A 228618-nucleotide genomic window follows, 5' to 3' on the forward strand; every position below is an offset into this window, starting at 1 on the left:
GATAAAGATGATGAGTGCGGTGCGGATGCGTAATCTCTATCTGCGCCCGCACGATGTCGCCGAGCTCAGCCAACATGGCGAAGTGTTCGAAGTCAGCCCGCTACTGCGGCAGTTGATCGTAGTCATGGCCGAAGAAGGCGATCAGCGCAGCGAGGCGTACTGCGAAGCCGCGTATCGGTTGATCGTGCTGGAGCTGCTCGGCGCCAAGCGCAGCGCACTACGCATTGCGCTGCCGACCGGCGCGGATCGGCGCCTTGAAACAGTGTGCCGCGCGGTGATCGGCAATCCCACGCAGGACATCAGCCTGGAACATTACGCCGAACATGCAGGCGCCAGTGTGCGTACGCTCTCGCGGTTATTTCAGCAAGAGCTGGGCATGGGCTTTGCCGAATGGCGCCGGCAAGTGCAGTTGGCCGTGGCCACTTCGCGCCTGAGTGAAGGACACGCCATCAACGCCATCGCGCGTTCGCTGGGCTATCTGCCCAGCAGTTTCAGCGACATGTTCCGCCGCGAACTGGGCGCGGCGCCCGCGGCTTATGTTCCGCCCGCGGGCGGAGCCGATTCCTAGCCTTCCCCACGCCCCAGCAGCTTGGCCGAAATTCGAATGTCTTTGACCGGCCCTCGCCGGAGCGCTCTCTTACACTTTACCCATCGGCTCAAACCTTAGCTTGAAAACTTGCCATGAAAGCCCTGCAATTCACCCGTCACGGGTCTCCCGATGTGTTGCAATACGTCGATGTGGCGACACCCGATATCGATACCCACACTGCGTTGGTAAAAATCCACGCAGCCTCCATCAACCCCAGCGACGTGAAGAATGTCGCGGGCAGTTTCTCCAGCACCACGCTGCCCCGCATTCCCGGGCGCGACTTCAGCGGCGTAGTAGAACGGGGCCCGGCAGAATGGCTGGGCGCGGAAGTATGGGGAACCGGCGGCGATATCGGCTTCACACTCGATGGTACGCATGCTGAATATATCAAGGTGCCGGTCAGCGCCCTGGTTCGCAAGCCCACCACCCTGACGCATGAAGAGGCTTCGGCCATTGGCGTCAATTTCTCGGTGGCCTGGCTGGGCACCATCGACTTCGCGCAACTACGCGAGGGCGAAACCATCGCCGTCATTGGCGCAGGCGGCGGCGTGGGCGGCGCAGTAACGCAGATCGCCAAGTCGCTGGGTTGCCGCGTTATCGGCATCGATCGCCAACCGGTCGATCCGCAGTCGCCTGCCGGCAGGCTCATCGACACGTTCGTGCCCTTCGATGAGCACACGATTGCCAACGTGCGTGACATCCAGGGGCTCACCAAGGGCGTGGATGTGGTTTACGACACCGTGGGCGGCATCGCTTTCGAAACCGCACTTGGGTTGGCGCGGTGGCGGGGACGCGTGGTGGAAATCAGCGCCATCGGGCGCCGCCGGGTCGAATTCGATCTGATCAACTTCTATCGCAACGAAACGCAGTTGTTCGGTGCCGACAGCGCGAAACTCGGCGTAGCGGAGTCCGCGCCAATGATGCAAGCCATTGCCCGACAGTTCGAGAGCGGCAAGTTCGACGCCCCGGTGATTGCACATCGCTATACGCTTGCGCAGGGTCGAGAGGCTTATGAGGCCGTTTCCGCAGGCACGTCCGGCCGGATCGTGCTGCTGCCATGATCCCCCCTCTCCCCAAGGAACAACCATGAAGGCTTATCTCGTATCGCTGATCGTCGGGACGATTGTTGGCGTGACCTACGGAGTATTACGCGTGAAATCGCCAGCCCCGCCGACCGTTGCCCTGATCGGACTGTTCGGCATGCTGGCCGGCGAGCAGTTGATTACCCTGGTTCGCCATATGCTGCGCTGACCCCGGGGGTCACTCCGCGCTGGCGGCCTTGGGTTTCCGTCCGCGGCGTGGCTTGGCTTCCGTCTGGGCAATCAGGCTCTGCAGGTAGGCAATGCCCTCCTCCTCCGGAAAGAACGACACCACGTCCGCCACGGTCAGATTGTGACGCTCACGGAGTGCCAGGAACTCTAGCTTTGCCCGTTCCATGGCTGACATGGCCGCCTGCTTGGCGGTCTGCTTCTTGGTCGAACGCTGCTCAATCTGCTTATCGAGCGCCGCGAGTTCTTCCTGGAAGCGGCGGAAGGCGTCTTTGGGGAGGGTCATGGCGACTTGGGGTGTTGCGGGAACGCCGATTATCTCACACGAAGCAAGGCCTTAGCGCGCTTTCCGGGCCCATCGAACCCGTCCCTTCGCCCCCACTCCGGCCCCCAGGCCTACACCCCGACTTTCACGTTTTAAAGCGCATTGACGCGTATCATGCACAGCAGGCAAAGGGAGCCTGTTCTTTGTTCCCCCACATCGGATCGCCGTCGAATCCCACATCCCCGGCGATGGCACAGTCTTAGCTTTACTAGCTTCAGCGGCACTACGTCTAGGCGTCACCGGAACTCACACCGCTCATGGATGGCTGGGGTGCGGTTATCTCGGGCTCTGGAGCAGCGGCGATGCTCACATCCATCAGCGAAAACAAATGGCTGCGCCAAGCTGCGGTATTTGTTCTTTATACGTTGGCTTACGAGCTGCTAAGGCCCTATTCCAATGGCATCTGGACGCTCACTTGCGGGCTCCGCTTGAGCTGCCTGCTGCTGCTTCCCTACCGCTACTGGCCTACGTTGGCCTGCGCCGAAATCGCACCGCTGGTCTACAACAACGACCCGTACCTGAGTCAGTTCGGATCCGCCTGGACGGTACTCAATTCCATTCCCGTCATTCTCTATGTGATGCCCGTTGTCTGGTGGTGCCGGGAAAAACTCCCGCTGTTTCCGAACAAACGGCTGGTCAACGTCAACATCCTGCTGTTCTGCGCCGTGCTGGCGTCAGCCATCTGGGTTGCCACCACATTCGCCATCATGGCAACCAGCAAGGAGACGGAACCGTTATCCGCCACGACTTACCGACTCGAGGCCGTGCAGATCTTCCTGGGAAGATACGCAGGTATCCTGACGATTCTGCCGCTTGCGCTCGCCTTCAAGTTGCAGCGGCCCAGCCCGCTGTCGGCTCGCCTTGTCCAGTGGGCCAGAAGCCGGCTGACGCTTGAAATGCTGGTGCTATTGCTTCCCACGCTCGCCGTGCTGGCATGGCTCAACTATCGCGCCGAGCCGGGTGCACAACTGGTGATCCGCATGGCCATGTTCCTGCCTGCCGCATGGCTCACCATGAAACACGGCTGGCGTGCGGCGGCCATTGGCATCACCGCCGTGATGGTCTGTAACTTCCTCAGCCTGGAATCTCGCCCGGGTGCCATTTACGTAGCCGGCATCCAGGCATTCATCGCCTTTTCCTCAACCTGCCTGTTTGTTCTCGGCGCGCATATCTCGGCGCAAAACGCTGCGGAAGAACAGGAACGGCTGGATGCGCAAGCGGCCGTGAAACTTGCCCAGCAAGGACTGTATCTGTGTGAAGTGCGCATGCGTCAGACCGCACAAGCGCTGGAATATCTGAGCGGAACCGTGCAATTGACGCAGACCCGGCTACTCAACCGGTTCAAGCACATGCTGCCGACGACCGAGGGCCAGAACTACTACCGGCAAGCGGCAACCGCACAAAGTCAGATGTACCGGCTGGCCGAATCCATGCATCCCACCGCGTGGCGTGAGCGTGGGCTACCGGCTGCCCTGCGGGAAACGATTGCGCGAGTGCTTGACGAAGCGGGTCTGGCTTATCGATTTGAACTGAAGGGCCGGGGGCTCAGCCAGCTCTCGCCGGGTATCCACGCGGCCATCTATCGCCTGGCATGCGAGGCCGTTGTATATGTCAGCGAACAGCAGCCCTGCTCGACCATCTTTACGTCCCTGCGCGGCGGCCTCACCCATCAGCAACGCTGGGCCGTGCTGCGCGTGGAAGGCATCGTCGCACAGCCCCCTGATGACGCCACTCACAAGAAATACGAGAGCCAGTCATTGGCGTCCAAGCTGGGCGTACTTGGGTTGGATATCCAGGCGATGAAAGATCATGTCCACCTTTACGGCGGCGAGCTTCATATACGACGGTCGGCGGGAAAGGTGCAAATTACCGCATTGCTTCACAATGCCGCTCAACAAGTACGAGGGGCGCAACACGCTCCCCCCGTACTTGAACTCTACCTAAGCTAGAGATGGGTGGTGATCGCCGATTATTGGCCGGTCTTGGAAACCACCTGGCCGGTGCAATCAAATTTCGTGCAGGTATCAGGGCCGGAAGTAACCTGGCCAGTGCAATCGAACTTCGTGCACGCATCACCGTCAATGACATTCAACACGACAGTGCCGTTGTCGGCAGCAAGCGCGGTAATTTGCGTGGCGCCGTCACGATAAACCGTCTCGCCGCTGCTGGATGATGATGTGGTGACGTAGGCTGCATCGACACCGACAGGCAACGTCAGCACGACGTGATCAGCAACAGCAACGGCACCAAGAACGGTACCGTTCAAATCATTGACCTGTATATACCGAACCCCCTCACGGACAAACAGGTAAACATGAAAATGCGGACTTACACTGACATCGGCCGCATTCGGCCAGGCCTGTCCAAGGCCGGTCGATGGTGGCTGACTTGCCAGCGCAGATATCGAAAGGGTAGCTGTCAGCAGCGCGCCGATGATCGCCTTACGCGAAACCAATGCATGCGATTTGCAGAACATAAAAACCCCCTACGCGTCGGATTGCGGCAACAATTGCCGAATGAAATGTAGCATTCGGCAATGTGTCCATAACGCAAAGGAATCTGGCCCATTGACCAATGTCGTTGGCTTAAATGGCGTCAGATTTATTCGATGGGACTGACCAGCCTCTTTCTAGCGAAGAGATGGTCCCCACGGGTTTTTGCGGCCTTTATTTATCCAACATCGCAGAGGTGCATTGTCTCTTCCACACCTGCGCTTTTCTAGAAAATCCGATACCGCAACATGCATATTTCGTACATGGCATACCGATAACTCGTCGCTTTTCCAATCAACAAAGCAAGCATATCCCTTCACCAAAGATGTACTTTGCCATGCATCACGACAAGTATTTCCAGGCAGTCACCCACACAGCACCTGACTTGGAATATCGCGAACAAATACGAACCATGCTCGAAATAAATAAACACCCCATTCATTAAATAGTGCGGTGTTTATTGCATTTGCGTGGCCAGTCTTTATAACCTACACATCCAGACACCCTGACAACAAGGACCATCCATGGCGATCGATCTCAAATCCCTTTCTCCCAAAGAACTCAAGGCACTCATTGCACATGCCGAATCACAGATGCAGGAAGCGAGGGCCAGCCAGGTACAGGAAGTCAGGAAGAAGATCGACGCACTGTTGAGCAATGCCGGCCTTACCCTGGCCGATATCTATCCGGTCCGCGGCGGCAAAGGCGGCAAACGCGGCGCTGTCGCTCCCAAGTACCGTAATCCGGAGGATCCGAGCCAGACCTGGACGGGGCGCGGCAAGCGTCCACTGTGGTTTGCGGCTGCACTGAAGCGCCGTGGCGTAACGGCAGAGAGCCTGTTGATTGCCGGCGCCAAAAAAACGGCGAAGGCTGCGCCGGCCAAGCGGGCTGCGAAGAAGGCAGTTCGCAAGAGGACGAAACGCCACTGATATTTACTTGCACGTGAAACAAAACAAAAGCCCCGCAGGAGAGATGCTGCGGGGCTTTGTTTTGCGGGTTCTGCCTAACCGATTTTTTAGTCCGACATAAAAAACGAGAGCGGCGAGTACTCGTCTTAAACTCTCTTGGCGAAATCTTCAAAGCGCTTACAACATGCAAGGCGGGATCGCCAAAACGCAGTCGTTGTTGGTGCAGTCCCTCACGCATGCAATGTGGAGCCAGGATCTGTGTTCCTGCCGTTTCGGGGAACAAATCCATCAGGCGTAAGAGCTCGGCACTTTTCCGACTATCGCTGCGTGATACGTGGGATTGTCTGGCCCATCCGTAGACCGAGTTCCTCTGCGCGTAGCGCTGCGCGGCCTGGCTTCGACTGTCCTTGCTGTTCCAGGCAAATTTGTTGAACCGGGGCTCTCATCGCAAATCACTCTCTCCGCCACCCATAAAAAAACGCCCGGCCGGGCGTTTTTTTATGGGTGGCGGAGAGAGTGGGATTCGAACCCACGGTAGGCTTACACCTACGGCAGTTTTCAAGACTGCTGCCTTAAACCACTCGGCCATCTCTCCGATTTGTTTGCCGGCCGGCTTATGAGTCTGTCCAGCCTTGCGAGGTCGATAATCCTATCAGGAACCGCGCACCCGCGGGCTATTTGAACCTTTGCGGGATAGCGCGAACAGCGCCCAGACCATGATGACGACTGGAATCAAGCCACCCAACAACGGGAACAGTGTGGCGGGATGGCGCAGCACCATCGGTATCAATTGCGTCGCCGTGGCAAAGGCGATGATCCACAAGCGCCAGCTGCGACGCCTGCGAGCGATCCAGAAGCTGGCCAAGACCAGCACCATGGCGATGATGCTTAGCACCAGGTCAAGGGTGGGGAGCTCCCACACCGTGGCGAAGCTCAGGCGCGTGCCGATCACGGAGGCGAGCACGAACATCAGGAAATAACTGGTGTAGAACTCCACTTTGTCCCATGACGTGCGCGCCGGCGTGTTCATGCAATTTTCTCCGTGCCTCCCATATAGGGGCGAAGGATTTCAGGGATGCTGATCGAGCCATCGGCATTCTGGTAGTTTTCCATCACCGCGATCAACGTGCGGCCAACGGCGAGACCGGAGCCGTTGAGGGTGTGTACCAGTTCGGGCTTGTTGGTATCGGGGTTGCGTACGCGGGCCTGCAGGCGACGTGCCTGGAAGTCTTCGCAGTTGGAGCAACTGGAAATTTCGCGATAGGTGTTCTGGCTGGGCAGCCAGACTTCCAGGTCGTAGGTTTTGGCGGACTGGAAGCCCATGTCACCGGTGCATAGCAGCAGCTTGCGGTATGGCAGGCCGAGCTTCTGCAACACCTTCTCGGCGTGGCCGACCATTTCCTCAAGCTGTGCGTAGGAATTGCTGGCGCGCGCCACCTGCACCATTTCCACTTTTTCGAATTGGTGCTGGCGTATCATGCCGCGCACATCACGGCCGTAGCTGCCTGCTTCGGCACGGAAGCACAGCGAGTGCGCGGTGAGGCGCAGCGGCAGCGCATCCGTATCCTGGATGGTGTCCCGCACGAGGTTGGTCAGCGACACTTCGGCGGTCGGAATCAGGTAACGACGGGAATCGCCAACCTGGGTCGCAAACAAGTCTTCTTCGAACTTCGGCAACTGAGTGGTGCCGAACATCGAATCGCTATTGACCAGCACCGGCACGTTGCATTCGAGATAACCATGCTCGCGCGTGTGCAAGTCGATCATGAACTGCCCCAGCGCACGATGCAGCTGAGCCAGTTGACCGCGCATCACGGTAAAGCGCGCACCCGAGAGCTTGGCCCCGGCTTCGCCATCCAGCCAGCCATGCCGTTCGCCAAGATCGACGTGATCCTTCACTTCGAAATCGAAACTACGCGGCGTGCCCCAGCGGCTGACTTCATGATTGTCGGTTTCGTCCGTGCCGACCGGCACGGACTCGTGCGGGACGTTGGGGATCAGCAGTGCGATGTCGGACAACTTGGCCTGCACGTCCGCCAGCGCCTGCTCATTGGCCTTGAGCTTGTCGCCGATGCCGGCGACTTCCGCCATCAGCGGCGCGACATCCTCACCTTTGGCCTTGGCCTGGCCGATGGCCTTGGAACGGGTGTTGCGCAGGTTCTGCAGTTCCTGGGTCTCGGTGGACAGCTGCTTGCGTTGGCCTTCCAGCGCCTCCACGGCGGCCACGTCGAGCGTGAAGCCTCGGGTTTCCTTGAGACGCGCGGCGGTTTCGGCGAGGCGCGAACGCAGCAATGCGGGGTCCAGCATGTTCGGATCCGATATCAGGGCAAGAACGGGGGATTATCGCTGCCGCGCCTCCGCCGTCGCAACGCGGCATGCTCCCGGACGCGGAAGGCTTCCAGCCTCCGCGCCCGGATTCACTCAGGCCGATTTCCGCTGCCCCCGCCCCCGCCCCAGCCACCACGCCATCACGGCGCCGGCCAGCAGCCAGCCGATGACTTGCTCGATCAGGGCGGCCCAGGTGAAGTCGGCAGGAAAACGATACCAATTCCAATAGGGCACCAGGACGCTAAGCCAGGCAAAGACTGGCGCAGCGACCGCGATAGCCATGCGCTTGGCGAACCCAAAGGTGGACAACCCCATCAGGAAGGCCAAGGCCAACGACGCCAGGGTGTCCGACGCCCACTGGCGCGGCAACTGGCGGCCCATCTTGGTCATATCCTCGCCTTGCGGCAGGTAGACCACCAGCGCGTAGGGCAATGCGACCGCCTTTTGCTGGTAGGCCGCCTTGGCAGCCGGGTCGTTCCATTGGTGAGGATCAAGGGAAGGCAGCAGATAGACGCCTGCCTGCTCACCCAGCCCCTCGTGCAGGCTACCGAGCACGGCGTCCTCATGCGCCGGCTGATGGATGCCCTGATTGCCCAGCCCCAGCGCCATATGCGCTACGGCGCCCCAGCAGAACATCACGATGCCACCGAATATCGCTGCAACCAGTATGCGCATGGGTAGCCCTCCCCGGCTGGATGTTAGCCTCCACTCTAGGTGCGGGGCTGGTGAAGCGCAATTTATTGGCAAACGGCGCGACCGCAATGAATCCGCCCCTCGCCCGGAGGGGAGAGAGTCAGTTCACACAAGGGTTAAGCGCTCTTCCCTTTTTTCTCGCTACGCGCCTTCGCGCGCGCTTCGCGCAACGCCAGCAACTTCTCGCGCAGCTTCAGTTCGAGTCCGCGTTCGACCGGCTGGTAGAACTCAGTACCAGCCAGCGCATCCGGCAGACATTGCTGATCCAGCGCGATGCCACCTTCGGCGTCGTGGTCGTATTGATAGCCCTTGCCGTACCCCAGCCCTTTCATCAGCCTGGTCGGCGCATTGCGCAAATGCATCGGCACGTCCAGCGTGCCGGTTTCGCCGACCACGGCACGTGCCTGGTTGTAGGCCATGTAGGCGGCATTGCTCTTGGGTGCGATCGCCAACCAGATCGCCAGTTGCGCCAAGCCCAGTTCACCCTCCGGGCTGCCAAGACGTTCGTAGGTATCCCACGCATCCAGGGCCATGCGCCAGGCGCGCGGTTCAGCGAGGCCCACATCTTCCACCGCCATGCGTGTCAGGCGGCGTGCGAGGTAGAGCGGATCGCAGCCGCCGTCCAGCATGCGCACGAGCCAGTACACCGCGGCGTCCGGATCGGAAGAGCGCACGGATTTATGCAACGCCGAAATCTGGTCGTAGAACTGCTCGCCGCCTTTGTCGAAGCGGCGTGTGCGGTCGGCCAGTACCTGCTCCAGCGTGCCGTGGTCGATCACACCGCCATCGGCCAGCTCGGCGGCGATTTCCAGCAGGGTCAGGGCACGGCGCACATCGCCATCAGCTGCCTGGGCAATGAGTTGCAAGGCGGAATCGGCGACATCGAGCTTCAGCGCGCCAAGACCACGCTCGTCGTCAGCCAATGCACGACGCAGGGCGCCGGTGATGTCGTCGGACGAGACCGCATCCAGCACATGCACGCGGCAGCGCGAGAGCAAGGCCGAATTCAGTTCAAAGGATGGGTTTTCGGTGGTTGCGCCGATGAAGATGATGACGCCGCGCTCGATATGCGGCAGAAAGGCGTCCTGCTGCGCCTTGTTGAAGCGATGCACCTCGTCGACGAACAACACGGTGCGCCGCCCCTGCGCAAAATTGGCTTCGGCTTCGGCCAGCGCCTTGCGCACTTCGGGCAAGCCGGAAAGCACGGCTGAAATGGCGCGGAAATCCGCATCGGCATAGCGCGCCACCAGCAGCGCGAGGGTGGTCTTGCCACAACCTGGAGGCCCCCATAGCACCATCGAATGCACACGCCCGCTTTCCAGCGCGCGCCGCAGCGCCTTGCCCGGTGCGAGCAGGCGCTGCTGGCCTACGATCTCTTCAAGGCTGCGCGGGCGCATGCGCTCGGCCAGCGGCTTGAGTTCTTCCGAGTCGGTCGCGAACAGTTCGGAGGTGTGATGCGGTCGATCCATCACCGGATAATAGGGCATCTGGCCGAGCCTCGTTTTGGCCCACTACTCCGGGCCTTTAAGGCGGGCCACAGGAGCGCCTCAGGCTCTCCTTGCCGATCTGCGCCGGAGGAGGTTCAGAACATTGCGTTCCGACTGCACATCCCATCTTGCAGTCAACGATTATTCACGATTATTATTTCTTAAAATCGTCATTACGCTGATGCTTCATTTCTTAGAGCAAGCTTAAATTGCTCAATAAATAATCACAAAATCGTCACTTCATTACAGCGATTATTCAAACCTTAGAGCAGGCTTAGCGTATTATCTTTCGCATTAAATAAAATAACGATTTAATGCATTTGTTATGTAATTGTCATATCGCGTCTCTACGGTGTCGGCCTTTCACCACCCCGCCAACACCGGAAAAAAACAATGACGCGATCGACACATGCGCTGCTCCGCTGCCCCCCTGCCTATCTTGCATTGTGCCTTGCCATGGCTATTGCCACATCGGTTTCTGCGCAGGATGCGACCAATAACGGCAATGCCCCGGTAAATGGCCCAAGCACCACCAGCAACTCGAATAACGGCACCTCATCAAATAATGCAAAAACCCTGGCAAGCATGCAGGTGACGGCTAATTCAGCCGTTAGCGCCATTGCCCCCACCCAGGGCTCGACCATTGCCGCGGAGCCGCAGTCGATCATCGGCAGCAAGTACATTGAGGAAAACATTCCGCCCACCGGCGACTACACCGACGCCATCGCCATTTCACCGAGCGTGTACACCATCGCGCCGAATGGCTCGGGCCTGATGGAAACACAGATCGCTTCCATCCGCGGCTTCCAGGACGGCCAATACAACGTGACGTTCGACGGCATTCCGTGGGGCGACTCCAACGACTTCACCCACCACTCCACCTCATACTTCACCAATGAAGACACCAGCAGCGTGACAGTCGATCGCGGCCCGGGCACGGCCAGCACGATCGGCGACGCCACCTTCGGCGGCACCGTCTCGGTGGAATCGATCAATCCGCAGGATCAATTCAACATCCGGCCGTACATCAGCTTCGGCAGCTGGGAAACCGCCGTGGAAGGCGCGCGTATCGATACCGGCAAGCTCGACAGCAGCGGTACCAGTGCCGTCATCAATGTGCAGAACGGAGAGTCGGACGGCGCCCTTACCTACGCCGGCCAGCGCCGCCAGAATGTGTTCGCCAAGGTCGTGCAGCCGTTGGGCGAGAACACCACGCTGACCTTCGGCGGCATGTGGAACAAGATCAACCAGTACGTGCCCCTCGGCGCCACCAAGGCACAGATTGCCGAATACGGCTCGAACTATGCCTTGAACAACAATCCGGACAGCCAGTCTTATTACCGCTATAACCAGGACCAGATCAGCACCTACATGGGCTATATCGGCCTGCATTCGGAATTCGACGGCTGGACGATCGACAACAAGGCCTACACCTACGCCTATAATCACTTCGGCTACAACGGCGAAGACGTCAATGGCAACACGCCCAACGGCACCGACTACAGTCCCGACGATGTGCCGGGCCAGCACATGCGCAACTGGTATCGCTCCTGGGGCGACACGTTCCGCATGAGCAAGGAAATCGGCCCGGGCGAAGCTCGCGCGGGTGTCTGGTACGACGATCAGGACAATCTGCGCTGGCAGTACGAGTTCGACGATACGCTCGACCTGCCCAATTCCCCCGACGGTTCGTTGCTCGGCGCCGCTGACCGCATCATGACGGATTCGCTGCGCACCCTGCAGCCCTACCTGGAATACCAGTGGAACATCACCGACTCCGCATGGTTCATCGCCGGCGTGAAGTACGACGATTTCAAGCGCGACATCGATGCCGAAGTGAACCAGAAGACCGGCTTGCCGCTGGATTACTCGAAGGAGTGGAATGCTACGTTGCCGTCGGCCTCGTTCCACTATGCCTTCACCTCCAACTGGACCGCGTACGCCCAATGGGCCGAAGGTTTCCTGGCGCCGAACCTCAATCTGTTCTACGTACCCAATCCGGAATTTACCGACTCCGCGCTTCAGCCGGAAAAAACCACCAACAGCCAGCTTGGTACCACCTGGAGCAGCGACCGCCTGACGCTGTCGGGTGACGTCTACAAGATCGACTTCAACAATTTCATCCAGAGTCACAAGGTCGGTGCGGACACGCAGTTCTACAACGGTGGCGGCGTGCATTACACCGGCGTCGAACTCGAGGGCACCTACATGCTGGGTGGCGGCTTCAGCGTTTACGCCAACGGATCGCTCAACCGCGCGATCCAGACTGACGACAATACGTGGAACCCCAACACCCCGCACAAGACTGCCACGCTGGGCTTTATTTACAGCAATGGCCCGATCTACGCGTCGCTGGTTGACAAGTTCGTCGGCAAGACCTACTACACAGCGAACAACAACGATGACACGGTGATCGGCGGCTATGCGATCACCAACTTCGCCGCCAGCTATACGTTCGATCCGCATATCAGCGATGTAAAGGACTTCAAGATCGGCGTGCAGCTCAACAACCTGTTCAACAACACGACCATCAACGCGTTGGCCGGCACCACCGCGGATGGCACGCCGCTGTATTGGACCATTCCAGGCCGCAACTTCAACTTCACCGTTTCGGCGGATCTGTTCTGATGAAACGCTGCGTGCTGTTGTTATCGATGCTTGTCATTGGCCAGACCGCCCTGGCTGACGGCGATGGCGCGAAACCCGCCATCGTCGAACTGTCGAACTTGCTGCCGCCTCCGCCGGCAGCAGGTTCGATGGCGGCTCAACACGATTTGCAGGCCGTATTGATGGCGCAGCAAACGCGTACGCCCCCGGAGATCGCTGCCGCCAAGGCGGATAGCAAACGCTCTGTGTTTCGCTTCTTCGACGTACTGGGACCTGAATTGCAACCGAAAGCGCTGCCGAACACGGCAGCGTTTTTCGAACGCATCGCCGACTTTGACAAGGACGAGGTCAAGGAAGCCAAGAATTATTGGCGACATCCTCGGCCTGGCGCGGTATCCAGCGAAGTGCATCCGTTGGGGATAGAGATGCCCCACGACTGGAGTTATCCCAGCGGTCACGCCACCTTCGGCTACACCACCGCCGTATTGCTGGCGAACATGCTGCCGGAAAAACGGGCGGCGATTTTTGCCCGCGCCGATGTCTATGCCGAGCATCGCATCGTGATGGGCGTGCATTTTCCCAGCGATATCGAAGCCGGGCATATCGCCGGTACGGTGATCGCGGCGGAGATCTTGCAGGACCCGAACTGGCGGCAAGGTTATGAAGCGGCGCGGCTGGAATTGCGGCATGCACTGGGCCTGCCGGCCAATCCGCCGCCCGATGGTCAGAGTCACTGAAAAACGCCCAGCTCCCTGGGTGGGGTTACCCCCGGATCAAGTCCGGGGTAACCAAGCTGCAAAAGATCAGTTCTTGAGCGGCTGCGTGGTGAGTTCCGGCAAATCGCCGATCACATCCGCACCCTTGGGCGGCGTGAAGTTGAAATCCTGCGGCGGGATCTGCGGATTGCGTTGCCAGTTGGAGAAATGGATGTCGGTGACAGCACCCAGCTGATCCTTGAACTGCATGCGCACCAGCCCACTCGCATCGAAGCCCAGATCGGCGTAGCTGAATTGCGGATCCTGGCCGGCCGAGGTCAGGCGCAGCCACACCAGACCGTCATGCTCGCCCTGCTCGGTGACGGTGAATTCCTTGTCCAACTGTTTCAGGTCGGTCAGCACCGTCAGCGGGCTGTGCGCTTCTTCCGTGTCTTGCCTGCGTACCGTCACCTGCTCCAGATCCGGATCGTAAAGCCATACGCGGCTGCCATCGGCAACGATGGTCTGCTTGTAAGGCGTCAGCGTATCCCAGCGAAACTGGCGCGGCGCTTCCAGCACCAGGGTGCCGTTGCTGGTTTGGACCTTGCCGCCGGGATCGGTCATGGTTTGCGTGAAGTTGCCGGAAATGGCATGCAGTCCCTGAGCGAAGGCGTCGAGCCGCGCACGCGCCGGGCCGGCAGCCTGGACCAGACTGCTGAGGGACAACGCAAACAAGCCGACGAGTGCGACGAAGCGAAGGCGTTTCATGGGACCTGTTCCTGATGAACCAAATAAGCCAAGTGTGCGGCGGAAAAGCTTAACGGCAGGAGAGAGTGGAGAGGAGTGAGGAGTAAGAGAGAGCCGAGATTCTCCATGCTTTCTCTCACTTCTCACTCCTCTTCCCTCACTCCTAGCTTCTCGGTGGGGGCGGCGCCAGCACCTCGCGGTTGCCGTTGTGCTGGGGTGCGCTGACGACGCCGTCCTGCTCCATCTGCTCGATCAGGCGGGCGGCGCGGTTGTAGCCGATGCGCAGATGGCGCTGTACACCGGAGATCGAGGCACGGCGGGTTTCGGTGACGATGCGTACAGCCTTGTCGTAGAGCTGTGCGTCGGCGTCGCCGCCCTCCTCGCCTTCTTGCGGCAGGCCGGCGTCGTTGATGAACTTGCCGTCGCTGGTGGCCTGCACTTCTTCCAGCACACCTTCAATGTATTGCGGCGCGCCCTGTGCCTTGAGCCAGGCCACTACGTTGTGCACTTCGTGATCGTCGACAAAAGCGCCGTGCACGCGCTCGGGCGTCGCAGTGCCGGGAGGCAGGTGAAGCATGTCGCCGTGACCCAACAGCGTTTCCGCACCGGACTGGTCAAGGATCGTGCGTGAGTCGATCTTGCTGGATACCTGGAAGGCGATACGGGTGGGGATATTCGCCTTGATCAGACCGGTAATCACATCGACCGACGGACGCTGGGTGGCGAGCACCAGATGCACGCCCGCCGCACGCGCCTTCTGGGCAAGACGCGCGATCAGCTCTTCCACCTTCTTGCCGACGATCATCATCATGTCGGCAAACTCGTCGATGATCACGACGATATAAGGCAGCGTCTCCAGCGGTTCGGCGGTGAGGCTGGGCATTTCCGGATTGGGACGGAACAGCGGATCCAGCATCGGCTGGCCGGCGTTCTCGGCGTCCTTCACCTTCTTGTTGAAGCCGGCCAGGTTGCGCACGCCCACCGCGGCCATCAGCTTGTAGCGGCGCTCCATCTCGGCCACGCACCAGCGCAATGCGTTGGCCGCTTCCTTCATGTCGGTGACGACCGGCGCCAGCAGATGCGGGATGCCTTCGTAGACCGAAAGCTCCAGCATCTTCGGGTCGATCATGATCATGCGCACGTCTTTGGCGCTGGCCTTGTACAACAGGCTCAGCACCATCGCGTTCACCGCCACCGACTTGCCCGAACCGGTGGTACCGGCCACCAACAGATGCGGCATCTTGGCCAGGTCAGCCACCACCGGGCGGCCGGCAATATCCTTGCCCAGCGCCAGCGCCAGCGGCGATTTCTGCTGGTCGTAGCGGTCGGAGCGCAGGATTTCCGACAGGTAGACGATCTGCTTCTTGGCGTTGGGGATTTCCAGGCCGATCACGTTCTTGCCCGGAATCACGTCGACCACGCGCACGCTGACCACCGAAAGGCCGCGCGCGATGTCCTTGTCCAGGCTCGACACCTGGCTGCCGCGCACACCGGCGGCGGGCTCCAGCTCAAAGCGGGTGATCACCGGACCGGGATAAACGCCGACGACCTTGGCCTCGATCTTGAAGTCCTTGAGCTTCAGCTCGACCTGGCGCGACAGCACTTCCAGGGTTTCTTCCGAATAACCCGGCCCCTGTTCCGGCGCTTCATCCAGCAGCGACAGCGGCGGGAGCTCACCCGGCTGCGCAGCGCCGACGAACAGAGGAATCTGTGTTTCCACGCGCGCACGCTCGCTCTTCACCACCGGTGCAGCGGGCGCTTCGATGCGTACAGGTTCGCGCTTGGCCTGTTTGACCGCCTCGACTTTCTTGACCACTTCGCGCTCGGCGCGCGCCTGATGCGCGGCGATCATCTCGGGCGCCTCGCGCAACTTGCCGCCGAACCAGGAGAACAGCCTCAACACGCCCTGCCCGGTCAGGTCCATCACCTTGAACCAGGACAGCCCGGTCGCCAGCGTCACCGCGATCAGGAACAGGGCCAGCAACAGCAGTGGCGCACCTTTATCGCCAAACGCGCGCAGCAGACCGTGGCCGACGGCATGGCCGATCACGCCACCGGCGCCCTCCGGTCCCATGGTGCTGTCCGGAAAGTTGATCCAGAACAGGCCGGGCAAGGTGATGAAGAAAAACACCGAGCCGATCAGGCGCAGCGATGGCTCCCACGGCTGCACATTGCGCACGCCGTGATTGCGCAGCACCTGCACGCCCAGGAACAGCAGCAGCAAGGGGAAGAAATACGCCACTCCGCCAAACAGATAGCGCAACAAGTCTGCGATATAGGCGCCCACCGTGCCGCCGAGGTTGTGCACGTGGTCGGTGGTATCGGCGTGCGACCAGCTCGGATCCGCGCCGTCGTAGCTCAGCAGGCAGACCAACAGGTACAAGGCCAATGGCAGCAGCAGCAGCGCGCCGGCCTCGCGCAGGCGGCGCTTGAGCTCTTCGCTCATGCCCTCCTTTTCCTTGGTTTTTCGGACGTTCGCGCTACGCGCCACCGGGGTCTTTTTCCTTGCAGTTTCGGGATTTGGCATACGTTTGCGCGAAGCAGTGTAACAAGGGGTGTGAGCTGAGGGACGAACGGTAGTGCGCAGGCCATCGCGGCCGCACCATCCCCCGGTCGGACGCGAGTTGCAGACAGTCTGGCTTGCCAAAGGGCGTAACCAAGTGACCTCGCTGCCCGTCCCCCGCCCCCTCAGGACGCTAGCGGCCGGCAGATGAACGGAAACACAAAACTGCCGATGCCTTGAATAGCCCTCGCGAGTTCCCCATCCTTGCGGTCTTCCGGGAAGCGGATAACCCGCCTCGCCGTTCCAGCGAATCCCCTTACAAGCAGCCAGCGAATTCTTAAGGAATTATAGCAATGAGCACCCCTAAACATAGCCGCCTGTTGATCCTCGGCTCGGGCCCCGCCGGATACACCGCAGCCGTGTACGCCGCGCGCGCCAATCTCAAGCCGACCATGATCACCGGCTTGCAGCAGGGTGGCCAATTGATGACCACCACCGATGTGGACAACTGGCCGGGCGACGTAAAGGGCGTGCAGGGACCGGAACTGATGCAGCGCATGGCCGAACACGCCGAGCGCTTCGAAACCGAGATGGTCTTCGACCATATCCACTCGGTGGACTTGAAACAGCGCCCGTTTCGCCTGAAGGGCGATTCTGGCGAATACACCTGCGATGCACTGATCATCGCCACCGGCGCTACCGCCAAGTACCTGGGTATCCCCAGCGAAGAACACTACAAGGGCAAGGGCGTCTCGGCCTGCGCTACCTGCGACGGCTTCTTCTTCCGCGATCAGGACGTAGTGGTGGTCGGCGGCGGCAACACGGCGGTGGAAGAAGCACTGTACCTGGCCAATATCGGCCGCAAGGTGTACCTGGTGCATCGCCGCGACAAGCTGCGCGCCGAGAAGATCATGCAGGACAAGCTGTTCGAGAAAGCCGCCGCCGGCAAGATCGAGCTGGTGTGGAACCACGCCATTGACGAAGTGCTGGGCGATGCTTCCGGCGTCACCGGCGTGCGCGTGAAGGACGTCAACAGCGGCGTCACCCGCGACATCGAAGCCACCGGCTTCTTCGTCGCCATCGGCCACACACCGAACACCGGCATCTTCGAAGACCAGCTTGAAATGCACGACGGCTACATCAAGATCCGCACCGGACTGGACGGCATGGCGACGATGAGCTCAGTGCCCGGCGTGTTTGCCGCCGGCGACGTGGCCGATCATGTGTATCGTCAGGCCGTGACGTCGGCCGGTTTTGGTTGCATGGCGGCGCTGGATGCCGAGCGCTGGCTGGATCAGGGCAAGCCGGCTGGCTGAGTGGCCATTGCCCAGGCTGGCTAGCGCCGCACTTGATCCGCGGCGTAAGCCAACTAGCCTGGCATTCGACAACTAGCCTGGCATTCGATGGAGATAAGCTGGGTTACGCTGCTAGCCCAGCCTACGTAACTTAAGTAACCCTGCCGCGCGTGATCGAAGCACGTTTCCACGAAAGCATCGACGACATCCCTGCCGCGAAGTGGGATGCGTTGCGTCCGGATGACAATCCGTTTCTCTCGCACGCATTCCTCGCCGGCCTCGAGCGTACGGGTTGCATTCGTCCCGACTGGGGTTGGCAGGCCCATCATCTGGGTCTGTATCGCAACAGCGAACTGATCGCCGCGGCGCCGCTGTACCTGAAAGGCAACTCGCACGGCGAGTTTGTGTTCGACTGGAGCTGGGCCAGCGCCTGGGAGCGTGCGGGCGGCGATTACTATCCCAAGCTGCTCAATGCCGTGCCCTATTCACCCGTTACCGGCCCGCGCCTGCTGGTGGGCCGCGATCCTGCGCAGGCGCCTGCTTTGCGCGAGTCTCTGGTTCAGGCAATGCAGCAGCAAACCGAGCGCCTGCAACTGTCGTCGATCCACGCCAATTTCCTGAGTGACGCGGATCTTGCCGCTTTCAAGGGCGACTGGATGGCACGCAGCGACGTGCAATTTCATTGGCACAATCGCGACTATGCAGACTTCGAGGCCTTCCTCGCCGCACTGAATCACAAGAAGCGAAAGAACATACGGCACGAGCGCCAACGAGTCGCCCGTCATGGCCTGCACATCGGGATGTACGGCGGCGCGGATCTGGATGCGCGCAGTTGGCTGCGCGTGCATGCGCTTTATGCCTCCACGTTTGACGCCAAGGGCAACCACGCCGCGCTAACTGAGGCTTTCTTCCAGTACTTGCGCAAGGAACTCGGCAACACCGTACAACTGGCGCTCGCCAAGCAAGGCGAGGACATTGTCGCCATGGCCCTGCTGTTGCGCAGCGCCACGACCTTGTATGGCCGTTACTGGGGCGCCAGCGTCGACTTGCCTGACCTGCATTTCGAGCTGTGCTACTACCAGGGTATCGAATACGCCATTGCACACGGGCTGCAACATTTCGAACCCGGCGCGCAGGGCGAACACAAACTGGCGCGCGGATTCCTCCCTGTCCGCACATATTCGCGCCATTACCTGCTGCATGAAGGCTTCCGCAGCGCCGTGGGCCGGGCGCTTGCACAGGAGCGCGAAGGCGTGGACGCTTATGCCGAAGAGTTGCTCGATCACAGCCCCTACGCCAAACCATGATTCGCCTGCCCTTACTCGACGAGCACGCACTGGATCGTTTCCCTGATCCACACACCGCGCTCGCCGAACCGAATGGGCTGCTCGCTTTCGGGGGTGATCTTTCACCCGAGCGGCTGAAGATAGCGTACGCACACGGCATATTCCCCTGGTTCAACGAAGGTGAGCCGATCCTGTGGTGGTCGCCTGATCCACGCTGCGTCTTTCATACCGAAACGCTGCGGCCCAATCGCAGCCTGCGCCGCGCCGTGGCCGGCAAGGGATGGCAGGTGACCGTCGATCGCGCTTTTCGCCGGGTCATGGAAGCCTGCGCGGCGCCGCGCCCCAGCCAATCCGGCACCTGGATCGGCCCGGCCATGATCGATGCGTACGATGAACTGCATGTGCAGGGCTACGCGCACAGTGTGGAAGTGTGGGAGGGAGACCAGCTGATCGGTGGTGTTTACGGCGTATCCATCGGCAAGCTGTTTTGTGGCGAGTCGATGTTCAGCGCACAGAGTGGCGGATCGAAGCTCGCGCTATGCGCGCTGGCCGCCTTGCTGCGTCAATGGGGGTTTCCACTGATCGATGCACAGGTCAGCAATCCTCACCTGCTGGGCCTTGGCGCCGTTGAAATGCCACGCAGCGCTTTTCTACGCAGCATCACGACGCTGGCAACGGCACCGTTCGACCCAAAACATTGGAACGACCTGCCCATCCTTACGGCAACGCGGATTTTGGAAGACGATCATTTGATGGGTTCGGCGTAAGCGCCAGCGTTTTCAGTGCCGCGTAATTGTTGAGGAAGAGCTGTACCAGCCTGGGATCCAGCTGACCACCGGCGGCGTCCTTCAAGTAGTTCAAGACATCTGTCTCCGGCCACGCCGGTTTGTAGACACGTGGAAAACTAAGCGCGTCCCATACATCCACAACGCTGAAAATGCGCGCCGCCAGCGGAATGGTTTCGCCAGCCAGACCTTGCGGATAACCGGTGCCGTCCCAGCGCTCGTGATGACTGTATGGAATGGCGCTGGCTCCGCGCAAAAATTCGATCCGTTGCAACATGTCGTAACCCATGCGCGGATGCGTGCGCATCAGGCGTGTTTCGTCTTCGTCCAGTTTGCCCGGCTTGATGAGGATGCTATCCGGCAAGGCAAGTTTGCCGATGTCATGCAGCAGCGCGCCGAACTTGATATCACGCAGGGCGTCGCTATCCAGGCCCGCCAAGCGGGCCAAACCGGTCGCCATGCGTACGACGCGCTCGGAATGATCGCTGGTTTCCTTGTGCCGGATATCCATCGCCTCGACCAGCACATGCAGGGTCTCCTCATGGCTCTTGAGCAGACGCCGGTTTGCCTCGGCCATCCGGCGCACCGTGCGGCCGATCATCCAGTACAGCAACAGGCCGGTTCCCAGCACAAACAGCCAGCCTTTGATGATCTGGTAGAAAACCAGCCGGTGCGGGTCATGCACCAAACTTCCCAGCAATTGCCCGGAGAGCCAGATATAGATGGCCGAAACCAGCACATAGGTGCCGGCGGTACGGAACTGCGGGCTTAGGACCACGAAACTGCCCTCCCCCGGGGGCGCCTGACGAACGCGCATTGTGTCATCCGCCATCATGCCCCCAGTGTGTTGCGATGCGCAAATCATCTACCGGGCGACGCGAAAATCTCGAGCAATCCAGCACGGACCCAACCAACCACCTCGAACTCAAGCTTGACGCCGCAATGCCACCTGCAAGATGCGACGTTGCAAACGATCACGCAAACTCACTGCGTCCACCAGCCCCATGCGCTCCAGTGCCGCCGCTTCCTCGACACGCGGCTCCCCCGGACGCAACAGCGCTTCAAGCAACTGCCACCTGCCCTTCCAGTTCGCGCTGGATGACTTGAGCCATTCCAGTGCCGGTAGCAGGCGTTGCTCCACGTCAGTGAAGTCGCTGCCAAACGGGAATGTCGGCATCAATCCCTTGCGCATCGGCTTGGCCAGCGCCTGCTGCAGAAGCTCGGGGCGATGTTGGCGCCAGCCGTCGGGAATCTTGAAATCCGCGGCCAGCTTGCCGTGCGACTTCGCTTCGGCCGCCAAGGCATCGATAAAACGCGCATCGCTGATCCCCAGCATCGCTTCGATACATTCGCTGTCGCTTTTGCCGCGCAGGTCGGCCACGCCATATTCGGTAATCACGATGTCACGCAGATGACGCGGGATCGTAGTGTGGCCGTAATTCCAGCGGATGTTGGTTTCGACCCCATTCTGGCCTTTGCGGGTGGCGCGCAGCATCAAGGCCGAACGGCCGTCCGGCAGTTCGTGCGCCATCGCGACGAAGTTGTATTGGCCGCCCACCCCGCTCACCACATGACCGTCGTCCAGGCCATCGGATACCGCCGAGCCGAGCAAGGTCGCCATCATGCAACTGTTGAAGAAACGCGCGCCGCGCCGCTGCAACACGGCCAGTTGCTGATGGTCGCCGTAAAGCTGGTTGACGTTGGAGATGCGGCACATATCGATCGCATCCGGATCGCTGCCGGCAGTGACATCCAGCCATTCATAAAGATCGCGCGATCCAAGAAAGAAACCGCCACGCAAATAATGGCCGCCCGGCACATCCTCCGGCAGACGGCCAGCTATCGCAGCGCGTTCCAACGCCAGGTTGTCCCAGCTCCGCCGCTTGAGAATGCCCGCCTTGGCCAGATGCATGAAGCCATCCAGCACCATTTCGCTGGCGCCGTACAGACCGGTCTTGAAGCTGGTCAGCCCACCCAGGCGCCCTGCCAGCGCGTGCGTCGAGCCACCTGCATCCAGCGCCAGCAGCGCCTGCCGCCACGCGACGTTGTCCTGATGCCGCAGCAACAAGCCTTTGACGAGCGCATCGGATAAGGCGCCGATGCCGATTTGCAGACAACCGCCATCCTTCACCAACGCACTGGCATGCAGACCCAACGCGTATTCGTTGATGTCCACCGGCGAACGCGGCAGTGCAAACAGTGGCGGGGAGGACGACGGCGACAGTTCGAGATCGAAGAAGTCATGCGGCACCTCGGCATTCCCACCGATATACGGCAAGGCCGGATGCACGACGGCCACGCACAGCGGCCGCGCTTTGCCCGCCGCCTTGACGCGATCCAGGAAATCCAGGGTCAGATCCGGATTGCAGGAAAGGCTGTAGCGCACACCACCCGGCGTGTCGTGCCGCGCCACCAGTTGCACCAGCAGATTGATGTCCTGCACCACCAGGTCGCGCGCCACATGGGAGTAGTTCTGGCTGATGTAGTTGCGCTGGGCGCTGGCCGAGTGCAGCAGCGTGCCGGATTGCATGTAGAACTCATGCACCGCCACATTCGGCGGCAATTTGCCCAGCTGTTGATCAAGGGCATACTGCGGATCGAGGTAATCCGCGCCGAAATGCCGCTCCAGGAAGGGGCCAAGAAAACGCGCTTCCAGTCCGGGCTTGGGCAAGGGCCGAGTGAGTGACAAGGCCGTGTACAAGGTCATCGAGCGCCAGGTATCTGCCTGCATCAAGGCGTACAAGGCATTGAGCAAACCGTGCGGCTTGCCGAGCCCCAAGGGGGCGGCAACACGTAGATCGGCACCCAGCCGCTCGACGATCAGCTGCGCACAGGCGTCGGTGTCCGTAAAACGCTGCTCCGGCAACATGCGTTGATCATGCCAGAAGCATGCGATGTTGCGCACAGCTCCCTGCAATACGACGTTGTAGGCAAGTGACGCGCAGAAGGCGGTCGATATACTCACAGCATGGTCACCACCTCGACACCCACGCCAAGTCGACTGCTAGCCGAGCAGGCATTGAGCCGCACCGCTGGTGCTCCATTGCTTGGCGGCAACAAGGTCGAATTGCTGATCGATGCAGAGGCCCACTTCGCTGCCTGGCTTGCAGCCATCCGCAGCGCCCGGCAACGAGTGCTGCTGGAGAACTACATCATCCGCGACGATGAGGTCGGCCACGCCTTTCTTGATGCTTTGACCGAGCGTGCACGCGAGGGCGTATTCGTGGCGGTGGTGGTGGACTGGATGGGCTGCCTTGGGCAGTCCGGCTCGTCGTTCTGGAAACCCTTGCGCGCGGCCGGCGGTCAGGTACGGGTCTTCAATTCGCCGCAGTTTGGGCATTCGTTGGGCTGGATGAGCCGCGATCACCGTAAGCAACTGGTGATCGACGGTCGACAGGGTTTTCTTTCCGGCGTATGCATCAGCGCGAAATGGCTTGGCCACGCCGCGCGACATATTCCGCCATGGCGCGATACGGGTGTAGCGCTGCACGGCCCGGCCGTCGCCGAGCTGGAAGCAGGGTTTGCCGATAGCTGGAATGCGTCGGGCGGGTCACCGCTTGCCTTCGCGTCACCACCCAGCGAAGAGCCGGCGGGTGACGTGGCCATGCGGGTGATCGCCACGCAGCCGGCCACCACCGGCATGTACCGGCTCGATCAGTTGATCGCGGCCATGGCTCGCCGCAGCCTGTGGCTGACCGATGCCTACTTCGTCGGTGTGCCTCCCTACGTACAGGCCTTGTCGGCAGCCGCGCGTGATGGCGTGGATGTGCGCTTGCTGGTGCCGGGGACCAGCGATATTTCCGTCGTCGCCAGCCTGTCCCGTTCCGGTTACCGGCCGCTGCTCAGGGCAGGCGTTCGCGTGTTCGAATGGAACGGCTCCATGCTGCATGCCAAGACCGCAGTGGCCGATGGGCAATGGGCGCGCGTCGGCTCATCGAATCTCAACCTCGCCAGCTGGCTGAGCAATCGCGAGATCGATGTCGCCATCGAAGACGGCGGTTTCGCCGCACAACTTGCCGCGCAATACGAACGAGATCTGCAGAACGCAACCGAGATCGTGCTGGCGCCACGCCGCTATCGACGTGGCGAACGCATCCGCAGCAGCGAGGTGCGGCGAGCGCAACCAAGGCACATCGGCGGCAGCTCCGGCCGTGCGGCGGCGGGCGCGCTGCGCATCGCCAACAGCGTGGGTGCAGCACTGACCGAGCGGCGCGTCTTGGGCGATACCGAATCCGGCGCACTGGTCAGCACCTCGATGGCGCTGGCCGCGCTCACGATAGTCGCCGTGCTATGGCCGGCGGTGGTGGGCTGGCCGATTGCTGCGATCGCCGCATGGTTTGCCATCAATACAGGTATCCGCGCATGGCAGCTGCGCAGGCAGCACTTGCGCCGGATCCGCGGTATCGATGAACCCGACTAGGGCAATAAAACAAGTAAAATCATCAATTTATATGAATTGAATGAGAAAAAGCCTGCGCATCGCACGCCAATCGAATGTTCTCCAAGCCGTTCGTGCTAGTCTCCCGCCTCCATGCACGCGCCCGACGACTTCAGCGACAGTGCGGGCGGTCAGCCGCCTCGGCACATCCTCACGCCCAGCACACTCAATCGGCTGGTGCGCGGGTTGCTGGAAGACGCGCTGCCGCTGGTCTGGGTCGAGGGTGAGCTGTCCAATGTCGCACGCCCGGCTTCGGGCCATCTTTATTTCACCCTGAAAGACAGTGCGGCGCAGGTGCGCTGCGCGATGTTCAAACCCAAGACCAGCTGGCTGCGCTTCAAGCCTGCCGATGGCATGCAGGTGCTGATCCGTGCACGCGTGGGCCTGTATGAGCCGCGCGGTGAATTCCAGCTGGTTGCCGAGCACATGGAACCGGCCGGCGAAGGCGCCCTGCAACGCGAGTTCGAACGGCTGAAGGCGCAACTGGACGCCGAAGGCCTGTTCGCCCAGGAACGGAAACGCCCCCTGCCCCGGTTTGCACGCCGTATTGGCGTAATCACATCCGCTACCGGCGCCGCCATCCGCGACGTATTGAGCGTACTCAGTCGCCGCTGGCCCCTGGTGGCGGTGGAAGTGCTGCCCGTACCGGTGCAAGGCCGCGAAGCGCCGCCAGCCATCGTATCGATGCTGCGCAGGGCCTCGGCCAGTGGCCGTTACGACGTATTGCTGCTGACCCGAGGCGGTGGCTCGCTGGAAGACCTGTGGGCCTTCAACGACGAACAGGTGGCTCGCGCCATCCACGCCAGCAAGGTGCCGGTGGTCAGCGCCGTCGGGCACGAGATCGACTTCAGCATTGCCGATTTCGTCGCCGACCTGCGTGCGCCGACCCCATCCGCTGCCGCGGAATTGCTGGTACCGGATGCACGTGCGCAGCAGCGGCAACTGGATCAACTGCGTCAGCGCATCGTTGCGATCCAGGAACGCCGCCTGCAAGCCCACATCCAGCGCATCGATCATTTGCTGGCGCGTTTGCAGGCACAACGCCCGCAAGCGAGGCTGGCACGTGATCGCGAACGCTTGCTGCAACTGCACCGTCGCCTGCTCGCCGCACGTCGAGCGCAACTGACCCAGCTGAAAGCCCGGCTCGATCGCACCCATGCACACCTGCTCGCCCAGCACCCGCGCCAACAGCTCGCCCTGCTGCGGCAACGGCTTGAGCAACATGCCGTGCATTTGCGCCGGCTGGTCGAGCACAAGCTGGAACGCGAGCGGCTGACCTTGCAACAAACGGCCCGCGCGCTGCACGCAGTCAGCCCGCTCGCCACGCTGGAGCGCGGTTACGCGATCCTGTTCGATACCGAAGGCAAGGTGCTGCGTTCGGCCCAAAACATCGCGGCCGATACACGGCTGCGTGCGCGTCTTGCCGATGGCGAATTGCCGTTGCGGGTGAGCGACGAATAACGCTCGTTTTAGCAAAGCCGAGTTTCAGCAAAAGATGTATTTTGCGGTAGCGGATATCCCCAAAAACGTCATTCTTGCCTTGTCATTACTTTGCATGATCATTTGAGCACTTAAAGTCGTCGGATTCCGGCTTTTGCCGGGATGACGGTATTTATGCAGTAGCTCCAGTAAGCACGTGCTTTTCGGCTCAATCTGTTTAATTTCTTACACGAATTAAACATTTCTCCGAACGAATCGAATATTCCTGTACAAATAGCAGCTGCTTTTCTCCACTAAGGAGGCGATGCATGAAGGCCGCCACTCTATTTGTGAAAGCGCTGGAAGCCGAAGGCGTACGCAGTATCTTCGGTGTCCCTGGCGAAGAGAACCTGGATATGGTCGAGGCCCTGCGCGAGTCCTCGATCCAGTTGATCGTCACCCGCCACGAACAAGCCGCCGGCTTCATGGCGGCCACCTGGGGGCGGCTCACCGGTGAGGCAGGTGTGGCGCTTTCCACGCTTGGCCCCGGCGCGACCAATCTGGTCACCGCCGCGGCCTATGCCCAGCTCGGTGCGATGCCGATGTTGATGATCACCGGCCAGAAACCGATCCGCCTGCACAAGCAGGGCCTGTTCCAGCTGGTCGACGTGGTCGACATGATGCAGCCGCTGACCAAGTACACGCGGCAGATCGTTTCGGCAGCAACTATTCCCGCGCGCATTCGCGAAGCATTCCGCCGTGCGGAAGAGGAACGTCCCGGCGCCGTGCATCTGGAACTGCCCGAAGACATTGCCCGTGATGAGGTCACGGATTTCGTGTTGCTTCCCACTGAGTACGCGCGGCGGCCCTCCCCCGACGATGCTGCGCTGGTGCAGGCCGCCGAAGCCATCAGCAACGCCAAGCACCCCATCCTGATGATCGGCGCCGCGGCCAATCGCCAACGCACGGCGCTGGCCTTGCGCGCCTTTATCGACAAGCTGGGCATTCCCTTCTTCACCACACAGATGGGCAAGGGCGTGGTGGACGAAGATCATCCCCTGTGGCTGGGCAACGCCGCGCTTTCCGATGGCGATTTTGTCCATCGCGCCATCGATGCCGCCGATGTGATCATCAACGCCGGCCATGACGTGGTGGAAAAGCCTCCATTCTTCATGCAACGCGGACGGCGCACAGTCATCCACATCAACTTCTCATCGGCGGAAGTGGATAGCGTTTACTTCCCGCAGATCGAAGTCGTCGGCGATATCGCGCATACCATCGAACGCCTGACCGATGCGCTCGCCGAGCAGCCAAACTGGGATTTCAGTTACTTCAACAAAGTACGGCACGCCTTCCACGAGCAGCTCCGCGATTATGCGGAAGAGCCGCGGTTCCCCATGCACCCGGTGCGGGTGGTCAGCGATACCCGCAAGTACATGCCGGATGACGGCATCCTGTGCCTGGACAATGGCATGTACAAACTCTGGTACGCGCGTTACTACAAGGCGCGCCAGCCCAATACAGTGCTGCTCGACAACGCGCTGGCGACGATGGGTGCCGGGTTGCCCTCGGCGATGGCGGCGAAGATGGTGTATCCCGAACGCAAAGTACTGGCCATCTGCGGCGACGGCGGCTTCATGATGAATGCGCAGGAGCTGGAAACGGCCGTGCGCCTGAAGCTCGATCTGGTGATCCTGCTGCTGCGCGATGACGCCTTCGGCATGATCCGCTGGAAACAGGCCGATATGGGTTTTGCCGATTACGGCATGGAGTTCAGCAATCCCGATTTCGTGCGCTTTGCCGAAGCGCATGGTGCACACGGGCATCGTCCTGAGCAGGCCGACGAGTTTCTGCCGACCCTGCAACGCGCTTTCGACCAGGGCGGCGTCCACCTGATCGATCTGGCTATCGATTATTCCGACAACCACCGCGTGCTTAACGAAGAAATCCGTAGCCTGAGCGCTGCTGTCTGACCTCCACGGAAACGACCATGCTCGAGAAAACCTACCCCTACTACCTCGCCAACCAGCCGCAGACCTCCAAGACCATGATGGAGGTCTACGACAAATACAGCGGCAAGGTCGCCACGCGCGTGGCGGTACCGGATGACAGCGCTACCGAGAAAGCCATCAAGGCCGCGGTCAAGGGGGCCGGACCGATGAAGGACTTCCGTCCCTGGGCACGGCAGGCGGTATTGCAGCATTGCGCCCGCCGCTTTGAAGAGCGCCGCGATGAGCTGGCGATGGCGCTGTGCATCGAGGCCGGCAAGCCGATCAAGGATTCGGCCGGCGAAGTCACGCGGCTGATCGAAACCTTTCGCATTGCCGCAGAAGAAGCGGTACGCATCAACGGTGAAACACTGAACCTGGAATTGGCATCGCGGCTGGATGGTTATCACGGTTACACCAAACGCGTACCGCTGGGGCCCGTATCGTTCATCACGCCGTTCAATTTTCCATTGAATCTGGTTGCACACAAAGTGGCACCGGCGCTAGCGGCAGGCTGCCCGTTTGTGTTGAAGCCGTCGGAAAAAACACCGATCGGCGCATTGATCATCGGTGAGATCCTGGCGGAAACCGATCTGCCCAAAGGCGCATTCTCGGTACTTACACTGGATGGCAAGCACGCTACGCCACTGGTGGAAGATCCGCGCCTGAAGCTGCTCTCCTTCACCGGAGGACAGATCGGCTGGGACCTGAAAGCCAAGGCAGGCCACAAGAAAGTGACGCTGGAACTGGGCGGCAATGCGGCCTGCATTATCGACGCCGACCAGGAACCGCATCTGGACAAGGTCATCGAACGGCTGGTCTTCGGCGCTTTCTATCAATCCGGGCAAAGTTGCATCAGCGTGCAGCGCATCTACGCGCATGCTTCGATTTACGACGCGTTGAAAAAGCGCCTGGTCGAAGCCGTGAAAGCGCTCAAGGCCGGCGATCCGAAAAAGAAAGATGTCTTCCTGGGACCGATGATCGACGAAGCCGCCGCCGAACGCCTCGAAGGCTGGATCAACGAAGCGCACAAAGCCGGCGGCAAGATCCTGTGCGGCGGCAAGCGCAAGGGCAACATGCTCGACGCCACGCTGATGGAAAACGTGCCCAGTGATGCCAAGGCCAACCGCATGGAAGCCTTCGGGCCATTCGCCTTGCTCGCCCCATTCAAAAAGATCGACGATGCCATCGCGATGGTCAACGACTCCGACTTTGGCCTGCAGGCCGGCATCTTTACCGACAGCCTCGCCAATGCGATGCGTGCGTGGAACGAACTGGAGCAAGGCGGCGTGGTGGTCAACGATGTACCGAGCTTCCGCGTGGACAACATGCCTTACGGGGGCCTTAAGCTCTCGGGCATCGGCCGTGAAGGCGTGCGTTACGCGATTGAGGATATGACCGAGATTCGGTTGATGGTGATGCGCGAGCTTTGATACCGCACATGACTCCCTCTCCCTTCCAGGGAGAGGGAGCCGCCGATGCAAAGTGGGGCGGCTGCTGAGCTAACAGCGCTGTTTGCTCGGACGAAAACGGTCGCTCAACAACGGATGGACCGCAACCGATTCACATCGCGCAGCGGCGGTGCGCCATGATGACGGCTGTATTCGCGGCTGAATTGCGACGGGCTCTCATAACCGACTCGATGGGCCGCGGTGGCCACGTCGCAGCCCTCGGCGAGCAGAAGGCGGCGCGCTTCATGCAGACGCAGCACCTTCTGGTATTGCAACGGACTCATCGCGGTGATTTCACGGAAATGGTGATGCAGCGATGAAGCGCTCATATTGACCATGTTGGCGAGATCGCCGATGCGCAATGGCTTGTTGTAGTGCTGCTGTAACCACTGAATCGCGCGCGCAATCTGCTGACCCTGGCCTCCCGCGACGGCAATCTGCGCCAGTCGCGCACCCTGCTCGCCCGTCAGCAGGCGATAAATCAATTCGCGCTCGATCAGCGGCGCCAGCAGCGACAGATCACGCGGCGAATCGAGCAGGCGTACCAGACGTAGTAAGGGATCCAGAATCTCGGCACTGACCGGGCTCAAGGCGATGCCGCGAGCGGTGGCCGTCGCCAGCTTGGGCAACTTCACCTCCGACAGCCATTCGCCAATACGCGGCGGATCCAGGCGCAAGGTCAGGCACAGGCAGGGCTGTTGGCGCGACGCCCGCATCACCTGCGCCGACACCGGGACCTCGATGGAACTGATCAGGTAGTGGCCGTTCTCCTGCTCGAAGCGCTCCTCGCCCATCAGGATGTGCTTGTTGCCCTGGAGCAGCAGACCCAGGCACGGCTCGTACATGGCGCAGGTGCGGTCACTGGGCGAGTCGGCGCGGAAGAACGACAAGGCGGGCCAGTGGGTCATGGTGACGCCTTCGATCTGAGCGTATTGTTCAACGAGGGCTGTCAATTCCTCGCGATCCTGCTCCAGGCGCGAAAACGAGTCCATCGGCTTCAACTGGCTGCTCATGGGGACAAACCGGACCTTCACCAAAGTCGACAGATTGCCTGTTCCTACAGACGATGGCGAGTGCCCGGGGCAGAGTTTGCAGAATCAGGCAAGCTTTTCGCAGTTTTCAGCTACCCGCAAGGGTTCCTCGCTGCGCATACTTCTCGCTTGTTCGATGTTCTCGTTCCCCAGGAGAAAAACATGGCTCTGAGCATCCGTGGCTATGCCGCGCAATCCGCCACCACCCCGCTGGCCCCGCACCGCTTCGAGCGCCGCGATCCACGTCCGGACGACGTAGTCGTCGACATTCTGTATTGCGGCGTCTGCCACTCCGACATCCACCAGGCTCGTAATGAATGGGGCGGCAGCAAGTACCCGCTGGTGCCCGGCCACGAAATCATTGGCCGGGTGGCCTCGGTCGGTGACAAGGTCACCGCCTTCAAGCCCGGTGACATGGTTGGGGTCGGCTGCATGGTCGACTCCTGCCAGCACTGCGATGCCTGCGCGCAGGGCCTGGAGCAATACTGCAAGGAAGTCCCCACCTTCACCTACAACAGCACGGACCGCCACGATGGCTTGCCGACCTACGGCGGCTACTCTGAGCGCATCGTGGTGTCGGACAAGTTTGTACTGCGCATTCCCGATGGTGTCGATCCCAAGGCCGCCGCGCCGCTGCTGTGCGCGGGCATTACCACGTGGTCGCCGCTGCGCCACTGGAAGATCGGCAAGGGCCAGAAAGTGGCAGTGATCGGTCTGGGCGGCCTGGGCCACATGGGCCTGAAGTTCGCCAAGGCGATGGGCGCAGAGGTCACCCTGTTCACCCGCTCCCCCGGCAAGGAACAGGAGGCACGTCGCCTCGGCGCCGATCACGTGGTGCTGTCCACCGATCCGAAGCAGATGGAGGCAGTGGCCGGACAGTTCGATTTCATTCTCGACACCGTGCCGCATCAGCATGATCTCAACCCCTATCTGGCTACGCTGAAGCTGGATGGCGTGCACGTGCTGGTCGGGCTGGTCGAGCCGATCGAACCGCCGACGCATGCCGGCACTTTGATCTTTGGCCGCCGTTCCGTTGCCGGCTCGCTGATCGGCGGCATTCCGGAAACGCAGGAGATGCTGGATTTCTGCGCGCAGCACAACATCAATGCCGATGTGGAAATGATCGACATGCAGGACATCAATGCCGCGTATGCGCGCATGTTGAAGAGCGATGTGCGCTATCGCTTTGTGATCGATCTGGCATCGCTGAAAAACGAAGGCTGATGCTGCCTTGATGGAGGGGGCTCACCCGGCCCTTTTGCATCATCTCAAACGCACCGTCATTCCGGCTTTCACAGGAATGACGGTGCGTATATCGGCTATAGCCCATTCACGGGGCGCCATAACGGCTAGGCGGCGCATTCCAACCCATCATGTTGTAGAAGTGATAGGCCAACACGCCGATGTACTCGTGCACGGCAAAATCGGTCAGCGTCATATTCCAGCCATTCGGCCAATAGGTCATGCGCACGTCGGCGTAATCGCCACGCACCGGTATCACATCCATGCCGAAGCGCGCAAAGAACAGGCTTGCGCGGTTCAAATGGGGCGCGGAAGACACCAGCAGCGTTTGTTCCGGCGCATACTCCTTGAGTATCGGCTGCACGAATTGGGCGTTCTGCCAGGTATTCATGCTGCGCGATTCCAGCAGCAGATCGGAACCGGCCACACCCATCGTCTTCAACACCTCACCATAAGCCACCGCCTCCGCGACGCCATTGCGAAACGCATCGCCGCCACTGATGACCAGCTTGCAGTCGTTACCGCCCTGCCGGCAGGACCGGTAGAGTGCATACGCCTCGATAATGCGGCCGTTGGCAAAGATGTTCGGTTCCACCTGATGGGTGCCGACCACACGGGTAGTACCCGATCCCAGCAAGACGATCGCATTACGCTGCGCCCAGGTAATGGTCGGCCGCGTGGCGTAGGGCGCCTGTAACCATTTCAGCAACAAGGCAGGCAGCGGTCCGCAACCTGCAGCAAAAAAAAGCACCAGGGCAAGGCCGTAGAACGTCCAGGTGCAACGCCGCCAGCGAAGGCGGCCAAAGATAAAACCCAGCAAGCAAAGCACCACCAGCAAGATCAACATGCTTGTTCTTTCCTGTGAAATGTTCTCGGCCCGGCGCAGACGATGCGATATCGCGCTACGCTCTGCAAACCCTGCACCGCATGATTCCGATGTTACATACCCTGGTCGCCATGGCATGTCATGGCGAGGACATCCGCAAAAGCCGTTTTCTCGCCCAGGCTGCCCCGGTCGAAACGCCACAACAGGCCCTGGCTTTTGTGCAGGCCGTCAGTGACGCAAGCGCCACCCATAATTGCTGGGCCTACCGGATCGGCCAGGATTATCGCTTCAACGATGACGGCGAACCCGGCGGCACCGCTGGCCGCCCTATCCTGCAGGCCATCGAGGGGCAAGGCATGGATCGCGTGGCGGTGGTGGTGACGCGTTGGTACGGCGGCATCAAGCTCGGTGCGGGTGGACTGGCCCGTGCTTATGGCGGTACGGCAGCCGAATGTCTTCGGCTTGCCGAGCGTGTACCCATCATCGCCATGGCGCGACTGGGCGTGCATTGCGATTTTGCCGACCTTGCGCGCATGAAGGCACGCCTGAAAGAACTGGGCGCCGACATCGAACAGGAAAGCTTCGATGCCAACGGCGTGACCTTGCACCTGCGTCTGCCGCAAGTCCAACTGGCCAAAGCCCGCCTGCGCATTGTGGATATCAGCCGCGGACGTAGCGAAGCCTATTCGCTGGAATAGCGCGAACCATTTGGCCGCCATAAAAAAGCCCGCATTCGGGCTTATGGACGTCGACTGCCCTGTCTATGCTTGCAACTTCGACAGGCGATGGACCTGAGCGGGGGCTCGCGCTCGCCTGACTGGGGGATGGATCCTTGAACCGCATGCCTGGCCTCGACCTGCTACGCGCCATCGCCATCGTCTGGGTGATGCTGTTCCATTCCTGGATGGTGGGTGGATTGGGTGGACCGCTTCAGCCCATCGCAGACTATGGATGGATGGGCGTGGATCTGTTCTTCGTTCTGAGCGGCTACCTGATCGGCTATCAGCTGCTGAAACCGCTCAGCCTTGGCCAGCCATTTTCTTTGGGCGAGTTCTATCGGCGCCGCGCGTATCGCATCCTGCCTGCGTTTCTAGCAGTGCTGTTGGTGTACGAGTGGTTTCCCGCGTGGCGGGAGGCGCCAGGCATGCAGCCCGCCTGGCAGTTCTTGAGCTTCACGTTGAACCTGCTGATCGACTACCAGCGCAATCAGGCCTTTTCTCACGCCTGGTCCTTGTGCGTGGAAGAGCAGTTCTACCTGCTGTTCCCGCTGCTGGCATGGTGGCTGACACGCCGGCCTTCGCTGCGGGTAACGGCCGCTGTGTGTGTGGCCATTGTCGTGGGCGGCATGCTGATACGCGCTTACGCATCACTCCATCAATGGGATTATCTGGAAAGCATCTACTACCCGACCTATACCCGGCTCGATGGCTTGCTCGCCGGCGTTGTCCTCGCAGCCATCCAGACCTATCGCCCGAAGGCCTGGCACCTGCTGCAATCACACGCACGCCTTGTGACGGTAGCGGGCCTGGTCATCGCGGGCTTCGCCATCTGGCTATTCCGTGATCGCATGGCTTTTATCGCCAACGTCTACGGGTTTCCGCTGCTGTCCCTAGGCATCGCCTTGCTGGTCGCCGCAGGGGCCGGCCGGCAGAGCTTCGGGCGCTGGCCGGTGCCTGGAGCGGCTTGGGTGGCAGCGATGTCATACAGCCTGTATCTGAGCCACAAGCTTGCGCTGCGTGGGGTGACCGTCTGGCTGGCCTCGCGGCCGGCGATCCATGGCTGGCCGGCCTTTGCACTCTACGCTGCGGCGATTCTCGCTGTCGGTATGGTGCTTCACTACGGCATTGAACGGCCGTTTCTACGCCTGCGGGCTCGGCGCACGAGCGTCGGCGTGCGGGAGGACGACAGGCCTTGTGCCTCGACCGGGTAATCTTGGCCGTCCCACCGTAATTGAATCGCCGGGTGGGGGCCCCATGTGAATTTGGTCCTGTTTGCGACGAGGCCTCATGAGCACACCCCCAGCGAACGATCCAAAACCCCGCCGTCGCATCGGCTCCCTGAACCTGTTGTGGCCCTTCATCAAGCCGCATTGGCGACTGGCGCTGGGCTGGCTCGTATTCCTGGGGATGTCTTCAGGCGCCACGCTGATCCTGCCGACAGCCGTGCGGCACATGATCGACCACGGCTTCCGCAATTCCAACGCCGCCGCGATCAATAGCAGCTTCCTGCAACTGTTTATCGTGGCCCTGGTGATGGCTTTCGCTACGGCCCTGCGCTTTTACTGCATCTCTCTGCTGGGCGAACGCACCCTGGCGGCGCTGCGTGCAAAGCTTTATGCCCATGTCATCCGGCTGGACGTCAGCTTTTTCGAACGCAATCGCGTCGGCGAACTGATTTCCCGTCTCGGCACCGATACCGAAGTGGTACAGGCGCTGGTCGGCTCAGGCATTTCGGTGGCACTGCGCAGCGCAGTGATGTTGATTGGCGCCACCGCTGCGATGATCTGGACCAGCCCGCGTCTGGCCGGACTGACCACGCTGGTGATTCCGGCCGTGGTGCTGCCGATCCTGATTTTCGGACGACGCGTACAGAAGCTTTCGCGCGCCAGCCAGGATCGCCTGGCCGATACCGCGGCGATTGCCAATGAGACTTTGAATGCCGCGCCCGCGGTGAAGGCCTATGCACGCGAAGGGATCGAAAGCCATCGCTATGGCGATGCGATTGCGCGCGCGCTGGCGACGGCGCGCCAACGTATCGGCATGCGTACCTTCCTTACGGCGGTGGTCATCGTGCTGTTTTTTGGCGCCATCACGCTGGTGCTGTGGATCGGTGCGCGCGATGTGCTGGCCGGTACGCTTGATAACGGTGTGCTGGCGCAGTTCGTGTTGTACGCGATGCTTTCCGGCGGCTCGATGATGGGGCTCTCCGACGTATGGGGTGACGTGTTGCGGGCGGCCGGCGCCATGGAACGTATCGGCGAACTGTTTGGCGAGCAGGCAACGATTACCGATCCGCCGCACTCACAGTCCCTGCCATTACCCGTGCGCGGTGGGCTGCGTTTCGAGGATGTCGAGTTCCACTATCCGTCGCGCCCGGATGCCCCTGCCCTGCATCAGTTCAATCTGGACATCCGTCCGGGTGAAACGGTCGCGCTGGTTGGACCATCCGGCGCCGGCAAGAGCACGGTGTTTGCGCTGCTGCTGCGCTTCTACGATCCGCAACGTGGCCGGATCAGTTTCGACGGCATCGACCTGCGCGCCATGACCGTGTCGGAGCTGCGCGGGGCGATCGCCCTGGTCCCTCAGGAAACGGTGATCTTTGGCGGCACGGCGGCTGACAACATCCGTTTCGGCAGGCAGGACGCCAGCGACGAGGAAGTACACGCCGCCGCACGTGCCGCCGAGGCGCATGACTTTATCCAACTGCTGCAGAATGGCTACGACGCGGAACTGGGCGAGCGCGGGGTGCGCCTTTCCGGCGGCCAGCGTCAGCGCATCGCTATTGCCCGTGCGATCCTGCGCAACGCACCGCTACTGCTGCTGGACGAAGCCACCTCCGCCCTGGATGCGCAATCGGAAGCAGCGGTCCAGCAGGCGCTGGAGCGATTGGAAAAAGGTCGTACCACACTGGTCATTGCACACCGGCTGGCCACCGTGCAGCGGGCGGACCGCATCGTGGTGATGGATGGCGGGCGCATCGTGGCGCAGGGCACGCATGAAAGCCTGCTGGCTGAAGACGGCTTGTATGCGGAATTGGCGCGGCTGCAGTTTGTGGCTTGAGGCTGTCGGGGGCCCAACTCCTGCCAATGCTGATTTGCAGCCGCGTTGCTGTAACTCATCGCGAGGTTGGCCCCTCACTCAATCCCCGGATCAAGTCCGGGGGCAGGCTCTCTCCTCGCTCCTCAGAGCCGAGCACATCCATGTGCTCTCCCCGCGTACCCCGAAGGGCAGAGGAGGCAAATGCGAAAAGCGCGTCATCAATAAGAAAAAGCCCTGCATGAGCAGGGCTTTTTCAGAACTGCATACGACGGGTGTTGATCAGACCGCGAGTTCGACCCCGGAAGCCTGGGCGCCCTTCGGGCCCTGGGTAACTTCGAACTTCACGCGCTGGCCTTCCTGCAGACTGCGGAAGCCCTTGGCATTGATAGCCGAGAAGTGGACAAACACGTCCTCCCCACCGTCCTCGGGTGCGATAAAGCCGAAACCCTTGGCGTCGTTGAACCACTTGACCGTACCGAAACGCATTGCGTGAACCTCTGAATCTAAGGACTGGATGCACCAAGTCTTTGCGAGAACCACCTCTACCCCTAGGTCCGCCGCCCCTGGCACAGGGAAAGTATCTGCATGTTTTCAGGTAAAGCGCAATATGTGCCTGCGTTTGGTATGACCAATACCCCGAAGATTGCTTAGCTTTTAAGCAGTTCGGCGAGGATCGGCGGCACCGCAGCAGTGGCGGCCGCCAGGTGGGCAAAGATTTCCTCGATGCTGATTTCAGCCTCGTCGCCGCAGCCGGCAGCAAAATTGGCGACCAGCGCCAGACAGGCGTATTCCAGTTCCAGCTCGCGTGCCAGGGCGGCTTCGGGCATGCCGGTCATACCCACCAGATCGCAGCCATCGCGTTTCATACGGGCAATCTCGGCGCGGGTTTCCAGACGCGGCCCCTGGGTGGCGCCATAGCAACCGCCATCGATGACGGCAATACCGGCCTTGTGCGCTGCAGCCAGCAAGGCCGCACGCAACGCGGCGGTGTAGGGTTCGCTGAAGTCGATGTGCCTGACCTCCGCACCTTCCACGTCGCAAAAGCTGGTGTAGCGGCCATGGGTGTAGTCGATAACCTGATCCGGCACCACGATCACGCGCGGCCCCATGTCATCGCGAATGCCGCCCACTGCATTCACACCGATCACCCGGCGCGCGCCGAGGTGGTGCAAGGCCCACAGGTTGGCGCGGTAGTTCACGCGATGCGGCGGCAGCGTATGGCTTTCACCATGCCGCGCCAGGAAGGCGATGCGGCGACCGGCGAAATCGCCGATCACCACATCACCGGAAGCCGGGCCATATGGAGTGTCCACGCTTTGCCGCGAGGTGTTTTCCAGGCCCGGAAAGTTGTAGAGGCCGCTGCCGCCGATGACGGCCAGATCGATGGAGTGAGTCATAAAGAACTATTCCGGTGTATGGATTTAGCGAAGCGCGTAAATGGCCGGCAGATTACGGCCCTGCTCGTAGTAGTCCATGCCGTAGCCGAAGACATAGCGGTCGGGAACCTCCACGCCGTTGAAATCGCTGCGTATGCCCTCCGCACAACGGTCGTGCCGCTTGCAGCAGAGTGTCGCCACCAGCACACGCTTTGCACCGCGGCGCAGGCAATCATTACGCACTGCCTTCAGCGTGTGGCCTTCGTCGAGAATGTCGTCGACCAGCAGCACTGTGCGGTCTTGCAGCGATACCGCCGGTTCGCGCAGCCAATGCAGATCGCTACCTGAAGTGGCACCGCGGTAACGGGTGGCGTGCACGTAATCGAATTCCAGGTCAGTGCGGATCGATAAGGCAAGCTGGCCGCCAAACATCAGCGCGCCGTTCATGACGGTGAGAAACACGGCGCGTTCGCCGTCGAGCGCGGTATCGATGGCGCGCCCCATATCGGCAATGACGGTATCCAGTTCTTCCCGCTCGAACAGTACGTCGGCCTGCAGCAGCGCATCGGCCAGAACGGGAGCAGCCTGGTTGGAGAGAGATGGACTCATGGCAGATCCAATGCAGTAACACGGGCGACGAAACGGTCGCGTTGCGGGTTGTCGAGCAGACCAGCCCAGGTCGCGCCAATGGCGCCGCGCAGGCTGGCAATGCGTTGCAGGCTGGCTGACGATGGCGACGAGGGTATGGCGGCAATCGCCTCCTCCACCACCTCCGGGAAGCAGGCCAGTACCAGATCGCAGCCGGCCGCCAGATGCGCCTGGACACGCGCCCTGACCCCACCGGCCACACCAGCCGCGGCCATGCTGATGTCATCACTGATGACCGCGCCCTGGAAACCCAGCTCTTCGCGCAGGATGCCGTGGATCCAGCGATGCGAGAAGCCCGCCGGCTGCTCGTCGACCGCGGGATAGACCACGTGAGCCATCATCACTGCTTCGGCATGCGCGGAGAATGCCTCGGCGAAGGGGCGTAGGTCGTTCTGGCGGATGTCATCCAGCGAACGCGGATCGATCGCCTGGGCCTTGTGCGTATCCACAGCCACCGAGCCATGTCCCGGGAAATGCTTGAGCACGGCCGCCATGCCGCCCAGGTGCATGCCGCGCACATAGGCGTGGATCAGCTCGGCCGTCACGCCCGGATCGGCGTGGAAGGCACGCGCACCGATAGCGGCGTTTCCGCGTGCCAGATCGGCCACCGGCGCAAAGCTGAAATCGATACCACTGGCGCGTAGCTCGCTGGCCATTACCCAGGCGTGTTCTTCGGCCAGGCGCGCCGCTTCGCCGGGATCACGGTCGTACATCTCGCCGATCCTGGCCAAGGCAGGCAGCCGCGTAAAGCCGTCGCGGAACCGCTGTACAGGCCCCCCTTCCTGGTCGACCGCCAACAGAAAATCTTCCCCGGCGACGGCGCGAATCGATTCAACCAGCGCGAGCAACTGATCGCGGCTGGCAAAATTGCGCGAGAAGAAAATGACACCCGCAACACCTGGCGCGGTCAGCCAGGCGCGTTCGTGCGGCTGCAGCTCGGTGCCGGCGATACCAATCAACAGCATCAGGCATGATCTCCCTGGGCGAGCTGCGCATCAGTCGCATCGCGCTCGGCATCCGTCCATTTGGCGAACGGATGCTCGATCAGATTGACGTTGTAATAGCGCGCCAGATCGCTGACTTCGCGCCCCAACCAGGCTGGACGCGGAAAATCTGCATCGGTGGCGGGCAGTTCGATTTCCGCGACGATCAGGCCCCGGTTATCGCCGAGAAACTCATCGATCTCGAACAGCCAGCCGTCAATGTCAACGTGATGGCGCGTTTTCTCCAGCGTGCCATCGCACAAGGTTTCCAGCATGGATTGCGCATCGGCCAACGGCAAAGGGAGTTCGTATTCGCTGCGGGCAATGCCGAGCTCTACCGACTTGATGTTGAGCCAAGCCTGCTCGCCACTGATACGCACCCGCACCGATGCGCGGGCCGCGCCATCGCGCAGTGCGCGCACGTTGACCAGATAACCCTGCGCAATGTGCTTGCTGTGCGTGACAGCTGCGCGCCAGGCGTCACTGGCGAGCAGGAATTTGCGTTCGATTTCAATACCCATAGGGATGCTCTTATCCATTATTCGTAGGCGTCACCAGCCCTACGCTTCAATTTCAAATGACCAGGCGATGTCCAGAAGGCTCGCAGGACGTGCCGCGCGGATTGAACAGACGGCCAGTCTGCCCTGCGCCACCCAACATACCCTGAGAGCTTTCTGGACATCATGCCGCCTACGAATAATGGATAAGAGCATCCCTGGATTTTACCTGCGCTCGAACAGTGCAATGGATTCGACATGCGCGGTGTGCGGGAACATGTCCATCACACCTGCCGAAACCAGCCGGAAACCATGCTGATTGACCAGGATGCCGGCGTCGCGCGCCAGCGAGGCTGGATGGCACGACACATAGACGATGCGCCCGGTCTCTTTGTGCGGCAGATATTCCAGCACCTTGTCGGCGCCCGCGCGCGGCGGATCGAGCAGTAGCTTATCCCAGGGTTTGCGCGCCCAATCGGTACCGCGCTGATCTTCGAACAGGTTGGCTACGTTGAAGCTCGCGTTGGCAATGCCATTGCGAGTGGCATTATCGGCTGCGCGCGCGACCAGGCCATGTTCACCTTCAACGCCGGTGACTTCGGCGACACGCCGCGCCAACGGCAAGGTGAAGTTGCCCAGGCCGCAGAATAGATCGAGTACGCGATCTTGCGGTTGCGGGTCCAGCAACTCCAGCGTGCGCGCCAGCATGCGCCGGTTCATGCCGGCATTGACCTGCACGAAATCAAGCGGCTGGAACTCCAGCTCGACGTCCTCAACCCCTTCGCCGCCCGGAATGCGGAACGCAAGCCGCGGGTTTTCCGGCCACAGCGCATGCACGCTGCTAATGCCACCGGGCTGCAGATAGATGGCAAAACCATGCGCTTGCGCGAACGCCACCAGCTTGGCGCGATCGCTGTCACTCAAAGGTTTGAGGTGGCGAAACACCAGCGCAACCGTGTCGTCACCCGCGGCGAATTCGATCTGCGCGATATCGGCCGCGGAATCCATGCTGCCGACCAGCTCGCCCAGCAGGCCGATCTTCGGGCCGATGGCGGGATGCACGACATCGCAATGCGTAATATCCGCCACGAAGCGCGGATTGCTTTCTTCGCGAAAACCCACCAGCACACGCCCTTTTTTTGCGACGGCGCGTACCGACAGGCGCCCCTTGCGCCGATAGCCCCAGGGCTCATCGGTAAGCGGCGGCAGCCAGTTTTCCGGTTCGACCTTGCCGATGCGTGTGAAATTGTCGACCAGTACGCGCTGCTTGGCTTCAATCTGCGCGAAAGCATCCAGATGCTGCAATGAGCATCCGCCGCACTGGCCGAAGTGACGACAACGCGGCTCCACGCGATGAGGCGACCGGGTAAGCACCTCGATCGTTTCGGCCTCGTCGAAATTGCGGTGGCGCTTGCGGATCTTCAAGCGCACCTGCTCGCCAAGCAATGCGCCACTGACAAAAACGGTCTTGCCGTCGATCCGGGCCACACCCCGGCCGTCGTGACTCAAATCGGTGATGGGAGCTTCTAACTCGCTCATTGGCACTCTTTGTAAAGCGTAGCGCCCAGATCCGCCGACCCGGGCAAGATGAAAGAAAGTATCAGGCTAAAGAAGCCTCGCTAGCTGTCCATGATACCAGCCAGGGCCGGCTGCCTCCGGACCTGCTTTCCTGACAGCACTTAGCGCTCGGCCACCGCCCCCTGGGACGCCGCCTTCAGACGGCGCAGGAATACCGGCCATTCGATCCGGTTTTGTTCCCCCACCACGTGAAGATAGGGCAAGCCCGAGCCTTCCACGATGGTGTAGCCGTTATTGCCGCCATCCAGACCGCTGAAGGTACAAATGCCATTTTGCAGGCTGCTGTTGATGCCCATGCGCTTGTAGCTAAGCGTTTTGAACAACTTCATCACCGCGCCCTGCAGCCCGCTTGCGGGGGTGCCGCCGGTAACGACCGACAGATTGTTGGCAGCGCGCAAACTGATGCGTCCACCGTTCTGAGCCAATAGCGCAGCCGTAAATGCAACCGGGCTGCCACCGGCCAGCTGCAAGCCATCGATCGAGCCATCCAGCCTTCCGGTCATGCTGCCGAAATTGAAGGCATCGGCCAGCGGAGCCAGGTCCAATTGATGCAGGCTGACGTCGCCAGCCACCATTGGACTGTTACTGAAAGGCTGCTGCATAGACAAATGCCGGATGACGGCCGTGCCGTCGAAGGCCTTGATGGTCAGTTGACCTTGCAAGGCGTAGCGCCCGTCGACCCACTGCATGGAAGCAATGTTGCCGCCAAGCGTGCCAGCAAACGGCATCCAGCCCACGCTCTGGTTGAGCGTAGCCATGTCTAGGCCAGACAGGTCAGCGGCAAGATTGAAGCGCTCGGCTTTCGGTGCGGCAGGGCGCCATTCCAATGCAGTGAAATGAACCTGCCCTTTCAAAATGGAAATATCGAGCGGCGATTGCAGGTTCAAGCTGCCGCCACGACTACGCCAACGCGACTGCGCCGCACCGATCGCGAACTGGCGCATGACCAGCTGATTCCAGGCCAAGGTCGTCGTGGACTTGTCGCCCTGCGCCGCCCAATCGAGATCGCCGCGCACACCGTTGGCCTGCAACTGCCCGTTGCCGTCAGCAAGATCGAGCCCATCGCTATGGAAGGCGAAGCTGCGCCAGGTATCGGCTGCGTAATCGACATGCCCGTTAACTTGCCCGGCGATGTGCAGGTTGGGAGCCGCTGCGCTGTCAAGCCAAGGCTGGCCGTAACGATCATAAGCGGCCGGAAAACGCGCCTGGAAATGATCCAGTTTGAGCTTCTGCACATTGCCTTTGGCATCGATGGCGATTGAGCCATCCAGTAGCAAGGCATCTTCATCGTCCAGGTGCAGATGGCTGATGGCTACCCCACCTTTTTCCATATTCGCACCAAGATCAAACACCACGTCATGTTCGGGCAAACGCGCCAGCACGGGACCGAACTGCAATTGGCCGCCGTGCACTCCACCGTTGAGTATCAGCTGCGCTGGGTGAGTGGTGGCATCGACTGCGAATCGCGCATGACCCGTAAGGCCGTCACCTGACGGATTACCGGTGGGCGTGACGTACTTGAGATCCGTGATATTGAGATCACCCGACGATTGATAACCTTGATCACGCACATCCAGCGCAAGATCCGCATCCAGCTTGCCCCCCGTGATGTGGCCCGGCCACACCGTCGCCAGCAAGCCTTGCAGCCAGCTGGCTGGAAGGTTCCGCAGGTTGATCTGCGCGTGGCTGGGTTGATCCAGGGGAAATGCCGTACCGATATGAGTCGCGCCCTGATCGGCGTTGATCGCCAAGGTATTGGCCGAGGCATCGATCACCAAATTGATCTTGGCATTAGCCAATGCCCCACCTGGCGCACCAGTGAGCTGCGCCGCACCATCGAACATCCAGCGCATCTGGACATCACGCTGCAGGTTGCCGGTCAGCGTGAGCGCAACATGTCGCCAACCAACCGCAGGGATGTCGGCTTTGCCGGCACGCAGAACAACTTGCATCGTATTCGGGATGGCACCGGGGGTGAGCTGCGTCTGTACATCCTGGAGGCTTACGCCGGGTAGATCGATCCGTTTGGCCGCGAGCACGGTATCCGCCCACGCCGGCGCGGACCCAAGGAGGCCGCAACAGATGAACAGGCATAGCAGGAGGCGGTGTGATGGACACATCATGTCAGCGCATTCTGCCAAACTAAGCTGAACGATACGGACACAAAGCCATGGTGGGCCCGACAGAGGCGCACTTGCCCCCTACTCATCCGCCCCATGTGCTGGTAGCCGACGACGATGCCACCAGCCTTTGCTTTCTGGGCGACGCCCTGCATCAGCTGGGGGCCAGTGTCGCCTTGGCGGCGGATGGCGGGTCCGCGCTGGAGCAAGCCCGTGCCGAGGCGTTCGACCTGCTGATATTCGATTGCCGCATGCCCGATACCGATGCCGTGGGCCTGTTGACCCGCCTGCGCCATGAGCCGGATGCGCGTTCAGCTTGCAGCCCTGCCGTGGCGAGCAGCGCGGAACTTGATGCCCAGGCGCAACGCAGCCTGCTTGCCGCCGGCTTCCATGGAGTATTGGTGAAGCCGTGCACGTTGAAAGATCTGAGGGAGATCCTGACGCTGGCCGTGGCCGATCGGCATCGTCTGCCGCTGCTGGATGATGGGGTGGCACTGAGCACCAGCGGTACGCCCGCTGTCGTACAGGCGCTGCGTGGCCTGTTCTACCAGGAGCTGGTGACGATCGATCAGGAACTGGACGCGTTGAGCCAGGACGCCACCGTGCTGGAGGCCCGCCTGCACAAGCTGCGCTCATCCTGCGGTTTTTGCGGTGCGTCTTCGCTGAGCGGACACATCGCCTGTTTGCAGACGCATCTGAAACTCTGCCATCAAGGAGTCATGCTGCCTTTGGAGGAGTTTCGTCAGTCGCTGCGGCAAACAATGGCCGCCTTGGCAAAGGCGTAAGCGCCGGCCGGCGGTCAGCGGTGGGAAAGCGCACCACGCAACACACGCCATGCGCGTAACTCGACTCCGCCAAGATGAAAACGGATCAGTTCACGCATCATGCCGCGCAAGGCATGCAAACCTTGAGGGTCGGGCATGCGGTCTTCCAGCAACAAGCGAAGATCGCTGCCGCGTATCGCGTGCGGCTCGGTTGCACGGCAACGCACCGGGCCGTGTTCGGGGCGGTAGATATACAGAGCATCGCCCTGCAGCGGCTCGCCACTGTCGGCATCGTCTTCGAGCTGCAGGGCGTAGCCGAGCGCAGACAGCAAATCACGTTCGAAACGACGCAGTTGCCATGCCAGCGATGGCTCCTGCGTCATTCGGACCAGGGTCTGCGCATAGGCGGTATAGAGCGTTGGATGGGGGTCCTGCCGCTCAGTGAGGCGTACCACCAATTCGTTGATATACAGACCGGCCAGGCCTGCATCGCCCTGCAAGCGCGGGGGCGGCCCGGCCGGCTCCGCCGTACGCAGTGTCGCCAGCTCGCCGCGCAGATGAAGATCCAGCAACAGGGGCTGAAACGGTTCGAGCTGCGATCGCTGCACGCGCCCACGCTGACTGCGTACGCCGCGCGCAACGACGCCGATGCGACCGTGATCGCGGCTCAGGCATTCGAGCAGCAGCGAGGTTTCCCGGTACGGACGGGTATGCAGTACAAAGGCGGGTTGTTGCTCGATGAGCATCAAGCGTTTCTCTCCGCCTCGCCTAACGATCAGTCGGTATAACCGAACTGCTTGAGCATCGCCTCGTCGTCCACCCAGCCTTCACGCACCTTGACCCACAGCCGCAGGAACACCTTGCGATCGAACATGCGCTCCATGTGACGGCGCGCTGCGGTGCCAATCGCTTTGAGCTGCGCGCCGCCCTGGCCGATCACGATGGCTTTCTGACCCTCGCGTTCGACCCAGATCACGGCATGGATCTCTGCCAAGCCATCCGGACGGTCCTTGAATTGCTCGATCTCGACCGTGGTGGCGTAAGGCAATTCCTCATCGAGGCGCAGCATCAACTGTTCGCGCACCATTTCGGCGGCGAGGAAGCGCTCGCTGCGATCGGTGATTTCGTCTTCGCCGAAGACCGGCGCGCGCACCGGCAAGCGTGTCAGGATGTCCCGCGTCAGCGCATCCAGGCCCTTGCGCTTGAGCGCGCTGACGTAATGCACGGCTTCAAAGCTGTGCTTCTCGGACAACTCGGCGACGAACGGTAGCAAGGCGGCCTTGTCCTTGCTGAGGTCGACCTTGTTGATCACCAGCAGGCGCGGAATCTTCTGTTCGTCCAGGGCTTCATAGAGCGCCTGGTCCTCATCGGTCCAGCGGCCCGCCTCGATCACTTGCGCGGCCAACTCGACTTCGCTGATGGCCGAGCGCACGGCGCGGTTGAGACTGCGGTTCATGGCGCGCTTGGCGCCGCGATGCAGGCCGGGGGTATCGACATAGAGAATCTGTCCGGCCTCGCTGGTGGCGATGCCGAGTATCCGATGCCGCGTGGTCTGCGGCCGGGGGCTGACAATCGACAGCCGGAAGCCGATCAACGCATTGAGCAAGGTCGACTTGCCGACGTTCGGACGGCCGGCCAGTGCTACGAAGCCGCACCGGAAATCCGGGTGGGGCAGCTCGTTCTCGGCGATGTCGTCATCGCGTTCATCGTTCATGGCACGCAGTACTCTTTGTAGACGGGTATAAGCATGGCGCCACGCATCGGCGAACGCCACTGACAAGAAAACACTTACCCGCGGGGAAACGGGTTCAAGGCCGCCCTGGGCAGCCAGCACCGACGGGGCACTACCCGTCCAGGGGCTCCAGCAAGCGATTCAGTACCAGCTCGGCAGCATCCTGCTCGGCAAGGCGGCGGCTGCTGCCGCGGCCTGCCGCGGTAATCACCATGGGTTCGTTCACCACACAGTTCACATCAAAGATGCGCGCGTGATCCTCGCCTTCGGTTCCTACCAGCTCGTACTGCGGCAAAGGCCATCCATGCGCCTGCAACCATTCCTGCAGCCGGGTTTTGGCATCCTTGGACGAACGCGGCAAGGCGGCCACGCGATCGGCGAACAGGGTTCTCACCGTGTCACGACAAGCATCGAAGCCGCCATCAAGGTACACCGCGGCGACCAGAGCTTCAAAAGCATCGGCGAGAATCGAATCGCGCCGGAAACCGCCGCTTTTCAGCTCACCGGAACCCAGCTTGAGTCGGTCGCCGAGCTCCAGCTCACGCGCCAACCCCGCCAGCGCCTGGCCATTCACCAGCTGCGACCGCAAGCGCGACATCTCGCCCTCGGTCGCCTTGGGGTGGGTCTCGTAGAGCATCTCGGCGACGATCGCCCCGAGCAGGGCGTCGCCGAGAAATTCCATGCGCTCGTTATTGGGCTTGCCTGCGCTACGGTGAGTTAAGGCGAGCGCAGCAAGCGAGGCATCGCGAAAGTGATAAGCCAGTTCCACTGTGTTCTTAGTTGGGCGCCACGATCGTGCCCTGCACAGGCACGCTCTTGTCGAAATGAATCAGAAAGTCGATGTTGTACATGAAGGGAACGTCCTTGTCGTAGCTGACATGCAGCTCGTTGCCGCTAGCCCCCGGACCGATCGTGATATCGCTGGGATGAATGGTTGCGTCGTCCACGTACTGGAAGCCCAGCTTGAACATCAGTTCACGACGGATTTGGTCGAGGGATTTGCCGTCGACGCCCTCGCTGGAAACCTGTTCCATCGCCTTTACGACGCCCGCGTATTCGGTATAAGCCGGCACCAGCTTCATCGCCATGTAAGCGAAAAAAACAACTACCGCCAAAACCACCAGGAATCCAATCAGCGTGATGCCTGTCTGCTTCGATTTCATAGTCCCCCCGCTGTGCCGCCAATATGGTGAGCCTTGCCCGAGCCTCAGGGACATACTTTGCCCGGTCGGCACGCGCACCGCCAGCGACATGATCACGATTCCCTATTGAACCGTCACCTGGCGCCTTAGTGAATGATCGTACCAATGCGGTGGAAATCGACCGCCCCCGTATGCAGCCCCTTCCAGCTGAACCAGATCATGAAGGCCTTGCCGACCAGGTTTTGCTCCGGCATACAGCCCCACCAGCGGCTGTCTTCGCTGTTTTCGCGGTCGTCGCCCATCACAATGTAGCAATTGGGCGGCACCAGGGACGGCACGCGTGCATTCGGGATCGGCGGCGTCTGCAGCGAAGGCATGCGGGCGATCACGTGCTTGACCGTGCCCAGCTGCTCGCTCCACACGCTGGCATTGTTATAGAGCAGGTAGTTGTCTTCGGCACGGTTGGGGTTGCCCTGGAACGGGCCAATCTGCGTATCGATCACCGGCTTGCCATTGATGACAACCTGGCTGTCGTGGATTTCGATCGTGTCGCCCGGCAGCCCCACCACGCGCTTGATCCAGTTCTGGCTGGCCACCGGCGCATGCGGGTCGGCGCAAGTCATGTCGCCGCTGCGGACAGTTTTGCCATTTTCGTCCTGGCAGAGATAGCCCGGAAACCGGAACACCACCACATCGCCACGCTTGGGTTCGCCCAGGCTCAGGATCTTGTTGTTGAACGCCGGCAGGCGCAGGCCATAGGCAAACTTGTTGACCAGGATGAAGTCACCGACATCCAGGGTGGGCATCATCGAGCCCGACGGGATGCGGAACGGCTCGGCCACGAAGGAGCGCAGCAGCAGCACGACAAAGATCACCGGGAACAGCGAACGCGCCCAGTCTACCGTTACCGGATCCTGGTATTCCTCGCCCGCTGCGTCGAAACGCGCCTTGCGCTGCTTGTAGAAAAACAAGCGATCAAGCCCCCACACCACGCCGAAGACGACGGTAAGGGCAAGCAAAATGGCCGAAAAATCAAAATCCATGCAATGACTCCATAGCTCGTTGCTATTTGTCCACTTTGAGCACGGCGAGGAAGGCTTCCTGCGGAATCTCGACCCGACCGACCTGCTTCATGCGCTTCTTGCCTTCTTTTTGCTTTTCAAGAAGCTTCTTCTTACGGCTGACGTCGCCGCCATAGCATTTGGCAAGGACGTTCTTGCGCAGAGCTTTCACGGTTGAGCGCGCAATGACCTGGGCGCCGATGGCGGCCTGGATCGCCACGTCGAACTGCTGGCGCGGGATCAGGTCCTTCATGCGTTCGACCAGGTCGCGTCCGCGGCGATCCGCGTGGCTGCGGTGCACGATCAGGCTGAGCGCGTCGACGCGATCGCCATTGATCAGTACATCCACACGCACGAACGGACCGGCATCGAACCGCTCCAGGTGATAGTCCATCGACGCATAGCCACGTGACACCGACTTGAGCTTGTCGAAGAAATCCAGCACCACTTCGGCCAGCGGCAACTCGTAGCTGATCTGCACCTGGGTGGCCAGATACTGGATCGAACGCTGGATGCCGCGCTTCTCTTCGCACAGGGTGATGATGTTGCCGATGTAGTCCGGTGGCGTGAGGATGTTCGCCACGATCACCGGCTCACGGATTTCCTCGATCTGCGGCGTCGGTGGCAGGCGTGCCGGGTTATCCAGCTCCATCACCGTGCCATCGGTCTTCAGGATCTCGTAGACCACGGTTGGCGCGGTGGTAATCAAGTTCAGGTCGTATTCGCGCTCCAGACGCTCCTGCACGATTTCCATATGCAGCATGCCGAGGAAGCCGCAACGGAAACCGAACCCCATCGCTTCGGAGCTTTCAGGCTCGAAGAACAAGGCAGCATCGTTGAGACGCAGCTTGTCCAGCGCTTCGCGCAGCGCAGGATAGTCATCGGCGGAAACAGGGAACAGGCCGGCGAACACGCGCGGCTGCATGGTCTGGAAACCAGGCAGCGGGTGCGGCGCAGGTTTGCCTGCCTGGGTCAGCGTGTCACCCACCGGTGCGCCGTGCACGTCCTTGATCGCGGCGGTAATCCAGCCCACTTCGCCAGCGGACAGCTTCTCGAGCTTCTTGCGCTTGGGCGTGAACACGCCGACTTCGCTGACCTCGTGAGCACGCCCGGTCGACATCACCAGCAGCTTGTCGCCCGGCTTGATTTCACCTTGCATGATGCGCACCAGCGACACCACGCCAAGGTAATTGTCGAACCAGGAATCGATGATCAATGCCTGCAGGCGGTCGGTGTCGCGCGGCTTCGGCGGCGGAATCCGTGCGACGATCGCTTCGAGCACTTCGATCACGTTCTGCCCGGTCTTGGCGCTGACCGCTACGGCGTCGGTAGCGTCGATACCGATCACCGCCTCGATTTCGCCCTTCACCTTTTCCGGATCGGCCGTAGGCAGGTCGATCTTGTTGAGTACCGGCACCACTTCCAGCCCCTGCTCCACCGCCGTGTAGCAGTTGGCCACCGACTGCGCTTCCACGCCCTGGGCGGCGTCAACCACCAGCAGCGCGCCTTCGCACGCAGCGAGCGAGCGGCTTACTTCATACGAAAAGTCGACGTGGCCGGGAGTGTCGATGAAGTTGAGCTGATAGGTCTTGCCGTTCCGCGCCTTGTACGGCAACGACACGGACTGCGCCTTGATGGTGATCCCACGTTCACGCTCGATCGGGTTGCTGTCCAGCACCTGGGCTTCCATCTCGCGCTCGGCCAATCCGCCGCAAATCTGGATGATGCGATCGGCAAGCGTGGATTTGCCGTGATCGATATGCGCGATGATGGAGAAATTGCGGATCAGTTCCATGGAATACGCTGTCAGCTGCACCGCCTTGCGCGATGCGCAGGCAGCCTATCACCGGGATGGCGATATTAGCCGCTCATTATCGCATGGATTGAGAAACCGGATTGAACTCAACCGTTCGCAAATTCAGGGACCTGCCTCAAGGCAGGCCCCTGGGTGATGACGGGGTCAGCCGTCCTTGTTGCTCTCGGGAACCGTAAGCGCAATGAAATTGCTGTCGTCGCCACGGCGAACCAGCAGGAGCACGGTATCTCCGGGCTTAACGCCGGCAGTGGCGGCGCGGAACGCGTCCACGCTGCCCACCTTCTTCTGGTTGACCATCAGGATCACGTCGCCGGACTGCAAGCCGGCCTGGGCGGCCACAGACCCGTTAACGTTCGCGACAGCCACCCCCTCGCCCGCCTGCAGACCGAGCTGGCTGCGGGTGGCGGCGTCCAGGCCCTGCACCGTCAAGCCCAATGCATCCGCGCCCTTGCTCGACGCAGTTGCGCCCACCCCGGCCACGGAATTCTGGTCCCGCGGCATGGTGCCGATGGTGACGCTGATCGTCTTGTCCTTGCCATCCCGCAGGATCTGCACCGGCACCGTCGTGCCAGGCTTGGTCATCGATACCAGCGGCGGCAGGTCCGCGCCCTGATCGATGGTGCGGCCGTTGTAGGCAAGAATGATGTCACCGGACTGCAAACCGGCCTTTTGGGCCGCACTGTTCGGGGACACGTTGACAATGATCGCACCCTGCGCCCGATCCAGCTTGAGCGCCCTGACCACGTCGTCATCGACCGGCTTGATCAGCACGCCCAACTCGCCGCGCGTGACATAGCCCTTGGTCTTGAGCTGTTCGACGACATTCATCGCCAGATCGATCGGAATCGAGAAGGCTACGCCCTGGTAGCCCCCGGTGCTCGAATAAATCTGCGAGTTCACGCCAACCACCTGCCCTTGCAGGTTGAACAGCGGACCGCCGGAGTTGCCTCGGTTGATCGGCACATCGGTCTGGATAAAGGAAGTCGCCGGCTGATCGCGGTTACCGAGATTACGTCCGACCGCGCTGACAATACCCTGGGTTACGGTGTAATCGAAGCCGAACGGCGAACCAATCGCCAGCACCCACTGCCCCGGCTTGAGCAGCTGCGAATCACCAACGCTCACTGCCGGAAGGGGAGTTCCAGCATTGACCTTCAGCAGGGCAATGTCATAAGTGGAGTCGGTACCCACCACCTTGGCAGTCAGCGTACGGCGATCCTGCAGGCGCACAGTGACGCTATCGGCCCCATCGACCACGTGGTTGTTGGTAATGATGTAACCGTCACTGGAGATGATGAAACCCGACCCCAGTGAGGTACGGGCCTGGTCTTCGGGCGACGGCATCATGGGCATGCCGAAGAAGCGGCGGAAGAGTTCCGCCTGCCCAGGATCCATGCCCTGGATCTGCATGCCGTTGGGGCCGCTGGGACGACGAGCAGAATATTTCGCTTCCACATGCACCACGGCCGGTGCGTTTTTCTGCACGATGCCCGTGAAATCAGGCAGGCCAGCAACAACCGGAGCGGTTTGCGCCCACGCCATACCCGGACCAGCAAGACCCATGGCGATGGCGCAGCACATCAAGCTGCTGAAAAGACGGTTGCTGACGAGACGCGGATGACTCATGGTTCCTCCTCGGTTCGGGCACCCCACTCCCGCTCCATGGCCTGTGGGCGGAGCGAGAAGGGGTGCAGTCTTGGAAAGGGGAATAGAACAGCCCTGGCCGATAGCCAGGAGATGCGGGGGAATTAACGCCCCGCACTCACCTGATAGGCCGAATTCTGTGCAGCGGCCTTGGCCTGCGGGGTATCGATCAGCAGCAGATAGCTACCATCGTGATTGTTCAAGGTCCGATAGCCATTGTTCGAAAAACTCTGGCTGGACGGGTACTGCTGGAACAGCGGATTGTCTGACGGATCGCCCAAGGTCACCGATGCGCGCTGGCTAAGACCGGAAGCCGAGTAAGCGCTGAGGGAGGGCGGCACGGCTGTCAGCACATCATTGTTGGCGCGGTTCGTATTGGCGGAGGCCAGGGCCGCACCGGCCGATGCGCCTTGCGGCGTCACGCTGGCGGTCGAAGGGGTGTGCTCGGAATCGAGTGCCGTCGGCTGGGAGATCATCAAAGCAGCAACGGCCACGCTGGCGGCAATGGCGCCGCCGACGGATAGACGCAACCAATCCCGGCGCTTGGGCGCGACCTGGATGCTTGTCGCCTGCTCGCCTTCGATCACTTCCATGACCCGGGCGGCAAAGCCCGCGCTGGCCATGGGCGGCAGTTGACGGCGCAGACCGTCACCAGCCACGTGATAGCGGGCCCAGGCGTCCAGCAGCGAAGCATCGCGATCGAGCCGGCGCAGCAAAAAGCGCAACTCATCTTTGGACAGTTGCCCGTCCATCGCAGCAGAAAGGGTTTCCATGTTCGCTTCACTCATGACATCCGATCCTCGCGGTCTGAAAGTAACGGCCGCAACTTTTCGTCGATCGCCTCGCGTGCCCGGAAGATGCGCGAACGCACCGTACCGATCGGGCAGCCCATGGCCTCGGCAATCTCTTCATAGCTGAGGCCTTCCACTTCACGCAGGGTGATGGCCGTCCGCAGCTCCTCGGGTAAAGCTTGGACAGTGGCAAACACCGTTTGTTCAATTTCTTGGCGCATTAATTCGCGTTCGGGGGTGGCCCCCTCCTGCATGCGGTCGGCGCCGGGCACGAAAACCGCGTCCTCGACCGCAATATCGTCCATGGGGGGGCGCCGGCCCATCGCCACCAGGTGGTTCTTGGCGGTGTTGACGGCAATCTTGTACATCCAGGTGTAGAAAGCACTCTCGCCCCGGAACGAGCCGATCGCACGCCAAGCCCTGACGAAGGCCTCCTGGGCTACGTCTTCACATTCGGCATGGTTGTGCACGTAGCGGGAAATAAGCCCCAGGACCTTGTGCTGGTACTTGCGCACCAGCAGATCGAAAGCACGCCTGTCCCCATTTTGAACACGCTCAACCAGCGCACTATCGAGTTCGTTTTCGCCCATCCGGGCCGTCTCCTTCGTGTCTGCACCATGCCGGGATGCCGTCCATCGGATGGGTAGGCTGCTCTGACCCGTTCCGTGGCCGCAAGTTCAGCCCGGATGTCACGGACTATCGAGATTCTAAGATAAGGACGCCCCCGCAGGGCTCAAGCCGGCAGCTTTTCCAACGCGTCAGACAGCAGGCGTTCGCGTTCGGTCAGCAGGCGTTCGAAGCTGCTTTGCGGCAGCGGCCGGCAGAACAGGTACCCCTGCAGCTCATCGCAATGATTGGTGCGCAGGAACTGCAGGTGCTGCTCAATCTCCACGCCCTCGGCCACCACCCCGCGCTTGAGGCGATGCGCCATCTCGATAGTGGCGCGCACGATGGCTTCGTCGTCCGGGTCGACGCCGATATTGCGCACGAAGCTCTGGTCGATCTTGATGCGGTCGGCGGGCAGTTTGCGCAGATAGTCCAGTGACGCGGCGCCGGTACCGAAGTCGTCGATGGCGATATGGCAACCGAGCCGATGCAGCTTCTGCATATTCTCCATCAGATTGGGAGCCGCCTTGATGCTGATGCTCTCGGTGACTTCCAATTCGAGCAGTCCGGGATCCAGCCCCGTCTCCTCCAGCACCGTCGCCACGACTTCGGAAAGGTCGGGCTGCATGAGCTGCACGGCCGACAGATTGACCCCGAGCCGCAAACCCAGACCGAAACGGTCTTCCCATGCCTTTGCCTGTTTACAGGCGGTACGCAGCACCCATTCGCCGATCGACACGATCAGCCCGGTTTCTTCCGCCAGCGGGATGAAGAATCCGGGGCCGATGTTGCCGAGCTCCGGATGCTCCCAGCGCAACAATGCCTCCATGCCGACAATGTCTTCCGTTCCCGCGTTAATCTGCGGCTGATAGAACACACGCAACTCGCCATTGCCTTCGGCGTGACGAAGGCGTGCTTTCAATGCCGCGTTCTGCTGTTCCTGCGCAGGGCTGACGTCGTACACGCGATAGTTGTTGCGCCCCATGCTCTTGGCCGCGTACATCGCCTCGTCGGCGTGCTTGAGCAAGGTCTCGGCATCTGGCGCATCTTCCGGGAAGAAGCTGATACCGATGGACGCCGTCACCTGCAATTCCGGACCATCGTCCAGATGCAACGGCACATCCATCAACTGCACGATTTTTTCGGCGACACGCAGCACATCGTCGGTCTTGACGATATGCCGCAGCACAATAGTGAACTCGTCACCGGCATAACGCGCCACGGTATCGGAAGCGCGCACGCTACTGCGCAGCCGTTGCGTGACGGCAACCAATACCTGATCGCCTACGGCGTGGCCCAGCGTATCGTTGATGAACTTGAAGCGATCCAGGTCAACAAACAGCACGGCGAAAGTTTCGCCGGTGCGATTCGCTTCCCGGATGATAGTGTCGAGACGGTCATTGAACAGCAGGCGATTAGGCAAGCCGGTCAGCGCGTCCAGCAAGCCTTCCGCACGTCCCTGCTCGCGAGTGCGGCGCAGTTCAAGCATGTGCGCAAAGTGCGCCGCCGCGCAGTGCAGCACCGGCTCCACGATCTCTGGCTCGCCGAACGGATTGCGGCTGCCTGCCATCAACGCCCCAAGCACACTGTGGCGCTCATCCAGCAGGGGTAAGCCGACGAATCCACGCAAACCCAGTTGACCAATCAGCGGATCGACATCGGCCAGCCGTCGCGCATCATGTGGATGCATCAGCGTCCGGCCACCCAGCACCAGCCGCAACGAACTCTGCAGCTGCGGTCCGGGCAGGGCCTTATCGTCACCGCGCAAGCGCTGCACGACTTGCACCGGAACGCTGTTGTCCTCCGGACGTGCGGACCAGACGGCGAGGTAATCCATCCCCATCTCGTCCAGCAGCAACTGCGCAGCATCGGAGACATCCGCATCATCATGCCCACCACTGAACAGGCGGGCCAGCAAGGTCAAGGCGACGACTGGACGTACGCCCGCACGATTGCTGCGAAATTGCAGGGCGACCAGCTCGCGACCACCGTGACGCACGCGGCGCACGCTTGCCTCGCCCGTGTCATGCCCGCGAATCGATTTGCGCTGGCAAGCCAGCCAGCGCCGATCCGCGTCGATGAACGCTTTTTCCATGCTGACCTGTTCATAGGACAGCACTTCGCGCAGTGGCAAACCGGTCAGCACACTATTGGCTAAACCACTATGCCGCATGTATGCCGGACTGGCTTCCACGACGCGCTCGGCGAGCGGATCGACGATCAGCCAATCACCATCGCCATCCTCGAAGACAAAACGGTAATCGCCACTGGGCTGCGGTACAGCCGGTGCAACAGGTGCAACCGGTGTACTCACCGGCTTTTCGACAACCGCCACCACCGGTTCGCCGCTATGCAATTGCTGCCAGCGTGGAATCAACTCGGTACCCACCTGGGATGCGTAGAGCCAACCGGCCACCATGGTGGGCAACTGCGTCGGCTTGATCGTTGCGTCATCCACCAGCACGGCAATGATCGGAGCCTCGGTGCACGGCGGCAGCAATCGCAACTGTTCGCACAAGGTCAGGCTGGAACGGCCGTCGCCATCGAAGGCAACGACAATCAACGCCAGCGGCTCACGACCCTCCAGCAGGATCGCGGCATGGGTCGTATCGCGCGCGGAATGAATGGTCGGATGGCCTTCACCATCGAGTGCATCGAACAACTCACGCCGCAATTCACGTTGCGACGCCACCAGCAGGATGCCGGTTGTGGACGTTGTGCCGGTCACAGCAGCCAGCGCCCATCGCGCAGACGTGGACGCAGCGTCACCGGCGCTGTCGTGCTCAGGCGCACGGCCACATCATCGACACTGGCGACCAACGCCGGCGCCGCATCCAGCAATACCACCCGGCGAACATGACCTGCCGGCGCGCGTGCTAGCTGCCGCAGCAAGGCGCTATCCGTCGCCGACAGCGGCAATGGAAACCGCGAAAGCAGGTACACGCCGAAGTGAATGCTCTGCTGGATGTAGCGCAGCGCGATGCTCAGCCGTTGCGAACCCGGAACCCGCGCATGCGCTTCGCGCAAATTCTCCATGCCGTTTTCCGGGTGCCAGAGATAGACGGTCTGGCCGTTGTGTCTTGCGAGGACGCGAAATTGCTCGATCAGGGCCGCACTGTCGTCTTGCTCAAGCACGACCAACCCGCCGGGCGCAGTCAGGATGCGCTCGTAGATGTCGCTGCCGGCAAGCGGCGCTGGAGCCATCAGAGGAGTCATAGCGCCCACAAAAAAGAGAAGTCGTCTCGCCTCGTAAGGTACGCACTCACGCGCCAAGCGCAATAGCCGAATTGCCGTGGCGTGACGCACACGGCATCCAGAAAGGTCCTGTCTTGCGGCAATGCGGCATAACCGCCTTTTCTGGACTGAGGCGTCTCGCAATCCACGCTGCGGGACGGTATGGTGAGAGTTTCCCGACCATATCCCTAGGCCTATGTTCGAAGGACTGCGTTTCAATCATTGGAAAACGAGCCTGGATGACAGTGGCATCGTCACCCTCACCCTGGATCGCGCCAATAGCAGCGTCAACGCGATTTCACGGGAAGTGCTTGATGAGCTTGGGCAAATCGTCGAACGCCTGGCGATCGAAAAGCCGGCCGGGGTGATCATCCATTCGGCCAAGTCGAATGGATTTGCGGTGGGTGCGGATATCAAGGAGTTCGTCGAATACGCCAAGCACGGCACCGTGCAGGAAAACATCGAGAACGGCCAGCGGGTATTCGAAGCCTTGGCACGCCTGCCCTGTCCGACCGTAGCAGCCGTACATGGTGCTTGCATGGGTGGCGGCACCGAGCTAATCCTGGCCTGCAGTCAACGTATCGCAGCCGACGATGACAAAACCCGCATTGGCCTGCCCGAGGTCATGCTGGGCATCCACCCCGGCTGGGGTGGGTCGGCACGTCTGCCGCGCCTGATCGGCGCGCCCGAAGCACTACCCATCATGTTGACGGGCAAGGCCCTGTCGGCGCGCCGCGCCAAGTCCCTTGGCGTCGTAGACCGCCTCGCCCGCCCCGAAGAGCTGCTGCCCGAAGCACGCGCATTACTGCGCCACCCGCACGCGCGCCCCTTTGCGCAGCGTGCCGCTGCATGGGCAACCAATACCTGGGTCGCGCGGCAAATCCTTGCGCCGATGGTCATCAAACAAACCGCGGCGAAGGTGCGCAAGGAACATTACCCTGCACCCTTCGCGCTCATCGATGTCTGGAAGCGCGGCGGCAGCCAAATACAGCAGCGCCTGAAACTGGAAGCACGCTCGGTATCCAAGCTTGCCGATACACCTACGGCGCACAACCTGATCCGCATCTTCTTCCTGCAGGAACGCCTGAAAAGCCAAGGCAGCGGCATCGACGCCGAGATTCGTCATGTGCACGTGGTAGGTGCTGGCGTGATGGGAGGAGATATTGCGGCATGGGCCGCCTTCAAAGGTTTCGACGTCACGCTGCAAGACCGCGAGATGAAGTACATCCAGCCCGCGCTGGATCGTGCGCGTGCGCTGTATGAGAAAAAACTCAAGACGCCGGAAAAGGTCGAGGCAACCAGCCGCCGCCTGCGTCCGGACGTGGAAGGCGCCGGTGTTGCCAAAGCTGATCTGGCGATCGAAGCCATCTTCGAAAACGTCCAAGCCAAGGAAGCGTTGTACGCCACGATCGAACCGCAATTCCAGAACCAGGAAATCCTGGCGAGCAATACCTCGTCCATTCCGCTGGATGAACTGCGCAAAGGCCTGAAGGCACCGCAACGTTTCCTCGGCCTGCACTTTTTCAATCCGGTCGCGCAGATGCCGCTGGTCGAAGTGGTTCGTCACGATCAACTGGATCCCGCGATCGAGAAACGCGCACTGGCGTTCTGCAAAGCCATCGGCAAATTACCGGTTGCAGTCAAGGGCACGCCCGGTTTCCTGGTCAATCGCATCCTGATGCCTTACCTGCTTGAGGCGCTACGTCTTTATAACGAAGGCGTCCCCGGTCCCGTGCTGGATAAACAAGCCAAACGTTTCGGCATGCCGATGGGACCGATCGAACTCGCCGACACCGTTGGCCTGGACGTGTGCGCATCGGTAGGCAAGGAACTGGCCCCCTTCCTCGGTCTTGAGCTTCCGCCTGGTCTGGAAGACAAACTCGAAGCCGGCAAGCGCGGCAAGAAGGACGGCCAGGGCTTGTACACCTGGCAGGATGGCAAGCCGCAAAAGCCGCAGGTAGACCCTGACTACACGCCGCCGCCGGATCTGCAGGAGCGCATGATTCTGTCGATGGTCAACGAAGCGGTCGCCTGCCTGGGTGACGGTGTCGTCGATGACGCAGACCTGCTGGACGCCGGCGTGATTTTCGGCACCGGCTTTGCGCCGTTCCGTGGCGGCCCCATTCAATACGTTCGCAGTGAAGGCGCAGAAGCGATCCGCCAGAAGCTCGAATCGCTGGCGAAGCGTTACGGCGAACGTTTCACACCCAAGAACGGGTGGGATCATCCTGCACTCAAGCAGAGCGGCTTCGAGTTTCCGTCCGGCAGTTAAGTAATACCGATCTTGTCGTCCCGGCCGCGGCCGGGACGACCGCTAGTCAAAGCGGAAATGCGGCGTTATGTCCTTGCGACTTACCACATCAAATCATCTGGCACGCCATCTTCACCGACACCGCCAGTAGCAGGATCCACCAGCAAGGCCAGCAAGTGCGGATCGATATCGCGAACCTGCTCGGCAATCGACTGCGTTACCAACACATAATGCCCGCCATGCTGCACGATGCCCAGCTTGCCGGCGTTGAGTTCAGCCAATTGCGGCGCGTCCACGTATACACGACGAATCTTGCCGCCATATTCAAAATGGCGCACCTGATCCGCATCCGCTTTGTTGAGCGCCTTCCCTTCCAGTAACTGCTGCAGCTTGGCCTTGCGTTCGCGCTTCAGGCGCGCCTGCTCGGCAGCCGCCTGTTCTAAGCGCTTGCGCTCGGCGGCTTCCGTTTGCGCACGCATGGCGTAAGCCTTGGCAAGGTCCATTTCTTCCTGACTGCGCGCAGGCTTGTTGGGCCTGTGCGGCGGCTTGCCTTTGCCATGTGGACTGCCTTGCCTGGCCGGAGGTTGCTGCTGACGCTTCTCATCCTTGAGCTGTTTGACGATGCCGCTCTTGAGCAGCTGATCTCGCAGTGAGTCGACCATGATCGAAAACCCGAATATCGCGTGTTGCGTTTCAATAATGTGGCGGTGGTGGTTCGGAATGTGGGTCGTGTCCATGCCCCGTGCGCACCGAAGCCAGCTCGCTGCGCAGCTCGCGCACCAGGCGCTCCAGCTCGGCAATGCGCAAGGATTGGTCGGCGTCAGCCACGGTCAACGCCTGCACGGCATCATCAATGAAGGTGAGCCGCACTTCCAGTTCCGCAAGTCGTTGTTCGAGGTCGCTCATCATGACTCAGGACGCGAGATGCTACGCCCCCGGCCGATCCCGTAATACGCCAGCCCTGCCTCTTCGACAGCTTCCGGCTCATACAGGTTACGCCCGTCGAAAATGGCCGGCTCCTTCAACATCGCGCGAATGCGCGCAAAGTCAGGACTGCGGAAGGCTTTCCACTCCGTGACAATGGCCAGCACATCCGCGCCGTCCAGCGCCTGATACGCGCTATCGCACAGCACAAGATCGTTGCGCTCACCGTACACGCGACGTGTTTCGTCGCGCGCTTCGGGATCGAAGGCACGCACCGTGGCACCGGCATCCCACAAAGCTTCCATCAGGCGGCGGCTGGAAGCCTCGCGCATGTCGTCGGTATTGGGCTTGAACGCGAGTCCCCACAAAGCAATGGTTCGACCGCGCACGTCACCATTGAAATAACGCTGGATGAAGCCGAACAGCTTGGTCTTCTGGCCATGATTGACCGCTTCCACTGCGCCTAGCAAACGCGCGTCATAACCGACCGAGCGAGCGGTGCGCTCCAGTGCTTGTACATCCTTGGGAAAACACGAACCGCCATACCCGGCGCCTGGGTAGATGAAATGGTAGCCAATGCGCGGATCCGAGCCGATGCCCTGGCGCACCAGTTCCACGTCCGCGCCTACCCGCTCGGCGATATTGGCAATCTCATTCATGAAGCTGATCTTGGTCGCCAGCATCGCATTGGCCGCGTACTTGGTCAGTTCGGCCGATCGCACATCCATCACCACGGTGCGGTCGTGATTGCGATTGAATGGCGCGTACAGCTTACGCAGCAGATCAATCGCACGCTCGCTGGAACTGCCGATGACGATGCGATCGGGGCGCAGGCAATCCTCGACGGCATCGCCTTCTTTCAGGAACTCAGGGTTGGAAACCACATCGAATTCGATGCTCGCGCCACGCGTGGCCAGCTCGGCTGCCACGGCTTTATGTACGCGATCCGCAGTGCCCACCGGCACGGTGGATTTGTTGACGATTACCGCATAGCGATCCAGATGGCGGCCGATCGACTTGGCCACACCCAGCACATACTGCAGATCGGCGCTGCCATCCTCGTCCGGCGGCGTGCCTACGGCAATGAAGATGATCTGCGCATGCGCAATGGCCGAGGCCGCTTCGGTCGTGAAATCGAGCTGCCCATTGGCGTGATTGCGCCGCACGATGGGTTCCAGCCCTGGTTCGAAAATGGGTACCTCGCCACGCTCCAGACGAGCCACCTTGGCCTGATCAATATCCACGCAGACAACATGGTTACCCATTTCGGCCAAACAGGCCCCAGTGACCAAGCCCACATAACCGGTGCCGAAAATGGTGACTTTCATCGTATGGATCACAACCTTGCTCAGAAGGCGCCGATTCTAGCAGGGCATATAAGAAACCCCAGTGTCACCCATGAAGGTCATTAAGCGCATAAACACAAAGAAACAGGGCGCGAATTGCTTCGCGCCCTGCTCTTAGTCTCCCTGGTATGCCAGCAACGATTACTGCTCGCCGCCGCCACCATTGCCGCCACCGGCATCACCACCAGCGTCGCCGCCGGGACCGCCAGCAGCGCCGGCCGCGGTCGGACCGGTGCTGACCAGGGTCACGTCGAAGATCAGCGTGGAATTCGGCGGGAACGGACGCTGCGGCTCAGCACCGTAGGCGAGGTTCGCCGGGATGAAGAGCTTGTAGTGACCGCCAACCTGCATCAGCTGCAAGCCTTCGCGGAAGCCCGGAATCACGCGAGCCAACGGGATCGAAGTCGGTCCCGGCGGGTTGTTCTTCGACGAGCTGTCGAAAACTTCGCCATTCACGAACGTACCGGTGTAGTTCACCTTCACGGTGTCATTCGGGCCCGGGCGAGCGCCGGTACCCTGGGTGAGCACCTGATACTGCAGACCCGAGGCGGTGGTCTTCACGCCAGCAGCAGTCTTGTTCTTGGCAAGGAAAGCGTCGCCTTCAGCCTTGTTCTTGACCGAAGCAGCATCGAACTCAGCCTTGGCCTTGGCACGCAGCTGGGCTTCGAAAGCCTGAGCGGTGGCGTTGAACTCCGCTTCGCTCATCGGCGGCTTCTTGCCGGAAAGCGCGTCCTGGACGGCCTTGGCAACGGTCGCCGGATCAACGGCGTCACGCATGATCGGCGGTACGGAACCGGCCAATTCATAGCCGACCACGGTGCTGGCCTTGATCTTGTCTACGGTGCCCGTCGCAGTGCTGGCGCTGCTGGACGTCTGTGCCTGCGCGCCAGCGGTCATGCCCAGCGCAACGGCTAGCGCGGCCGCCGTCAGCGTGGGTCGCAGAAATTGCTTCATTTGGTATTCCCTCGTTATGGATATGCCGGCGTGCCGGTCGGACCTCCCCCGTGTGGAGGCTGGCCCCGCATTGTGCGGTGTCCAGTCTGGTCTTGGCAACGACGTTCAGGGTCTGACAGCCGTTCCGATCAAAGGTTCATCGGCGTGAGTGTGCCAAACGTCTCATTCAGCTCTGTTTGTGATCGGCGGGTGAAGGCTTGTCCAGCGTCTCGCGCAGGGCCGCCTGCAAGCGCGCATGCACTTTCACGAACCCGCGCCAAAGCACAATGGCGAGCAAGACACACGCGCCAACAAGGGATAAAGCCACGCCGCGCGGCGGCAAAATCGCCGAACCCAGCGCACTGACAAGGAACGCCAGGACAATCAGCGTGGTCAGCGGAATCAACTTCGCAAGAATCTGCCGGATGGCCTGGGTATACGCCCCGGCAAAACGCTCCCGTATGCCCAGTTCCGCCAGCAGCATGCCCAGCGCCTCCGCCTTGCGATACACCGCGATCAGCAACGGCAGCGACAAGAACAAGGCACACGCCCAGATCAGGGAATGACGCATATCACGGCTGAGCCCCCAATGCTCGAACCAGGCGGCGTTATGCGCATTGATGTAGGCACCGATGACGAACAGCGTCACGACCAACGCAATATTTATCGCGATATGCCAGAGCAAACGGCGAAACATCGCTGCGAGTACGGCGTTTTCGTCGACGGGACGCAGGTTCTCCACCCACCCGCTATAACTGGTCAACAGCAACCGCAAAGGACGCGGTACGACACGTGCCGCCACATGCGCAAGCAGATCAGCTGAGCGAAGCAGATAAGGCGACGCAAGCATGCAGATCAACGCCACGGCCACCGCAATCGGGTAGATGAAATCGCTGACCGCACCCAACGTAAGACCCAGCGTGGCAATCACAAACGAAAACTCACCGATCTGTGCCATGCACAATCCGGTGCGCAGGGATGTCCGCACATCGTGGCCGATGAAAAACATGCCGGCGCTGCATACTACGCTTTTGCCGATCATCACCGCGAGAGCGATCAACACCGCCGGCCAGACATGATGCGCCAGTTGTGCGGGATCGATTTTCAAACCGATGGCGACAAAGAAAAGCGCAGCGAACATATCCCGCAGCGGTTCGACCAGATGCACCACGCGCGGCGCGCTGCGCGCCTCCGCCACCACGGCACCGGCAAGAAAAGCGCCCAGCGCCACGCTGAAACCCAGCCATGCTGCAAGCAGGCTTGCACCAAAACAGATACCGAGCGTGCTGACCAACAAGGTCTCATCACGCTCCAGGCGGGCGACGTAATCCACCAGGCGCGGCAACAGCAGCAAGCCCACGATCATGCCAGCCACCACAAACAGACCCAGATGCCCCACCAGGCTGAAGGCCGCAATCGTCTGCACGGTTCCGCTGATCGCGATCGCAGTAAGCAAGGTGAGCAGCACGATGGTCAGCATGTCCTCGGCCACCAGCATGCCCACCACCAGACGCGCGAACGGCCATTGGCGCAAGCCGTTCTCCGTCAAAGTGCGCGTGGCCACCATGGTCGAAGACAGCGCCATGATCGCGCCAAGAAACAAGGCGTTGCGGCCACCCCAGCCGAACAGCAGCCCGAGCTGGTAGCCCACCCACAACATGAAGCCCACTTCGAACACGGTAACCAGCAGCAAGCTCCCGCCAACCTGCCGCAGCTTGCGCACGCTGAATTCGAGCCCGAGCGTGAACATCAGCAGCACCACACCGAGATTGGAGATATCGGCGATGGTGCGCGGATCCGCCACCAGTACACCCGGCGTATGCGGGCCAATCACCACGCCGGCAAGGATGTAACCCGGCAGCACCGGCAAGCGCAGGCGCTGGAACAGCACCGTGGTGGCGCCTGCCACCAGCATCACCAATGCAAGGTCACGAATGAAGCCGATGTCGTGCATGCCTTCCTCTTGGCGTGGTCTCGCTGTCAGCTTAAACCGTAGCAAGATTCACGCTGCAGACGAGATGGAACATCGGCTCATCGAATCATGAAATTTTTCTAAAAAATTGCTTGACTGAATTGAAAACCCAGCCTATTCTTTCGGGCTTCCAGCGGCGGGGCCATAGCTCAGCTGGGAGAGCGCCTGCATGGCATGCAGGAGGTCGGCGGTTCGATCCCGCCTGGCTCCACCAACATACACGTCCCCATCGTCTAGAGGCCTAGGACATCACCCTTTCACGGTGGCGACCGGGGTTCGAATCCCCGTGGGGACGCCAATTCAAGCGATAGCCTGACCGGCCATCATCTGGAATTGGAAATGGACTTAGTGTGTAGGTCGCTGGAAGGTAGTAACAAGCAAGCTGGTTAGAACGCGGAGCGGTAGTTCAGTCGGTTAGAATGCTGGCCTGTCACGCCGGAGGTCGCGGGTTCGAGTCCCGTCCGCTCCGCCATTAACCAGAAAGCGTTACCCAAGAAGCTCGCCATCGTGCGGGCTTTTTTGTTGCCTGAAAACAGGCCACCTATGCGCGTTTCGCCACCTGCTCCAGCGTACCGGCCGAATGCCCCTGCTCCGCCAGATACTCCAGCCAGCGCGCGAGAAAACTGTTCATCTGCAAGCGATGCTGAAACACGGTATGAGCAGGCGTGAAAGGTCCCAACACCTGCCACAGATGCCGGCCCGGATGGCAATGCAAGGCTTCCGCCACATGCGCGTCGTTGTACACGCGCAACTGGGCCGAAGGCGCACGGCGCCCCGTTTGAGCGTCGACAAAACCGTAGGTGAGTTCCAGCTCCAGCGTGTACGGATGGCACTCCTGCACGACCAGATGCACCGGCAAGCCGTCGTCGACATCGGACACGTAATCGCCCACCGCCAGCTTCTGCGGCGCAAACAGACGCGTCAGCCGATGGTAGTTTTCGGCATACAGTCCCATCAGGAACTCAAAGCGTCCTGGCAGCAAGGCGGTGCGGCGGTCGAGTACGGCACTCATAAGGGGCGGTAAATCTCCACTCAGAACATGGTTCTTTCTATACCGAATTGATCGAAGATTTTGCTGGCAATCTCTTCGATCGATACGTGGGTTGTATTGAGACAAGGAATGCCGGCCTGCCGCAATAGGCGGTCGGCCTGTTCCAGCTCCCACTGGCATTGCTTCAGTGTGGCGTAACGGCTGCCCGGGCGTCGCTGTTCGCGGATCTGGGCCAGGCGAGCGGGCTCGATGGTCAGGCCGAACAGGCGATTCTTGTAAGGCCGCAAACGCGCGGGAAGTTCGAGTTTTTCCAGATCCTCGTCAGTGAGTGGGTAATTGGCGGCGCTCACCCCGTAATGCAAGGCCATGTACAGACAGGTTGGCGTCTTGCCCGAGCGCGACACCCCCACCAGGATCAGATCGGCCTTGGCGTAGTCCACGTCGATACCGTCGTCGTGGCTCAGCGCGTAGTTGGTGGCATTGATGCGGGCCTCGTATTTCTCGAAATCCACCAAGCCATGGGAGCGGTTCACCGCACCGGAATGACGGGTGGCCAACTCATCCTCCAGCGGCCCGATAAACGGGGCAAACACGTCCAGCATCAGCGCGCCACTGGTGGCGACGATGTCGCACAGCGTGCGGTCGGCCATGGTATTGACCACGATCGGCCGCTCCCCGCTCTGCGCATAGCGGGTCTTGATGCGCGTCGCCGCCGCCTCGGCTTTTTGCGGGTCATCGATAAACGGCAGGCGGTGTTTTTCGAACTGCACCCCCTCGAATTGGGCAAGGATGCTGTTTCCGATGGTCTCGGCCGTAATACCAGTGGAATCGGAAATGAAAAAAACCGAACGTTGCATGCGTGTTCCGTGGGCTGAGGAGGTTCCTGCCCTGCACCATATCGCAAGCAGGAATCCCTGTCTTTGCTTGACCAACACCTGACTGGTATGCAGTTGGCGCGGCTTCCGAGCGCAATGGTCTTCTTGTGCCACGCACCATCGACAGGGACAATACCAGTCTTTCGCGGTTCGGATTTCTCTGACACCGCTCCCAGCTTATTAATGACGAGCTCTTGAGGAGACTTCCCTTGAACGACCTGGTGCTTTGGCTCGACCAACTGCGCATGACCGACCTTGGCAAGGTTGGCGGCAAAAATGCGTCACTCGGCGAGATGATCGGTAACCTGGCCCAGCTCGGAGTATCCGTGCCGGGCGGCTTTGCCACCACGGCCGACGCCTTCCAGCAATATCTGGAAAAGAGTGGTCTGTCCAAGCGCATCGCCGAACGGCTGGCCACGCTGGACGTCGATGACGTGGACGCCCTGGTTGCCGGCGGCAAGGAAATCCGCGGCTGGATCGTCGACACCGCCCTGCCCGCCGACCTGGAAAACGCCATCCGCGCGGCCTACACCAAGCTCTGCAAAGACGCCGGCAGCGACAACATCGCCGTCGCCGTGCGCTCCTCCGCCACCGCCGAAGACCTGCCGGATGCCTCGTTCGCCGGCCAGCAGGAAACCTTCCTCAATGTGGTCGGCATCGACGACGTGCTGCACAAGGTGAAGGAAGTCTTCGCTTCGCTTTACAACGATCGCGCCATTGCCTATCGCGTGCACCAGGGCTTCAAGCACGAAGACGTGTTCCTCTCCGCCGGCGTGCAGTTGATGGTGCGCTCGGATGTCGGCGCCTCCGGCGTGCTGTTCACGCTCGACACCGAATCGGGTTTCCGCGACGTGGTGTTCGTCACCGGCAGCTACGGCCTGGGCGAAATGGTCGTGCAAGGCGCGGTGAACCCCGACGAGTTCTACGTGTTCAAGCCCACGCTGAAGGAAGGCAAGCCCGCCGTGCTGCGCCGCAGCCTCGGCGCCAAGCAGCAGCGTATGGTGTATTCCAACCAGCCGGGCGAGCGCGTGCGCATTGAAGAAACACCCGCCACCGACCGCAACCGCTTCTGCATCAGCGACGCCGACGTGCAGGAACTGGCCAAGCAGGCACTGGTGATCGAAAAGCACTACGGCCGCCCGATGGATATCGAATGGGCGAAGGACGGCAACACCGGCAAGCTGTACATCGTGCAGGCGCGCCCGGAAACCGTGAAGTCGCGCGCGCATGCCACCCAGATGGAGCGCTTCCACCTCAGCGAGAAAGGCAAAGTGCTGGCCGAAGGCCGCGCCATCGGCCAGAAGATCGGCGCCGGCAAAGCGCGCGTGATCCGCTCGCTCGCCGACATGAACAAGGTGCAGCCGGGCGACGTACTGATCGCCGACATGACCGACCCCGATTGGGAGCCGGTGATGAAGCGTGCCTCGGCCATCGTCACCAACCGCGGCGGCCGCACCTGCCATGCCGCGATCATCGCGCGCGAGCTGGGCGTACCCGCCGTGGTCGGCACCGGCAATGCGCTGGATGCCATTCCGGACGGCCATGAGGTCACCGTGTCCTGCGCCGAAGGCGACACCGGCACGATCTACGAAGGCCAGCTCAAGTTCGAACGCGTCACCGCGGATCTCGGCGCCATGCCCGAAGCGCCGCTGAAAATCATGATGAACGTGGCCAACCCCGAACGCGCCTTCGACTTCGGCATGCTGCCGAACGCCGGCATCGGCCTGGCCCGCCTGGAAATGATCATCGCCAGCCACATCGGCGTGCATCCCAAGGCCCTGCTCGAATACAGCAAGCAGGACGCCGACACCAAGGCCAAGATCGACGCGCGCATCGCCGGCTATGCCGATCCGGTGAGCTTCTATATCGATCGCCTGGCCGAAGGCATCGCCACCATCGCCGCGTCGGTGTATCCGAAGCCGGTGATCGTGCGCCTGTCCGACTTCAAGTCCAACGAATACGCCAACCTGCTCGGCGGTTCGCGCTACGAGCCGCATGAAGAAAACCCGATGATCGGCTACCGCGGCGCCAGCCGTTACGTCGATGCCGGTTTCGCCGAGTCGTTCGGCCTGGAGTGCAAGGCCGTCAAGCACGTACGCGAAGTGATGGGCCTGACCAACGTATGGGTGATGATCCCGTTCGTTCGCACGCTGGAAGAAGGCCGCAAGGTCGTCGGCGTGCTCGGCAAGAACGGCCTCAAGCAAGGCGAGCATGACCTGAAGGTCATCATGATGTGCGAGCTGCCGTCCAACGCGCTGTTGGCCGACGAATTCCTCGACATCTTCGATGGCTTCTCGATCGGATCCAACGACCTCACCCAGCTCACCCTGGGTCTGGACCGCGACTCCGGTGTGGTCGCCCACCTGTTCGACGAACGCGATCCCGCCGTGAAAAAGCTCTTGTCGCTGGCGATCCAGACGGCACGCAAGCGCGGCAAGTACGTCGGCATCTGCGGCCAGGGACCGTCCGATCACCCGGATCTGGCCGAATGGCTGATGGACCAGGGCATCGAATCGGTATCGCTCAACCCCGATACCGTGGTCGACACCTGGCTGCGCCTGGCCAAGAAAAAAGCCGGTTGATGCTTGAGCAATAAAGCAACGGGGCGGTGGCAACACCGCCCCGTTTGCATGGGCGAGGCTGAAACTCCCAAACGCCCGCGCTGTCAGTATTCCCATCCATCGCCAACTGACCAGGGAATGCCATGCGCCGCTTGCTGCAATGCCTTGCCAGGAACAAAGGGTTCATCACCTTCATGCTCTGCCTGATCATGTTCCGCAGCGCATGCGCTGACTGGAGCGTGGTCCCCACCGGCTCCATGCAACCCACCATCCAGATCGGCGACCGCATTTTCATTGACAAGGCCGCCTACGACATTCGCCTCCCGCTCACCCATATCTCGCTGATCCACCTCGCCGATCCGCAACGCGGCGACATCGTGGTGCTCGACTCCCACGCCGCGAAGGAGCGCCTGGTGAAGCGCGTCATCGGTATTCCCGGCGACCAGGTGGCGCTGCGCGACAACGTGCTCTACATCAACGGCGTGGCCGCCACCTACTCCCCGGTGAGCGTCAACGGCATCCACGACGACCGGCGCGATCCCGCCCACTATGACGTGGAGCAGCTGGGCAGCCTCCAGCACCTGGTCCGGCTCTCGCGCTACTACCCCAGCGAGATGCGCAATTTCGGGCCGGTCACCGTCCCCGCCGGCCACTACCTGCTGATGGGTGACAACCGCGACAACAGCGAAGATTCGCGCTACCTGGGCTTCTTCCCGCGCAACGAAATCGTGGGGCGCTCGCGCTACGTCGCCCTCTCACTGGACCCGAATAACGATTACCTGCCCCGCCGCCAGCGCTTTGCCGCCCCGCTCGACGGCCCGCTCACCGCCTCCAGGCATGCCACCGAATAAATCGGCCGCCGACCAGTTGTCACAAGCAGGGTCACCCCTTATCATGTTCGGCTCGCGCGGACCACGCGCACCTTTTCGGAGAGGTGGCAGAGTGGTCGAATGTACCTGACTCGAAATCAGGCGTACGTGTAAGCGTACCGTGGGTTCGAATCCCACCCTCTCCGCCAGAAGACCCAAAAAGCCCCTGAGAAATCGGGGGCTTTTTGTTTTCTCGAACGTGCCTTCACCATCCCAACTATGGTCAGGTAACGGCCGTTGTCTCGTGCGGGGAATCATCGGGAGTCACTGCCTCTAGCGGGGCTTCTGTAATAACTACCGCCCTCACTTCGTTAAAGCGGCAAAAGGTTTTAAGGTGGCCATGGACCTGAGGAGAAAAAGCCTTAATCAACGTCATCAGGCTACGGTACCGATCTGGTAGATCGGAAATGTGCGCTATAGGCTCGTGATGAAAAACGCGGTTCCTCAGCTTGCGTGCCTTCTCCATGAGGTCAGCTATATCCCTGCGATTCCTCAGCGGCTTGGGTGCTCGCGGCACCAACTTGGGAATAAGGGCAGGCCAAAACTGACCGCCGTGCTCATATCGAGCATTCAAGATTGCGCACCAAAAACCGAATGAGAGCGCTGCAACAAGGTTATCTGGCGTTTGTGGCTTGGAATGTTGAACAAGTTTATCTTCAGCCTCCTTGACAAGTTTCAAGTCCGCGCTGGTGAGCCCGACTTTGTAGAACCACTCGGGAGTACCTGCATGCACGCTCAGAACCTCGTGAACGCGATTTCGAACCACGATCTCGAGCATGTGGAGTGCCGGATACAGAGCTTCGCTTATGAGCAAATTCTGCGCATGCAGGACCACTCCTAGCTCGTGGTCATGCCCGGAAGGATCGAACCGAGCCATCCTTGGGACCGACAAGCATCCGGAGATGTCGAGAGCATCAGCAGGGGAAATATGAACAGCCCATGCCGGGGAGTTGAATCGTGGCATCCCTTCCTCTACGCTTTTCCATGAAGTCCCCGGATGTCCCCCTCCCCGCACTGCTTAAAGCGGGTGATGGCGCCGGGGTTTTTTTTGCCCTTCGGATCGCAGCAGAGAGCCATAGGCTACTTGCCGCGATCCGAAAGCAATTCAGCCCAAAGCTTACCTTCAATCGAACGTGACTGCGCTCAGGTTTTCGGTGAATTCAAATACGGGCGCGCACTTTTAAAAGATCGTTCGGAACCATCGCGTTCAAAGTCGGCACACGTTTCAGCCCCGCTTCGATTAGAGACCGGACCAAAACCGCGAGCTTGATAGTTAAACCGCGATTAGCTATCTCCGATCTTTTCTGACCCTGGCACTTAGAGACCGCAGATGCGTCAGAGAAATCCGCGAACTTATCTACTCCATCGCCGCTAACACGTCATCAAGTTGCAGGCCCAAATTCTCAAAACACTGCCCCAGCATGGATCGTTGGATTTCCAGCGGTTCGTTCTCTTCGGCCTGCGTAGCTGCAAAGGTCATGCGGGCCATCAGAAGGAGCTGATCACGGATCTGCTCCAGCTTTTCGAAGTTTTCTTCGCGCAGCAGATAACCGTGCGGTGCTTTAGCCACGTCGCGTGGTTTGCTCATGGGTCACTCCAGGCTGTGGATGGCGCGGCGGACCTGCGCTTGATCAATGCGACGTGCGGTCTAGATGCTCGATCTGGTTGATCTCTTCCAATCGCTCCAGCGGTTCACCAATCAGTCGGCTGATCAGCTCAAGGGTGCGCTTCATTTCCGAGCGGGGAATCAGGTTGGCGTCGCCTTCGTACAAGTCATCCTTGCAGGCGACCTTCGCCATGATCAGCAGCATGCGCTGCAGGTTTTTCAGTTCGATGTAGTCGTCTTCTGACAATAGGTAGTGCTTCAATCCGAAGGGATCGATGTAGGTGCTATCCATGGGTGTTCTCCGCACGTGTTTAGGTCGCCCGTGCATTGCGCACGGGCGAAGGGTCTGCAAGAAAAACCTGCTCGTTTAGTTGGAATCAGCGGATTCCGGCTGAACGATTACCCACTTAGGGCTCGACGTTGCGCCATCGGCGCAGCGGTGAGGTAAGGGGAATGCACCAGGGCGGGGTCACGCAAGCGTGTGGGTGCCTTAAGATCGAGCGTAGCCATCATTGACTCCTGTATCGAGTTGATTGTGGTTAGCGGATCGTTTGGGCTCCTAACCCCAGACGGTCCGCGCTTACCTCACTAGTGTCGGGCGTGTCGTTTTCATCTCCGGGATGGGCACGTCCGACACGCATATGATCTTGGAAGTGCAAGGCCTGCGGTATCAGAAGATGCTGACGCGCGTTGACAGGGGAAGTCGCTGTGTTTGCGCTTCCTTTTCTCGCCTTCGTGCCGTGAAGCGCCAGTGGGCCTCGATGGCTCTCTCCCATTCTTGCCGTAATAGCTCCCTCTCCCCTCCGGGGAGAGAGCCTGCCCCGGACTTGATCCGGGGGTTGGGGTGAGGGGCTGCGCTTGCGGGGAAATTCAGAGCTTGCTCGATGTTTCTTTGCAGGCTCATCGCGAGGTTGGCCCCTCACCTCAGTCCTCTCCCCGGAGGGGAGAGGAAGAAAAGCGTATTGCGTTTCTTTGGTGGCTCATCGCGAGACTGGCCCCTCACCTCGGTCCTCTCCTCGCTCCTCAAAGCCGAGCACATCCATGTGCTCTCCCCGCGTGCCCCGGAGGGGAGAGGAAGAGAGCGTGCGGCGCATTTGTTTTGCGCCACGCATGCATATCCGGCATGCTGCGCCCATTCACGCAGTAGACGCTCATGATCGAATTCGGACACGGAACCCATGTCGGATTGCGCCGTACGCGCAATGAAGACACTTATTACGCTGATGGAGCACTCGGCCTGTTTCTGGTGGCCGATGGCATGGGTGGGCATCAGCATGGGGAGGTGGCGTCTGCGCTGGCACGGGATGTGGTGGTGAATGGGGTGCGCCGTGGGCAATCCCTGGCCGAGGCCGTGCATGGCGCTGCCGCGCAGGTGCTGGAGCGGGCCCAGCGCTATAACGATGCCCTGCCGATGGGCAGCACGGTCGCGGCGATCCGGTGCACTGAGCAGACCTATGAAGTGGCATGGGTGGGCGATAGCCGCATCTATCAATGGAAGAACGGGTTACGTCAGCTGAGCCACGATCATTCGCTGGTGCAAGGGCTGGTCGAGGCCGGCTTGATCGATGAAGCGCAGGCGCGGCGGCATCCGCAGCGCAATGTGCTCACCCAGGCGTTGGGCATTACGACGCTCGGCCAATTGCATATCAGCATGGCTAAGGGACAACTGACGACGGACATGAGCTTTCTGGTTTGCAGCGATGGCCTGACCGAGGAAGTGAACGACAACGCTATTGCGGGCATCGTGGGCCGGCAGGATCTCGCGGCGCAGGAATGCGTGGATCATTTGCTGCTCGCCGCGCTGGACAACGGCGGCAGCGACAACATCACGGCGATTCTGGCGCGCATCCGCTGATGCACGCCTGGTAGCTCAAATCTCGGCTTCCTGCTTGCGCCAGACCGATTGCCCACCGGCACTTTTGTCGAGGGCATCCAGCCGCTTGGCGTGCTCGCCGAGTTCTTCTTCGGTGGCGCGCAGCACGCGCGGACGCCGCGCCAGCACCACGGGTGTGACGGCCTTGCGTGCACCGCCTTCGCCCTTGCCTTCAAAACCCAAATCGAGCACGACCTGCCCGGATGTCATCGCCAGATAGACATCGGCCAGCAGTTGGGCGTCGATCAGGCCGCCGTGCAGATCACGCGCGGAGTTGTCCACGCCCAGGCGCTTACACAAGGCATCCAGGCTGTTGCGCTGGCCGGGATAGCGTTCGCGCGCCATGGCCAGGGTGTCCAGCACCGGACAGTGATCGCTGATGCGGCCGTATTGCGCGCCGGCCAGCGCCAACTCGGCATCGAGGAAGCCGACGTCGAAGGTGGCGTTGTGGATGATCAGTTCCGCGCCATCGATAAAGGCCAGGAACTCTTGCACGATGTCGGGGAAACGCGGCTTGTCGAGCAGGAATTCATCCGCAATACCCGTGACTTCACGCGCGCCTTCATCAATCGCGCGGTCCGGGTTGAGGTAGGTTTGATAGTGGCGACCGGTGGGCCTGCGTTCGATCATTTCGACGCAGGCGATTTCGATCAGGCGATGGCCCTGGCGTACTTCGAGGCCAGTGGTTTCGGTATCGAGAACGATCTGCCTCATGCGCTGCCCTTGTCTTTGAATTGCTCTGCCTGCTCACGCGCGGCCTGATCCACACGCTCATTTTCCACATGCCCGGTATGCCCGCGCACCCACTTCCAACGTACCTGATGGGATGCGGTGGCGGCAGAAAGCCGTTGCCAGAGATCCTGGTTTTTCACCGGCTTCTTGTCGGCGGTGCGCCAGCCATTGCTGATCCAGCGCGGTACCCATTCTTCGATGCCTTGCATGACATAACGCGAATCGGTGGTCACCGTCACCTTGCACGGGCGCTTGAGTGCTTCGAGGGCACTGATGGCGGCAAGCAGTTCCATCCGGTTGTTGGTGGTTTGGGCTTCTCCGCCGCTCAGTAACTTCTCTGTCCCCTTGGACCTCAACAGCGCCGCCCATCCACCCGGGCCAGGATTGCCGAGGCACGCGCCATCGGTAAACGCTTCCACATCCGCCACTCGTTCTGCTCCGCCTTCTTGTTCGTATGTTTTTGCAAGGTTGTTAACTGACTGAGCTGCGCCGCGCACCGGGTGCGAGGCCAGCCTGAACCGGTGCGGTGACCGGCTTGGGGCGCAAGCGGGTCGGTATGCTCATCGGCCCCTTCTTGCGCGCCACCAGCACATAACCGCCACCGATCAACCCCGAGGCCTCGCCGCCCCCATTGGACGGCAACGGCAACGCCCGCCCTACCCGCTGGACCCGTTCGATCTGCAGATCCGCGCGGCGCAGGCGTGCTGCGAGCTGAATGGGGGACGTGGCGTGGGCCGCGCTGCCCCGTGTCTGCCACAGCCACCAGGGGGTCCAGCCGCTCAGCGGATTGACCCCGGTGAGCACCAGCATGCCGCCGGGGGCGAGTACCCGGATGATCTCGTCCAGGGAAAGCTGGGCGGGCTCCAGGGCGTGCCGCAGCAAGACCAGGTCGAAGGCCCGGTCCACAAACGGCAGTGGCTCGGTGGCACTGGCGCGAAGGTCGCCCTCAATGCGCCCCTGGGACAACCGCAGCGTGACCCACTGGCCCAGATAGGGCGGGTTCGGGGGCTCGTCCTGGGCGGCGGCTGACAGCAGCAGCGCCCGCGTGCCGGTACAACGGCGTAAATCCGGGAGGTAGGCCACCGTTTCATCGGCCAGCAAACCACGCATAGGCGCACTTGCGTAAATGTCGTGGGCGCGCTGTGGCATGTGCCGTTGGCCTGTCGCAGGGGCGGATTGAGCAGAGAGTTTACCGGTTGGCTTCACAAATGGTTGGCTTCACAAAGACGAACGGCTGCTCAACAGTATTCGAAAGATATATCGAATAACGCATATCTAACGAATGCTCGTCCATCGGCCCGTATAGTCCAGGGTCGCGCGCATGCCGGGAAGCCTGCGTCAGTCGATACGAAAACAGAGCGGAGAACGCCTTGCACGTCGTACCGTTACCGGCGCTTGCCGACAACTACATCTGGCTGCTGCATGACGACAGCAACCAAGCCATCGTGGTCGATCCGGGTGAAGCAGCTCCGGTCGAAGCTGCGCTCGCCTCGCGTGGACTCAACCTGCGTGCCGTTCTGCTGACGCATCATCACGCCGATCACATCGGCGGCGCTGATCGTCTGCGCCAGCGCTATGGTGTTCCCGTCTATGCGCCTGATGATGATCGCATCGGTGTGGCTACGCATCGCATGAAAGATGGTGAAACGCTGCATCTGCAACAGCCGTCTGCGCGCTTCGAGATCATCGCGGTACCGGGACATACGCTGAGCCATATCGTCTACGTGGGCGAAGGTGTGCTGTTGTGCGGCGATACGTTATTCAGTCTCGGCTGCGGACGTCTATTCGAAGGCACGCCGGCGCAGATGCTTTCGTCGTTGCAACGCCTCGCTGCGCTGCCCGGCGAAACACTGGTGTGTTGTGGCCATGAGTACACGGCTGCCAACGGTCGCTTTGCGCAGACGATCGAACCTGAGAATGCGGCACTCAAGCAACGGCTGGATGATGTGGCCAAGCTTCGCGCCGATCATCGCCCGAGTGTGCCGGCGACATTGTCCAGCGAGTTGGCTTGCAATCCTTTCCTACGCGTAAACAGTGAGAGTGTGATGGATTGGTGCCGCCAGCACGGTGCGGCGAACGATCCTGTTGCACGCTTCGCTGCGTTGCGTTCTGCCAAGGATGTATTCCGCGCATGAGACCGACGCAGCGACTTCTTCCCGTTGTGCTCGGCTCGCTGCTTGCGGCCTGCGCCACGCCACCGACCACCAACACCTCGCATACACCCATTACCGTCACTCCGACGCCGGCACCCGCACCGGCGCCTGCCGCCGCGCCGGCACCTGCACCTGCGCCAGCAGCGCAGGACGATTCATCGGCTTCACAAACCGATACGACAGCCGTGTGGGACAAACTGCGCAATAGCTTTGCCATGTCCGACTGCGATGCGGATCCGCAGATCATGGTGTGGGCGCATCGCTACACGCAGAACCCGCAGCGTTTTGAAGCACAGATGAGCAGCGCGTTGCCGCAATTGATCTACGTGCAGCAGATTGCGCAGAAATACGACGTCGCTGGCGAATTCGCCTTGCTACCGTGGGTGGAAAGTCAGTATCGGCCCGTTCCGGCACACCGTAATCTGCCGGCAGGCATATGGCAGATCGTTTCGAGTACGGCGCACGTGATTGGCCTGCACTCCGATCACAGCTATGACGGACGCCTGGATACCGCCGCATCGACCGACAGCGTGATGCGCATGCTGCACGATTACTACGGCAATCTGCATGACTGGCGTTTGGTGGACTATGCCTTCAATCGCGGCGAATTCGGCATGCAGAAACTGGTGCAGCAGCATGGGTTGCCGCCGGATGAGCCGGCGATTCCGAAGCTGCCGGTGCCGCGCGTGACGCGCGAACACCTGACCAAGCTGCTGGCCATCTCCTGCGTGGTGCGCGAGCCTGAGCGGTTCAACGTCGAACTGCCGACGCTTGCCGCCGATCAACATCTGGAAACGGTGGAAGTCCATCACGGCATGACGCTGTCCAAGGCGGCCACCAACGCCGGCATGGATGCTGACGCGCTCAAGCAGCTGAATCCGGCCCTGCTGACCGACACGGTGAATGCTGACGCCCCAGGACACCTGCTATTGATGCCGCATCGCAACGCCGAGCAATTGCGCACGGCCATGCAGTTGGCCAACGACCAGGACATGACGGCCAGCCTGAGCAATACCGGCAACCATTCGCCCGACCTCGGTGTTTTTGCCGACAACGCGGCGCCGTCCGCGGACGATGCGACACCGTCCACCCCATCGGCCCACCATGTCCGCACGCATACCGTGCGCTCTGGCGAAAGCCTGTGGCAGATCGCCAAGAATTATTCCACCAGCGTCAGCAAGATTGAGCGCTTGAATAATCTGCGTGGCAAACCGCTCAAGCCCGGACAGGTGCTGAAGCTCGACGCGCCGTAAATCCGGACTGAGCAGTGCCTGCCAGGGCCTGTTGGCACTATTGGCGTGACCCGCGCCGGAAGCTGCTTGCGCGCGAGGGAATGTACGTCGGTACACGACTGAGCGATGACGCCGGATGGTAGGCATACAGACCCGGCCCTTCGGGTTGCCGTAGACTGGCGCCTTGGCGCAGACCATCTTGCGGAGGTCGTATGGGTTTCCTGCACGGCAAGCGCGCCCTGATCACCGGCATTGCCAGCCAGCGTTCCATCGCCTGGGGTATTGCCAACGCCATGCATCGCGAAGGCGCGCAACTTGCCTTTACCTATCCGAACGATCGCATGAAAGATCGTGTCGATGAGGCGGCCAATACCTTCGGCTCCAACATCACCCTGCCTTGCGATGTCGCCGACGACGCGCAGATCGAAAACCTGTTCGTAGCGCTGGCTAAACATTGGGATGGCTTCGATGTCCTGGTGCATTCGATCGGCTTTGCGCCGCGCGAAGCGTTGCAGGGCGAATTCCTGGACAACCTGACCCGCGAAAACTTCACCGTCGCCCACGATATTTCCAGCTACAGCCTGGCCGCGCTGGCCAAGGCGGCGCGGCCGATGATGGCGAACCGCAATGGCGCGATCCTCACCCTCACCTATCTGGGCGCCGAGCGGGCGCTGAGCGGTTACAACGTGATGGGGCTGGCCAAGGCGAGCCTGGAAGCGAATGTGCGCTATCTCGCTTTCAATCTTGGTCCGGAGACAACGCGCGTGAATGCGATTTCCGCCGGGCCGATCAAGACCCTGGCCGCGGCGGGCATTGCAAATTTCCGCAAGATGCTGGAACACGTGGAAGAGCATGCACCGCTGCGTCGCAGTGTGACGATCGAAGAAGTCGGCAACGTCGGCGCGTTCCTTTGTTCGGACCTGTCCTCGGGCATCACCGGCGAAGTGATTTACGTCGATGCCGGTTACAGCATGCTTGGCATGACGGGCGTCTGACGCACGGCGTTCAGCGCGTACAAAAAAGGCGGCTCGGGAGAGCCGCCTTTTTCGCCAGCATGGCTGTGCCGATTACATACGATCCTTGGCAATCTGGATCTTGGCTTTGGCCTTCAGCGCATCGATGTAGCTCTGCGTTTCCACGCCGCCGTAGGCTTGCACCATCTGGCGATAGAGCTGACGGCGATCGTCATCGGTGAACTTGGACAGGTCGGCGTCTTCAACCTTGTCGACGGCGAGTACGGCGTAGGTGCCCTGATCCAGCGAAACATCCGCGTACTGCGACTTGCCATCCGCCGGGTGCGGCGTGACGAACGCCTGATCCAGAATCGGCGGCGGCACACCCTGCTGTACGCGCTGAGCCTGGTTCACCGTCTGCAAATCGGCATGTTCGGCCTGCGCAATGGTCGCCATGTCCTCGCCCTTGTTGAGGCGCTGCACCAGCACATCGGCCTTCTGATGGGCGGCGTCGGCAATGCGTTCGTCCAGAATCTTCTGCACGATCGCGTCATGCACTTCGGCAATCGGCTTCGCCGATGCCGGTACGTGCTTGTCGAGACGCACCACCACTGAATCGGTCTTGCTCAGATCGACCAGGCTGGAGTTGTTGCCGGAGTTGAGTACGTCGTTGGAGAACGCCGCCGCAATCACCTTCGGATTGGCAGCAATGCCTTCCCCGCCATTACGGCCGAACAGCGGTGTTTCCTGGACCTTCAACTGCAGCGCCTGCGCGGCCGGCTCCAGCGAACCAGGATTCTGCGAGGTGAGATCGGTCATCTTGCCGGCAGCGTCGTTGTAGGCGCGATCGTGATCGGCCGCGGTCGCTTCCTTGAGCAACTGATCGCGAACGTCGGCAAAGGACTTGGTCTGACCCGTGCGAACGTCACGCAGGTAGATGATGTGGTAGCCCTCGTCGGACAGCACCGGCTTGGAAATCTGCCCTTTCTGCAGGGCGAACATGGCCGACTCGAATGCGGCGTTGGTCATGCCCTTCTGCAGCCAGCCAAGGTCGCCGCCGGTCAGCTTCGAACCAAGGTCGTCCGAATCCTGCTGCGCCAGCTTGGCGAAGTTTGCCGGCGTAGCCTGGGCGGCAATCTTTTCGGCCTTCGCCAGCGCCGCCTTCTGCTGCTCCGGCGTGGCGTTCTTCGGCACGTTGATCAGGATGTGCGACACCTCGCGCTGTTCCGGCAAACCGAAACGGGAGATTTCATCCTGGTAGCGCTTCTTCAATTCTTCATCGGTGGGCGGCGGCGCCTCCGACTTCAGAGTGTCCGCACTCACTTCGATGTACTTCAGCGACACCTGTTCCGGATTCATGAAATCCGCCTGGTGCGCCTTGTAATAATCCTGCACCTGCGCGTCGGTGACCTGGCTATCCGCAGGAGCCTGGCGCGGCAGTACGAAATAGCGGATGGTCCGGCGCTGCAGCTTGATGTTCAGGTAGCGGTTGATATCCGCATCGGTAACGATGGTGCTGCCGCTGATGGCATCGGGAAGCAGGCTGGTTTCCAGCGACGTACGGATGTTGTTCTGGAACATGTCGGGCGTCATGCCCGCAGCGGCAAGCTGCGCGCGGTACATGTCCGCGTTGAATTGGCCGTCGACCTGGAACGCCGGGTTGGAGGCAATGGCCTCGCGCAGCGCCTGATCGGATACGCGCATGCCAAGGTCTTCATTGGCTTGCAGCAGCAATTGCTGGCCGATCAGCTCGTCCACGATCTGCTGCTTGAATTCTGGCTTGTCGAACACGTTGGGGTCGAACTGATCACCCATCTGCTCACGTTGCTGCTGACGGATGCGGTTTACCGTGTCCTGATACTGCTGCTGGCTGATCTCGCGCTTGCCGACTTTAGCGACGAAGTTTTCAGCTTGTGAACTGAAATAGCCCTCGATGCCGAAGAATGACATCGCAAATACGGCGACCCCCAGTACAACGATGGCTGGCCATCCCTGCATTTTGTCGCGCAATGATTGCAGCATAGATCTTCCCGCGATTGTGTTGGCGCGTTTCCGCGCATCTTTTAAACAACAAGGGCGCCACGGGGGCGCCCTTGCAGACCGTGGCGGAGCGGACGGGACTCGAACCCGCGACCTCCGGCGTGACAGGCCAGCATTCTAACCGACTGAACTACCGCTCCACATACTGGTGGGTGCTGTAGGGATCGAACCTACGACCCTCGCCTTGTAAGGGCGACGCTCTACCGCTGAGCTAAGCACCCGCAACCAAGCGGGCCGCTTAGTTTACGGCGTCCTTGAGGCCCTTGCCAGCCTTGAACGCCGGAATCTTCGAAGCGGCAATCTTGATCTCTTCGTTGGTGCGGGGATTGCGTCCGGTACGGGCAGCGCGCTCACGCACGGTGAAGGTACCGAAGCCGACGACCGACACGTCGTCGCCATTCTTCAGAGCCTTCTGCACGGTCTCGAAGAAAGCTTCGAGAGCGCGGCCTGCGTCGGCCTTGGTCAGTTCGGCATGTTCGGCGACGGCATTGATCAGATCGGTTTTATTCATTGAGTTACTCCCTTAAACAGGTATTCGGCCCGCGGATAGGTTTGGGACGGGACAACGGCAGGAAAGGATCGGACAGATTCTATGGAAGGCGTTGCCACGCGATCCCGCATCTCTGTGCATGCTGGCGCATACCCCAGGATGGCGGTGAGCCTTTATACCAGCGCCCCCCGGGGTCCGCAATACGAGTAATACCAACGTTTTGCAGGGGATTCAGCAGCATGCTCCCAGATACGAGAGCAACCCATGCAACCATTGCTTGACAACAGTGTGGCAAGAAACGAAGCAGGCGGCACGAAAAACGTGCCGCCTGTCGCACTGCATAAAATGTAAGCGCGATTAGTGCGTGCGTGTAGGCGCTTCGGCCGTTTCTTCGTGAGAAGCGGCCTCGCTCGACGCTGCGCCTGCTTCAGCCTCTGCCTTCGCAGGCAGGGGTTGCAGCGGACGCTCAAGTGCAATGTCCAGCACTTCATCAATCCAGCGCACCGGATGGATATCCAGCGAACTGGTGATGTTTTCCGGAATATCAGCCAGGTCCTTGCGATTCTCGTCCGGAATGATCACGGTGGTGATGCCGCCACGATGCGCGGCCAGCAATTTTTCCTTCAGACCACCGATCGGTAGCACGCGGCCACGCAGGGTAATCTCACCGGTCATTGCCACTTCGGAGCGAACCGGCACCTTGGTCAGGGCCGATACCAAGGCCGTGCACATGGCGATACCGGCACTGGGACCATCTTTCGGCGTGGCGCCTTCCGGTACATGGATGTGCAGGTCGAGTTTCTCGTGGAAGTCCGGGTCGATACCGAAGCGGCTGGCGCGCGCCCGCACCACGGACAGTGCCGCCTGAATCGATTCCTTCATCACGTCGCCAAGCTGGCCGGTATGCACCTGACGCCCCTTGCCGGGCACGATCGATGCCTCGATGCTGAGCAGATCACCACCGACCTGGGTCCAGGCCAGACCCGTCACCAGACCCACTTCGTTCTGCTGCTCCTTGCGACCGAAGTCGAAGCGACGCACGCCGAGGTAATGATCCAGATTGTCCGAGGTGACCTGCACCTTGCCCGGTGCTGCCTTGGCTTTTTTCTTGGTTTCCGCAGCCTTCGCTTTCTCGGCGGCCTTCTTGTGCTCGCCCAGTGTCAGCTGCTTCACCACCTTGCGGCAGATCTTGGAAACCTCACGCTCAAGATTGCGCACGCCCGATTCGCGCGTGTAGTAACGCACGATGTCGCGCACCGCTTCTTCATCAACGCTGAGTTCTTCCGGTTTCAGGCCGTTGGCCTTGATCTGCTTCGGCAACAGGTATTTCTGCGCGATGGCAAGCTTTTCGTCCTCGGTATAACCCGGGATACGAATGACTTCCATACGATCCAGCAGCGGCCCCGGAATGTTGAGCGAGTTGGCCGTGGCAATCCACATCACTTCGGAAAGATCGAGATCGACTTCCAGATAGTGATCGTTGAATGTGTGGTTTTGCTCGGGATCGAGCACTTCCAGCAACGCCGACGACGGGTCGCCGCGGAAGTCCATCGACATCTTGTCGATCTCGTCGAGCACGAACAGCGGATTCTTGGTGCCAACCTTGTTCATGTTCTGCACGATGCGGCCCGGCATCGAGCCGATATAGGTACGACGATGGCCGCGGATTTCCGCTTCATCGCGTACGCCCCCCAGGCTCATGCGGACGAACTTGCGATTGGTCGCCTTGGCAATCGACTGGCCAAGCGAGGTCTTGCCCACGCCGGGCGGACCGACCAGGCACAGAATGGGGCCCTTCATGGTGCTGACGCGCTGCTGCACGGCCAGGTACTCAAGGATGCGCTCCTTGACCTTCTCCAGGCCAAAGTGATCGGCATCGAGCACCTCCTGCGCCAGTGCGAGATCCTTGCGCACCTTGCTGCGTTTCTTCCACGGCACGCCGATCAGCCAATCCAGGTAGTTGCGCACCACCGTGGCTTCGGCCGACATCGGGGACATCTGCTTGAGCTTGCCGAATTCCTGGCGCGCCTTGGCCAACACCGGCTTGGGCATGCCAGCGTCGTCGATCTTCTTTTGCAGCTCTTCGATTTCGTTCGGGCCATCCTCGCCCTCACCCAGCTCCTTCTGGATGGCCTTCATCTGCTCGTTGAGGTAGTACTCGCGCTGGCTCTTTTCCATCTGCGATTTCACGCGGCCGCGGATGCGCTTCTCCACCTGCTGCAGATCAATCTCGCCATCGACCAGGCCGATCAGCAATTCCAGACGCTGGCCGACGTCGGCCGTCTCCAGCACTTTCTGCTTTTCGGACATGCGCACTGTGAGATGCGCGGCAATCGAGTCGGCAAGACGCGAAGGGTCATCGATGCCGGACAATGTCGCCAGCACCTCCGGCGGCAACTTGCGGCTCTGCTTGACCAACTGTTCGAACAGCGACACCAGCGTGCGCGATACCACATCCAGCTCGCGCTCTTTGACGCTGTAAACCGGCTCGACGATGCGCGAACGCGCGGTGAGCATGCCGCTGTCATCGTGGTATTCCTCAATCGCCACGCGCGACTGCCCTTCGACCAGCACCTTCACGGTACCGTCAGGCAATTTCAACAATTGCAACACGCCAGCAAGCGTGCCCACTTCGTGAAGATCCTTCACCGCAGGATCGTCGATATCAGGGCTCTTCTGCGCGACCAGGAGGATCTGACGCTCGCCTTCCATCGCACGCTCAAGCGCGCGCATGGATTTGTCACGGCCAACGAACAGCGGAATGACCATGTGTGGATAGACCACGACATCGCGCAGGGGCAGTACCGGCAGCGCGTCCACAAGGACGCCGGTGGCGGCAAGATTGGCAGCACTTTTTGCCATCGCAGGAATTCTCTCGCGAAAAATGAGGCTTACGGCCCCGACACTGCGCCGAGGTCACTGTCTCGTCAAGTGGAGGCTGCGCGGCCCGCCCACAAGTGCAGGCCGCACAACGAAAAACATACGGCCCCGACAGTCGCCTGTCGGGGCCGCAGTGTATCGCTGTTGTAACGCTCAGGCTGCCGCGTCGCCGCTCTCACTGCTGATGCGCGGCTGCTGCTGCAAGTTTCCACGGTAGATCAGGTAGGGCTCGGCCTGCCCTTCGATCACCGCGTCGTCCACCACAACCTTGCTGACGTGCTCCAGCGAGGGCAGCTCGTACATGGTGTCCAGCAGCACCTGCTCGAGGATGGTGCGCAGGCCACGGGCACCCGTCTTGCGCTTGAGCGCCTTGCGTGCAACGGCTTGCAGCGCTTCCGGACGGAATTCGAGCTCTACGCCTTCCATCTCGAACAGCTTGCGGAACTGTTTGGTGACGGCATTGCGCGGCTCGGTGAGGATCTTCACCAGCGCAGGCTCATCGAGTTCATCCAGCGTGGCCACTACGGGCAGACGACCGACGAATTCCGGAATCAGACCGAAACGCACCAAGTCAGCCGGTTCGACTTCGGCCAGCACCTTGCCAAGATTTTCCGTGCGCTCTTTCGAACGCACTTCGGCGGAGAAGCCGATGCCCGTGGTTTCGGAACGCTGCTGGATGACTTTTTCCAAACCAGCGAACGCGCCACCACAGATGAAAAGGATGTTCTTGGTGTCGACCTGCAGGAATTCCTGCTGCGGATGCTTGCGGCCACCCTGCGGCGGCACCGATGCGAGCGTGCCTTCGATCAACTTCAACAGCGCCTGCTGCACACCTTCGCCGGACACGTCGCGGGTGATCGACGGGTTTTCGCTCTTGCGCGAGATCTTGTCGATTTCGTCGATGTAGACGATGCCCGACTGCGCCTTCTCAACGTCGTAGTCGCACTTCTGCAACAGCTTTTGAATAATATTTTCGACGTCCTCGCCCACGTAGCCGGCTTCGGTCAACGTGGTGGCGTCGGCGATCGTGAACGGCACATTGAGCAGGCGTGCCAGCGTTTCGGCCAGCAGTGTCTTGCCCGAGCCGGTCGGACCGATAAGCAGAATGTTGGACTTGCCCAGCTCGATATCGTCGCTGCGCTGGCGAGACTCCATCCGCTTGTAGTGGTTGTAGACCGCAACAGCGAGCGCCTTCTTGGCACGCGTCTGCCCGACCACGTACTGGTCGAGGGTCTCCATGATTTCCTTGGGCTTGGGCAGCTGGCTGCGCCCGGAGGCAGCCTTCTCTTCCAGCTCCTCACGGATGATGTCGTTGCACAGCTCCACGCACTCGTCGCAGATGAACACGGACGGACCCGCGATCAGCTTGCGTACCTCGTGCTGGCTTTTGCCGCAGAAGGAACAGTAGAGAATCTTGCCGCTGTCGTTGGAACGGCCCTGCCGCTCGTCGCTCATTCGATTGATCCTGCTGATAAATCCCAGTTACGGGTCGAGAATAGCACAGGGTCCCGAATCCGCACCCGGACGCGGGACCCATATGTGCCTAAAGCTTAAATCGGCGGAGATCAGGCCGACTTGACCGTTTCGACCGAACGGCGGTCCAGAACGGCGTCGATCAGGCCATATTCCTTGGCGGCCTCGGCGCTCATGAAGCGGTCGCGCTCCATGTCCCGCTCGATCTTCTCCAGGGGCTGGCCGGTATGCTGAACGTAAATGTCGTTCAGGCGGCGGCGCAGGTACAGGATTTCCTGGGCCTGGATCTCGATATCGGTGGCCTGGCCGCGGGCGCCGCCCGACGGCTGGTGGATCATCACCCGCGAGTTGGGCAGGGAGTAGCGCTTGCCCTTGGCGCCCGCCATCAGCAGCAGCGAGGCGGCGCTGCAGGCCTGGCCGATGCACATGGTGCTGACGTCAGGCTTGATGAACTGCATGGTGTCGTAGATCGCCAGGCCGGCGGTCACCACGCCGCCCGGACTGTTGATGTACAGATGGATGTCCTTGTCGGGATTTTCCGACTCCAGGAACAGCATCTGGGCCACCAGCAAATTGGCGACCTGATCGTTTACTTCACCGACCAGGAAGATCACGCGCTCCTTCAGCAGGCGCGAGTAGATGTCATACGAACGTTCGCCGCGAGCCGTCTGCTCGACAACGATCGGCACCAGATTGAGGTTATGGATCGGATCCATGGCCATGCGAGTGACTCTCCGCGTGTGGGGACTGAATAGCGATTCGTACAATCAGGTCAGACTATAGCCGGACCTGATCGAATCGTCTCAGGCACCGACCGGGCGCATCACTTCGTCGAAGCTCAGGTTCTGGGTCGTGGTCTGGGCGTGTTCAGCCACCCACTCTGCCACCTGATCTTCCATCACGCGGTTCTGCAGTCCCGACATGAGTTGGGGATCGCCGTTGTACAGTTCAATGACCTTTTCCGGCTCTTCGTAGGTCGAGGCAATCGCGGCTAGCTGCTCGGCCAGGCGGGAGCGGTCCAGCTTAAGTTCGTTCTTGCGGGCGATTTCGCCCATCAGCAGGCCGGCGATCACGCGCATGCGTGCGGCAGGCATGGCGGCGTCAATGAGCTGGGGCGGCGGCTGCTGGCCACGCGGCACACTGCCGGCGGCAAGATTGCGCGCCTCGGACTGCACCATGAGGTTCGGCACCTCAAGCTCTTTGTTCGCCTCGGCGAGCTTTTCGGCAACCTGAGACTTCAGGCGACCCATCAGCGCAGCCTTCAGCTCACGCTCGAGATTGGCGCGGACCTCCTTGCGGAAGTTCTCCTCATTGCCATCTGCGATGCCGAACAGCTTGATGAATTCCGCATCGATTTCCGGCAGCTTCTGTTCCTGCACCTTCACGATCTTGAAGTTGACCTTGGCGGTCTTGCCAGCCAGCTGGTCGTTGCGGAAATCAGCCGGGAATTCGATATCGGTTTCGAATTCGTCGCCAGCCTTGTGGCCCGTCAGCGCGGCGTCCAGGGCCTTGAACAAGGTGCCCGAGCCGATGATGCTGCCGGCACGCTCCAGGCCTTCCGCCGGGAAGCGGTAGTCGCCCGCAACGGCGGTGTATTCGAACATCACGAAATCGCCCTCGGCCGAGGCACGTTCGACTTCGTCAAAGCTGCGGCGCTGCTGGCGCAGGGTCTCGATCATCTTCCCGATGTCGGCATCGGAAACTTCAGCCACCGGGCGGCTGATTTCGAGCGCAGCAACGTCGATTTCCGGGAATTCCGGCATGACTTCAAAGGTCGCGGTGTAGGCGATTTCGCCGTTTTCCGGCTGGCCGGTGGTATCGATGGCCGGATTGGCCACCGGGCGCAGATTTTCCTTCTCGAAGGCTTCGCGCAGCGTGCTGCCGATCAAATCCGAAAGCACCTCGCCACGTACCTGCGCGCCAAAGCGCTGCTGGATCACGTTGGCCGGCACTTTGCCGGGACGGAAGCCCTTCAGGCGTACCGTACGGCTCATCTCGGCGATGCGAGCGCTTACCTGCGTCTCGAACCGCTCCGCGGGAAATTTGACCGTGAGCTTGCGCTCAAGCTTGCCGACGTTTTCAACGGAAAACTGCATGACGTCTCCTGGAATTACCTGTAATGGCCCGTGACGGCGCCGCGGCGGCCCCGGCCGCCCGCAAAATCAAGCTCAAGGTCGGTGGTGCGAAAGAAGGGACTCGAACCCTTACGGGGGTTACCCGCTGGAACCTAAATCCAGTGCGTCTACCAATTCCGCCACTTTCGCATCGGCTGCCAGATTGCAAGCCACGGATTTTCAACGATTTTCGGCCTCTTGCACAAAAATTGTCGAAAAACAGTCAGGCCGCGACCCTAAGTCGATGATTACCTTATGCCAAGCCAGCCATTTTACGGTTGTGCAAGCAGCCAGCACAAGCGCTCGTCTTCTTCATTTTCTGTAGGCCGGAACAAACAAAAAGGACCCGCATCGCTGCGGGTCCTTCAGTAGTTGGTGGGCCGTCAAGGATTCGAACCTTGGACCAATTGATTAAGAGTCAACTGCTCTACCAGCTGAGCTAACGGCCCGGAAAAACTCATTTTTAGACTTGCAAATTGGGGTGGACGATGGGACTCGAACCCACGACAACTGGAATCACAATCCAGTACTCTAACCAACTGAGCTACGCCCACCGTAACCACGAATCTGGCGCGCCCGACAGGAATCGAACCTGCAACCGTCGGCTTAGAAGGCCGATGCTCTATCCGGTTGAGCTACAGGCGCTTGACTGAAGCAGAACACCTGCTGGTCGGGGCAGAGGGATTCGAACCCACGACATCCAGCTCCCAAAGCTGGCGCTCTACCAGGCTGAGCTATACCCCGTTTTCGAAACCCGGTCAGCTTAACGCGAACCTGAGCCTTGAAATGCTACGGGTGACTCTCTGGCCCGTCAATCCGTATCGAACACGCCGGACTTCAATTCTTCTCGTCCGGTTTGCAAGCGATGTTCTGCTTGCAATGCAGTACACGACTTAAACCAACATCGTGCCCTGCGTATATGGCGCGCCCGGAGAGATTCGAACTCCCGACCACCAAGTTCGTAGCCTGGTACTCTATCCAACTGAGCTACGGGCGCATGGGTAAAACCTTTTGCTGACAACCCTTTCCAAGATTTGGAAAGCGCCGAAGCAAGAAGCGGAATTATTCAGGTACTGGCCGCAGCCGTCAATACTCTTTGTGAATTTTTTTGAAATATTCTGTTCACGTACCAGCCTGCTTAGCCCCGCCTGGAACAAGCCTTCGGTTCACTCGATGCTGAGCGTGAAATCGTCTGCATCCATCCACGCCGGAAAGCGCTCGCGATGCGCGCGCAAAGGTGCGGGATCCAGTGACACCGTCACGACCTGCTCCTGCACGCCCAATTCCACCAGCGGCTCGCCGAGCGGATCGATGACTGCACTGTCCCCGGCATAAGGCAAATCGTTGCCGTCGGTGCCGACCCGATTCACGCCAATGACGTAGCCGAGGTTTTCAATCGCACGAGCACGCAGCAAGGTGCGCCAGTGCTGGCGGCGCGGAGCTGGCCAGTTGGCGACAAACAAAGCGAGGTCGTAATCCATGCCGCCGGCCGACAATTCCAGACGACGATTGCGCAGCCACACGGGGAAGCGCAGGTCGTAACAAACCTGCGGCAGGATGCGCCAACCTTTCAGTTCGACGATCAGACGCTCCGAGCCACCGCCATAGCGTGTGTGCTCGCCCGCCATGCGGAACAGATGGCGCTTGTCGTATTGCGCAAAGCTGCCGTCGGGACGCGCCCAGATCAGACGGTTGTAAACCTTGTCGCCTTCACGGATGGCCAGGCTGCCGGTAATCACCGCGTTGACCTCGCCAGCCAAGGCGCACATCCAGGCAACGCCTTCGCCATCCATGCCTTCAGCTGCACTTTGTGTGTCATTGCTGAAGCCAGACAAAAACGTTTCGGGCAATACGACCAGGTCGCTCTGCCCTGCTACGCGCCGCACCAGCGCGCCGTAGTACTCGCGATTGCCTGGAGCGTCGTGCCAACGCGTGGCGCCCTGTACGAGCGAAACATTCAGAGTTTGCATAGACGTTCCGCCGCTGCCTCCATGGTGGCATCGCTCTTGGCGAAGCACAGCCGCACCAAGTGCGTACCCGGCGCCTTGTCGTAGAACGGTGTCAACGGAATGGCCGCCACCCCGCCCTCTTTCACCAGCCACTCGCAGAAAGCGAGATCGTCTTCGTTGCGAATGGCCGAGTAATCCACCAACTGGAAGTAGCCACCCGGCACGTCCAGCAACTTCAAGCGCGACGGCGCCAGCAAACTGCGGAAGCGATCGCGCTTGGCCTGATAGAACGCAGGAAGCTCCATGTAGTGTTCCGGCGTGCTCGCCAGGAATTCCGCAAAGGCCGCTTGCGCTGGATGGAAGGTGCAGAACGTCAGGTATTGATGAACCTTGCGGAATTCGGCCGACAGCTTCGCCGGCGCAACGGCATAGCCCACCTTCCAGCCAGTGCAGTGATAGGTTTTACCGAAGCTGGACACCACGATGCTGCGCGCAGCAAGTTCTGCATGACGCAATACGCTCTGATGCACAGCCCCGTCGTAGACGATGTGCTCGTACACCTCGTCAGACAGCACCACGATCGGTGTATCGCGCACGATGGCCGCCAACTCATCCAGATCCGCTGCCGACAACACGGCACCGGAAGGATTATGCGGACTGTTGATCAGGATCATGCGCGTCTTTGGCGTGATCGCGTCGCGCACGCGCTGCCAGTCGATCGAGAAACTCGGCACCGTCAGCGGAATATGCACGGCGCGCGCACCCTGCAGATCAATCGCCGGCTCGTAGGAGTCGTAAGCCGGATCGAACACTATGACTTCGTCACCGGCACGCACCACCGCGGCAATTGCCGCAAACAGTGCTTCGGTCGCACCCGAGGTGATGGTGACATCACTATCGGGACTAACCTTATGCCCATAAAGCCGCTCGGTCTTCAGCGCGACCTGCTCACGCAATGCCGCCGTACCGATGCCTGGAGCGTATTGATTCAGCCCGTTCGACATGGCGCGATTCAGCGCATCGCGCAATGCCTGTGGCGGTTCGAAATCAGGAAAACCCTGACCCAGATTGACTGCTTTGTGTTGCACGGCCAAGTGGCTCATCACGCTGAAAATGGTCGTGCCTACTTTCGGAAGCTTGGTTTCAATGCTCATGAGCGGCGGTATGGATGTCCAAACGTCAAGACTAACATGGCTCCAGCACGCCGTTACGGTGCCGGCTGACCGGGGAGCGGGAGCGATTCCAGCGGACGCTTCATGCACTCCTCATGCATCTGGCGGGTCGCCTCCGGCAAACGCTCGGCAAGAAAATCCACCAGCGCACGCACACCGGGCAGCATGCCGCGACGGCTAGGGTAGACAAAGTGCATGAGACCTTCTGGCGCACTCCATTCCGGCAGCACCATCTCAAGGTCTCCGGCCCTGACCGCCGGAGCGCAGACAGATTCCGGCAACAGCGCGACACCCAGCCCGGCGCGTGCCGCTTGCAGCAACACCTGGAAGTCGCCGGTAATCAAACGTGCATGCACTTCCACACTGACCCGCTCGCCGCGCGCATCGATAAGTTCCCAGATTTGCGCACCTTCGTGCTCCTGCATCGACAAGGCCGGCAAGCGCGCGAGATCGTCCGGATGTTTAGGATAGCCGTAGGTACTGAGCAAGGAAGGGCTGGCCACCGGCAGCACACGCGCCTGACTGAAACTGCGCACGATCATGTTGGCATCGGTATCGAGCTTGTTGCGCACGCGAATGGCCAGGTCGAAACCTTCGCTGATCAGATCCACGCGGCGATTGCTCGACAGCACCCTTACCTGCACCTTTGGATACTGCGCCATGAATTCGGGCAGGATATGCGCCAGTACCGTCTGGGTAACGGATACCGGGCAGCTCAACCGAACTACCCCGCGCGGTTCGGCCCGCAGCTCCTCGACCGCATCCTGGGCCGCCTGGGCCTCCTCCAGCACGGCCCGGCAATGTCCGTAGAAGCGCTCCCCGACCTCAGTGACGACAAAGCGCCGGGTGGTCCGCTGCAACAGGCGGACTCCCAGCCGGTCTTCCAGTTGGGCAATCCGCTTGCTGAGCCGGGACTTGGGCACGCCCAAGGCGCGTCCGGCTGAGGAAAAGCCCCCGTGCTCGACCACCGCCGCAAAGAAGTACAGGTCGTTCAGGTCCTGCATGGCACCCGGTAAGGCCGTCATCTTCGTTTCCTATTGGGAACGATAAGTTCAGGAACTCCTATCTTATCGTTCGTTTGTTCCAAATCTATCTTACTTCCAACGTCGGACTGCCCGACACGAATCGAGATATGACCATGAAACTGCTGCATCTTGACGCAAGCTCGCTGGGCCAGCATTCCGTGTCGCGCGCACTGACCGCCGCGGTAGTAGCCCAAATCACCCGCGAAAACACCAACGCCACCGTGACCTACCGCGACCTCACCGCCCAGCCGCTGCCGCACTGGACGCCGGTTGTCGACGCCGCGAGCGAGGCTGCCAAGCTTGGTGACGCCGTGATGGAGGAATTCCTGGCTGCTGACGTGGTGGTCATCGGTGCCCCGATGTACAACTTCTCGGTCCCCAGCCAGCTGAAAGCCTGGATCGACCGCATCATGGTCGCAGGCAAGACCTTCAGCTACAGCGAAAAGGGCCCGCAGGGCCTGGTGACCGGCAAGAAGGTGATCGTGGTGTCGTCGCGCGGTGGCGTCTACAGCACCGGCCCGGCTGCCGCGATGGATTTCCAGGAATCCTACCTGCGTACCGTGTTCGGCTTCATCGGTGCAACGGACGTGGAATTCATCCGCGCCGAAGGCGTGAACCTGAGCGCCGAGCACAAGACCAATGCAGTGGCTGCAGCTCACGTCACCATCGGCGCCGTGGCCAGCAAAGTCGCCTGATCAAGCCAAAAGAAACATGTGATGTTTTTAGAGCGCCCTTCACGGGCGCTCTTCTTTTTGGAGTACGCGCGATCAGCGGCCGAAGCGGATCTCACCGCCATCGTGGTCGCGATCCCAGCCGCGCAGCTCATCACGGATATGCGCAATGCGCTGGCGACCGAGCGCGTTGCGCTCCTCGTCCAGCACCTGGCCATCCAGCAGCTCAGCCAGCCGTTGCGCCGTCGGCAACATCGCATCCCACGCATCCAGCGCCGTCACCGGCCCCGGCAGCGCCATGAAGAAACTCAGACCCGGCGTGCGCAGCGCGTCGACACGGGTCAGATCGAAGCTCCCCGGCTTGAGCATGTTGGCAACGCTGAAAATCGGCCCCACTTCGCGCTTGCCGTCAACCAGGCGGTGATAAATGCCCATGTCGCCGTACTCCAGTCCGGCCTTCTCGGCGGCGACAATGAGATCGGCGCCATTGAAGGACTGACCTTCGCGGGCCACCACGAACAAGCTGACGATGCGTTCGACCGGCACTTGCGTCGGGCGCTTGCCCAGATCAGAACGAGGCGGAACCCGTGGTGCCGGTGCAGGCACCGGAGCCGGAGCGGGCACCGGGGCAGCAACCGGTGTTTCATCAAGGTCGATCCGCGCGGATGGGCCAACCGCGGCCGATCTCGGCGGTGATTCCGGCTGCGACACCGGCATGGAGGGCGAGCGCAGCGCCTCGACGATGGATGCAGCATGTCCCGTCGGCTTGGGCATCTGCACCGCGCCGTGACCATGCCGCTCATCGGCCAACGCGGCGCCGAGCTTCTCCAGCTCCTCGCGCAAACCAACATCCAGCTCGCCCTGCTGCGGCGACGGTTCGGAAAACAGCGGATCGCGCCGGTCGTCGCTGATATCCCTGAAAGCGTCGTCTTCGTCCGCCGACCCACCCAGCGTCGGCTCGCGACGCTCCGCGCCCGGCTCGGGCATGGAGCGGCGCTTGCCCTGCTCTTTCTTCGGCTCGCCGAACAGCCACACCAGCACCAGTACGATGATGCCGATGATCATCAACGGAACGCCGACCCACGGATTCCATGCAAAAGCCAACTCGGTTCCAAGCATGATCTGACTCCTCAGGCGGCGCCGGCCAGCTTGGCCGCTTCGGCAAGGTCAACCTGCACGAGACGCGAAACACCCGGCTCGCGCATGGTAACGCCGCAAAGCTGGCTGGCCGCTTCCATGGTGGCCTTGTTGTGGCTGACAAAGATGAACTGCACCTTTTCGCTCATCTCGCGCACCATATTCGAGAAACGCCCCACGTTCGCCTCGTCCAACGGCGCATCCACTTCGTCCAGCAAACAGAACGGCGCCGGATTCAGGGCGAAGATGGCAAATACCAGCGAGACCGCGGTAAGCGCCTTTTCGCCACCCGACAGCAGCGTGATGTTGGAGACGCGCTTGCCCGGCGGACGCGCCATGATCGACACGCCCGTGCTGAGCAGGTCGTCGCCGGTAAGCTCCAGATAAGCGTGGCCGCCACCGAACAGGCGCGGGAACAATTCCTGCACACCGGCGTTGACGCGATCAAAGGTTTCCTTGAAACGCTGGCGCGTTTCGCGATCGATCTTCTTGATCGCGTTCTCCAGGGTCTCCATCGCGCTGGTCAGATCGGCGAGCTGATTGTCGAGGTAGGTCTTGCGCTCGCTCTGTTCGGCGTGCTCCTGGATCGCCGCCAGGTTGACCGGCTCCAGGCGTGCGATCTTCTGCGCCAGGTCGGCCAGTTGCTGACGCCACTGCGTGGCATCCACATTTTCTGCCAACTCGGCCAGCAAGGTTTCCAGATCCAGGCCGGAAGCGGCAATCGCCTCAGCCAGCTGATCGGCGCGCATCTGCAGCGCCTGCGCGGCGAGCTTCTGCTCGGAGACCTTTTCGCGCAGACCGGAGAGTTCCTGCTCCAGATTGTGGCGCTGCTGTTCCAGCTTGCGGAATTCGATATCGCAGTCTTCCAGCGTGCGGCGGGCATCGACCAGCTGACGATCGACCAGCAGGCGCTGGTCCAGATAGGTCTGACGTTCGGCTTCCAGCTCGGCAATCGGATCAGAGCCGGCTTCAAGCTGTTCGGCGATTTCGGTACGGCGTGCCTCAATCACCCGGATCTGGCTGTCCATGCGCGCCAGCGCCTGCTCCAGCGAGCTCAATGACGAACGCTTGGACTCCAGGCTCAAGGCCAGCGCGTGCGCCTGATCAGCCGCCTCGCGGGCATTCATGCGCGCTTCTTCGCGTGCTTCCAGCAAGGCGCGGCGTTCGTTCTCAAGCTCGCGACGCTGGTCTTCCAGATCGCCCATGTTGTTGACCGATTCGTCCAGGCGTGCGCGCGCATCGCGCGTCTGCACCTGTAACTCGTCCATCTGCTCGAGCAGGACCGAAATTTCACCAGCCACCTTCTCGGCGCGGGCACGCGCGGTTTCCACTTTGCCGCGATGGCTTTGCAACTGGCCGGCCAGTTCGGACTGACGGCGGTGCGCGTTGTACAGCTCGCGCTGCGCATCGTCGCGGGCGCGCTCGGCCTCAAACTTGCTGGTGCGCAAGGTATCGAGCCGCGCGGTAGCTTCTTCGATCTGTGCTTCCAGCGATTCGGTCTGCTCGGTCAGCACGCGAATCTCGCGCTCACGCGCCAGCACGCCGACCTGATTACCCTGGGCACGACGCACACGCGCCCAACCCGGCCCAAGCCACTCGCCAGTGCGGGTAATCACCGACTGATACGGCGCCAGAGCGGAAAGCTCAGCTACGCGGCGATGTGCTTCGTCAATCGTTTCCGCGATCAGGACATGACCAAGAATCGTGATCGCCCCGGCCGGCCCGCGCACATGCGCGGCCAAGGTGCCAGCCGTCGCGGCGCCACCTTCGGTCGCATCCAGCAAGGCAACGTCGGCATCTTTCAGGCCGGGGAACTCGCGGGCCAGATCGTGGGCGCCGTCAACCAGCACGCTGTCGATAAAACCCGAGAGCACGGTTTCGACCGCGGTTTCCCAACCGGCTTCGACCTGCAGCACCTCACCAAGCCGGCGCTTCTTATCCAGGCCAAACTGCGACAACCACGTGCTGGCTGCGCTTTCTTCCTGGCCCAGCGCAGCATTCTGCAAGGCTTCCAGCGAGGCGAGACGGCCGCGAGCCGTCTGCAACTGCTGGCGCGCTTCGTTCAGCACGCTCTGCACCTGCCGCTCGTCGTCCAGCACTTTTTCATGGTTGAGCTTGTACTGATCGAGCAAGCCGCCCAGTGACTCAAGACGCTCGCGCTGGGTGTCATGCTCGTTGTGCAACTGCTCGGCAGCAGCATCGAGGGCCGCGACGTCGGTGGCCTTTTGCTCGTTTTCCAGGGCTTCCTTGCGTTTGCCCAGATCCATCGACTGGCGATCGAGATAGGCCAGCTTGGTGCGCTCGACTTCGGCCGCGCGGCTCGCTTCGCCCGCCGTGCGGGTATAGGTATCCCAACGCTGCTGCCAATCGGCCAGCTTGGTTTCGGTTTCGCGCTGCGCGTCGGCGGTTTCGTCCTGCATCAGCTGCAGGGCTTCCAGCCTTGGCTCGCCTTCGGACAAGGCCAGGCGCAAGGTCTCGACTTGCTCGCGATCGGTCGCGATGTGCGTGGCAAGTTCGCCATGCTCACGCTCGGTGTCCGCCTGCGCGCGCTGCAGACGATCCGCGGTTTCGCGGTTATAGCGAACCTGCTGTTCGACGCGGGCGATCTCCGCCCCAACCTTGTACACCTCGGCCTGCACGGTGTTCAGATGCTCGCTGGCTTCGGCATGACGTTCGCGCGCGCTTTCGATCTGCGACTCGATCTGACGCTGCGTAGCCAGGCGTTTTTCGATCTCGATTTCCGCGGCGGAAAGTCCCTGCCCCTGCCCTTCGTGCTGGCTCTTGAGCCCACGATATTCCAGGGCGCGCAGTTCAGCTTCCTTGCGCGTCTGCTCTTCTTTGTAGGCTTTCCAGCGCTCGGCGGCGCGTGCCTGGCGGTTGAGGTGTTCAAGCTGCTTGTCCACCTCGTCGCGCACGTCACGCACGCGATCAAGGTTTTCGCGCGTGGCCTTGATGCGGCTCTCGGTTTCCTTGCGGCGCTCCTTGTACTTGGAGATGCCGGCCGCTTCTTCCAGATGCGTGCGCAGCTCTTCCGGATGCGCTTCGATGATCTGGCTGATCATGCCCTGCTCGATGATCGAGTAGCTGCGCGGGCCCAGACCGGTCCCCAGGAACAGATCAGTGATATCGCGACGGCGGCAGCGCGCACCGTTGAGAAAATACGATGACTGCCCGTCACGCGTCACCTGGCGCTTCACCGAGATTTCGGCGTACTGCGCGTATTCGCCCTGAATGGTGCCGTCCGCGTTATCGAAAATCAGCTCGACCGTCGCCTGCCCCACCGGCTTGCGCGCATTGGAGCCGGAGAAGATCACGTCGGTGATCGAATCGCCGCGCAAGCGGCTGGCTGCGCTCTCGCCCATCACCCAGCGAATGGCGTCGATGATGTTGGACTTGCCGCAACCGTTGGGCCCCACCACACCAGTCATGTTGGTGGGCAGGTGCAAGGTGGTCGGATCGACGAAGGATTTGAATCCCGCGAGTTTGATCGTGGTTAGGCGCATGCAGAGTCAGCAGCTCGGAAAGTGGTGGTCCGCCCCGGCGGACGACGGGTCACTGTGCCAAACACGTGACAGCATCGCAATGCGTTCGAAGCGTTGAGCGACCTGAAGAGGGTGATCCAACCGATTGATTCGGCTCAATCTGGCGCTTTGGCGTCGATAGAAAGGGCATGAATGCCGCTATCCATCAGCTCGCCTAGTGCAGCATAGATCATCCGATGCCGCTTGATCGGCAAGGCGCCGGCGAATTCGGGGCTGACGATGCGCACGTGGAAATGCCCTTTCCCTTCATTGGCATGACCGGCGTGTTTGTAGCCCTCGTCGAGAACGTCGAGCTCGGAGGGATGAAGCGCCGCATCAAGGCGGCGACGAATCTCTTCCACCATCGCGGCGGTCATGCCGGCAACGCCTTGAGGAAAGGCTTTACGTTGACGCTGGCATAGACGTTTGCGTCGACATAGGGGTCGACCCTCGCCCATTGCTCGGCCTCAGCCAGCGAGGTGAACTCGGCGATGATCAGGCTGCCCGTGAAACCAGCCGGCCCCGGCTGTTGCGCGTCGATGGCCGGAAACGGGCCTGCCAACAGAAGGCGGCCTTCCTGCTGCAGCTTTTCCAGTCGCGCCAGATGTGCGCCGCGCGCGGCCAACCGGCGCTCCAGTGAATCAGGATGGTCCGTGCCGGTAATGGCATACCACATGTGTCGTACTCCCTCGATTGATCGGCGATTTTATCCGACCGCGTCATGGAACACCCGATACTTCTTGAAGTCAGGTCGCGAGAGCCCCATCGGCAGTTCACCAATCTGACCGGGGAGTGCCGGCCACGTGGTCGACGTTTGTGGATGGACTAAGCATGCTGTTGGCTCAACTGGCCCATTGGCTTGATGGCAGTTACGGTGCCGCCGTGATCGTCATGGCCATCGTTGTTCGCCTGACCCTGCTGCCGGTAACACTGCACGCGGCCGAACTGGCCTGGCATCGACAGCGCACCTTGGCGCGCTTGAAGCCGGGCTGCAACGGCTGCGCGATCGTCATGCCAAGGATCCGACTGCCTACGCAACGCCATTGCAGGCGCTCTATCGCAAGCACCAGATAACCAATGGATGGGGAAGCGGCATGCTTACCGCCATCGTGCAGGCACCCCTGGGCACCGGCATCTACGCAGCCATTCGCCAGAGCGTGGCCGGAGCCGGCAGCGTCGGGGTGCTGCAGGCCGCCCTGCCGCGCCATCGGCTAACCCGGAGCGGCCACCCGCATACCCGCCCAGGCGATGAGCCTGGGCCCCATGTGATACCTGTCAGTAGCGATCCCTGACAACGTCCGCTGCCTCGCCGGGCACGTTCCGCGCACGCTTCCCCTACCCCGGACCCGCGCTCATCTGCTCATTCCAGATGCGCCCGAGCGCCACCGGAACGCCACTTCGGCACATCGCAACCACCTAGGCCATCAGTCATGGCGCACGGTCGTTGACAGGTTCGAAGATAGTGTTATAGTTCACTACAACACCGGTCCACGAGATCACCAAGGAGAGCCGTCATGAAAGCACCGAACCCGATCGCCATCACCGCCGCGGTTCTGTTTACCACGGTCAGCCTGGTTGCCTTGAGCCCGAGCACCCCGAAAATCCCGGCCACCGAAATCAATGGCCTGAAGGTCATCAACCTGGCCCCGGTCGAAGTGCGCCCCACCGCCGATGACCAGCGCGCAGCCGCCCTACTGGCTGCCGCCAGCCTGAGCATCGCCAACTCGCCCATCGCGCGTCAGACCGAAAGCAGCGCAAGCCTGCTCGGTGCGCAACTGGCCATGCCCTACTATTCGTTTGGCTCCACCAAGTTCGCCGGCATCAGCAAGGAATAAATCCATGTCCATCACCTGGAACGACAGCGTCCCGATCTATCGCCAACTACGCGAACGCGTCGTGGCGATGATCCTGGACGGCGCCTTGAACGAGGGCGACCCGCTGCCGTCAGTGCGCCAGGTAGCCGCGGATTTCCAGATCAATCCGCTCACCGTGTCCAAGGCGTACCAGGAACTGGTCGATGACCAACTTGTGGAAAAAAGGAGGGGATTGGGCATGTTCGTTACCGATGGAGCCCGTGAGGCACTGCTCAAATCCGAGCGTGAGCGCTTTCTGCGTGAAGAATGGCCGGCGCTGTATGCACGTTTGCAACGCCTGGGCCTGGATCTGAAAACCCTGATGCGCGAAGCGCAGCAGGATACGGAGAGCCAGTCATGAATGCTGTCGTCACTGCCAGCGGTCTGAGCAAGCGCTACAAAAACGCCATTGCGCTGGATAGCGTGAGTTTCGATATCCAGCCCGGCCGCATCGTCGGCCTGATCGGCCCGAACGGCGCCGGCAAGACCACGGCATTGAAAGCGATGCTTGGCCTGACCGATTTCCAGGGTCATCTGAGTGTATTGGGGCTGGATCCGCGCACCCAGCGCGACAAGTTGATGGAACAGGTGTGCTTTATCGCCGACGTCGCCGTGCTGCCACGCTGGATTCGGGTACGCGAGGCCGTGGACTTCGTGGCCAACGTGCATCCGCGCTTCAACCGCGCCAAATGCGAGGCATTCCTGGCCCGGACCAAGCTGACGCCCGACCAGCGCGTGCGCCAGATGTCCAAGGGTATGATCGTGCAGTTGCACCTGGCACTGGTGATGGCGATCGATGCCAAGATCCTGGTGCTCGACGAGCCCACGCTCGGCCTGGATATCCTCTATCGCAAGCAGTTCTATCAAAGTCTGCTGGAAGAATATTTCGACGATAACAAGACGATTATCGTCACCACGCACCAGGTTGAAGAGATCGAGCACATCCTCACCGACCTGATGTTCATCCGCGACGGCAAGATCGTGCTGGACACCGACATGGACGCCGTCGGCCAGCGTTTTGCTGAAGTGATGGTCAACGCCGAGATGGCCGCGACCGCACGTCAGATGCATCCACTGGACGAACGCCAGGTGTTCGGCAAGAGCATCTTCCTGTTCGACGGCGTCGATCACGCACGACTGCGGGCGCTCGGCGAAATCCGCCGTCCCTCGGTCAGCGATCTGTTCGTCGCCACCATGAAGGGGACCTACGCATGAAAACCCTGTACTGGTTGATCAAGCGCGAATTCTGGGAGCACCGCGGTGGCTTTTTCTGGGCACCGGCCATCACGGTTGCGGCCTTCCTTTTGATCGCGATCATGTCGCTCACCGTCGGCGAGGTCATGGGACATCACGCGGGCATGTTCCCGTGGGACGGTCACATCAAAGGCTTCCAGCCAGGCGATATGAGCCTCGAACAGCTTCAGCAAGCTGGAACGGTGCTCGACGCATCCATCTGCTTCAGCGCAATCGTGGTGCTGGCCGTCATGGCGATCGTGGTGTTCTTTTATTGCCTGGGATCGCTCTACGATGACCGCAGGGACCGCAGCATCCTGTTCTGGGAGTCGCTGCCGATCTCGAATTGGAAAACGATCCTTTCGAAGGTGCTCAGCGCCACCGTCGTGGCCCCGGTCATCGCCACTGTCATCGGCGTCCTGTTCGGGCTATTACTGCTCGTGCTGGGGCTGTTTACTGCGATGTTCCATGGATTCAATGCCTGGCACTTTCTGATCGCCGCACATCCGATCCAGGTCACCGTCGAGATCATCGCGCTGATCCCGCTCTACGCACTATGCGCACTTCCTACCATCGGCTGGCTGATGCTCTGCTCTGCTTGGTCGCGCAGCATGCCCTTCCTGTGGGCGCTGGTCATCCCGCTGGCCAGTAACTTGATAGTGTGGTGGCTGGACCTGATCGGGCTTCTGAACCTCAACGCGCGCTGGTATCTGCAACACGTCACAGCACGCCTGCTGTTCGCCCTTCGTCCAGCCAACTGGCTCCAGTTTTCGTCCCAAGTACAGTTCGACCACGTCACGACATTGGACCTGTTGAACCTGATGGGTAACTACTCCGCACTGGCATCACCCGAATTGTGGGCCGGCGTGGCCGCCGGAATCGTCATGCTCGCCGGCGCCATCTGGCTACGCCGCTGGCGCACCGAGACCTGACACGACATCCTTGCCGCCTCGTCAACCATGATCAAAGGGGAATGCATCATGAAGTACCAAGGGATGATTCTGCTGGTTGCGCTATGCGCGGTAGGAAGCGCCTGCGACATGTCTGATACCTCCATGGCCAATGGCGCAATCACATTGAAGAACGACATCGTGACCCTGCATGTCAGCGGCGCGCCGGATGCCGCCATCAATGCCGCCGGCGACCTGCAAGTTGGAGACAAGGTCGTGACGGTCAACGCCGCAGAACGCGGCCTGCTGATGATGTATTACCAAAGCGTCCACGACGTGAATCACACCGGCAGGGAGATGGGCAAGATCGGCACCAAAGTGGGCGCCAAGGCGCTCAAGGACAAAGTGGAAGGCAAGTCGAAAACCGACCAGGATCAGGATGCCGAAGCTGGTGGCCAGCAGTTGCATCAGCTCAGCCGCCAGATCTGCCAGGATCAAGCCAACATCAAGACCGTGCAGGACCAGCTCACCGCGCAGCTGGCGGACTTCAAACCCTACGCAAACATCATCACGCAGGACAGTGTTACGAGCTGCCAGAAAGACGACGACGATGACAAGGATTGAGCCTTCGTCCCCTCGTGCACCCATTCACGCCAGCTAGCAACGGGTCTTCCCATGAAGTACGCAACCGCACTCGGAATGTTGACACTATGCAGTGTGCTGGCCGCATGCGGTAATGATTCGGATCGCCATTCGATCACGCGTGGTACCGACATTCATTTGTCCAGCGGCAGCATCCGCTCCGAGAACGGACAAATCAGCTTGAGCATATCGGAAGCGCCGGATGCGACGATCAGCGCGCAGGGCGAGCTGACAATCAATCAGCAAGCGGTCGCGGTTGATCCGGCCTCACGCGATTTGCTGAAGTCGTATTACCAGAACGCGATAGCAGTGCACGCCGATGGAATGGCCACCGCCAAAGCCGGTGAGGACGTGGGCGAACAAGCCCTGGAAAGCGTGAAGCAAGCCATCAACAGTGGCCATTCCGATCAGATCCAGCAGCAGATCGAAGCCAAGGCCCAGGTATTGAAAGAAACTGCACTGAAGGTGTGCCAGGATCTTGGCAACATCCAGTCTGCTCAGGATCAGTTGGCAACGCAGCTTCCGGCCTTCAAGCCCTACGGTCACATGGTGACCGCTGACGACGTCAGCGACTGCAGGAACGACATCCACGTTCGATGATGCCGCCCGGCACGGACGGCATCACGCGGCTAGATAGCATTAACCGCCACCACCGCCGCCGCCATGGATACCACCCTTGGTCAGCGCACGAGGGTCGAGCAGTTTCTTCAATTCTTCCTTGGACAGGCCCGACTTCTCGATCGCCACATCCATCACCGGCCGTTTTTCCTTGTAGGCCTGTTTGGCAATCGCAGCGCCTTTCTCGTAACCGATCACCGGATTCAATGCCGTCACAAGAATCGGGTTCATCGCCAAGGCCTGATCCACACGCTCGCTGTTGACGCGGAAACCGGCAATGGCTTTATCCGCCAGCAGGCGTGACACATTGGCCAGGATATGGATCGACTGGAGCAAGTTGTAGGCAATCAAAGGCAGCATCACATTGAGCTGGAAGTTGCCCGATTGTCCCGCCACGGTAATCGCCGCATCGTTGCCGATCACCTGCGCCGCCACCATCGCGGTCGCTTCCGGAATGACCGGATTCACCTTGCCCGGCATGATCGACGAACCCGGCTGCAAGGCTGGCAATTCGATTTCGCCCAAGCCGGCAAGCGGACCGGAATTCATCCAGCGCAGATCATTCGCGATCTTCATCAGACCCACGGCCAGTGCCTTGAGCTGACCGGACAGTTCAACCGCGGCATCTTGCGCGGCCATACCCTCGAAGTAATTGGCGGCGGAATCGAAACGCACATCGGTCAGCTTTTTCAGCTCCCGCGCCACCGCGCTACCGAATTTCGGATCGGCGTTGATGCCGGTTCCTACCGCCGTGCCGCCCAGCGGCAATTGCCGCATGCGCTTGAGACTGTCCTGGATGCGCTCGATTGCCGATTCGATCTGTGCCGACCAACCGGACAGCTCCTGCCCGAACGTGACCGGCATGGCGTCCATCAGATGCGTCCGGCCCGTCTTGGGCACATTGCGTAACTGTTGTGCGCGGCGGTCGATCGCCCGCTTGAGGTGCTTCAAGGCGGGTAGCAGTTCCTCGTTTGCCGTCAGCGTCGCGCTGACATGAATCGTCGTCGGAATCACGTCGTTGGAGCTCTGCCCGTAATTCACATGATCGTTCGGGTGAACCTTGGCGCCTGCCTTGGCGGCGAGATGAGCAATCACCTCGTTGGCGTTCATATTGGTGCTGGTGCCCGAGCCGGTCTGGAAGATATCAATCGGAAACTGGGCGTCGAACTGCCCTTCGGCGACCGCCAGGGCCGCCTTGCGGATGGCCGTGGCCTGCCCTTTTTTCAAATACCCCAGTGCAAAGTTGGCTTCCGCCGCGGCAGCCTTGATCAGCCCCAAGGCCCGGATAAAGGGTCGCGGCAAGTGCAGGCCGGAGATGGGAAAATTATCGATGGCGCGCTGGGTCTGCGCGCCATAGAGGGCGTCGGCGGGTACCTTCAACTCGCCCATGCTGTCGTGCTCGATACGAAAACCGCTCATGGCTATGCCTCGTACTGGGGGAACTGATTTGGAAACGTGAGCTGAAATGAGGAGCCCGCGGCGACATAACAAGGCCATCGGCGCATTCTCCGGCCGCCCGACTATAGGCCCGCCGACGTAAACCTTGCGGCAATGTAAAATGGCGGATTCTGATCCCCCGGAACCTGCCCGATGTCCACCCACGCCCTCACCGCCCTGTCCCCGCTGGACGGCCGCTATGCCAGCAAGACCGAAGCGCTGCGCCCCATCTTCAGCGAGTTCGGCCTGATGCATCGGCGCGTACATGTGGAAATCGAATGGCTGCTGGCGCTGGCTGCCGAGGGCGGCGTCGCCGAACTGCCGGCCTTCACGCCCGCGCAGATCGCCAAGCTCAAGGCCATCGCCGCGGACTTCAGCGTCGAAGACGGTGCCCGTATCAAGGCGATCGAAGCCACCACCAATCACGACGTGAAGGCGGTGGAATATTTCATCAAGGAACGCATCGGCAATGATGAAACCCTGGCCCAGGCGAAGGAATTCGTACACTTCGCCTGCACCAGCGAAGACATCAACAATCTTTCCTATGCGTTGATGCTGCGCGACGCGCGCGCCAACGTGCTGCTGCCCTGGCTGGACAAAATCATCGCCAGGCTCCGCGAGCTCGCGCACGCCAACGCCGATCTGCCGATGTTGTCGCGCACGCACGGCCAGACCGCCTCGCCCAGCACCCTGGGCAAGGAGCTGGCCAATGTAGTCGCTCGCCTGGAGCGCCAGCGCAAACAACTGGCCGCGGTGGAAGTCCCCGGCAAGATCAACGGTGCGGTGGGCAACTACAACGCGCATGCCATTGCCTATCCCGAAGTCGACTGGCGCGCGTTCTCACAGCGCTTCGTCACCGGCCTCGGCCTTGATTACAACCCGTACACCACGCAGATCGAACCGCATGACGGCGTTGCCGAATACTGCGATGTCGTGCGTCGCGCCAATACGATCATGATTGACCTGGCCCGCGACGTGTGGGGCTACATCTCGCTGGGCTACTTCAAGCAGGCGCTGAAGGCTGGCGAAGTCGGTTCGTCGACCATGCCGCACAAGGTCAATCCGATCGACTTTGAAAATGCCGAAGGCAACTTTGGTCTCGCCAATGCCCTGCTCGGTCACTTCGCCGAGAAGCTGCCGATCAGCCGCTGGCAGCGCGACCTGACCGACTCCACCGTGCTGCGTGCGCTCGGCACTGCCTTCGGCCATACACTGGTCGCGCTGGAATCGCTGCAAAAGGGTCTGGGCAAGCTCAACGTCAACGCAGACCGTCTTGCTGCCGATCTCGATGCGAGCTGGGAGGTGCTGGCGGAAGCCGTGCAGACGGTGATGCGCCGTTATGGCCTGCCCGAGCCCTATGAGCAGCTCAAGGCACTGACCCGCGGCCAAGGCATCACCCGCGAGTCGATGCGTCAGTTCATCAGCGGACTCGCCCTGCCCGAAGATGCCAAGCAGCGCCTGCTCGCGTTGACGCCAGGAACCTACACCGGTCTCGCCGCCGATCTTTCAAAGACGATCTGATCTGCAAGGCCCGGCAAGACAGGGCAGCATGGCTCGTACTGCATGGGATGCTCTGATTGATTCCACCTACGGCATGGTCCGGAAAGCTCGCAAAGTCTGTTGCGCGGCGCAGATAAGACTGGCCGTCTTATCGCGACGCGTGGCACAGTGAGGCCTTCTGGACATCGCTCTTCGATCAGACAGGAACAGTGCCACGTGGAATCCTTCAGAGCATCCCTAGCCCGGTTCGATCGAGCGCCATGTCGCCTCTTTCCGAATTTTTGATCTTCACCGGCGTCGGTGCGCTCGCCCAACTGGTGGATGGCGCGCTCGGCATGGCGTACGGCGTTACATCGGCGGGCATGCTGCTGGGGATGGGCATGCCGCCTGCGCTGGCCAGCGCCAGCGTGCACTACGCGGAAACCTTCACCTGCGGCGCATCCGGACTCAGTCACTGGTGGGCCGGCAATGTGCAGAAGCGCCTGTTCTGGATGCTGGCGATTCCCGGCGTGGTCGGCGCGGTTATCGGCGCCACCTTGCTGGCTCATCTGCCATCGGCATGGATTCGCTATTTTCTTACGCCCTACCTGCTGCTCATGGGCTTGTTCCTGCTGTTTCGCACTTCGCGACGCAAGCAACACCGGGATGACGTGCCACGCGGCACCGGTCTGCTGGGTTTCGTTGCCGGCGTGCTCGATGCAGCAGGTGGCGGTGGCTGGAGCGCATTGACCGTTACCACCATGGTTGCGCGCGGCCAGGAGCCCCGCATGGTCATCGGCAGCGTGCACCTGGCCAAATGCGTGGTGAGTCTCGCCGCCAGCATCACCTTTCTGCTCAGCATCGGTGAAAGCAAGCTGCACGTCGTGCTGGGCCTGATTCTCGGCGGCGTGATTGCCGCTCCCTTCGGCGCCTGGCTGGTGCGCCGCTTACCGCCGCGCATCACCACGCTGCTGGCTGGCCTTACGGTGCTGACACTGGGCCTGTACAACTTCTATCGCTTGCTGCGCTGAGCATCCCGCACACGGCCTGGCATCGTGCGCAAGGCCGGACACACTGCAGTCGATTGCAGCGAATCATCGAACTACCGCGACAGTTCGCAAATCCAGTTCACTTCCCAGTTCCGACCGCCGTCGGGTGAAAACGACTGCTCCATGCGCGCCGCATGCGGGGAAATGTTGAGCCACATCCAGCGCACCAGAACCACCCGGTCCTTCCAGGTTATGCGGTTATAAAACTCGCCCCGATTGCCATGAAATTCGCCGACGACGGGCGCCGCAGGATCGAGCTCGGCGTTGTCCAGATCCAGGCCATAGATGACCCACTGGTGCGTCTGCGGGTTGTACATGCGCAAGGTCTGCGCCTTGATGTGCTGCTTCCCGTCAGTGCTGGTGACATAGAACTGCTCGAAGTTGGCGTTGGTGTCGAGCAATTTGTGATGGTTGGAAATGCCGTCGTATTCCACCCAGGCATGAGAGCCGTCCAGGCGATCCGGCAGGCGGCGGACATGGGCTTTCCAGTCACCGATCAGAAAGTCGAAATCATGCGAACCATCGTGTTGCGGCACGGCGAATACCGCAGTGGGGTCCTGGGTAGCATCGCTCGCCATGGCCGGCAAGGCAGCGCCCAGCGACCCTGCCACGCCTGGCATCAGCAACATGAGGAACGTCGGTACAGCCCATTTCATCGCAGTCATGCACTTCTCCTGTTCTTGCGCGGTGACAGAAAAGGGGGTGCCGCAAGCTAACCATCTGCAGCGTGGCTCAGATAGGCTGTTCTCATCGAGCCTACGCTCATCGGTAGGTGGATTCCATACAATGCCCTCCCATGACTCCCATACACCCCTCCCGCAAGCCGTTACCGATTGAAGTACGCGGCACCTCGAAGCAGCCGCTCGGCATGACCGCGGCGCAATTCCTGCGCGACTACTGGCAAAAGCGCCCCCTGCTGATTCGCCATGCCTTTGCTGATTTTCAATCGCCTATTGCACCGGAAGACCTCGCCGGCCTGGCTTGCGAAGAAAGCGCACTGTCGCGGCTGATCCAGCATGACGAAGACCGCGAGCGCTGGTGTGTAAAAACCGGGCCCTTGAGCGAAAGCGATTTCGCCAAGACCGGTGACGCGAACTGGACCTTGTTGGTGCAGGACGTCGACAAGTGGGACATGGATGTGGCCGCGCTGCTCGAGCACTTCCACTTCCTGCCCAGCTGGCGGGTGGACGATGTGATGATTTCCTACGCGGAACCGGGCGGTGGCGTGGGTCCGCATGTGGATCAATACGACGTGTTTCTACTGCAAGTCCTGGGGCAACGGCATTGGGCGATCAGCACCGATCCAAATGCGCCGAAAGATTTTCGCAGCGATGTAGAGCTCAAGCAGTTGCAGCACTTCGTGCCCACCCATGAGTGGCTGCTGGATCCGGGTGACATGCTCTATCTGCCGCCCGGCGTGCCGCACGACGGCGTAGGCTTTGGCGGTCCGTGCATGACGTTCTCGATCGGCATGCGTGCACCGTCGCAAGCTGAGCTGGTCGGTGACCTGGCCGATTACCTGGCCGAACACCTGTCCGAAGATCAGCGTTATGCCGATCCGGATCTGGCGCCGGCCAAGCGCCCTGGAGAAATCGACAAGGCCGCGCTGCAGCGGGTACGCGAAGCTGTGCCGTTCACCGCTGGATTGGATGACACAACCCTGATCGACTGGTTCGGCCGCTTTATCACTCGCTACCGCAGTGCGCAGACCCCGCTTCCCCCCAGCAAGGCGCTGAGCGATGCGGCGCTGATAAAGCAACTCGACAGCGGGGCCTCGCTGCTGCGTCATCCATGGTCGCGCATGGCCTGGGCTCAGCAGCGCTCACGTTGCACCGTGTTTGCCAATGGACATGCCTACCCGGCCTCCGTCCCGATGGCAACGCTGCTTTGCGGACAACGTGTGTTGCCGCCTCCTCACACACTGACGGACGAAGAGCGCCAGCTCATACTGGCCCTGGTCAATGACGGTCATGTGATTCCCCGCAAGCTGCGCGGACGCAAAGCATGAGCACGACACCCACGATCGATGATGAAAGCCCCCGCGCTGTCGACGGTCGCGAGGACATGGCCGCGGTCCGGCTGCAATTGCTGGTGGCCACTCGCTACAAGTTGGCGATTTACTTGCCGGCGTTGTCGCCTGACATCCTCAGCAGCCCGACCGAACTGGCCGAACTACGCCGCATCGCCACGTCCGGACGCGGCGCCGAGATCCGCATCATCCTTGGCGATCCCGCCACCGCGTTGCGTGCCGGCCATCGCCTGATCGACCTAGCGCAGCGCTTGCCGACTGCCCTGCAGATCCGTACGCCGGCCGATGAAGATATCGGCGAAACCAGGAACAGCAGCGCCTGGATACTCAATGACGGGTACGGCTACCTCTTTCTGCCCAACGCCGATCGGCCGGAAGGCCGGGCCGCCTTGCGTGACGGGCCGGGCCAGGCGCCATTGCTGCTGGAATTCGAACGGCTCTGGGAGCGTGCCCTCCCCGCCACCCAGCTTCAGCCCCTGGGTTTGTAAACTGCCGGCTGAACCATCGGCCCCGGCAGCCTCTTCCCGTAATGGGGTACATGCTGACGGCAAAGCCTTGCCGCTACGGCGATTTTGATCATGGGCAGCAAGTAAGCTTGTCGTCAAAACCACCAACCAACTTGCCGCGTCGCAGCAGCCACAGGCTATAATTGACGGGATTTTTCGCCAGCGAAACCACCGCCCACAGGTGGGTCGCTGAAGGCCTCCCTTCCCTGCCGGTGGTGACGTGAGCACAAACCTAATCCGCGAGTTTTCTGAATCCTCGCAACTCGCAGGCGGCAACGCCGATTACGTTGAATCCTTGTATGAAACCTGGCTGGCCGACCCCGAGTCGGTACCCGCCGAGTGGAATACCTACTTCAAGACTTTCAAAGGCCGCGAGTCTGGGGACGTTCCTCATTCCGCGGCCATTGCGCGTATAGAGGCCGCACAAAAGCAGCGCCCCAACGGTGCTGCCGTCGCGGCCCCGGTCAGCGATGAGCACGCGCGCAAGCAGGCCGGCGTGCTGCGCCTGCTGACGGCCTACCGTTCGCGCGGCCACCTCGCCGCCGACCTCGATCCGCTGGGCCTGGCCCACAAGACGCATGCCCCGGATCTGGACCTGCCGTTCCACGGTCTGTCCGACGCCGACCTCGATACCGAGTTCGACTGCGGCAACTTCGCCGGCGGCGGCCAGCGCATGAAACTGCGCGAGCTGTTCGCCCGCCTCAAGCGCGTCTACACCCATACGGTCGGCTCGGAGTTCATGCACATCTCCGACCACGCGCAGCGCAACTGGATCTACTCGCGCTTGGAACAGGCCAATGGCCAGGCCGGTCTGGACAAGTCCGGCAAGCAGCGCATCCTGGATGGTCTGACCGCCGCTGACGGCCTTGAGCGCTACCTGCATACCAAGTATGTCGGCCAGAAGCGCTTCTCGCTGGAAGGTGGCGACAGCCTGATCCCGATGATGGACGACATCGTCCGCGCCGCGGGCGACAACGGCATCAAGGACCTGGTCATCGGCATGGCCCACCGCGGCCGCTTGAACATGCTGGTGAACATCCTCGGCAAGCCGCCGAAGACCCTCTTCAACGAGTTCGAAGGCAAGTTTGAGCACACCGAGGATGACCCGGGCCACTCCGGCGACGTGAAGTACCATATGGGTTTCTCCGCCGACGTCCGCACACCCAAGGGTGGCGTGCATGTAGCGCTCGCCTTCAACCCCTCGCACCTGGAAATCGTCAATCCGGTAGTGGCCGGTTCGGTCCACGCGCGCCAGGTTCGCCGCAAGGACCACGACCGCACCCAGTCGCTGGCTGTGCTGATCCACGGCGACGCCGCATTGGCCGGTCAGGGCGTGAACATGGAACTGTTCAACATGTCGCAGGCCCGCGGCTTCAAGATCGGCGGCACCCTGCACATCGTGGTCAACAACCAGGTGGGCTTTACCACCTCCAACCCGCAGGACGCGCGTTCGACCCTGTACTGCACCGACCTCGCCAAGATGGTCAACGCGCCGGTGTTCCATGTGAATGGCGATGATCCGGAAGCAGTAATCCAGGTTACCCGCCTCGCCTACGAATTCCGCAAGCAGTTCCTCAAGGACGTGGTCATCGACCTGGTTTGCTACCGCCGCCACGGCCATAACGAAGCCGATGAACCGGCCGCCACCCAACCGGTGATGTACCAGATCATCCGCAAGCGTCCGCCCACGCGCGAACTCTATGCGCAGCAACTGGTGAAAGAAGGCCTGCTTGCCGACGGCGATGCGCAGAAGCAATTCGATGCCTACCGCGACCGCCTCGAGGCCGGCGCGGCCATGACCGATCTGCACCCGTCGCTGACCAAGGACGTGGAAGTGGACTGGGGCCAGTTCATTGGCAAGAAGCTTTCCACCCCGGCCAACACCAGTGTGGCGAAAACCAAGCTGGTCGAGCTGGCCAATCGCATCCTCGACATGCCAAAAGACCTGACGCTGCAATCACGCGTCGCCAAGATCTACGACGACCGTCGCAAGATGGCCAGCGGCGAACTGCCGGGCGATTGGGGCTTTGCCGAAAACCTCGCCTACGCCACGCTGATCGACGAAGGCCACAACCTGCGCATCGTGGGTCAGGATTCCGGTCGCGGCACGTTCTTCCATCGTCACGCCGTGTTGCACGATCAGAAGGATGGCCACACCTACATGCCGCTGGCCACGCTGCGCGCCGATGCCAACGTGGAAGTGATCGATTCGCTGCTCAGCGAAGAAGCGGTGATGGCGTTCGAATACGGCCACGCGACCACCGATCCGTACACGCTCAACATCTGGGAAGGACAGTTTGGTGACTTCGCCAACGGTGCGCAGGTGGTGATCGACCAGTTCATCAGCTCCGGCGAAGCCAAGTGGGATCGCCTGTGCGGTCTGGCGCTGTACCTGCCGCACGGCTACGAAGGTCAAGGTCCGGAGCACTCCTCCGCTCGCCTGGAACGCTTCCTGCAACTTTGCGCATTGGAGAACATGCAGGTCTGCGTGCCGACTACGCCGGCGCAGGACTTCCACATGATTCGCCGCCAGATGCTGCGCCCGGTGCGCAAGCCGCTGATCGTGATGACGCCGAAGTCGCTGCTGCGTCACAAGCTGGCGGTATCCACGCTCGACGAGCTGGCCAACGGCAGCTTCCAGTTGGTCATCGGCGAACATCGCGACCTGCCGGCGAAGAAAGTCAAACGCGTGGTGCTGTGCGCAGGCAAGGTCTATTACGACTTGCTGGAAGAGGCAGAAAAGCGCGGCATCAACGATGTCGCCGTGGTGCGCATCGAGCAGTTGTATCCGTTCCCGCGCCCGGAAGTGACCGCCGAACTGGAAAAGTATCCTTCCGCCAAGGAAGTGATCTGGTGTCAGGAAGAGCCGATGAACCAGGGCGCCTGGTTCCAGATCCGTCACCACCTGCAGGCCTGCGTGGGCAGCAAGCAAAGTCTTTCCTACGCTGGCCGTGCCCGCTCGCCGGCGCCGGCTGCCGGTCACCTCAACGATCACATCGCCGAACAGGCTGCGCTGGTCGAACAGGCGCTCGTCGCGCCGGTCGGCCCTGATCACTCAGCAGAATAAAAACCCAAGGATTATTTATGTCCACCGAAGTCAAAGTCCCCGTTCTGCCCGAGTCCGTCTCCGACGCCACCATCGCCACCTGGCACAAGAAAGCCGGTGATGCGATCAAGCGTGACGAGAACCTGGTCGACCTGGAAACCGACAAGGTCGTGCTGGAAGTGCCGGCACCCGTCGATGGGGTGATCAAGGAACTCAAGTTCCAGACCGGCGACACTGTCAACAGCCAGCAGGTGATCGCGATCATCGAAGAAGGCGCCGTGGCTGCCGCGCCGGCTCCTGCCGCTGCGGCACCGGCCCCCGCTCCTGCCCCGGCCGCCGCCGCGCCGAAGGCTGCCGCTGCGGGTACCGCCGATCTTTCTCCGGCCGGTCTGCGCGTCGCCACCGAACAGAACATCGATCCGTCCAAGGTGACGGGCACCGGCCGCGACGGCCGCGTGACCAAGGAAGACCTGGTCAACTACGGCAAGGGCGGAGCTCCCGCCGCGGCGGCTCCGGCCGTGGCCCCGACACCCGGCTCACGTCCGGAAGAGCGCGTGCCGATGACGCGCATCCGCGCCCGCATCGCCGAGCGCCTGATGCAGTCGAAGAATTCGATCGCGATGCTCACCTCGTTCAACGAAGTGAACCTCGCCGAAGTCAGCAAGATGCGCAAGACGCTGGGCGAGCAGTTCGAAAAGTCCAACGGTGTGAAGCTCGGCTTCATGAGCTTCTTCGTGAAGGCCGCGACCGAAGCGCTGAAGCGTCATCCGGTCGTCAACGCCTCGGTCGATGGCAACGACATCATCTATCACGGCTATCAGGACATTTCGATCGCCGTGGCCACCGACAAGGGCCTGGTGACGCCGGTGCTGCGCGATGCGCAGTCGATGAGCTTCGCCGATATCGAAAAGGGCATTGCCAACTACGCCAAGAAGGCGCGTGACGGCAAGCTCGGCCTCGACGACCTGCAGGGCGGCACCTTCACCATCACCAACGGCGGCACCTTCGGTTCACTGCTGTCGACCCCGATCGTGAACCCGCCGCAGAGTGCGATTCTCGGCATGCACACCATCAAGGAGCGCGCCATTGTCGAGAACGGCCAGGTGATCGCCGCCCCGATGATGTACCTGGCGCTGAGCTACGACCACCGCATCATCGACGGCAAGGACGCGGTGTTGTTCCTGGTCGATATCAAGAACCAGCTGGAAAACCCGCAGCGCATGCTGTTGGGCATGTAACAGCTTGAGCCTTACGGAGGAAAGCGCATCACCGCGCTTTACCTCCGGCAAGGCAAGCTCCTTTCGAAATCCCTTACGCGCCGCCATATACGGCACGATCCGCTCCCCAGGAACCTCGAACCATGAGCGACAAATTCGACGTCATCGTCATCGGTGCCGGCCCTGCCGGATATGTGGCTGCCATTCGCGCCGCCCAGCTCGGCCTGAAGACCGCTTGCGTGGATGCCTTCGTCGGCAAGGACGGCAAGCAGGCACTCGGCGGCACCTGCCTCAACGTGGGCTGCATCCCGTCCAAGGCACTGCTGGACTCGTCCAAGCAGTACTTCAACCTTGCACACAATCTGCCGGCGCACGGCATCAGTGTCGAGAACGCCAAGGTCGACATGGCCACCTTCATCGGCCGCAAGGACAAGATCGTCAAGCAGTTCACCGGCGGTATTGGCCAGTTGTTCAAAGCCAACAAGGTCACCCCGTTCTTCGGCAAGGGCAAGTTGCTGAAAGGCAACAACGTCGAAATCACCGGTAATGACGGCAGCAAGCAGACCATCAGCGCCACCAACGTGATCCTCGCTTCCGGCTCGGTGCCGATCGAGCTGCCGTTCGCCAAGTTCGACGGCAAGCACATCATCGACAACGCCGGCGCGCTGGACATCAACGAAGTGCCGAAGCGCCTTGGCGTGATCGGCGCCGGCGTGATCGGCCTGGAACTGGGCAGCGTGTGGAACCGCCTGGGTTCGCAGGTGACGATCCTCGAAGCGCTACCGGACTTCCTCTCCGTCGCCGATGCCGATGTGGCCAAGATCGCTGCCAAGGAATTCGCCAAGCAGGGGCTGACCATCAAGCTCGGTGCCAAGCTGACCAAGGCCGAGGTCAAGAACAATGAAGTCGCGCTGACCTATGAAGACAAGGATGGTGCGCACGAACTCACCGTCGACAAGCTGCTCGTCGCCGTAGGCCGCCGTGCCTACACCGATGGCCTGCTGGCTGGCGACACCGGCGTGAAGCTGGATGAGCGCGGCCGCATCGTGGTCGACGAACACAACCACACCGGTGTCGACGGCGTGTGGGCGATCGGTGATGCCGTGCGTGGCCCGATGCTGGCGCACAAGGGCTCCGAGGAAGGTGTTGCCGTGGCTGAGTGGATCGCCGGCAAGGCGGGTCACATCAACCTGGATACCGTGCCGTGGGTGATCTACACCGAACCGGAAATCGCCTGGGCCGGCAAGACCGAGAAGGAACTGAAGGATGCCGGCATTGCGTACAAGGTTGGCACCTTCCCGTTCGCGGCCATCGGCCGCGCAGTAGCCATGAACGAAGCCATCGGTCAGGTGAAAGTGATCGCGCATGCGGAAACCGATCGCGTGCTTGGCGTGCACATGGTTGGCCCGGGTGTGTCCGAGCTGATCGCCGAAGCGGTGGTCACGATGGAGTTCAAGGGCTCCGCCGAAGACCTGGCACGCATCGTCCATGCTCACCCGACGTTGTCCGAAGCCGTGCACGAAGCGGCGCTGTCGGTCGACAAGCGCGCGATTCACAAAGGCAACTGAGGTCAGCATGGCTTCGTCCCGGACAGCGCGTGAAGGCGCGACGATCCGGGCTCCAGCATCGACGGCCCGCTCGTGGCGACATGAGCGGGCCGTTCTATTTGCGAAATCCGTAGCGAGCCGTCAATCGTTCTTGTGCCAAGCTATTGGACTTGCCGCCCGTCATCCGTCGCCAGCTATTTGAGACAACCATGGCCCAGCCTTCTTCTCTTTGCGTCTATTGCGGTTCCAGTTCCGGCAAATACCCCGAATACGTGGAGAGTGCGCGCGCATTTGGTACCGAGATGGCGCGCCGGGGCATCGCACTGGTTTACGGTGGTGGCAAAGTGGGTTTGATGGGCACTGTCGCTGACGCGGTGCTCGCCGCAGGCGGCAAGGCCATCGGCGTCATTCCGCGCCAGCTGGTCGAACGCGAAGTGGCGCATCCTGGCCTGACCGACATGCATGTGGTGGAAACCATGCATCAGCGCAAGACACGCATGTACGAGCTATCGGATGCTTTCGTCGCCCTGCCCGGCGGCTTTGGCACCATGGACGAAATGTTCGAAATGCTCACCTGGGCGCAGTTGGGACTGCACACCTATCCGTGCGCATTTTTCGATGTGCGCGGTTACTACACGCAATTGCGCCGCATGATGAATCACATGGTCAGCGAAAACTTTGTGCGTCCGGAACAGCGTGAAAGCATCTGGTTCGGCGACGACATGCAGCAACTGTTCGACTGGATGTCGAGTTATCAAGGCAACAGTACTCCAAAGTGGATCGACAGCCGCAGCGTCGAAGCCTGATCGAGAACCTCATCATGACCACCGTTACCGATTTTCGCGCCTTCCGCATCCATAACGACGCAGCCGGTTATCGCGGCGGCCTGGAAACCATGCAGGCCGATGCGCTAAGCGCAGGCGAAGTACTGGTGAAAGTTGCCTACTCGTCGGTGAACTACAAGGACGCATTGGCCGGCACCGGCAAAGGCAAGATTCTTCGACAGTATCCGCTCAACGGCGGTATTGATGCGGCAGGTGTGGTGGTCGCCTCCACTGATCCACGGATCAAGGAAGGTGACGAAGTGCTGTGCACTGGCAGCGGCCTGTCCGAAACCCGTGACGGCGGCTATGGCGAATACATCCGCCTGGCCCCGGCGTGGACCATTCCCCTGCCCAAGGGGCTGAGCCTGCGCGAAAGCATGATCATCGGTACAGCCGGCTTTACGGCTGCACTGGCTTTGCTGCGCATGCAGGACAATCACCAGTCCCCCGCACTAGGTCCCATCGCGGTGACGGGCGCCAGCGGTGGCGTCGGCATGCTGGCGATCGATATCTTCAGCCGCGCCGGCTACGACGTGCATGCCATCAGCGGCAAGAGCGATCAGTTCGATATCCTGCGTAGCCTCGGCGCCGCCGAATGCATCGACCGTCACCAGCTCAGCTTCAGTGGCAAGCCGATGGACTCGGCCCGTTTCGGCTGCGCGCTGGACAACGTCGGCGGTGCCATGCTTGCCGGACTGCTGCCGCTGATCGTCCCCTACGGGAATGTCGCCATCTGTGGCAATGCCGGCGGCGTCGCCTTCGACAGCACGGTCATGCCGTTCATCATTCGTGGCGCCAGCCTGCTCGGCATCGCCTCCGCCGGTACAGCCCGCGACCAGCGCGACCAGGTATGGCAACATCTGGGCAGCGACTGGAAGCCTCGCCACCTCGATCGGATCGCCACCCGGGAAGTGACACTTGACCAGCTTCCGGAAGTATTCGAGCGTATGCTGGCGGGCGATTCGTTCGGCCGCACACTTGTACGTGTAGGTAACGTTTGACGTGGTTTAACGCGTTTAAACCCGGAAGCCCGGCCACCGCGACCAGGTCAGACTGTTAAAACAGCTTAATGAGGTAGACCATGGATGGCCTGCCACGAATCCGGCATCTCAAGTGCCTGATTCGTCAGAGCCGGGTTCGGACATGTGCCGAAAGCGGCGAGTCGAGAAAGTGCAGGAGCACTTCCTCAACATCCTGATAGAATTTGACGAAACAGCAGGGGATCCCCACCTTATGGCACGCATCCTAATTGTCGACGATTCGCCGTCACAGCTTCTTGGTATCAAGCGCATCGTCGAGAAGCTCGGCCACGAGGCGCTGACTGCGGAAGATGGCGCGGCCGGTGTCGTAGCAGCCAAACAGGAAAAGCCTTCCCTCATCCTGATGGACGTGGTGATGCCCAACCTCAATGGTTTCCAGGCCACGCGCACCATCAGCAAGGACCCGGAAACCGCACATATTCCAATCGTGCTGGTCACCACCAAAGACCAGGAAACCGACAAGGTGTGGGGTATGCGCCAAGGCGCGAAAGCTTATGTGACCAAGCCGATCAAGGAAGAAGAATTGGTTGCCGTGCTCAAGGAATTGCTGCCCGCCTGACGCCCTGCTCGATTGCCAAACAAAAACGGCGCCGCATGGCGCCGTTTTGTGTTTTGGACATCTCCCTCCAGGTGTCCGAAGGGAGTTTATGCAAATGCAAACAGCCGAGCCTCAATGGCGCGGATCGTAATGCGCAAACTGCGCTCGCAAGGCCTCGTATGCTTCACGCTGCGCTTCGTTATCGACCGGCGGCACCCTGATCGATATCTCCACCAGCTGATCGCCCGGCGTGGAACCGGGCATGCCGCGCCCCTTCAGACGCAGCTTGCGGCCGGATTGCGAACCGGCCGGAATACGCAGGTCGACCTTACCGGCCAGCGTCGGCACCGGCACGGTCGCGCCCAGGGCCGCTTCCCACGGACTGACCGGCAGCACATGCAGCACATTCAGGCCATCCAGCTTGAAGCGCGCGTCGTCGCGAATGCCTACTTCGAGCAGCAAGTCGCCGTTCGGGCCACCTGCCACCCCCGGCTGCCCCTGACCGCTCAGTCGGATCACCTTGCCCGGCTGGATGCCCGCCGGAATCTTGACCTCCAGCACACGCTCCTTGCCGCTACCGTCGTCCAGGCTCAGGCGTGTGCGCCCGCCATCGAACGCCGTCTGCAGGTCAATCTGCACGTGGGCCTGGACGTCGCGACCACGACGGGCACGCGGCGGCCCTTGGCGAGCACCGCCTGCCGCACGGCCGAACAGGCTCTCGAAAAAGTCGCTGAAGTCGCCCTCGCCCGCTTCGCCGAAATCGAAGCCCTGGCCCTGCCCCCAGTTCGGCGGTGGCCGGAACTGCTCGCCCTGGCGGTAGCCGCCTGCGCGCAGCTGATCGTAGGCACGACGCTTCTCGGCATCACGCAGCACTTCATTGGCCTCGTTGATCGCCTTGAATTTTTCTTCGGCGCCGGCGTCCTTGTTTTTGTCCGGATGATATTTGCGTGCCAGCTTGCGATAGGCAGCCTTGATGTCGGCCTCGCTGGCGTCGGGCTTCACACCCAGGATGTCGTAATAATCTTTGAATTCCACACTGCCACTCCCCGGCTGATTCCAATACAGGCAGCCCACCACGGATCATCGTCCGTGGCGGGCTGCTTCCGCAACATCAAGCGATGTGCAGTTACTGCGCAGTGTTGATGGTGATGCGCCGTGGTGCGGTTTCCGCCTTCTTCGGAATCACGATTTCCAGCACCCCATGCTTGCCGGTGGCACTGACGCTGTCGGCGTCGGCGCTGTCGGGCAAGCTAAAACGACGATGGAAGCTGCCGTGGGCGCGTTCAACACGGGTGAAGCGACCGCTCTGATCGCTCTTCTCGACCGAACGCTCGCCTTTGATGGAAAGAATGCCCTTTTCCATGCTCACTTCAATGGATGCCGGATCGACGCCGGGCACATCCACGAAGATCACGAAGCGCTGCTCTTCTTCCTTGATGTCCACGCGTGGCGCCCATTGGCTGGTCACGACGTTAGAGGCATCGCTGTCATCCTGCACGAAAAAGCGGTCAAAAACGTGGCGGATGTCCGACGGAAAGGCACTGGTAGTACCCCACAATGTATTGCGGCTGAGACTCATGGCTATTTACCTCAAAATGGTTGCGGTGCGCTCACCGCCTGACAGCTAGATAGTTCCAAAGCTGATGCTTTCAAGGCGACAACCCACCCTGCCAGGCAGTAGCATCCCGCCGTTGCCATGCCTACAGCGAGCCTCCATGACCATCCAGATCGGCCAGACCTTGCCGGATATCGACATCGCCGTTATCGACGACGGTGCCGATGTTCAGCGCAGCTCCACCGCACCGCTTTTTACCGGACGCAATGTCGTGCTGCTCGCCGTGCCGGGGGCGTTCACGCCAACCTGCTCGGAGCGTCATTTGCCGGGCTACGTAAAGCACTATGACGCATTCAAGGCGCGCGGCCTTGAGGTGTACTGCATGGCCGTCAACGACGCCTATGTGATGAAAGCCTGGGCGATATCGCAGCGTGTGCCAGCCGGATTCAAGCTGCTGGCCGATGGCAATGGCTCTTTTACCAAGTCATTGGGACTGGAAATGGACGGCAGTGCATACGGCATGGGCATGCGTTCACGCCGTTTCGCGTTGTACGCCGAAGACGGCGTGGTGAAGCTGCTCCATATCGAAAGCCCTGGCGAACTGCGAGTGACGACGGCCGAAGCGATGCTTGACGCCACACCGCATTAAGGCCTACATGAGATCGCGACTTGCATCACACAGCAACATGAGAAATACCCTACAAGATCGTGGCCGGGTGTAACCAGGTGATCCAGCTTGCCACGTGCCGGAAAGCACACCGGTGAGGCCCCACCGGCGTCATCAATAAGGAATGCACAGCGTGTCGTGCTGGATCGTTGCGGAGGTCTATCATGAAACGCCATGGCTTGTTGCTGTCATTGCTCTTGATGCCGCTGTTAGCAACTGGCGCTCACGCGGCAAACACCATCAGCGGCGGCACCATCACCTTTCGTGGGCTCATCACACAGCCCACCACTGCGTCCTCGCCGACGGGAACCTATGGCAAGTCCAGATCTTCTGTAGTCACGACGACTTTGCCACTAGGCCAGGCACGCCTATTGCTGTCCAGCGATGTACTGAATTTTTTCAGCACATACGCGCACGCTGACGCCAAATTCGTAAGCACGACTTATCCACCCCCGTAAACGTTACCCGTGATGTCCTGGCATAGGCCGGCGGACTTCTCCTGGCGAACGCAATTGGGTAGCCGACTTCATGCAGCACATGCACACGTGCCTTCGCATCGTTGCAACCTGGCCTGGATGAGTCGCTAGGACAGGCAGCGCATCCACAAAAACAAAGCCCCGGCATGACCGGGGCTTTGCATCGACACGACGTAAAAAACTTACTCGACGCCGGGCTGCGTGTCAGCGGGCTCACCCTGCTCGGGTGGCATGCCCTCAACGGCTTCAGCCTCATCGCCATTGCTTTCATCGGCATCCAGACGCACTACGCTGACCAGCGCCTCTTCAGTAGGCAGGCGAATCAGCGTCACGCCTTGTGTATTGCGGCCAAGCTGTGAAATCTCTGTCACGCGAGTGCGCACCAGGGTGCCCTGGTTGGAAATAAGCATCAGCTCATGTGCTTCGGTAACTTGCACCGCGGAGACCAGGGCGCCATTGCGCTCGGAGCACTGAATACCGATCACGCCTTGTGTGCCACGGCCCTTCTTGGGGAACTCGTCGAGCTGGGTACGCTTGCCATAGCCACGTTCGGTCGCGGTAAGGACATCGCCTTCCGATGCAACAATCAGCGAAACCACCTTGGCGCTGTCAGTTAGCTTCATGCCGCGGACGCCGGTGGCGGTACGGCCCATCGAACGCACTTCACCTTCGTCGAAGCGTACGGCCTTGCCATTCGACGCAAACAGCAACACATCACTGTTGCCGTCGGTCAGCTCAACACCCACGAGCGCATCGCCTTCGTCCAGATTGATGGCGATCTTGCCTTTCTGTAGCTGATAGGCGAATTCGGTCAGCGGCGTCTTCTTCACCGTGCCTTGCGCAGTGGCAAAGAACACAAAGCGGTCTTCGCTGTATTCATGTACCGGCAGCACGGCCTGCACCTTCTCGCCTTCTGCCAGCGGCAGCAGGTTTACCATCGGCTTGCCGCGCGCGTTAGGACCGGCTTCTGGCATCTGGTACACCTTGAGCCAGTAAACGCGTCCGGTGCTGGTGAACGTGAGCAGCGTGTCGTGAGTGTTCACCACCCACAGCTGTTCGACGAAATCTTCTTCCTTCAAGGCCGATGCCGAACGGCCCTTGCCGCCGCGACGCTGCGCACGATAAATGTTGGCGGGCTGACGCTTCACATAGCCGGCGTGCGAGAGCGTGACTACCACATCTTCCGGTGCGATCAGGTCCAGTACGTTGAGATCTTCCTGGGAATGCTGGATCTCGGTACGGCGAGCATCGCCGAATTCGGTCTTGACCGCTTCGAGCTCTTCGCGGATCACGGCCAACAGGCGCGCGGGATCTTCCAGGATCTGAATCAAGCCGCGAATGGCTTCCAGGATTTCGCGGTATTCGTCGGAAAGCTTTTCCTGCTCCAGGCCGGTCAGGCGGTGCAGGCGCATGGCGAGAATTTCCTGCGCCTGCGTGTCGGAAAGCTGATAGCCATCGGCCTTGAGGCCGTCACGCGGATCCATGTCTTCCGGACGGGACGCCTCTGCGCCAGCGGCAGCCAGCAACGCGTTGACCATCCCGGGCTGCCATTTGCGCGCCACCATGCGCTCGCGTGCTTCCTGCGGCGAGGCCGAGGTCTTGATCAACTCGATCATCTCGTCGATGTTGGCGAGCGCAACCGTAAGGCCTTCCAAAATATGGGCGCGCGCGCGCGCCTTGCGCAGTTCGAAAATCGTGCGGCGCGTAACGACTTCGCGACGGTGGCGAATAAAAGCCTCAAGGATCTCCTTGAGGTTGAGCGTGCGCGGCTGACCATCGACCAGCGCCACCATGTTGATGCCGAAGGTGACCTGCAACTGGGTCTGCTGGAACAGGTTGTTCAGCACGACATCGGCCATCGAATCGCGACGGATTTCGATGACGATGCGCATACCATCCTTGTCGGATTCGTCGCGCAGTTCGGAAATGCCCTCGACGCGCTTTTCCTTCACCAGCTCGGCGATCTTCTCGATCAGGCGGGCCTTGTTAACCTGGTATGGCAGCTCATGGACCAGGATTGTCTCCCGGCCATTGGATTCGGTTTCGATCTCGGTGCGCGCACGCACCAGGATTCGGCCGCGACCGGTGCGATAGGCTTCAACGATACCGGCAGCACCGTTGATGATGCCGGCGGTCGGAAAATCCGGACCGGGCACGTGCTGCATCAACTCGTCGACGCCGAGCGAGGGTTCATCAATCAATGCGATGGTCGCAGAGATCACTTCGCTGAGGTTGTGCGGAGGCACGTTGGTCGCCATGCCTACCGCGATACCCGCCGAGCCGTTCACCAGCAGGTTTGGCACGCGGGTGGGCAACACCAGCGGCTCGTGTTCGCTTTCGTCGTAGTTGGGACCGAAGTCGACGGTTTCCTTGTCGATATCGGCCAACAGCTCATGCGTGAGCTTGGCCATGCGCACTTCGGTGTAACGCATGGCTGCTGCGTTATCGCCGTCAACGGAACCGAAGTTACCCTGGCCATCGACCAGCATGTAGCGCAGCGAGAACGGCTGCGCCATGCGCACGATGGCGTCGTAAACGGAAGCATCACCGTGCGGGTGATATTTACCGATCACGTCACCGACGACGCGGGCAGATTTCTTGTACGGCTTGTTCCAGGCATTGCCCAGCTCGTTCATCGCAAACAACACACGGCGATGCACTGGCTTCAGACCGTCCCGGACATCCGGGAGGGCGCGTCCCACGATCACGCTCATGGCGTAATCGAGGTAGCTCTGGCGCATTTCGTCTTCGATATTGACGCGGATGACTTCTTTGGCGAGCTCTGCCATCAATCAGCTTCCCTGGTAACAAATAAGAGCCCCGGAACAGGCGTCCGAACGCTTGTCTGCGGGGGTCAGGCGGTAGCGTTAAAGTGTAACACAAAAGGGCTTGAAAAGCGCCTAAAAAAGCATTTTCAATCAATAAGTTACCAGTGAGTTCTGGCGCGCTTGAAAAGAAGTGTTCGAGCGCTCACGAAATTGACGAAAGCGGCGAAAAGCGACCCCACCCCAACGGCCAGCACAGGCCATTTGTGCCAGCTCGGAAACTCGATCAGGCACGCCACATAGACGGCGTAATTGATCGCCGCGCCACCACTCATCAAGGCCATCCAGTGCAACCATTCGGTCATCAGCGACCGGCCACTTTGACGAGCGGAAAAGGTCTGGCTGCGGTTCCACCACCACGTGGCCGTCGCTGCGGCCAGGAAGGAAATCACCCGGCCGATGTACGGATTGAAGTGCGCAAAGCTCACCAGCATCTGCACGATGCCGCCATCGACGACTAAACCAATCCCGCCGCCGATGGCAAACAACATCACTTCGTGACGTAGTCTCATGCCGTGAATACAGCCCGCATGCGTTCCGTAGTGGGATGCTCGATCACGCCGCGTTCGGTGACGATGGCATCGATCAACGAAGCCGGCGTGACATCAAAAACCGGGTTCCAGGCCTGCGCGCCCTCCACCACCGTGCGGCGCCCGGCCACGCTTAGCAATTCGGCCGCATCGCGCAATTCAATCTCGATGTCGTCGCCGGAAGCGGTGGCCATATCGACCGTTGAAGACGGCGCGACCACCATGAACTTCACACCATGGTGGCGAGCAGCGATGGCGAGCTGGTAAGTGCCGATCTTGTTGGCAGTATCGCCATTGGCAGCGATACGGTCGGCGCCAACGATCACCCACTTCACCTCGCCCGCCTTCATCAGATGCGAGGCCGCGGAGTCGGCGATGAGCTTGGCCGGAATGCCATCACGCACCAGTTCCCACATGGTGAGACGCGCACCCTGCTGCCATGGCCGGGTTTCGCCGGCGTAGACATGGTTGATGCGTCCCGCTGCGACACCCGCACGAATCACACCCAACGCCGTGCCGTAGCCGGAGGTTGCCAGCGAGCCGGTATTGCAATGGGTCATGACGCTGGAGCCCGGAGCAATTAAAGCCGCGCCGAGTTCACCCATATGGCGATTCGCAGCCAGGTCTTCGTCTTGAATCGCTTGCGCTTCACGTTCCAGCGCGCTGGCATCTGCGCCCGCGGCGATACGCGCCTTCATGCGGTCCAACGCCCACATCAGGTTCACTGCCGTGGGGCGCGCCGCGCGCAATTGAGCAAGCGCCTGATCGAGCGGCTCACCTTGCTGCGCGGCAAGGACAACGCCCCAGGCTGCAGCAATACCGATGGCAGGTGCGCCGCGAACGGCCAGATCCTTGATCGCATGAGTGACGGCCGTCGAATCGCGGCAATCGAGCCATTGCTCCACCGCAGGCAGCAGACGCTGGTCCAGCAGACGCAGATGGTCGCCATGCCACTGAACGGCGCGAATGGTGTCGTGGATTTGCTTGGAAGAGGCGTTTGTCATTTCGCCATTCTATCAGGCCGCCGAGACCGATAACTTGGCCCAACAGACCATGCGCGGAGTTACCTCGGACTCGATCCAGGGCTAACTCAAGAGTCCCAAACTTTCGGTCAAGGCTGCCGGGTGCCCCGGATCAAATCCGGGGGCACCCAACGCTGTTCCAGGCCAAGTGATCAGCTGCGATCGCGCAGCCACTGGTGAATCGCCGGAGCGACTTCGCGCTGCGCGCGCCCTGACACGTAGATACCGATATGGCCGCCTTTGAAGGCGAGCTCGGTGTAATCGGTGGTGCTGACATGGCGTCCCAACGGCCTGGAAGCATCCGGCGGCACCAGGTGGTCCTGCGTGGCGTAAATGTTCAGAATGGGCTGCGAAATCATGCCCAGGTCAACCGGCTGCTTGCCAATCTGCAAATCGCCCTTGATCAGCTTGTTCTGCTGGAAGAATTCCTTGATGAACTGACGGAATGCTTCGCCGGCCTGATCGGGCGAATCGAAAATCCAGCGCTCCATGCGCAGGAAGTTTTTCAGCTCGTTGGGATTGTCGAGAATATCGACCATGCCCACGTACTTTTGCTGATTCAAGCGCAAGGGCTTGAGCATCAGGTACACCCAATTCATCAGCTCGGCGGGAATGTTGCCCATCGTGTTGACGAACAGATCCACATCCATGCTTTGCACCCATTGCGACAGCATGTTGTCGGGGGTGCGGAAATCCACCGGCGTCACCATGGTGATCAGGTTCTTCACCTTCTCCGGATGCATCGCGGTGTAGCACAACGAGAACGTGCCGCCCTGACAAATACCAAGCAGGTTGATCGCATCCAGACCATGACGCTTGCGAACCACATCGACGCAGCGGTCGAGATAGCCGTTGAGGTAGTCATCCAGGGTCAGCCAGCGATCGGCGCCGTCCGGATAACCCCAATCGATCAGATAAACATCTTCGCCCTGCGCCAGCAGATTACGCACCAGCGAACGATCTTCCTGCAGGTCGGTCATCCACACGGTGTTCACCAGTGCGTAAACGATCAGCGTCGGCACCTTGGCAGTGGGGTTGCTGCTGCCCTTCATGTGCCATAGCGTGAGCTTGTCTTCGCTATAGATCGCTTCGCGCGGCGTATTGGCGTATTCCTGTTCGGTCAGGCCACGCAGGTTTTGCACGCCGGCAGCCAGCTTGCGCTGGAATCCGGCCATTTCGTTGAAAGCCTGCTGCGGGTCGATGTGCAACGGAGTATGCATGGACGATCCTTACTTGCGCTTGCCCGAGGCGGAACGTGCGGTTTTGGCACGCGATGCGGCGGCCGTCTTGTTGTCGTTATCGTCGGATTTGCGGGCGATCGGCCGAATCTTCGACGCTTTGCTGGCCGCCAGTTCGCGCTTGAGCTCGGCAATTTCGGCTTGCAGCGCATCTACTTCTGAGTTGTCCGGCACTGACTGGATCTCGCGTTGCCTGCTCGCCTGTAGTTCGCGGCGCAACTGCTGTACACGCTGGCCAAGGCTATCCACTTCACTGCGCGTGGGAATGCCCAGTTCGCGGCACATCTGTTCGGTTTGTTGCTGCTGGAGTTTACGCACCTGCATCTGCGCATTGACCAGGGCGCCGAAGACATCGCGGTATTCATCGCTCAGCGCCATGTTCGCGTAGGCTTCTTCCATGGCGTCCACCCACAGGTCGTACAGGGCTTTCATGGAGTCGACCTGCTTGCCAGGCTCTGTCCGCTGGCCAAGCATTTCCTGCAGTCGCGCGATGCCCTGCGTATTCACCTGCTGCAGCAAAGCCTGATAGCGGGCGCTGATCTGCATGTATTCATGGATGGCGGCGGTAAGCGCCTGCTGGTCCTTCTGCGCTTCCCGCGTGAGGCCGAAGTTCGGCATCTGGCTGGGCATGGCGCCCGGCATGGCACCCATGGCACCCATAGCACCCATGCCGCCCATCCCGCCAACGCCGGCCATGCCACTCATGCCCGAACGCTGCATGGCCTGTAGCCAGGACTGCCATTGGTGCTCGAGGCCAAAAGCGGAGGGCGTGTCGATGCCCGCGATCGTCTGCGCAAAGGGTTGGCTGAAAGCCGCGAGAAACGGCTGCATGGCCGCTGGTTGCTGCCAGTTGCCCAGCGGCCCCATTCCTCCGGCGCCGCCAGCGGCCTGTTGGAGCCAGCTCCCATAGGCCTTGAGGCTGGAAAGGCTGCGCGTCAGCAAGTCTTCGCTGGGTGCCATCGCAGCGGGACCCGCACCAAAAGGAGCAGGAGCCCCCGATTGCTGCAAATACCGCATCCAGGCATCCCAGGATTGCTGTGCGAAAGCCTGGTAGTCCTTCAGAAAATCATTGACCTGGTCCGGCATGACTGCACCCTCAAACGGAAGCGTCATCGTATCAAATAGAACCTTGCAGAAATGAAAACGCCCGGCTACAAAAGCCGGGCGTTTTCGCTGATCAAGCTGTCAGAAAACTCAGGCGCTGGCGCCTTCGTCCTCGGTGACCGCCTTCATGGACAGGCGAATGCGACCCTGCTTGTCCACTTCAAGCACCTTGACCTTGACGATGTCGCCTTCCTTGAGCTTGTCGGAAACCTTCTCGACGCGCTCGTTGGAGATCTGCGACACGTGCACCAGACCGTCCTTGCCCGGCAGGATCGTCACGAACGCGCCAAAGTCCATCAGCTTGGCAACCTTGCCTTCGTAGATGCGGCCCGGCTCGACGTCGGAGACGATCTGGTCGATGCGCTTCTTCGCCTCTTCGGCCGCCAAGCGGTTGACCGAGGCGATGATCACCGTGCCATCGTCGCTGATGTCGATGGTGGTACCGGTTTCTTCGGTGATGGAGCGGATGGTGGCGCCACCCTTGCCGATGACTTCGCGGATCTTGTCCGGATGGATCTTGATGGTGAGCAGACGCGGGGCGTACTCGCTCATTTCCGAACGCGGAGTGCTGATCACCTTGGCCATTTCGCCCAGGATGTGCAGACGGCCACGCTTGGCCTGTTCCAGCGCCAGCTTCATGATCTCTTCGGTGATGCCCTCGATCTTGATGTCCATCTGCAGCGCGGACACGCCATCGGCGCTACCGGCCACCTTGAAGTCCATGTCGCCGAGGTGATCTTCATCACCCAGGATGTCGGACAGCACGACGAAGTCGCCGCCTTCCTTCACCAGGCCCATGGCGATACCGGCCACTGGCGCCTTGAGCGGCACGCCGGCGTCCATCATGGCCAGCGAGGAGCCGCAGACCGAAGCCATCGAGGAGGAACCGTTCGACTCGGTGATTTCGGAAACCACGCGCAGCACGTACGGGAATTCTTCGATGCTCGGCTTGACGGCCTGCACGCCACGCTTGGCCAGACGGCCGTGGCCGATTTCGCGGCGCTTCGGCGCGCCGAAGCGCCCGGTTTCACCCACCGAGAAAGGCGGGAAGTTGTAGTGGAACAGGAAGGTGTCCTTGGACTCGCCTTCCGGCGCATCGATGATCTGCGCATCGCGCGTGGTGCCGAGGGTGGCCACCACCAGCGCCTGGGTTTCGCCGCGAGTAAACAGCGCCGAGCCGTGGGTACGCGGCAGCACGCCGACGCGCACACTGATCGGGCGAATATCGTCAAGCTTGCGGCCGTCGATGCGGATCTTGGTCTTGAGCACGCCGTCGCGCATGGTGCGGTATTCGATCTCGGCAAACGCGTTGCTGATATCGAGATCGCTCCAGCCGTGCGAAGCGGCGGTTTCGGCGATACCGGTCTTGATGTCGGCCTTCAGCGCGGCGATGGCGTCGCGACGTTCCAGCTTGTCGCGGATCACAAAAGCCTTCTCCAGGCGATCACCGAGGATGCTCTGGATATCGTTGAACAGGGCGTCATTGCGAGCCGGGGCAGCCCATGCGAACGACTTGCGGCCAGCCTCGGCCACGAACTCGTTGATGGCCTTGATCACCGCCTGCATCTGCTGGTGGCCGAACACCACCGCGCCCAGCATCACTTCTTCGCTGAGCAGCTTGGCTTCGGATTCCACCATCAGCACCGCATTGGCGGTACCGGCGACAACCAGGTCCAGGTCGGAGGTCTTCAGCTCGCTGGCGGTCGGGTTCAACAGGTACTGGCCGTTGGCGTAGCCAACACGGGCCGCACCGATCGGGCCCTTGAACGGGATACCGGCCAGGGTCAGCGCTGCGGAAGCGCCGATCATCGAGGCGATGTCACCGTCGATTTCCGGATTCAGCGAGATCACCTGCGCGATGACCTGCACTTCGTTCTTGAACTCTTCCGGGAACAGCGGGCGCACCGGGCGATCGATCAGGCGCGAGGTGAGCGTTTCCTTCTCGGTCGGACGGCCTTCGCGCTTGAAGAAACCACCCGGAATGCGACCGGCGGAGTAGAACTTCTCGACGTAATCAACGGTGAGCGGGAAGAAATCCTGCCCATCCTTCGCTTTGGCGGCAGCCACCACGGAAACGAGCACTACCGTGCCGCCCATGCTGACCATGACTGCGCCCGAAGCCTGGCGGGCGATTTCGCCCGTCTCCAGTGTGACTTCGTGATTACCGTACTGGAATGACTTGGTTACTTTCGCCACTTGGAATGTCCTCAGTCTGATCAGCGACGCAAGCCAAGGCGCTCGATCAGGCTCTGATAGCGACTCAGGTCGCTGCCTTTCAGATAGCCGAGCAAACGCTTGCGCTGGTTGACCAGCTTGAGCAGACCACGACGCGAGTGGTGATCCTGCTTATGGGTCTTGAAGTGATCGGTGAGATGGTCGATACGGGCGGAAAGCAGGGCAACCTGCACTTCCGGCGAACCGGTGTCGTTCGGCTTGCGGCCGAAGTCAGCAATGATCTTGCCGGACTGTTCTGCGGTCAGGGACATGAGTATTTCTTCCTATAAAAACGGGTGCGGAACTTGCGCAACGTCACCTCCCGATGACGTTGCGCAAGCTCCGACAGGTTGAACAAACGTACTGAGTCAAGAGGGTTATTGTAGCGAGCCGGAGCGTATTGCAACAAGACCATGTTAAAGATGGCTTTTTACGTTCACTTCCCGTGGGTCCCATGGGGCGGCGCCGGAAGGTTGAAGCCGCGCAGGATGCGCACCCTGCCCTGTCCGTCACAATCAACCAGCGCCAGCAGGCGCCCGTCGCTGGCAAAAGCCGCAGAGCGTTCCCGAGGCGCATCACCCGGCCACTCAATCTGACGCCCTTGTGAGACGGCGTGGCTGGCCTCCGGGTCGAAATGCAGCGCCGGAAGATCGGAGACCCCGGCTGCCAGCGGCAATACGAGGCCATCCATCACGTCCTCACCCAGCTCGGCAGCCTCGCGAAGCTGGTCTAGGCTGATCATGACCGGCGCGCGGAAGGGGTCCACCCAAAGCCGGCGCAATGCTGTCAAATGGGCACCACAGCCCAGGCTTTCCCCCAAGTCGACGGCCAAACTGCGGATATAGGTGCCCGAGCCGCATTCCACATGCAAAGTCAGTGTGTCCGCGGTTCGGGAAACCAGCTCAAGCCGGTCGACCTCGACTTCGCGCGGCGGCGCCTGGACGGACTCCCCGCGTCGGGCCTTGAGATAGAGCGGCTCGCCATCCTGCTTGAGTGCCGAATACACGGGTGGCACCTGAACGATTCGGCCACGCAAAGGCGCCAGCGCGGCTTCGATGGTGGCTTCGTCCAGCACCGGAACGGGACGTTGCTCGACGATCCCGCCCTCGCGATCCGCCGTCGTCGTGGTGACCCCAAGCCGGCATTCGGCGACGTAGGCCTTGCGCGAACCCAGCAAGCTGCCGGCGATCTTGGTGGCCTCCCCGAAGCACAGCGGCAGCAGGCCGGTGGCAAGCGGGTCCAGGGCGCCGGTATGCCCACCCTTGGCGGCACGCAGGATCGCCAAAGCCATTTGCAGCGCCTTGTTGGAACTCAGTCCCAGGGGCTTATCGAGCAGCAGGATGCCGTGCAGGTCCCGCGCGCCCGGCCGTTGTCGACGACGACTCATGATCAGTACGGAGACGCGCGCAAAACTCAGTCGCCCTTGTCGTCCGACCCGGCGGATCGGGACGAATCCTGGCGCAGCAGATGCTCGATGCGCTCGCCCTTGTCGACTGAATCATCATATTTGAAGCGCAGTTCCGGCACCCTGCGCAGGCGCATCTGACGCGACAAGGTGCGGCGGAATTCACCGGCCAGTTCATTAAGCGCCTTCACGGTCTCCTTCGACTGCGCCGGCAGTAGCGCCGTCACCCAGACCGTGGCCCAGTCCAGGTCACGCGTCACCTCCACGTCCGACACACTGCACGATGGTAAACCGTGGTCACGCACGGCGGCATGCACCAAGGTACCGAGCTCACGACGCAGTTCGGCGCCGACACGGTCCGTGCGTTTGAAGTCGCGAGATGGCATGGGAGGCTCCTACCCCTGAGCACAGGGAGCTGGCAGCGAATGGCAAGGGCGCTAATCCGCTAGGTTACGACAAGAGAAAAAGCCCGGGCAAAACATGCCCGGGCTTCGGATCGATGGAACGGGAAGTTTTCGCGCCCTCGCTACTCGCCTCTCGCCCCTTTTATTACAGCGTGCGGGCAACCTCGATACGCTCGAAGCATTCGATCTGGTCACCGACCTTCACGTCGTTGTACTGCTTCACGGCGATACCGCATTCCATGCCGTTGCGCACTTCGTCGACCAGGTCCTTGAAGCGGCGCAGCGATTCCAGTTCGCCCTGGAAGATCACCGTGTTGTCGCGCAGCACGCGGATCGGCTTGCTGCGCTTGACGACACCTTCCACCACCATGCAGCCGGCCACGGCACCGAACTTGGAGCTGCGGAAGACATCGCGCACCTGGGCGACACCGATGATTTCTTCGCGCACTTCCATGCCCAGCAAACCGGACGCGGCCTGCTTCACCTGATCGATCACGTCATAGATGATCGAGAAGTAACGGACATCCAGACCGGAGGTGTCGATCACCTTGCGCGCCGAAGCGTCGGCGCGCACGTTGAAGCCAATCACCAGCGCCTTGGAAGCTGCCGCCAGCGTGGCATCCGATTCAGTGATGCCGCCGACGCCGGCCGCAATCACGTTCACCTTCACGTTGTCATTGCCGATCTGGCTCAGCGATTCGCGCAAGGCCTGTACCGAACCCTGCACGTCAGCCTTCACCAGGATGTTGAGCGTCTGCTGCTCCGAACCTTGGCCCATCTGCGCCATGATGTCTTCGAGGCGGTTGGCCTTGCTGACCATGCGCGTCTCGCGGCGCTTGAGCTGACGCTCTGCCGCCACTTCACGCGCCAGACGCTCATCCGCCACCACGACAAAGTCATCGCCGGATTCCGGCACGCCGGACAAGCCGAGCACCTGCACCGGGATAGACGGGCCGGCTTCCTGGACGGTCTTGCCGGTTTCATCGACCAGGGCGCGCATGCGGCCATATTCGATACCGCAGACGACGAAGTCGCCACGCTTCAACGTGCCCTGCTGCACCAGCACGGTAGCCACCGGTCCACGACCGCGGTCGAGACTGGATTCGATGACCACGCCCGAAGCCGGGCCATCGTGCACCGCTGTCAGCTCCATCACCTCGGCCTGCACCGAGATGGCGTCGAGCAGATCGTCGATACCCATACCCGTCTTGGCCGACACCGGCACGAACGGCGTGTCGCCACCCCACTCTTCCGGAATCACTTCGAGATTGCCGAGTCCCTGCTTGACGTTGTCCGGATTGGCGTCGGACTTGTCCATTTTGTTGACCGCGACGATCAGCGGCACCTTGGCGGCACGTGCGTGCTGCACGGCTTCCTTGGTCTGCGGCATGACGCCATCGTCGGCCGCCACCACCAGCACCACGATGTCGGTGGACTGCGCACCACGTGCACGCATGGAGGTGAATGCCGCGTGGCCAGGCGTATCAAGGAAGGTGATTACGCCCTTTGGCGTTTCCACGTGATACGCACCGATATGCTGGGTAATGCCGCCCGCCTCGCCCGCCGCCACCTTGGTACGACGGATGTAGTCGAGCAACGAGGTTTTGCCGTGGTCGACGTGGCCCATGATGGTGACCACGGGCGGGCGCGCTGTGCGCTCGCCTTCGAGCTCGGCATTCTGCGTGTGCGCGGCCAGTGCGGCTTCTGCACCCTGATCGCTGGCTTCCACCGGCTTATGGCCGAGTTCTTCCACCACCAGCACGGCGGTATCGTGATCGATGGTCTGGTTGATGGTGGCCATGACGCCCATCTTGAACAGCGCCTTGACCACTTCAGAGCCTTTCACGGCCATCTTTTGCGCGAGTTCGGCGACGACGTTTGCATCGCCCACGACCACTTCGCGCACAACCGGCGCAGTCGGACGGGAGAAGCCATGCGTACCGGCAGCGGCCGGCGCAGCGCCGGCGCGCGGCACATCACGCGACGCACCCTTGCCGGGCTTGCCGCGCTTGCTGGAACGACGCGCACGATCAGCCTCGGACAGATGCAACTCACCCGCAGCAAAACGCTTGCCGCCCGGCACATCATCACGTTCACGGACGCTGTGGCGAGCTTTGCCGCGATCAGCGCCCGCGCCGCTTGCCGCAGCTGTCGGCGCAGGCGCCGGTGCAGGAGCCGGCGCAGGTGCTGCAACAGGCTTTTTCTCACGCTTGCGCGGTTCGTGAATGCGCGGAAGGATCATGCCCAGCGAATGCTGGTCGATACGCTGCACGGGTTGCGCCGCGGGTTCCGCGGCCGCCTTCGGCTCCGGCTCGGAGGGTACCGCAAGGGGCTCCGCCACCACTTCGATTTCGTCAGCGCGAGGCTCTTCGTCCATGCTCTCCTCTTCCTCAGCAGCCGCGGCAGCGGCTGCCGCGGCTTCGGCGGCAGCCTGCGCTTCCTGACGCGCACGTTCCGCCTCCGCTTCGCGGTGCGCATCTTCTTCGGCGCGCAGGCGCGCTTCTTCCTGGCGGCGGCGCTCGACATCGGCGCGCTCGGTTTCTTCATGCTCGCGCTGCTGCTGCGATTCGTGCAGCTTGCGCAGCGCGTCTTCGCGCTCTGAATCGGTGCTTGCTTCCTCGGCGATCACACTGCGCTTGACGTAGGTGCGCTTGGCGCGCACTTCCACGTTCACCGTCTTGGCGCTGTTCTGCGTACCGCGGCCGCCCGGCGTAGCGACCTTCAGCTCGCTGATCTTGCGACGCTTCAGGGTGATCTGCCGCGGCGAGGAATCCTCCGCTTCGGCGGCAACGTCGGCCTTGCCATGCGTGCGACGCAGGAAGCCCAGCAGCTTCACCTTTTCGGTGCTGCTGATGACTTGCTCCGGATCGGAGAATTTCATGCCCGCTTCGCCAAGCTGGGTAAGCAGCCTGTCCACCGGCATACCCAGGACCTGGGCTAGTTGTTTGATCGTGACATCCGACATCGTGTTCTTTCTCCGCCGTTCCCGCGCTTATCGTCCGTACAAAGTGCTTTGCACGGTCACCGCCGTCCCTGGTGGAAACCCCAAAGGGTTCCTCGGCACGCCCATCCGGGGCGTGGCGCCCGCGGTTAGCCGCCCTTCTCCAGCTTCGCAATCATCGGCGCGCGTGCGGCCATGATGAGTGCTGCAGCACGATCTTCATCCATGCCTTCGATATCGATCAGGTCATCGACGGCCAGGTCGGCCAGATCGTCCACCGTGACCACCCCACGCTCGGCGAGCGTATAGGCGGTCGGCTCGTCCATGCCATTGAGTTCGAGCAGTTCCTGCGAGGGCTGGTGGTCATCGAGGTTTTCCTCGACCGCCAGTGCTTCGGTCAGCAGTGAATCGCGGGCGCGGGCACGAAGTTCTTCGACGATGTCCTCGTCGAAACCTTCGATCGCCAGCAGCTCGGCACTCGGCACGTAGGCGATTTCCTCGACGCTGGAGAAACCCTCCTGCACCAGGATGTTGGCGATTTCCTGGTCCACTTCCAGCTTGTCCATGAAGAGCTGGCGGGCAGATTCCTGCTCGGCTTCGCTCTTGGCAGCCACCTGGTCCTGCGTCATCACATTGAGCTGCCAGCCGGTGAGCTTGCTGGCCAGGCGCACGTTCTGGCCACCGCGGCCGATGGCCTGCGAAAGCTTGTCTTCGGCCACCGCGATATCCATCGAGTGCTTGTCTTCGTCCATGATGATGGACTGCACTTCCGCCGGAGCCATGGCGTTGATCACGTACTGGGCCTGGTTCTCATGCCACAGGATGATGTCCACGCGCTCGCCGTTGAGCTCGTTCGACACGGCCTGCACGCGTGACCCGCGCATGCCGATGCAGGCGCCGATGGGATCGGTGCGGTTGTCGTGAGCCACCACGGCGATCTTGGCGCGGTCACCCGGATCGCGGGCGCAGCCCTTGATCTCGACCAGGCCCTGGCCGACTTCCGGCACCTCGAGCTTGAACAACTCGATCATGAATTCCGGTGCGGCGCGCGATACGAACAGCTGCGGACCGCGTACTTCTGAACGCACTTCCTGCAGATAGCCGCGCACGCGATCGCCGACACGATGCGATTCGCGCGGAATGGTCTTGTCACGCGGAATGAACGCTTCGGCATTGCCGCCCAGGTCGAGGTAGACATTGCCGCGCTCGACACGCTTGACGATACCGGTGACCAGCTCGCCCACGCGGTCCTTGAACGCATCCACCACCTGCTGGCGCTCGGCTTCGCGCACGCGCTGCACGATCACCTGCTTGGCGGCCTGCGCGGCGATACGCCCGAATTCGGCATTCTCGATCTGCTGTTCGATGTACTCGCCGATCGCGGCGTCCGCGCGTTCGTCGACGGCGTCCATCAGGCGCAGCTGGCGGAACGGCGATTCCATCTCGCCATCGTCCGCAATGACTTCCCAGCGACGGAAGGTTTCGTAGTCGCCCGAGGCGCGATCGATGGTGACGCGGATATCCGGATCTTCGTCCGGGTAGCGCTTTTTGGCAGCGGACGCCAAGGCAGCTTCCATGGCCAGGAAAATCACGTCACGCGGCACGCCCTTTTCATTGGCGACCGCATCAACTACCAGCAAAAGTTCTTTGCTCATTGCAACCACTCCGTGAACGCCGCCTGGCGCTCCATCGACAGATTGATCAATTCAACACTCATTTCTTCTTGGCCGGCTTGCGACCGCCGGGTTTGGGCTGCGGCACGTAACCGAGCGCTGCCCAGTCCGGCACGATACGGGCGCTTTCCACCGCGTCGTGCCCGAGCTGAAACACTTTGCCTTCGGCTTCCAGCACGATCGTGCTGCCTTCCACCGACGCCACTTTGCCGCGCAACCGGCGGCGACCTTCGAGCGGCGCCTTCAGCAGCACCTTCACCTCCTGCCCGACCACCTTTTCAAACTGGGCGGCGGTAAACAGTGGCCGGTCGATCCCCGGCGAAGACACTTCCAGTACGTAGTGACCGGGAATCGGGTCTTCAACATCGAGCATCGCCGACAATTCGCGGCTGGCGGCTTCGCAGTCGTCGAGGGTAACTTCGCGGCCTTCGATGTCGAGATAGACGCGCAGCGTACTCTGTCCCTGCGAAGGGCTAAATTCCACGCCAAGGCACTCGAGCTGAAGATCAGCCAGAACCTCGGTAAATCGTTGTGCAAGAGCTTGCGTATCCATGTCGTCCAATGAGCCGATCAAGGCTCACTCCGTCGCCAGAAACAAAAAATGGGCTCAAGCGGCCCATTCCCTTATCTCGCCGATGTCCCGACTCTTCCAGGCTCTTTCCCCGCGTTTATCGTGGCTATTATGACCCGATAAATCGCATCCGCATCCTTGCGCCCAACAAAAAAGCCTCACGAGGAGGCTTTCTTGTCCAAGAAAGATCTGGTAGCGGGGGCAGGATTCGAACCTGCGACCTTCGGGTTATGAGCCCGACGAGCTGCCAGACTGCTCCACCCCGCATCAGAGTCCGAGAATTCTAGCGATATGGCCGAATTCTTGCAAGCCTTAAAACTCGCTATCTCTCACTCCGCGGATACGGAGCACACCCCTCAACCCACAAATGCCTGCTTGCACCAGCCCAGCAACGGCCCCCAGTACACGCCAAGCACCAGCAATACCAATGCATTCACCGACAAGGCCAGACGCAGCGTGAAATCCGGCTGCAAGCGCACCACCGTGCCTTCAACCGGCTTGTCGAAGTACATCACCTTCACGACGTGCAAGTAGTAGTACAGACCGATGATGGCAAAAACGGCGCCGACGATAGCCAGCCACATCATGCCGGCATGAATCGCAGCCTGCAGCACCAGCAGCTTGGCGAAGAAGCCGAACATCGGCGGCACACCAGCAAGCGAGAACATGCACAGCAACATCAGGAAGGCCATCCACGGCGAACGCTGATTCAAGCCCTTGAAGTCTTCGATTTCTTCGCATTCGAAACCGGCGCGGCTCAACGCTAGGATCACACCGAATGCGGCAGTCGACATCAGCGCGTAGCTGATCGCATAGAACATCGCCGACGAATAGCCTTCCGGTCCCGCATTGACCAGGCCCAGCAAGAGGTAACCCATGTGGGAAATGGTCGAATAAGCAAGCAGACGCTTGAGGTTGGTCTGCACGATGGCAACCAGGTTCCCCACCGCCAGCGACAACACCGCGAGCACCGCCAGCATCAACTGCCACTGGTGCGCCATGTCGCCCATGCCGGTCGCCAGCAGACGGAACGCCATACCAAAAGCAGCCAATTTAGGTGCCGAACCCACGAACACCGTCACGGCGGTCGGCGCACCCTGATAAACGTCCGGAATCCACATGTGGAATGGTGCGGCGCCCAGCTTGAAGGCCACGCCGATGATCATGAAGATCAGACCGAACACCAGCAAATGCGGCATCGTGCTGTGCGGGATGGCATCACGCAGCTGTACCAGATCCAATGTGTTGGTGGCACCGTAAACCATCGACATTCCGTACAGCAGCATGCCCGAAGCCAGCGCACCGAGCACGAAATACTTGATGGCCGCTTCCGACGAAAGCTCCGAATCACGATTCAATGCGACCAGTGCATACGACGAGAGCGTAAGCAATTCCAGCCCCAGGTAGATCATGATCAGGTTACCGGCCGAAACCAGCAGCATCACGCCGATCAGGGCAAAGAGCATCAGCGTGTAGAACTCGCCAATGAACAGCTTGCGATCGCTCAGATATGGTTTGGCATAGATAAAGACCAAAATGGTGCACAGCAAGGCGAAGACCTTGAGGATCTCGGCCACGCCGTCACGAATGAACATGCCATTGAAGGCCGTGACCGCTCCATCCGGCTGGTGTGCAACCACCAGGTAGATACCGGCGACCAGCACGAAGATGGATGCCCAGTGCAGGGTCGGTCCACGTTGATGCGCCGGCAGGAAGGCATCCGCAAGAAGAAGCACACACGCCGCGGCAACCAGATAGAACTCCGGCACCATGATCAGAATGTCGTTAAAAGTCGGCATGGTCGCTCTCGATCAGACCTTGTGGATGGCCAGCAACTGGACCAGCTGCGATACCGAGCTGTCCATCAAGTGGGTCAACGGTTCGGGCCAGATGCCGATGAGCAGGGTCATGGCAGCGAACGCGCCCAGCACGATGACTTCGCGTCCGTTGAGGTCCTGCATTTCAGCAACGTGGGAATTGGTGACATCGCCCCACAACACCCGCTTGACCAGCCACAGCGTGTAAGCCGCGCCGATGATCAGGGTGAAGGCCGCAAACAACGCAATCCACGGATTGGCACTGAAGCTGGCAAGAATCACCATGAATTCGCCCACGAAACCGCTGGTGCCGGGCAGACCGCAGTTGGCCATGGCAAACAGTACGTAGAAGAAGCCGAACCACGGCATCACATTGATCACGCCGCCGTAATCCTTGATCAGGCGCGTGTGCATGCGGTCGTACAGTACGCCGATGCACGAGAACATTGCGCCGGAGATGAAGCCGTGCGAGATCATCTGCACCATCGCACCCTGCATGCCCAGGCGTGCAGTGTCGGTATTGCCCTGTTCACGCACCAGCATGAAGCCGATGAAGATACCCAGGGTGACGAAGCCCATGTGCGCCACGGATGAATACGCCACCAGCTTCTTCATGTCCTCCTGCACCAGCGCGACGTAGCCGATGTAGACCACGGCGATCAGGCTCAACAGAATCACCAGCCAGGCGAACTGTGCGGATGCATCGGGCACGATCGGCAGGCTGAAACGCAGGAAGCCGTATCCACCGATCTTCAGCATCACCGCCGCCAGCACCACCGAACCGCCGGTCGGCGCTTCCACGTGGGCATCCGGCAACCATGTATGCACCGGCACCATCGGCACCTTGACTGCGAACGCGATCAGGAAGGCGAAGAACAACCAGCTTTGTTCGGTCAGCGTCAGCGGCAGGGTCGCCAGCGTATGCAGATCGAACGTACCCGCCTTCAGATACAGGTAGATCAGGCCGATCAGCATGAAGATCGAGCCGAGGAAGGTGTAGATGAAGAACTTCAGCGTGGCGTAGACGCGGCGCGGACCACCCCAGATACCGATGAGGATGAACATCGGGATCAGCATCGCCTCGAAGAACACGTAGAACAGCAAGGCGTCGGTAGCGCAGAACACACCGATCATCAGGCCTTCGAGTACCAGCATGGCAGCCATGTACTGATGCGGCTTGTCCTGGATCACTTCCCAGGCGCCGATGATGACCAGGATGCCCACAAAGGTGGTCAGCAGGATCAGCGCGACCGAGATGCCGTCCACCGCCAGGGCGTAGTGGACATTGAGCGAAGCAATCCACAGGTGGCTTTCGGCCAGCTGCATGCCGCCGGCATCCGCGTTGTATTGCGGAATGAGGAACAAGCTCACCACAAAAGTGAGGACGGCCATCAGCAAGGACAGCCAACGGGCCGTATTAGGACGACCGGAGCCGGCCAGCAGGACAGGCACTGCGCCTGCGATGGGCAGCCAGATCAGCAGGCTGAGCAGATGATTGAACATGGAGCTCGCTTCCCTTATTGCCCGACCAGCCAGTACCCACCCAGAAGCAGGATGAGGCCGAGGATCATCGCAAACGCGTAGTGGTACAGATAACCGGATTGGACACGACGCACGGCCGATGCAATGCGCTGGATCGTGCTGGCCGAGCCATCGATCAGCACGCCGTCGATCACCGCAGCATCGCCACCCTTCCAGAACATGCGACCCAGCTTGACGCCGCCGCGCGCGAAAATCGCGAAGTAGATGTCATCGACCCAGTACTTGCGGTCGAGGATCACCCAGATCGGCTTCAGCGCGCTCTTGATCTTGTCGGCCACCGATGGATTGAACAGGTAGATGTAGGTGGTGATGATGAACGCCGCCAACACCAGCAGGAACGGCAGCTGGGTGAAACCATGCAACGCCATCGCCAGCGACCCGTCGAATTCCTTGCCCATTTCGCCGAGTACGTTGTTGGCCTCGTTCACATGGACCGCGCCGCCGAACCAGTTACCGAACAACACTGGCTGCACGGTAAAGAAGCCCACGAACAGCGACGGAATGGCCAGCAGGATCAGCGGCACCGTCACCACCCACGGCGACTCCTTGGGAGGATGGCTCAACACGCCCGGCTCATGGTGGCCGTGATCATCATGATGATCATCGTGACCATGCGCGTCGTGGTGGCCATGATGCTCGACCACCTTGAAGCGCTCCTTGCCGTGGAAGGTCATGTACATCTGGCGGAACGTATAGGTCGCCGTCACGAAGGCACCGACCACCACGCAGAAATAGGCGTAGCCGGAACCCCAGCGATGGGACTCGTGCACCGCATCGATGATCGAGTCCTTGGAATAAAAACCTGAGAAGAACGGCACGCCACACAGCGCCAGGGCACCGATCCACATCGTGATCCAGGTGATCGGCATGTACTTGCGCAGACCGCCCATGTAGCGCATGTCCTGCTCATGGTGCATGGCGATGATCACCGAGCCGGCACCGAGGAACAGCAGCGCCTTGAAGAAGGCATGCGTCATCAGGTGGAACACGGCACCGGCGTAAGCCGAAACGCCCAGCGCCACGGTCATGTAGCCCAGCTGCGACAGCGTCGAATACGCCACCACGCGCTTGATGTCGTTCTGCACGATGCCGATCAGACCGGTGAACAATGCACCCGTCGCGCCGATGACCAGCACAAAACTTAGCGCTGTTTCCGACAACTCGTACAGCGGCGACATTCGCGCCACCATGAAGATACCGGCGGTCACCATCGTCGCGGCGTGGATCAGCGCGGAAATCGGGGTCGGGCCTTCCATCGAGTCGGGCAGCCACACGTGCAGCGGCACCTGGGCCGACTTACCCATCGCACCGATGAACAGCAGGATGCAGATCACCGTGGCCGCATCCCAGTGGGTGTTCTGGGTGAGGGTGAGCGTCTTGCCGACCAGGGTCGGGGCGGACGAGAACGCCGTGGCGTAGTCCAGCGTACCCAGGAAATACAGGATCGCGGCAATACCCAGCAGGAAGCCGAAGTCACCCACGCGGTTGACAATGAAGGCCTTGAGGTTGGCGAAGATTGCCGTCGGGCGCTTGTACCAGAAGCCGATCAGCAGATACGACACCAGGCCCACCGCTTCCCAGCCGAAGAACAGCTGCAGGAAGTTGTTGCTCATGACGAGCATCAGCATCGAGAAGGTGAACAGCGAGATGTAGCTGAAGAAGCGCTGGTAACCATCGTCATCTGCCATGTAGCCGATGGTGTACACATGCACCAGCAGCGACACGAAGGTGACGACCACCATCATCATGGCAGTGAGGCGGTCGATCAGGAAACCCACGGTGGCCGTGTACTTGCCGATCTCGAACCACGTGTAGATGTTGTGGTTATAAACCGGCGCACCGCCCGCGGTGATCTGGTAGAGCACATAGAACGACAGGCCGCAGGAAATCAGCAGACCGAGAATGGTGACGCTGTGCGCACCGACGCGGCCGATTTGCTTGCCGAGGAAGCCCGCCAGCAGGCAACCGACCAGCGGGGCCAGTGCGATAGTCAACAGAATGGAGGTGGAAAGTTCCATGGTGCTTAGCCCTTCATGCTGTCGATTTCGGTGACGTTGACCGTGCTGCGATTACGGAACAGCAAGACCAGGATCGCCAGGCCGATCGCGGATTCCGCAGCAGCCACAGTAAGAATGAAGAAAACGAAGACCTGCCCTGCCACATCGTGATTGAAGCGCGAGAAGGCCACGAAATTGATGTTGACAGCGAGCAGCATCAGCTCGATCGCCATCAGCAGCACGATGACGTTCTTGCGATTGATGAACAGACCCGCCACCGAGATACAGAACAGGATCGCGCCAAGCACGATGAAGTGTGAGAGCGTAATCATGGCTTGGACTCCTGAACGGGCGCGGGCTGACTCTCGACAGGACGCTCCGCCGCCATCTTGATGACGCGCACGCGGTCGCTGGCCCTGACCGACACCTGTTCGCTGGCCTGCTGCTTGCGCGTACCGGCGCGGTGGCGCAGGGTCAGTGCGACGGCGGCGATCACGCCTACGGTAAGGATCAGCGCGGCCACTTCGAAGGGCAGCAAGTACTGGGTGTAGAGCGCCTGACCCAGCCACGCCGTGTTCGACATGCCGGCAGCGGTAGCCGGGTTTTCGCCCATGGTCTGCGCATGCATCGCGCGTACGCCGATCAGGCCCAGCATTTCCACCAGCATCGCGATGGCCACGAACAGGCCGACCGGCAGGTATTTCATGAAGCCCTCGCGCAGCTTTTCCTGGTCGATGTCGAGCATCATCACCACGAACAGGAACAGCACCATCACCGCACCGACATACACCACGATCAGCGCGATAGCGAGAAATTCAGCCTCGGCCAGCATCCAGATGCAGGCGGTGCTGAAGAAGGTGAGCACCAGCGCGAGCACGGCCTGCACCGAGTTGCGCAGCGTAACCACCGACAGCGCCGCAATCACCGTAATGGCAGCGAAAGCGTAGAAACAAACGAGTTGGAACACAGACGGATCGATCATCGGTGGTGTCCTTAGCGATAGGCCGCGTCTTGCGCGCGCGCTGCGGCGATATCGGCTTCGAAGCGATCACCGATGGCCAGCAACTGCGGCTTGGTCACCACGTTCTCGCCGCGATGCTCGAAGTGATATTCGTGCACGTGCGTTTCCACGATCGAGTCCACCGGACAGCTTTCTTCGCAGAAGCCGCAGTAGATGCACTTGAACAGGTCAATGTCGTAACGCGTCGTGCGGCGCTGGCCGTCGCTGGCGCGCGGCGCCGAGTCGATCGTGATGGCGAGCGCGGGGCATACAGCTTCGCAAAGCTTGCACGCGATGCAACGTTCCTCGCCGTTGGCGTAGCGACGCAGTGCGTGCAGGCCACGGAAACGGTTGGATTTGGGAATGTGCTCCATCGGATAGCGCATCGTGTACTTGGGGCTGAACAGGTACTTCCAGGTCAGCACCATGCCCTTCAGCAGCTCGATGAGGAGCAGGCTCTTGAAATAGTTAGTAATGCGAGACATGGCTTTCTTTAGCCCCCCGTGCCGATGTGAACCCAGCCGTAGTACTTCATGCAGCCGGCGACAAACACCCACACGATGGCGATGGGAATGAATACCTTCCAACCCAGGCGCATGATCTGGTCATAGCGATAGCGCGGGAAGGTGGCGCGGAACCACAGGAACAGGAACGCGAAGAAGAAAGCCTTCGCCAATAGCCAGATGAAACTGGCGTGACCAAGTACCGGCACGCTCTCCGGGAACGGGCTCAACCAGCCGCCCATGAACAGGATCGCAGCCAGGAAGCTGACCAGGATCATGTTGGCGTATTCGGCCAGGAAGAACAGCGCGAACGCAGAGCCCGAATATTCGACGTGGAAGCCGGCGACGATTTCCGACTCGCCTTCGGCCACGTCGAAAGGCGCGCGGTTGGTTTCGGCCACGCCCGAGACGAAATAGACCACGAACACCGGCAGCAGCGGCCACATGAACCAGTCCAGGATGCCCTTGTGACCGGCCTGCGCCATGACGATGTCAGTGAGATTGAGGCTGCCCGCCAGCACCAGCACACAGACCAGGCACAGGCCCATCGCCAGTTCGTAGGAGATCACCTGCGCGGCCGAACGCATGGCACCCAGCAACGCATAGCGCGAGTTGGAAGCCCAGCCTGCGAGGATGATGCCGTACACACCCAGCGAGGTCATTGCGAGCAGATAGAGCAGACCCGCGTTAGCGTTGGACAGGGCGAAGCGCGCACCGAAAGGCACCACCGCCCACGCCGCCAGCGCGGGAATCAATGCCAGCAAGGGCGCCGTGTAATACAGGGCCTTGTTGGCGTTGGTCGGCAGGATCACTTCCTTGCAGATCAGCTTCACCACGTCGGCGAAGGCTTGCAGCAAGCCCATCGGACCGACCTGGTTGGGCCCCATGCGCACGTGCATCCAACCCAGCACCTTGCGTTCCCAGTACACGTACAGCGCCACCGTGAGGGTGAGCGGAATGACGACCGCCAGGATCAGCAATACGGGGATGATTAGCTGATGAATAATCTGATCGCCCATGATTTACGCCTTGCTCAAGGTGATGGCCGCGCCGTAAGGCGGCAGCGTCGCGGTCTGCTCGTGTGCGGCTTCGATCCACACGGCACCATCGGGCACCGTCGCATCGATCACCAGCGGAAGGACCACATTCGCAACCTTGACCTGACCACCAGCTGCCAGGCCCTGACGCTGCGCTTCTTCCGCATTGACGCGTACGGCCGGTGCGCGATTGAGCGGGTGCGCCTGTAGCGCGGTCGCACGACGAAGCACTGCGTCGCTACGATAGATCGGCCACGTTGCAAGACGGCTCAAGCCCTGTGCGGACTTGCGTACGGAAAGCCCCTGCTTCGTCGCCGCCGCCTGCTCGGTCATGCCATCGCGCAAACCGGCGAGGTCATCGAACTCGAAGCCCGGCAACTTCATCTGGCCGCCGAGGGCACGCAGCACCTTCCAGCCCGCGCGCACATCGGAACCCGGTGCCTTGGCACCCGCTTCAACGCGTTGGGCGCGTCCGTCGACGTTGACGAGCGTGCCGTCGATTTCCGGCAGCAGGCCGATCGGCAGGATCACGTCGGCGACATCGCGCAGTTCCGGCGTGGCGAACGACGCGAAGGCAATGATGTGCTGCGTACCATGCAGCGCATTGATCACCGCAGATCCATCGGCGAAGTCGTGCGGCAATTCCAAGCCGTAAAGCACATAGGCCTTGCGCGGCTGGGCCAGCATGGCTTGCGCATCCAGGCCACCATTGCCCGGCACCACACCGACCTTGGCCAGGCCGATCGCGTTGGCGCCTGCCGGCAGCTCGTTATAGGCGGCGCCCGTCGCTTCGGCGACGAAGCGAGCGACCGCACGCAGCCACGAAGCCTGCGGATGTGTCACTGCGGCTTCGCCAAGAATCACCACCGCCTGCCCCGACTTCAGCGCAGCGATCGCATCGCTGTCACCCTGGTCGTTGGCCGCACCGTTGATGGCTTCAGCCAAATGCGCCGGCGCCGTTGCCCCGGCTGCAACGGCAGCCTTGGCCAGCGACAGCAACGCATCGACCAGCGCATGCGGCGCGACGATGGCTTCGCCGGCCAGCTTGTAGTTGAAATGGAACTCTGCCGGATTGACGGCGTAGACCTTCGCACCCTTCTTCACCGCCTGGTGAACGCGGTGGTTGAGAAGCGGCATTTCGTGACGCAGATCCGAACCGACCAGCAAGGCTGCCTTGACCTTGTCGATATCGGCGACCGGCATGCCAAACGGCTGCGCTACCGCGTTGTCGGCAAAGTCGAGCTGACGCAGACGATGATCGATATGTGCACTGCCGAGCCCGCGAGCGAGGCGAACCAGCAGATCACCTTCTTCGTTCGTGGTGGACGGATGCACCAGCACGCCGAGATCGCTGCCGGATACGCCCTTCAACGCCTCGCCGGCGACGGCGAGCGCATCTTCCCAGGTCGTACTCTGCCAGCGGCCGTTGCGCTTCACTTCCGGCGCGTGCACGCGATCGGCGGCATAGAGCCCCTGGTGGCTATAGCGATCGCGATCCGAGAGCCAGCACTCGTTGATGGCTTCGTTATCGCGCGGCACCATGCGCAGCACTTCACCGCGACGGATATGCAACCAGAGGTTGGAACCGAGCGCATCGTGATAGGCGATCGACGGCTTGGCGATCAGTTCCCAGGCGCGTGCCTTGAACTGGAACGGCTTGTTGGTCAACGCACCGACCGGACACACATCGATGATGTTCCCCGACAGCTCGGTTTCCAGCGTCTTGCCGATGTACGTGCCGATCTGCAGGTTTTCACCGCGACTCATGCCGCCCAGCTCATAGGTGCCGGCGATCTCGCTGGTGAAGCGCACGCAGCGCGTGCACTGGATGCAGCGGGTCATTTCGGTGGCAACCAGCGAGCCGAGGTTTTCATCGGCGATGGTGCGCTTGCGTTCGGTGAAGCGCGATACGCTGCGGCCATAACCAAGCGCCACGTCCTGCAGTTCGCACTCGCCGCCCTGATCGCAGATCGGGCAGTCGAGCGGATGGTTGATCAGCAGGAATTCCATCACGTCGCGCTGGAATTTCAGCGCCTTTTCCGTGCGGGTGGTGACCTTCATGCCCTCGGCCACCGGGGTGGCGCAGGCTGGCTGCGGCTTGGGCATCGGACGACCGCCCATTTCCACGTCCACCAGGCACATGCGGCAGTTGGCGGCGATCGGCAGCTTGCGGTGGTAGCAGAAGCGCGGAATCGCGATGCCGATGGCGTCGGCCGCCTCGATGATCATCGCGCCCTTGCGGATCTGCGTAGGCTTGCCATCGATCTCGATATTCAGAAGATCGGGTGCGGTATTGGCTGGCTGCGCACTCATGCAGCAACTCCACGGCGGGTTTCGGCGAGCCGGTCTTCGGTCATCGAGCGACCATGCTGCACGTAGTATTCGAATTCATCCCAGAACTTGGCGAGGAAGCCCTGCACCGGCCATGCGGCAGCTTCGCCGAACGCGCAGATGGTGTGGCCCTCGATCTGGCCGGCGATGGCCTTCAGGCGATGCAGGTCGTCCTGCGTGCCCTTGCCTTCCACGATGCGTTCCAGCACACGATGCATCCAGCCGGTACCTTCGCGGCACGGGGTGCACTGGCCGCAGGATTCGGCATGATAGAACTGCGCGATGCGACAGCAGGCCTTGACCATGCAGGTGGTCTCGTCCATCACGATGACGGCGCCGGAGCCCAGGCCCGAACCCGCCTTCTGCAGGCAGTCGTAGTCCATGGTGGCCGCCATCATTTCCTCGGCATTGAGCACCTTCATCGAGGAGCCGCCGGGAATCACCGCTTTGAGCTTGTTGCCGTTGCGTACGCCACCCGCCATCTCCAGCAGATCCCTGAAGGACGTGCCAAGACGGATCTCGAAGTTGCCCGGATTGTTGACGTGGCCGGACACCGAGAAAATCTTCGGGCCACCATTATTGGGCTTGCCGAGATTGAGGAACCACTCCGCGCCGTTACGCAGGATGGCCGGCACCGATGCATAGGTTTCGGTGTTGTTGATGGTGGTCGGCTTGCCGTACAGGCCGAAGTTGGCCGGAAACGGTGGCTTGAAGCGCGGCTGGCCCTTCTTGCCTTCCAGCGATTCCATCAACGCGGTTTCTTCGCCGCAGATGTAGGCGCCCGCACCGAGCGCGCCATAGATGTCCACGTCGATGCCGGTGCCCTGGATGTTCTTGCCGAGCAGGCCTGCAGCGTAGGCTTCCTTCAGCGCTTCTTCGAAATGCTCGAAGGGCTCATGATGGAATTCACCACGCAGGTAGTTGTAGGCCACCGTCGAGCCGGTCGCGTAGCACGCGATCGCCAGGCCTTCGACCACCGCATGCGGGTTGTAGCGCAGGATGTCGCGGTCTTTCGCGGTGCCGGGTTCCGACTCGTCGGAATTGCAGAGGATGTACTTCTGCATGGTGCCCTTGGGCATGAAGGACCACTTCAGGCCGGTGGGGAAGCCCGCGCCGCCACGGCCGCGCAGGTTGCTGTTCTTGACGATCTCGACGATCGAGGCGGGATCGGGTTTCTCGGCGAGAATCTTCTTCCACGCCTTGTAGCCGTCCATTTGCAGGTAGCTGTCCATCGCCCACGGCTTGTCGAAATGCAGTGTGGTGTAGACGACCTGGTGTTCCTGGGGTGCGGGTCCGACTGCCATTGCCCTGCCCTTATTTCAGACCGTCGAGAATCTCGTCGACCTTTTCGGTCGTGAGACGCTCGTGGTAATGACCATTGACCGTCATCGCCGGCGCATAGACGCAGGCAGCGATGCACTCTTCTTCTTTCTTCAGATACACACGGCCGTCCGGCGTGCTTTCGCCCGCCTTGATGCCAAGCTTCTTCTCGCAGTGCCGCAGCAGATCTTCGCCGCCGTTGAGCCAGCACGAGATGTTGGTGCACACGGCAACGTTGTTGCGTCCGACCGGGCTGGTCTCCAGCATCGAGTAGAAGCTGGAGACCTCGTAGGCCCATACAGCCGGCACGTCGATGTACTTGGCGACGGCCGTGATCAGCTCATCGGTGAGGAAACCGTTGTTCTGCTCCTGCGCAGCGAACAGCGACTGGATCAGCGCCGAACGCTTGCGATCCGGCGGGAACTTGCCCAGCCAGTGATCGATGTGATGACGGGTGTGCTCGTTAAGCACGACGAGCGGATCGACGTGCTTGACCTGCTCGTAATTTCCGGTGGCTTTCATGTATTCGTTCCTCCGGGCTCAGCGGTCGACTTCGCCGAACACGAGGTCATAGGTGCCGATCACCGCCACGGCGTCGGCCAGCATGTGGCCGCGCACGACGGTATCCATCGACGACAAATGGGCAAAGCCCGGTGCGCGCAGATGTACGCGGAAAGGCTTGTTGGCGCCGTCTGAAACCAGATAGCAACCGAACTCGCCCTTGGGCGCCTCGACCGCTGCGTAGGTTTCGCCTGCCGGCACGCCATAGCCTTCAGTGAAGAGTTTGAAGTGGTGGATCAGCGCTTCCATGTCCTCCTTCATGGCTTCGCGCTTGGGCGGCGCGACCTTGAAGTTTTCCACCATCACCGGACCGGGATTGGCACGCAGCCAATCCGCGCACTGCTTGATGATGCGGTTGGACTGGCGCATTTCCTCGACGCGCACCAGGTAGCGGTCGTAGCAATCGCCGTTGACGCCTACCGGAATGTCGAAATCCACCTCGGCGTACTTGGCGTAGGGCTGCTTCTTGCGCAGATCCCAGGCGATACCGGAGCCGCGCAGCATCGCACCGGTCATGCCCCACTGCTGGGCAAGTTCGGGCGACACGACGCCGATGCCGACGGTGCGCTGTTTCCAGATACGGTTGTTGGTGAGCAGTTCCTCGTACTCGTCGACCTTCTTCGGAAAGTCGGCGGTGAACGCGTCGAGGTAATCGAGCATGGAACCTTCGCGCCAGCTGTTGAGGCGCTTGAGGTCGCTGCCCTTGTGCCACGGCGACTCGCGATACTGCGGCATCTTGCCGGGCAGGTCGCGATACACGCCGCCCGGACGATAGTACGTCGCGTGCATGCGCGCGCCGGACACGGCTTCGTAGCAATCCATCAGCTCTTCGCGTTCACGGAAGGCGTAGAGGAACACCGCCATGGCGCCAAGGTCGAGCGCATTCGAACCCACCCACATCAGGTGATTCAGGATGCGGGTGATCTCATCGAACATCGTGCGGATGTACTGCGCACGCTCCGGCGCCTGGATCCCCATCAGGGTTTCGATGGCACGCACATAGGCGTGCTCATTGCACATCATCGACACGTAGTCGAGACGATCCATATAACCGATCGATTGGTTGAACGGCTTGGACTCGGCCAACTTTTCGGTACCACGATGCAGCAGGCCGATGTGTGGATCGGCGCGAACGACAGTTTCGCCGTCCATCTCCAGCACCAGGCGCAGCACGCCGTGCGCAGCAGGGTGCTGCGGGCCGAAGTTCATCGTGTAATTGCGGATTTCTTGGACGCTCATGCTCAGTTCTCCCGCCAGTGGTCGGCGGCTTCCGCCTTGGCCTGGATCAGGTCGGCGTCGTCGCGGATCACGCGCGGGACCAGCACGCGCGGCTCGATGGAAACCGGTTCGTAGATCACACGCTTCTGCTCGGTGTCGTAACGCACTTCGACGTTACCGATCAGCGGGAAGTCCTTGCGGAACGGATGACCGACAAAGCCGTAATCGGTGAGGATGCGGCGCAGATCCGGATGACCGTCGTAGATGATGCCGAACAGGTCGAACGACTCGCGCTCGAACCAGTTCAAACCCGGCCAGATATGCACGAGCGAAGGTACGACCGGGAGCGTGTCGTCTTCGCAGAATACCCGCACGCGCAGCCGCTGGTTGAGCTCGATCGACAGCAGATGGAAGACCGATGCGAAGCGACGCGGAATCGACACCTCACGCGGCCGTTCCGCCCAGTTGAAGCGGCCAACGGCTTCGCCTTCGACACCACGTGAAAACCCGTTGCCGGACACATCGACGGTGTCCCATTCGGTCTGGCCATAGCTCAGATAGTCGACGCCACAAAGGTCGACGGCTTCGCTGAAACGAAAGCCAGGTTCATCACGCAACGCCGTCGCAACGGAAAGCAGACTCGCAGCGGGGAGTTCCGCCGTGGTCTGCCCGTGCGAGACAGTAATTTTCAGCAAATCGCCAAATCGCGCAGAGAGGCGCTCGGCCAGCGAGTTCGTTTGTGTATCACTCATGACGACGCCTTTCAGGAACGCGCGATGGTGCTGGTACGACGGATCTTCTTTTGCAGCTGCAAAATGCCGTGAATCAACGCCTCGGCCGTGGGCGGGCAGCCTGGCACATAGATGTCCACCGGGACGATTCGATCGCAACCGCGCACCACGGAGTAGGAATAGTGGTAGTAACCACCACCGTTAGCGCAGCTGCCCATCGAGATCACCCACTTCGGGTCAGGCATCTGGTCGTAAACCTTGCGCAGCGCCGGGGCCATCTTGTTGACCAGCGTGCCGGCCACGATCATCACGTCGGACTGACGCGGACTGGGGCGAAACACCACGCCGTAACGATCCAGGTCCAGGCGCGCAGCACCGGCGTGCATCATTTCCACCGCGCAGCAGGCCAGACCAAAGGTCATCGGCCACATGGAACCGGTACGTGCCCAGTTCATCAGCGCATCCACGGTAGTGGTGACTGCACCGCGTTGAATGACAGGGTTGTCGCCGGCCGGACGCAGAATGTCGTCTACCAGGTTCAACGGCGGCGGGTTATGCATCACCCGATCAATGGCGGAGATCACTCCCATTCCAGTGCTCCCTTCTTCCACACGTAGGCAAAACCGATCACCAGCAACAGCAGGAAGAGCCCCATTTCAATGAGCGCAACAATGCCGATGTGCTGGAACACCACCGCCCACGGGAAGAGAAAGGCGATTTCCAGATCGAAAATGATGAAGAGAATGGCGAGGAGGTAGTAGCGCACGTCAAATTGCATGCGCGCATCCTCGAAAGCTTCGAAGCCGCATTCGTAGGGGGAGAGTTTCTCTGACTCGGGTCGACGCGGACCGACCAGCAGGCCGAGCGTGACGAGGACGATGCCCATTCCAGCGGCTACCGCGATGAACAGGAGTACGGGCCAATATTCGGCAAGCACGGTTTTACTTACCTCCGCACCTCAAGGGCGCATCAGTGACCGTCGGGGCAAACGGTCCGGAGTTCGATTCAGCGGGCTGTCCAGCCCTGTACGCTGACGTGCAGAATGCAGGTGCTCGACGATCCACGGGGCGAGCCCGAGGATCGGGATATTGTATCAGCGCGTATGGGTACGCCGACAAGCCTTACGTGGCGTGGCGCGGAATATTTCTTGCAATAAGACCGTCTCGAAGAGTCTGCCTGATGCTTCAATGCAGACACATGCCCCTGTCCTGCGCGAACAAATTCGTTCCATTTCAACGCCGGGCATCCATGAAACGTCAATTACATGGTCTGCGTGGCCCGCTCCGAACCCAGGGTACCTGCCAGCAAGGCTTCAATCCGACTGCGTGCCGCTTCACCATCGGTCGACTCGTTGAACTGCACGCCGATACCGGCAGTGCGGTTGCCCTGTGCGCCGATGGGTGTGATCCACACCACCTTGCCAGCCACGGACAAACGTTCGCTCTCATCGATGAGGCTGATCAGCAAGACAACTTCATCGCCTAATGAATAGCGTTGCGCGGTAGGCGCAAACAGGCCGCCATGCTTCAGGAACGGCATGTACGCGTTGTAGAGCGAAGCCGTGTCCTTGAACTTCAGGGAGATGATGCCCTGGCGGGCGGCGACCGGGTTCATGCCTGCTCCTGTCGGTGACGCTATGGGCAAATGGTGGAAACACATCGTAACCAGCCCACCGGTTATGCGCAAAGGCGTTTTGATCAAAGCCGGAACGCTGGCTCACAAAGCGTGCCAACCCCAGTGATCGAAGATCCAGGGCGAGGGCCAATCCAGGTGGAGTTTCACAAAGGCAGGGCCCGTGACGGACAGACCAGCCTGCGCTTGCAGCCGGTAGCCTCCATCAGGATCGAGAACAAGCGGGGCCTCCGGCCAGCGCCAGTCGCGGGCACCGTCCAGGGTCACCATCAGCAAACGCAACGATGGCTTCAACACAGCTGGCGGCCGCCACGGCAGACGGGCATCGCCCGCTGAGAGCTCGACCCGCATATAACGCTCCGGACTAAGCGCCAGGCGGCGCATGCGCGCCCCGCTCAACACCATCTGGGTCTGATGCTTGGCCAGCGCCTGCAACTTGCGCTGCTGCTGTTCCGCCGTGGCATCGATCCAGATCGGATACGCACTGTCGTCGTCGTCGCCGTGAACGGGATAGCCCAGCAGCTCCGGTGGACGATCCACGCCGGCCAACGCCATCCGGCACAACACGTGTGCTGCACCATGATCCGGATGACTGTCGCCAAGCGCCGGACAACAGATCACATTGGGTTGAAACACCTGCAACACGGCCCGCAGGGCGGCGATCGCGCCAGGCGCGTCATCGCGCAGGTGCGCGGTCAGCCCCATATCCAGCCAGCCGAACGACTGCAGAGCCGATTCCGGCACGCCGAGCTGATCGATGGCTCGCATCACTTCCTCCCGGCGCCGCAGACCCCAGCGCCGCCGGGCCGTCGGGCCGATACGCAAGCGGCGCTCGATATAGCGCTGCGGCCACGGATTGTTGTCGCCATCGGTCAACAGCGCCACATGAACCGCCCCACCCGCCGCCAGCACTTGCTGGATCAGCAGGCCACCCCCGAGGGTCTCGTCGTCCGGATGCGGCGCTATGACCAGCAGTCGGGTCTGCGCGGAAACGGACATTGATGGCATCAGCGCCAGCGCCCCAGCAGCTCCAGCAGCAACAAATCACCACGCAAGGGGCCGCGGAGGGCTTCACGCGTACGATTGGCCGCGTCATACCAGGCGCCCAGGCCCTCGATATCCAGCGCGCTGGAAAGCGGACCGGCCTCAGTGGCCGCCCGCGCGCGCATTTCGTCGGCCACTGCCTGGGCGGCAAACCAGAGCCGTTGTTCGGGCGCGTTGTCGAGCCAACGCTTTCCCATCGCCAGGGCATCGCCGCGCCCCGCGGCTAACGCAGCCAGATCCTTGCGGACCTCCTGCCGTTGCGCCAAGGCACCCTCTTCCGCCCAGATCCGCGCCAGCCCTGGATTGCCGGCCGCCGCGGTCAAAGCAGCCTGCGCATCACGCACGCCCACATCCTGCAGCCACGCCAATGACTCGTCCGGTGCCGGCAGCTGAAATTCGATGCGCTGGCAGCGGCTGCGGATGGTAGCCGGCATGCGCCACGGCTGATCGGCCAGCAGGATCAGCATGGTTTGCGAAGCCGGTTCTTCCAGGGTCTTGAGCAAGGCATTTGCGGCGGCGGTGTTCATCGCATCAGCCGGATCGATGCTGGCTACCTGCCAGCCACCAAACTGACTGGCCGTGGCAAGGCGCGCGGACAGCTCGCGAATCTGATCGACCACGATCTCCGAACGCTGCACACCATCCTTGCGCAGTCCATAGCTCAGCGACACATAGTCCGGATGCGTACCGGCATCAAACAACCGGCAACTGCGGCAGGTACCGCAAGCATCACCACCGTCCGGATGCTGGCACAGCAGGCCACGCACAAAGCGGCGCAGGAAATCACGCTTGCCGAGTCCCCGCGGACCACACAACAACAGGGCATGCGGCAAGGCATCGCGCTGGCGGCGCGCCTGCAAGCGATGCCAATGTTCGGCGTGCCAGGACGGAATGCTCATGCTGCCGTCTCGAACAGATCCGCGGTCGCCGCGATCGCAGCCTGCAGCACGTTATCGGCGGATTGGCTCGCGTCGATCACGCGAAAGCGCCGCGGCTCGGCCTCGGCGCGCGAGCGATAGGCTTCGCGTACGCGCTCGAAGAATGCATCCGCCTCTGCCTCAATGCGATCGGCCTCACCCCGGCCTGCCGCACGCGCACGGCCAGTCGCAACAGGTAGATCGAGCAGCAAAGTCAGATCGGCCTTCAGCCCCGCGCATGCCCAACGTTCCAACTCGGCAATACGCTCTGCAGGCTGCCCACGGCCAGCACCTTGATAGGCATAGCTGGCGTCGACATAGCGATCACACAACACCCATTGCCCGGCATCCAGCGCGGGCAGGATGCGTTCACGCACCAGCTGCGCGCGCGCCGCAAACATCAACAGCAACTCACTTTCTGGGCTGATGTGGGGATGTGCCGGATCGAGCACGATCGAACGGATCGCTTCGCCCAATCCCGTGCCACCAGGCTCACGTACTTGCAGCAGGTTCACTCCCCGCTGCAACAAATGGTCGCGCAGACCAGCCAGCAAGGTGCTCTTGCCCGCACCCTCGCCCCCTTCCAGCGTGATGAAGCGTCCGCGTTGATTCATTGGCAATGCTTCAGTTGGTAACAGGCCACGTTCTTGTTCTGTTCTTCCAGAGTCGCGGCAAAAATGTGGGTGCCGTCGCCGCGAGCCACGAAATAGAGTGCATCACCCGGCGCCGGATGCAAGGCCGCCTCGATCGCCGGCTTGCCAGGCATGGCGATCGGCGTCGGTGGCAGACCCAGCCGTGTATACGTGTTGTAAGGCGTGTCGGTGGTCAGATCACTTTTGTGGATCGTGCCCGCATAACTGGAACCCATGCCATAGATCACGGTGGGATCGGTCTGCAGCAACATGTTCTTTTGCAAGCGCCGGGTAAACACACCTGCCACGCGCGCGCGCTCATCAGCGCGACCGGTTTCCTTCTCGATGATGGACGCCAGGATCAGCGCATCGTAAGGCTTGCCAAGCGGCAGATCGGGATCACGCTGCGCCCAGAGTGCGGTCAGTGTCTTGCTCATGGCGTCGTGGGCGCGACGCAGCACATCCAGATCACTGTCGCCCTTCACGTAGGCATAGGTCTCCGGCAGGAATTGCCCTTCGGGCTTTTCATCAGGCGCCCCAATCTTCTTCATGATGGTGGCGTCATCGAGACCCACTGTGTCGTGCGTCAACTTGTCGGCCTTGGCCAGGGCTTGCAGCACATCGCGGAAAGTCCAGCCGTCGACGATGGTGACGTCACGCTGCAGCACTTTGCCCTGCGCCATGTTGGTTAGCAGTTGCTCCGGCGTGATACCGGGAACAATGGCGTATTCGCCGGCATGCAGCCGGCCGGCCACACGCATCCGCTCGGCAAGCATGCGCCAGTAAAGCGGCGAGGAAGTACTCAAACCCTGCGCGCGCAGCTGATGCACGATGTCCTTGAAGCTGGTGCCACGCCCGATATCAATGCTTTCGCCATTGGCACTGACATGCAGGGGCGTGGTGCCGAAATGATTGAAATCACGCCACAACCACACCGCCGTTGCGGCTACCGCCAGCATCAGGACCAGCAACAGAGGGCGCCATGACACCCGCCCGAGGTTTGCACCGCTTCGATTCATGCCTGCTCCATCGGAAATCCGAGACCGCGCCAATACCGTTGCATGGAGCGGGTCACCGGGCCGGGAGCGTACACGTTATCGCCCACCGCCTGAACTGGCAGAATGCCGCGAACGCTGGAGCTGAGGAAGAGCTCGGACGCCCGCAGGCACTCGGCCAGCGGCAAATCACCGATCTGGCAGTCGCCAAGCGCGTCGAGCACCGCGGCACGGGCCACGCCAGCGACGCCACAGCGATCGACCGCTGGCGTGATGGTCACACCGTCAACCACCGCAAACAGATTGGCGGCAGTCGCGGAAATGGCGTGACCATGCTGATCGCATACCAGCCCTTCAGCGATCAACGGATCGTTCCACTCAGCGCGCGCCAGCACCTGTTCCAGCCGGTTCAAATGCTTGATGCCAGCCAGCAAGGGTTGCTCAGCAAGCGTGGTCGCACACCGGTGCATGCGAATGCCATCGCGGTAGATCGCCGCAGACAAGGCCGGCATGGGAAACGCCGCGACAATGCGCGTGGTGTCGCTGACCGCAGGCAAGGCATAACCACGCTCGCCAATCCCGCGCGTCAGCGTGATGCGCAACACTGCGTCCGACAGCCCTTCGCTGACTTGCAGCGCTTCTTGCCAAAGTTGCTGTGGATCCGGTGCGGGCATTTGCAGACGCTCGCAACCAAGCAGCAGGCGTTGCATATGCCTGTTCCAGAGCGGCGCATGCATACCGATCAGGCGGATGGTTTCAAACAGGCCGTCACCGTAGCTCAGCCCCCGATCCAGGGCCGACACGCTATCTCGCGGCTGGCCGTTGACCAGCATCATCAGCCGGCCACACCCAGCGCGCGCAACATGCCGCGCGCCTTGGCACGCGTTTCATCCAGCTCCCTGGAGGCAATGGAGTCGGCCACGATACCCGCGCCGGCGCGCAGGCTTACGTCACGCCCATGCAAGGTCAGCGTGCGGATCAGGATGTTCAAGTCCAGATCGCCATTGCGGTCGAGATAACCCAGCGCGCCCGTGTACGCACCGCGCGGCGCGTCTTCCAGCGCTGCAATGATTTCCATGCAGCGTACTTTGGGGCAACCGGTGATGGTGCCGCCCGGAAACGTCGCGGCGATCACCTGTCCCGGCGTCACGCCATCGCGCAAACGGCCACGCACATTCGAAACGATGTGATGCACGTGGGCGTAACTCTCCACCACCATCAGCTCATTCACTTCGACCGTACCGGGCCGGCAAACGCGACCTAGATCGTTACGCTCCAGATCAATCAGCATGACATGCTCGGCGCGTTCTTTCGGGTGCGCCGTCAGCTCACGAATGCGGGCTAGATCATCATCCCCTGCAACACGCGGCCGCGTACCGGCAATCGGCCGGGTTTGCGCGATACCACGACGCACTTCAACCAGGCGCTCGGGCGAGGAACTGACGACAGCCCAGTCCTTTTGCTGCAACAAACCGGCAAACGGTGCAGGATTGGCGCGCCGCAGGGCGGCGTAAAGACTTACTGCATGAGGGGCTTCGGCGAAGCGTGCATGCCATGCACGCGACAAGTTTGCCTGGAACAGATCGCCTGCATGCAGGTGTTCATGGATCCGCTCAACACCATCCAGGAACAGCAACGGCGGGTCTTCTTCAATGGCATCGGGCGTCGCAAGCGGCGGAATGACCGGGGCGACATCGAGATCTGCCGTCATCGCATCCAGCAGTGCCTCCTGCCCCGCCTCAGCAACGAGGATGGTGCGCTCACGCAAGTGATCCACAATGATGGCCGCCGGGCAACGTATCGCCTGAGCTACCGGAAGATAGTCCGAGTAGCGCAAGCGCAGCGTCGGCTCGATCTGCGCAGCCAGCTCGTAAGCAAGCAGCAGCACCCAACCGCCGTGGAACGGCAATCCATCATCGATGCCGTACGGCAAGCGCTCGGCGCGCCAGGCCGCATCAAGCGCATCAAGAAAGCGTCCGGGATGCACCTGACCTTCGGCATCACGTACATGACCATCCGCAGCCAGCGTCAGCGTGGCCTGCGGAAAGGCAAACAGGATGTCGTAGCGTGCATGTGCGCTGCCCCGTGTCACGCTTTCCAGCAAAGCAGGATAGCGTTCCGGAAATGCAGCGGCCGGCGCGAGCAGATCGCGCCGGCCGGCAAAGGTACGATGGATCGCGGCCACTTAGATGCGACGGAAAACAAGCGTACCGTTGGTGCCACCGAAGCCGAACGAGTTGGAAATGGCGATGTCGACCTTCGCCTCGCGCGCTGTGTGCGGCACGAAGTCGAGATCGCAGCCTTCGCCCGGCTCATCCAGGTTGACCGTAGGCGGCAGCACCTGATCACGCAGCGCAAGGATGCTGAAGATCGCTTCCACACCGCCGGCGGCGCCAAGCAGGTGGCCGGTGACAGACTTGGTCGAACTCATCGCCAGTTTGTAGGCGTGATCGCCAAACACACGCTTGGCAGCCATCACTTCGCCGAGGTCACCCAGCGGCGTGGAGGTGCCGTGCGCATTGATGTACTGCACCTGCGACGGATCGATGCCGCCATCCTTCAACGCACTTTCCATGCAGCGCGCCGCACCTTCGCCACCCTCGCTGGGTGCGGTGATGTGGTACGCATCGCCGCTCATGCCAAAACCCACCAGCTCAGCATAGATCTTCGCGCCACGCGCCTTGGCGTGCTCGTATTCCTCCAGCACCACGACACCGGCACCGTCGGACAACACGAAGCCATCGCGATCCTTGTCCCACGGACGGCTGGCCTTGGCCGGTTCATCGTTGCGGGTGGACATGGCCTTGGCCGAGCAGAAACCCGCCATCGCGGTACCGGTGGTGGCGAACTCGGCGCCACCGGCCACCATCACGTCGGCATCGCCGTACTGGATCATGCGCGCAGCCAGGCCGATGTTGTGCGCGCCCGTGGTGCAGGCGGTGACGCAGGCAATGTTCGGACCTTTCAGGCCGTACATGATCGACAGGTGGCCCGAGACCATGTTGATGATCGAACTGGGCACGAAGAACGGCGATACGCGGCGCGGTCCCTTGTCGTGCAGCTCGATCGAGGTGTGCTCGATGGTGTGCAGGCCACCGATGCCGGCGGCCACGGCCACGCCGATGCGCGGGGCGTTCTGTTCGGTCACTTCCAGGCCGGAATCGCGCAAGGCCTGAGTGCCGGCGGCAACACCGTAGTGGATGAACGGATCCATCTTCTTGATTTCTTTCGGGGCAATCCATTGCGCCGGATCAAAGTCACGGACCTGACCGGCGATGCGCGTGGCATACGCGGTGGCGTCGAAATGCGTCACGGGACCGATGCCACTGACGCCCTTGAGGATGTTGTCCCAGGCGGTGGCGACGTCGTTGCCAACCGGCGAGATGATTCCCATGCCGGTCACTACCACTCGTCTCTTGCTCATGGATCAAAATTCCTTACTGGTTCGGAGGATCGGCCTGCCAGGCGTCACCTGCCGCAAATTGCGATGCGCGCCGATCCCGTACACCATACGTGGTCGGACGTTACACCTTGCAGAAACGAAAACTGCGCCTAGATGGCGCAGCTTCCGGTGTCGCTAAGCAGTGCATGGGACGCTGGAGGCGCCGCCGCGGCACCACGGATCATTGCTTGGTGTGGGCCTTGATGTAGTCCACGGCCTGCTGCACGGTAGTGATCTTTTCGGCTTCTTCATCCGGAATTTCGGTTTCGAATTCCTCTTCGAGAGCCATCACCAGCTCGACCGTGTCCAGCGAATCCGCGCCCAGATCGTCCACGAACGAAGCGTTCGCCGTAACTTCATCTTCCTTCACGCCCAGCTGCTCGACGACGATTTTCTTGACGCGTTCTTCGATGGTGCTCATGTTGCCTATACCTCCCAAGGGGTGTGTCTGTGTTGCCGAGATTTTCACCGGCAAATTCTGCGGCATTGTAGTGGCTAAGCCGCGAGGCCGCCACCTGCCAGGAATTAACAGTCGAAACGGTACCCGCACCGACGCGAAAGCGCGGATTGTCGCCTAAAACGGGCGCCGTGACGACTCCTTGTCTCAAACAGCCCGTGATGGCGCCGGTGAGTTCAAACGATGCGGGTGGTTATATCCCGCCTCCCGCCCCAGCTTGCGCCGGTCAGGGCCTTTTCAAGTCCGCCCCGCTCAGGGCATGTACATGCCGCCATTCACATGCAGGGTCTCACCCGTGATGTAAGCGGCCGCCGGTGATGCAAGGAAGCCCACGGCCTTGGCAATGTCAGCGGCCTCACCCAGGCGGCCCAGTGCGATCTGGCCCAGCAGGGCCTGCTTGGACTCCTCAGGCAGGCCACGCGTCATATCGGTATCGATAAAGCCCGGGGCAACCACGTTGACCGTGATGCCGCGTGAACCGATCTCGCGCGCCAGCGATTTGGAAAACGCGATGATGCCGGCCTTGGCTGCCGCATAGTTGGCCTGGCCCGGATTGCCGGTCAGCCCGATCACCGAGGCAATGGAGATGATGCGCCCCTTGCGCGCTTTCATCATGCCGCGCATCACCGCCTTGGAGGTGCGATAAACCGAGGTGAGATTGGTATCCAGGATCACCTGCCAATCTTCATCGCGCATGCGCATCAGCAACTGGTCGCGGGTGATGCCGGCGTTGTTGACCAGGATCGACACCGGACCGAATTGCTTGGCGATGTCATCGATCAGTGCCTCCACCGCCCCGGCGTCGGTCACATTGAGTACACGCCCATGACCGCCGCGCGCGGCGAGGCGCTCGCCAATCGCGGCGGCACCCGCTTCACTGGTGGCCGTGCCGATGACCGTGGCGCCCATGGCGGCCAGTTCATCGGCAATGGCTGCGCCAATACCACGACTGGCACCGGTAACCAGCGCAATTTCGCCTTGCAATGTGCTCATCCTTCGATGTCCTTGATCAGTGATCGAACTGACTTCATGAAGCCCATTCACTATGCGCGGCATCCAGATCAGCCGGCGTACCGATGGCACGCGCCTCGACGCTCTTGTCGATACGCTTGATCAAACCCGCCAGCACCTTGCCCGGGCCGCATTCGGCCATGCGCGTCGCGCCGCCGGCAACCAACGCCTGTACGCACTCGGTCCAGCGCACCGGCAGATACAGCTGACGTTGCAGTGCTCCGCGAATGTCGTCCAGCGACGCATAGATGCGTGCCTCGGCGTTCTGCACCACAGGAATAACCGGCAACTGCCAGTTGATCGATGCCATGCGTTCGCCCAGTTTGTCGGCCGCGTCGCGCATCAACGCGCTGTGCGAGGGCACTGACACCGCCAGCTTCACGGCCTTCTTTACGCCCAGCTCGGCAAGACGGGCCAGTGCGCGATCCACCGCTTCGGCGTGACCGGCAATCACCAGTTGCCCCTGGGAATTGAAGTTGGCGGGCGCAACCACCTGCCCTTGCGCAACTTCCGCGCAGACGTCGGCGATCTGCTGATCGTCACCACCGAGAATCGCCGCCATCGCACCGACGCCGGCCGGTACCGCAGCCTGCATCAGACGGCCGCGCTCGGCCACCAGGGCCGCCGCGTCATGCAGCGACAAAGCACCCGCGCAAACCAGCGCACTGTATTCACCCAGGCTATGCCCTGACAGTTGCGCAGGTTGCGCACCGCCGAGCTTCTGCCAGACGCGCCACACCGCCACACTCGCTGCCAGCAAGGCAGGCTGCGTGTTTTCGGTGCGATTGAGCTGGTCCTCCGGGCCCTGCTGGCTCAATGTCCACAGGTCGATACCCGCCCCTTGCGAGGCTTCGTCAAAGGTAGCTTTCACGTCGCCATGGGCAGCGGCCAAATCGGCAAGCATGCCGACCGATTGCGAACCCTGGCCGGGAAAAACAAAAGCAAGCGAAGCGGAACGCATAGGGAATGGCTGTCCCTCAAAATGAAAAGCGTAATGGTGCCAGCATCGGCGCGCATACGCAGCCGTATTCGTGGCTTGCACATGAAAACGCCCTGCCCGAAGCGGACAGGGCGCACTCTTTCAGGCTGCGGAAATGGTCACGGCACCAGGCACAAACGAAGCCGTAACCATCTATTCATGCGCCGTGATCAACGGATCAATAGCGCAGCAATGCCGAAGCCCAGGTGAAACCGCCGCCGAAAGCTTCCAGCAGCAGATTCTGGCCACGCTTCACCTTGCCGGAGCGCACGGCATAGTCGAGCGCCAGCGGTACGGAACCGGCCGAGGTGTTGGCGTGCTTGTCGACGGTCACGATCACCTGGTCCATCGACATGTTCAGGCGTTTTGCAGTGGCCTCGATGATGCGCAGATTGGCCTGATGCGGGATCAGCCAGTCGAGCTGCGACGCCTGCATGCCGGCTGCGGCGAGCGTTTCCTCGACCAGCGAATCCAGCGTCTTCACCGCTACCTTGAATACCTCACGGCCAGACATGCGAATCCGCACACCGTGGTTGGGTTCGTCCTTGAAGCCGACAGAAACACCAACCGGGTTGTACAGCAGTTCCTTATGACCGCCATCGGCATGCAGGCAAGTAGCGTAAATGCCCGGCTCCCTGGATGCCTCCAATACCACGGCGCCAGCACCGTCACCGAACAGCACGGCGGTCTCGCGCTCTTCCCAGTTGATCATGCGGGTCAAGGTTTCAGCGCCCATCACCAACACTTTCTTCGACTGGCCGCTGCGAATGAACTTGTCGGCCACGCCCAGCGCATACACGAAGCCCGAGCAGGCGGCGTTGACATCGAACGCAGCGCAACCGTTCGCACCAAGACGATGCTGCACAAGGCAGGCGGTCGACGGAAAAATGATATCGGGCGTGGTGGTGCCCAGGATGATCAGGTCCAGCTCCGACGCCTTGACCCCGGCTGCATCGAGCGCGCGCTGCGCGGCCAGCGTGGACAGGTCGCCCGTGGTCTCGCCTTCGGCCGCGACATGGCGTTGACGAATGCCGGTACGTTCGCGTATCCACTCGTCGCTGGTATCGACGAACTTTTCAAGATCGGCATTGGTCAGGACGCGCTCTGGCAGTGCGCTGCCAGTGGCGAGGATGCGGGAGTAGATCTGAGCCATTGAATATCCATCAGCAAGCGGAAGGTGCCCTGCCCCCATCCGCCGCGCGGGTGACATCGACACCAAGACCGCAACGTTACGTTGCCAGACACCGGAACGCAAAGCGGCGCGTCACCGCGCCGCCTGCCGAACCGGGCTCGGAAGCCTGTAAAGGCTCCAGGACTAGCTCAGTCTTCCTCGACCACTGAAACGTTGGTGTCGATCACCTTCTTGCCGCGATAGTAGCCATCGGCCGTCACGTGGTGACGACGATGCACTTCGCCGCTGGTCGGATCGGTGGCCAGCTGCACGGTGCTCAGCTTGTCATGCGAGCGACGCATGCCGCGGGTGGACGGGGTCTTGCGGCTCTTTTGAACGGCCATGGTGGTTCTCCAGCTTAATCAGTTCTTCTTGAGTTCGCGCAGTACCGCGAACGGGTTCTGGGGACGCTCTTCGGTGGATATGGCTTCCACCGGCGGGCGTGTGACTTCTTCGGGCAACACGCTGTCCGGATTGACCGGCACCAGCGGCAGCGCCAACAACAATTCGTCCTCGATCACATCGACCGGACTCAGCTTATCGTCCTCGGCCACCAGCAGCGGCTCGACTCCCGCCGGCAACGCGGATTCATCGCGCTCGGAGCGGATCAAACCCAACCGGCTGTCAACCGTGACAGGCATGACGAACGGCTCAAGTGTGCGCTGGCAAACCAGCCACAGAGGCGCCTGGACACGAACGTCGACATAGGCCGTACCGTACTCATCCCGACCGAAATCGAGCGCATATGTCGCTGAACCAGCATCATCCGCCAGCGCTTCGCAAAGACGAGGCATTGCAGCGATGGGTAGGGACCCCTGGAACGAACGCCGCGCCGAAACCATGCGCCAAGCGTCCACGGACTCTGGCAGTGTCACGGACATAACCGGGAAATAGTAAGTATTTAAGTATACCCAAGTCAACCGCGCGAGGCTAATCCCACCGGCCCGCTAACCCCGTCACGGCGCCAATCATCCGCCTTTGCCTGAACCCGGCACATACGGCAGACTGCGCCTACCCCCGCCTGAGCCGACACTTGTTAAGTGGACACCTACCTCACGTTCGGCCTGGTCATCCTGTTCATTTTACTGGCCATTGCCCTGAGCGGTACCTATCTTTTGCGTCGGATGACCCGGCGCACCAGCAGCCTGCGGAGCCTGCTGGAACTGGCCGACCGACTGGAAGCTGACCTGAAGTCCTGCCGGACCCGGCTGCAGCAGGCCCATGCGGTGATGTCGCTCAACCCGGACCTGCCGGCAGCCAGCGAGCAGGAGGCTGCCCACGCCGTGGATGCCGGGTTGCGCGCCCTGTTGCAGCAACGCATCTGGATCCGCGATCGCGCACCCACGGCCACCCAGGCCGAGCTGGATCACGCCACCCAGGCCATGGAACAGACCCGCCAGCGGCTTCTCCCCCTGCTCCAGGCGCTGGGTCAGGCCCAGAGCGAACTGGACAGCGCCATGCGAGAACACATCCGGCAGGATTCCTCATCGTGACGGCAAGACGATTGGTGCTCGGCTCCACTTCACGCTACCGGGCCGAGTTGCTGCGCCGCCTTGGCCTGGACTTCGAGCCCCGGGCGCCCGGGACCGAAGAAGTCGAGCTGGCGGGCGAAGTCCCCGCCATACGCGCGATGCGGCTGGCAATCGCCAAAGCCACCGATGCGGGTGCCGGCCTGCCCGATGCCCTGGTGATCGGTTCGGACCAGGTTGCCGAACTCGACGGTGTGCTGCTCGAAAAACCCGGTTCGATTGAACGCGCGCATAAGCAGCTTACGGCTTGCTCCGGCCGCACCGTGCATTTTCATACCGCACTGTGTGTACTCGATACACGCGATGGCCGGCCGCGCACGCATCTCGATCTCACCCGGGTCCATTTTCGTGTGCTCGATGCAGCAGAAATCACTCGCTATATCGAACGCGAACAGCCACTCGACTGCGCCGGCAGTTTCAAATGCGAGGGACTGGGCATCAGTCTGTTCGAGCGGATCGAAAACAGCGATCCAACCGCCCTGATCGGCCTGCCATTGATCGCGCTGGCGCAACTGCTGCGCGACGCGGGCGTCAACGTCCCCTGATCATTCTTCCCCTGCGGCCGCATCACGCCACGCGATGCACTCGCCAGGATGAGTCACGCTCACGGGCCATGCGTTGCCAATATGGCCGTGATAGAACGCCACGCTCTTGCGACGATCAAACAGGCTAAGCCGTTGCGCGGGCTGCAGGCCCTCGATTCGCGCGCATAAAGATCCCAACCACGACGCACGTTCGCGCTCACGCAAAGCATGCTCGTCAACCACCAGCAACACAGACTCTCCCGCGTGTTGGCGGTGCAGCGCGCTTTCATCCAGCCCCCACAGTGCCACTTGCGGAGCGCGCCCGTATTTGACGTTCAATGGACTATCCAGCGTATAGACCGGGCGCTGCCCGTCGAACTGGAAATCGAGTTCCGCCGCCATCATGAAATTGTCGGCAACCAGCACGGCCGGCGCCGATGCAAGTTGTGCCTTGGCAATATCCGCACTCTCTTTCCAGCCGATAAAGGCGGTCGGGAAAGCACGTGCCGCGCCCAGCCATGCAGCCGTGCCCGGATAGGCGGCCAAACCGAGATAAAACAGACCCGCCAATTGCGCACACAAGGCGAGAGCGGCGCCTGCAACCGCAACAACGCGCCAGACGCGTGGCGCATGGACCTCGCGCAGCAACACCGGAAGCGCGGCCAGCAAGGGCAAATAGCCGGGTAATGGCCAATGCACGCGAAAGCGTTGATCGTCCGCGAACAGCCCTGCCACGAAATAGACCACGATGAAGGTCATCGACAGCGCGGCAATGACATCCCACGGACCACCCTCACGTCGCCGGCACCAACAACGCCAGGCGGCCCAGAGCAGACAGGCATACAGCAGCGGCGTGCAGATCACCGCCTGTTCCAGGGGCTGAACCAATGTGTCTGCATGAAAACGCCACGAATTGCGCTCGACCAATTGGAAAGCCAAACCCGCGCCATGCTGTTGCCAGTTGGAAATCACCAACGGCAGCAAACCGAGTGCCGCGATACCCATGGCCAGCCAGAAACCGCCGCGCGTCCATTGCGAGCGGCCACGCGGCGTCAGCAGCAACAGCGACAAGCCAGCGAGCATGAACATGGCGGCGCGGTAATGACTCATCCAGCAAACCGCCAGCGACACACCCAGCAGCAGCCAGTCGCGCCAGCAGTTGTCGTCCATGGCGCGCAACAGCGCCAACATGGCCGCGGCGCCGGCCACAGTCAGCGGCACATCGGGCATCGCCATCACACCCAGGCTACCCGCCAACGGCAAACACAGGCACAGCAAGCCCGCCTGCCAGCCGATACGCGCACCGAAGGCGCGGCGGCCAAAAGCCACCAGCAACCACGGCAGGCAGCTACCCAGCAGCAGGAACACCCAGCGCATGCCCAGCACGCCATGCCCTGCCAAGCCCTCACCCAGCCGAATCAGCCATGCGGTCAGCGGCGGCAGATCGCTATAGCCCCAGGCGGGATGCCGGCTTTCCTGCCAATAAAACGCTTCATCGCCGAAGGGCTGAAGCGTCGCGGCCAACACCAGCTTCACGCCGAACAGGCACAGGAAGATCGTGACGAATGCCGCTCGCCAGCCTGCAAGGCCGGCGACTACACTGGCGCCATTCCCCGAATCTGTCCGCGCCCCCCATAAACTCATGTCAGCCATCACTCCGCTTCGTGATGAAAACCTGCAGCAGCAGCTCCACGCTGCGATCACCCAGGTCAATAAGGTGCTGCTTGGCAAGGCACGTCAGGTCAAACTGGCGTTCACCTGCCTTATCGCAGGTGGACACTTGTTGCTGGAAGACGTACCCGGCGTCGGCAAGACCACGCTCGCACATGCGCTGGCGGCAAGCTTCGCGCTCGACTTTCAGCGCGTGCAGTTCACCAGCGATCTGCTGCCTTCCGACATTATCGGGGTCAGCATGTACGAGCGCGAGACGGGGCAATTCCGTTTCCATCCCGGGCCGGTGTTTGCCGGCCTGCTGCTGGCCGATGAAATCAACCGCGCCACCCCGAAAACACAGAGCGCCCTGCTGGAAGCGATGGCCGAGCGACAGGTCACGGTAGATGGCCAGACGCACGCCTTGCCCGAACCGTTCTTTGTGGTGGCGACCCAGAATCCGCTGGATCTGGCCGGCACCTTTCCGCTGCCCGACTCACAGCTGGACCGCTTCATGCTGCGTGTCTCGCTCGACTACCCTGACGCCAGCGCCGAACGCGAACTGCTGACCGGCATCGATCGCCGCGATCTGCTGACGCGCCTGACACCCCAGCTGGATGCCGCCGGCCTTGGCGCGCTGTATCGGCAGGTGCAAACCATCACCGCCAGCCCGGCCTTGATCGATTACCTGCAGGCCTTGCTCACCGCCAGTCGCCGCCATCCCGATATCCGGGTAGGGCTGTCGCCGCGTGCCGGCCTTTCCTTGCTGGCTGCCGCACGCGCATGGGCCATGCTTAGCGATCGCGGCCACGTGTTGCCGGAAGATATCCAGGCGCTGTTCGTCCCTCTGGCCGCTCATCGGCTCGTCGCCGCACGCGGCGCGAGCGGCGAGGCACTGGCACGCACGTTATTGAGCGAAGTCGCCGTCGATTGATGCGCGATCAGCTCCAGCGCATACAGCAATGGGCGGAGCGGCGGCTGCCGGCGCTGACGCGGCACCGCCGACTGGAAGAACTGCCGATCGAATTGCACCGGCGGCGCGTCTATATCCTGCCTACCGGCTTTGGCGTGGCGTTTACCCTGCTCTTGCTGGTGATGCTGATCGGCAGTCTCAATTATTCGAATAACGCCGCCCTGTTGCTGACGTGCATGCTCGGCTCGGCGACGGCCATCAGCATGCTGGTCGCCTTTCGCACCCTCAATGGCTTGCGCGTACGCGGCCTGCGTGCCGGACATGCCACCGCCGGGCAGCCGATCGATGTGACTTTTGATTTCGAGGCGACACGCCTGCGACAGGCGGTGCGCCTGGATATCGCGGATGGCACGCGTGCTTTCGACGTGCAGGGGCGCACGGATGTCACCGTCAGCATTCCCACCGAGCGTCGCGGCTGGCTCAGCATGCCGCGCTTTTGCATCTGGACCACCTGGCCGCTGGGACTCTTCCGTGCATGGAGCTGGATGCATCCCCACTACGCCGTACTGGTATGGCCCCGCCCAGAACTATCCGGCCCCGCTCCGACGCTACCGGTTGAAGATCATCGCCGCCAGCGTCTGCATCGTGGCGAAGATCTGGCCGCCCTGCGCGATTACCGCAGCGGCGACTCGATGCGCCATGTGGCATGGAAAGCCAGCGCACGCCACGAAAGCCTGCTGGTGAAAGACTACGAGCAACCGGAAGCCCGCCAGGAGTGGCGGCTGGACTGGCGGCAGCTGCGCGGCATGGATAACGAAGCGCGCATTGCCCGCCTCGCCCGCTGGCTGGGCGAAGCGCAGTCACAAGGACGGCAATGGAGCCTGTGGCTGCCCAACGAAGTGATTGAACTGGGCGACGGTCCTGCTCATTACGCGCGCTGCATGAGTGCCCTGGCGCTGCTGCCATGATCGGGTTTCGCAGACACCGGCGTGCACCGGTGCGGCTGAGTGACCGCAGTTTTGGCCTGTTATGCCTGACGACCGCGTTCGTCCTGGCCGTCCACGCCGCGCATCTACCGTTATGGCTGACTGCAGCGCTCACCGCCGCATTGGCCCTGCGCTGGTGGCAACGCCAGCATCGGCCCGGCCGCATCCCTGGGTGGCTGAAAGTACCGGCGCTGCTTCTGCTGGTCGCGGCGATCATCCTCGATTACGGCAATGTGTTCGGTCGTGATCCGGGATCGGCACTGGCCTGTGGCCTGCTGGTACTGAAACTGACCGAAAGCGAGGGGCCGCGCGACGCACGTGTCGCAGCGGCCTTTGCCTGCTTTCTATTGATGGCCGCCTTGCTGTTTGGGCAGGGACTGATCGCGACCCTGGTCGTCGCACTTGGTCTGCTGCCGGCGCTGACCACCTGGCGATCGCTCGAACCCACCCAGATACCCGTGAACCTGCCACGCCAGTTGCTACCGGCGCTGGTATTGCTAGTGACATCGTTGCCGCTGACGCTTACCGCTTTTGTACTGGTACCCCGGCTCAACTCCCCGCTGTGGGGCACTTCGACCCAACAGGCGGCCAAGACCGGGCTCAGCGACCAGATGTCGCCCAGCGACTTCACCGAGTTGCTGACCGATGACAGTGCGGCCATGCGGGTGAGCTTCGATGGCACACCGCCACCGAAGAACCAGCGCTACTTTCGTGCCTACTTGATGTGGGATTACAACGGCAAGGACTGGACAAGGCGCAATGACTCCCCCAGTGTGCCCGCCGCCATCGAAGCCGGCAGCACCATCGACTATCACATCAGCCTCGAGCCTACCCACCAGCATGTGCTGCCGACCCTGGACATGCCGCTGCACGCCCCGGCGCAATCGCAAATGCATGCGGATGGTGAAGTCTTTGCCGACAAATCCGTCGACGAGGTACTGGACTACACGCTTCGCTCGGCCCTGCGCTATCGGTACCAAGCCACGCTCGAACCTGCCACGCGCATGCTTGCATTACAGCTTCCAAGCGACTTCGATCCGCGCACCCATGCGTTGGCGGCACAGCTTCGCCAACGCTATGGCAGCGACAATGGCGCGATCATACGGGCCGTGCTGCAGATGTTTCATGACGGCGGCTTCAGTTACACCTTGCTTCCCGCGCCGCTCGGCCACGACGCGGTGGACGACTTCCTGTTCAACACCCGCGAAGGTTTTTGCGAACACTACGCATCATCTTTCACCGTATTGATGCGCGCAGCCGGGATACCGGCACGTGTCGTGACCGGATATCAAGGCGGGTTCTGGAACAACGTCGGCCAATATCTGCTGGTGCGCAATTCCGATGCGCATGCCTGGAGCGAAGTGTGGCTGGATGGGCGAGGCTGGGTGCGGGTCGACCCCACGGCGGAGGTACGCCCGCAACGTATCAACCTGGGCGCAGACGCAGCAGGAAGTAACCCGTTGCTGCCCTGGTACGAATCTGGTTTATGGGAATCGATGCGCAACCATTGGGACATCGTCAACCGATGGTGGAATGAAGGCGTTATCGGTTTCGACGCATTGCGCCAACGCGGACTGTTGACCCCATTCGGCATCCGCGAGCTTGATACCGGCACGCTGGAAAAACTGCTGGCTATCAGCATGGCAGTGTTTGGCGTAGCCGGGTTGTCGTGGGCGTTGTGGCGCCGACCGGAGGGTGATCCTGCCCTTGCGGCCATGCGTGCGCTGGAGCGCAAGCTGGCCCATGCAGGGATCGCCCGCGGGCGCAGCGAGGGGCCGCAAAATTACCTTCGCCGCGCCATCCGTGCGTTACCTGCACAACGTGCCGAACTGGACCAATTGATGAGGTGCTATATCGATTTGCGCTATGCCACTGTCGTACCTTCCCCTGAATCCTTGCGCACGTTCCGACGGGCTGTACGGAATTTCCAGCCGCGCCGAGTGGTCTAACGTCAGCGCAACGATGTAGCATGCAACCGCCCATGATGGAGAAAAACACCATGTCTCCCCTCTTACGAATTCTCAGCCTCGCAGCAGTCGGCGCCCTGCTGTCCGCCTGCGCCACGATACCGCAGCCGCTGCAAGGCAACTACGCCAACGTCACTTCGTTGAATGCCCAGCAAAGCGCTGCCAATGGCACGCAGGTACGCTGGGGCGGCAACATCATCAGCACCGAGCCCGGTCAGCAGTCGACCTGCTTCTATGTGCTGGGCCGTCCGCTTGATAACCAGGCCCGCCCGGTCAACGACAACAACAACAGCCAGGGCCGCTTCGTCGCCTGCCGTGCCGGTTTCTACGATCCGGAAGTGTTCAAGCCGGGTCGCGAGATCACCGTTACCGGTACGATCCAGGGCACGATGACCCGCAAGGTCGGCGATTACGACTACAGCTATCCACGCGTCGAAGCCAATGTGGTTTATCTGTGGCCGAAGCAACCCGTCTTGGTAGGTTATCCGTACTACCCGGGCTGGTATGACCCATATTGGGGTCCGTGGGGCCCGTGGGGTCCGTATTGGGGCGGCTGGGGTGGTTGGTACGGTGGGTTTGGCGGGTTTTATTATGGCGGGCGTCGCCGCTGATCACCGATCGATCGCTCAACAAAAAACGCCGGCATCCGCCGGCGTTTTTTTATGCTGGGTTCGGTTTGCTCATCAACCTGGCGGCCACGTCATCCGACGACCAGCAAGCAAGTGCACATGCAGGTGAAACACGGTCTGGCCACCTTGCTCGTTGCAGTTGACGACCGTGCGATAACCCTCTTTTTCGAACCCTTGGCTCTTGGCATAGCTGGCCGCAGCCAACAGCAATTTGCCGAGCAGCTCGGCATCGGCGGCCGTGGCATCGTTCAACGTGGCAATGGCCCGTTTGGGCACGAACAGCACGTGCACCGGCGCCTGCGGATTGAGGTCACGGAACGCCAGCACATCATCGTTCTCATAGACGATATCGGCCGGAATTTCGCGGCGTACGATCTTGCCGAAGATGGTGTCACTCATAAGCGTTTCCTCTGTTATAGGCCGTTTATTCCACGGATTGCCGACTGCCAAATGCGTGCGCCAGCGTGCCGCGATCGACATATTCCAGTTCGCCACCCAGCGGCACACCATGCGCCAACCGCGTCGGCCGGATACCCGCGGCACGCGCCAGTTGCGCCAGATAATGCGCTGTCGCCTCGCCCTCCACGGTGGGATTGGTGGCCAGGATCAGCTCTTCCACTTCACCTTCGGCCAGGCGCTCGCTCAATAGTCCAAGGCCAAGCTCTTCCGGCCCCAGGCCATCCAGCGGCGACAGGCGCCCCATCAACACGAAGTACTGGCCGCGGTAACCCGTGGCCTGCTCGATGGCGGCCAGATCGGTAGGCGACTCCACCACACAGAGCACGTGACGATCACGACTGCTGCTGGCACAGATCGCGCACACCTCGGTCTCGCTGAAATTGCGGCAGCGCGTGCAATGACCAATGTTCTGCATCGCCTGCTGCAGCACGGAGGCCAGCTTCATACCGCGCTCGCGTTCGCGCTCAAGCAGATGGAAGGCCATGCGTTGCGCACTCTTGCCGCCCACGCCAGGCAGGCAGCGCAGGGCTTCGATGAGTTCACTGAGGAGGGGAGATGCACTCATTCAACACGCTCTTGCTTTGGCGTCCGCTCCTCAAACGGGAGCGGGTTTATCTGGAGGTGATCAAAACGGCATCTTGAAACCAGGCGGCAGGTTCATGCCGGCGGTAACGCCACCCAGCTTGTTCTTGCTCGCTTCGGCTACCTTGTTCACGGCATCGTTGATCGCCGCGGCCACCAGGTCTTCGGCCATTTCCGGATCGTCGGCAAACAGCTTGCGGTCAATCTGCACGCGGCGCACTTCATGCGCACCGCTCATCACGATACTGACCAGTCCGCCACCGGACGTACCGGTAACCTCAAGCTTGGCGATCTCTTCTTGCGCGCGCTTCATGTCTTCCTGCATGCGCTGCGCCTGCTGCATCAGCTGGCCAAGTTGTCCTCTCATAGCGTGTACTCCGGGATTAAGGATGCTCTGATCCATTTTGCGTAGGTGTCACCAACTCTGTCCGCTCGCAGGCCACAGGACCATCGGTGAAAGCAGACTGGCTGTCTGTTGGACCGATGGGCCGAAAGGGATACGGACGGACAGAGCCGGCCCCAGCGAGTGGATTGGATTTGATGGGGTGATGTCCAGAAGACTCTCAGGCCGTGCCGCGCAGCTTGCAAAGGCACCCAGCCTTCCCTGTGCCGCGCAACACACCCTGAGAGCCTTCTGGACATCATGCCACCTACGCAAAATGGGTCAGAGCATCCTTAGGATTCAAAAGGTTTGATGGATTGCGGCACTACTCGCGCACCGAATTCACGCTTCAGTGCCTGCACCATCGGATCGGCCTCGATCGAAGCTTCGGCCGCCGACTGCGCCTCACTGCGCGCCACGGCCGCACGTGCTGCCGGCGTATGCGCAGCGCCCTGGCTGTCACCGACAAAGCGCAACTTGATCGGCTGGCCCATCACTTCGCTCAAGCGCTCTGCCATCTGGCCTACCATCGGTTCGACGGCCAGGTGCATGTACATAGGTTGCAGGGCAAGCACCAGGGTGTTGCCTTCCCGTCCATGCAATGCCGAATTCTGCGCCAGCTGACCGAGCGGCCCGCGCAGATCCGCGCGCTGAATCAGCGCTTCCCAATCGGGAAGGCCACCTGCATCGGCAACTCGTTGCACGGGAGCCGCGGGTTCACGCGATGCCCCCGGATTAGGAGCAGGCGCTGCGGCAGGACGTACGCTTTGCGATGCCTGAGCCGGTGCTGGCGCAGATGACGCCATGGGCGCGCGCTGCGGCGGCGCGGACGTGCTGCGCTGGCCGCCCGAAGCCACCGCCGGCGTCGCATCATCCGACGGGCGGAACGCCAGCATGCGCAGCATGGCCATCTCGAAGCCGGTGCGCGCATCGGGCGCCAAGGCAAGGTCGCGGCGGCCGGTAGTGGCAATCTGGTAGTAAAGCTGCACGTCCTCGGCGGTCATTCGCTCGGCCAGCCCGATCAAGGCGCTGTCGTCGCCATCGCCGGCATCCGGCCGATAACCGGGCACCAGTTGGATGAGCTGGATGCGATGCAGGGCAGCGGCGAGATCATCCAGCACGCTGCCGAAATCCGGGGAGAACGACGCGATGCGTGTGCACTCCGCCATCAAGGCCTGACCATCGCCGGCAGCCAGCGCCCCGAGCAGGCCAAGCACCTGCCCACGCTCGACACTGCCAAGCATGGCCCGCACCTCATCGGCCTTCAGCGAACCACCGCCATAGGCAATTGCCTGATCCAGCAAAGACAGGCCGTCGCGCAAGGAACCGTCAGCCGCCCGCGCCAGTTCGGCGATGGCGGGATCTTCGTACTCGATATGTTCCGCGCCCAGGATGTGGCGCATCTGCCCGGCGATCTGATCGGGCAACAAGCGTTTCAGATTGAAACGCAGGCAACGCGACAACACCGTCACCGGCAGCTTCTGCGGATCGGTGGTGGCCAGCAGAAATTTCACATGCGGTGGTGGCTCTTCCAGCGTCTTCAGCAAGGCATTGAAGGCCGGCTTGGAGAGCATGTGCACCTCGTCCACCAGGTACACCTTGAAGCGGCCACGCGCCGGGGCGTATTGCGCGTTCTCGATCACTTCGCGCACATCATCCACGCCTGTATTGCTGGCCGCGTCGATTTCGAGCAGGTCAACAAAACGACCGGCATCGACCGCCGTGCACACCGAACACTCGCCGCAGGGATCGGCCGATTCGCCGCGCTCGCAATTGAGCGATTTGGCGAAGATGCGTGCAATCGTCGTCTTGCCGACGCCGCGCGTGCCGGTGAACAGATAGGCATGATGCATGCGCCCGCTGTCCAGGGCGTTCGTCAAGGCTCGTACGACGTGTTCCTGACCGACGAGTTCGGCGAACTTGCGGGGACGCCACTTACGTGCGAGTACCTGATAGGACATGCGATGAGGGTGCTCAAAGGCAGTAGGGCCAGAAGCCGATTGTGCCAAGTCGTTCAAGGCAAGTCATGCGCACATGTAGCGACCGGAAAAGGCGGCGGCCCCGCCAGCCACACCCCGGCACCCGAATCATCCACTACCGTTGCTTCCTTCCGGACCTGGCGGGATTTGCGGACTATCGTCGCGGGGGGACCGACGGGGCCACCATAGGGGTGGGCATCGAGGCCCGGGATGGACACCGGCTCAATAACCGCCGTCACCCATCTCGTTGTATTTGGCGGAGAGAAAGGGATTGTTCGGCCCTTCCCGGGGCCTCATTCCTCGCTAACGCGAGGGTTCTCACCCACTCTCTTTCCTTGAACTCCTTACTCCTGCGCCAGCGTCCACGCCGTCGCACCTTTCAATAACTGGCGGAGAGAGAGGGATTGTTCGGCCCCTCCCTGGGCCTCATCCCTCGCTAGCGCGAGGGACCAGCCTTCGGCTGTCCAAATTCGTTCCAGACGAATTTGTCGAACCACGAGGGTTCTCACCCTCTCTCTCTTTCCTTGAACTCCTTACTCCTGCGCCAGCGTCCACGCCGTCGCACCTTTCAATAACTGGCGGAGAGAGAGGGATTCGAACCCTCGATACGGGGATAAGCCGTATACACACTTTCCAGGCGTGCTCCTTCAACCACTCGGACATCTCTCCGCACGCATTGACCACATTGCCGTCAGAGCCCGGCAAAGAAGCGGAAGCATAACGTCTGGGTTCGTCTCAGACAAGAGAGCGATTCAGCCTGCGTCCGGTCTGGGCGGTGGCGGCACGGCCAAGGCGATGCGCTCGCCGGCAGCGGCAACTTTGTATCCGCGCGCCGCCAAGGCCGCTCCGTCAGCGACGCTGCCATAGTGATAAAGCAGCAAACGCGCGCGCAGCGACGCATCGTATTCGCGCTCGATATCATCGATGCCGGTATGCGAAGGATTGCCCACCAGCCCGCAATCGTGCGCGATCAGCTCCTGCCTCTCCGCGTAATGCGCCAATACTTCCGGAATCGGACGCGTGTCGCCGGTAAAGGCGAAGCATCCACTCAATGCCAGACCGAACGACGTGCCCGGGCGGTGATGGCGGGTAGCGAACACATCAAACCACAGTCCATCCAGCCAAAAGCCGCGCGAGCACGGGACAAGCCGAAAGGCTTCCCAATAATTCACGCCGCCCTCGGCCAGGACGCCGGGGTAATCCGCCACGCGCGCCTGTAGCCAGGGAATCAGCGCGGCATGCGCAAACACGCGGGTCTTTCCGCGCAGCGCCTCGTTGAACCACAAGCGCGTGAACAGCCGTTCCAGGCCGCCCACATGGTCCATATGCGTATGCGTGATGTAGAGGTTCTGCGGCGGCTCGCCGTAGGCAGCCAGGTAGCGGTCGAGCGTGTCGGGGCCGCAATCGATCAGCAACAGCGGCTTGCCATCGCGCTCAAGTACCGCCGATGACGAACCCAGTTCGACCGCGTGCGCGGCGCCGGTGCCCAGAAAGTGCAGATGCCAGTTCATGCGCTCAGCGTACGCTCGTAGCCGTACATAAGAGGTGCCCAGATAGTCTGATCAAACGCCGCCTCACCCTCCGCGGCCGCCCCAAGCTTGAACAATGAGCGACGCAGCCGCTGCAGGTTGGCCATGCGCCAACCCTGCCCCGGCGAACGTATGCGGCCACGGTCGAAATCGATCAGATACAACGCGGAAGATGCCACCAGTATGTTGTGCGCATTGAGGTCGGCATGCCAGACACCCACGCGATGGAAGCGCGCCACCAAGGCGCCGACCTCTTGCGCCAGCTCCGCATCCAGACGGCCACCGGCCAGGGATTCGGCCAGCGTCTGCGTTTCCGGAATACGCCGCGTAATCAGATCGGCGCGATAGTGCAAACCAGCCCGCTGATAGCGGGCCGCCACAACCTGCGGCGCCGGCAGTTCCAACTTCGCCAAGGCCTGCAGCAGGCGGAACTCGGCGAAGCTGCGCGTGCGATCCGCTCCCGTCCACAGATAGCGGTCCCCCATCAGCGCCGCCACCATCCCGCCGCGGTGGTAGTGGCGCAGCACGCACTCACCGGCTGGCGTATCGATCACGGCGACCCCACCGCGCCCGCCCGCCTGGGTACGCAAGGCAGCGCGGCCCCGCCAATACTCGGGATCAAACCAGTAACCGTCGACTTGTGGCGACAGGCTGGCGTCGAACAGAATCGCACCTTCGGTGTCTTGGCGCAGTTGTTCGTGCATCGGTGCTGCTGCGGCTCCGCCCTGGTTCATTGTCTGGCGATTCTACATGTCCGCTCCTCAATCCATCTGCCTGCTCCGCACCTCCGCCATCGGCGATGTGACCCATGTGGTGCCGCTGGTCCGCACGTTGCAGCAGGCATGGCCGCAGACATCGCTGACCTGGATCGTGGGCAAGCTGGAACGCAAGCTGGTGGGTGATCTGCCGGGCGTGGAATTCGTCACCTTCGACAAAGGTGCCGGCTGGGCCGGCATGCGCGCGGTGAAAGAAGCCTTGCGCGGCCAGCAATTCGATGCCCTGCTGCAGATGCAGGTGGCCTTGCGCTCGAACCTTTTGAGCCTGGGTATCCACGCAAAGCGCAGGGTTGGCTACGACCATGCACGCGCTAAGGACCTGCACGGGCTGGTCATAAACGAACGCATTCCCGCCCGCACCGGCGAACACGTGCTGGAAGCCATCGGCAGTTTCTGTGAGCCGCTGGGCCTGAAGCAGACTGACGTGCGTTGGGATATTCCGATTGCCGATGAGGATCACGCCTGGGCCGCAGAACAGTTGCCCGGCGATCAACCCACCTTGCTGGTCAGCCCTACATCCAGCCATGCCTTGCGCAATTGGCAGCCGCAGCGCTATGCCGCCGTAATGGACCATGCCGCCACCCACGACTGGCGCGTCGTGCTGATTGGAGGCCCTTCGCCCGGCGAGCGCGGCATGGCCGACGCCGTGCTGGCCGCTTGTCATCACCAGCCAATCGACCTTACCGGCAAGGACACACTCAAGAAATTGATGGCGATGTTCTGCCGTGCGCAATTGCTGCTTACACCGGATTCCGGCCCCATGCATATGGCCAACACGGTCGGCATGAAGGTGCTGGGCCTGCATGCGGCGAGCAATCCGGCACGCTCGGGCCCTTACTCAGATCGTCGCTGGTGCGTCGACAAGTACGACGCCGCCTCACGCAAATACTTCGGCAAACCGGCCAGTGAGATTCTCTGGGGCAGCAAGATCGAACGCCCCGGCGTGATGGATCTGATCGAAATTGGCGAAGTGATCGAACGCTTCGAAGCCGCCGCCGAGGCAATGGGCTACCGCACCGGTTCGCGCTGACCCAACCCCCAGGAATGCAGAATTCTTTTTATCTGCGCCGCATACACCGCACCCGCTTGCGGTGTTTCCGAATGATAGGCGCCCACCGCCCGCCAGGTGTTGCCGTACTTGTCCATCTTCTGGCGCAAATACCACGCGGCCACATAGGCACTCACACACGGGTCGAATAACTGGTGTGGTTTCACGCCATAGCGATCCAGCTCGGACAGATGGACGGAATTGATGCCCATCATGCCAAAATCCGTGCTGCCATCGTTATTGTGGTTAACCGCCCACGGCCTCATGCGCGACTCCTGAAACGCTATGGCGCGCAATACATAGGAATGTACTTGATGGTATTTCGACGCCTCGTCAATGCAATCCGCGTGACAAACGGCTGAGGCAAACAGAAAAACCATCAGTAAAGCACCGCGCATTCGATCAGTCAGCGCCCACGCCATTGCATCAAGGTTCGTCCGCTTGGGTCAAAATGCGTACCATAACGCACCAGGCCGGCCTTTTTCAGATGACAGGTAAGATCGTAGCTGACCAACATGCCGGGGTCGGTATCGTGCAGCAACTCCAGATCAATGGAGCGAATGCGCGGCTCATAAGCAAGCAGCGTTTTCTCCATCTGTGTTTTCAGCAAATGAGCCGAAGCGGGTAACGCACGATAGATCTGGCTTAGATCCGGCAGCCCATAATCGGGAAGATGCTTAAGCGCGCCCGCTCGCGTGTTGAGAATCTGCTTGAGATTTTCCATTACGCTAAGAATTTCTTGCGTAGCTTCGTCACGCTCGTCCAGCGGAACCCCGCCAACGTGGCCGGCAAGCAACTCGTACAAAGATGGCCCGATCGACCTATCGCTTGCCATTTTATGCGTCCATTACCACCGCGGCTGTGTCAGGCACACCCACGTGATTCACAAAATCGATGACAAGGCCACCAGACTCAGAAAGGCTCAACCGCGCTTCGTCCGGCATCTCGCCGCTTTGCATGCGAAGCAGGATTTCGCCCGCCAATGCCGGCAAGACTTGCACATTCAGCAGGCTATCCACATTGCGCGCGCCGGACTCCCTGACCAAGCAGGCTTCCGCCAGAGCGACCAGCAACGCATCGTCGCAGTAGAGCGCCATGCCGTGCTGGCGCTGCAGTCGCTCACTGGTGCGCGCCAACTTCATGCGCACAATGGCCGCCAGCGCGTCCACATCCAGTGGCCGATAAACAATAGGCTGGAAACGCGCGAGCAAGGCGGCTTGAAAGTGATCCGTGAGAACGGGGCGAATATCGGCAAGCAAGGTTTCGCTGCTGATCGTCGGATCCGCATCAACCCGATCCATGATCCGCTCGGCGCCGAGATTGGAAGTCATAATGATGACGCAGTTGCGAAAATCCACCTCGCGCCCTTCTCCGTCTCGCATACTGCCGCGGTCAAAGATTTGATAGAAAATTTCCCGCACGTCGCGATGGGATTTTTCGACTTCGTCGAGCAGGATCACGCCATAGGGACGCTGTCGAACCGCCTCGGTGAGCACACCACCCCGCCCGTAACCGACATAGCCTGGCGGAGACCCCTTAAGCTGGGACACCGTGTGCGCCTCCTGATATTCAGACATATTGATGGTTGTCAGAGAAGCTTCGCCCCCAAACAACAGATCCGCCAAGGCCAGCGCGGTTTCCGTTTTGCCGACACCCGAAGGTCCAACCAGCAAAAATACACCGAGCGGCGAATGCTCGTTTTTCACACCGGCACGGGCCGTACGCAAGCTTTGCGCCAACGCGGCGAGCGCATCGCGCTGCCCAATAACACGATCGGCCATCCGACCTTCCAGCGCAAGAAGACCGACAACTTCATCCTCGACCAAATCCCCGACCGGAACGCCCGTCCACTCGGCCACTACGCGCGCGATCGCGGCGGCATCGACATCCGGGGATACCATGGGCGTCTTACCTTGCGTCCGCGTGATCATCTGGCGCGCGGCGGTTAACGCAGCAGGCGTGGTACCTGCCTCACTGTCACGCCGACCATGGAAAGCGGTCACCTGGCTCAGCGCCTGCTCGTAGCATTCCCGCAAGACATTCATGGAAGCATGCGCTTCGGTGAGTTGCGCTCGAATCAGGTGCAGACGCGCATCCGGCACCCCAGCCCCTGCCTGTCGATCACATTCGGCAACCTGAAGCTCTCGCTCCAGCGCAGCCACCTCGGCGCGAGCGCAAAGCAGCTCCACCGGCGGTGACTCCAGGCCCTTGCGCACACGCGCCGCGGCGGTATCGATCAGGTCTACCGCTTTGTCGGGCAATTGACGATCAGGAATATAACGACGCGACAGCTTCACCGCCGCGACCAGCGCCTCATCCAGAATATGCACCCCGTGGTAAGTGGCATAACGATCCATCAGGCCACGCATCATCAGACACGCTGCGGCGTCGTCCGGCTCATGCACCTTGATGAGTTGAAAACGACGCTCCAATGCCGCGTCGCGTTCAAAATATTCCCTGTATTCAGACCAGGTTGTGGCCGCAATGGTACGTAGCTCGCCGCGCGCCAGCGCCGGCTTGAGCAGATTTGCCGCATCGGCGCCTCCCACGCTATTACCGGCGCCAATAAGGGTATGCGCCTCATCGATAAACAGAAGAACCGGTGTGGCGCAGCGCTGAACTTCGTCGATGACGTTTTTGAGGCGCTGCTCAAATTCGCCCTTCACGCCCGCGCCGGCCTGCAACAATCCAAGATCCAGCGTCAAAATACGCACGTCGCGCAGCAAGGCCGGGACACTCCCCTCAACCACGCGCAAAGCAAGCCCTTCCACCAGGGCCGTTTTGCCGACGCCCGGCTCACCCACCAGGATGGGATTGTTTTTACGACGACGGCCCAACACGTCAATCATCTGCGCGATCTCGCGATCCCGCCCGAAGACCGGATCGATCAGGCCATCGCGGGCCCGGGCGGTCAGGTCGATGGCAAACCGTGCCAGTGCATCCTCATTAGCGGTACGGCTCGCCATGCTTGAAACAGATTTACCGGACACGGATGCATCATCGTATGTCGCGCTTTTATGGCTTTCGAGGCTATCAGCAACGTCGCCGGCCAATGCTTCCACAGACTCCCGATCCAACACCGGTATCAGCCGCTGGATTTGTGCCGCGCTTATCGAGAGCAAGGGCCACGCATCCGCAGCACGCAGCCCATGCGGCGACTCGACCAAGGCCGACAGCAGATGCGCAGAGCGGATCGGCTGTAGCTCATCGCCGGACGACGCGAGCGACCAGGCATCCTGCAGCACATCGGCCAATGCACGCGACAATGCCGGTTTGCCACGCAAATCGTGGGAAAAACGGTCGATCGCCGCCAGCAGGGCTCTCCAAACGGCGTCGAGATCGATGCGGTAATGACGGAGAATGGCTGGAACATCACCGCCACCACACTCAATCAGTTTGAGCAGCAGGTGCTCGAGCGTGATCTCGCCGTGCATACGAGCCTGGCAAAGATTTGCCGCCGCTTCTAGGGCACCGGCAGCATGCGGATGCAGCTCACGTAAAAGATTCGTGGGGTCACGAAGTGTCATGAGGAGGGCCTGTTAAAGCCCGGCCGTGGCAGGGCATGGACGAAAGATCAGGGATACACGCCGAAAACAACGATTTTTTCCGACATGTACGAAGAGTTAGCACTGCCATGGGGTGACGCCAAACAGTGGATTTGTGGACGGATCACAAGCCGTTCGACATCGCCTACCAATGGACAATCAGGAGCAAGCATGCATCCGCAACCCCCTGGCTACGGCGAATCGCCGATTTTCCGCGCGACGACATAGACATCAACGCCGCTCATCGAGCACTCGCTAGAGGACGCTTCGCTGTTCGTGATGACTTGAACCGTGGCGCCCGATTTCTCGTAAAAGGTAATCTCATAGATCTGGCGGTACAGGTCTCTACCCATCTTCTCCGAGGCGAGCGGCACCGCCTTTGTTTTCGATTCGTCCAGTTCCGTCGGATCGGTAATGCCTGCATTTTTCAAGCTCACGATTGCCATGTTGGTCGGCCAGCTTGAACACGCGGGAGCTCTGGCAAAGCAGAGCAGCGGAGTCACGAGAAGCAGCGCGGGGAGCAGTCGTTTCATGGCACCACCTGAAGCCGATGATCGCCACTTTTCCAGACTCGCTCACGCGCCGGGAGAGGCATGATGATGCAACCGTCGGACGCACGGCCTGGATGCGCAGCGCTATCACCGTTCATCATGAATCCGGTACGGCCGTAGGTGTCCGTCATCGGAGACGGATGGAGCCGCATTGTGTAGTTGCCTGCGTGAGGATGGTGGAAGGGCGCCTCAATCGACCAGTAGCCAACAGGAATTGGCGCGACGTTCCTCGCGTCCTGCATATGCGGATCGTTCTTCCCGATGCCGTTGCCTGAGTAACCTTGCCCGACAAGCTCCCCTCCGTCGCGCGTCAAGCGACCCGTACTCTGACTGTATTTCCAAGTCATTTGTTGACTCCATTTTGTAATTGAGGATAAAAAAGGGATGTATGACAGGGGCGGCCTCAAATTCCGCCAAGAAACACTGTTGATGAGGTTTCCAATTTTTCTGCAATCCGGCAGTGTTTTCTGTAGAGGTCTTGCCCTTCCCCGAAGCCTGCTCCGGCTAATACGCCACGTCGGAATACAACTGTTTGGCATCAACCTGCATCAGTGCCAACTCTTCACGCGTCGCGGGAAAATCCGCGTTTCCGGCGCCCGTCCGACCACCGCGACGAAAGCCACGTGGCAAAATCGGAAGGTGGCCAGCGCAGATAACCTGCCTGCGCCGGCCTTGGGAACGATGCGCGCTCAGCGATCGTTCCAACTATCGGCGTGGATGATGTTGCCGTCCTTATACGCCCAGGTGATCTTCTCGTAGCGTAGTTCCACCTCTTCCATGTGGTTGTGCTTGTCGTAGGCAGGGTTCTTGATATCGAGCATCTGCGGGCGAACGGCCACCACCTTCACGTTGTCGATCTTGGTGTTGAAGTACTCCACTTCCTTGCCGGCGTCATCGATCTTGTACCACTTGATCTCCACTGACTTCAGCGTCTGACCACTGGTCACCGCCTTGTACAAGTATGGCGTGGAGGCATCGGTTTCCTTGGTAAAAGCGATCGCCTTGTGCACGCGCGTACCGGTCAGCTTGCCGGTGTTTGAATCCGTCGGAATGCTCACACCGTGATCCAGCGCCACGACCTCGACGCTTCCTTCGCGGCCTTGCACGGTCACCGACCCCTTGATGTCCGCGCCGCCGTCGTCCTTGATCCACATATAGGCAGGAATTGCCATGCTCGATTCTCCTTCAGGTTGGTATTTCAAAAATCCCGGGCAAGATATTTCCGGGGGCGCCCCGAACTCATTGAAGTCGGGTTCAAATTTGCACTGCTCTCAACCGCTGGGCATATCGGGTATCAGCGTGATCTCCACGCGCCGATTACGCGCGCGACCATCGGCGGAATCGTTGTCCGCAATGGGCCGCGTATCACCGTAACCTTGGATGGCAAAGCGCGACGCCGGCACGTCTGAAACGTCCATCAGCCAATTGCGTACCGCCATAGCCCGCGCCACGGACAACTGCAGATTTGTTGCCGCGCCACCCACGTTATCGGTATAGCCCGCCACCAAAATACGTTCTTTCGGATGCGCCTTGATCGCCTCCAGCGCGTTGACGAGCATTCGCGTTGAACCCGGTTTCAGGGTGGCCTGCCCGGTGTCGAACAACGACATGCTGTCCAGCGTGAATATCGTGGGCAGCGGAGGCGGCGACTGATAGGAGGCAATAGCGTCGTTGAGCGCAGGAATGACCGCGGCGCCGTGATACAACCCAAGATCCAGCCTCATCGGCACACCCTGACGCTGGTATCGATCAAGCCGATCGCGCTCGCTCACCAATAGGCTTAGCGCATCGCGGCGTGCCTCGTCATGCACCGCCGGAATCGAGGCAAAGTGACTCAGGTGATCAGTTGTTTGCACGAGCAAGGTTTTGTTGTTGTAAGCAGCGCACCAAAACGCGATAGCGATCGCATATGCCAGTAGGCACAGCGCGTGTGCCAAGGCGCGCAGGCGTGGCGATATCCAAGCCTGCTGCGGCATCGCTTCAATCAAAGGCTGCGGAAGAGGCCATGGAGCTGCTGTCGCGTCGCAACGTGGCGCTCCAACACGAGTGCGCACCTGCAAGAACGACCTCCACACAGAGGAGGTGTCGCCGTGTACCGTCGCCCCAGCATCGATCCATGCGACGCCGTACAACGGCCAAGGCGCTGCAGGCTGTCTGCGCTCCTGCAGCAACGGCAGCGCGACCTCGCGCGTCCAGTCGATCACACCCGACAACGCCGCGGCGCGCCACGCTTTCAGGCGATCTCCATTGGAGCGCCCCATGTCTGCATCGAAGAACTGCGACACCACATCGAAGCGACTCGCATCACGCATCGGCCATGCCGAGGAAATGCCAAACCATGATGGCGAATGCATTTTCTCGTCGGTGACGCGCTGATAGACGGAAAGATAGCCCGGTAAGCGTCTACCCAGCAGGCGTGACGTATCGCTCGCAGCCTGCCTTGCCAGCCGTAATGCCTGAGCCAGGACCTCGACGTCTGCGTGGGCAGATGGTGACAGCATCAATACGATACCGTCCGGTGCACGGCCGTCGCGCCACTGATGCACTGCCACGGCGAGATGCGGCAGGTCACTCAACCGATCGACACGTAACCAGATCGCACCATCACCCACATGAATAAGCGCACCCTCCGAGCCGCTGCGATCAAAAATCCGGTCGAGATGATCACCGATCACCAGAACCAATGGCATACGGGTACGCAGCCGCAGAGGAAGGTAGGATGTCGCCTCGGCCAGCGCAGACAATATCGCGGCATGCTGGATACTCGCGCGACGCAAGCGGAGACTTCGCCAAACCATCAATAACAGGCCAACCGAGGCTGCCAGACCCGCGATGATCCACGCCATCGTCTTATCAACTGGCAATACGCACAACGCAAGACCCATCACCAGCAGCGTGCAAAACGCAACCTGCGCACGGTACGGATAGCCCAATACGCGATAAGGACTCATGGTGACTGGTTCAGCAGATGTGCCAGCTGAGCATCAAGAGCCCGATCGCAAACGACGTACACAAACGCCGCCATGATGGATGCCATGACGGCAGCCGCCCACGACGAAAACCTGGGCAAAGTTCGCCCGCGCGTCTTCTCGATGATGAATGACTGATCACTCGCGGGCTGCAATTTGGCCAGCAACGCCTGCAAAGTCATAATCAACGCATTGCGCTCTGCCTCGCCTTCGCGTGCGTAGCGCCCCTTAAAGCCCAATCCAAGGATGGCGGCATAGCATTGCAGCAACTCGACGTCCGGAGGCGTCTGCCGCATACGCGCATTCAGTTGTTCGAACACACGCTCACCGGCGTCATAATTGCCGAAGCGCTCTACCTGCAGTGGATGTGCCTCCCATTTGCCGCGACCTTCTATCGAAAGGTTCGAGAGAGCTACCTCATCCAGCAAAGCGCACTGCGCATACACCACTTCATCCCGCGCCTCGACCGAAACCTGTAGTGCGTCCAGCGCCCGCTCGAACTCCGTGACCAAACCCACGCAGCGGTCACGCAGCTCTTCTACCGGAGCGACATTGCCACCCTGCGCCAGGAGCGACACTTGCAGCGCCGTCTCACGCAGGCACTCACGCATACCGAAAGCGGCCACGCGCTTTCTCTTGTGGGGAATCGAGCCGATCATGAGGAAAGCACCGCAAATAATTCAAGGGAGGCCTCCGGCACCGAGGCCGGGAGATAAATCTGGCAAGCGCGTGCGGCCAGCATTCGGGCGTGAGCAGGATCTGCCGTATCCAGCGCGAAATACTGGTTTTCCAAACGCACCGGAATAGCCGCCGGTACGCGTTGAACAGCCTTCAACGGAACGCCCGTCAATGCGGAGTTAACAATATGCTCGACATCGTCGGGCGCGCCGATCTTGCACAGACGTGGGATCAACTCCAGCAACTGGAGCGCGGGTAATGAAGCATTGACCGACAGGTAGTAATCAACATCCTTCAGCAAGCGCTCATCGTTGAACTGACCCATCCACGAGGTCGCGCTCCGCTTGGCCAGGCCGATGGGAATGACGCGTGAAGGAATAACCGTATCCAGAAGATCGCGAATGAGCGAATCAAGCCGATTAAAAATTTCATCCTGCCTGGTGTGCTCGTAGAGCGGAATCGCCGACAACGCCGTACCGGTCGAGAACGTCATCAACGCGCCGGCCAATTCAGATAGCACCGCGTACAAGCGTTCCGGCGACTGCTGCGGGTGTGATGCCAGAAACGCCAGCCTTGGCCAATGCGTATGTACGCAGTGCAATAGCCAGAACAAGGACACATCGGCCACGCCAAACTCGGCAACCTGCTCGATGCGCTGACCTCGTCGCGCCGCCAGCGAGGTCGCCTTGGCCAATAGAATGTCCGCGAGTCGCTGCACGCGATCCAAGTGCTTTGCATGAGCCGACAAGAACAGGCAAGGCGGCACATACGTGTCGTCCAGTTGGAACCGACCATGCACGCCACGCTTCAGGCGTGCAACAGGACAAACCACACTGTCATTCATCGATTCGAATTCAAACGCCAGGCGCAGGGCGTGTCGCTCCACCGATAGCTCTTCGACACCACGGCCGTTCTGATCGATGATTTCCGCAAATTCCCGGACATAACGGCGCGGACGAGGCAACGGTGCATCGTCGAACCGGCAATTGTCTCCCTCGGCCAGCAACAGCGGAAGTGCGACAAATACCAGCACAATGTGCACATCCGGTCGAATATCGCGCGAAAGATCGCGAGCAGGCGGCAGGGCATCCACCACGGACGTATCGATGGGGGTGCCGTCCGGTAATCGCAGGACGAGGCGATTCAGCTTGAAGCGGTTTGCGTGCAAAGCCTCTTCGTCCACATCGACGCCCAGCAAGCCCCACGGCTCGGCCAGAGCCAACTCGGCCAACTGCCGATGCGTAAATCGCAGCCACTGTTCCTGCTGTTGAAAATGCTGCGGCGTGAGGATCAACCCCTCGTGCCACAACGGCTTCTGTGCCCGCATGGAAAGAACTCCGTCTGATTCGTAACGAAGCGAATGAGGCCGTAGTCAACAAGACAGTGCAAGCGCGACTTTGCAAAGCGTATGGTGAAACAAAACCTCGAAATTTACCGGGAATGGATGATGCATTTCCGTCCCCCCTATAGCCGACTACGGAAAAGTCCTACACCACAAATCAAACTATTCCTGCCCAACAAGTCGGCATACGTGTAGCTGTTTCCGTCCTGCGTACGCTGCATCCTTGTGCACTGGCGATGGCACCCACCTCCACCTCGTCCAGACAGGGCGTGGTGTTCATGGAACCAAGGCGATCACCGAAGCGGATAGCAGCTTGAATTCCGTCGTTCGGGATCGCGTGCCACACCATCCACCGTGTCCGCCGTGACACAGCGTTATCACTTCCGGGAAAAAAAATGACCGAGAGCTATCAGCACGAGATTCCTAAGGCCCGCGTCAACATCAGCCTTGATCTGCACACAGGCGGCGCCAAGAAAAGAGTCGAGTTACCGCTCAAGTTACTGGCCATGGGCGATTACAGCGCCGGTAAAGAGCAGGCTGCCCTGGCAGAACGAAAAAAGATCGACATCAACAAGGCCAATTTCGACGCCGTACTGACCGAGCTCAATCCCGAAGCAACCATCGCGGTACCCAACGCACTGGTCGATGACGGGAGCGATCTCGTGGTAAGGCTCAACTTCAAAACCATGAAGGACTTCGAGCCTGACGCCGTTGCGCGCCAGATTCCCGAGCTGAAGGCGCTTCTCGCCATGCGCAATTTGCTGCGCGACCTCAAATCCAACCTGCTCGACAACACCACCTTCCGCCGCGAACTGGAGCGAATCCTCAAGGACAAGTCGCTATCCAAGAGCCTGCGCGACGACCTTGAAAAAATTGGCACCGCGCAGCCATCCGGAAACGCCTGACCCTTTCACCCCAGCCAAAAGAAGGCGCGAAGCATCGGATGAGGATGTACCAGAGGGCGACTGTTCGAGTTACCGGAAAACCGCTGCACGCCAGTCAACTTCGCGTGAAACCTCATTCCCCCCGTTTGCAACTCACAAGGACTCATCATGGCAAGCAAGGAAACCCAAGCGAACACCACCAGCGTGGTCATCGATGGCCGCAGCGTTTACGAGTCGCTCTGCGACAAGATCAACCTGAGCCCGGTGCAGGAAGCACGCCCGCTCGAAGCATTTCAAGACAACGACCTGCTCTCCGAATCGCCCGCCGATGAACGCATGGCCCTCGCGGTCAGCGTATTCCTCAAAATGGTCGGTGATGCCAGCCGCCAGATCGATCGCCTGGACAAATCCCTGCTCGACTTCCACATCGGGCGCATCGACGCACAAATCAGCGCACAGCTCGATGCCGTCATGCACTCCCGTGAGTTCCAGCAGATCGAAGCCGCGTGGCGCGGCTTGAAGTTCCTGGTCGACCGCACCGATTTCCGCAAGAATGTGAAAATCGAAGTGCTCGACGTCTCCAAGGAAGCCCTGCAACAGGATTTCGAGGACACACCGGAAGTGATCCAGAGCGGCCTCTATCGCCACGCCTACATCCAGGAGTACGACACCCCCGGTGGCGAACCCATTGGCTCGATCATCTCCAACTACGAATTCGACAACTCGCCGCAGGACGTCGCCCTGCTGCGCAACATCTCCAAGGTCGCCGCTTCCGCCCACGTGCCGTTCATCGGCGCCGTCGGCCCGCACTTTTTCGGCAAGGAGACCATGGAAGAAGTCGCCGCCATCCAGGACATTGGCAACTACTTCGATCGCGCCGAATACATCAAGTGGAAGACTTTCCGCGACACCGACGACGCGCGCTACGTCGGCCTGACCATGCCGCGTGTACTGGGCCGCCTGCCCTATGGTCCTGACACCCGGCCCGTGCGCGGCTTCAACTATCAAGAAGCGGTCAAGGGTCCGGATCACAACCGCTATCTGTGGGTGAACGCCGCTTTCGCCTTCGCCGCCAACATGGTGCAGAGCTTTATCAAGAACGGCTGGTGCGTGCAGATCCGCGGCCCGCAGGCGGGTGGCAAGGTGGAAGATCTCCCCGTGCACCTCTACGACCTCGGCACCGGCTACCAGCCGAAGATCCCCACCGAAGTACTAATCCCCGAAACGCGCGAATTCGAATTCGCCAACCTGGGCTTCATCCCGCTGTCGTTCTACAAGAATCACGACTTCGCCTGTTTCTTCTCTGCCAACTCCACGCAGAAACCGGCGCTGTACGACACCCAGGAAGCCACCGCCAATAGCCGCATCAACGCGCGCCTGCCGTACATCTTCCTGCTCTCGCGCATCGCACATTACCTCAAGCTGATCCAGCGCGAAAACATCGGCACCACCAAGGACCGCCGACTGCTCGAGCTGGAACTCAACAACTGGATCAAGAATCTTGTCACCGAGATGACCGATCCGGGTGACGACCTGCAGGCATCTCACCCGCTGCGCGAAGCCAAGGTCACCGTGGAAGACATCGAGGACAACCCCGGTTTCTTCCGCATCAAGCTCTTCATCGTGCCGCACTTCCAGGTGGAAGGCATGGATATCGGCCTTTCGCTGGTGTCGCAGATGCCCAAGGCCAAGAGCTGAACTACCTGGCAAGCCACAAGAGCAACGATCGTCTCTGTCGCACCATCATGGCTTGGGTGCGGCAGAGGCGTCACATGGTCAAGCACGCTTAACAAACGAATCCGTACCCATGCGAAAACAACCGGATAACCAGACGAGAATAGATAAATCACTTGTCTTTCTCTTCACCTTCCTCTGCCTAACAGCGTGTTACGCACAGGTGTCGATACCGCAAGGATTTTCCTCCTATGCGTCCGAGCCTATCGGCAATGGAGCAACCTGCCATGCAGGAGCTGTACTTGACGAAGACGGAATGAACCAAAAGCCATTCGCCTATGTGGAGGACCTCGATCATCGGGTCCGCTGGACAGCGCCGATCGCCTTGCCGAACGATGCTTATCAAGCACGTTTGACGCACTGTGAACGGCTCAACGATGCATTGTACGTGCTGATGCAAGCCGACACGCAACAGCAACAGACGCTCTCTCAGACACTACTTCAAATAGTCAAACTAAATGCCGCGAATGGCGCAGTCATCGGATCGACTTACGTCGATGTGCCTGGCGTCAAAGATGCGTATTCGTCATGGGTAGATAAGGGCAATGTAAACTTTCAAGCCGAGAAAGAGAAATTGATCATCTCCGGACACTACTTTCGTCTGGCCGACCCGAACGACCGCAAGACATTTGAGATAGATATAGACACGAAGGTTGCTCAAGCTGATCAAGGGAAGAACTGATGAGCAGCAATGATCAATTTATCACCGATCTCTATCCATCCGCGCAAATAGTCTCCCAGGAATTTGGCATGTCTTGGGAGCTGATTCTTGCTCAAGCCGCTCAGGAGACGGGTTGGGGCCAAAAAGTACTTCCCGGCACGAACAACATTTTCAACATAAAAGCCAACAGCAGCTGGCAAGGCGCAACCAAGACTTTCAATGTCTGGGAAATCGAAAATGGCAAGAAAGTTTGGAAGGACGAACCCTTTCGTTCTTATGAATCGATAGAAGACGCCTTGCGGGATCGAGTGAAGTTTTTACAAGAAAACCCACGCTACGCCAATGCAGGCTTATTCGATCAAGGAACTCTTGGATTTTTCGAAAAGGAAGCAGATGCGTTGCAAAAAGGTGGCTATGCCACCGATCCAAATTATGCACAAAACCTAAAAACCGTATTCAACGGACCAACCATGCAACGAGGCATCGCCTCGGCAAAACGCAACCAAATACCAACCACTTCGAATGTATCCACCCCCACGAAGACTGATCTAAGTACGAGCGCACTGCATCGTCTCGACGATAAATCGACGGACCAAACCGGTGGCGCATTTGCCAAAAATTACGCCAAGAAGCTTTCGATGACATCGACACATCAGCTCAGCCAAGCCTACCATTTGCACATCGCAGGCAGCTCCGCTCCGTTTTCCGTGCTCAGCTTCAAGGGCAAGGAAGCTTTCAGCAAGCCCTATCGCTTCAAGATCAAAGTCACCAGTCCTATCGCGGACCTGACGATCACTTCCGTGCTGGGCAAAATGGCGAGCCTCACCATTCAGCCCATCGATACCACCGCCGCGTCCCTGCGTGTGCTGGTCGGCAATCTGGCCGATACACTCGCCACCCCGCCCCCCGCGCGTGTCTTCCGCGGCTTGATCACCCAGTTCGATCAGCTGTCCACATCGCCTGATCAAACGCACTACCGCCTGGTGCTCGAGCCACGCGTGGCCGATCTGTCGCGTGAAGTCACCAGCCGACTGTTTCAGCAACAAACCGCGCCGGAGATCCTGGAAGCCGTGCTGCGCCATGCCGGTCTCACCGCCAATGACTTCCAGTTCAAGCTGCGTGCCAGTTATCCGACGCGGGAATACACCACCCAGTACGAAGAAACCACACTCGCGTTTCTCCAACGCATCGCCGCGGATGAAGGGATCTGGTTTCGCTTTACCCAGACCGATGACCGCGAAGTCATCGTCTTCGGTGACGATATTGACGCTTACGACCGCAGTGGCCTCACCGTGCCCCTCCGTGCCGATGCTGGCCTGGAAAGCGTGGGCGCCGAGGCGGTTAAATCGCTCGCACAACGCCGCCGCCGAGTCACCCAATCGGTGCGTCTGCATGACAACAACCACCGCACCGCAGGCGTCTCGCTACTCACCGACGCTAACCTCGCCCGCGACGACAGCACTACCGCCGGCACCGACTACCGCTGGGGCGAGCATCAAAAAGACCCCAGCGATGCCCAACGCCTCGCCCAACTACGCCACCAGGCCCACCTCACCCAGCAGGTCCTCTACGACGGCACGGCCAATGCGCTCGCTCTCGCGCCGGGAAGCGTGTTGCAACTGCGCGACAAGACCCTGCCCGATGCGCCACACGGCTTGGTGATCACCGCCGTCACCCACATCGCCGCGCGCGACCAGCCTTATAGCAATACCTTTGAAGCCATCCCCGCTGATCGTCCCTATCGCAGCCAACCACTGCCCTGGCCCAGCATCAGCGGCCTGCTGCCCGCCCGCATCATGTCGCCCGGTGACTACAAGTACGCCTACCTCACCCCGGCAGGCGAATACCGCGTTCAGCTGCCTTTCGATCTGGACAACTGGAGCCCCGGCGGCACCAGCCGCCCGGTGCGCCTGGCCAAGCCCTACAGCGGCCGCGACTACGGCCATCACTTTCCGCTGATCGATGGTGCGGAAGTCATCCTCGGCTTTACCCAAGGCGATCCGGATCGCCCCACCATCGTTGGTGCCGTCCACAACAGCCAACGCACGGACCTGGTCACCAACCAGAACAACACGCGCAACCTGATTCGCACCGCCGCCCAGAACGAGCTGCGCATGGAGGATCGCGAGGGTATCGAACACATCCACCTGACGACGCCCACCCAGACTAGCGAGCTCAATCTGGGCCACATGGTGGATGGGCAGAACAAGGAGCGCGGTAGCGGGGCCGAATTGCGTACCGACGGGCACGCCAGTGTGCGTGCGGCCAAAGGCTTGTTCATGAGCGCCGATGCGCAGCCGAGGGCAAATGGCCAGCAATTGGATATGCAGGCGGCGATGGCGCCACTGCAACAGGCGCAGATGCATTTGCAGTCCTTGTCGGAGGCCGCACAGACAGCCCACGCCCTCGCCGCCGACACCGCCGCACAAAAAGCATTGATCGAGAACCGGCTCAAGGATTTGCAGGCGCGCGTCGCCCTGCTGAGCGCGCCCGATGGCATTGGCATCACCACCGGCGACTCGCTGCACCTCAACGCCGCGCAGAACCTCATCGCCACCGCCGGTGGTCACCTCGATGTCGGCGTCATGAAGCGCCTCACCGTCGCCGCGGGCGAGCTAGTTTCCGTGTTCGCGCAAAAGCTTGGTATCAAGCTTTTCGCCGCCAAGGGCAAAGTTGAAATCCAAGCGCAAAGCGATGCGCTGGATCTTCTCGCCGATCAGCAGTTGCGCGTGGCAAGTGCGAAGCAAGACGTGCAAGTCACCGGAAAAACCAAGGCGGTGATGGCCTGCGGTGGTGCGTCGTTCACGATCGAGAACGGCGGTTTTGTTTTCACCTGCCCGGGGGAATTCCGGATCAAGGCGAACTCTTTCGTCTTCGAGGGGCCATCGAACGTCAGCACGCCGTCGCCCATCTTCCCCAACAGCGAACTCGTCGCTGCCCGCAGCTATCCCTGGACACGCTAACCATGATCATCAGCCCCCCTTTCCTGCCGCAACCGGACCCTACCTTCCGCAACGCGGATGCCATCGACCCCGTGATGGATGCGGTGGAGGGCTTCGAGCTCGCGCACGGCATCTACCCGATCGCCTTCGATCGCCGCTGGCACGGCGGTGTGCATCTTGCGCCGAACATGGACATGGAGGTTCGCGCCATTGCCGATGGCGAAGTCGTTGCCTACCGCGTGTGCCAGCACGTATACGATCGGGGCGAAGGCACGCCCGACAGTAACGCCGGCTTTGTCCTGCTCAAGCACACCACCGAAACCGGCGACGGCCGTACTCTCACTTTCTACTCGCTCTACATGCATTTGCTGGAACTGGCCGGCTACCAGTCCATTGGCGCCGACGCGCAACTAATCCCGGCATTCCTGCGTAGGCCGGTGGGTCACCCCTATCGCAAGGTGATTCCCGCCGCCCAGCCCGGCGGGGGGCAGAAGGTTTACCGCAAGGACATCCTCGGCTGGATCGGGCAGTGCCATGGCCAGAAACATCTGCATTTCGAAATCTTCATGACACAGGAGGATTTCAACGCGTACTTTGGTACCACCCAGCTTGGCAATACGCATCCACGCACCCCATCCAGCACCGACTATTGGGGGCACAGCTACTACGTGATACCGGGCGGACAAACGCTCCGCAGTACGGCTCCAAGCCAATTTGACTCGCACTACTTTCCCACCCTGCAGCAGGGGCAGCTCGACGACGACCACACGCTATACGTGGAAGCGTATTTCGACAAGGGCCATCGCTACACGCAATCGTGGATCGACAAGGGGGACGGACACCGGATGCCGCTCACCGACAAGCCGGTGAAGGAGGAGGACTACGAATACCAACTCTACGAGCGTGCCACCAAGCTGTATCCGGGCTGCCCCAGTGACGGTTACGAACTGCTGCGCTTCGGCCGCATTCTGTCCAGTCCCGCGACGCTGACCGACGGCCAGGTCACTACGGGACTGGGTTTTGCATCCGGCATGGCGGGCGATTCCCGTCCCATGCACATCGAAAGCCCCTGTGCCACCTGGGTTTCGGTCATGTTCGATCAAGGGAAAAGAGGCTACATCGACATCCATCACCCCAGCATCCAGAAGCTTTCCGACGCGGATTTCCCGTGCTTCAAAGGCTGGCAAAAACTCAGCGAAGGAAACGGCCCCTTCAACGGCGACGGCCTGTGCGACATCGACTCGCTGAAAAAGCTCGTCAAAGATGTCGCCGATCATCAGACCGCGCAAGAAATCGCCCAGAAACAGGAATACAAGAAAGAAGACATCCTTGCCCGCTATATCAAGTTCAACGACAAGGTCCGCCAACAACTACACGGATTCGTATGCCAAGCGCCCAGCGAATGGGACAGCTCCAGCAACCACGCGCGATATCAAAAGCTCATGGCCGAAGGGGAGTTCTACCACGGCGACGAGCCGGGCTACGACGCATTCATCAAGCTGCTGTCGTCGTTTCAGTTTTGGGATAAGACGGGCTTCAAACCGGGGGAGAAGTTTTGGTTCTTTCATCCGCTCGCGTTCATTCGACACTTCAGGAAGTGTGGGTGGTTGAGTACTGACGAAATAGCGTCAACGTTCCCCAAATACGCATATTACAAGTTAGCGCAAAACACCTATAGCGCCATAACAAACAGCGTGAACGCAACAATAACAAAGCAGATCGCAACAGAACGAGTCGGCAAGTACAAAACCGCTCTAAATATAGCTATGCGCAAATACGGGATAGCAAACAACCGCAACCGCCAAGTCCAATTCTTAGGGCAGGTTTTTCTTGAAACTGATCGATGGAATACCATTAAGGAATATGGCGAGGGTAGATATAACCCAACGCAACCTGCGACGGAATATTACGCGGCATTCTATGGCAGAGGAGTCCTACAGTTAACGTGGGCAGATTTATACGATGCCTATGGTGCGTTTATGCATTTGGCCAATAACGCTTCTGAAATCTACGCCGACCCAAGGATCTCAAAGACATCAGCTCATTGGTTTGGCGATCCCAGGCAGAAAGATGCACAAGGAAAAGTAGTTATTGCCGGGCGTAAGCAAACCTGGTGTCCACGCTACGATCCACAGACAATCTGCGAATCCCTCGACTTGACTTGTGATAGCGGAGGGTTCTTTTGGATTTACAAGCATCATGATGGGGTTAGAAACATTAATCGTGTAGCAGACTTACCTGTAAACCAGGCTTCCATTGCCCGTGTTTCTATATTGGTAAATGGTGGCGGCAATGGCTTCTATGAAAGACAAGCATTTAGCTTGTTTGTCGCGAAGCGCCTAACAGATATGACCAATGTAGATCAAATGTGCACATTTACGCCACCCAAGTGCAGCAAAAGCATCACGATTAATTATTCAAACATTGAGGAATAACAGGCCATGAAAAAATCAGCAATATTCATTCTATTTATATCAATGACCTACAGCATAACTTCATACTCTCAGGCAGTTACCCTTAAACCACCACTCTCCGCCCCGGAAACAATTCCCAATAACATCCGCTCTTTACTTGTGGAATTTGGAACTATCAAGTCAGACGCAAATAAATCGCTTACTTGGAATCAAAATGGAGAGCACCACTACTTCCTTCAGATTCAGGATGAAGGTGGAGGGTGTGCGATCGTGGACGTCAATAGCAAAACATCGACTTACCGTACGTTAGATTCTTACGGACAATGCCAAGTCATCCTTGCCCCAAAAGTCGTGGATCTGACTGGCAATGGGTCAGCTGGCATCGTAATCACTTTGCGCCTTCAATCAAATGGCACGGAGGATACCTACACCGAACAAACCAATGCCTATATATACGTCCGAGAAAAGTCAGAATTCTGTAAGAACGACGATGCTGGAAGTTTTGCCAATGGGACGCGGGTCGCGAATTCAGTACTTAAATTCGGCCCCTCCGACTGTAGGTAACTGAAGCGAACGTATTTGCCACGCGCAGCGAATCGCAGAGATTGCAATGGATTCGACATGAAACATATGAATGAAATCACGGCACTTACCTTCACTCCGGGAGCTTTCCTGCGCCTGATGCAATTAAGTAGTCCCAATAATCAACAACGCGCAATCCGCTTCCGACATGCACCGCCGAAATATGCCGCCATTTTTTAACTGACGAATGACGATAAGCCCTTCATAGAATGCACGGAAACCGACAATGAAATCCCCCATTCGCAAAGGCGATCCACTGGAACACGGCGGTGAAGTCACCATCGCCTCGCCATACACCATCTTTATGGGCAAGGCATTGGCCCGTCAGGGCGACGAGGCCGTGTGCGCCCTGCATGGAAAAACGATGATTGACGAAGGCAATCCGTCCTTTCGTGACCGGGATGGCAAGCCATTCGCGATACATCAGCATCGTTGCGCCTGCGGCTGCCGTGTGATGTCGTCGCTCCCCAACGTGCATATCGCCTCCTGACGATGCCGGTTGATCTGTCCGCCGCGGGTCGGCCGAGTGCCTACCCCACTCATAAGCCACGCTTCATGCCGTGGTTGGTGGGGTGGCTACTGTGTTGTGCCACAGGTGTCGTTCTCACGTTGCTGCTGTGGCCTGCCCATACGCCAACGCAAACCCCGCTGTTCTGGTTCTGCCTTGTTGGCGTGCCGAATGTGGTGTTTTGTTTTGCGCTGGGTGTTACCCGCTCGGTGTATGAGGCCGCCTATAGGCAAGCGTGGTACCGCCATCAGCATCGGAAAACCTGGCTTGATGACCGCGTACGTTATGCGCAGCGACCGCTACGAGTGCTAGGCGTGGGGTACTGTTTGCCGGTTAAGCAGCCCAGCCTCGCCACCGTCGTGGCAGGAGCCACACCCTTGATCACGTCGCAGCCGCCACGCAGCGGCTCAGGCCTTTTAACGCATAGTCGTTTCGCCGACGACGATCCACGCATCGATGCGTCTGTGGACGCATGGCGAGAGTCCGCGTCCGATTCTGCCCTGGATGACGTCACGCATCCGCCAACTCCCGCGCACGCACCGCCGGGTGATCAGGTGCCTCCAGTTGTGCGAATCATAGAGCACGCGCTCGCCCCACTCGCGTCAGTCTTGCACGCGTTGTCGCAACAAGATTCGGCACGTGCGCCAGCCGTGCGGGTGCTGCCTTCACTCGATAAGGCAGACGAACGCGTGCAGCAAGTACGTCAGGCCCTGCAACGCGCTAGCTTGCCTGAGTGGGAATGTCACGCCGTTCCCGCCGATGATGGCCTGATGCTCGCCGATACGTGGCTCGATCTTGATGAGAATCGTCCGCTTTTGATGATCGCTGCCGAGTGGTACGACACACCACTTCCTGACAGCACAGAAGGGGCCGTGGCAGTGCTGCTGGCTCCTGAGGCGTTGCCACTACCTGAGTCGGTGGTTGCTTGCGGAACGTTGCATCGCCCGGTCAACGGCGCCCTTGATGTATTAAGCGATGTCCTTGCAAACGCCGCACTCTGGGGCCATGCCGATGCGACATCCGTTTCCCATACATGGATCAGCGGACTGGATGCCTCGCATGATTCGGCGTTTCTTGCGGCGCTCGAAGCGGCTTCATTCACCGCAGTCAAAACATCCGACGCGCAACAGCGCCTCGATCCCGTGGTGGGTCGCTCCGGCGCGATGGGCGGCTGGCTGTCCATCGCCGCGGCGGTCGAATCCGGCGCGACCGCACCACAGCTGATCTTTCATATTGCGCAGGCCGCACAGGCCGCCATCCTTTACGTGAATCCGCCTGCTTCCCATGACAACTCCCACGAATAACCTCAAGGCCCTCGCTGCAAGCGAATCGACACCACCGGTGACCAACGCCCCTGGCATGCTGGGGTCGGCGCTGATCGCCGTGGCGCTTGCCACGGCAGCTCTCGCGTTAGTTTGGCTGGGGGGCGATGTTGTTCACACGCCCACGACGCATGCGAAACAAACGGCCTCGATAGGGATATTGAGTACGCTCGCCGCAGTGTTGATGATCCACTTACTCGCCTTTGGCAGCGTCGCTTATCATTTGGCTGGGCGGCTGTTTCGATGGGAAACCCGCCACGCTGATGCCGCTACTCCTAACAGCGCCAAACACGACACCCCGTTCGCGCTGTTGTGCGACGCCCTTCGTGACCGCTACGGCTGGCGCTGGCGTTATCGTGATCGCTGGTTGCTGGTGTGCGGCGATGACGCGGTGGTCGATGCGGTGGCACCTGCACTGCGTAAGGAAGGTTATGCCGTTCACCCCGGCATGGTATTGCTGCACGCTGGCTCCGGCGACAAGTTAGACGCGGCGCGACTGCGCGCCATCGCCAGCCTGCGCCGCCTTCGTCCGGTCGATGCGATGGTTCTGGTGTTGGCCAACCAAGACGAGAAGGCCGCTTCATGCAAGGCGGATGCGCTTTCCAAGCCATGGTTGGCACAAACCACCGCCTTGCACTGGGCCGCTCCGACCTATGTGTTGAATGTCGTGAACGTGGATGGCGCCATGCCCGAGCATGGCGAAGCGATCGCGTGTACGTGGCAAGGCCGTGTCGATGCGGAGCGGGAAACCACGGCGCTGGCCGAGCTTTCCCGCCTGCTGGCGGATACCGCCGTACAACGCATGAGCGAACAGCGCCAGGTACGTTACCTCGCGCAACTGTCGAGCTACATCGCCCTGCAGGGTGCCGCGTGGGTGGAGTGTCTCGCACAAATCGGCCGCGGTTATCGCCGGCAGGCGTTCATCGCGGGCGTGTTTTTTTCGCCGGCCTTCAAACCGAAGCCGGATCACGTGGCGGGTTTCGACAACGCCGCCCCATCCCATCAAGCCACCTGGGAAGCCATCGCCGCCCACAGCCGCCGTGTGCACGAACATCGCGTGGGTTTCTCGTGGTCGAGCCTATTGGCCTGGGCCGTTACTGCCGGTGTGATGGCGTGCATGCTCGGCACACTGACCTCATTCACGCTCAATCGCAACGCCATCGTGCGCGCACAAACCGCCTTGCAGACGGTTCAGGCCGCCAAGACGCGTACACAGTCGCTGCAGGCGCTGGATGGGGTGCAAAAGGAGCTGAATACGCTGGAGTCGTATCAGCAGCACGGCGCGCCGTGGCGCATGCGCTTTGGCTTGAATCGGGACAAAGCGCTACAGGAGGCGTTGTGGCCACCGTATGCCGCGGCAAGCCATCGCGTTTTGGTGCAGCCGTTGCGCGCAGGGCTGGAGCAGCAGTTGCAACAGCTTGGCACCCTGTCCGACCAAGTGCTGGCGAGCCGCGGCGATGACACCGTGAAAGGGGCTTATGCGGATCTGAAGGCGTATTTGATGCTGGCCGAACCCAGCCATGTGGAGGTGCCCTTCCTCACGCAGCAGTGGCTGGCCACGTCGGCCGCACAACGTCCGCCGGATGCGTCGCTGAGCGTGGGGGCGTGGAACGACCTGATGCAGCACCTGGTGACCTTCCAGGTGAATCACCTGGCCCAAGCACATCTGCCCACCGGTGTATCGCTGGCCGTGCCGGTCGATCCGGCTCTGGTGAACGCGGCGCGTCAGACGCTGGTCGGCGTGATCGGCCTGCAAAACTCGACCGATACGGTGTATCAGCAGATCCTGGCGGAGAACCGCGACAAGTATCCTCCGCTGTCCCTGCAGACCCTGCTGGGGGACAGCAGCAGCCGCGGCGTGTTCGCCACCTCCGAAACCGTAGCCGGTGTGTTTACCCGCAGTGCCTGGGACGAACGCATCGGCAAGGCGATTGACGAGGCCGGCACTACCCGCACGGTGGCGGGCGATTGGGTGCTGAGTGATACCAAGGCCTCTTCCACGGCGCCGTCAGCTGATGCCTTGCGCACGGCGCTGCGCGCACGTTATTTCAACGATTACGCACGCGCCTGGCAGCAGTTTCTCAACAGCGTGCGCTGGCAGCCGGAGGAGTCGCTCTCTGGTACCGTCGATCAGATGAACCTGCTGGCCGATCCGCAACGCTCGCCGTTGTTGGCGCTGTTCAAGGTAATCGTGTATCAGGCTGGCGCGGGTACGGAGGCGGCGTCGCTGTCCGATGCGCTGGTGAACAAGGCGAAACAGCTGGTGCACCGCGACGAAGCCGATCCCTCCAAGCACGCCGCGCCAACCAGTGCTTCGCCGCTGGCCAACGCGTTCGGGCCGCTACTGCAACTGGCGGGTGGCGACAATGCGGACGCATCGCAGAGGGGGGCGCTCGGCACTACCGGGACCGACATCAGCCTGTCGCGTTATCTGGAGCGTGTGACGGCGGTGCGGCTGAAGCTGCAGCAGATCATGATGAGCCCCGATCCGGATGCGATGTCGCGCGTGACCGCGCAAGCCATCCTGCAAGGCAGGACGTCCGAGTTGGCCGAGAGCCGCGACTACGCCAGCCGGGTGGCAGCCAGCCTAGGCCAAGCCTGGGGTGGCTTGGGTGATGCGCTGCTCCAGCGTCCGCTGGACCAGGCCTGGGATGCGGTGCTGAAACCCGCAGCGACCAGCCTCAATGAGACGTGGCGCAGCACCCTGGTGTCGGACTGGCACGCCAGCTTTGATGGACGTTACCCCTTTGCCGATAGCGACAACGATGCGTCGCTGCCGGAACTCGCGCGTTTCCTGGCGGCGAACAACGGCCTCCTGGTCCAGTTTGTGCAAACCCAACTGGGCGGGATCCTCGAACGCCAGGGTGATCATTGGGTGGAAGTGCAAGGCACAGGGCGCCAGACCCTGCATGTCGACCCCGCTTTTCTGGAAGCGCTCAATCGCCTGCAACACATCGCCCATGTGCTGTTTCCCTCGGGCGACTCACGCTTGCGCTATGAACTGCGCGCCGTGCCCACGCCTGACGTGACTGATCTGTCCATCGTGCTGTCCGGCCGCGAATTGCATTACTTCAACCAGCGCGAAGCCTGGATGCCGTTCGAATGGCCGGGCGATGCCTTGGACAACACCACCCGCATCGATTGGCAGACCCAGCAAGGGGGCTTGCGCTCGTCGCTGGAATTCGAAGGCCGCTTCGGCCTGATCCGTTTGCTGGAACGCGCCACGGTCACGCCACAGGACAGCGCGCGTTATCTGCTGACCTGGAAACCCTCGCCGAGCGCCATGCCGGATCTGCGCGTGCAGTTGCGCAGCGAAACCGGCAAAGGGCCGTTGGAGGTGTTGGCGCTGCGGCATTTTGTGTTGCCGACGCGCATTTTTGTGGGTCATGGCAATAGCACACCGCGACGCGTCGCAGGCGGCCCCTTCCCACCCGACGGCGTCGCCGCATCGGGCGACGCGCCCTCCTCCCTGTTGCCGCGCATTGCGCTGCCGGAAAGAGACTGAGCATGTTCACTAATCTGCTGAAAAAAATGCTTGGCGCACGCAGTCCGGAAGCACTGCTACAAGAACGGTTGGCGGTATGGGCCGACTGGGTGTCGCCATTGCCAGGCACGGATGGAGTGGGCCGCGATGTCGCCTACGAAGATGCCTTCCTGGCCATTCGCGATGAAGTTGCCAAGCTTTCGGATATCGACGACGCGCTGATCGCACGCTCCTGCGAACAACTGCTGAAGGAAGTCGGAAAGGATCTTCGTCTGGCCGGCTACTACGCTTTCGCACGCTTGCGTCAACACGGCACAGCGGGTTTTGCCGATGGCCTGGAACTGACGACTGCCCTGGTGGAGCGTTACGACACCACCATGCAACCCTCCCGCCAGGAGCCCAAGAAAGGAGCATTGGAATGGCTGGCCGCCACGCGCATGATGGATCTGCTCGCTACGCGCGGCGCGTTCGAACCTACCGACCTGGAGCGTGCCATCGCGGCGCTGGATCTGTTGGTCAGGCGCACCCAGACCTGGCCCGAAGGCATGCGTCCCAACCTACAGCCATTGGTGTCGCGCTTCGAGGCCGATGATACGCCCGCGCCTGCCTGCGCATCCTCCGTCGCGCAAGTGCACCCCGCCGCCAAAGCGCATCCTGCACCAAGTGAAGTTTCCTCCACACGCGATTTGATCGAGCGCGCACGTGTTATGGCCACCTATCTGCGCAATCAGGACAATGGTTATTTGCCTTCGGCACGCTTGGTGCGCTGCGTGCGTTGGGATACGGTGCATGAAGTGCCACCCGCAGACAATAAGTCGCGCACGCGCCTGATGGCGCCGCGCAGCGAGCTTCGCCAGCAGCTGAAGCGGCTGGTTCTGCAAAAGCAGTGGCACGAACTGCTGGAACGGGTGGAAGGCGCCTTTATGGAAGGCGCGAATCATCTGTGGCTGGATCTGCAGTATTTCCAGCACGTGGCGCTGGACCATGCCGGCTCGCCCTATCGCGAATGGCGCGACCTGCTGCATACGGATTTCTCATTGCTGCTGTCGCGGCTGCCGGGCGTGGAACGGCTGGCCTTCAGCGACGGCACGCCGTTCGCCGACGATGCCACGCTGGAATGGATCGCACGCAACACCGTGGTACACGAACTCGATCCCGTTCATGGCCGGCCCGCTGCCATGCCGACCGGCGAAACGGAGGAAGGGGGCATTGACTGGCCGGAAATCGAGGCGCAATCACGTAGTCTGCTCGATAGCGAAGGACTCGATGCCACGCTGGCATGGCTGACCCAACTGCCCGGCCCCATGTCAGCGCGCCAACGCTTTCTGCAACGTTGGCTGATGGCTCGCCTAACCGATCAAGCTGGCCGCGCCGATCTGGCGCAACACCTGCTGCATGAGTTGGATGCATCGGTATGCGAGTTGAACGTGCTCGATTGGGAGCCTTCGCTCGCATTCGAGGTAAAACAGCATTTATTGCATGTGCTGCGGCAGGGCCTGAACCGTAAGCACGCGGACAAGACTGTGCTGGCCGAGCGCATGGAACAACTGCTTGGCGACCTGACCCGGCTTGACCCCGCACGCGCCGTCACGCTGAGCTGACACTCTTTACTCACGGATATCCTCCATGGACGACCCCATTCTGCGTTACTACGAAGCCGAGATGCGCTACCTGCGTGAAGCAGGCAAGGAATTTGCACAACGGTACCCGGACCGTGCGCGCATGCTTAACATCGATCGGGTTGGCGATCGTGACCCTTATGTGGAACGGCTGCACGAAGGCTTTGCGTTCCTTACCGCGCGTCTGCGCCAGAAGCTCGATGATGAATTGCCGGAATTGACCGAAGGCTTGGTGAGCCTTTTGTGGCCACACTACTTGCGCATGATTCCGTCCCTGTCGATTCTGGAGCTCCTGCCTTCGCGCGAAACCCTGCAGCGGACGGAAGTGTTGGATGCTGGTGTGGCCGTGCGTTCAGACGTGATCGGCACCACCGGGGTGTGCTGTCTGTATCGCACCACACAGCCTGTAACCCTGCAGCCCATCAGCCTGACCGAGGCAATGCCCGCGGTGCGACACGATGGCCGCTCGGTGATTCGACTGCGCTTTGAGCTGGATCATTCCGCCCGGCGCGAATCGGTGGACCTTTCCACCATTCGCCTGTACTTGAATGCGGATCTGCCCGTAGCAGCCGCGATGCATCTCGCGCTGACGCGTCACGTCAACGCGGTGGCCTGGCGTATTCCGCAAGTGCGCGATGGCGAGGCAGTACCGTTGCGCGACGTGCGCTTTCTGCCTGGCGGCTTTGCAGCGCAAGACCGCCTGTGGCCCAAGGCAGAAACCGCTTTCTCCGGCTATCAGCTGTTGCTGGAGTATTTCACCTTTCGCGAGAAATTCCTGTTCGTGGACCTGTGCGGCCTGGACATCTCGCAGTTGCCCGAGCAGGCCAGCAGCTTCGAGGTGGAAGCGTTGCTGGACCACGACTATCCACTCGATAGGCGCTTCAGTGCGGAGAACGTAAGGCTATTCTGCACGCCCATAATAAATCTGTTTGAACTGGACGCCGAACCGATCCATGTCAACCATCACGATACGGAATATCGCGTGGTGCCCGCTCACCATCATGGCGAATACGTGGAAACTTATTCGGTGGAAGCGGTGGAAGCGTTCGATCACGCCACCGCCGAACGCCACGCCTACGTGCCATTTTCAAGTTTTCGTCACCGTGGCGGCATGCTTCGGCATGAAGCACCGGAGCGCTACTTCCATACGCGGGTGAGGCAAGGCGTGAATGGTTTGTACGTCACCTCGCTCATCCTTGGCGGCCATGCGTGGTCGTCGATGCAGAATCTTCCGGAAGAAACGCTTTCACTGCGCGTGACGGGAACCAACGGCATGCTGCCGCGCAAAAGTCTGCGCGAAGCCGGTATCGACCAAATGGTTGGCGACGCGCCGAATGTCGCACGCGTACGCCACCTGTGCACGCCTACGTTACCGGTCTACCCCCCGATGAATGATCGTTTCCAGTGGCGGGTGCTGTCGCATCTGGCGCCAAACTTTCTTTCACTGATGGATGCGGAGGTCTTGCGCGGCGCACTGGCCTTGTATGACTGGACGGATGACGAACTCAACCGACGCCGCCTCGCCGGCATCCACCAGGTGACGCAGACCCTGCAAGAGCACGTTTCCGGCGGAAGCATCGTGCGTGGTGTGTTGATCCAGATAACGCTGGACAGCCATGCTTTCGCAGGCGAGGGTGACATGCATCTGTTCGGCGAACTGCTGCACCGCTTCTTTACGCAGTACGCCGAAATGAATCTGTACACCCAGCTAAGGATCGTAAGCCTGCCCGACGGGCAACGCATCACCTGGCCGCGCAGCTTTGCAGAGCGGTCTCCGCTGTGAGCGCAGATACCGTGACCACCATGACACCCTTGCTACCGGCGTTGATGGACCGTGCGCCGCACATGCAATTTTTTCAGCTTTGCCGGTTGCTGGAATTGCAAGCACCGGAACGCCCCGGCCTGGGCACACAGGATCATGCTGACCACGAGCCCGTCCGCTTCCGCCCTTGGCCACGCATGGGCTTTCCGGCATCGGAAGTCTGCGCCGTCGAGCAGGACGACGAGCACCCGCACCGTCCTCCCGATGTACGCACCACCTTCATGGGGCTGTACGGCGTGGATGCGGCCATGCCTTCGCATCTGATCAACAATATTGCGCTACGACGCGAAGGCCACGAAGCGGTGATGGCCTTTCTGGATACCTATCACCATCGGCTTGTAACGCTGCTGCATCGCGCTTGGTCCAAGTACCGCTACCCGGTGGGCTTTGCGCCGGGTGGCAGCGATGAACGCTCGCGCGATCTGCTGGCCTTGGTCGGTTTCGGCCTGGGCAACAAACCGGCACAGGCCGGTTTGCCCGAAGCACGCGTACTTGCCTTGCTTGGCCTGCTCAATCAGCGCACGCGCACCGCGGGAGGATTGGCTGGCGTGGTGGCGTTGGCGGTGCCTGGCATTGACGTGGATGTGGAGGAATTCCATCCGGTGTGGATCAAGGTGGATGCACCTGCATGCCTCGGTAGGCCAACTCGCGGAGAAGATCCATTCGTCACACGCGGCCTGGGCCAGGGCGATGTGATCGGTCGCCGCATTCGCTGCCGCACCAAGACGGTTCGCATCACCTTGCGTCCCCGCTCGGCGGAGCAGGTCGAGGCCCTGTTGCCGGGTTCCATCCCGTATCGCGATCTGATGGGTTTTTTGCGCGCCTACATCGGAGTGAAAGCCGACGCGGTGCTGCGTATGCGGGTGGACTCCACGCTGCTACCCGCTCCCCGCCTGGGTGAACCACGCTCGCGCCTGGCCTGGACGACTCTGCTGAGGCCGAGGACACCGCAAACGCTCGATATATCGCTGGGACGCTATGAGGCGTTTCCCTCGCCTGCCATGACTGACGCACAGACCTATGCGGCCGGCGCCGCCGCATAAAAACGGGAGCTTCCTATGCGCACCACCACCCCACCCCTGATGCTTGCCGTTATGTCCCTGCTGCTGTCCGCATGCGGCGCATGGCAGACCGTGTCTACCAGTACCAGCAACGTGTATCACGCTACTTTTTACAAAAAATTAACAACCTTGGACGTGGATATGAAGGCACGCGCCATGCTCAACCCTGACGAACTTGGCCGCGCATATTCCGTGACAGTGCGTATATACCAGCTGAAGGATCCGAAGCGCTTTCAGAACGCGACGTACGATGAGCTGCTGACCAACGACAGGACCATTCTGGCGCAGGATCTACAAGATAACCGTGCCGTCGTGATCTATCCAGGCGCTAGTGCAAGCCTGTCGCAGGCGCTGAAGGCTGAGACCCAGTACATCGGTATCGTTGCCTTCTACCGTGAGGCCAATCCCGGCGGCGGCTGGCGACTGGTCGTGCCGAAGAAAGAACTGTCGGCGGATACCCCGCTCATGCTGGAGCTTGTAGGTGATGCCATCATGCCGTCGAAAGATACGCCGCCCGACCTGCCGGCAGCGTCGGGCTGAGATTCTGCTCAGCCCGGTTGCCGTCAAAGCATCCGGGCTTCTTTCGGATTAGGCTCGGTAGTCCTGATAGGACTTCTCTTCCACCAGTTGCGAACCCAGTTTCAGGTTGATTTCGCGCTTCACTGCCGCACGCTCGTCATTCTGGAAATACACCGAACGGGCCAGTTCGATAAATTCGGAATCAAACGCCTGCGCCTTTTCCTTCAGGCGGATGCGGTCCTCGATATCCCACAGTGCTTCGTTGACAGCAAGCAGACGTGCACGCTCCTTGTCGATATCTGTCTGCGAGGCGTGATGATTGGCCCAGGTGGCGTTGAGCAGGTTGAGCTCGTTATGCACATTGGCCAGCTTGGACGGATCAGACATGTGGCGCGACTTGATCTCAAGGATCGTGATCTTGTCGATCAGCTCGCCAAAAGATACCGGTACCTGGATCAGGCTCATGAAAACCTCATACGGAAAAAGGCCGGCACCCGCCGGAAACGGCGCCCATGATACCGCCGGTTATGCCTTCGAGCCCAAACGCGCGCAAAGCGCATCGTAAAAGGCCGTTGGCAGCTCCGCTTTCACGGGCACGCTCCACCAATCCGGCTGGGCAAAGGCACGGCATTTCACGGCGTCTTTCTCGGTCATCAGCACCGGCAAACCGTCGGCAAAAGCAAGATCCGACGGTGCAAAGGCATGGTGATCGGGGAATGGGTGGGGGATGACTTCGATGCCTTGCGCGACCAGGCTAGCGAAAAAACGCTGTGGATGGCCAATCGCGGCGACCGCATGCACGCGAGCGCCGGAAAAGCGGCTCACCGGCTGCTCATGCCCATCGAGCAGGGCACGCGCCATGCCTCCGTGCAAATGCATCGGTATTTCACCGTTTTTGGCGTCGCCACCGTTGCAGACGCGGAAATCGACGTTATTCAACCGACGCAGCGGTTCACGCAATGGCCCTGCCGGCAACAACTTCGCGTTGCCAAAACGGCGTTCGCCGTCGATCACACAGATCTCGACATCACGCGCCAGACGGTAGTGCTGCAAACCATCGTCTGCGATCAGTACGTCGCAACCGGCATCCAATAACAATTGCGCGGCAGCGGGCCGGTCGCGACCAATCGCCACGGGAACACCGGTCGCGCGGATCAAGGCGGGTTCGTCACCGACCTCAACGGGATTCGGTGCATCGCCGAGCAGCATGGGCTCACGCTGTGTACCGCCATAGCCGCGACTGACAACGCCAGGTCGATAACCGCGTTGACGCAGCACTCCGATCAAAGCCAGCGTAAGCGGCGTCTTGCCGGTACCACCCGTGGTGAGGTTGCCAACCACGATCACCGGACAAGGCAGCCGCACCGACCGCAACCAGCCGCGCTGATACCCGCCTCGGCGCACTGCCACCACCAAACCGTAAAGCGCAGCCAACGGATAACTCCACCAGGGCAAACGCCCCCCGCCGTACCAGCCGCGCTGAAGCGTCTCGGCCAGGCTCATCGTGTCAATTGGCCGCTACGGCAACGGACGGCTCGTTGAACTGCATGCGATGCAACGCCGCGTAATGACCGCTCATGGCAATCAATTCCGCGTGCGTACCACGCTCGATGACATGCCCGTGATCCATCACCGCAATCTGGTCGGCATGCTCGATGGTGGACAGGCGATGCGCGATCACCAGCGTGGTTCGATCACGCATCAGCCGCTGCAAGGCCTGCTGGATCAAGCGTTCCGACTCGGTATCAAGTGCGCTGGTTGCTTCATCGAGCACCAGGATCGGTGCGTTCTTGAGGATGGCGCGCGCGATCGCGATGCGCTGACGCTGTCCGCCCGACAGCATGTTGCCGCCCTCGCCGATCTGGTTGTGGATGCCATTCGGCAGTTTGGCGATGAATTCCATCGCGTTGGCGGCCTCGGCCGCGGCAATGATTTCCTGTTCGGTAGCGCCGGCCAGTTCGCCGTAGGCGATGTTCTCGGCCACGGTGCCGTCGAACAACACCACCTGCTGCCCCACCCAGGCGATCTGCTTGCGCAGCGAAGCCAGCGTATAGCTTTCGTAATCGGCCCCGTCGAGCAGGATTCGGCCGTTTGTCGGCTCGTTGAAGCGTGGCAGCAGGCTTACCAGACTGCTCTTGCCGCTGCCCGATCGCCCCACCAACGCAGTGACCGTACCGGGCGCGCAATGCAGGTCCACGCCCGACAGCGCTTCAAACTCGCCGCGTGGATAGATAAGACGCACGTTCTCGAAACGCAGGTCACCGCGAGTGCGTTGCAACACCGCGGTCCCGTTATCCACTTCTGATGGTGTATCGATCAGCGCGAACAGGTTCTCCGCCGCCGAGATCCCGGTCTGAATGGTCGATTGCACATTGGACAGCCGCTTCAGCGAGGACAGCATGCCACCCATCGCGCCGATCACCGCGATGAATACGCCTGGCGAAATGCTGTCGATCACCGACGGCCGTGAAGCCAGGAACACCATCCCGGCCAGCGAGAACGAAGCCACCGATTGCACGGTCGAGCCGGAGAGTGCGCTGGTCGCCACGATCTTGAGGTTCAGATAGCGTGCGCGCCCCGATACTTGCTTGAAGCGTTCAGCCGCCTGCTCCTGGCCGGCATAAATGCGCACCTCACGATGCGCCTGCAACATTTCTTCCACCGTGCCGGTAACCGAGCCCATCATGCCCTGGATGCGGCGACTGATGACGCGGTAGCGGCGACTGACCGCGGTCGTGATCAACACGATCGCCGGCACCAGCACCAGCAACGCCGTGGAGAGGTAGACACTCTCCTGCAGCATCACGATGAACATGCCGATGACGGTGACGCCTTCAGTAATGGCAATCTTCAACGCATCGGTCGAGGCACCGGCAATCTGTTCGCTGGTAAAGGTAATGCGCGAAACCTGATGACCGGAATGCTCGTTGCCAAAATACGTTACCGGCAGACGCAGATAGGCCCCGAACACGTCGCGCTGCATGGTCTGCACCACATTGCGCCCGACGTAGCCCATGCCGTAGTTGCTGATGTAGATCGCAACGCCGCGCACCAGGAAAATGCAGATAATCCAGATCGGCATCCAGTGGATGAGATAAGGATCCTTCTTGGTCAGAAGGTTATCCATGATCGGCTGCAACTTCTTGGTGAACAGCGCAATGGCGCCGCCATCCACCACGAAGCCGATGATCGAGATAAGGAGTATCGGCCAATAGCGGGCCGAATAGCCGAGCAATCGCTTGTAGACCTGCCGGCTTTCGGCGTCCCAGAGCGCGACTTTCTTTTTACCTTCGCTCATTGACCTGCTTCCGACTGCGTCGGCGTGGTAGCGATGGAAAGATGGGTAAAACCAAGCTGACCGAGCGCATCCATCGCCGTCACGACATTCTGATGCGCCGTCATGCCATCCGCACGGATGGTGACGGTCTGGTTGCGGTCATCGCCGGCCACGCCTGCGATGGCTGCCTTCAGCGGATCCACGCCCTGCCCCACCACTTCGTCACTGCCTACGTAGAAATGCCCGTCACGATCGATCATCACGGTAATTGCGGGCGGCTGCATGTCGCGATCTTCCGCACTGGCCTGCGGCAGGTTCACTTTCAGGCGCGAGTGCTGTACGAACGTGGTCGTGAGCACGAAGAACATCAACAAGGTCAGCAGCACGTCGATCAACGAAACAACATTGATCTCGAAATCGTCGCTGCGGCGGTCGTTACCAATACGCATGGATCAAACTGAGGCCTTGTCGCTGGAGGTCACCGCAGTGCGGCGCGGACGCGGTGTGACAGCCAGTGCGGAAAGTGTCAGATCGTCCAGCAGCAAGGTCGCCTGCTTTTCCATCTCCACGCAGTAACCGGCAACTTTCGAACGGAAGTAGCGATGCAGCACATAGGCCGGGATTGCCACGGTAAGGCCCGCCGCCGTGCAGATCAGCGCTTCGCCAATACCGCCGGCCATCTTGGTCGGATCGGCCATGCCACCGACCATCACTTCCATGAACATGCGAATCAAGCCGACCACGGTACCAAACAGGCCGAGCAGCGGACCGATCAGGGCGATCGTGCCCAGCGTATTCAGATAGCGCTCCATCCGGTGCACCACATGACGGCCGGTATCTTCGATGCGCTCCTTGATCAGCTCGCGCGGGCGATTGCGCACGGCCAGCGCGGCAGCCAGCAGCTCACCCAGCGGCGAGCCGGTGGAAAGCTTTTCCAGATGCGCCGGATCGAGCTGATCGGAGCGCGCCCATTCGCGAACTTCCTGAGCGAGTCCGGGTGGGAGTACCGAGCCGCGGCGCAAGGTCCAGCACCGCTCCAGCACGATCGCCAGTGCTACCGCCGAGCAGATCAGGATGGGCGCCATCGCCCAGCCGCCAGCCATCAGAATCTGACCCAAATCACCCACAACAAACTCCCGGCCCTGCCGTCTGCTTGAAGCGGGCATCATAGCAGCGTCAACAAGGCATACCGTGCAGCGGTTCACTCCCGCCAGTAACGCCGCTCCCGCAAACGCCAGCGCGCGGCGACAAAGGCTGGCCCGGCCGCCGGAAAATCAATCTGAACCGCCCCCTCGATGGCGGTATTGAAGACGGGCACGCCAGCCTGCGCATAACGCTGCAGCACCTCCGGCCTGGGGTGGCCAAAACGGTTCAACCAGCCGGCCGAAACAACCGTCAGCCCAGGTTTGACCGCGGTAATGAATGCCGGGCTGGACGATGTCTTGCTGCCATGGTGCGGCATCTGAAGTACTGGCGGCGGTCCAGGCCCCAAGCCTGCCGCAACGCGCGGCTCGACATTGGAGGCGATGTCACCGGTCAATACCAGACGGCCACCGCGCCCCTCCACCAGTAAGACGCAGGATCGATCGTTATCGGATGCGGTCGCCCCCGCTCCGGCCGGGCTCAGCACGCGGAATCGCACCTGATCCCATTCCCACTGCTGGCCCGCGACGCACTGTTCCACCGGGATAGGCATACGATCAGGCTCACCGCCATAAAGGCGCGCTGCCGGAAAAGCCGCAGCCACGGCTGGTGAGCCGCCAGCATGATCATTGTCGGCGTGGCTCACCATCAGCACATCCAGCACGTCGATGCCGAGCGCATGCAAGGAAGGGATGACTACGGCCTCGCCCAGATCAAATTCAGACGGATAGCGCGCTCCGGCGTCATAAACCAAGGCGTGATGACCCGTTCGCACGATCACCGACAAGCCCTGTCCCACATCCAGCACCCATGCCTGAAATGCTCCGTCTTCCGGCGTATGGCGCATCGGCCACAGCAAGGGCAGAAACAGCAACAAACCAAAAACCCTCAGCGGCACGCCACGCGGCATGAATAGCCAGGCTGCGCCTAGCATGGCCAACACCAGTGCCCAAGGTTGCACGGCAGGCAAAAATCCATGCGCTCCCGGCCAGGTTGCCGTTTGCTCCAGCAGCCACCATTGCGCATGCGTGAGCCACGCTGCCAGCCAAAGTGGCGGTGTCGCCAGCGGTGGGCACACCAGCAGCAACAGCAAACCGATCAGGGCACACGGCACGATCACAAAGCTCACAAAAGGCACCGCAACCAGATTGGACAAAGCACCCACCAAGGAAGCTTCGCCGAAGAACCATAAGCCGAGTGGTAGCAAGGCTACGGCCATCACGATCTGGCCCAGCGTGAGCTCGTGCAGAAAAGCACGAATGCCGCGCCCTTGCGTCTGCAGGCACAGGATCAGAAAGCCGACGCCGACGAACGACAACCAAAATCCCGCTTCGAGCACAGCCAAAGGATCGGCCAGCAAAATGGCCATCAGCGCGAGCGCCAAGGCCTGTGCCGCGCCAGTAGCGCGACGAACGCATCGCGCCAGCGCAACCGCCGCGATCATCAACACCGTGCGCACAGTTGGCATGCCGAAGCCCGCCAAACCCGCGTAAGCGAACGCAACAGCCAGTGCAGCCACGGCCTGCGCTTGCGCGCGCGGCCAGCGCAAGGCAATCGATGGCCAGAGCCAATAGCTGAACCCGCACAGCCATACGCCGAAGACGGCCGCAACGCCGACATGGAAGCCGGAAATGGCGATCAAATGCGAAATGCCGTTTGCACGCGCAACGTCCCAGTCATGGGCACTGAGGCCGCTGGTATCACCCACGGTAAAGGCGCGCAGAAGCGCGGCATCGTGCGCGTCTTTAACTCGCGCCTGGATGTCGCCGGCCAACGAAGCCCGCAATCGATCCAGGCACACGAGTGCCGCAGCTTGCAGCTGGTTGGATGAATCATCACGCACATAGCCGACCGCAGCGATGCCACGCGCCAGTGCACTCCGCTCTCCATCGGCGCCACCGGGATTGAGCATGCCGCGCGGACGACGCAGGCGAAGAAGTAGTTGCCAGCGCGAACAAGATTCCAGTTTCGGTGGCGGATGGCCATACCAACTCAGGCGCGCAAGACCTTGCCAGGGTAAAAGCTGGTCACCACGCTTTGCCTGTTCGATGCGGAAGAGAAAACTGGTGGCGCCGGCACGAGTCTGGGGCAAACCTTCGACGCGGCCTGTCGCGCTGAAGTCCTGCCCTTCCCAGGCAACAGGCAAACGTGTCTCCATGGCGAGACTGCCCTGCCAGGATGCCCATACAAAACCAAGCAACACGACCGTTAACCAACGCCAGCGCGGAGCACGCCACGCAATGATCCATGCGAAGACAGACAGCGCGATCATCGGCACGCGCGATGGCAATACCGGCAACCACTGCACCGAAAGCACGCCCGCCAGCAGCGCCAACGCCGCAACGGCCGCACCCGGCCATGTTCCTGTCTGCTGCATATCCCTGCCGTTTCGCCTCTCGACAAGGCAAAACTAGCGCAGGTTGGAACGTTCTTCTGTAGGACTTAGCCTTCCTTCTTGCCGGAATGCTTCGCTTCGCGAATCAGTTGCCGGGTTTCTCGCGCAACTCGCCGTTATGCAGCTCCAGCGTGCGGTCCATGCGCGCGGCAAGGCGACTGTCATGCGTCACCAGGATAAAGCTGGTGCCAATCTCGCGATTCAACTCCAGCATCAACGCATAGACCTGCGCGGCATTGTCTTCATCCAGATTGCCGGTGGGCTCATCGCCCAGCACGCAGGACGGACGCGTCACCAGCGCACGCGCGACCGCGCAACGCTGACGTTCGCCACCCGAGAGTTCCGACGGCTTGTGCTCCAGACGCTGGCCCAGCCCCACCCGTTCAAGCAACACCCTGGCCTGCTTTTGCGCCTCGGCGACACGGGTGCCGCGAATCAGCAACGGCATGCATACGTTTTCCAGCGCGGTGAATTCCGGCAACAGGTGATGGAACTGGTAGATGAAGCCCATCGAGCGGTTGCGTACCCGGCCGCGTTCGGCGTCGGAAAGCTTGGAAAGCATGCGGCCCTCCACTTCCACCTCACCGCCGGTGAGCGTATCCAGGCCACCGATGATATGCAGCAGTGTGCTTTTGCCGGAGCCGGAGGCACCCACGATCGACAGCGTTTCGCCACGCTTGAGGGTAAAGCTCACATCGGTGAGCACCTTGGTGCGCAGATCGCCCTCTTCATAGGTTTTGGCGATATGGCTGGCACGCAGCACGATGTCTGAAGATCCGTTGGTCATGGCTTTATTCATAGCGCAGCGCCTGCGCCGGCTGGGTACGCGATGCACGCCATGCGGGATACAGCGTGGCAAGCAGGGAGAAGGCGAAGGTGACCAGCGCCACCCACGTGACATCGTGCCAGTCAAGTTTGCTGGGCACTTCGCTGATGTAATAAACGTCGGGCGAAAGGAAGGTTACGCCAGTGACGTGTTCGATCCACTTCGCAATGACCGGCAAGCGCCAGGACAGCAGCGAACCGAAGGCCACGCCGAATCCGATCCCGAAAATACCGACCAGCACACCCTGCACCATGAACATGCCCATGATGCTGGCCGGCGTGGAACCCAGCGTGCGAAGGATGGCGATATCGGCCTGCTTGTCGGTGACCAGCATCATCAGCATGGAGATCAAATTGATGACGGCCACCAGAATGATCAGCGAGAGGATGATGAACATCACCTTCTTCTCCATCGAGATGGCGGAGAAGAAGTTGGAATGACTATCCATCCAGGTAGTCACCTGATAGATCTGACCCAGGTTGTCGGCCAGTTCACGCGCTACGGGAGCGGCGTTGTAGATATCGTCGAGTTTCAGGCGAATGCCGGTGGGGCCATCGATGCTTTTCAGCTTCTCCGCATCCTGCATGTCGACCAGGCCAAGCCCGGAATCGAATTCCTCCATGCCCATTTCGAAGATGCCGCTGACCCGGAAGCCGCGCAGGCGAGGTACCGCACCCAACGGAGTGGCGCGCAGCTCCGGCACGATCATCGTGACGCGATCGCCGACGTTTACGCCCAGCTGAATGGCGAGATCCTTGCCGAGAATGATGTTCCAGCTACCCGGTGTCAGCGAATCGAACGAGCCCTCGATCATGTGCTTGTTGATGTCTGAGACATCCGGCTCCTGCGCGGTATCAATGCCACGCACGATGGCGCCGCTGGATCGCTGCGCCTGCAGGAACGACTGAATCTCCACATAAGGGGCCGCCCCCTTCACATGCGGATTGTCCCGCACCACTTTCATCGCGTACTGCCAGTTCTGCACGCTCTCGCCCGGCAATCCGGACACCGTAGCGTCGGAGATCGCACCGAGGATGCGCGAACGCAACTGGTCGTCGAACCCGTTCATCACCGACATCACCGTGATCAGCGCCATCACGCTGACCGTGATGCAGACGATGGAAACGGTTGAGATGAAGGAGATGAACTGGTTGCGCCGTTTGGCGCGGGTGTAGCGCAGGCCGATGAAAAGCTCGAGCGGTCGGAACATGTAGGGGTCACTTGTGGGGTCGGGTGACAGGCCTTCCGATTGCCTGATGATCAAAGATCATCCTGGAAATCCTTGGACCATGCCGCGCGCGCAGAGTGCCCGAAGCCGAGGGAAGCAGCAACCGCTCAGGCGGTATCTCCCGCGATGCCTCTTCCACGAGGAACCATCTTCGGGCCCCGGGGAGGCCGGCAAGGGCGTGCAGGGCAAATGCCTCACCGTCGTCGGCGAGGGCAGATCGGTCCCCGAGCAGGGGGCCTCGTAACGCTCACTCCTCCCTGGCCATCTGCCGTATGGCCAAACGCATGCGCAAACGCCGGCGGATATCGGCATCGCTGTTATCAGGCATCAGCCAGAGGGTGAGCTTGCCGTAGCGCTGGCTGGCCAGGCGGAGCAGGACCAGATGCCCCATGACGCGGGATGAAAGCAGTAGCGCCGAGTCGTCCGCACCATCCAGACCGTGCAGCGTCCAGCCACCCTTGGCCCAGCCCACGGCGCAGATCGGCAACCGCAAGCGGCGAATGGCATATCGGCCGGCGAGGATGACTGCGATCGCCCCGATCACTTGCAGCATCCACGGCATGCCCGATAGCGCCATGGCCAGCAGGGCAGACAGCGTAACGAGCGCAAAGAGACGAGATACCCGGCGCGAGGGCCGGTATTCAAAGCCGATGGCGGGCGCGGATGTCATCGATGATCGCCTGCCAGTCCGCCCGCGGCGGACGGGCATGGCCCATGACCCAGTCCCAGAGGTCCGGGTCTTGCACGTCGAGCAATTCATCGAATGCTTGGCGCTGGGCTTCAGCCGCTGTCGGGAACGAGGTTTCCAGCCAACCACCGAACAACGCATCGAGCTCGCGGGTGCCGCGGCGGGTGCGCCATTGCAATCGTTTGATGCGGGCTTCGTCCATAAAAATCAAAACGCGCGTAACGCCTCGTTGGGTTCCTCTCCTTTATGGACTACGTGAAGGTAGTTCTCAGGAAAAGAGGATCTGTGGCTTGCCCCGAACATCAATTGAAGCACGTTCCAATTCGACAACGACGCAAGGTTGCCCCCTCACCCTACCCTCTCCCCGAGGGGAGAGGGAAAAGCGAGGGATCAGGCCGAACGGCGCGCAACGATCAGTTTCTTGATCTCCGCAATCGCCTTGGCCGGATTCAGGCCTTTCGGGCAGGTGCGGGCGCAGTTCATGATGGTGTGGCAGCGATACAGCTTGAACGGATCTTCCAGATCGTCCAGACGCGCACCTGTGTCTTCATCGCGCGAATCCACAATCCAGCGATAGGCCTGCAGCAGAATCGCCGGACCGAGGTAACGATCGCCGTTCCACCAGTAGCTCGGACAGCTGGTGGAGCAGCAGGCGCACAGGATGCACTCGTAAAGCCCATCGAGCTTCTTGCGGTCTTCCGGCGACTGCAGGCGCTCGCGATCCGGCGCCGCGCTCTGCGTACGCAGCCACGGCTTGATCGAGGCGAACTGAGCGTAGAAATGCGTGAGATCGGGCACCAGATCCTTCACCACCGGCATGTGCGGCAGCGGGTAGATCTTCACATCACCCGACGGGCACTCATCAATGGCCTTGGTGCAAGCCAAGGTATTGGTGCCGTCGATGTTCATCGCACACGAACCGCAAATACCTTCACGGCAGGAGCGGCGCAGGGTGAGGGTGGGATCGATCTCGTTCTTGATCTTCAGCAGTGCGTCCAGAACCATCGGGCCGCACGCGGCCAGATCGACTTCGTAAGTGTCGATACGCGGGTTCTGGCCATCATCCGGCGACCAGCGGTAGATGCGGAACGTACGCGGTTTCTTTGCGCCTTTCGCCGGATAGTGCTTGCCCGGCTGGATCTTGGAATTCTTGGGTAGCGAGAACTCGGCCACGATTGCCTCTCCAGTCGGTACTTAGTAAACGCGCTTCTTCGGCGGCACAACCTCGACCTCATTGGTCAAGGTGTACATGTGCACCGGACGGAAGTCGAAGCTGGTCTTGCCGCTTTCGTCGACCTTAACCAGTGTGTGCTTCATCCAGTTGTGGTCGTCGCGATCGGGGAAATCCTCGCGGGCATGCGCACCGCGGCTTTCCTGGCGCTGCTCGGCCGAATGCATGGTGGCCACGGCCTGCCCCAGCAGGTTGGACAGCTCCAGCGTTTCGATCAGGTCGGAGTTCCACACCATCGAACGGTCGCTCACGCGCACGTCCTTGAAGGAGTCGAAGACGTCGGAGATCTTCTTGGAGCCGGCCTTGAGCGTCTCGCCGGTACGGAACACCGCAGCATCGTCCTGCATGGTGCGCTGCATGTTCTGGCGAATCTTCGCGGTGGGCGTGCCGCCGTTGGCATTGCGCAACCCGTCGAAGCGGGACAGCGCCTTGTCCAGCGCACTCGCCGGAAGATCCTTGTGCGCAGTACCGGGTTTGACGATTTCGGCGCAGCGATGCGACACCGCGCGCCCAAATACCACCAGGTCAAGCAACGAGTTGGAGCCCAGCCGGTTGGCGCCATGCACGGACACGCAAGCCGCTTCGCCGATAGCGAACAGGCCAGGCACCACCGAATCCACGTCCTCGCCCCGCTTCTGCACGACTTCGCCGTGGTAATTGGTGGGGATGCCGCCCATGTTGTAGTGCACGGTCGGCAGCACCGGGATCGGTTCCTTGGTGACGTCCACGCCCGCGAAAATGCGCGCGGATTCGGCGATACCCGGCAGGCGCTCGTGAATCACTTCCGGGCCGAGATGCATCAGGTTCAGATGCACATGGTCCTTGTGTTCGCCAACGCCGCGACCTTCGCGAATCTCGACAGTCATCGCGCGACTGACCACGTCGCGCGAAGCAAGGTCCTTCGCGCTCGGCGCATAGCGCTCCATGAAGCGCTCGCCCTTGGAATTGGTGAGATAGCCACCCTCGCCGCGCACGCCTTCGGTAATCAGGCAGCCGGCGCCGTAAATGCCGGTGGGATGGAACTGCACGAACTCCATATCCTGCAAGGCAAGACCGGCACGCAGCACCATGCCGCCACCATCACCGGTGCAGGTATGCGCAGACGTGGCGCTGAAGTACGCGCGGCCGTAACCACCCGTAGCCAGCACCACGGACTGGCCGCGGAACAGGTGCAAGGTGCCCTCATTCATGTCGAGCGCCAGCACGCCGCGGCACACGCCTTCGTCGTCGAAGATCAGGTCGATCGCAAAGTATTCAACAAAGAAGGTGGCGTCATGCGCCAGCGCCTGCTGGTACAGCGTATGCAGAATCGCATGGCCGGTACGGTCGGCGGCGGCGCACGTACGCTGCGCGGTGCCTTTGCCGTAATGCGTGGTCATGCCACCGAACGGACGCTGGTAAATGCGGCCGTCATCGGTACGGGAGAACGGAACGCCATAGTGTTCCAGTTCGAGGATCGAAGGAATGGCCTCGCGGCACATATATTCGATCGAGTCCTGGTCGCCCAGCCAGTCCGAACCCTTGATGGTGTCGTAGAAGTGGAAGCGCCAGTCGTCTTCGCCCATGTTGCCGAGCGCGGCGGCGATACCACCCTGCGCCGCCACGGTATGCGAACGGGTCGGAAATACCTTGGTAATGCACGCGGCCTTGAGGCCCTTTTCGGCCAGACCGAAGGTGGCGCGCAGGCCCGCGCCACCGGCGCCGACCACGACTACGTCGTATTTGTGCTGCTGAATCTTATAGGCTTCCATCGGCCTCAGGCTCCCAATGCGATGCGCAGCACAGCCAGCGTGCCGGCGAGCACGCTCAGCACCGCGAGGAACTTAATCGCCACCAGAAGGACGATCTCCTTCCAGCGGGTGTGCACGTAATCTTCAATCACCACTTGCAGGCCGAGCACGGCATGCCAGAACGCAGTGATCAGAAAGGCGACCAGTAGCACCGCATTCCACGGCTTCGCCACCGCCGCGCGGGCCGTCGCGTAATCGGAATGCACCAGGCCGAGCACCAGCAGCACCAGCCACAGCCCCAGGATGACCAGGCCAACGGCGGTCACGCGCTGGGTCCACCAGTGGCTCACACCGGACTGGGCGGAACCAAGTCCACGTGCGCGCTTGAGCGGATTGCGCAAATCTTTTGCATTCGTGCTCATGCGGCACCTCCAGCGGTCAGCACATAGGCCCAGACCAGCAGGGTCAGTACGACACTGCCGATCACCGACATCCAGCTGGAGCGCACGAATTGCGGAATGGCATAACCGGCGCCGGTGTCCTGGATCAGGTGACGGATGCCGTTGCACAGGTGATAGAACAGCGACCAGCTCCAACCGATCAGGAGGATGATGCCCAGCGGGCTGCCCATGCAGATCTTGAACTGGTTGAACGCGTCTTCGCCGGCGGCCAGCGAGAGAATGCCCCACACGATCATCAGTATGCCCACGGCGAGGGCGATGCCGGTGGCACGATGCAGGATGGAGGTCATCATCTGCACTTGCCACTTATATATCTGTAAGTGGGGTGAAACCGGTCGTTGTGTATCTGCCATGGCGGCTATCCTGGGGTGGAATCGCTGTAAACAGCCAATGCCCGCACCGCCACCTGTTCCCCTGTCCATCGCCGCGTCCACAACGCAGCCAATGCCCGGTGGATCAGAAGTCGATGCAGCGCCCGTTCTTTTCCCAATCGCCGTAGCGTGTGGGATCCGGCGCCGGTCGCCCGGCCTGTTCCTGTTCCTGCGCGGGCGAAGCAGGCGTGACAGCGCGCTCCGTCTGTGCGGGTTCGGGACTGGGTGCGGGTTTGGAGGATGTGTGGGACATGGTTCGTATCGCTAAAAGCGTAATACTTGCGGCATAGCGGCACAACCAGTTGACGTATAGCCCCTACCGTGCAGACACCCGCCTGCGGCCTTGCACCATACGCTCATTGCCCCCATCACACCGCGCATGCCGACATCCAACCTCGCTCAAGCCGTCTTCCTCGAAGGTCCGGACGCCACCGCCTTCGCGCACACTCAATTTACCAGCCAGGTCACGGCCCTGCCCCAAGGCCAGTGGCAATTCAGCAGTTGGCTCGATGCACAAGGTCGCGTACGCAACCTGTTCCATCTTGCACGACTGAGCGATGAGCAACTACTGGTGATTTTGCGTGGCGGCAATGCAGCAGATTTTGTTGAAGCATTGCGTCGTTTCGTATTCCGTTCGCGCGTCAAGCTGCGCGTGGTGGAAGAAAAAAAGCTGGGCGTAAGCACTGCCCTTCCCGTGCACCTTGTCGACGTAACAGGCGATGTCATTCGATTAGGCTGCGGCTCGCATTCATTGCAACTCGGCGGCGATGTTGTGGATGACGATACATCGCAACTTGCACAACTACGCGCAGGCTGGCCGTGGCTGCCAGACACCGCATTGAACGAACTGCTTCCGCCTTCTTTGTCATTGCATCGACTCGGCGCTGTTGCTTTGGACAAAGGCTGCTACCCGGGCCAGGAGCTTGTTGCACGTTTGCATTATCGCGGCGGCAACAAGCGTCATCTGCATCGCATTCAACTTTCGAAAGCCGTTGCAGAGGGAATCGAGTTGCGTCGTGATGATCGCGAGTTCGTACGATTGCTTACTGTAATTTCACACAATGACATCATCGAAGCACTTGCAGTGATGACCGATGAGACAGCGAACAACATCACGCAAGGTACGGAAAACATTAGTGATGATGGTGTCGCGATTCAGCTGTTGCAGCGCTGGTCAGATTGATTTCGGCAACATGGAACCCATGTTTGCAATGTGAGCAATTTGTGAATTGAACTCGCCAGGCACTTGCAAAGACGGAAAAGGACCACTAGATTCCGCCAACACTTTTTTAGGCACCCACCAGCCCGCAGGGTGCCCACATACGCGACGAACCGGAGGGGTCCGGATCGGCGCGACCCGGCAGAAGCCTTGCCGGTGGACAACTCGCCGTATGCGCGAACGCGCTGCATGTATGGCTTCAAGCCCGCAGCGTAATTGCCAACTAGATGGCGGTCGACATCGGACATGTCGATCGATTTCGCCACGTGATCGTGGCTAACCGTTAGCGCCACAAGTTTCGGTGCTGGCGATATATCCAGGTGGAACGGTCTGCCCGCCCGTCCACCGCAATCGCGTCAAGGCATGCATGTGCTGCCTTTACGTGCTGCAAACTGGAGGCAGGTATGAAACTTTCCATGTTGTTGTGGCTGATGTCCGTACTGCCCCAACCGCTCGCGGACCAGACTTGTCTGGCGACCACCGTCTATCTGGAAGCACGTAGCCAGTCGACGGTCGGTCAGATGGCTGTGGCAGAAGTTGCCATGCGTCGACGCGAACGCGGTCAATGGGGCGGCACCGTATGTGATGTGGTGAAGTCACCGCATCAGTTTGCGCTCACCACAACCCCTCTCACCCAAGAGATCGATAATCTCGCTGCTTTCCAGAAAGCGTGGGATATTGCAGGCAAATCGATCACCAACTGGGATCTTCCCGCCGACGAGCGTCGCTTTTTCGTGCCGCATGCAGATCACTTCGCTACCGTGTCGGTCGCGCCCGCGTGGTCGCGCAACCACAGCGCCGTCACCATCGGCGACCACAAGTTCTACTCGATCAATTGACGCATAAATTTTCGACAAAAAAAGGCCCTCGATCGAGGGCCTTTTTATTTCCAACGCATTCTCTAAATAGACGTCTAAACATCTATTCAATAGAACCGAAAATCAACGCGGATACACCAGATTGTTGCTGATCACGACATAGTCGCCGGGACGCACGCCAGGATTGGGTACTTGCGTAACCGTCGCGTACTGACCATTGTCGAGACGAATCACGATCTGCCACGCCGGCACCGTGCCGCCCGGCTGGCTGTTCTGCGAGCCGATCGCATTACCGACTGCGCCACCCGCCACTACACCAACCACGGTGGTCGCCGTATTGCCACGACCATGGCCCATGGTGCTGCCGAGCAGACCACCCGCCACCGCGCCGATCACCGTACCGAGCGCAGCGTTATTGGTGCCCTGCTGCTGGATATAAATCTGCTGCACCTGCTGCACCACGCCGCAACTCTGGCAGCCCTGGTAACCGTAGGTCGTCTGACCCCGATAAACCGGCTGAGTCTGGCAACCGGTGAGGGCCGCGATACCCACCAGCAATGCCGCCATCACACCGAACTTGCCTGATTTCATTTTCACGACGATCTCCTTGGGCAGTGGATCATTGGGCATCGGAGACAACACTCACACTTTGTTCCACCTTCACGCGATTACCGGGATCGTGATCCATGCGGGTGGTACGCGTCACTCCGTTGTAGACGTAGGTCACGTCATACCCGACGATGTTACTGCTGGTATTCGCAACGGTACTGCAACGGTGAACTACCTCGGATCGAACGTTTGACTGCTGGTGGCTTTCCTCGATTTTCTTGCCGGCATAGCCGCCGCCGACCGCACCGGCCGCCGTCGCCAGGGCATTGCCCTTGCCGCCGCCGATCAAGTGGCCGAGCAGGCCACCCGTCACGGCGCCGATCACCGTACCGGCAATCTGGTGCTGATCCTTGGGCGGCACGGTGTGATTGACCACCACGTCATGACAAACCTGCTGCGGCGTACTCACGTCCTGGGTGACCGGCACCACGCTGACCACCTGGGCATAATCACCGTCGTCACCGCCCTGTGGTGGCGCCTGAACCGGCTGGCCGACCGAGGTGGCCTGGGCAGTCCCGGCAGCGCTGGCTGAGGCGGCCACGCCGGCGACACTGTTCGCATCGGCGCTCGCCTGCCGATTGCAGGCGGCCAAGCCCAACGCAAACGACGCCGTCAGCCCCATGCACAATGCATTGACTACCAACTTACTCATTGCTGAATCTCCTGTACCTAAAAACAGCTGCAGTACGCGCTGCACCCCCGCCATATCTTGCATTGAGCATTGAAACGCCGGGATGCTGAATAGGTCTGGACCGAAATGCCAAACTGTCGACTTATTCGCAAGACGATCGAACGCAGCGGTTCAAACACCGGAATTCGGAATAAATAGCGGCCAAGAACCATGCCAAAACTCGCCGATAGCCATGTTCATCTGGACGACGCACGTTTTGACGGCGAGCGTGACGCCGTGCTCGAACGCGCACGCGCGGTGGGCGTAAGCATGCAGGTCATTCCCGGCACTCATGCCGCAAGCTGGCCCCGCATCCACGCGCTATGTGGGCCGGGCAGCGGGCTGTTCCCGGCGTATGGCATGCACCCCATGTTCATGCACCAGCACCAGGCCGGAGACATCAAAGTCCTGCCCCATTGGCTGGAAACGGGCCATCCCGTCGCCGTTGGCGAAATCGGCCTCGACTTTTATCAGGAAGGCCACGATGCCGAAGGACAACGCGATATTTTTCGGCAGCAACTTGCCCTGGCCCGCGAATTCGATCTGCCGGTGATCCTGCACGCCCGCGCCGCCCTTGACGAAGTCACCAGCGCCTTGCGACGGACAAGTGGATTGCGCGGCGTCGTGCACAGCTTCTCCGGTAGTCAGGAACAAGCCGAGCAACTGTGGAAGATCGGCTTTCATCTCGGTATCGGCGGCCCGGTCACTTACGAACGCGCACAGCGTTTGCGCCGGATCGTCAGCAGCATGCCGGTCGAGTACCTACTGCTCGAAAGCGATGCGCCGGATCAGCCCGGCGCCGCGCATCGTGGCGAACGCAATGAACCGTCCTACCTGCCCGACGTTCTGCACTGCATCGCTGAACTGCGCAGCATGGACCCCCAGGACCTTGCCGCAGCCACTACCGCCAACGTAACCCGCCTGTTCGGCCTTCCCTCCAGGTAAGCGCCTGTTTTGACAAGTCCGCGGCGGCGGCACTTGCGCGTACTGGAGTCACTCTGCATATTTATTCCACCAGTGAAATATGCATCAGTGAAATGTCTCTAATCGATCACTTAAAACGGCTGGACGAAGGCATTGCCGGCATCCGGAAAGTCATCCCGGACATGCCCGAAGACGCCGCGCTATGCCGCACCCTGTTGTTGCTGGCCGAGTACATGCAGGCGGAGTTCGAGCAACAGCTCAGGCCTTATAAGCTCAACGACAGTGAATTTCGCACACTGGCCATCCTGCTTTCCCGGCCGGATGGCACGTCCACGCCCGGCGAGTTGTGCGTGTACACCTCGCAAGGCGCCACCAACATGACGCGCATCGCCAACGCGCTGGTCAAACGCGGGCTGATCACGCGCGGCCCCAGCGCCGAGGATCGGCGACAAGTGGTCATGCAAATCACCGCCACTGGCCGGCGCTTCGTGCAAAAGATGCTGCCCGGCATGTTTCCGAGTCTGCAAAGCATCTTCTCGGGCTTCACTCCGACAGACCGTCGTCACCTAAAGCGCCTGCTGCGCAAGCTCGCCCAAAACCTCACTCAACTCGAACACGAAGCGGGTGATCCGCCATGAACGTCGTTCCCTGCCTTGCCGCTGTGCGTCTTCGTCCACTTGCCTTGGTCACACTGCTGGCAATGGCACTGCCCGGCTGCATGATTCCGGCGAAATTGCCGCACCCTGCGCTGCGCGACGATGTGCCGCTGGCCGGATTGCAAGCGCCGACACGCGCCGGCTGGCCCGCCGCCGATTGGTGGAGGGTGTACAACGATCCACAACTGGATGCGCTGATTGCGCTCGCCATGAAGCAATCACCGGATCTTGCGCAAGCGCATGCACGCGTACAGACCGCCGAACAATCGGTGCGCGTTGCCGCCGCGCAAGCTGGCCTGAATATCAACGGCAATGCCCAGTTCACGCGCCAGCGCATGAGCGACCATGGCCTGTTTCCACCCGCGCTGCTCGGCTTCGACTGGTACGACCAGGCCGATCTTGGCGTGCAGCTCGAATACGATTTCGATTGGTGGGGCAAGAAACGCAAGTCGATCGAGGCGGCGCTGGATCAGGCGCATGCCGCCGAAGCTCAACACAGCGCTGCCGCGCTGACGCTGCAGAACGCGGTCGCGGATACCTATTTCGGCTGGCTGGCGGATGAAAGCCGGCTCACGCTCGCCAAGCAATCGGTCGCCGTACAACAACGCCTGCTGCAAATCGCCCAGCTACGCGTGCGGCAAGGTGTGGATCTGCCCGATACCGCACAGCAGGAACGCGCACAGCTGGCCGCCGCGCAGCAGGCGCAAGTCACGCTGGAAGGGTCGATCGAGCTGCGCAAAGTCGTGCTGGCGGCGCTGGCCAATGTCTCGCCCTCGGAACTGCCTCCACTCAAGCCGCATACGCTGCCGCAAGTGCAAGGCGCCCTGCCCGACGATGTTCGGCTGGATCTGATCGCGCGCCGTCCCGACATTGCCGCCAGCCGCTGGCAGGTCGAGGCCGCATTGAAACAAATCGACGTGGCACGCGCCGACTACTTCCCGGATATCAGCATCAATGCGATGGCCGGCCTGTCCAGCACCAATCAGGGCTCCCCGAGTTTTTCTGGCCTGATTGCCGGCAGCAAAGGTGATCTCGGCAATCTGTTCACGGCCGGCAGTCGCGTGTTCGGCATCACGCCTGCGGTGCATCTGCCCATCTTCGAAGGCGGACGTCTAAAAGCGAATTACGGCGCCAGTCGTGCGCAGCTCGATGCAGCCGTCGCGCAATACAACGTGACCGTGACGGATGCAGCACGCGATGTCGCCACCCAGGCCGTAACGGCGCAACAGATCGACGCACGCCGTGTGAAGCAGGACATAGAGGTGAAGGCCAACCAGGCGTTGCTGGCCTCGGCGGAAGCACGCCAGGCCCATGGCACCAAGGATGCCCGCGAAAGCCTCACCGCCGAAGCACAGTTGCTGCAACAACGCGATGCGGCCGTGAGCCTGCATGCGCAGGCGCTCAGTACCGATCTGGCGCTAATCAAGGCACTGGGTGGCGGCTACCGCTCGGATCTCGACAACACCACCGCCACTCCCGCTGCCACCTCTTCCACCGCATCCACTTCGAATCTCGCCGGAGCCCCCGAACATGAGCGCCTCTGACATCTCCAAGGACGCCAACGATAGCGGTCTTGCCGCGAAGGATCCCGCCAAGCGCAGTCGTGCCCTGTTGATCGTGGCCGCCGTGTTCCTGCTTGCTGCGTTGACCTGGGCCCTGTTGTGGTTCTTCGTTTTTTCCCGCCGTGAGAGCACCGACAACGCCTATGTAGGCGGCAATCAGGTCGCCCTGTCTTCGCAAGTGGCCGGAATCGTCGTCGGCATCTTCACCGATGACACGCAACACGTAACGGCCGGACAAGTACTGGTGAAGCTGGACGATACCGATGCTGATGTACGTCTGCGCCAAACCAGCAGCGCACTGGCTGAGGCGGTACGCCAGGTGCGCCAGCAAACGGACACTGTCAGCAGCGCCGATGCCACCGTTGCTGCGCGCGAAGTGGATTTGCGCAAAGCGCAGGCCGACCTCAAGCGCCACCTGCCGCTGATTGCAGCGCAAGCCGAATCGCCGGAGACCGTGCAGCACATGCGCGATGCGGTGGCGCAGGCACAGGCCGCCCTGGATACCGCCAAGGCGCAGGCCAATGCCTCGCGCGCTTCGGTGGAAGGCGTCGATATCCCCGACAACCCGACGGTGCGGCAGGCACGCGCCAATTTCCGCGCCGCCTGGATCGCCGCCCAGCGCAACACCATCCTTGCACCGGTCAGCGGCTATGTCGCGCAGCGCAGCGTGCAGCTCGGCGACAGCATCACGCCAGGTCAGCAGTTGATGACCATCGTGCCGCTGCACGATCTATGGATCGACGCCAACTTCAAGGAAAACCAGCTGCGCCATATCCGCATCGGCCAGCCGGTGAAGATCACCACCGATATCTACGGCGGCGGCGTGGTGTACCACGGCAAGGTCATCGGCCTCGGCGCCGGTACCGGCAGCGTGTTCTCGTTGCTCCCGGCGCAAAACGCCACCGGCAACTGGATCAAGGTGGTGCAGCGCGTGCCGGTGCGCATTGCGCTCAATAACGATGAACTCGACCAGCATCCGCTGCGCGTGGGCCTTTCGACCGACGTGACCGTGGATATCACCAACGACCAGGGGCCGGTGCTTGCCGCCACCCCGCAACAGCCGCCGTTAAAGACTTCCGTCTACGACCAGGTTGCCGCACAGGCTGATGCAGAAGCCGAGAAGATCATCCGCGCCAATCTCGGTGCCTCCCACTGATATCTGCCCAGCGAGTCCGTCATGGCTGCCACACCCGACAACGCAGCGCCGCCCAAGCCGTTACACGGTGCGCCGCTGGTACTGTTGACCATCGCCGTTGCGTTCAGCACCTTCATGGAGGTGCTGGACATGACCATCGTCAACGTTGCCGTGCCGCACATCTCAGGCAGCCTTGGGGTCAGCGCCAGCGAAGGTACCTGGACTATCAGTTCCTATTCACTGGCCAGCGCCATCATGCAGCCGCTTACCGGCTTTGTGGCGCGGCGTTTTGGTGAAGTACGCACCTTCGTTACGTCGGTGATGCTGTTCGTGGTGTTCTCCATGCTGTGCGGCCTGGCAACCAGCATGCCGATGCTGGTGTTCGCCCGCCTGATGCAGGGTGCGGGCTCGGGTCCGATGGTGGCGCTGTCGCTGACCTTGCTGCTTTCCAGTTATCCCAAGGAACGGCAAGGCATCGCCTTGGCGCTATGGGCCATGACCGTGGTGGTAGCGCCGATTTTCGGCCCGATTCTCGGCGGCTGGATCACCGACAACCTGTCCTGGCCGTGGATCTTCTACATCAACCTGCCGATCGGCATTCTCGCCGCGATCATCACCTGGATCTTGCTGCACAAGCGCGAAACCAGGACCTTCAAGACACCCATCGACGTGGTCGGCCTGGTGCTGCTGGTGGCGGGTGTCGGCTGCCTGCAATTCATGCTGGACAACGGCAATGACCACGACTGGTTCAATTCAACGCTGATCCTCGTGCTGGGCATCATCGCGCTGGTCTGCCTCACCTTCCTCGTGGTGTGGGAGATCCATGCCAAGCATCCGGTCATCGACCTGACGCTGTTCAAGAAACGCAATTTCACCGTCGGCGTGATCAGCCTGTCGCTGGGCATGTTCGCCTTCTTCGGCATCAACGTGGTATTTCCGCTGTGGCTACAGACCACGCTGGGCTATACCGCCACCTGGGCCGGCATGGCCAGCGCACCGGTCGGCGTGCTGGCGTTCCTGCTATCACCCCTCATTGGGCGCAACCTGCAGAAATTTGACCTGCGCATGCTGGTGAGCTTTGCGTTCATCGTGTTCGCCATCACGTCGTATTGGTTCTCGACCTTCGACAGCGGCGCCTCGTTTGCCACGCTGGTGGTACCACGCTTCGTGATGGGCCTGGCCATCCCCTGCTTCTTTATTCCGCTCAACCAGATCTACCTGTCGGGATTGCCTGCATCGGAAATCGCCAGCGCGTCCGGTCTTTCCAACTTCTTCCGTACGCTGGGCTCCAGCGTGTCGACCGCGGTGACGGTCACGCTCTGGCAGCATCGCGGCATCTACCACCACGCCACCCTGACCGAATACGTGAACCAGGGTGACCCGGCCACCGGCCAATACATCCAGCAACTGTCGCACCTGCCCCTGAGCGCGAGCCAGCGCCTGGGCTACATCGACCAGATCGTGAACCGGGAAGGCCTGACCCTGGCGGTCAACGATGTCTTCTACCTCTGCGCCATCCTGTTCGTGCTGCTGATCCCGGTGCTCTGGTTCTCCCGGCCGCCGTTTGGCACCGGGGGTGGCGTGCGGGGCCATTGACCGCCCGCCGTCCGCCGGCCCCTCCTTTGCTGCACCCCGGGGCGCAGCATAAAAACTGAATGCCAGCTGGTGCGGCGCAATACCTTCTGCTAGTTTGTGCCGCATGGCACAAACAAATCGCATCATCAAGAAGTACCCGAACCGTCGGCTCTACGACACGGAGATCTCCAGCTACATCACGCTGGAAGAAGTCCGTCAGCTGGTTCTGGATGGCGAACACTTTCAGGTTCTCGACGCCAAGTCGGGCGAGGATCTGACCCGCTCCGTGCTGCTGCAGATCATTTCTGAGCACGAGGAGAAAGGGCAGCCGATGTTGTCGCCCCAGCTGCTGAGCCAGATCATCCGTTTCTACGGCGACTCCCTGCAAGGATTCATGGGCCCCTATCTGGAGCGCAGCCTGCAGGTCTTCCTCGACCAGCAGCAGCAGTTCCGCACCCAGCTCAACAGCCTGATGGGCCAGACCCCCTGGTCGCTGCTGAACGAGTTGACGGAACGCAATCTGGATGCGTGGAAGTCGATGCAGCGAGGCTTCCTGGATGCCGCCTCACAGGCAGCACCCAGCCCGGGCCAGCCCGCTCGCCCAGGCACCACTACCAAGAAACCCTGATCTCCGCACGTTCAGCGTTCGTGTTCATGTCCCCGCTGCAGCACAACACGTGCTGCCGCGCGGCATGCCTGGAGAGCCATACGTGACAACTCCGTTAAGAGCCGCTTCGCGCCTGGCCATTGTGACAGGCGGTATCGGCGGCATCGGCACTGAAATCTGCCTGCGGTTGGCGGACGCCGGACGCCAGGTCATCGCCGTCGACCTGGCCACGCGAGGCGAGCGTATCGAAGCCTTTCTCGAGCAGGTTTCCCCCTACCGCGGCGCCATTCGTTTCGAACCCTGCGATGTCAGCGACTTCAAGGCCTGCAGCGGCCTGATCGAACACATCGAGCGCAGCATCGGCCATCCCGACATCCTGGTGAATGCCGCCGGCATCACGCGCGATACCAGCCTGCGCAAGATGGACCCGCAACACTGGCACGACCTGATGCGCGTCAATCTCGATGGCGTGTTCAACATGTGCCGCCAGGTGGTCGAGGGCATGACCTCGCGCAGTTTTGGCCGCATCGTCAACCTCAGCTCGGTAAACGGCCAGACCGGTCAATTCGGCCAGACCAACTACTCCGCCGCCAAGGCCGGCGTACATGGTTTCAGCATGGCGCTGGCGCGGGAGACCGCGCGCAAAGGCGTCACCGTCAACACGGTCTCTCCCGGCTACTGCGACACGCCGATGGTGGCCGCCGTGCCCCACGAGATCCGCCAGCAGATCATTGCCGACATCCCGGTGGGCCGACTGGGCACGCCGTCGGATATCGCCCGTGCCGTGATCTTTCTCACGGCGGATGATGCCAGCTACATCACCGGCGCCAACCTGCCGGTGAATGGCGGGTATTTCATGAGTTTCTGAGCGCGCCTCACCGTCACTCCAAGCGCAACCCTTGCAGTCCAAGCCCAGTTGCGGAACAGTGATCAACTTCCTCCCACGGGCTGCAGCATGACTCGGCAAGCTATCACCCTGATCGGCGGCGGTTTGGTCGGCGCCCTGCTCGCCCAACTGCTGGCCAGGCGTGGTTTTGAGGTCGACGTCTTCGAGAAGCGCCCCGACCCGCGCCAAGTCGGTTTTGTCGGCGGCCGCT

Annotated in this window: 210 protein-coding genes, 15 tRNA genes, 1 other RNA gene and 1 pseudogene (2 of these 227 only partly in view); 81 read left to right on the plus strand and 146 right to left on the minus strand. The window is 61.0% G+C overall.

The window, feature by feature from the left end; translation table 11 throughout:
• The 3 genes from ISP19_RS09945 to ISP19_RS09955 all read left to right on the plus strand — a co-directional run.
• On the plus strand, positions 1-568 hold the 3' portion of the coding sequence (locus ISP19_RS09945) for an AraC family transcriptional regulator (protein WP_204681316.1). 218 nt of this gene lie to the left of the window's left edge; the window shows 568 of its 786 coding nt (coding positions 219-786); the start codon falls outside the window, past its left edge; its stop codon occupies positions 566-568.
• 113 nt (positions 569-681) lie between these two features.
• Positions 682-1650 (plus strand): quinone oxidoreductase family protein, encoded by a 969-nt coding sequence (locus ISP19_RS09950; protein ID WP_204681319.1) that lies wholly within the window; start codon positions 682-684, stop codon positions 1648-1650.
• A gap of 25 nt (positions 1651-1675) precedes the next feature.
• Positions 1676-1840 (plus strand): DUF1427 family protein, encoded by a 165-nt coding sequence (locus tag ISP19_RS09955; protein ID WP_204681321.1) that lies wholly within the window; start codon positions 1676-1678, stop codon positions 1838-1840.
• Between the two features lie 9 nt (positions 1841-1849).
• Here the strand turns inward: ISP19_RS09955 and ISP19_RS09960 are convergent, their stop codons facing one another.
• Positions 1850-2143 (minus strand): 2-hydroxyacyl-CoA dehydratase, encoded by a 294-nt coding sequence (locus ISP19_RS09960; protein WP_204681323.1) that lies wholly within the window; start codon positions 2141-2143, stop codon positions 1850-1852.
• A 341-nt stretch (positions 2144-2484) separates the two neighbouring features.
• On the opposite strand from ISP19_RS09960, the gene ISP19_RS09965 reads away from it, so the two are divergent.
• Complete coding sequence (locus ISP19_RS09965; protein WP_204681333.1) at positions 2485-4131, plus strand: MASE1 domain-containing protein; 1647 nt, start codon at positions 2485-2487, stop codon at positions 4129-4131.
• A gap of 20 nt (positions 4132-4151) precedes the next feature.
• Here the strand turns inward: ISP19_RS09965 and ISP19_RS09970 are convergent, their stop codons facing one another.
• Positions 4152-4658, minus strand: a complete 507-nt coding sequence (locus ISP19_RS09970) for a hypothetical protein (RefSeq protein WP_204681335.1) — start codon at positions 4656-4658, stop codon at positions 4152-4154.
• A 540-nt stretch (positions 4659-5198) separates the two neighbouring features.
• On the opposite strand from ISP19_RS09970, the gene ISP19_RS09975 reads away from it, so the two are divergent.
• Positions 5199-5603: an H-NS histone family protein gene (locus tag ISP19_RS09975; RefSeq protein WP_204681337.1), complete on the plus strand. Its 405-nt coding sequence runs from the start codon at positions 5199-5201 to the stop codon at positions 5601-5603.
• Positions 5604-6087: 484 nt separating this feature from the next.
• Here ISP19_RS09975 and ISP19_RS09980 read toward each other — a convergent pair.
• The 5 genes from ISP19_RS09980 to ISP19_RS10000 all read right to left on the minus strand — a co-directional run bounded on the left by ISP19_RS09980 (position 6088) and on the right by ISP19_RS10000 (position 10072).
• Positions 6088-6177: transfer RNA gene (locus ISP19_RS09980), tRNA-Ser, on the minus strand.
• Positions 6178-6234: 57 nt separating this feature from the next.
• Entirely contained in the window at positions 6235-6612 is a 378-nt protein-coding gene (locus ISP19_RS09985) for an LrgA (protein ID WP_204681339.1), read from the minus strand.
• A complete protein-coding gene (gene serS, locus ISP19_RS09990; protein WP_204681341.1) occupies positions 6609-7889 on the minus strand; it encodes a serine--tRNA ligase in 1281 nt (426 codons plus the stop codon). Before serS ends, ISP19_RS09985 begins: the two co-directional genes overlap by 4 nt.
• Before the next feature lie 114 nt (positions 7890-8003).
• The gene (locus tag ISP19_RS09995) at positions 8004-8585 is read right to left on the minus strand and encodes a hypothetical protein (protein ID WP_204681343.1); all 582 of its coding nucleotides are present in this window, start codon (positions 8583-8585) and stop codon (positions 8004-8006) included.
• Positions 8586-8719: 134 nt separating this feature from the next.
• A complete protein-coding gene (locus ISP19_RS10000) occupies positions 8720-10072 on the minus strand; it encodes a replication-associated recombination protein A (RefSeq protein ID WP_239556731.1) in 1353 nt (450 codons plus the stop codon).
• Positions 10073-10546: 474 nt separating this feature from the next.
• Between ISP19_RS10000 and ISP19_RS10005 the strand changes: the two genes are divergently transcribed.
• Together ISP19_RS10005 and ISP19_RS10010 are read left to right on the plus strand one after the other, a co-directional pair.
• Positions 10547-12718, plus strand: a complete 2172-nt coding sequence (locus tag ISP19_RS10005) for a TonB-dependent receptor (protein WP_204681347.1) — start codon at positions 10547-10549, stop codon at positions 12716-12718.
• A complete protein-coding gene (locus ISP19_RS10010) occupies positions 12718-13434 on the plus strand; it encodes an acid phosphatase (RefSeq protein WP_204681349.1) in 717 nt (238 codons plus the stop codon). Before ISP19_RS10005 ends, ISP19_RS10010 begins: the two co-directional genes overlap by 1 nt.
• Before the next feature lie 66 nt (positions 13435-13500).
• On the opposite strand, the gene lolA is transcribed toward ISP19_RS10010, so the two are convergent.
• Both lolA and ISP19_RS10020 read right to left on the minus strand, forming a co-directional pair.
• Positions 13501-14160, minus strand: coding sequence for an outer membrane lipoprotein periplasmic chaperone LolA (gene lolA / locus ISP19_RS10015; RefSeq protein WP_204681350.1), 660 nt, complete (start codon positions 14158-14160; stop codon positions 13501-13503).
• 142 nt (positions 14161-14302) lie between these two features.
• A complete protein-coding gene (locus tag ISP19_RS10020; RefSeq protein ID WP_379946349.1) occupies positions 14303-16666 on the minus strand; it encodes a DNA translocase FtsK in 2364 nt (787 codons plus the stop codon).
• 329 nt (positions 16667-16995) lie between these two features.
• Here ISP19_RS10020 and trxB point away from each other — a divergent pair, with 329 nt between their 5' ends.
• The 3 genes from trxB (at position 16996) to aat (ending at position 19990) form a co-directional block, all read left to right on the plus strand.
• Positions 16996-17958, plus strand: a complete 963-nt coding sequence (trxB, locus tag ISP19_RS10025) for a thioredoxin-disulfide reductase (protein ID WP_204681361.1) — start codon at positions 16996-16998, stop codon at positions 17956-17958.
• A 149-nt stretch (positions 17959-18107) separates the two neighbouring features.
• Positions 18108-19244 carry a GNAT family N-acetyltransferase gene (locus ISP19_RS10030; protein ID WP_204681363.1) on the plus strand — a complete coding sequence of 379 codons (1137 nt, stop codon included), beginning with the start codon at positions 18108-18110 and terminating at the stop codon, positions 19242-19244.
• Complete coding sequence (gene aat / locus ISP19_RS10035) at positions 19241-19990, plus strand: leucyl/phenylalanyl-tRNA--protein transferase (protein ID WP_204681365.1); 750 nt, start codon at positions 19241-19243, stop codon at positions 19988-19990. The genes ISP19_RS10030 and aat overlap by 4 nt, the downstream gene beginning before the upstream one ends.
• Here the strand turns inward: aat and ISP19_RS10040 are convergent.
• A complete protein-coding gene (locus tag ISP19_RS10040) occupies positions 19941-20825 on the minus strand; it encodes an HD-GYP domain-containing protein (RefSeq protein WP_239556716.1) in 885 nt (294 codons plus the stop codon). The genes aat and ISP19_RS10040 overlap by 50 nt on opposite strands.
• Positions 20826-20933: 108 nt before the next feature.
• Positions 20934-22877, minus strand: a complete 1944-nt coding sequence (locus tag ISP19_RS10045; protein WP_204682177.1) for an acetyl-CoA hydrolase/transferase C-terminal domain-containing protein — start codon at positions 22875-22877, stop codon at positions 20934-20936.
• 99 nt (positions 22878-22976) lie between these two features.
• Between ISP19_RS10045 and ISP19_RS10050 the strand changes: the two genes are divergently transcribed.
• The 4 genes from ISP19_RS10050 to ISP19_RS10065 all read left to right on the plus strand — a co-directional run bounded on the left by ISP19_RS10050 (position 22977) and on the right by ISP19_RS10065 (position 29286).
• Positions 22977-24428, plus strand: a complete 1452-nt coding sequence (locus ISP19_RS10050) for a phospholipase D-like domain-containing protein (RefSeq protein ID WP_204681370.1) — start codon at positions 22977-22979, stop codon at positions 24426-24428.
• 111 nt (positions 24429-24539) lie between these two features.
• Positions 24540-25907, plus strand: a complete 1368-nt coding sequence (gene xseA / locus ISP19_RS10055; protein ID WP_204681372.1) for an exodeoxyribonuclease VII large subunit — start codon at positions 24540-24542, stop codon at positions 25905-25907.
• A 287-nt stretch (positions 25908-26194) separates the two neighbouring features.
• Positions 26195-27838 (plus strand): acetolactate synthase large subunit, encoded by a 1644-nt coding sequence (locus tag ISP19_RS10060; RefSeq protein ID WP_204681374.1) that lies wholly within the window; start codon positions 26195-26197, stop codon positions 27836-27838.
• Positions 27839-27855: 17 nt separating this feature from the next.
• On the plus strand, positions 27856-29286 hold the full coding sequence (locus ISP19_RS10065) for an aldehyde dehydrogenase family protein (protein WP_204681376.1): 1431 nt from the start codon (positions 27856-27858) through the stop codon (positions 29284-29286).
• 104 nt (positions 29287-29390) lie between these two features.
• On the opposite strand, the gene ISP19_RS10070 is transcribed toward ISP19_RS10065, so the two are convergent.
• Positions 29391-30317, minus strand: coding sequence for an AraC family transcriptional regulator (locus tag ISP19_RS10070; protein ID WP_204681378.1), 927 nt, complete (start codon positions 30315-30317; stop codon positions 29391-29393).
• Positions 30318-30497: 180 nt separating this feature from the next.
• On the opposite strand from ISP19_RS10070, the gene ISP19_RS10075 reads away from it, so the two are divergent.
• Positions 30498-31559 carry an NAD(P)-dependent alcohol dehydrogenase gene (locus ISP19_RS10075; RefSeq protein ID WP_204681381.1) on the plus strand — a complete coding sequence of 354 codons (1062 nt, stop codon included), beginning with the start codon at positions 30498-30500 and terminating at the stop codon, positions 31557-31559.
• A gap of 106 nt (positions 31560-31665) precedes the next feature.
• Here ISP19_RS10075 and ISP19_RS10080 read toward each other — a convergent pair whose 3' ends face one another.
• Positions 31666-32424, minus strand: coding sequence for a YdcF family protein (locus ISP19_RS10080; protein ID WP_204681383.1), 759 nt, complete (start codon positions 32422-32424; stop codon positions 31666-31668).
• An 80-nt stretch (positions 32425-32504) separates the two neighbouring features.
• On the opposite strand from ISP19_RS10080, the gene ISP19_RS10085 reads away from it, so the two are divergent.
• The 3 genes from ISP19_RS10085 to ISP19_RS10095 all read left to right on the plus strand — a co-directional run bounded on the left by ISP19_RS10085 (position 32505) and on the right by ISP19_RS10095 (position 36182).
• Entirely contained in the window at positions 32505-33101 is a 597-nt protein-coding gene (locus ISP19_RS10085; protein WP_204681385.1) for an IMPACT family protein, read from the plus strand.
• A gap of 143 nt (positions 33102-33244) precedes the next feature.
• The gene (locus tag ISP19_RS10090; protein WP_204682179.1) at positions 33245-34333 is read left to right on the plus strand and encodes an acyltransferase family protein; all 1089 of its coding nucleotides are present in this window, start codon (positions 33245-33247) and stop codon (positions 34331-34333) included.
• A gap of 76 nt (positions 34334-34409) precedes the next feature.
• The gene (locus ISP19_RS10095) at positions 34410-36182 is read left to right on the plus strand and encodes an ABC transporter transmembrane domain-containing protein (RefSeq protein WP_204681395.1); all 1773 of its coding nucleotides are present in this window, start codon (positions 34410-34412) and stop codon (positions 36180-36182) included.
• Between the two features lie 258 nt (positions 36183-36440).
• Here the strand turns inward: ISP19_RS10095 and ISP19_RS10100 are convergent, their stop codons facing one another.
• The 7 genes from ISP19_RS10100 to ISP19_RS10130 form a co-directional block, all read right to left on the minus strand.
• On the minus strand, positions 36441-36647 hold the full coding sequence (locus ISP19_RS10100) for a cold-shock protein (RefSeq protein ID WP_115477178.1): 207 nt from the start codon (positions 36645-36647) through the stop codon (positions 36441-36443).
• A gap of 161 nt (positions 36648-36808) precedes the next feature.
• On the minus strand, positions 36809-37558 hold the full coding sequence (locus ISP19_RS10105; protein WP_204681398.1) for an S-methyl-5'-thioinosine phosphorylase: 750 nt from the start codon (positions 37556-37558) through the stop codon (positions 36809-36811).
• Between the two features lie 24 nt (positions 37559-37582).
• Positions 37583-38146, minus strand: a complete 564-nt coding sequence (locus tag ISP19_RS10110; RefSeq protein ID WP_204681400.1) for a hypoxanthine-guanine phosphoribosyltransferase — start codon at positions 38144-38146, stop codon at positions 37583-37585.
• The gene (gene nagZ, locus ISP19_RS10115; RefSeq protein ID WP_204681408.1) at positions 38143-39150 is read right to left on the minus strand and encodes a beta-N-acetylhexosaminidase; all 1008 of its coding nucleotides are present in this window, start codon (positions 39148-39150) and stop codon (positions 38143-38145) included. The genes ISP19_RS10110 and nagZ overlap by 4 nt, the downstream gene beginning before the upstream one ends.
• The gene (locus ISP19_RS10120; protein WP_204681411.1) at positions 39150-39689 is read right to left on the minus strand and encodes a CYTH domain-containing protein; all 540 of its coding nucleotides are present in this window, start codon (positions 39687-39689) and stop codon (positions 39150-39152) included. Before ISP19_RS10120 ends, nagZ begins: the two co-directional genes overlap by 1 nt.
• Positions 39690-39890: 201 nt before the next feature.
• Entirely contained in the window at positions 39891-41204 is a 1314-nt protein-coding gene (rlmD, locus tag ISP19_RS10125) for a 23S rRNA (uracil(1939)-C(5))-methyltransferase RlmD (RefSeq protein ID WP_204681427.1), read from the minus strand.
• Between the two features lie 140 nt (positions 41205-41344).
• Positions 41345-43282, minus strand: a complete 1938-nt coding sequence (locus ISP19_RS10130) for a DUF748 domain-containing protein (protein WP_284384550.1) — start codon at positions 43280-43282, stop codon at positions 41345-41347.
• A 131-nt stretch (positions 43283-43413) separates the two neighbouring features.
• Here ISP19_RS10130 and ISP19_RS10135 point away from each other — a divergent pair, with 131 nt between their 5' ends.
• A complete protein-coding gene (locus ISP19_RS10135; protein ID WP_204681431.1) occupies positions 43414-44148 on the plus strand; it encodes a response regulator in 735 nt (244 codons plus the stop codon).
• Positions 44149-44162: 14 nt separating this feature from the next.
• Here the strand turns inward: ISP19_RS10135 and recO are convergent, their stop codons facing one another.
• The 11 genes from recO to ISP19_RS10190 form a co-directional block, all read right to left on the minus strand.
• Positions 44163-44873 (minus strand): DNA repair protein RecO, encoded by a 711-nt coding sequence (gene recO / locus ISP19_RS10140; protein WP_204681433.1) that lies wholly within the window; start codon positions 44871-44873, stop codon positions 44163-44165.
• 29 nt (positions 44874-44902) lie between these two features.
• A complete protein-coding gene (gene era, locus ISP19_RS10145; protein ID WP_204681441.1) occupies positions 44903-45841 on the minus strand; it encodes a GTPase Era in 939 nt (312 codons plus the stop codon).
• 130 nt (positions 45842-45971) lie between these two features.
• A complete protein-coding gene (gene rnc / locus ISP19_RS10150) occupies positions 45972-46628 on the minus strand; it encodes a ribonuclease III (protein WP_204681443.1) in 657 nt (218 codons plus the stop codon).
• A gap of 7 nt (positions 46629-46635) precedes the next feature.
• Positions 46636-47022, minus strand: a complete 387-nt coding sequence (locus ISP19_RS10155; RefSeq protein ID WP_204682181.1) for a DUF4845 domain-containing protein — start codon at positions 47020-47022, stop codon at positions 46636-46638.
• A gap of 125 nt (positions 47023-47147) precedes the next feature.
• Complete coding sequence (gene lepB, locus ISP19_RS10160) at positions 47148-48044, minus strand: signal peptidase I (RefSeq protein ID WP_204681445.1); 897 nt, start codon at positions 48042-48044, stop codon at positions 47148-47150.
• 22 nt (positions 48045-48066) lie between these two features.
• Positions 48067-49857 carry a translation elongation factor 4 gene (gene lepA / locus ISP19_RS10165; RefSeq protein WP_204681447.1) on the minus strand — a complete coding sequence of 597 codons (1791 nt, stop codon included), beginning with the start codon at positions 49855-49857 and terminating at the stop codon, positions 48067-48069.
• Positions 49858-50022: 165 nt separating this feature from the next.
• A complete protein-coding gene (locus ISP19_RS10170; RefSeq protein ID WP_204681449.1) occupies positions 50023-51504 on the minus strand; it encodes a DegQ family serine endoprotease in 1482 nt (493 codons plus the stop codon).
• A gap of 122 nt (positions 51505-51626) precedes the next feature.
• Positions 51627-52310 (minus strand): sigma-E factor negative regulatory protein, encoded by a 684-nt coding sequence (locus ISP19_RS10175; protein WP_204681451.1) that lies wholly within the window; start codon positions 52308-52310, stop codon positions 51627-51629.
• Positions 52307-52903, minus strand: a complete 597-nt coding sequence (gene rpoE / locus ISP19_RS10180) for an RNA polymerase sigma factor RpoE (RefSeq protein ID WP_204681453.1) — start codon at positions 52901-52903, stop codon at positions 52307-52309. Before rpoE ends, ISP19_RS10175 begins: the two co-directional genes overlap by 4 nt.
• 143 nt (positions 52904-53046) lie before the next feature.
• Positions 53047-55647, minus strand: a complete 2601-nt coding sequence (locus ISP19_RS10185; RefSeq protein WP_204681462.1) for a putative bifunctional diguanylate cyclase/phosphodiesterase — start codon at positions 55645-55647, stop codon at positions 53047-53049.
• Positions 55644-56123: a hypothetical protein gene (locus tag ISP19_RS10190; RefSeq protein WP_239556717.1), complete on the minus strand. Its 480-nt coding sequence runs from the start codon at positions 56121-56123 to the stop codon at positions 55644-55646. The genes ISP19_RS10185 and ISP19_RS10190 overlap by 4 nt, the downstream gene beginning before the upstream one ends.
• A gap of 226 nt (positions 56124-56349) precedes the next feature.
• Here ISP19_RS10190 and ISP19_RS10195 point away from each other — a divergent pair, with 226 nt between their 5' ends.
• A complete protein-coding gene (locus ISP19_RS10195; protein ID WP_204681472.1) occupies positions 56350-58425 on the plus strand; it encodes a 3-hydroxyacyl-CoA dehydrogenase NAD-binding domain-containing protein in 2076 nt (691 codons plus the stop codon).
• Between the two features lie 80 nt (positions 58426-58505).
• Here ISP19_RS10195 and ISP19_RS10200 read toward each other — a convergent pair whose 3' ends face one another.
• The 5 genes from ISP19_RS10200 to ISP19_RS10220 all read right to left on the minus strand — a co-directional run bounded on the left by ISP19_RS10200 (position 58506) and on the right by ISP19_RS10220 (position 63561).
• On the minus strand, positions 58506-59066 hold the full coding sequence (locus tag ISP19_RS10200; RefSeq protein WP_204681474.1) for a DUF2058 domain-containing protein: 561 nt from the start codon (positions 59064-59066) through the stop codon (positions 58506-58508).
• Positions 59067-59097: 31 nt separating this feature from the next.
• Complete coding sequence (locus tag ISP19_RS10205; protein ID WP_204681476.1) at positions 59098-59310, minus strand: SlyX family protein; 213 nt, start codon at positions 59308-59310, stop codon at positions 59098-59100.
• Positions 59310-60656, minus strand: coding sequence for a UDP-glucose dehydrogenase family protein (locus ISP19_RS10210; RefSeq protein ID WP_204681478.1), 1347 nt, complete (start codon positions 60654-60656; stop codon positions 59310-59312). Before ISP19_RS10210 ends, ISP19_RS10205 begins: the two co-directional genes overlap by 1 nt.
• Positions 60657-60815: 159 nt before the next feature.
• Positions 60816-61628 (minus strand): FKBP-type peptidyl-prolyl cis-trans isomerase, encoded by an 813-nt coding sequence (locus tag ISP19_RS10215; protein WP_204681480.1) that lies wholly within the window; start codon positions 61626-61628, stop codon positions 60816-60818.
• A 166-nt stretch (positions 61629-61794) separates the two neighbouring features.
• Positions 61795-63561, minus strand: coding sequence for a cation:proton antiporter (locus ISP19_RS10220; RefSeq protein ID WP_204681482.1), 1767 nt, complete (start codon positions 63559-63561; stop codon positions 61795-61797).
• Positions 63562-63717: 156 nt separating this feature from the next.
• Here ISP19_RS10220 and ISP19_RS10225 point away from each other — a divergent pair.
• From ISP19_RS10225 to ISP19_RS10235, 3 genes are all read left to right on the plus strand, one after another.
• Positions 63718-63793: transfer RNA gene (locus tag ISP19_RS10225), tRNA-Ala, on the plus strand.
• Positions 63794-63801: 8 nt separating this feature from the next.
• Positions 63802-63877, plus strand: a tRNA-Glu gene (locus ISP19_RS10230).
• Between the two features lie 97 nt (positions 63878-63974).
• A tRNA-Asp gene (locus tag ISP19_RS10235) sits at positions 63975-64051 on the plus strand.
• A gap of 69 nt (positions 64052-64120) precedes the next feature.
• Here ISP19_RS10235 and ISP19_RS10240 read toward each other — a convergent pair.
• Both ISP19_RS10240 and ppsR read right to left on the minus strand, forming a co-directional pair.
• A complete protein-coding gene (locus tag ISP19_RS10240; protein ID WP_204681484.1) occupies positions 64121-64591 on the minus strand; it encodes a DUF1249 domain-containing protein in 471 nt (156 codons plus the stop codon).
• A 20-nt stretch (positions 64592-64611) separates the two neighbouring features.
• Positions 64612-65427, minus strand: a complete 816-nt coding sequence (ppsR, locus tag ISP19_RS10245) for a posphoenolpyruvate synthetase regulatory kinase/phosphorylase PpsR (protein WP_204681486.1) — start codon at positions 65425-65427, stop codon at positions 64612-64614.
• 227 nt (positions 65428-65654) lie between these two features.
• On the opposite strand from ppsR, the gene ppsA reads away from it, so the two are divergent.
• From ppsA to ISP19_RS10260, 3 genes are all read left to right on the plus strand, one after another.
• Positions 65655-68027: a phosphoenolpyruvate synthase gene (ppsA, locus tag ISP19_RS10250; RefSeq protein ID WP_204681488.1), complete on the plus strand. Its 2373-nt coding sequence runs from the start codon at positions 65655-65657 to the stop codon at positions 68025-68027.
• Between the two features lie 122 nt (positions 68028-68149).
• Entirely contained in the window at positions 68150-68857 is a 708-nt protein-coding gene (lepB, locus tag ISP19_RS10255; protein WP_204681490.1) for a signal peptidase I, read from the plus strand.
• A gap of 77 nt (positions 68858-68934) precedes the next feature.
• Positions 68935-69024: transfer RNA gene (locus tag ISP19_RS10260), tRNA-Ser, on the plus strand.
• 74 nt (positions 69025-69098) lie between these two features.
• Here the strand turns inward: ISP19_RS10260 and ISP19_RS10265 are convergent.
• From ISP19_RS10265 to ISP19_RS10275, 3 genes are all read right to left on the minus strand, one after another.
• Positions 69099-69653, minus strand: coding sequence for a hypothetical protein (locus ISP19_RS10265; RefSeq protein ID WP_204681492.1), 555 nt, complete (start codon positions 69651-69653; stop codon positions 69099-69101).
• A 579-nt stretch (positions 69654-70232) separates the two neighbouring features.
• Complete coding sequence (locus ISP19_RS10270) at positions 70233-70463, minus strand: XAC0095 family protein (RefSeq protein WP_204681494.1); 231 nt, start codon at positions 70461-70463, stop codon at positions 70233-70235.
• A gap of 43 nt (positions 70464-70506) precedes the next feature.
• Entirely contained in the window at positions 70507-70773 is a 267-nt protein-coding gene (locus ISP19_RS10275; RefSeq protein WP_204681502.1) for an XAC0095 family protein, read from the minus strand.
• Positions 70774-71634: 861 nt separating this feature from the next.
• On the opposite strand from ISP19_RS10275, the gene ISP19_RS10280 reads away from it, so the two are divergent.
• Positions 71635-72336, plus strand: a complete 702-nt coding sequence (locus tag ISP19_RS10280; protein ID WP_204681504.1) for a PP2C family protein-serine/threonine phosphatase — start codon at positions 71635-71637, stop codon at positions 72334-72336.
• Positions 72337-72351: 15 nt separating this feature from the next.
• On the opposite strand, the gene dnaQ is transcribed toward ISP19_RS10280, so the two are convergent.
• The 3 genes from dnaQ to ISP19_RS10295 are packed head-to-tail and all read right to left on the minus strand — an operon-like array spanning position 72352 to position 74196.
• Positions 72352-73068 (minus strand): DNA polymerase III subunit epsilon, encoded by a 717-nt coding sequence (dnaQ, locus tag ISP19_RS10285; RefSeq protein WP_204681512.1) that lies wholly within the window; start codon positions 73066-73068, stop codon positions 72352-72354.
• Complete coding sequence (rnhA, locus tag ISP19_RS10290; protein WP_204681521.1) at positions 73065-73514, minus strand: ribonuclease HI; 450 nt, start codon at positions 73512-73514, stop codon at positions 73065-73067. Before rnhA ends, dnaQ begins: the two co-directional genes overlap by 4 nt.
• A 43-nt stretch (positions 73515-73557) precedes the next feature.
• Entirely contained in the window at positions 73558-74196 is a 639-nt protein-coding gene (locus ISP19_RS10295; protein WP_239556718.1) for a methyltransferase domain-containing protein, read from the minus strand.
• 260 nt (positions 74197-74456) lie between these two features.
• Here ISP19_RS10295 and gloB point away from each other — a divergent pair, with 260 nt between their 5' ends.
• From gloB to ISP19_RS10310, 3 genes are all read left to right on the plus strand, one after another.
• Entirely contained in the window at positions 74457-75221 is a 765-nt protein-coding gene (gene gloB / locus ISP19_RS10300; protein WP_204681532.1) for a hydroxyacylglutathione hydrolase, read from the plus strand.
• Positions 75218-76492, plus strand: a complete 1275-nt coding sequence (locus ISP19_RS10305; RefSeq protein ID WP_239556719.1) for a LysM peptidoglycan-binding domain-containing protein — start codon at positions 75218-75220, stop codon at positions 76490-76492. Before gloB ends, ISP19_RS10305 begins: the two co-directional genes overlap by 4 nt.
• A gap of 191 nt (positions 76493-76683) precedes the next feature.
• Positions 76684-77466 (plus strand): enoyl-ACP reductase FabI, encoded by a 783-nt coding sequence (locus ISP19_RS10310; protein WP_204681534.1) that lies wholly within the window; start codon positions 76684-76686, stop codon positions 77464-77466.
• A 72-nt stretch (positions 77467-77538) separates the two neighbouring features.
• On the opposite strand, the gene ISP19_RS10315 is transcribed toward ISP19_RS10310, so the two are convergent.
• From ISP19_RS10315 to ISP19_RS10395, 17 genes are all read right to left on the minus strand, one after another.
• Positions 77539-79446: a SurA N-terminal domain-containing protein gene (locus ISP19_RS10315; protein WP_204681542.1), complete on the minus strand. Its 1908-nt coding sequence runs from the start codon at positions 79444-79446 to the stop codon at positions 77539-77541.
• Between the two features lie 81 nt (positions 79447-79527).
• A tRNA-Asp gene (locus ISP19_RS10320) sits at positions 79528-79604 on the minus strand.
• Positions 79605-79610: 6 nt separating this feature from the next.
• A tRNA-Val gene (locus ISP19_RS10325) sits at positions 79611-79685 on the minus strand.
• A 17-nt stretch (positions 79686-79702) separates the two neighbouring features.
• Positions 79703-79975, minus strand: coding sequence for an HU family DNA-binding protein (locus ISP19_RS10330; RefSeq protein WP_204681544.1), 273 nt, complete (start codon positions 79973-79975; stop codon positions 79703-79705).
• A 336-nt stretch (positions 79976-80311) separates the two neighbouring features.
• Positions 80312-82816: an endopeptidase La gene (gene lon / locus ISP19_RS10335; RefSeq protein WP_204681546.1), complete on the minus strand. Its 2505-nt coding sequence runs from the start codon at positions 82814-82816 to the stop codon at positions 80312-80314.
• 171 nt (positions 82817-82987) lie between these two features.
• Entirely contained in the window at positions 82988-84289 is a 1302-nt protein-coding gene (clpX, locus tag ISP19_RS10340; RefSeq protein WP_204681549.1) for an ATP-dependent Clp protease ATP-binding subunit ClpX, read from the minus strand.
• A 110-nt stretch (positions 84290-84399) separates the two neighbouring features.
• On the minus strand, positions 84400-85029 hold the full coding sequence (clpP, locus tag ISP19_RS10345) for an ATP-dependent Clp endopeptidase proteolytic subunit ClpP (protein ID WP_204681551.1): 630 nt from the start codon (positions 85027-85029) through the stop codon (positions 84400-84402).
• An 81-nt stretch (positions 85030-85110) separates the two neighbouring features.
• Positions 85111-86403, minus strand: coding sequence for a trigger factor (tig, locus tag ISP19_RS10350; protein ID WP_204681553.1), 1293 nt, complete (start codon positions 86401-86403; stop codon positions 85111-85113).
• Positions 86404-86485: 82 nt separating this feature from the next.
• Positions 86486-86571 (minus strand) — tRNA-Leu (locus ISP19_RS10355).
• A 223-nt stretch (positions 86572-86794) separates the two neighbouring features.
• Positions 86795-86870 (minus strand) — tRNA-Lys (locus ISP19_RS10360).
• 28 nt (positions 86871-86898) lie between these two features.
• A tRNA-His gene (locus ISP19_RS10365) sits at positions 86899-86975 on the minus strand.
• A gap of 14 nt (positions 86976-86989) precedes the next feature.
• Positions 86990-87066: transfer RNA gene (locus ISP19_RS10370), tRNA-Arg, on the minus strand.
• 22 nt (positions 87067-87088) lie between these two features.
• A tRNA-Pro gene (locus ISP19_RS10375) sits at positions 87089-87165 on the minus strand.
• A 176-nt stretch (positions 87166-87341) separates the two neighbouring features.
• Positions 87342-87418: transfer RNA gene (locus ISP19_RS10380), tRNA-Arg, on the minus strand.
• A 169-nt stretch (positions 87419-87587) separates the two neighbouring features.
• Positions 87588-88391, minus strand: a complete 804-nt coding sequence (locus ISP19_RS10385) for an amidohydrolase (protein WP_204681555.1) — start codon at positions 88389-88391, stop codon at positions 87588-87590.
• Positions 88379-89524 carry a pyridoxal phosphate-dependent aminotransferase gene (locus tag ISP19_RS10390; protein WP_204681557.1) on the minus strand — a complete coding sequence of 382 codons (1146 nt, stop codon included), beginning with the start codon at positions 89522-89524 and terminating at the stop codon, positions 88379-88381. Before ISP19_RS10390 ends, ISP19_RS10385 begins: the two co-directional genes overlap by 13 nt.
• A gap of 53 nt (positions 89525-89577) precedes the next feature.
• Positions 89578-90567, minus strand: coding sequence for a LysR substrate-binding domain-containing protein (locus tag ISP19_RS10395; RefSeq protein WP_204681559.1), 990 nt, complete (start codon positions 90565-90567; stop codon positions 89578-89580).
• 113 nt (positions 90568-90680) lie between these two features.
• On the opposite strand from ISP19_RS10395, the gene ISP19_RS10400 reads away from it, so the two are divergent.
• Positions 90681-91262, plus strand: coding sequence for an FMN-dependent NADH-azoreductase (locus ISP19_RS10400; protein WP_204681561.1), 582 nt, complete (start codon positions 90681-90683; stop codon positions 91260-91262).
• Between the two features lie 72 nt (positions 91263-91334).
• Here ISP19_RS10400 and zipA read toward each other — a convergent pair whose 3' ends face one another.
• The 5 genes from zipA to ISP19_RS10425 form a co-directional block, all read right to left on the minus strand.
• Positions 91335-92357 (minus strand): cell division protein ZipA, encoded by a 1023-nt coding sequence (gene zipA / locus ISP19_RS10405; RefSeq protein WP_204681563.1) that lies wholly within the window; start codon positions 92355-92357, stop codon positions 91335-91337.
• An 11-nt stretch (positions 92358-92368) separates the two neighbouring features.
• A complete protein-coding gene (gene smc, locus ISP19_RS10410; protein ID WP_204681571.1) occupies positions 92369-95878 on the minus strand; it encodes a chromosome segregation protein SMC in 3510 nt (1169 codons plus the stop codon).
• A gap of 134 nt (positions 95879-96012) precedes the next feature.
• The gene (locus tag ISP19_RS10415; protein ID WP_204681573.1) at positions 96013-96273 is read right to left on the minus strand and encodes a BolA family protein; all 261 of its coding nucleotides are present in this window, start codon (positions 96271-96273) and stop codon (positions 96013-96015) included.
• Positions 96270-96572, minus strand: a complete 303-nt coding sequence (locus ISP19_RS10420) for a YciI family protein (RefSeq protein ID WP_204681581.1) — start codon at positions 96570-96572, stop codon at positions 96270-96272. Before ISP19_RS10420 ends, ISP19_RS10415 begins: the two co-directional genes overlap by 4 nt.
• A gap of 193 nt (positions 96573-96765) precedes the next feature.
• Positions 96766-97104: a hypothetical protein gene (locus ISP19_RS10425; RefSeq protein ID WP_204681583.1), complete on the minus strand. Its 339-nt coding sequence runs from the start codon at positions 97102-97104 to the stop codon at positions 96766-96768.
• Between the two features lie 306 nt (positions 97105-97410).
• On the opposite strand from ISP19_RS10425, the gene ISP19_RS10430 reads away from it, so the two are divergent.
• The 6 genes from ISP19_RS10430 to ISP19_RS10455 are packed head-to-tail and all read left to right on the plus strand — an operon-like array spanning position 97411 to position 101114.
• Positions 97411-97731, plus strand: coding sequence for a hypothetical protein (locus tag ISP19_RS10430; protein WP_204681585.1), 321 nt, complete (start codon positions 97411-97413; stop codon positions 97729-97731).
• Positions 97732-97735: 4 nt separating this feature from the next.
• Positions 97736-98110, plus strand: coding sequence for a GntR family transcriptional regulator (locus tag ISP19_RS10435; RefSeq protein WP_204681587.1), 375 nt, complete (start codon positions 97736-97738; stop codon positions 98108-98110).
• A complete protein-coding gene (locus tag ISP19_RS10440) occupies positions 98107-98964 on the plus strand; it encodes an ABC transporter ATP-binding protein (protein ID WP_204681589.1) in 858 nt (285 codons plus the stop codon). Before ISP19_RS10435 ends, ISP19_RS10440 begins: the two co-directional genes overlap by 4 nt.
• On the plus strand, positions 98961-99914 hold the full coding sequence (locus ISP19_RS10445) for a hypothetical protein (protein ID WP_204681591.1): 954 nt from the start codon (positions 98961-98963) through the stop codon (positions 99912-99914). The genes ISP19_RS10440 and ISP19_RS10445 overlap by 4 nt, the downstream gene beginning before the upstream one ends.
• A gap of 48 nt (positions 99915-99962) precedes the next feature.
• Positions 99963-100496, plus strand: a complete 534-nt coding sequence (locus ISP19_RS10450) for a hypothetical protein (RefSeq protein ID WP_204681593.1) — start codon at positions 99963-99965, stop codon at positions 100494-100496.
• A 51-nt stretch (positions 100497-100547) separates the two neighbouring features.
• Complete coding sequence (locus tag ISP19_RS10455; RefSeq protein WP_204681595.1) at positions 100548-101114, plus strand: YggN family protein; 567 nt, start codon at positions 100548-100550, stop codon at positions 101112-101114.
• A gap of 39 nt (positions 101115-101153) precedes the next feature.
• Here ISP19_RS10455 and ISP19_RS10460 read toward each other — a convergent pair whose 3' ends face one another.
• Positions 101154-102551, minus strand: a complete 1398-nt coding sequence (locus ISP19_RS10460; RefSeq protein ID WP_204681597.1) for a class II fumarate hydratase — start codon at positions 102549-102551, stop codon at positions 101154-101156.
• Between the two features lie 171 nt (positions 102552-102722).
• Here ISP19_RS10460 and purB point away from each other — a divergent pair, with 171 nt between their 5' ends.
• Together purB and ISP19_RS10470 are read left to right on the plus strand one after the other, a co-directional pair.
• Positions 102723-104090 (plus strand): adenylosuccinate lyase, encoded by a 1368-nt coding sequence (gene purB / locus ISP19_RS10465; RefSeq protein ID WP_204681599.1) that lies wholly within the window; start codon positions 102723-102725, stop codon positions 104088-104090.
• 239 nt (positions 104091-104329) lie between these two features.
• Positions 104330-105079: a sulfite exporter TauE/SafE family protein gene (locus tag ISP19_RS10470; protein ID WP_204681601.1), complete on the plus strand. Its 750-nt coding sequence runs from the start codon at positions 104330-104332 to the stop codon at positions 105077-105079.
• 71 nt (positions 105080-105150) lie between these two features.
• Here ISP19_RS10470 and ISP19_RS10475 read toward each other — a convergent pair whose 3' ends face one another.
• Positions 105151-105762 (minus strand): hypothetical protein, encoded by a 612-nt coding sequence (locus ISP19_RS10475; protein ID WP_204681603.1) that lies wholly within the window; start codon positions 105760-105762, stop codon positions 105151-105153.
• Positions 105763-105893: 131 nt separating this feature from the next.
• Here ISP19_RS10475 and ISP19_RS10480 point away from each other — a divergent pair, with 131 nt between their 5' ends.
• The 8 genes from ISP19_RS10480 to pilH all read left to right on the plus strand — a co-directional run bounded on the left by ISP19_RS10480 (position 105894) and on the right by pilH (position 115865).
• Positions 105894-107105 (plus strand): cupin domain-containing protein, encoded by a 1212-nt coding sequence (locus ISP19_RS10480; protein ID WP_204681605.1) that lies wholly within the window; start codon positions 105894-105896, stop codon positions 107103-107105.
• Positions 107102-107614 carry a DUF7931 domain-containing protein gene (locus tag ISP19_RS10485; RefSeq protein WP_204681607.1) on the plus strand — a complete coding sequence of 171 codons (513 nt, stop codon included), beginning with the start codon at positions 107102-107104 and terminating at the stop codon, positions 107612-107614. Before ISP19_RS10480 ends, ISP19_RS10485 begins: the two co-directional genes overlap by 4 nt.
• Positions 107615-107852: 238 nt before the next feature.
• A complete protein-coding gene (locus ISP19_RS10490) occupies positions 107853-110699 on the plus strand; it encodes a 2-oxoglutarate dehydrogenase E1 component (protein WP_204681609.1) in 2847 nt (948 codons plus the stop codon).
• A gap of 17 nt (positions 110700-110716) precedes the next feature.
• A complete protein-coding gene (gene odhB, locus ISP19_RS10495; RefSeq protein WP_204681611.1) occupies positions 110717-111916 on the plus strand; it encodes a 2-oxoglutarate dehydrogenase complex dihydrolipoyllysine-residue succinyltransferase in 1200 nt (399 codons plus the stop codon).
• Between the two features lie 122 nt (positions 111917-112038).
• On the plus strand, positions 112039-113463 hold the full coding sequence (lpdA, locus tag ISP19_RS10500; RefSeq protein ID WP_204681613.1) for a dihydrolipoyl dehydrogenase: 1425 nt from the start codon (positions 112039-112041) through the stop codon (positions 113461-113463).
• A 188-nt stretch (positions 113464-113651) separates the two neighbouring features.
• Positions 113652-114248, plus strand: a complete 597-nt coding sequence (locus ISP19_RS10505) for an LOG family protein (protein ID WP_204681615.1) — start codon at positions 113652-113654, stop codon at positions 114246-114248.
• Positions 114249-114262: 14 nt separating this feature from the next.
• Positions 114263-115267, plus strand: a complete 1005-nt coding sequence (locus ISP19_RS10510; protein WP_204681624.1) for an acrylyl-CoA reductase family protein — start codon at positions 114263-114265, stop codon at positions 115265-115267.
• Positions 115268-115499: 232 nt separating this feature from the next.
• Entirely contained in the window at positions 115500-115865 is a 366-nt protein-coding gene (pilH, locus tag ISP19_RS10515) for a twitching motility response regulator PilH (RefSeq protein ID WP_204682192.1), read from the plus strand.
• Positions 115866-115976: 111 nt separating this feature from the next.
• On the opposite strand, the gene ISP19_RS10520 is transcribed toward pilH, so the two are convergent.
• Together ISP19_RS10520 and ISP19_RS10525 are read right to left on the minus strand one after the other, a co-directional pair.
• Entirely contained in the window at positions 115977-116879 is a 903-nt protein-coding gene (locus tag ISP19_RS10520; RefSeq protein ID WP_204681632.1) for a DnaJ C-terminal domain-containing protein, read from the minus strand.
• A gap of 91 nt (positions 116880-116970) precedes the next feature.
• On the minus strand, positions 116971-117423 hold the full coding sequence (locus tag ISP19_RS10525; protein WP_204681640.1) for an Hsp20/alpha crystallin family protein: 453 nt from the start codon (positions 117421-117423) through the stop codon (positions 116971-116973).
• A 136-nt stretch (positions 117424-117559) separates the two neighbouring features.
• Between ISP19_RS10525 and ISP19_RS10530 the strand changes: the two genes are divergently transcribed.
• Together ISP19_RS10530 and ISP19_RS10535 are read left to right on the plus strand one after the other, a co-directional pair.
• Positions 117560-118048 carry a peroxiredoxin gene (locus ISP19_RS10530; protein ID WP_204681642.1) on the plus strand — a complete coding sequence of 163 codons (489 nt, stop codon included), beginning with the start codon at positions 117560-117562 and terminating at the stop codon, positions 118046-118048.
• Between the two features lie 182 nt (positions 118049-118230).
• The gene (locus tag ISP19_RS10535; protein WP_204681644.1) at positions 118231-118524 is read left to right on the plus strand and encodes a hypothetical protein; all 294 of its coding nucleotides are present in this window, start codon (positions 118231-118233) and stop codon (positions 118522-118524) included.
• Positions 118525-118724: 200 nt separating this feature from the next.
• On the opposite strand, the gene gyrA is transcribed toward ISP19_RS10535, so the two are convergent.
• From gyrA to ISP19_RS10740, 41 genes are all read right to left on the minus strand, one after another.
• Positions 118725-121331, minus strand: a complete 2607-nt coding sequence (gene gyrA / locus ISP19_RS10540) for a DNA gyrase subunit A (protein WP_204681653.1) — start codon at positions 121329-121331, stop codon at positions 118725-118727.
• A 137-nt stretch (positions 121332-121468) separates the two neighbouring features.
• Entirely contained in the window at positions 121469-121858 is a 390-nt protein-coding gene (locus ISP19_RS10545) for a GtrA family protein (RefSeq protein ID WP_239556736.1), read from the minus strand.
• Between the two features lie 17 nt (positions 121859-121875).
• Positions 121876-122901, minus strand: coding sequence for an S-methyl-5-thioribose-1-phosphate isomerase (gene mtnA, locus ISP19_RS10550; RefSeq protein ID WP_204681672.1), 1026 nt, complete (start codon positions 122899-122901; stop codon positions 121876-121878).
• Between the two features lie 170 nt (positions 122902-123071).
• On the minus strand, positions 123072-124139 hold the full coding sequence (phaC, locus tag ISP19_RS10555) for a class III poly(R)-hydroxyalkanoic acid synthase subunit PhaC (protein ID WP_204681680.1): 1068 nt from the start codon (positions 124137-124139) through the stop codon (positions 123072-123074).
• A gap of 9 nt (positions 124140-124148) precedes the next feature.
• Positions 124149-125243, minus strand: a complete 1095-nt coding sequence (locus tag ISP19_RS10560; RefSeq protein WP_204681682.1) for a poly(R)-hydroxyalkanoic acid synthase subunit PhaE — start codon at positions 125241-125243, stop codon at positions 124149-124151.
• A gap of 108 nt (positions 125244-125351) precedes the next feature.
• Positions 125352-127457 (minus strand): polyribonucleotide nucleotidyltransferase, encoded by a 2106-nt coding sequence (gene pnp, locus ISP19_RS10565; protein ID WP_204681689.1) that lies wholly within the window; start codon positions 127455-127457, stop codon positions 125352-125354.
• Positions 127458-127477: 20 nt separating this feature from the next.
• Complete coding sequence (rpsO, locus tag ISP19_RS10570) at positions 127478-127747, minus strand: 30S ribosomal protein S15 (RefSeq protein ID WP_204681698.1); 270 nt, start codon at positions 127745-127747, stop codon at positions 127478-127480.
• A gap of 164 nt (positions 127748-127911) precedes the next feature.
• Complete coding sequence (gene truB, locus ISP19_RS10575; RefSeq protein WP_204681700.1) at positions 127912-128862, minus strand: tRNA pseudouridine(55) synthase TruB; 951 nt, start codon at positions 128860-128862, stop codon at positions 127912-127914.
• Positions 128863-128888: 26 nt separating this feature from the next.
• Positions 128889-129266 (minus strand): 30S ribosome-binding factor RbfA, encoded by a 378-nt coding sequence (rbfA, locus tag ISP19_RS10580; protein ID WP_204681702.1) that lies wholly within the window; start codon positions 129264-129266, stop codon positions 128889-128891.
• A gap of 163 nt (positions 129267-129429) precedes the next feature.
• Positions 129430-132249, minus strand: a complete 2820-nt coding sequence (gene infB / locus ISP19_RS10585) for a translation initiation factor IF-2 (RefSeq protein ID WP_204681718.1) — start codon at positions 132247-132249, stop codon at positions 129430-129432.
• Between the two features lie 125 nt (positions 132250-132374).
• A complete protein-coding gene (gene nusA, locus ISP19_RS10590) occupies positions 132375-133880 on the minus strand; it encodes a transcription termination factor NusA (RefSeq protein ID WP_204681720.1) in 1506 nt (501 codons plus the stop codon).
• A 58-nt stretch (positions 133881-133938) separates the two neighbouring features.
• Complete coding sequence (locus ISP19_RS10595) at positions 133939-134451, minus strand: ribosome maturation factor RimP (protein ID WP_204682194.1); 513 nt, start codon at positions 134449-134451, stop codon at positions 133939-133941.
• A 208-nt stretch (positions 134452-134659) separates the two neighbouring features.
• Positions 134660-134736, minus strand: a tRNA-Met gene (locus tag ISP19_RS10600).
• Positions 134737-134825: 89 nt separating this feature from the next.
• Entirely contained in the window at positions 134826-136268 is a 1443-nt protein-coding gene (gene nuoN / locus ISP19_RS10605) for an NADH-quinone oxidoreductase subunit NuoN (protein ID WP_204681722.1), read from the minus strand.
• Positions 136269-136280: 12 nt separating this feature from the next.
• Positions 136281-137789 (minus strand): NADH-quinone oxidoreductase subunit M, encoded by a 1509-nt coding sequence (locus ISP19_RS10610; RefSeq protein WP_204681724.1) that lies wholly within the window; start codon positions 137787-137789, stop codon positions 136281-136283.
• Positions 137790-137803: 14 nt separating this feature from the next.
• A complete protein-coding gene (nuoL, locus tag ISP19_RS10615; protein WP_204681726.1) occupies positions 137804-139846 on the minus strand; it encodes an NADH-quinone oxidoreductase subunit L in 2043 nt (680 codons plus the stop codon).
• Positions 139847-139851: 5 nt separating this feature from the next.
• Positions 139852-140157, minus strand: coding sequence for an NADH-quinone oxidoreductase subunit NuoK (gene nuoK / locus ISP19_RS10620; RefSeq protein WP_204681728.1), 306 nt, complete (start codon positions 140155-140157; stop codon positions 139852-139854).
• Complete coding sequence (locus ISP19_RS10625; protein WP_204681730.1) at positions 140154-140807, minus strand: NADH-quinone oxidoreductase subunit J; 654 nt, start codon at positions 140805-140807, stop codon at positions 140154-140156. Before ISP19_RS10625 ends, nuoK begins: the two co-directional genes overlap by 4 nt.
• Positions 140808-140818: 11 nt before the next feature.
• Complete coding sequence (gene nuoI, locus ISP19_RS10630; RefSeq protein WP_204681732.1) at positions 140819-141310, minus strand: NADH-quinone oxidoreductase subunit NuoI; 492 nt, start codon at positions 141308-141310, stop codon at positions 140819-140821.
• Between the two features lie 8 nt (positions 141311-141318).
• On the minus strand, positions 141319-142347 hold the full coding sequence (gene nuoH, locus ISP19_RS10635) for an NADH-quinone oxidoreductase subunit NuoH (protein WP_204681734.1): 1029 nt from the start codon (positions 142345-142347) through the stop codon (positions 141319-141321).
• A gap of 3 nt (positions 142348-142350) precedes the next feature.
• Positions 142351-144678, minus strand: coding sequence for an NADH-quinone oxidoreductase subunit NuoG (gene nuoG / locus ISP19_RS10640; RefSeq protein ID WP_204681736.1), 2328 nt, complete (start codon positions 144676-144678; stop codon positions 142351-142353).
• A complete protein-coding gene (gene nuoF / locus ISP19_RS10645) occupies positions 144675-146000 on the minus strand; it encodes an NADH-quinone oxidoreductase subunit NuoF (RefSeq protein ID WP_204681738.1) in 1326 nt (441 codons plus the stop codon). The genes nuoG and nuoF overlap by 4 nt, the downstream gene beginning before the upstream one ends.
• A 10-nt stretch (positions 146001-146010) precedes the next feature.
• Entirely contained in the window at positions 146011-146538 is a 528-nt protein-coding gene (gene nuoE, locus ISP19_RS10650) for an NADH-quinone oxidoreductase subunit NuoE (protein ID WP_204681740.1), read from the minus strand.
• Between the two features lie 18 nt (positions 146539-146556).
• Positions 146557-147816 (minus strand): NADH-quinone oxidoreductase subunit D, encoded by a 1260-nt coding sequence (locus tag ISP19_RS10655; protein ID WP_204681742.1) that lies wholly within the window; start codon positions 147814-147816, stop codon positions 146557-146559.
• 2 nt (positions 147817-147818) lie between these two features.
• A complete protein-coding gene (locus ISP19_RS10660) occupies positions 147819-148547 on the minus strand; it encodes an NADH-quinone oxidoreductase subunit C (protein ID WP_204681744.1) in 729 nt (242 codons plus the stop codon).
• Between the two features lie 11 nt (positions 148548-148558).
• Positions 148559-149116 carry a NuoB/complex I 20 kDa subunit family protein gene (locus ISP19_RS10665; RefSeq protein WP_204681746.1) on the minus strand — a complete coding sequence of 186 codons (558 nt, stop codon included), beginning with the start codon at positions 149114-149116 and terminating at the stop codon, positions 148559-148561.
• Positions 149107-149463: an NADH-quinone oxidoreductase subunit A gene (locus ISP19_RS10670; protein ID WP_204681748.1), complete on the minus strand. Its 357-nt coding sequence runs from the start codon at positions 149461-149463 to the stop codon at positions 149107-149109. Before ISP19_RS10670 ends, ISP19_RS10665 begins: the two co-directional genes overlap by 10 nt.
• A gap of 323 nt (positions 149464-149786) precedes the next feature.
• Positions 149787-150140, minus strand: coding sequence for a PilZ domain-containing protein (locus tag ISP19_RS10675; protein ID WP_204681758.1), 354 nt, complete (start codon positions 150138-150140; stop codon positions 149787-149789).
• A 102-nt stretch (positions 150141-150242) separates the two neighbouring features.
• Positions 150243-151157: a PIG-L deacetylase family protein gene (locus ISP19_RS10680; RefSeq protein ID WP_239556720.1), complete on the minus strand. Its 915-nt coding sequence runs from the start codon at positions 151155-151157 to the stop codon at positions 150243-150245.
• Between the two features lie 8 nt (positions 151158-151165).
• Positions 151166-152101 (minus strand): DNA polymerase III subunit delta', encoded by a 936-nt coding sequence (gene holB / locus ISP19_RS10685; RefSeq protein ID WP_204681762.1) that lies wholly within the window; start codon positions 152099-152101, stop codon positions 151166-151168.
• The gene (tmk, locus tag ISP19_RS10690) at positions 152098-152733 is read right to left on the minus strand and encodes a dTMP kinase (RefSeq protein ID WP_204681764.1); all 636 of its coding nucleotides are present in this window, start codon (positions 152731-152733) and stop codon (positions 152098-152100) included. The genes holB and tmk overlap by 4 nt, the downstream gene beginning before the upstream one ends.
• On the minus strand, positions 152730-153770 hold the full coding sequence (gene mltG, locus ISP19_RS10695) for an endolytic transglycosylase MltG (protein WP_204681766.1): 1041 nt from the start codon (positions 153768-153770) through the stop codon (positions 152730-152732). The genes tmk and mltG overlap by 4 nt, the downstream gene beginning before the upstream one ends.
• Positions 153767-154582, minus strand: a complete 816-nt coding sequence (pabC, locus tag ISP19_RS10700) for an aminodeoxychorismate lyase (RefSeq protein ID WP_204681768.1) — start codon at positions 154580-154582, stop codon at positions 153767-153769. Before pabC ends, mltG begins: the two co-directional genes overlap by 4 nt.
• Positions 154582-155931 (minus strand): aminodeoxychorismate synthase component I, encoded by a 1350-nt coding sequence (locus ISP19_RS10705; RefSeq protein ID WP_204681770.1) that lies wholly within the window; start codon positions 155929-155931, stop codon positions 154582-154584. Before ISP19_RS10705 ends, pabC begins: the two co-directional genes overlap by 1 nt.
• Positions 155932-157170 (minus strand): beta-ketoacyl-ACP synthase II, encoded by a 1239-nt coding sequence (fabF, locus tag ISP19_RS10710; RefSeq protein WP_204681772.1) that lies wholly within the window; start codon positions 157168-157170, stop codon positions 155932-155934.
• 199 nt (positions 157171-157369) lie between these two features.
• Positions 157370-157609, minus strand: coding sequence for an acyl carrier protein (gene acpP / locus ISP19_RS10715; RefSeq protein WP_192556111.1), 240 nt, complete (start codon positions 157607-157609; stop codon positions 157370-157372).
• Positions 157610-157897: 288 nt separating this feature from the next.
• Entirely contained in the window at positions 157898-158638 is a 741-nt protein-coding gene (gene fabG / locus ISP19_RS10720) for a 3-oxoacyl-ACP reductase FabG (protein ID WP_204681774.1), read from the minus strand.
• A gap of 34 nt (positions 158639-158672) precedes the next feature.
• Positions 158673-159617 (minus strand): ACP S-malonyltransferase, encoded by a 945-nt coding sequence (gene fabD / locus ISP19_RS10725; protein WP_204681776.1) that lies wholly within the window; start codon positions 159615-159617, stop codon positions 158673-158675.
• Between the two features lie 196 nt (positions 159618-159813).
• A complete protein-coding gene (locus tag ISP19_RS10730) occupies positions 159814-160788 on the minus strand; it encodes a beta-ketoacyl-ACP synthase III (RefSeq protein ID WP_204681777.1) in 975 nt (324 codons plus the stop codon).
• A gap of 167 nt (positions 160789-160955) precedes the next feature.
• Entirely contained in the window at positions 160956-161150 is a 195-nt protein-coding gene (gene rpmF / locus ISP19_RS10735; protein WP_115476792.1) for a 50S ribosomal protein L32, read from the minus strand.
• Between the two features lie 18 nt (positions 161151-161168).
• Positions 161169-161648, minus strand: a complete 480-nt coding sequence (locus tag ISP19_RS10740; RefSeq protein WP_204681778.1) for a YceD family protein — start codon at positions 161646-161648, stop codon at positions 161169-161171.
• Between the two features lie 198 nt (positions 161649-161846).
• Here ISP19_RS10740 and ISP19_RS10745 point away from each other — a divergent pair, with 198 nt between their 5' ends.
• Together ISP19_RS10745 and ISP19_RS10750 are read left to right on the plus strand one after the other, a co-directional pair.
• On the plus strand, positions 161847-162299 hold the full coding sequence (locus tag ISP19_RS10745) for a hypothetical protein (protein ID WP_204681779.1): 453 nt from the start codon (positions 161847-161849) through the stop codon (positions 162297-162299).
• Positions 162296-162880, plus strand: a complete 585-nt coding sequence (locus ISP19_RS10750; protein WP_204681780.1) for a Maf family protein — start codon at positions 162296-162298, stop codon at positions 162878-162880. The genes ISP19_RS10745 and ISP19_RS10750 overlap by 4 nt, the downstream gene beginning before the upstream one ends.
• On the opposite strand, the gene ISP19_RS10755 is transcribed toward ISP19_RS10750, so the two are convergent.
• On the minus strand, positions 162881-164503 hold the full coding sequence (locus tag ISP19_RS10755) for an ArnT family glycosyltransferase (protein WP_204681781.1): 1623 nt from the start codon (positions 164501-164503) through the stop codon (positions 162881-162883).
• Between ISP19_RS10755 and ISP19_RS10760 the strand changes: the two genes are divergently transcribed.
• Genes ISP19_RS10760 through ISP19_RS10775 form a run of 4 tightly spaced genes read left to right on the plus strand, consistent with a single transcriptional unit; the run spans position 164502 to position 168986 of the window.
• Positions 164502-165443, plus strand: coding sequence for an AAA family ATPase (locus ISP19_RS10760; RefSeq protein WP_204681782.1), 942 nt, complete (start codon positions 164502-164504; stop codon positions 165441-165443). The two genes, ISP19_RS10755 and ISP19_RS10760, sit on opposite strands and share 2 nt — an antisense overlap.
• Positions 165443-166390, plus strand: a complete 948-nt coding sequence (locus ISP19_RS10765; RefSeq protein ID WP_204681784.1) for a DUF58 domain-containing protein — start codon at positions 165443-165445, stop codon at positions 166388-166390. The genes ISP19_RS10760 and ISP19_RS10765 overlap by 1 nt, the downstream gene beginning before the upstream one ends.
• The gene (locus ISP19_RS10770) at positions 166387-168357 is read left to right on the plus strand and encodes a transglutaminase TgpA family protein (protein WP_204681786.1); all 1971 of its coding nucleotides are present in this window, start codon (positions 166387-166389) and stop codon (positions 168355-168357) included. The genes ISP19_RS10765 and ISP19_RS10770 overlap by 4 nt, the downstream gene beginning before the upstream one ends.
• Positions 168358-168407: 50 nt before the next feature.
• Positions 168408-168986 carry a Slp family lipoprotein gene (locus tag ISP19_RS10775; RefSeq protein ID WP_204681788.1) on the plus strand — a complete coding sequence of 193 codons (579 nt, stop codon included), beginning with the start codon at positions 168408-168410 and terminating at the stop codon, positions 168984-168986.
• Between the two features lie 72 nt (positions 168987-169058).
• Here ISP19_RS10775 and ISP19_RS10780 read toward each other — a convergent pair whose 3' ends face one another.
• From ISP19_RS10780 to ISP19_RS10815, 8 genes are all read right to left on the minus strand, one after another.
• A complete protein-coding gene (locus tag ISP19_RS10780) occupies positions 169059-169403 on the minus strand; it encodes a histidine triad nucleotide-binding protein (RefSeq protein ID WP_204681790.1) in 345 nt (114 codons plus the stop codon).
• Between the two features lie 25 nt (positions 169404-169428).
• Positions 169429-170028, minus strand: coding sequence for a recombination mediator RecR (recR, locus tag ISP19_RS10785; RefSeq protein WP_204681792.1), 600 nt, complete (start codon positions 170026-170028; stop codon positions 169429-169431).
• 60 nt (positions 170029-170088) lie between these two features.
• Positions 170089-170412 carry a YbaB/EbfC family nucleoid-associated protein gene (locus ISP19_RS10790; RefSeq protein WP_204681794.1) on the minus strand — a complete coding sequence of 108 codons (324 nt, stop codon included), beginning with the start codon at positions 170410-170412 and terminating at the stop codon, positions 170089-170091.
• 308 nt (positions 170413-170720) lie between these two features.
• Positions 170721-172388 (minus strand): DNA polymerase III subunit gamma/tau, encoded by a 1668-nt coding sequence (gene dnaX / locus ISP19_RS10795; RefSeq protein ID WP_204681796.1) that lies wholly within the window; start codon positions 172386-172388, stop codon positions 170721-170723.
• Positions 172389-172486: 98 nt separating this feature from the next.
• An RNA gene (gene ffs / locus ISP19_RS10800) (signal recognition particle sRNA small type) lies at positions 172487-172583 on the minus strand.
• Between the two features lie 399 nt (positions 172584-172982).
• Positions 172983-173075: transfer RNA gene (locus ISP19_RS10805), tRNA-Ser, on the minus strand.
• Between the two features lie 83 nt (positions 173076-173158).
• The gene (locus tag ISP19_RS10810; RefSeq protein ID WP_204681798.1) at positions 173159-173917 is read right to left on the minus strand and encodes an MBL fold metallo-hydrolase; all 759 of its coding nucleotides are present in this window, start codon (positions 173915-173917) and stop codon (positions 173159-173161) included.
• Positions 173914-174639, minus strand: a complete 726-nt coding sequence (locus tag ISP19_RS10815; RefSeq protein ID WP_204681800.1) for a 3-deoxy-D-manno-octulosonic acid kinase — start codon at positions 174637-174639, stop codon at positions 173914-173916. The genes ISP19_RS10810 and ISP19_RS10815 overlap by 4 nt, the downstream gene beginning before the upstream one ends.
• A gap of 46 nt (positions 174640-174685) precedes the next feature.
• Here ISP19_RS10815 and ISP19_RS10820 point away from each other — a divergent pair, with 46 nt between their 5' ends.
• On the plus strand, positions 174686-175741 hold the full coding sequence (locus ISP19_RS10820) for a glycosyltransferase family 9 protein (RefSeq protein WP_204681802.1): 1056 nt from the start codon (positions 174686-174688) through the stop codon (positions 175739-175741).
• Here ISP19_RS10820 and ISP19_RS10825 read toward each other — a convergent pair.
• The 9 genes from ISP19_RS10825 to tssK form a co-directional block, all read right to left on the minus strand.
• A complete protein-coding gene (locus tag ISP19_RS10825) occupies positions 175720-176181 on the minus strand; it encodes a transglycosylase SLT domain-containing protein (RefSeq protein ID WP_204681804.1) in 462 nt (153 codons plus the stop codon). The genes ISP19_RS10820 and ISP19_RS10825 overlap by 22 nt on opposite strands.
• On the minus strand, positions 176166-176594 hold the full coding sequence (gene tssE / locus ISP19_RS10830) for a type VI secretion system baseplate subunit TssE (protein ID WP_204681814.1): 429 nt from the start codon (positions 176592-176594) through the stop codon (positions 176166-176168). The genes ISP19_RS10825 and tssE overlap by 16 nt, the downstream gene beginning before the upstream one ends.
• Before the next feature lies 1 nt (position 176595).
• A complete protein-coding gene (tssH, locus tag ISP19_RS10835; protein ID WP_204681822.1) occupies positions 176596-179286 on the minus strand; it encodes a type VI secretion system ATPase TssH in 2691 nt (896 codons plus the stop codon).
• 209 nt (positions 179287-179495) lie between these two features.
• Positions 179496-179837, minus strand: coding sequence for a hypothetical protein (locus tag ISP19_RS10840; RefSeq protein ID WP_204681824.1), 342 nt, complete (start codon positions 179835-179837; stop codon positions 179496-179498).
• Complete coding sequence (locus ISP19_RS21645; RefSeq protein WP_425489216.1) at positions 179834-180394, minus strand: tlde1 domain-containing protein; 561 nt, start codon at positions 180392-180394, stop codon at positions 179834-179836. Before ISP19_RS21645 ends, ISP19_RS10840 begins: the two co-directional genes overlap by 4 nt.
• A gap of 150 nt (positions 180395-180544) precedes the next feature.
• Positions 180545-181027, minus strand: coding sequence for an Hcp family type VI secretion system effector (locus ISP19_RS10850; protein ID WP_204681828.1), 483 nt, complete (start codon positions 181025-181027; stop codon positions 180545-180547).
• A 99-nt stretch (positions 181028-181126) separates the two neighbouring features.
• Entirely contained in the window at positions 181127-182806 is a 1680-nt protein-coding gene (locus tag ISP19_RS10855) for an OmpA family protein (protein ID WP_204681830.1), read from the minus strand.
• On the minus strand, positions 182803-183483 hold the full coding sequence (locus ISP19_RS10860; protein WP_204681833.1) for a DotU family type IV/VI secretion system protein: 681 nt from the start codon (positions 183481-183483) through the stop codon (positions 182803-182805). Before ISP19_RS10860 ends, ISP19_RS10855 begins: the two co-directional genes overlap by 4 nt.
• Positions 183480-184829: a type VI secretion system baseplate subunit TssK gene (tssK, locus tag ISP19_RS10865; protein ID WP_204681841.1), complete on the minus strand. Its 1350-nt coding sequence runs from the start codon at positions 184827-184829 to the stop codon at positions 183480-183482. Before tssK ends, ISP19_RS10860 begins: the two co-directional genes overlap by 4 nt.
• Positions 184830-185239: 410 nt before the next feature.
• On the opposite strand from tssK, the gene tssB reads away from it, so the two are divergent.
• The 15 genes and pseudogenes from tssB to tssJ all read left to right on the plus strand — a co-directional run bounded on the left by tssB (position 185240) and on the right by tssJ (position 204417).
• Positions 185240-185749, plus strand: a complete 510-nt coding sequence (gene tssB, locus ISP19_RS10870; protein WP_204681851.1) for a type VI secretion system contractile sheath small subunit — start codon at positions 185240-185242, stop codon at positions 185747-185749.
• A gap of 147 nt (positions 185750-185896) precedes the next feature.
• Positions 185897-187426, plus strand: a complete 1530-nt coding sequence (gene tssC / locus ISP19_RS10875; RefSeq protein ID WP_204681859.1) for a type VI secretion system contractile sheath large subunit — start codon at positions 185897-185899, stop codon at positions 187424-187426.
• A gap of 109 nt (positions 187427-187535) precedes the next feature.
• On the plus strand, positions 187536-188144 hold the full coding sequence (locus ISP19_RS10880; protein ID WP_204681861.1) for a hypothetical protein: 609 nt from the start codon (positions 187536-187538) through the stop codon (positions 188142-188144).
• A pseudogene (locus ISP19_RS21650) lies at positions 188144-188569 on the plus strand (glucosaminidase domain-containing protein); the annotation flags it as partial. The gene ISP19_RS10880 and the pseudogene ISP19_RS21650, both read left to right, overlap by 1 nt.
• Positions 188570-188761: 192 nt before the next feature.
• Positions 188762-191086: a type VI secretion system Vgr family protein gene (locus tag ISP19_RS10885; protein ID WP_239556721.1), complete on the plus strand. Its 2325-nt coding sequence runs from the start codon at positions 188762-188764 to the stop codon at positions 191084-191086.
• Positions 191087-191088: 2 nt separating this feature from the next.
• On the plus strand, positions 191089-193500 hold the full coding sequence (locus ISP19_RS10890) for a M23 family metallopeptidase (protein WP_204681872.1): 2412 nt from the start codon (positions 191089-191091) through the stop codon (positions 193498-193500).
• A gap of 6 nt (positions 193501-193506) precedes the next feature.
• Positions 193507-194043, plus strand: coding sequence for a hypothetical protein (locus tag ISP19_RS10895; protein WP_204681874.1), 537 nt, complete (start codon positions 193507-193509; stop codon positions 194041-194043).
• Positions 194044-194100: 57 nt separating this feature from the next.
• Complete coding sequence (locus ISP19_RS10900; protein ID WP_204681876.1) at positions 194101-194241, plus strand: hypothetical protein; 141 nt, start codon at positions 194101-194103, stop codon at positions 194239-194241.
• Between the two features lie 46 nt (positions 194242-194287).
• A complete protein-coding gene (locus ISP19_RS10905) occupies positions 194288-194551 on the plus strand; it encodes a PAAR domain-containing protein (protein WP_204681878.1) in 264 nt (87 codons plus the stop codon).
• Between the two features lie 788 nt (positions 194552-195339).
• Positions 195340-195873, plus strand: coding sequence for a hypothetical protein (locus ISP19_RS10910; protein WP_204681880.1), 534 nt, complete (start codon positions 195340-195342; stop codon positions 195871-195873).
• Positions 195854-199396 (plus strand): ImcF-related family protein, encoded by a 3543-nt coding sequence (locus ISP19_RS10915; protein ID WP_204681882.1) that lies wholly within the window; start codon positions 195854-195856, stop codon positions 199394-199396. Before ISP19_RS10910 ends, ISP19_RS10915 begins: the two co-directional genes overlap by 20 nt.
• Before the next feature lie 2 nt (positions 199397-199398).
• Positions 199399-200976 carry a type VI secretion system protein TssA gene (gene tssA, locus ISP19_RS10920; RefSeq protein ID WP_204681891.1) on the plus strand — a complete coding sequence of 526 codons (1578 nt, stop codon included), beginning with the start codon at positions 199399-199401 and terminating at the stop codon, positions 200974-200976.
• Between the two features lie 25 nt (positions 200977-201001).
• The gene (gene tssF / locus ISP19_RS10925) at positions 201002-202777 is read left to right on the plus strand and encodes a type VI secretion system baseplate subunit TssF (protein WP_204681899.1); all 1776 of its coding nucleotides are present in this window, start codon (positions 201002-201004) and stop codon (positions 202775-202777) included.
• A complete protein-coding gene (tssG, locus tag ISP19_RS10930) occupies positions 202774-203859 on the plus strand; it encodes a type VI secretion system baseplate subunit TssG (protein ID WP_204681908.1) in 1086 nt (361 codons plus the stop codon). The genes tssF and tssG overlap by 4 nt, the downstream gene beginning before the upstream one ends.
• Positions 203860-203874: 15 nt before the next feature.
• Positions 203875-204417, plus strand: a complete 543-nt coding sequence (gene tssJ / locus ISP19_RS10935) for a type VI secretion system lipoprotein TssJ (RefSeq protein ID WP_204681915.1) — start codon at positions 203875-203877, stop codon at positions 204415-204417.
• 48 nt (positions 204418-204465) lie between these two features.
• Here tssJ and ISP19_RS10940 read toward each other — a convergent pair whose 3' ends face one another.
• From ISP19_RS10940 to ISP19_RS21275, 15 genes are all read right to left on the minus strand, one after another.
• Positions 204466-204861, minus strand: coding sequence for a DUF6165 family protein (locus ISP19_RS10940; protein WP_204681917.1), 396 nt, complete (start codon positions 204859-204861; stop codon positions 204466-204468).
• A gap of 60 nt (positions 204862-204921) precedes the next feature.
• A complete protein-coding gene (gene lpxK / locus ISP19_RS10945) occupies positions 204922-205899 on the minus strand; it encodes a tetraacyldisaccharide 4'-kinase (protein ID WP_204681919.1) in 978 nt (325 codons plus the stop codon).
• Positions 205900-205903: 4 nt separating this feature from the next.
• Positions 205904-207694, minus strand: coding sequence for a lipid A export permease/ATP-binding protein MsbA (gene msbA / locus ISP19_RS10950; RefSeq protein ID WP_204681921.1), 1791 nt, complete (start codon positions 207692-207694; stop codon positions 205904-205906).
• The gene (locus ISP19_RS10955; RefSeq protein WP_204681923.1) at positions 207691-208122 is read right to left on the minus strand and encodes an ExbD/TolR family protein; all 432 of its coding nucleotides are present in this window, start codon (positions 208120-208122) and stop codon (positions 207691-207693) included. Before ISP19_RS10955 ends, msbA begins: the two co-directional genes overlap by 4 nt.
• Before the next feature lie 3 nt (positions 208123-208125).
• Entirely contained in the window at positions 208126-208776 is a 651-nt protein-coding gene (locus ISP19_RS10960) for a MotA/TolQ/ExbB proton channel family protein (protein WP_204682196.1), read from the minus strand.
• A 98-nt stretch (positions 208777-208874) separates the two neighbouring features.
• Positions 208875-211193, minus strand: a complete 2319-nt coding sequence (locus tag ISP19_RS10965; protein ID WP_204681925.1) for a DNA internalization-related competence protein ComEC/Rec2 — start codon at positions 211191-211193, stop codon at positions 208875-208877.
• Positions 211194-211296: 103 nt separating this feature from the next.
• Positions 211297-211998 (minus strand): lipoprotein-releasing ABC transporter ATP-binding protein LolD, encoded by a 702-nt coding sequence (gene lolD / locus ISP19_RS10970; protein WP_239556722.1) that lies wholly within the window; start codon positions 211996-211998, stop codon positions 211297-211299.
• Between the two features lie 4 nt (positions 211999-212002).
• Entirely contained in the window at positions 212003-213247 is a 1245-nt protein-coding gene (locus ISP19_RS10975) for a lipoprotein-releasing ABC transporter permease subunit (RefSeq protein WP_204681929.1), read from the minus strand.
• A 265-nt stretch (positions 213248-213512) separates the two neighbouring features.
• Positions 213513-213935, minus strand: coding sequence for a protein YgfX (locus tag ISP19_RS10980; RefSeq protein WP_204681931.1), 423 nt, complete (start codon positions 213933-213935; stop codon positions 213513-213515).
• Positions 213907-214155, minus strand: a complete 249-nt coding sequence (locus ISP19_RS10985; protein ID WP_204681933.1) for an FAD assembly factor SdhE — start codon at positions 214153-214155, stop codon at positions 213907-213909. The genes ISP19_RS10980 and ISP19_RS10985 overlap by 29 nt, the downstream gene beginning before the upstream one ends.
• A 188-nt stretch (positions 214156-214343) precedes the next feature.
• Positions 214344-215126 carry a succinate dehydrogenase iron-sulfur subunit gene (locus tag ISP19_RS10990; RefSeq protein WP_204681935.1) on the minus strand — a complete coding sequence of 261 codons (783 nt, stop codon included), beginning with the start codon at positions 215124-215126 and terminating at the stop codon, positions 214344-214346.
• Between the two features lie 21 nt (positions 215127-215147).
• Complete coding sequence (gene sdhA / locus ISP19_RS10995; protein ID WP_204681937.1) at positions 215148-216935, minus strand: succinate dehydrogenase flavoprotein subunit; 1788 nt, start codon at positions 216933-216935, stop codon at positions 215148-215150.
• A 5-nt stretch (positions 216936-216940) separates the two neighbouring features.
• The gene (gene sdhD / locus ISP19_RS11000) at positions 216941-217336 is read right to left on the minus strand and encodes a succinate dehydrogenase, hydrophobic membrane anchor protein (RefSeq protein WP_204681939.1); all 396 of its coding nucleotides are present in this window, start codon (positions 217334-217336) and stop codon (positions 216941-216943) included.
• On the minus strand, positions 217333-217728 hold the full coding sequence (gene sdhC / locus ISP19_RS11005) for a succinate dehydrogenase, cytochrome b556 subunit (RefSeq protein ID WP_204681941.1): 396 nt from the start codon (positions 217726-217728) through the stop codon (positions 217333-217335). Before sdhC ends, sdhD begins: the two co-directional genes overlap by 4 nt.
• 103 nt (positions 217729-217831) lie before the next feature.
• On the minus strand, positions 217832-217999 hold the full coding sequence (locus tag ISP19_RS21275; protein ID WP_239556723.1) for a DUF1674 domain-containing protein: 168 nt from the start codon (positions 217997-217999) through the stop codon (positions 217832-217834).
• Between the two features lie 126 nt (positions 218000-218125).
• Here ISP19_RS21275 and ygfZ point away from each other — a divergent pair, with 126 nt between their 5' ends.
• Together ygfZ and ISP19_RS11020 are read left to right on the plus strand one after the other, a co-directional pair.
• A complete protein-coding gene (gene ygfZ / locus ISP19_RS11015) occupies positions 218126-218929 on the plus strand; it encodes a CAF17-like 4Fe-4S cluster assembly/insertion protein YgfZ (protein WP_204681943.1) in 804 nt (267 codons plus the stop codon).
• Between the two features lie 440 nt (positions 218930-219369).
• On the plus strand, positions 219370-219804 hold the full coding sequence (locus ISP19_RS11020; protein WP_204681945.1) for a cell wall hydrolase: 435 nt from the start codon (positions 219370-219372) through the stop codon (positions 219802-219804).
• 102 nt (positions 219805-219906) lie between these two features.
• Here the strand turns inward: ISP19_RS11020 and ISP19_RS11025 are convergent, their stop codons facing one another.
• Positions 219907-220374: a glycine zipper 2TM domain-containing protein gene (locus ISP19_RS11025; protein WP_239556744.1), complete on the minus strand. Its 468-nt coding sequence runs from the start codon at positions 220372-220374 to the stop codon at positions 219907-219909.
• A gap of 28 nt (positions 220375-220402) precedes the next feature.
• Positions 220403-221044 carry a glycine zipper 2TM domain-containing protein gene (locus tag ISP19_RS11030; RefSeq protein ID WP_204681949.1) on the minus strand — a complete coding sequence of 214 codons (642 nt, stop codon included), beginning with the start codon at positions 221042-221044 and terminating at the stop codon, positions 220403-220405.
• 189 nt (positions 221045-221233) lie between these two features.
• Here ISP19_RS11030 and ISP19_RS11035 point away from each other — a divergent pair, with 189 nt between their 5' ends.
• From ISP19_RS11035 to ISP19_RS11070, 8 genes are all read left to right on the plus strand, one after another.
• The gene (locus ISP19_RS11035) at positions 221234-222007 is read left to right on the plus strand and encodes a TatD family hydrolase (protein WP_204681951.1); all 774 of its coding nucleotides are present in this window, start codon (positions 221234-221236) and stop codon (positions 222005-222007) included.
• 92 nt (positions 222008-222099) lie between these two features.
• Positions 222100-222624, plus strand: coding sequence for a MarR family winged helix-turn-helix transcriptional regulator (locus ISP19_RS11040; protein ID WP_204681953.1), 525 nt, complete (start codon positions 222100-222102; stop codon positions 222622-222624).
• A complete protein-coding gene (locus tag ISP19_RS11045; RefSeq protein ID WP_204681955.1) occupies positions 222621-224186 on the plus strand; it encodes an efflux transporter outer membrane subunit in 1566 nt (521 codons plus the stop codon). Before ISP19_RS11040 ends, ISP19_RS11045 begins: the two co-directional genes overlap by 4 nt.
• Positions 224173-225360 (plus strand): HlyD/EmrA/EmrK family protein, encoded by a 1188-nt coding sequence (locus tag ISP19_RS11050; RefSeq protein ID WP_204681957.1) that lies wholly within the window; start codon positions 224173-224175, stop codon positions 225358-225360. The genes ISP19_RS11045 and ISP19_RS11050 overlap by 14 nt, the downstream gene beginning before the upstream one ends.
• A 21-nt stretch (positions 225361-225381) precedes the next feature.
• The gene (locus ISP19_RS11055) at positions 225382-226935 is read left to right on the plus strand and encodes a DHA2 family efflux MFS transporter permease subunit (RefSeq protein WP_204681966.1); all 1554 of its coding nucleotides are present in this window, start codon (positions 225382-225384) and stop codon (positions 226933-226935) included.
• 103 nt (positions 226936-227038) lie between these two features.
• Positions 227039-227542 (plus strand): polyhydroxyalkanoate synthesis repressor PhaR, encoded by a 504-nt coding sequence (gene phaR / locus ISP19_RS11060; protein ID WP_204681974.1) that lies wholly within the window; start codon positions 227039-227041, stop codon positions 227540-227542.
• A gap of 82 nt (positions 227543-227624) precedes the next feature.
• Positions 227625-228389: an acetoacetyl-CoA reductase gene (gene phbB, locus ISP19_RS11065; protein ID WP_284384486.1), complete on the plus strand. Its 765-nt coding sequence runs from the start codon at positions 227625-227627 to the stop codon at positions 228387-228389.
• Positions 228390-228476: 87 nt separating this feature from the next.
• Positions 228477-228618: the 5' end (the start) of an FAD-dependent oxidoreductase gene (locus tag ISP19_RS11070; RefSeq protein ID WP_204681978.1), read on the plus strand. 1229 nt of this gene lie beyond the right edge of the window; 142 of the gene's 1371 nt are visible here — the first part of the coding sequence; its start codon is at positions 228477-228479; its stop codon lies off the right edge, out of view.

The sequence above is a fragment of the Dyella flava genome (assembly GCF_016904955.1).
Classification (GTDB): domain Bacteria; phylum Pseudomonadota; class Gammaproteobacteria; order Xanthomonadales; family Rhodanobacteraceae; genus Dyella_B; species Dyella_B flava.

Excerpts from the sequence above, each read along its gene's own strand:
- ISP19_RS09950 (WP_204681319.1), top strand. The coding sequence starts at position 682 with ATGAAAGCCCTGCAATTCACCCGTCACGGGTCTCCCGATGTGTTGCAA.
- ISP19_RS09955 (WP_204681321.1), top strand. The coding sequence starts at position 1,676 with ATGAAGGCTTATCTCGTATCGCTGATCGTCGGGACGATTGTTGGCGTG.
- ISP19_RS09960 (WP_204681323.1), bottom strand. The coding sequence starts at position 2,143 with ATGACCCTCCCCAAAGACGCCTTCCGCCGCTTCCAGGAAGAACTCGCG.
- ISP19_RS09965 (WP_204681333.1), top strand. The coding sequence starts at position 2,485 with ATGCTCACATCCATCAGCGAAAACAAATGGCTGCGCCAAGCTGCGGTA.
- ISP19_RS09970 (WP_204681335.1), bottom strand. The coding sequence starts at position 4,658 with ATGTTCTGCAAATCGCATGCATTGGTTTCGCGTAAGGCGATCATCGGC.
- ISP19_RS09975 (WP_204681337.1), top strand. The coding sequence starts at position 5,199 with ATGGCGATCGATCTCAAATCCCTTTCTCCCAAAGAACTCAAGGCACTC.
- ISP19_RS09985 (WP_204681339.1), bottom strand. The coding sequence starts at position 6,612 with ATGAACACGCCGGCGCGCACGTCATGGGACAAAGTGGAGTTCTACACC.
- serS (WP_204681341.1), bottom strand. The coding sequence starts at position 7,889 with ATGCTGGACCCCGCATTGCTGCGTTCGCGCCTCGCCGAAACCGCCGCG.
- ISP19_RS09995 (WP_204681343.1), bottom strand. The coding sequence starts at position 8,585 with ATGCGCATACTGGTTGCAGCGATATTCGGTGGCATCGTGATGTTCTGC.
- ISP19_RS10000 (WP_239556731.1), bottom strand. The coding sequence starts at position 10,072 with ATGGATCGACCGCATCACACCTCCGAACTGTTCGCGACCGACTCGGAA.
- ISP19_RS10005 (WP_204681347.1), top strand. The coding sequence starts at position 10,547 with ATGGCTATTGCCACATCGGTTTCTGCGCAGGATGCGACCAATAACGGC.
- ISP19_RS10010 (WP_204681349.1), top strand. The coding sequence starts at position 12,718 with ATGAAACGCTGCGTGCTGTTGTTATCGATGCTTGTCATTGGCCAGACC.
- lolA (WP_204681350.1), bottom strand. The coding sequence starts at position 14,160 with ATGAAACGCCTTCGCTTCGTCGCACTCGTCGGCTTGTTTGCGTTGTCC.
- ISP19_RS10020 (WP_379946349.1), bottom strand. The coding sequence starts at position 16,666 with ATGCCAAATCCCGAAACTGCAAGGAAAAAGACCCCGGTGGCGCGTAGC.
- trxB (WP_204681361.1), top strand. The coding sequence starts at position 16,996 with ATGAGCACCCCTAAACATAGCCGCCTGTTGATCCTCGGCTCGGGCCCC.
- aat (WP_204681365.1), top strand. The coding sequence starts at position 19,241 with ATGATTCGCCTGCCCTTACTCGACGAGCACGCACTGGATCGTTTCCCT.
- ISP19_RS10040 (WP_239556716.1), bottom strand. The coding sequence starts at position 20,825 with ATGCGCGTTCGTCAGGCGCCCCCGGGGGAGGGCAGTTTCGTGGTCCTA.
- ISP19_RS10045 (WP_204682177.1), bottom strand. The coding sequence starts at position 22,877 with ATGTTGCCGGAGCAGCGTTTTACGGACACCGACGCCTGTGCGCAGCTG.
- ISP19_RS10050 (WP_204681370.1), top strand. The coding sequence starts at position 22,977 with ATGGTCACCACCTCGACACCCACGCCAAGTCGACTGCTAGCCGAGCAG.
- xseA (WP_204681372.1), top strand. The coding sequence starts at position 24,540 with ATGCACGCGCCCGACGACTTCAGCGACAGTGCGGGCGGTCAGCCGCCT.
- ISP19_RS10060 (WP_204681374.1), top strand. The coding sequence starts at position 26,195 with ATGAAGGCCGCCACTCTATTTGTGAAAGCGCTGGAAGCCGAAGGCGTA.
- ISP19_RS10065 (WP_204681376.1), top strand. The coding sequence starts at position 27,856 with ATGCTCGAGAAAACCTACCCCTACTACCTCGCCAACCAGCCGCAGACC.
- ISP19_RS10070 (WP_204681378.1), bottom strand. The coding sequence starts at position 30,317 with ATGAGCAGCCAGTTGAAGCCGATGGACTCGTTTTCGCGCCTGGAGCAG.
- ISP19_RS10075 (WP_204681381.1), top strand. The coding sequence starts at position 30,498 with ATGGCTCTGAGCATCCGTGGCTATGCCGCGCAATCCGCCACCACCCCG.
- ISP19_RS10080 (WP_204681383.1), bottom strand. The coding sequence starts at position 32,424 with ATGTTGATCTTGCTGGTGGTGCTTTGCTTGCTGGGTTTTATCTTTGGC.
- ISP19_RS10085 (WP_204681385.1), top strand. The coding sequence starts at position 32,505 with ATGATTCCGATGTTACATACCCTGGTCGCCATGGCATGTCATGGCGAG.
- ISP19_RS10090 (WP_204682179.1), top strand. The coding sequence starts at position 33,245 with ATGCCTGGCCTCGACCTGCTACGCGCCATCGCCATCGTCTGGGTGATG.
- ISP19_RS10095 (WP_204681395.1), top strand. The coding sequence starts at position 34,410 with ATGAGCACACCCCCAGCGAACGATCCAAAACCCCGCCGTCGCATCGGC.
- ISP19_RS10100 (WP_115477178.1), bottom strand. The coding sequence starts at position 36,647 with ATGCGTTTCGGTACGGTCAAGTGGTTCAACGACGCCAAGGGTTTCGGC.
- ISP19_RS10105 (WP_204681398.1), bottom strand. The coding sequence starts at position 37,558 with ATGACTCACTCCATCGATCTGGCCGTCATCGGCGGCAGCGGCCTCTAC.
- ISP19_RS10110 (WP_204681400.1), bottom strand. The coding sequence starts at position 38,146 with ATGAGTCCATCTCTCTCCAACCAGGCTGCTCCCGTTCTGGCCGATGCG.
- nagZ (WP_204681408.1), bottom strand. The coding sequence starts at position 39,150 with ATGCTGTTGATTGGTATCGCCGGCACCGAGCTGCAGCCGCACGAACGC.
- ISP19_RS10120 (WP_204681411.1), bottom strand. The coding sequence starts at position 39,689 with ATGGGTATTGAAATCGAACGCAAATTCCTGCTCGCCAGTGACGCCTGG.
- rlmD (WP_204681427.1), bottom strand. The coding sequence starts at position 41,204 with ATGAGCGAGTTAGAAGCTCCCATCACCGATTTGAGTCACGACGGCCGG.
- ISP19_RS10135 (WP_204681431.1), top strand. The coding sequence starts at position 43,414 with ATGGTGGGCCCGACAGAGGCGCACTTGCCCCCTACTCATCCGCCCCAT.
- recO (WP_204681433.1), bottom strand. The coding sequence starts at position 44,873 with ATGCTCATCGAGCAACAACCCGCCTTTGTACTGCATACCCGTCCGTAC.
- era (WP_204681441.1), bottom strand. The coding sequence starts at position 45,841 with ATGAACGATGAACGCGATGACGACATCGCCGAGAACGAGCTGCCCCAC.
- ISP19_RS10155 (WP_204682181.1), bottom strand. The coding sequence starts at position 47,022 with ATGAAATCGAAGCAGACAGGCATCACGCTGATTGGATTCCTGGTGGTT.
- lepB (WP_204681445.1), bottom strand. The coding sequence starts at position 48,044 with ATGGATTTTGATTTTTCGGCCATTTTGCTTGCCCTTACCGTCGTCTTC.
- lepA (WP_204681447.1), bottom strand. The coding sequence starts at position 49,857 with ATGGAACTGATCCGCAATTTCTCCATCATCGCGCATATCGATCACGGC.
- ISP19_RS10170 (WP_204681449.1), bottom strand. The coding sequence starts at position 51,504 with ATGAGTCATCCGCGTCTCGTCAGCAACCGTCTTTTCAGCAGCTTGATG.
- ISP19_RS10175 (WP_204681451.1), bottom strand. The coding sequence starts at position 52,310 with ATGAGTGAAGCGAACATGGAAACCCTTTCTGCTGCGATGGACGGGCAA.
- rpoE (WP_204681453.1), bottom strand. The coding sequence starts at position 52,903 with ATGGGCGAAAACGAACTCGATAGTGCGCTGGTTGAGCGTGTTCAAAAT.
- ISP19_RS10190 (WP_239556717.1), bottom strand. The coding sequence starts at position 56,123 with ATGGCTCCAGCGCCGCTTGCCGGCAGCGACATCTACGAGCGCATCCTG.
- ISP19_RS10195 (WP_204681472.1), top strand. The coding sequence starts at position 56,350 with ATGTTCGAAGGACTGCGTTTCAATCATTGGAAAACGAGCCTGGATGAC.
- ISP19_RS10200 (WP_204681474.1), bottom strand. The coding sequence starts at position 59,066 with ATGGTCGACTCACTGCGAGATCAGCTGCTCAAGAGCGGCATCGTCAAA.
- ISP19_RS10205 (WP_204681476.1), bottom strand. The coding sequence starts at position 59,310 with ATGAGCGACCTCGAACAACGACTTGCGGAACTGGAAGTGCGGCTCACC.
- ISP19_RS10210 (WP_204681478.1), bottom strand. The coding sequence starts at position 60,656 with ATGAAAGTCACCATTTTCGGCACCGGTTATGTGGGCTTGGTCACTGGG.
- ISP19_RS10215 (WP_204681480.1), bottom strand. The coding sequence starts at position 61,628 with ATGAAGCAATTTCTGCGACCCACGCTGACGGCGGCCGCGCTAGCCGTT.
- ISP19_RS10220 (WP_204681482.1), bottom strand. The coding sequence starts at position 63,561 with ATGCACGACATCGGCTTCATTCGTGACCTTGCATTGGTGATGCTGGTG.
- ISP19_RS10240 (WP_204681484.1), bottom strand. The coding sequence starts at position 64,591 with ATGAGTGCCGTACTCGACCGCCGCACCGCCTTGCTGCCAGGACGCTTT.
- ppsR (WP_204681486.1), bottom strand. The coding sequence starts at position 65,427 with ATGCAACGTTCGGTTTTTTTCATTTCCGATTCCACTGGTATTACGGCC.
- lepB (WP_204681490.1), top strand. The coding sequence starts at position 68,150 with ATGCGCCGCTTGCTGCAATGCCTTGCCAGGAACAAAGGGTTCATCACC.
- ISP19_RS10265 (WP_204681492.1), bottom strand. The coding sequence starts at position 69,653 with ATGCTCGAGATCGTGGTTCGAAATCGCGTTCACGAGGTTCTGAGCGTG.
- ISP19_RS10270 (WP_204681494.1), bottom strand. The coding sequence starts at position 70,463 with ATGAGCAAACCACGCGACGTGGCTAAAGCACCGCACGGTTATCTGCTG.
- ISP19_RS10275 (WP_204681502.1), bottom strand. The coding sequence starts at position 70,773 with ATGGATAGCACCTACATCGATCCCTTCGGATTGAAGCACTACCTATTG.
- ISP19_RS10280 (WP_204681504.1), top strand. The coding sequence starts at position 71,635 with ATGATCGAATTCGGACACGGAACCCATGTCGGATTGCGCCGTACGCGC.
- dnaQ (WP_204681512.1), bottom strand. The coding sequence starts at position 73,068 with ATGAGGCAGATCGTTCTCGATACCGAAACCACTGGCCTCGAAGTACGC.
- ISP19_RS10295 (WP_239556718.1), bottom strand. The coding sequence starts at position 74,196 with ATGCGTGGTTTGCTGGCCGATGAAACGGTGGCCTACCTCCCGGATTTA.
- ISP19_RS10305 (WP_239556719.1), top strand. The coding sequence starts at position 75,218 with ATGAGACCGACGCAGCGACTTCTTCCCGTTGTGCTCGGCTCGCTGCTT.
- ISP19_RS10310 (WP_204681534.1), top strand. The coding sequence starts at position 76,684 with ATGGGTTTCCTGCACGGCAAGCGCGCCCTGATCACCGGCATTGCCAGC.
- ISP19_RS10315 (WP_204681542.1), bottom strand. The coding sequence starts at position 79,446 with ATGCTGCAATCATTGCGCGACAAAATGCAGGGATGGCCAGCCATCGTT.
- ISP19_RS10330 (WP_204681544.1), bottom strand. The coding sequence starts at position 79,975 with ATGAATAAAACCGATCTGATCAATGCCGTCGCCGAACATGCCGAACTG.
- lon (WP_204681546.1), bottom strand. The coding sequence starts at position 82,816 with ATGGCAAAAAGTGCTGCCAATCTTGCCGCCACCGGCGTCCTTGTGGAC.
- clpX (WP_204681549.1), bottom strand. The coding sequence starts at position 84,289 with ATGAGCGACGAGCGGCAGGGCCGTTCCAACGACAGCGGCAAGATTCTC.
- clpP (WP_204681551.1), bottom strand. The coding sequence starts at position 85,029 with ATGGCCATGGATCCGATCCATAACCTCAATCTGGTGCCGATCGTTGTC.
- tig (WP_204681553.1), bottom strand. The coding sequence starts at position 86,403 with ATGCAGTTTTCCGTTGAAAACGTCGGCAAGCTTGAGCGCAAGCTCACG.
- ISP19_RS10385 (WP_204681555.1), bottom strand. The coding sequence starts at position 88,391 with ATGCAAACTCTGAATGTTTCGCTCGTACAGGGCGCCACGCGTTGGCAC.
- ISP19_RS10390 (WP_204681557.1), bottom strand. The coding sequence starts at position 89,524 with ATGAGCATTGAAACCAAGCTTCCGAAAGTAGGCACGACCATTTTCAGC.
- ISP19_RS10395 (WP_204681559.1), bottom strand. The coding sequence starts at position 90,567 with ATGACGGCCTTACCGGGTGCCATGCAGGACCTGAACGACCTGTACTTC.
- ISP19_RS10400 (WP_204681561.1), top strand. The coding sequence starts at position 90,681 with ATGAAACTGCTGCATCTTGACGCAAGCTCGCTGGGCCAGCATTCCGTG.
- zipA (WP_204681563.1), bottom strand. The coding sequence starts at position 92,357 with ATGCTTGGAACCGAGTTGGCTTTTGCATGGAATCCGTGGGTCGGCGTT.
- smc (WP_204681571.1), bottom strand. The coding sequence starts at position 95,878 with ATGCGCCTAACCACGATCAAACTCGCGGGATTCAAATCCTTCGTCGAT.
- ISP19_RS10415 (WP_204681573.1), bottom strand. The coding sequence starts at position 96,273 with ATGACCGCCGCGATGGTGGAAGAGATTCGTCGCCGCCTTGATGCGGCG.
- ISP19_RS10420 (WP_204681581.1), bottom strand. The coding sequence starts at position 96,572 with ATGTGGTATGCCATTACCGGCACGGACCATCCTGATTCACTGGAGCGC.
- ISP19_RS10425 (WP_204681583.1), bottom strand. The coding sequence starts at position 97,104 with ATGGCGCGGCAGGGCGGCCTGCAGCACCCCGACGCTGCCGGCTCCGGC.
- ISP19_RS10430 (WP_204681585.1), top strand. The coding sequence starts at position 97,411 with ATGAAAGCACCGAACCCGATCGCCATCACCGCCGCGGTTCTGTTTACC.
- ISP19_RS10435 (WP_204681587.1), top strand. The coding sequence starts at position 97,736 with ATGTCCATCACCTGGAACGACAGCGTCCCGATCTATCGCCAACTACGC.
- ISP19_RS10440 (WP_204681589.1), top strand. The coding sequence starts at position 98,107 with ATGAATGCTGTCGTCACTGCCAGCGGTCTGAGCAAGCGCTACAAAAAC.
- ISP19_RS10445 (WP_204681591.1), top strand. The coding sequence starts at position 98,961 with ATGAAAACCCTGTACTGGTTGATCAAGCGCGAATTCTGGGAGCACCGC.
- ISP19_RS10450 (WP_204681593.1), top strand. The coding sequence starts at position 99,963 with ATGAAGTACCAAGGGATGATTCTGCTGGTTGCGCTATGCGCGGTAGGA.
- ISP19_RS10455 (WP_204681595.1), top strand. The coding sequence starts at position 100,548 with ATGAAGTACGCAACCGCACTCGGAATGTTGACACTATGCAGTGTGCTG.
- ISP19_RS10460 (WP_204681597.1), bottom strand. The coding sequence starts at position 102,551 with ATGAGCGGTTTTCGTATCGAGCACGACAGCATGGGCGAGTTGAAGGTA.
- purB (WP_204681599.1), top strand. The coding sequence starts at position 102,723 with ATGTCCACCCACGCCCTCACCGCCCTGTCCCCGCTGGACGGCCGCTAT.
- ISP19_RS10470 (WP_204681601.1), top strand. The coding sequence starts at position 104,330 with ATGTCGCCTCTTTCCGAATTTTTGATCTTCACCGGCGTCGGTGCGCTC.
- ISP19_RS10475 (WP_204681603.1), bottom strand. The coding sequence starts at position 105,762 with ATGACTGCGATGAAATGGGCTGTACCGACGTTCCTCATGTTGCTGATG.
- ISP19_RS10480 (WP_204681605.1), top strand. The coding sequence starts at position 105,894 with ATGACTCCCATACACCCCTCCCGCAAGCCGTTACCGATTGAAGTACGC.
- ISP19_RS10485 (WP_204681607.1), top strand. The coding sequence starts at position 107,102 with ATGAGCACGACACCCACGATCGATGATGAAAGCCCCCGCGCTGTCGAC.
- odhB (WP_204681611.1), top strand. The coding sequence starts at position 110,717 with ATGTCCACCGAAGTCAAAGTCCCCGTTCTGCCCGAGTCCGTCTCCGAC.
- lpdA (WP_204681613.1), top strand. The coding sequence starts at position 112,039 with ATGAGCGACAAATTCGACGTCATCGTCATCGGTGCCGGCCCTGCCGGA.
- ISP19_RS10505 (WP_204681615.1), top strand. The coding sequence starts at position 113,652 with ATGGCCCAGCCTTCTTCTCTTTGCGTCTATTGCGGTTCCAGTTCCGGC.
- ISP19_RS10510 (WP_204681624.1), top strand. The coding sequence starts at position 114,263 with ATGACCACCGTTACCGATTTTCGCGCCTTCCGCATCCATAACGACGCA.
- pilH (WP_204682192.1), top strand. The coding sequence starts at position 115,500 with ATGGCACGCATCCTAATTGTCGACGATTCGCCGTCACAGCTTCTTGGT.
- ISP19_RS10525 (WP_204681640.1), bottom strand. The coding sequence starts at position 117,423 with ATGAGTCTCAGCCGCAATACATTGTGGGGTACTACCAGTGCCTTTCCG.
- ISP19_RS10530 (WP_204681642.1), top strand. The coding sequence starts at position 117,560 with ATGACCATCCAGATCGGCCAGACCTTGCCGGATATCGACATCGCCGTT.
- ISP19_RS10535 (WP_204681644.1), top strand. The coding sequence starts at position 118,231 with ATGAAACGCCATGGCTTGTTGCTGTCATTGCTCTTGATGCCGCTGTTA.
- gyrA (WP_204681653.1), bottom strand. The coding sequence starts at position 121,331 with ATGGCAGAGCTCGCCAAAGAAGTCATCCGCGTCAATATCGAAGACGAA.
- ISP19_RS10545 (WP_239556736.1), bottom strand. The coding sequence starts at position 121,858 with ATGTTGTTTGCCATCGGCGGCGGGATTGGTTTAGTCGTCGATGGCGGC.
- mtnA (WP_204681672.1), bottom strand. The coding sequence starts at position 122,901 with ATGACAAACGCCTCTTCCAAGCAAATCCACGACACCATTCGCGCCGTT.
- phaC (WP_204681680.1), bottom strand. The coding sequence starts at position 124,139 with ATGCATACTCCGTTGCACATCGACCCGCAGCAGGCTTTCAACGAAATG.
- ISP19_RS10560 (WP_204681682.1), bottom strand. The coding sequence starts at position 125,243 with ATGCCGGACCAGGTCAATGATTTTCTGAAGGACTACCAGGCTTTCGCA.
- rpsO (WP_204681698.1), bottom strand. The coding sequence starts at position 127,747 with ATGTCCCTGACCGCAGAACAGTCCGGCAAGATCATTGCTGACTTCGGC.
- truB (WP_204681700.1), bottom strand. The coding sequence starts at position 128,862 with ATGAGTCGTCGTCGACAACGGCCGGGCGCGCGGGACCTGCACGGCATC.
- rbfA (WP_204681702.1), bottom strand. The coding sequence starts at position 129,266 with ATGCCATCTCGCGACTTCAAACGCACGGACCGTGTCGGCGCCGAACTG.
- infB (WP_204681718.1), bottom strand. The coding sequence starts at position 132,249 with ATGTCGGATGTCACGATCAAACAACTAGCCCAGGTCCTGGGTATGCCG.
- nusA (WP_204681720.1), bottom strand. The coding sequence starts at position 133,880 with ATGAGCAAAGAACTTTTGCTGGTAGTTGATGCGGTCGCCAATGAAAAG.
- ISP19_RS10595 (WP_204682194.1), bottom strand. The coding sequence starts at position 134,451 with ATGGATACGCAAGCTCTTGCACAACGATTTACCGAGGTTCTGGCTGAT.
- nuoN (WP_204681722.1), bottom strand. The coding sequence starts at position 136,268 with ATGCCGACTTTTAACGACATTCTGATCATGGTGCCGGAGTTCTATCTG.
- ISP19_RS10610 (WP_204681724.1), bottom strand. The coding sequence starts at position 137,789 with ATGTTCAATCATCTGCTCAGCCTGCTGATCTGGCTGCCCATCGCAGGC.
- nuoL (WP_204681726.1), bottom strand. The coding sequence starts at position 139,846 with ATGGAACTTTCCACCTCCATTCTGTTGACTATCGCACTGGCCCCGCTG.
- nuoK (WP_204681728.1), bottom strand. The coding sequence starts at position 140,157 with ATGATTACGCTCTCACACTTCATCGTGCTTGGCGCGATCCTGTTCTGT.
- ISP19_RS10625 (WP_204681730.1), bottom strand. The coding sequence starts at position 140,807 with ATGATCGATCCGTCTGTGTTCCAACTCGTTTGTTTCTACGCTTTCGCT.
- nuoI (WP_204681732.1), bottom strand. The coding sequence starts at position 141,310 with ATGTCTCGCATTACTAACTATTTCAAGAGCCTGCTCCTCATCGAGCTG.
- nuoH (WP_204681734.1), bottom strand. The coding sequence starts at position 142,347 with ATGGGCGATCAGATTATTCATCAGCTAATCATCCCCGTATTGCTGATC.
- nuoG (WP_204681736.1), bottom strand. The coding sequence starts at position 144,678 with ATGAGTGCGCAGCCAGCCAATACCGCACCCGATCTTCTGAATATCGAG.
- nuoF (WP_204681738.1), bottom strand. The coding sequence starts at position 146,000 with ATGGCAGTCGGACCCGCACCCCAGGAACACCAGGTCGTCTACACCACA.
- nuoE (WP_204681740.1), bottom strand. The coding sequence starts at position 146,538 with ATGAAAGCCACCGGAAATTACGAGCAGGTCAAGCACGTCGATCCGCTC.
- ISP19_RS10655 (WP_204681742.1), bottom strand. The coding sequence starts at position 147,816 with ATGAGCGTCCAAGAAATCCGCAATTACACGATGAACTTCGGCCCGCAG.
- ISP19_RS10660 (WP_204681744.1), bottom strand. The coding sequence starts at position 148,547 with ATGAGTGATACACAAACGAACTCGCTGGCCGAGCGCCTCTCTGCGCGA.
- ISP19_RS10665 (WP_204681746.1), bottom strand. The coding sequence starts at position 149,116 with ATGGGAGTGATCTCCGCCATTGATCGGGTGATGCATAACCCGCCGCCG.
- ISP19_RS10675 (WP_204681758.1), bottom strand. The coding sequence starts at position 150,140 with ATGAACCCGGTCGCCGCCCGCCAGGGCATCATCTCCCTGAAGTTCAAG.
- ISP19_RS10680 (WP_239556720.1), bottom strand. The coding sequence starts at position 151,157 with ATGTCCGTTTCCGCGCAGACCCGACTGCTGGTCATAGCGCCGCATCCG.
- holB (WP_204681762.1), bottom strand. The coding sequence starts at position 152,101 with ATGAGCATTCCGTCCTGGCACGCCGAACATTGGCATCGCTTGCAGGCG.
- tmk (WP_204681764.1), bottom strand. The coding sequence starts at position 152,733 with ATGAATCAACGCGGACGCTTCATCACGCTGGAAGGGGGCGAGGGTGCG.
- mltG (WP_204681766.1), bottom strand. The coding sequence starts at position 153,770 with ATGAATCGAAGCGGTGCAAACCTCGGGCGGGTGTCATGGCGCCCTCTG.
- pabC (WP_204681768.1), bottom strand. The coding sequence starts at position 154,582 with ATGATGCTGGTCAACGGCCAGCCGCGAGATAGCGTGTCGGCCCTGGAT.
- fabF (WP_204681772.1), bottom strand. The coding sequence starts at position 157,170 with ATGAGCAAGAGACGAGTGGTAGTGACCGGCATGGGAATCATCTCGCCG.
- acpP (WP_192556111.1), bottom strand. The coding sequence starts at position 157,609 with ATGAGCACCATCGAAGAACGCGTCAAGAAAATCGTCGTCGAGCAGCTG.
- fabG (WP_204681774.1), bottom strand. The coding sequence starts at position 158,638 with ATGAGCACATTGCAAGGCGAAATTGCGCTGGTTACCGGTGCCAGTCGT.
- fabD (WP_204681776.1), bottom strand. The coding sequence starts at position 159,617 with ATGCGTTCCGCTTCGCTTGCTTTTGTTTTTCCCGGCCAGGGTTCGCAA.
- ISP19_RS10730 (WP_204681777.1), bottom strand. The coding sequence starts at position 160,788 with ATGGCTCAGATCTACTCCCGCATCCTCGCCACTGGCAGCGCACTGCCA.
- rpmF (WP_115476792.1), bottom strand. The coding sequence starts at position 161,150 with ATGGCCGTTCAAAAGAGCCGCAAGACCCCGTCCACCCGCGGCATGCGT.
- ISP19_RS10740 (WP_204681778.1), bottom strand. The coding sequence starts at position 161,648 with ATGGTTTCGGCGCGGCGTTCGTTCCAGGGGTCCCTACCCATCGCTGCA.
- ISP19_RS10760 (WP_204681782.1), top strand. The coding sequence starts at position 164,502 with ATGTCAGCCATCACTCCGCTTCGTGATGAAAACCTGCAGCAGCAGCTC.
- ISP19_RS10755 (WP_204681781.1), bottom strand. The coding sequence starts at position 164,503 with ATGAGTTTATGGGGGGCGCGGACAGATTCGGGGAATGGCGCCAGTGTA.
- ISP19_RS10765 (WP_204681784.1), top strand. The coding sequence starts at position 165,443 with ATGCGCGATCAGCTCCAGCGCATACAGCAATGGGCGGAGCGGCGGCTG.
- ISP19_RS10770 (WP_204681786.1), top strand. The coding sequence starts at position 166,387 with ATGATCGGGTTTCGCAGACACCGGCGTGCACCGGTGCGGCTGAGTGAC.
- ISP19_RS10775 (WP_204681788.1), top strand. The coding sequence starts at position 168,408 with ATGTCTCCCCTCTTACGAATTCTCAGCCTCGCAGCAGTCGGCGCCCTG.
- ISP19_RS10780 (WP_204681790.1), bottom strand. The coding sequence starts at position 169,403 with ATGAGTGACACCATCTTCGGCAAGATCGTACGCCGCGAAATTCCGGCC.
- recR (WP_204681792.1), bottom strand. The coding sequence starts at position 170,028 with ATGAGTGCATCTCCCCTCCTCAGTGAACTCATCGAAGCCCTGCGCTGC.
- ISP19_RS10790 (WP_204681794.1), bottom strand. The coding sequence starts at position 170,412 with ATGAGAGGACAACTTGGCCAGCTGATGCAGCAGGCGCAGCGCATGCAG.
- dnaX (WP_204681796.1), bottom strand. The coding sequence starts at position 172,388 with ATGTCCTATCAGGTACTCGCACGTAAGTGGCGTCCCCGCAAGTTCGCC.
- ISP19_RS10810 (WP_204681798.1), bottom strand. The coding sequence starts at position 173,917 with ATGAACTGGCATCTGCACTTTCTGGGCACCGGCGCCGCGCACGCGGTC.
- ISP19_RS10815 (WP_204681800.1), bottom strand. The coding sequence starts at position 174,639 with ATGCACGAACAACTGCGCCAAGACACCGAAGGTGCGATTCTGTTCGAC.
- ISP19_RS10820 (WP_204681802.1), top strand. The coding sequence starts at position 174,686 with ATGTCCGCTCCTCAATCCATCTGCCTGCTCCGCACCTCCGCCATCGGC.
- ISP19_RS10825 (WP_204681804.1), bottom strand. The coding sequence starts at position 176,181 with ATGGCGTGGGCGCTGACTGATCGAATGCGCGGTGCTTTACTGATGGTT.
- tssE (WP_204681814.1), bottom strand. The coding sequence starts at position 176,594 with ATGGCAAGCGATAGGTCGATCGGGCCATCTTTGTACGAGTTGCTTGCC.
- tssH (WP_204681822.1), bottom strand. The coding sequence starts at position 179,286 with ATGACACTTCGTGACCCCACGAATCTTTTACGTGAGCTGCATCCGCAT.
- ISP19_RS10840 (WP_204681824.1), bottom strand. The coding sequence starts at position 179,837 with ATGAAACGACTGCTCCCCGCGCTGCTTCTCGTGACTCCGCTGCTCTGC.
- ISP19_RS21645 (WP_425489216.1), bottom strand. The coding sequence starts at position 180,394 with ATGCCAAACAGTTGTATTCCGACGTGGCGTATTAGCCGGAGCAGGCTT.
- ISP19_RS10850 (WP_204681828.1), bottom strand. The coding sequence starts at position 181,027 with ATGGCAATTCCTGCCTATATGTGGATCAAGGACGACGGCGGCGCGGAC.
- ISP19_RS10855 (WP_204681830.1), bottom strand. The coding sequence starts at position 182,806 with ATGAGTCCTTATCGCGTATTGGGCTATCCGTACCGTGCGCAGGTTGCG.
- ISP19_RS10860 (WP_204681833.1), bottom strand. The coding sequence starts at position 183,483 with ATGATCGGCTCGATTCCCCACAAGAGAAAGCGCGTGGCCGCTTTCGGT.
- tssK (WP_204681841.1), bottom strand. The coding sequence starts at position 184,829 with ATGCGGGCACAGAAGCCGTTGTGGCACGAGGGGTTGATCCTCACGCCG.
- tssB (WP_204681851.1), top strand. The coding sequence starts at position 185,240 with ATGACCGAGAGCTATCAGCACGAGATTCCTAAGGCCCGCGTCAACATC.
- tssC (WP_204681859.1), top strand. The coding sequence starts at position 185,897 with ATGGCAAGCAAGGAAACCCAAGCGAACACCACCAGCGTGGTCATCGAT.
- ISP19_RS10880 (WP_204681861.1), top strand. The coding sequence starts at position 187,536 with ATGCGAAAACAACCGGATAACCAGACGAGAATAGATAAATCACTTGTC.
- ISP19_RS10885 (WP_239556721.1), top strand. The coding sequence starts at position 188,762 with ATGACATCGACACATCAGCTCAGCCAAGCCTACCATTTGCACATCGCA.
- ISP19_RS10890 (WP_204681872.1), top strand. The coding sequence starts at position 191,089 with ATGATCATCAGCCCCCCTTTCCTGCCGCAACCGGACCCTACCTTCCGC.
- ISP19_RS10895 (WP_204681874.1), top strand. The coding sequence starts at position 193,507 with ATGAAAAAATCAGCAATATTCATTCTATTTATATCAATGACCTACAGC.
- ISP19_RS10900 (WP_204681876.1), top strand. The coding sequence starts at position 194,101 with ATGAAACATATGAATGAAATCACGGCACTTACCTTCACTCCGGGAGCT.
- ISP19_RS10905 (WP_204681878.1), top strand. The coding sequence starts at position 194,288 with ATGAAATCCCCCATTCGCAAAGGCGATCCACTGGAACACGGCGGTGAA.
- ISP19_RS10910 (WP_204681880.1), top strand. The coding sequence starts at position 195,340 with ATGCTCGCCGATACGTGGCTCGATCTTGATGAGAATCGTCCGCTTTTG.
- ISP19_RS10915 (WP_204681882.1), top strand. The coding sequence starts at position 195,854 with ATGACAACTCCCACGAATAACCTCAAGGCCCTCGCTGCAAGCGAATCG.
- tssA (WP_204681891.1), top strand. The coding sequence starts at position 199,399 with ATGTTCACTAATCTGCTGAAAAAAATGCTTGGCGCACGCAGTCCGGAA.
- tssF (WP_204681899.1), top strand. The coding sequence starts at position 201,002 with ATGGACGACCCCATTCTGCGTTACTACGAAGCCGAGATGCGCTACCTG.
- tssJ (WP_204681915.1), top strand. The coding sequence starts at position 203,875 with ATGCGCACCACCACCCCACCCCTGATGCTTGCCGTTATGTCCCTGCTG.
- ISP19_RS10940 (WP_204681917.1), bottom strand. The coding sequence starts at position 204,861 with ATGAGCCTGATCCAGGTACCGGTATCTTTTGGCGAGCTGATCGACAAG.
- lpxK (WP_204681919.1), bottom strand. The coding sequence starts at position 205,899 with ATGAGCCTGGCCGAGACGCTTCAGCGCGGCTGGTACGGCGGGGGGCGT.
- msbA (WP_204681921.1), bottom strand. The coding sequence starts at position 207,694 with ATGAGCGAAGGTAAAAAGAAAGTCGCGCTCTGGGACGCCGAAAGCCGG.
- ISP19_RS10955 (WP_204681923.1), bottom strand. The coding sequence starts at position 208,122 with ATGCGTATTGGTAACGACCGCCGCAGCGACGATTTCGAGATCAATGTT.
- ISP19_RS10960 (WP_204682196.1), bottom strand. The coding sequence starts at position 208,776 with ATGGCTGGCGGCTGGGCGATGGCGCCCATCCTGATCTGCTCGGCGGTA.
- ISP19_RS10965 (WP_204681925.1), bottom strand. The coding sequence starts at position 211,193 with ATGCAGCAGACAGGAACATGGCCGGGTGCGGCCGTTGCGGCGTTGGCG.
- lolD (WP_239556722.1), bottom strand. The coding sequence starts at position 211,998 with ATGACCAACGGATCTTCAGACATCGTGCTGCGTGCCAGCCATATCGCC.
- ISP19_RS10975 (WP_204681929.1), bottom strand. The coding sequence starts at position 213,247 with ATGTTCCGACCGCTCGAGCTTTTCATCGGCCTGCGCTACACCCGCGCC.
- ISP19_RS10980 (WP_204681931.1), bottom strand. The coding sequence starts at position 213,935 with ATGACATCCGCGCCCGCCATCGGCTTTGAATACCGGCCCTCGCGCCGG.
- ISP19_RS10985 (WP_204681933.1), bottom strand. The coding sequence starts at position 214,155 with ATGGACGAAGCCCGCATCAAACGATTGCAATGGCGCACCCGCCGCGGC.
- sdhA (WP_204681937.1), bottom strand. The coding sequence starts at position 216,935 with ATGGAAGCCTATAAGATTCAGCAGCACAAATACGACGTAGTCGTGGTC.
- sdhD (WP_204681939.1), bottom strand. The coding sequence starts at position 217,336 with ATGAGCACGAATGCAAAAGATTTGCGCAATCCGCTCAAGCGCGCACGT.
- sdhC (WP_204681941.1), bottom strand. The coding sequence starts at position 217,728 with ATGGCAGATACACAACGACCGGTTTCACCCCACTTACAGATATATAAG.
- ISP19_RS21275 (WP_239556723.1), bottom strand. The coding sequence starts at position 217,999 with ATGTCCCACACATCCTCCAAACCCGCACCCAGTCCCGAACCCGCACAG.
- ygfZ (WP_204681943.1), top strand. The coding sequence starts at position 218,126 with ATGCCGACATCCAACCTCGCTCAAGCCGTCTTCCTCGAAGGTCCGGAC.
- ISP19_RS11020 (WP_204681945.1), top strand. The coding sequence starts at position 219,370 with ATGAAACTTTCCATGTTGTTGTGGCTGATGTCCGTACTGCCCCAACCG.
- ISP19_RS11025 (WP_239556744.1), bottom strand. The coding sequence starts at position 220,374 with ATGAAATCAGGCAAGTTCGGTGTGATGGCGGCATTGCTGGTGGGTATC.
- ISP19_RS11030 (WP_204681949.1), bottom strand. The coding sequence starts at position 221,044 with ATGAGTAAGTTGGTAGTCAATGCATTGTGCATGGGGCTGACGGCGTCG.
- ISP19_RS11035 (WP_204681951.1), top strand. The coding sequence starts at position 221,234 with ATGCCAAAACTCGCCGATAGCCATGTTCATCTGGACGACGCACGTTTT.
- ISP19_RS11040 (WP_204681953.1), top strand. The coding sequence starts at position 222,100 with ATGTCTCTAATCGATCACTTAAAACGGCTGGACGAAGGCATTGCCGGC.
- ISP19_RS11045 (WP_204681955.1), top strand. The coding sequence starts at position 222,621 with ATGAACGTCGTTCCCTGCCTTGCCGCTGTGCGTCTTCGTCCACTTGCC.
- ISP19_RS11050 (WP_204681957.1), top strand. The coding sequence starts at position 224,173 with ATGAGCGCCTCTGACATCTCCAAGGACGCCAACGATAGCGGTCTTGCC.
- ISP19_RS11055 (WP_204681966.1), top strand. The coding sequence starts at position 225,382 with ATGGCTGCCACACCCGACAACGCAGCGCCGCCCAAGCCGTTACACGGT.
- phaR (WP_204681974.1), top strand. The coding sequence starts at position 227,039 with ATGGCACAAACAAATCGCATCATCAAGAAGTACCCGAACCGTCGGCTC.